This is a genomic window from Methylobacterium sp. Leaf125, from assembly GCF_001423085.1.
Classification (GTDB): Bacteria; Pseudomonadota; Alphaproteobacteria; order Rhizobiales; family Beijerinckiaceae; genus Methylobacterium.
The window spans coordinates 54941-283784 of sequence record NZ_LMNU01000012.1; the positions used below are offsets into that span (position 1 = coordinate 54941).

A 228844-nucleotide genomic window follows, 5' to 3' on the forward strand; every position below is an offset into this window, starting at 1 on the left:
CGCACGGCGTCCCGTGTCGGTGGAGCGTCTCCTCGACCTGACGCGGGCCCACCTCGCCCTGGCCGGGATCGGACTCGCCCTCGTGGCCGTCCTCGGAATCGGCCTCGGCATCCTGGTCACGCGCCGCTTCGCCGAACCCTGGCGGCCGGCGATCGACGGACTTGCGGCCGCCGCCCAGGCGGTACCGCCCGTGGTCGTGGTCGCGCTCGCCCTGCCGGTCCTCGGTTTCGGCGGTCCCCCGACGCTGCTCGCCCTCGTCGCCTACGGGATCATGCCGGTCCTGAGGGGGACGGCGGGCGCCATCACGGGGGTGCCGCCGGAGGTCCGCGAGGCCGGACGGGCGATCGGCCTGACCAGGCTCCAGATCCTGGCCCGGATCGAACTGCCCCTGGCCGCCCCCGCTATCGTCGAGACCCTGCGCACCGCCCTGGTGCTCGCCATCGCCACCGCCGCGGTCGGCGCCCTGGCGGGCGCCTCGACCCTCGGCACGCCCATCGTGGCCGGCCTGCAGAACCAGAATACCGTGGCGATGCTCCAGGGCACCGCCGCCACCGCCGCCCTGGCCTTCCTGGCCGACGCCGCGCTGCTGGCGGCCGTCGCCGGGTGGCGCGTTATTCGTCCTTGAACACCACCTGAGCGCCGCGGCTGACACGATTGGCGAGATCGCGCGCATCCCAGTTCGTCAGGCGGATGCAGCCGTGGGATTCGGTCTTGCCGACCTTCTCCGGCTCCGGCGTCCCATGGATGCCGTAGGAAGGGATCGAGAGATCGATCCAGACCACGCCGACCGGGTTGTTGGGGCCGGGAGGAATGGTGAACTTGGTCTTCGCCTTCACGCCGGCGAATTGATACTTCGGATTGTAGGTGTAGGTCGGCGCGTAGGCGACGCCCTCGACCTTCGCCTCGCCGGACGGCGCCGGCTTCTCCTCGCTGCCGATCGAGGCGGGATAGAACGCGACGAGCTTGCCGTCCGTGTCGAAGGCCCGCACGTGGCGGCTCTCCTTGTCGACCTCGATGCGGGTCACGGTCTTCGTGTCGCGCTCCGTCGGATCGCTGGACTCGCCGCCGGAATCCTTCGCCTCCGTGGGCTTGCCTTCGTCGCGCCGGGCCTCCTTTCCGGCCGCTTTGCTGCCCGCGTCCTTGCCGCTCTCCGGCTTGCCGGCTTCCCGCTTGGTGGAGTCCTGCTTGGTGTCGTTCTGGGCCTGCTTCTTCGCGGCCTTCTCCTCCGCCGTCGGCTTGCCGGTCTCCAGCGGCTTCACCGCCGCGACCAGGATCGTCGTACCGGCCTTGCCGAAATCCGCATCGGGATTGAGCGCGCTCAGGAGATCCGGGGCCATGTGGAAGCGCTCGGCCAGCATCTCGCGCGGGCTGGTATAGCCGAGGGCGTCGAGGTCGGCCTGGTCCTCCATCTTCGCCGGCATCTTCTCCACGAAGGGGCCGGCCGCGTCGGCCTCCGTCACGGTGTACTCGGTCAGCACCGGATCGTGGCTCGTCGCCTGGAGCTTGTCGGCGAGGTCCGGCTCGATCGCCGTCTCGGCCTTCAGGCCGTTGGCGGTGGCGAAGGCCGCCAGGGCGCCGCGCAGGTTGTCGCCGTCCCGACCGTCGATGGCGCCGGGCGAGAAATGAGCCCGGTCCAGGAGGACCTGCGCCTTCACGAGCGCCGCCTCCGGCCGCTTGGTGCCGCTGCGCTTGGCGGCGTCGCCCTTCGACTCGGCCTCGTCCGACGTCTTCGCGGCCCCCTTCTTCGCGGCTCCGCCCTTGGCGTCGGTCTTCTCACCGCCCCTGGCGTCCGTCTTGGCGGCATCCCCCGTCGGCGCCAAGGCTGCCGATTCGACGGCCTCGCGCGTCAGGGCGGGGGATTCCGCCTTGTCCTTCGTCTCGGCCTGGGCGCCGCCCGACAGGGCGACCAGGGCGAGGGCAGCCAGACCGCCGCCAATCCGTGTCGAAGGATACCTGATCACCGAAGATCTCCCGGGCTATCTGCCTGATGTCGCACAAGTAAGCGCGCTGGACCGGATGGCGTTCCGCCCCTCACTGACACAGGCGGTGCCCGGCATTCCGCTGCCGCTCGTCGAGGTGGAGGTGGTTGGCGTGCGCCGCATCCGAGCCCGGGCCGAGGACCGTCCGGAAGAAGGCACAGGCCCGGCCACGCACCGCGGTGAGGAAGGTGGCTTCTGGCGTTCCCTCCGGCGCGGCCAGCACCGAAACCGCCGGGCGGCTGGCGAAGGTGAAGCCCATCACGTCGACGCCGTTGGCGAAACTGTGCTCGCTGAGCTTGGCATCGGGATCGTGGTTCTGGCCCCGGCATTCGTAGGAGGTCCCGATCGTCAGCCCCTTCAGCGGCTGGCCGAGGTCGCGCTCGGCGGCCACCTGCGCCTCCGTCGCCCAGCGGGCGAGGGATTCGGCGGCCTCGCAGACGAGGGTCACCGGCGGCACCAGGGCGAGGTCGTCGGCCAGCGCCGTGACCTTGAGGGGCTTGGCCGCCCCGCATTGGCCGTTCGCCAGGGCCGGCAGCGGCTCGAAGCGGGCGCCGAGGCGCTCCAGGCGGCGCCGGCAGGCGCTGTCGTCCACGGGTGCCACGGTGATGGCCAGGGCAGGGGTCGAGAGTTCGGCGGGCCGTGGGGGCGGCGCCGGGATCTCCGCGCCGTCCGCCGGCTTCAGCGGCTCGGCTTCGCGCGTCCTGGCCGTCTCGCTGGGGGGAGACAGCTCGGCCGGTCGTTCGGGCGGGCGCGGCGCTTCGGCCTGGGCCGGCGTGGCGAGTTCCGCCGGGCGGGGCGGGGGCGCCGGCGGCGGCATCGGGATCGCCGTCGCATCCGAAGGCACGCCCTTCTCCTGCGCCCAGCAGGCACCCGTCGGGCCAAGCGCGCCGGCGAGCACCAGGGTCGCGGCCCCGACGAGACGAGAGGTGGGGCGGTGGCGCATCGCGTTTTCCATCTGGTCCGAATCCCATCTGATCCGAGCGTTCGGACGGCCTGTAACGGTCGGGAGGCTCTGCGGGTTCGCGAGGAGCAACCGCCGGGTCACCCGGAGACGAAACCCGCACCGTGTCGCCCGCCAGCGCAGGCGCGCCTTTGCGCTTCGCGCCAGCGTGCTTACGTTGCGGCGCGACGCGGGATGAACCGCACGAAGGAACGCGAATGACCACTGGCACGCCCGACGCTTCCCCGGCGATGGCTCCCGAGACCGCTGCCGCTCCCGTGGAGATCGGCCCCTTCGCCGACCCGGCCTGGTCGACGCCCCACGGCCTGCCGCCGTTCGAGCAGATCGCGCCCGCCCATTACCTCCCGGCCTTCGAAGCGGCGCTGGCGCATCATCGTGCCGAGATTGACGCGATCGCGGCGGACCCTGCGCCGCCGACCTTCGCCAACACGGTCGGCGCCCTCGAGCGGGCCGGACACGATCTCGACCGCGTCGCCTCGGTGTTCTTCAACCTCAGCGGAAGCCACACCAATCCCGAGCTTCAGGCCGTCGAGCGGGCCATCACCCCCCGACTCGCCCGCCACGGCAGCGCGATCTACCTCAATGCCGCCCTCTGGGCCCGCATCTCCGCGGTGGATCCCGAGGCTGAGCAGCTCGGGCCGGAGGAACGCCGCGTCCTCGACCGCTACCGGACCCGCTTCCGCCGCTCGGGCGCCGACCTTGCACCCGAGGCCAAGGATCGGATGGCGGAGATCGCGGCCCGGATGGCCGAGCTCGGCACCACGTTCAGCCAGAACCTGCTCGCCGACGAGAGCAGTTTCGCCCTGCCCCTGGAGACCGAGGACGACCTTGCCGGGCTGCCGCCCTTCCTCCGCGCGGCCGCGGCCGCGGCGGCCCGGGAGCGGGGCAGCGCACACGGCCACGTCATCACCCTGTCCCGCTCGCTGATCGAGCCGTTCCTCGTCTTCTCCACCCGCCGGGACCTGCGTGAGAAGGCCTACGAGGCCTGGACCCGTCGCGGCGAGAGCGGCGGCGCCACCGACAACCGCGGCATCATCGCGGAGATCGTCGCGCTGCGGGCGGAGCGCGCCCGCCTGCTGGGCTACGACAGCTTCGCCCATTTCAAGCTCTCGGACACGATGGCGGGCTCGCCCGACCGGGCGATGGATCTCCTGCGCAACGTCTGGACCCCGGCGCACCATCAGGCCGCCACCGAGCGGGACCGGCTGCAGGCGCTGGTCCAGGCAGAGGGCCACAACTTCGATCTCGCCAAACACGACTGGCGCCACTACGCCGAGAAGCTCCGCCGGGCCGAGCACGACCTCGACGAGAGCGAGATCAAGCCGTACCTGCCCCTCGACGGCGTCATCGCGGCGGCCTTCGATACGGCGGAGCGGCTCTTCGGCCTGCGCTTCGAGGAACTGGCCGACGTGCCGCGCTACCATCCGGACGTGCGCGCCTGGGCCGTGCGCAACGCGGATGGGTCCGAGGTCGGACTGTTCCTCGGCGATTACTTCGCCCGGGCCTCGAAGCGCAGCGGCGCCTGGATGAGCGCCTTCCGCACGCAGGAGCGGCTCAACGGCGACATCAAGCCGATCATCGTCAACGTGATGAACTTCGCCAAGGCACCGGCGGGCGAGGCGACCCTGCTCTCCTTCGACGATGCCCGGACGCTGTTCCACGAGTTCGGCCATGCCCTGCACGGTCTGCTCTCCGACGTGACCTATCCGCTGCTGGCCGGCACCGCGGTCCCGGGCGACTTCGTCGAGTTGCCGTCTCAGCTTTACGAGCACTGGCTCGAACAGCCGGAAGTGCTGCGCAAGCATGCGCGCCATTACCGCACCGGCGAGCCGATGCCCGAGGACCTGCTGAAGCGCCTGCTGGCCGCCCGGACCTTCAACCAGGGCTTCGCCACCATCGAGTACACCGCGTCGGCCATCGTCGACATGACGCTGCACCTGTCGAGCGGCGGTGAGGAGGGCCTCGACGTCGCGGCCTTCGAGGCGGACGCCCTCAAGCGCATCGCCATGCCGGTCGAGATCGCGATGCGGCACCGGACGCCGCATTTTGCGCATATCTTCTCGGGCGACGGCTATGCGGCCGGCTACTACAGCTATCTCTGGTCGGAAGTGCTCGATGCGGACGCGTTCGACGCCTTCCGCGAGGCCGGAGACATCTTCCACCCCGAGACGGCGGCCCGCCTGCGCCAGTTCGTCTACGGCGCCGGCAACCTGCGCGACCCGAGCGAGGCCTACACCGCCTTCCGCGGACGGCTGCCCAGCATCGATCCGCTTCTGCGCCAGCGGGGGCTGGCGGCCTGAGCACGGGACTGACTGAAAACAGGGTAACGCTTTCGTAAAGAAACAGCCTTAACCAATGCTTCCTGCCCCATCAGGAAGCATTGGTCATGACGGATAAGGTCCTCGCGGCGTCGGCGGATGCCTCGCCCGAAACCCTGCTCAAGCAGGCGATTCTCGGGGCCCGCGCCTCGGCCGGGAAGGCCGCCGCGCCGTCGGTCGCCGAAAGCGCGTCCTGGACCGCGAGGCTCCGTGCCGAGCCACGCATCCTGGCAATTGCCGCTGCAAGTTTGGGCCTCGGTGCACTCGTGGGCGCCGGCGCGATGAGCCTAGCGGCCCCGCGCGCGACGGACGGTCGCGAGACCCTGGCGCAGATCCGTCATCAGATCGAAATCGGCCGCACCGAATCCGACCGTCAGGTCGAGCGCCTGGCCAAGGGCCTCGCGCAACTCCAAGACACAGCCGAGGCCGCCCGTACGGAGGCCAAGGCGCGTCACACGACTCTCGCGGAGCGTCTCGGACGCACCGAGCAGACCCTCGCCACGAAGCTCGCTGCCACCGGCGACCGTCTCGAGCAGGCTGAGAAGGACCAGAGCGCCCGCCTCGCGGCACTGACCGCGCAGATCGAGAAGCGCGCCGCGGCCCCGGCTCCGTCCCCCGTCGTCGCGCCCCAGGCCGCCAAGCCGGCCGCCCTCGAGCCCACCGAGACGGGTGCGATTCCGGACAAGCCGAAGCCGTCACCGGCCGAAGGCTGGGCCGTGCGCGAGGTCTATGATGGCGTGGCGGTTCTGGAGGATCGCAAGCGACGGCTCGTCGAGGTCGGTCCCGGTGACACCGTTCCGGGTGTCGGACGCATCGAGAGTATCGAGCGGCGCGGCAAGACCTGGGTCGTCGTCACCAAGCAGGGAACCATCACGCCGCAGACGTGGTGATGCCCGAACGCCTCATAAGCCTCCAAGGCGTCCGGTTCAGGACGCCTGGGCTTCGATCTCGGTCTCGGGGTGCCGAACCGGGAAGCGCGGCTCGACCGTCAGCGGGTCCGCCATCATCGAACCCCGCGCGGCGCGATTGCGGCCGTGCGTCAGGGCGCGCGTCTGAGCCTCCGCCGACGGGTGCAGGATCGACGTCAGGAAGGCGAAGCCTTCGAAGTCGGAATCAAGGTTCTTGGCTTCGAACACTGGCATGGCGGTCACCGGACCCAAGGTCCTGAATGGCCCCCGGAGGGGGCCGCAGGACCCGTCATTGGCAGATAATGTGGACAACGGCAATAAGTTCCAAAAGGACGCGATTATTTACCGTTAATTCACCTCTGCCCCCCGTCGAAGGTTAACTCGGTGCGGAAGCGCACCTGATTACAGTGTTCGCGCATCCCGATAGATCGCCGCCGGCAGGCCCGCGATGTCGGTCTCGACGGCCAGAAGATGCCCGGCCATCGGGTCGGCGGCGGGGTCACGCCCGCGCAGGGCGGTCGTCACGAACAGGGTGGTCAGGTCCGGTCCGCCGAAGGCGCACTTGGTGACCAGTTCGGTGGGCACCGGCACGACGCGCTCGATCGCCCCCGCCGGGTCGAAGCGGGTGATGCGCGAACCGCCGTAGTGGCAGACCCAGAGATACCCGGCGGCATCCACTGTCAGACCGTCCGGCTTGCCCCAATCGGATTCGAAGACCGCGAAGGGCTGTGCCGGTCCGATGCGGTCTTCCGCGATGGAATGGACCCGGATGACCCCCTCGGCGGTGTCCGCGGTGTAGATCCGGCTGCCGTCGGCCGTGACCACCGGACCATTCGACACCGCGACGCGGCCGCCGAAGGCATCGAGGCGCCCGCCGTGCCAGCGGTGGAAGGTCCCGGTGGGCTCCGCCTCCGCATCGTCCATGGTGCTGAAGTAGAGGGCGCCGTCCGGCCCGACATGGCCGCTGTTGAGCCGGTTGCCCGCGTGATGATCGTCGGGCGTCACCAGCGGCGTCCGCCGGCCGCTCTCCAGATGGAGCAGCACGACCCCGGATTCGAAACCGGCGAGCACGGTGTCGGGATCTTCGGTGAGGAGAGCGAAGCCCAGCTTCTCGTCCTGCGGGTAATGCTGGGTCGTCCCGCTCGCGGGATGGTGGCGCCAGATCGTCGGGGTCTCGACATCCACCCAGGTGAGCGTGTCCGAGCGCGCATCCCAGGTCGCCTCCTCGCCGAGTTCGCAGCGGCAGGGAACGGCGACGCGGGGCGTATGCGGGTGGACGCGCAGGGTCATCGTGTCGGGCTCCGGGCTCGGCAGGGGGGACTTGTAGAGGTCGGGGGCGGTACGTCACGCCGGCGCCGTCGGTCAGGCGACGTCCTCGCGCAGGAGTTCGGTGTTCACCGCGAAGGCTGCCATGGCGCCCTCGGCGGCGGCCACGACGGCGAATTGCACCCGGCGGGAGGCGTCCCCGGCGACGAACAGGCCGGGAACGTTGGTGGTCTCGTACTCGCCGGTCGGCACCACGCCCTTTCGGGTGAGGTCGCAGCCGAGCTGCGTGATGAGCTCGGACGGCTCGCAGGGCATCGGCATCAGGAACACGGCGTGGCAGGGCAAGCTCGTCCCGTCCGCGAAGGTGAGGTGCTGCGGCTGGCGCCCATCCCCCTCCAGGCGCCGGATCGGTGTCTCGACGATGCGGACACCGTGGCGGGCCAGGCGCGCGCGATCGCGGTCGGAGAGCGTGGTCGGCTGAGCATCGGTACAGAGGGTGACGTCGTCGCTCCAGACGGTCACCTCGAGGGCCATGCCCTTGGCCGCGTCGCCGTGAGCGTAGACGACGAGGGGCCGGTCCCGATTCTCGTAGCCGTCGCAATAGGGGCAGGAATGGACGCCGTGGCCCCAGTAGTGGTCGAAGCCCTCCACCGAGGGCAGGGCCTGGTGCAGGCCCGTCGCCAGGACCAGCTTGCGCGTCGTCTCGTGGGTGCCGTCGGCGAGGATGACGGAGAAGCCGTCGTCCTGGCCCCGGGCCTCGGTGACCTTGATTGTCCGGCGCTCCACCGTCGGGTAGCGCGCCAAATCGGCCTCGGCCTGCGCGCGCAGCTCCAGGGGCGGCGTGCCGTCCCGGGTGAAGACGCCCCAGCTCCGCGGCGTGACCGCGTTGCGCGGGTGGCCGGCATCGCAGAGGAGAACGTCGCGGCGGCAGCGGCCGAGGATGAGTGCCGCGTTGAGGCCTGCCGGGCCGCCGCCGACGATGATGACGTCGCGCATGTCGTGCCGCTCCCCGGTCTGACCTGTCCGAAACTCAACGGCCGGACCCGGGGGGATGTTCGGTTCTTCGCCCCTTCGGACAGGAAAAAGGGCGCTCGCGCGCCCTGATTCCGTCCCGCAGGCGTGACGCGCCTCAGGCGGCGGTCGGCGCCTTCACGGGAATGCCCTTCTCGGACAGGAACTGGTGCAGCTCGCCCGACTGGAACATCTCGCGGGTGATGTCGCAGCCGCCGACGAACTCACCCTTCACGTAGATCTGCGGAATCGTCGGCCAGTTGGAGAAGGCCTTGATGCCGTCGCGGATCGCCATGTCGTCGAGGACGTTCACGCCCTTGAACGGCACTTCCAGGTAGTTGAGGATCTGCACGACCTGGCCCGAGAAGCCGCACATCGGGAATTGCGGCGTGCCCTTCATGAAGACGACCACGTCCTGGGACTTGATCTCGTTCTCGATCGCGGTGTTGACGTCGCTCATGGTGTCGGTCCTCTGAGATGTGATGCTGATCTAATGATGGTCGGTCGGCCTGTTCAAGGTCGCGGCCAAGCGTTCGAGCGCCCAATCCATCGTCAAGCTCTCGGCGACGAGTTCGTCCGGGGTGAACGGCATCCTGTCGGGCAAGCCCGCAACGAGATGATCGTCGTACATCTGGAGCGACGCCTCCGCCTGGAGGCGGGCGGTCTTCCAGATCCAATCCCAGTCGATCCGTCGCCGCATGCCCGGCGCGTAGGCCCGGCGTGCGGCGGCATGGAATGCGATCACCTCGACCCGCCACGATCGGGTCGACTGCGCACGCGGCGCGGACATGTATTTCAGGACATGGATGAGGGTTTGAAGGAGCTGCTGCTCCACCGCGCTGATCTGGGACCGGCCCACGCTCTCGATCTCCTCGGCCACGTTCTCCCAATCGAGGATGTTCGAGAGGTCCGGCCGGCGGGCGAGGGCGCGCAGGGTCGAGGCCTGCTGCTCGGCCCAGGTCACGATGTCGTCGTCGTAGAGGCTCGGCTGGTCCATGCGATCCGCCTCCGCGGAAGCCTCAATCCTGCGGGACGCCGGTGGTGAGCGCAAGCGCGTGCAGCACGCCCCCCATCCGACCCTGAAGCGCGCCGTAGACCATCTGGTGCTGGGCGACCCGGGTCTTTCCCTTGAACGCCGAGGACAGCACCGTGGCGGCGTAATGATCGCCGTCCCCGGCCAGATCCTTGATCTCGATCCGGGCGTCGGGCAGCGCCTCTCGGATCATCGCCTCGATCTCGCGCGCATCCATCGGCATCGGGTTGGCTCCTGACGAACGGGAAGGGGGGCTTCAGGCCGGGACGCCGGCCGGCTGGCTCGCCATGTAGGCCGGCAGCCAGCCCTCATGGGTCTCGCGCAATTCGGCCACCGATATGGTCTCGCCCTGCGGCAGGGTCAAATGGTCGTTGCCCGTCACGCCGATCACCGCTGCCGGGATGCCCTGGGCGGAGGCGCTGTAGAGCAGGTCCGGCGCGGTCTCGGGGTCGACCGCCAGCAGGTAGCGGGCCTGATCCTCGCCGAAGAGGTAGGCGTGGGTCGGCACCCCCTGGGGCACCTCGGGAAGGGCCGCGCCGATCCCACCCGCCATCGCCATCTCGGCCAGCGCCACGGCGAGGCCGCCGTCGGACAGGTCGTGGACGGTGTCGACGAGGCCGGAGGTGATGAGCCCGCGCACGAAGTCGCCGTTGCGCCGCTCGACGGCCAGATCCACCGGGGGTGGAGCCCCGTCCTCGCGCCCGGCGATCACCGACAGGTAGACCGACTGCCCGAGCCAGCCGGCGGTCTCTCCGATCAGGACGAGGACGTCGCCGGCGCGCTTGAAGTTCAGCGTGGCGTGGCGCGTCACGTCGTCGAGCACGCCGACGCCGCCGATGGTGGGGGTGGGCAGGATGCCGACGCCGTTGGTCTCGTTGTAGAGCGAGACGTTCCCCGAGACGACGGGAAAGTCGAGGGCCTTGCAGGCCTCGCCGATGCCCTTGAGGCAGCCAACGAGCTGGCCCATCACCTCGGGCTTCTCCGGGTTGCCGAAGTTGAGGTTGTCGGTGATGGCGAGGGGCCGTCCACCGACCGCGGTGATGTTGCGCCAGGCCTCGGCCACGGCCTGCTTGCCGCCCTCCACCGGATCGGCCTCGCAGTAGCGCGGGGTGACGTCGGCCGTCATGGCGAGCCCGCGCGGGCCGTCCTCGACCCGCACGATGGCGGCGTCGCCGCCCGGCTTCTGCACGGTGTTGCCGCCGATGAAGTGGTCGTACTGCTCGTAGACCCAGCGCTTCGACGAGAGGTCGGGCGAGCCCACGAGGCGCTTCAGCGCCTCGGCGCTGCCCACGGTCTCGGGCACGTCGGCGGCGGCGAGCACCGGCTGGTGCGTGTTGGCGATGTGAGGCCGGTCGTAGAGGGGCGCCTCGTCGCCGAGCTCCTTGATCGGCAGGTCGGCCATGACGACGCCGTCATGCTTCACGACGAAGCGGAGCGTGTCGGTGGTGTGCCCGATAATCGCGAAGTCGAGGCCCCACTTCACGAAGATCGCCTCGGCCTCGGCCTCCATGCCGGGCTTGAGCACCATGAGCATGCGCTCCTGGCTCTCGGAGAGCATCATCTCGTAGGCGGTCATGCCGGCTTCGCGGGCGGGCACCTTCTCGATGTGGAGCTCGACGCCGAGGTCGCCCTTGGCGCCCATCTCGACGGCCGAGCAGGTGAGGCCGGCGGCGCCCATGTCCTGGATCGCGATCACGGCGCCCGAGGCCATCAGCTCGAGGCAGGCCTCCAGCAGCAGCTTCTCGGCGAAGGGGTCGCCGACCTGCACGGTGGGGCGCTTCGACTCGGAAGCGTCGTCGAACTCGGCCGACGCCATGGTGGCACCGTGGATGCCGTCGCGGCCGGTCTTGGAGCCGAGATAGACGATCGGATTGCCCACGCCCGTGGCGGCCGCGTAGAAGATCCCGTCGGTGCGGGCGAGGCCCACCGCCATGGCGTTGACGAGGATGTTGCCGTCGTAGCGCGGGTGGAAGCCCATGGCGCCGCCCACCGTCGGCACGCCGAAGGAATTGCCGTAACCGCCGATGCCCGCGACCACCCCGGAGACGAGGTGGCGGGTGCGCGGATGGTCCGGTGAGCCGAAGCGAAGCGCGTTCAGGGCCGCGATCGGGCGCGCGCCCATCGTGAAGACGTCGCGCAGGATGCCGCCGACGCCGGTCGTCGCGCCCTGGTAGGGCTCGATGAAGCTCGGGTGGTTGTGGCTTTCCATCTTGAAGACGCAGGCGAGCCCGTCACCGATATCGATGACGCCGGCATTCTCGCCGGGTCCCTGGATCACCCAGGGTGCCGAGGTCGGCAGGCCGCGCAGGTGCTTGCGGGAGGATTTGTAGGAGCAGTGCTCGTTCCACATCGCCGAGACGATGCCGAGCTCGGTCAGGGTCGGGTCGCGCCCGATCAAGCCACGGAAGCGCTCGAACTCGTCCGGCGTCAGGCCGTGCTGGCGGACCAGTTCGGGGGTGATCGGAACATCGTTGCGGAACATGCGACCCTCTCGGCACGGCCCCCGTCCGGGTCCGGCCGTGCGTGACGGCTCTAGAGCGGAACGCCGCGCCCTGGCAACACGCGATCGTGGATCGAGCCCGATCCGAGGCCCTAATCCTCCGGGCTTTCGGCGATGAAACGCCCTTTGGGCTGCTCCGTCACGTCCCGCCAGCGCCGGATCAGCGCGTGGACGGGCTCGGCACCGGCCACGAAGGCGACGTAGTCGAAGGCCTCCGGGTCGCGGCTCGACATCAGCAGCTGGAAGTGCATCCGGAACAGGTTCCATTTGCGCCGGGCGATGATGCGCTTCTCGATCAGGTCCTCGATCCGGACGTGAATCGCGACGGGGCGATGGACGAGGGGCGCCGGCAGCTTCGAGGCGCTGAGCGGATTGCGCTGGTGCACCGAGAGCCAGTCCCACTTGGCCCGGACGTCGAGCCAGCGGATCGCGTCGCTCGCCGCCACGCGGGCCAGGGCGCCGCGGGTCTCCGTGGCGCGGGGATCGAGGGTGATCCACGGGATGACGCTGCCGATGCTCACGAAGGAGACCGGCGTGCCGCGCCGGCCGAATTCGGGATCGGCCACGAGCACCCGATCGAGGGCCTCGAGCCCGAGGAAGCTCGACGAGGAATGGCCGATCACCACGATCTCGGACGCCCGGCCCTCGGCGCCCCGGATGATCGACGCGAAGGCGTCGAGTCGGGCGCGCATCCGGGTGTCGGCGCCGCTGGCGTGATCGTGGGTGAAGGCGGTGTCGTCGACGAGATGCGCCACGTAGAACGGCTTGCCGCGGGTCGCCCGCATGAGCAGCGCCAGGATTCCGTAGGCCAGCACGGGCACCGTCAGGATCTTCCAGAACCCGGACAGGCCGGGCACCAGGTCGATGGCCGCCGCCGCGACGCCGAGGCTCAGCACGACCAGGAACAGGTAGATCAGGTGGACCCCGAGGATGACCCGGGCGAAGCGCCGGGCCTCACGTCGGAAGGGCCGGAGGTAGCCGGAGCGGATCAGGCGCCACCACAGGGCCGGCACCTCGAGCAGGCGGCGGCCGTTGGCGCGGGGGAACCGGGCCGCGACGATATCGTCCCAGCGCAGCAGCGTGTAGTGCGTCGTGTGTCCGTCGAGGTCGACGCGCCAGTCGACGGCGAGCCCGTCCGCGCTCCGCTTCGGATCGCCGACCGTGATCGCCATTCCGCGCCGGACGGCCGTCAGCCGGGCTTCCCGCCGGAACAGACCCCAATAGGTCTCGGGTTCGCGGGGATCGAAGCCCGGCATGTAGAAGACCTGACGGGCGGCCGGAGCGGGCGGATCTGAGGGCGTGATGATGGGGACCCGTCCAATTCGAAGCTGGCGGCCGCTGGCCGCGCCCGTCCCTACACGATGGCGATCCGGATAGACGAGTGCGAAAGCGCATCAGGGCGGCGACGGCGCGGCCGTCACGGTACGCCCTACCGGACGGCCGGCGCGTGGGACAGGAAATCGGCCACCGCCGCGACGAAGCGTTCGCCGTAGGCCTCGCGCTTGCGCTCGCCGACGCCGTGGACGGTGCGCAGGGCGTAGAGGTCGACGGGCTTGGTGCGGGCCATCTCGATCAGGGTCCGGTCGGGGAACACCATGAAGGCGGCGATGCCCTCGGCCCGGGCGATGGTGGCCCGCAGGCCGCGCAGGTGCTGGAACAGGGCCTCGGTGGCGGGATCGAGGTCGAGGCTCGCGTCCTCGCGGGCGGCTCCGCGCTTCCGATCGCGCGACTCGGCCACCTTCGGCTCGGGGTCGGGGCGCATCTGGATGGCCTCGCGGCCGAACAGGATCGCCTCACCCTTGTCCGTGAGCGAGAGCCCCCCGAACCCGTCGCCATTCTCGGTCACGGCCCCGGCGGCGAAGAGCTGACGCAGCATCGCGCGCCAGGCGGCGATGGGCTTGTCGGCGCCGACCCCGAAGGTCTTCAGCGCCGTGTGTCCGTTGCGCCGGATCGGGTCGGATTCCTTCCCGTGCACCACGTCGCAGACATAGGCCGCGCCGAAGCGCTGGCCGGTGCGCACGATGGCCGAGAGCAGCTTCTGGGCCGGCACCGTCGCGTCGATGAGCGAGACGCCGCTGCGGCAGAGATCGCAGCGGCCGCAGGGCTCGCTCGCCTCGCCGAAATATCCGAGCAGGGACTGGCGCCGGCAGGTCGCGCCCTCGCAGAGGGCGATCATGGCTTCCAGCTTGCGCCGTTCCACGCGCCGGCGCTCGTCCGGCACCTCCTTCTCGTCGATCTGGCGACGGCGCAGGGCCATGTCGTCGAGACCGTAGATGGTCAGGGTGTCGGCGGGCAGGCCGTCGCGGCCGGCGCGGCCGATCTCCTGGTAGTAGCCCTCGACGTTGGAGGGCATGTCGGCGTGGCAGACGAAGCGCACGTCGGGCTTGTTGATGCCCATGCCGAAGGCGACGGTGGCGGTCATCACGACACCGTCCTCCTGCAGGAAGGTGTCCTGGTTCCGCATCCGCGTGCCCTGGTCGAGACCGGCATGGTAGGGCAGGGCGTTGAAGCCGTCCTTGGCCAGGGTCTCGGCCAGTTGCTCGGTGCGCTTGCGCGACGAGCAGTAGATGATCCCGCTCTCGGCGCGGCGGTGGCGCAGGAACCGCTCGATCTGGCGGGTCGGGTTGTCCTTCGGCGTGAAGGTCAGGCGGATGTTCGGCCTGTCGAAGGAATGGACGAAGGCCTTGAGCTCGCGGCCTGCCGGGAACAGCCGCTCGGTGATGTCGGCCCGGGTCGCCTTGTCGGCGGTGGCGGTGAGCGCCACGGTCTGGACGTTGCCGAGGGCTTCGCGGGCCCGGGCGAGATCCCGGTATTCCGGCCGGAAGTCGTGACCCCACTGCGAGACGCAGTGGGCCTCGTCCACGGCAAGCCGCCGCACGCCGGCGCCCCGCAGGGCATCCATCAGGCCCTCCATCATCAGGCGCTCGGGCGAGACGAAGAGCAGGCGCAGGTCGCCGGACCGGATCTGCCGCCAGGTCTCGCGGGAGGTCGCTTCCGCCACCGAGGAGTTCAGGGTCGCGGCGGCGACGCCGAAGCCGAGCATCTGCTGCACCTGATCGTGCATCAGCGCGATGAGCGGTGAGACCACCACCGTCAGCGAGGATTCCACCAGGGCCGGCAGCTGATAGGTCATCGACTTGCCGGAGCCGGTGGGCATCACGGCGAAGACGTCGGTCCCGTCGAGGACGGCGCCGATCACCTCATCCTGGCCGGGCCGGAAATCGTCGTAGCCGAAGGTTGTCTTCAACGCGGCGCGAGCCTCGTCGAGGCGGCTTGTCATGGGCATCCTGGCCTGGCGGTGAAAGGACGGGCGGGCGGCTTATGGCCCCGATGTGTCGGCAATACGCTCGCCGCGTCGAACCGGGCGGCGGGCCTTTCCGGGGATCGGCTTAATGCCTCTGGCCATCCGAAGCGAGGAGGTCAATCACTTGGCGATCAAGCTGGCGGCGCGGGCCAAGGTCGGCAAATCCGAGACGGTGCGGCGGGCGCTGGCGCACGGGATCGCGCGGGCACCGGCCGTCGCTGAAATTCGCCTTGTCCGAGCAGGACCAATCCAAGCCGTAATCGGCCCGGCACCAAGCACCGCTCCGGGTGATGGCGGATTCAGGAAGGAGACATCGGCCGATATCTCGTCGGCCCTGGCTTGATCCTTATCGAAGGGCGATCGCGACCGCGGCACCCGCCATGACGGTCGCGGAGCCGCGGTTCATCCGGCGGCGGGCTTGGCACGAAGTGAAGGTCCGGCGGGCGCGGTCGGCCGCGAGAACGTAGAGGGTCAGTACCGTCGCAAGCACCGAGATCAGGATGACCGCCATCGTCGCAAGGCCGAGCACCGAGAGATGCGGCAGATCGACGACGCTCGGGAGAAGCGCAAGGAAAAACAAGATCACCTTTGGGTTTCCCAGGGTCATCGCCAGCCCGCCGAGGAACGCGCGCAGGGCATCCTGGCGCGGGGAGGCGACCGGCAGGGCCGCGTCCACAGGGGCGTTCCAGGTCCTACAGGCCCGGAAAATTAGGTAGAGGACGCCGCCGACCTTCAGGGCCACGAAGACGGGTGCGAAAGTTTGGGCCAGGAGCGCGAAGCCGCCGCCCGCGATCGTGAACCAGGTCAGGTCGCCGACGACCATCCCGAGGACGAAGCCGAGGATGCCGCGGGTGCCCGAGGTCATCACCCGGGCTACGAGGGCAGCGATTCCTGGCCCGGGCGAGGCTACGGCGCCAGCATAGATCAGCGCGAAGAGGAGGAGGCTCGAAAGAGGCATCGCAGCGCCGCGAATCAATCCCGGGCGATCCGCCCGTCCGCGACCTTGACCATATCCGCCCGCCCGTCCAGCTCGCCGAACAGGGCCGGGTCGGCCCCCGTCATCCAGACCTGTCCCTGAAGGGCTTCGAGGGCATCGAAGAGGCCGGCGCGCCGGCGCGGATCGAGATGGGCCGCTACCTCATCGAGCAGGATCACGGGCGCCAGGCCGCTCATGGCTTGAACCAGGCGGGCATGGGCGAGCACGAGGCCGATGAGAAGCGCCTTCTGCTCGCCGGTGGAGGCGGTGGCGGCGGGGACGTCCTTCGGGCCGTGGCGGACCACGAGGTCGCTGGTCTGCGGCCCGCTGAGGGTGCGCCCGGCGGCGCGGTCGCGGCTGCGGCCCTGGCGCAGGGCCATGCGGAAGCGGTCCTCGGCCTCGATCGCGGGCCAGACCGCCACGAGGTCGTCGAGGTCGCCCTCCAGGCGCAGTCCGGCCCAGGGAAAGGGCTGGGTATCGTCGCGGGTCTCGGCGATCAGCCGATCCAGGCGCTCCGCGGTCTCGCGCCGGGCCAGCGCGACGGCGACGCCGAGTTCGGCCACCTCGCGCTCGATCGCGTCGAGCCACTGGCCATCGTTGGGCCGCTCGTCGAGCAGCCGGTTGCGCGAGCGCAGGGCGCGCTCCATCGCGTTGACGCGGGCGCCGTGGCTCGCATCCACCGCGAGAACGAGGCGGTCGAGGAAGCGGCGTCGCTCGCCGGCGGGACCGCGGAACAGGCCGTCCAGGTCCGGGGTCAGCCAGACCACCCGCAGGAATTCCGAGAAGGCCACGGGGGAGGGCGCGGGGGCGCCGTCGATCCGGCAGAGGCGGGCGGCGCGTCCGTCGAAGCCGGGCGGCTCGTAGCCGGTGCCGATCCGGTGCTCGGTCTCCTCCCCCGCCAGGGTCATCGAGACGGCAAAGCCGCCGGGGCCGCCGCTGCGCGGCATCGCGGCGAGGTCGGCCCGACGCAGGCCGCGGCCCGGCGAGAACAGCGAGATCGCTTCGAGGAGGTTGGTCTTGCCGGCCCCGTTCTCGCCGACCAAGGCGACGAAGCGGCGGTCGACCGCGAGGTCGAGGTCGGCGTGGTTGCGGAAGTCGCGACAGATCAGACGGGTGAGGCGCACCCGTCAGGCCTTAGCCGATCGGCCCGGGCCTGTCTCGCGCCGCGAGGGCGCGATGCACCGATCAGACCCGCATCGGCATCAGGACGTAGAGGGCGGCCGCGCCCTCGCGATCCTGGATCAGGGTCGGCGAACCCGGATCGGCGAGCTTGAACAGGGCGGTGTCGCCCTCGAGCTGGCTCGTGATGTCGAGGAGGTAGCGGGCGTTGAAGCCGATATCGAGGGCCGGCGCGTCGTAATCGACGTCGAGCTCCTCGGTCGCGCTGCCGGAATCCGGGTTGTTGACCGAGAGGGCGAGGCGGCCTTCCTGGACGGCCAGCTTCACGGCCCGTCCGCGCTCCGAGGAGATCGTCGAGACGCGGTCGACGGCCTTGGCGAAGACGTCGCGCTCGACCGTGAGGAACTTGTCGTTCCCGGAGGGGATGACGCGCTGGTAATCCGGGAAGGTGCCGTCGATCAGCTTCGAGATCAGCACCACGCCGCTGGCGAACTTGAAGCGGATCTTGGCCGGCGACAGGTCGATCTCGACGCTCTCGCCGCCATCCTCCACGAGCTTGATGATCTCGGAGACCGCCTTGCGGGGTACGATGATGCCCGGCATGTCGCGGCTGCCCTCGGGCGCCTCGATCTCGACCCGCGCCAGGCGGTGGCCATCGGTGGCGACGCCGCGCATGCGCAGCGCGCCCTCCACCTCGATGGTGTGGAGGTAGATGCCGTTGAGGTAGTAGCGCGTCTCTTCGGTCGAGATCGCGAACTGCGTCTTCTCGATCAGGCGCTTGAGGTCGGAGGCCGCGATCACGAAGTGGGTCGGCAGCTCGCCGGCCGCGAGGTCGGGGAAATCGCCCTCGGGCAAGGCACCGAGGGAGAAGCGCGAGCGGCCGGAGCGGATCGTCATCTGCCCGGTCTCGCCGCTGGTCTCCAGGGAGACCTGGGCGCCGTCCGGCAGCTTGCGGACGATGTCGTAGATGACGTGCGCGGGCACCGTGGTGGCGCCGGCATCGACCACCTCGGCCGGGATCGTCTCCGTCACCTCGATGTCGAGGTCGGTCGCCTTCAGCTCAAGGCCGTCGGCATGGCAGCGCAGGAGCACGTTGGAGAGGATCGGGATCGTATTCCGCCGCTCCACCACGCGGTGCACGTGGCCGAGCGACCGAAGAAGGGCCGCACGCTCGACAGTGACTCTCATGGTCTGAACTCGTGGTCTCTCATCGGGCGCCGCCGGGAGGTGCGCGTTCGACGCGCTCCGGCCCTGCGGGCACCCTGGCACCGTGGCCGCTGAACTTGGCGAAGCCTCCCGGGGAACGCAAGTGCGAGAGGCCGGCTATCCCGTAGAGGATTCGGGGCGTCGCGGCACACCGCGACGCCCCGGGGACCATCAATCCTGGAGCATGCGCTTCAGGAGCTCGACCTCGTCGTTCAGTACGTTGTCCTCGCCGATCAGCTTGTCGATCTTGCGCACGGCGTGCAGCACCGTGGTGTGATCGCGCCCGCCGAAGCGGCGGCCGATCTCGGGCAAGGAGCGAAGGGTGAGCACCTTCGAGAGGTACATCGCGATCTGGCGCGGCTTGACCACCGCGGCCGTGCGCCGCTCGGACAGGATGTCGGAGCGCGAGACGTTGTAGCGCGAGGCCACCAGCTTCTGGATGTCCTCGATCTTGATGCGCTTGGGCTCGCGGTTCTTGACGAGATCGCGGATCGCGGTCTCGGCGGTCTCCATGGTCACCGCCGTGCCCGTGAGGGTGGCGTGGGCCAGGAGCCGGTTCACGGCGCCCTCGAGGTCGCGGCCATTGGCCGTGATCGCCCGGGCGACGTAGGTGGCCACCGTGGGCGAGACCTCGAAGTTCGGATGCGAGACCTGGACGGCCGCCAGGCGCGCCGACAGGATCGAGGCGCGCAGCTGCTCGTCGAGGCTGCCGATCTCCACCACGAGGCCGCCGGCCAGGCGCGAGCGCACGCGCTCCTCCAGGGCTTCGAGCTCGGTGGGCGGACGGTCCGAGGCGACCACCACCTGGCGGCCGGCATCGATCAGCGCGTTGATGGTGTGGCCGAATTCCGCCTGGATCGACTTGCCCTGGATGAACTGGACGTCGTCGAGGATGAGGAGGTCGATCGCGCGCAGACGCTCTTTGAAGGCGAGCGCGTTCTGGGTCTTCAGGGCGTTGACGAAGCCGTACATGAAGCGGTCGGCAGTGAGATAGATCACCCGGCGGCCAGATTCCCGGGCGGCGTGACCGATGCCGTGGAGGAGGTGGGTTTTCCCCAAGCCGACGCCGGCATGGAAGTAGAGCGGGTTGTAGAGAGCGCCCTGGCCGTCGTGGCGTGCGACGCGCTCGGCCGCGGCGTGGGCGAGGGCGTTGGAGCGACCGACGACGAAGCTCGCGAAGGTCAGGCGGTTGTCGAGGGGGGCGCCGTTCAGGTCACCGCCGGCCTCGCCGCGCGGGGCCTGAGCCGACTCGCCGTCGGTGAGGCTCATGGCGTCCCCGTGCGACGGCATTGCCGAGCCGGCGGCCTGGAGGCGGGCGAGGGGGCTCGCGGCGCTGCTCGCCGTCTTCGGAGCGCTGGGGACGGGGCGGGCCGCGGCGGAGGGACCGCGCACCGAGACGTCGAGGCGCGACACCGTCTCGACCTCGCTGCGGAACGTGGTCAGCACCCGGTCGAGGTAGTGGGACTCGATCCAGCTCTTCAGGAATCGGGTGGGCACCGTGAGGCGGGCGGTTCCGTCCAGGACCTCCACCAGTTCGAGGCGGGCGAACCAGCTCGCGAACACGTCCTCGCCCAGCTCCGCCCGCAGGCGGCGCTTCACCCGGGCCCAGGCGGCCACCGTATCGGGACCGCTCACGCCGCTCATGCCCATCTCGGCATTGCCGGACACGCTTCCGTCGACATGCATCATCGCTCTCCTCGTGCCGAGAGCGGAGGGCCGCCACCGGTACGTACGCACACTTGACTGACGTTGCGCCCCGCGAGGCATTCGCGGGACGCATAATGCCGGGCCAGAGTCAACTGCCTCTGGGGTGGCTTTTGTCGATGAAGCAAGCCTATCAACAATAAGCTACGGTTCTCCTAACAACGGGACTTATGGGGATAGCAAAAATTGCAGCAATTCCGACGCTGGCTTCCAGTCCTGAGTCCAGGCGACGCTCCCACCTTGTGGATGATTCGCCCTGGACTCGGCAGTCTGGGGTATTTGTTGGTTCATCGTGACACATCGTTAAGCTACACTCGCCCTCGACGGGTCGCAACCAAACAGATTTCGATTAGCGTTAACGCCTCGTCACCAGAACTGTCCTGATTCGGGAGTTCGACGCGCGCCATTGGCGAAGTCTCTGTCGCGCTCAGCTCAACATCCGCGCATCGGCTGCAGGTGACCGTGGTCGAGCACGACCTGGCTTCGCGGATCGACGGGCCGAAACGAAAAAAGCCCGGCATCGCTGCCGGGCTCTTTCGGGTCTCTTCGGGAAGAGGGATTTAGGCGGCGAGCGCCTTCACCCGCGCGGCAAGGCGCGAGACCTTCCGGGAGGCGTTGTTCTTGTGCACGATGCCGTGCTGAGCGGCCCGCATGATCTCGGGCTCGGCGGCGCGGAGGGCGGTCAGTGCGTTGGACTGATCACCGGCGGCGATGGCCTCCTCGACCTTGCGGACGAAGGTGCGCATACGGCTGCGACGCGAGCGGTTGACCGCGGTGCGCTTCGCAATCTTGCGGGTCATTTTCTTGGCCGACACGGTGTTGGCCATGGGGCATCCTCGTCACGTTTGAGGCGATCGCGACGAGCCCGCGGGCTTGAGTGTCGGTGGATCGCGTGCAGGTTGTTCGGGCAATGGCGAAGCCGACGATCGCGGGGTGCGCGTCCGTCGGCGATGGGGGCTCTATAGCCACGCGTTGCCGATCCGTCAACGGAACGTCATCGTGCCGTCGTCGGTTCGCCGCCGTGGACCCGACAGACGACGGGCCACGCGCGAAGGGGAGAGGGGCGCGGATGCTGAGCGAGGCGGAACGGGTGCGGATCGCGCGGCATCGACCCGCATCCGGCATGGCGACACCGCGATTCTCCGGGGTCGCCAGCTTCATGCGCCTGCCCGTGATCGACCCATCCGAGGCGCCCGGGCAAATCGATCTCGGCCTCGTCGGCATTCCCTTAGATGGCGCGACCACCAACCGGCCCGGCGCACGACTGGGGCCGCGCGGGGTGCGCGAGGCCTCCACGGGCACCCGGGCCCGAAACGCCGCCACCGGCGTCGCGCCCTACGACCTCGCGGCCTGCGCCGATCTCGGCGACGTCCCCGTCAATCCCGTCGACGTGGCCGCGACGGCCCGGGCCATCGAGGCCTTCTATCGGCCCCTGGCGGACGCCGGGATCGTGCCGCTCTCGGTCGGAGGCGACCACTTCGTCACCTACCCGGTGCTGCGGGCCCTCGGCGCGGCGCGCCCCGTCGGCCTGATCCACATCGACGCCCATAGCGACACCGATGACGGGCAGTACGACGGTACGCGCCTCACCCACGGCACCCCGTTCCGCCGCGCCATCGAGGACGGCGTCCTCGATCCCCGCCGCATGGTGCAGATCGGCTTGCGCGGCAGCGTCGATTCGGCGGACGAGCTCGATTGGGCCCTGGCCCAGGGCGTCCACATCGTGCCGATGGAGGCGGTGATCGAGCGCGGCCTGCCGGCGGTGCTGGCCGAGGCCCGCGCCGTGGTCGGCACCGCGCCGACCTACCTGAGCTTCGACATCGACGCCCTCGACCCCGCCTACGCTCCCGGCACCGGCACGCCCGAGATGGGCGGCTTCACCGCCCGCGAGGCGCTGCAGATCGTCCGCCGGCTCCGCGGCCTCGACCTGATCGGCGCCGACGTGGTCGAGGTCGCGCCGCCCCTCGATCCCTCCGGGGTGACGGCCCTCGCGGGCGCCACGCTCGCCTTCGAGCTTCTCTGCCTCCTGGCCGAGGCGTGCGGCGCACGCAGAGCGTGTATCGAGCGCAGCTGACACACGCGCGTCATGCAGACAGGCCAAGAGCCCACGGAAGCTTAACCGTAGGGAACGGCCGTGTTGCACCATCGAAGCCGGGCGGCAGGCGCCGCCGGATCCATGATCGCCGCGTTCGCGGTGGTCGGCGCCGCTTCGGCGCAGGAGATCCGAACCCCGAACATCAGCCGGGTGGCCGGGGCCGTGTCGGTCCCCTTCAATGGGAGCACCACTGTCAACCAGGGGCTGCAGGGTGTGGGCCGCCTCTCGGCCGACACCCGCGACTTCCTGGGTGATTCGCTGGGCTCGTTCTCGTCCCTGGCGATGGACCTGAGCACCTGGCGCCGCACGGGCGGCAGCTATCAGGGTACGCTCTACACGCTGCCGGATCGCGGCTACAACAATCCGGACGGCGGACTGTTCTCCGACTACGTCGGGCGCCTCAACCGCTTCACCCTGTCCTTCACGCCGGACCCGGGTGCGAACCTGCCCCAATCCACGGCATCGCAGCGTCAGATCACCCTGACCCAAACCGGCGGGATCGTCCTGACCGACGCGCGGGGCCAGCGCTTCAGCGGCCTCGACCCGGGCGCCGGCTCCACGACGCAGCTGGGCGCCGTGCTGCCGTCGGCCACCACGGGGCCGAGCGCCGGCCGCATCAGCCTCGATGCCGAGGGTCTCGTCCGCAAGCTCGACGGATCCTTCTACGTCAGCGACGAGTACGGCCCCAACGTCTATTACTTCTCCGCGGCGGGGCAATTGCAGGGGGTCATCGGCATCCCGGCCGCCCTCCAACCCCGCACCGACGGACGCCTGAACTTCAACTCGACCACGCCGCCCACCGAGTCCGGTCGCCGCAACAATCAGGGGCTCGAGGGGATCGCACTGACGCCGGACGGGCGCGGCCTCGTCACCATCCTGCAGAGTGCGACGGTGCAGGATTCGGGCGCCGGCCAGGAGCAGCGCGCCAATACGCGCATCCTCTACTACGACGTCTCGCGTACGCCGACGCCCGGTGCACCGACGCGCGAGTACGTGCTGCAACTGCCCACCTACAAGCAGAACGGCAACGGGGGCGCCCCCAACCGCACGGCGGCCCAGAGCGAGATGCTGGCCCTGAACGACACCCAGTTCCTCGTCCTGGCGCGGGATTCCAACGGCCTCGGGACCGGCTCGACGACCCCGATCGTCTACAAGAGCGTGCTGCTCGTCGATACGGCCGGGGCCACCAACATCGCCGGTACGGCCTATGACGGGGTCACGCCGATCGCGCCGGGCGGCGTCCTGCGCGCGGGCATCACGCCGGTCCAGACCACGGAGGCCGTCAACCTGCTCAATCCGGTGCAGCTCGGCCGATTCGGGATGAACCTGAACACCGATCCGGCCACGCAGACGACGATGCCGGAGAAGCTGGAGGCGATGGGCCTCGTCCCGGCGCTCAGCGAGAAGGCTCCGAACGACTACTTCCTGCTGGTGGGCAACGACAACGACTTCCTCAGCCGCAAGGGGGTGATCAACGGCCGGAGCTACGATGCGGGCCTCAACAACGACAACCTGCTGCTCGCCTACCGGCTGACGCTTCCGACCTACGTCGATCCCTACGCGCTCGCCGTGATGAAGCAGACCGCGCCGGTCGTCCTGCAGAGCCTCGGCGGCGGTCTGCTGGGCGTCGCGGCCTCCGCGACCCGCAGCGTGCAGGACCACCTCTCGGCCCTGCGCCGCGGCACCGGCTCGGCCGGCCCGTGGGGACGGGCCGGGGGCGCCTGGATCGGCGGTGATGTGGTCTTTGCTGATCAGCCCCGCAGCGGCGGTGCGGAGCTCGACCGAACGGTGGCGCAGGGCAGCGCCGGCATCGACCTGCCCATCGATGGCCCCTGGCGCGCCGGGATCGCGATCGGCGGTGGGGGCGGGTCGCTGCGCCGCGCCGGCGGTGTCCGCCAGGATCAGAGCGCGTTCACCGCCGCGGCCTATGCGGGCTACTACGGTCCGGGCTTCTACGCCCAGGGCATCGTCGGCGGCGCGCCGGTGGTGAACTTCGATCGGATCCGCCGCCCTGCCGCCTACGGACTGACGGGCACCGGCAGGACCTCCGGTCGCGCCCTCGCCCTGGATGTCGAGCTCGGCGCGCCGTTCGCCATCGCCGATGTCCGCCTGACGCCCTTCGCGGGCTTCACGCATCTGTCGGGTCAGGTCGAGGGCTTCACCGAGAGCGGCGCGACCGGCAACAACCTGGCCTATCGCGGGCTCGCCGTCGCGCAGGACACCGCGCGCTTCGGTCTCGAACTCGCCTTCTCGGGTTGGGGCGACCTCATTCCCGCGCTCCGCGTCGCCTATAATCTCGCCACAGGTCCGGCAGGCAGCAGCGCCGCGGTCCGGCTCGCCAGCGTCGAGAATGCCATGGCGAGCGCGTCTGTGGCGGTCCCGTTCCTGCGCAGCGACTTCGTCACGGCGGGGGCCGGCCTCCAGGGCAACCTCACCGAGCAGCTCGGCTGGCGGCTCGACTATCAGGCCGCGATCGGGACCCGGGCAGGCCTGGGTCATGGCCTGACCGCAGGCCTGCGCTATCAATGGTGAGCCTGGGCCGGCCTTGGCGGGTACCTGGCGTTCGGCCGGACCTCGGATCGATCGGTTGACCCGAGCGGCGCCGGCGCAGAGCCTGCGCCGGCCGATTCACCCGAAAGGTCTGCCGCTTGGAACCCGCTCTCACGCTCTACCACGCCCCTCAGACGCGCTCCTCCGGCGTGCGCATCCTGCTCGAGGAGCTCGGCGCGCCGCATACGCTGGACGTCCTCGATCTGCAGTCGGGACGGGGCCGGGAGCCCGCGTACCTCCGGATCAATCCCCTGGGGAAGGTCCCGGCCCTGCGCCACGGCGAAGCGCTGATCACCGAGCAGGCGGCGATCTACCTCTACCTCGCCGACCAGTTTCCGGAGCGCGGCCTCGCCCCGCCCATCGGCGATCCCCTGCGTGGGCCGTACCTGCGCTGGATGGTCTTCTACGGGTCGAGCTTCGAGCCGGCGGTGGTGGATCGGGCGCTTCAGCGCGAGCCCGGCCCCAAGGCGATGTCGCCCTACGGCGATTTCGACGCGGTGCTGAGGACGGTGGTCGAGGCTCTCACGCCGGGCCCCTACCTTCTCGGGGAACGGCACTCCGCCGCCGATGTGCTCTGGGGCGCCGCGCTCGGCTGGACCACGGGGTTCAAGCTCGTCCCGGAAGAGCCGGCGATCATGGCCTACCTCGCCCGCGTCAATGCCCGTCCGGCGGTCCGCAAGATCATGGCGGAGGAGGCCACCCTCTCGGCCGAACTCGCGGCGGCGCGGGCCTGAGCGCGGCGCCGGCCGCTTGCGGCCGACCGCCTTCCTGAGAAGCGAAGCCGCCGGGCGCTCAGCCCGGCGGCAACGGCGTTCCGATGCTCTGGACCGCCACGTCGGAGGCGGACGCGGTGGGGGCATAGGCCGCGATCAGGTGGACGCCGATCACCGGTCCGAAGACCAGGGTCATCATCACGGCCATGATCAGCGCGACGTTGGCATCGCCGGTCGCCGCCTTTCGCGCTCTGGGGCGGCGTGCCTTGACGCGCACGAGCTTGGAGCCGTCCGCGCGGCGGAAGCTGAGGGTTCGCACGGGCGCCACGGCGACGCGCAGGCGTGGAAGGGCATTCGAGAAGGTCATCGGCTCACCTCGTTCGACCGGGCCATCGGGGCCGGTCGCGGGCGAGCCCGATCAAGCGATCAGGCGCGGGTCTCGCGGAGGGCCATCGGCGGCGCGGTCCATCGACTACTGTCGCTGGGCATTAGGGTCGGGAGTTCCTGTGGGGCCGCGCGGGCCAGCGGATCTGCTGCACGTGCGAACGACGCCGAAATGATGCGGCGGGAGACATTAGTCAAGCCTTAACGCGCCAGGCCGCGATCGGCTCCGCGCGCTTTTTCAGGGCCTGTGGATCAGGCGTCGAGCAGGTCCGCGAAATGCCGGATCAGCCGCCGTCCGACCTCGTCCTTGTCGAGGGTCGGCCAGGTCTCGACGGTGCCGTCGCGCCGGACCAGATGGACGGTATTGGCGGTGCCGCCCATCACGCCACCGGCCGGCGACACGTCGTTGGCGACGATGAGGTCGCAACCCTTCCGGGCGATCTTGGCGCGGGCGTTGTCGAGGACCCTGTCGGTCTCCGCCGCGAAGCCGACGACGAGGCGGGGCCGCCCAACCGGACGTCCGGCGATGGTGGCAAGGATGTCGGGGTTCTCGACCAGGGCCAGGGGCGCCGGCGCGGTACCGTCCTTCTTGATCTTGGATCCGCGCGTCTCGGCCGGTCGCCAGTCGCCGACGGCGGCGGCGAAGATGGCGAGGTCGGCGGGGAGGGCGGCTTCGACCGCCGCCAGCATCGCGCGCGCCGTCTCCACCGCCACCACCTGAACGCCGGGCGGATCAGGGATCGCCACCGGCCCGGACACCAGGGTGACCGTCGCGCCGGCAGCGGCGGCCGCGGCCGCGATGGCGTGGCCCTGGCGCCCGGACGAGCGGTTGGCGAGGTAGCGCACCGGGTCGATCGGCTCGTGGGTCGGTCCGGAGGTCACGAGCACGCGCCGACCGGCCAAGGGACCGGCCAAGAAGCCGGCCAAGGGACTGGCCAGAGGGCCGGCCAAGGGGCCGGACGCCGCCTCGGCGGTCTGGTCGCGTCCCGCCAGGAAGCCGAAGCCGGAGGCCGGACGGGCCTGTTCCAGCATCGCCTCCACCGCGTCGGCAATCTCGGTGGGCTCGGCCAGGCGGCCGGGCCCGAACTCGGCCTCGGCCATGGCGCCGTCATTGGGACCGACGACGTGGACGCCGTCGCCGCGCAGGGTGGCGAGATTGCGCTGCGTCGCAGGGTGCTGCCACATCCGCACGTTCATGGCGGGCGCGATCAGGATCGGCAGGGTCGTGGCCAGCAGCACCGTGGCGGCGAGGTCGGACGAATCGCCCGTGGCCATGCGGGCCATCAGGCTCGCCGTCGCGGGTGCGACCACGATGGCGTCGGCATCGCGCGCCAGCTTGATGTGACCGATATCGGCCTCCTCGGCCCGGTCGAACAAGTCCGTATGGGCGCGTTCGCCGGCGAGCGCCGCCGCCGCCAGGGGCGTCACGAATTCCTGGGCGCCCTTGGTCAGGAGCGGGCGCACCTGCGCCCCCCGCTCCCGCAGGCGCCGGATCAGGTCGAGCGCCTTGTAGGCGGCGATGCCGCCCCCGATGACGAGGAGGATACGGCGGTTCTGAAGCGGGCGGGTCATGGTCGAACCCCTCGGGAGGCGAGCCTGACGGATCGTTGCGGGGCAGGCTAACGGAACGCCATCACCAGCGCACCGATGGCGATGCCCCAGAGGGCGACCGTCGACCAGATCGCGCGCTTGCGCTCCGCCCGGGCGAAGACGTCGAGACGGCCGGCCTCGCTGGAGCCCGTCTCGTCGAGGCGCACCAGGATGCGGCGCAGGCGCTGGGCGAGGTCGGGAAGGTCCGAGACGACGTCCGTGATGGTGAGGGCCGCGCGGCCGAGGCTCTCGACCCGGCCCACCGGCCCGAGGTTTCGGGCGATCCACGAGCGCACCACGGGCTCGGCGCCGGTCCACATGTCGAGCTGCGGATCGAGGGAGCGGGCGACGCCCTCGACCACCACCATGGTCTTCTGCAGCATCACCAGTTCGGTGCGGGTGCTCATGTCGAACAGGGCGGTGATGTCGAACAGCAGGGTGAGCACCCTGGCCATCGAGATCTCGTCGGCCTTGCGCTGGTGGATCGGCTCGCCGATCGCCCGGATCGCCTGGGCGAAATCCTCGACCGAATGGTGCGCCGGCACGTAGCCGGCCTCGAAATGCACCTGGGCCACGCGCTTGTAGTCGCGCAGGATGAAGCCCAGCAGGATCTCGGCGAGGAAGCGCCGCTCCATGTGCCCGAGGCGGCCCATGATGCCGAAATCGACCGCCACCAGGGTCCCGGTCGGATCGACGAACAGGTTCCCGGGATGCATGTCGGCGTGGAAGAAGCCGTCCCGGATGGCGTGGCGCAGGAAGGACTGGATCACCGCCCGGCCGAGGGCCTTGGGGTCGTGCCCGGCCGCCACGATGGCGGCGCGGTCGTTCAGGCGGATGCCCTCGATCCATTCGCTGGCGAGCACGTCGCGGGCGGTCAGCTCCCAGTCGGGCTTCGGCACGCGGAAATCCGCGTCGTTCTTCGTGTTCTGGGCGAGCTCGGACATCGCGGCCGCTTCGAGCCGGAAATCCATCTCCATCATCACCGAGCGGGCGAGGATCTCCACCACCTCGCGGGGGCGCAGGCGCTCCGCCTGGGGCGAGAGCGCGTGGACCACGCGGGCCATGAAGCGCATGACCTGGAGGTCGCGCTGGAAGCGCTCGCGCACGCCCGGGCGCATGATCTTGATCGCCAGGACGCGTTCGGTGCCGTCGAGGTCGAATAGATGGGCCTTGTGCACCTGCGCGATCGAGGCCGCCGCGATCGGCGGGCTGAACGAGACGAAGAGATGCGCCACCGGCTTGCCCAGCGCCGCCTCGACGAGGCGGATCGCGGTCTCCTGCGGGAAGGGCGGGACACGGTCCTGCAGGGTCTCGAGGTCGCGCGCCGCCGCCATGCCGACGATATCGGGCCGGGTGGCGAGGAACTGGCCGAACTTGACGTAGCTCGGCCCGAGGCGCGTCAGCGCGCGCTGGAGCGGGCCGGCGCCGACTCCCAGGCCGGGACGCTCCAGCATCCGGCCGATCCGCAGCACGAATCGGAGGTGCGGTGGCAGATCGGCGGAATTCACCAGCGCGAGCGCGCCCTCGCGGGCGAGCACGAAGCCGACATGCGCGCCCCGGATCAGGTGAACGACGGCGCCGAGCATCAGGCGGCCCGCGTCGTGACGAGACCCACGGTCACGAGACCTTCCAGCCCGAATGGATCGCGACGATGCCGCCCGTGAGGGCGCGGTGGCTGACGTGGCGGAAGCCCGCCGCCTCGATCATCCCGGCAAAGCGCCCGGGGGAGGGGAACTTGCGGATCGATTCCACGAGGTAGCGGTAGGAATCGGCGTCGCCGGCCACGCGTGCGCCGAGGCGCGGGATCACGTGGAACGAGTAGGCGTCGTAGATCCGGTCGAGCACCGGGAGATCGACCTTCGAGAATTCGAGGCACAGGAACCGTCCGCCGGGCTTCAGCACCCGGTGCGCCTCCGCGAGCGCCTTGTCGATCCGGGGCACGTTCCGGATGCCGAAGGCGATGGTGTAGGCGTCGAACTGCTCCGCCGGGAGCGGCAGGGCCTCGGCATTGGCCGTGACGAAGTCGATGCGCCCGGTGAAGCGGTCGCCCGCCCGCTCGGCACCCACCCGGAGCATCGCCTCGTTGATGTCGAGCACGGTGGTGTGCGTCGCGGGGCCGCCGGCCTCCAGGGCGCGGAACGCGATGTCGGCGGTGCCGCCGGCCACGTCGAGGTGCCGGAAGGGCCGGTTGCGCGGGGGCCGCAGCATCGAGATCAGGTGCGACTTCCAGGCCCGGTGCAGCCCGCCCGACATCAGGTCGTTCATGAGGTCGTAGCGCTTGGCGACCGAACGGAACACGTCGTCGACGCGGCCCTGCTTCTCGTCGAGCGCGACGCTCTCGAAGCCGAAATCAGTGGTCTCGTCGGTGGCCATGGGCGTCTCCATGGCCGTCTCCATAGCGAAGCCGTGCCGAGAGTGCCATCTGGCTCGATCGCGCAGGTCGCGTTCTCCCGAACTACGCGGCCGCTCGGCGGACGGGATCGGCCGGCTGATACAGACCCAGATCGTCCCAGGTGTTCCGGCCCTGCGCCTCCTGCGCCTGGCGGAACAGCACCGTGCGCATCGCATCCGCCTCGGCCGAGTCGAGATTGTTGCCCGCCTTGATCACCGTGGCCAGCGACAGCCCGAGCCGATCGAGGCCGAGCGCCTTCTCGATGAGGCCGACCAGCATGTCCGCGGTCTTCTCCTGCTTCAGCACCGCGACGGTGTCGGCGTCGAGATGCAGGCGCCGGGCGAAATCGTCGACCCTGTTCGGATCGTCCGGATCGGCCTTCAGCGCGGTGAAGGCATCCTCGACCGCTGCCATGAAGCTCGATTGCGTGGCGTAGGCACCGCGTTCGATGCCGAACACCTGCCCGACGCGGTTCAGGAACGCGACCATCTCCTTCAGGGGGTTCGGTTGATTCACGCCGAAGAGGGCGGCGCTGGCCTCCGCCTCGGTGCGCCGCGTTCCGGGTTCCTCGGAGGGCGACGGCAGGCGGGTTCGAATGAGGTCCGGCGTTCCGGCCGACGTCGGTGCGGACGATTGCCGCAGCAGGGTCAGAGCCGTCACCCCAGGACGCGTGGATAAGATCACTTCGCTGCTCCCGACATCAGGACCGTCGCCGAAATCGGGTTCGGCGATCGGTGAGCACAGAGAGCACGAACCCACTGATATTCCGTTAAACTCTGGGTTGCATCTTTACGCCTGCACGGGTGCGGCGCCTTCGTCGATCGCTGCACGTCCCCATGGCTGGCAGCCGCGGACATGCCCATCTGGAGGGACAGCGTCGCCGAGAGCGAGAAAGGGCGTCATGCCGGAGCTTCCCGAAGTCGAGACTGTCCGTCAGGGCTTGCTGCCCGCCGTGGTCGGCGCGCGCTTCAGCCGGGTCATTCTCCGGCGCGCGAACCTGCGCTTCCCGTTTCCGGACCGCTTCGCGGAGCGCCTGGAGGGCCGCACCGTGACGGATCTGGCGCGGCGGGCGAAGTACCTCACCGCCGGTCTCGATTCCGGCGAGACCCTCATCATGCATCTCGGCATGAGCGGGCGCTTCGACGTGGCCCTGCCCGACGGAAGTAACCTGTCGCCGGGGGACTTCTACCTCGAGGGGGCCCTCGGAAACGCCAAGCACGATCACGTCGTGATGGCGATGTCGAACGGGTGCACCGTGACCTACAACGACGTCCGGCGCTTCGGCTTCATGGACCTCGTTCCGACGCCCGCCCTGGCCGAGAGCCGGCATTTCGCCGGCATGGGGATCGAGCCCCTGAGCGAGGCTCTGACCGCCGACGCCGTCGCTCGGCTGTTCCGCAACAAGATCACGCCGCTGAAGGCCGCTCTCCTGGACCAGCGCCTGATCGCCGGTCTGGGCAACATCTACGTCTGCGAGGCGCTGCACCGCGCGGGGCTCCACCCCGAGATGCGGGCGGGACAACTCGCGAAACCGGATGGGACGCCGACGCCGAAGGCCCGGCGGCTGGCCAAGGTCATCGCTGAAGTTCTGACCGAGGCCGTGGCGGCCGGAGGATCGACCCTACGCGATTACGCCCATACCGATGGTGGCAGCGGCGCGTTTCAACACGCATTCCGGGTCTATGACCGGGTCGGCCATCGCTGTGGAACACGGGGATGTACTGGCACGATCGAGCGGATCGTCCAATCCGGACGATCGACATTCTTTTGCGCGACTTGCCAGATCCGTCCGACAAAATAACGGGGGATGAGATCGTGCCACCGCGTCATTCGGGAAATCCCGGCTCTGGCTCGTTAAAGCTCATTTGATAAATCGCTGCGAAGATGATGTTCGGCGAATGGGTCTTCGGTTCTTCGAAAGACTATCCGTCCAACTACACGATGAGCGCTTTCAGCCCGATACAATCGGCTGGGCACGGCCCCCCTCGGAGGTGCCGAGCCTGACCGTTCGGGTTCGCCGGTCCGCTGGAATCCAGGGCACGCATGTACCCCAAAGCGAGCAACGAAGCCGAGCGCCTGAGGGCGCTGCAGGATCTCGATATCCTGCAGGCCGAGCCCGAACCGCACTTCGACGCCATCTGTCGCACGGCGGCGGCCCTGTTCGGCATGCCGATCTCCTACGTCTCGCTGATCGCGGCGAACCACCAGCAGTTCATGGCCAAGTGTGGCCTCGATCTCGACGAGACCGGCCGCGAGGGCGCGTTCTGCAACTACGCCATCCTGTCGGACGACGTGTTCGTGGTGGAGGATGCCTGGGCGGATCCGCGCTTCCGCGAGAGCCCCCTGGTGATCAATCCGCCGCATGTCCGCTTCTATGCCGGCGCCCCCCTCCTCGCCGAAGCGGGGCTGCGGGTCGGCATCCTCTGCGTCCTCGACCAGGTGCCGCGCCAGTTCGCAGCGGAGGATCGCGCTCGGCTGCAGGATCTCGCCTCGGTCGTGGCGGCGCAGCTCAGCCTGCACCGGGCGAAGGCCAAGCTGCGGGAGCGGGAGGCGCATTATCGGCTCCTAGCCGAGAACAGCTCCGACATGGTGATCTGGGCGACCCTCGACACCGTGCGCCGCTACGTCTCGCCCGCCTCGGGCACCCTCCTGGGCTACGAGGCCGAGGAACTGATCGGCACCCGGCCCATGGACCAGGTCCATCCCGGCGATGCCGAGGCGTTCGGACGCCTCCTGGCCGATCTCTGCGCGGAGCGCATCACCCGGGCGGTGTCGACCCAGCGCTACCGCCGCAAGGACGGCAACTGGATCTGGGTCGAGGTCAACTTCAACCTGACCTACGATGCCGACAGTGAGCGTGCGACGGGCTACGTGGCCGCGGCGCGCGATATCAGCGCGCGCAAGGAGGCCGAGTTCCAGATCGCCCACATGGCCCGGCACGACGCCCTGACGGACCTGGCGAACCGGACGCTGTTTCGCGAGCGCCTCGTCCAGGAACTCGCCATGAGCCAACGGCGCGGCGCCAGTTTCGCCGTCCTGTGTCTCGATCTCGATCGCTTCAAGTTCGTGAACGACACCCTCGGCCATCATGCCGGCGACATCCTGCTCCGAACGGTCGCCGCCCGACTTCGCGCCCTGGTCCGGTCCGAGGACACCGTCGCGCGGATCGGCGGGGACGAGTTCATGATCATCCAGACCGGGCCCGTGGTGGGCAGCAGCATCCGGACCCTGGCCCAGCGCCTGATCGAGGTCGTGTCCCAGCCGATCGACCTCGACGGCAGCAGCGTCACCGTCGGCGTGAGCGTCGGCGTCGCCATGGCGCCCCAGGACGGGACCGAGCCCGACCTGCTGTGCCGGAACGCCGACCTCGCCCTGTTCCGCGCCAAGGATGCCGGACGCAACACCTTCCGGCTCTACGAACCCGGGATGTGCTTCGGCGCGGCCTGACCCCGGTTCACCAGCCGCGGAGGTCGTCCCCGGTCGGCCGACGGCCCTGCGGGGTCAGCCCGTTGACGACCTGTGGCAGGGCCTGGGCCAGCTGCGACAGCAGGTCGTCGCGGTTCAGGCCGGTGCGCTGCTGAAGGGCGTTCACCGTGTCGGAGCCGAGGGCATCGGCCAGACGGGCGGGCGCCACCGGGCGGTTCTCGCCATGCCCGATCCAGGATTCCATGACGTCGCCGAGGCCGCCGCGCTGGAAGCGGTCGATCAGCCCATCGAGCCCGCCGCGGCCGTCCTGCGCCTCGTGATCGAGATGCGCGTAGGGACCCGCACCGGCACTCCGATCTCCCGGCGCCGAGGCGCGATCGCCCGGGCCGTCGAGCATCCCGGAGAGATCACTGAAGTCGCCCTCGCGTCCGGGCAGTGGCGGGGCGTCCTCACCCCGATCGCGACCGTAGCCCGGCTCCGGACCACGGTCCTGGCCGAAGCCGCCGAGATCGCCGTCGTCATCGCCGCGGGGTGCACGGGTTCCACCATGGTGGCCGCCGCCCAGCAGGTCGCCGAGACCGCCGGCGCCCTTCGACATCAGCAGCATCAGGAGAGCCTGGACGATCGGCGACATCGCGCCGCCGAGCATACCTCCGCCTTGCCCGCCACCCTGGCCACCACTTGGGCCGCCCCGCTCGGGCTCGCGGCCGCCCCCGAGCACCTGTCCGAGAACGCCGCCGATGACTTGATCGAGCAGACCCATATGCGCTTCTCCCCTGTGTCGATGAACGGTTGCGACGGCGCGCCGAAACCCTAGTCGCGGCGCGTTCCGCCCGTGCCCGCGCGATCCTTCGCCGGAAGGTGATCCAGCGGGTTCGTGCGGGCACCGGACTTCGCGTCCGACGCGGTGACGGCGGTGGTGGCGGAGATCGCCTTCGGCGGCGCGACCTGACCGGTGGGCCGCTCGGCGGCGCCGGTGGCGGCGTCACGGCCGGGCAGGGTGCCGGGCGTCGGCTGGTCGTTGGGATTTGCGGCCGTCTGCGCCGAGGCCGGACGCAGGCTCACGGGCCCGACGAGCAGGCCGGCGGCGCCGGAGAGGGCGAGGCCCGACAGGAACAAGGCGGTGACCGCACCGCCGGCGCGGGGCCGGAAGGCCGGGCGGCAGGCGCCGGCGTGGGGCGAGGAGGTCTGGATCACGGGACAGGCTCCGGATGCGAGGGGACGTCTGTTCCCGAACCAAGCCCCGCCGCCGCCGATGGGTTCCGGCCCGCGGACGCGCAAACGGGAGGGGTCCGTCGCGATCAGCCGCGCTTGCGTCCGCCCCCGCCCTTGTATTTCGGCTTCTGTCCCCCGAGCCCCTGCGTCGAGCGGGCCTTCGGGCGTTCCTGCCAGACCGGCGCGCCGAGCGGCAGCTCGCGGTCGGTGCCCGGCCCCATATTGTCCAGGGTCGGCTTCGAGATGCGGCTCTGCTTGGCCCCGAAGCGCCCCGCCTCCCGCTCCACGTCGCCCTGGCGGGCCATCGGGTCGTCGGAGACCAGCAGCTCGGTGGCTTGCAGGCGCTTGAGCTCGTCGCGCAGGCGCGCGGCCTCCTCGAAGTCGAGATCGGCGGCGGCGGTGCGCATCCGCTTCTCGAGGTCCGCCATGACCGCCTTCAGGTTGTGCCCGATGGTGACGGCGTTCTTCGCCAGCCCCGTATCCACCTGGACGTGGTCGCGCTCGTAGACGCTGTCGAGGATGTCGGCGATGCCGCGCTTCACGCTCTGCGGCGTGATGCCGTGCTCTTCGTTGTAGGCCAGCTGCTTGAGGCGGCGGCGCTCGGTCTCGGCCATCGCCCGCTCCATCGAGCCGGTCACCTGGTCGGCGTAGAGGATGCAGCGGGCATCCGCGTTTCGGGCCGCGCGGCCGATGGTCTGCACCAGCGAGGTTTCCGAGCGGAGAAAGCCCTCCTTGTCGGCATCCAGGATGGCCACGAGCGCGCATTCCGGAATGTCGAGTCCCTCGCGCAGGAGGTTGATGCCGATCAGCACGTCGAACGCGCCGAGACGCAGGTCGCGGATGATCTCGATGCGCTCCAGGGTGTCGATGTCGGAGTGCATGTAGCGCACCCGCACGCTGTTCTCGTGCAGGTATTCGGTCAGGTCCTCGGCCATGCGCTTGGTCAGGGTCGTGACCAGGGTGCGGTAACCGGCCTGGGCCACCTCCCGCACCTCGCCGAGCAGGTCGTCGACCTGCGAGCGCGCCGGCCGGATCTCGATCACCGGGTCGACGAGGCCGGTGGGGCGGATGACCTGCTCGGCGAAGACGCCGCCGGTCTGCTCCATCTCCCACTTGGCCGGCGTGGCCGAGACGTGGATCGATTGCGGGCGCATCGCGTCCCATTCCTCGAAGCGCAAGGGGCGGTTGTCGAGGCAGGAAGGCAGGCGGAAGCCGTATTCTGCCAGCGTCGCCTTGCGGCGAAAATCGCCCTTGTACATGCCGCCGATCTGCGGAACCGTGACGTGGCTCTCGTCGGTGAAGACCAGCGCGTTGTCGGGCAGGTACTCGAACAGGGTCGGCGGCGGCTCGCCGGGCTTACGCCCCGTCAGGTACCGCGAATAGTTCTCGATGCCGTTGCAGGCCCCGGTGGCCTCGATCATCTCGATGTCGAAGGTGCAGCGCTGCTCGATGCGCTGTGCCTCGATCAGGCGGCCCATCTTCGTCAGCTCGTCGACCCGCTGTTTCAGCTCGGTCTTGATCCCCTTGATCGCCTGCTGGAGGGTCGGGCGCGGCGTCACGTAGTGCGAGTTGGCGTAGACCTTTACGAACTTGAGGTCGTTGATCTTCTTGCCCGTGAGGGGATCGAACTCGGTGATCGATTCGATCTCGTCGCCGAACAGGCCGATCCGCCAGCCGCGATCCTCCAAGTGGGCAGGCCAGAGTTCGATCACGTCGCCGCGCACCCGGAAGGTGCCGCGGGCGAAGTCCGACTGGATGCGCTTGTACTGAAGCGCCACGAGGTCGGCGATGAGCTGCCGCTGCTCGATCTTCTCTTCGAGAGACACCGTGAACGACATCGCGGTGTAGGTCTCCACCGAGCCGATGCCGTAGATGCACGAGACCGAGGCGACGATGATGACGTCGTCGCGCTCGAGCAGGGCGCGGGTGGCGGCGTGGCGCATGCGGTCGATCTGCTCGTTGATCGACGATTCCTTCTCGATGAAGGTATCCGAGCGCGGCACGTAGGCCTCGGGCTGGTAGTAATCGTAGTACGAGACGAAATACTCGACCGCGTTGTCGGGGAAGAAACTCTTGAACTCCCCGTAGAGCTGTGCCGCCAGGGTCTTGTTCGGCGCCAGGATCAGGGCCGGACGCTGGGTCTCGGCGATGATCTTGGCCATGGTGAAGGTCTTGCCGGAACCGGTGACGCCCAGGAGCACCTGGTCGCGCTCGGCCTTGCGCACGCCGTCGACCAGCTCGGCAATGGCGCGCGGCTGGTCACCGGCCGGCTCGAACTCGGATTTCAGCGTGAAGGCGAGGCCGCCCTCGGACTTCTTCGGCCGATCGGGCCGGTGCGGCACCCAGGTATGGCCGTCCCGGAAGAGCGGATTGCCCTCGGTGAGCAGGCGCGAGAGCGCATCGACGGTGGCCGAGACGCCGTCCGTCGCCAGCGAGGTCTCGTCGTCGTCCGCCGGTTCGACCGCCCCCAGACCTTCCGGGACCGGTCCGTCTTCCGGTGCACGCAGCCCCAGGGCTTGCGCGAGGCGCGGATCGACGTCGGCCGCCTCGCCATGGGCGAAGGTCGCCTGTGCGGCCTCGCCGAAGCCCATGCCGGACGCCTTGTCGGGGACGGTCGCCGAAGGCTTGCTGGAAGCCGCAGGCGCCTTGGTACGCCCGCGCGCCGGTTTCGGCTGCCCCGGACGGGCGGGGGCGGGCGGCGCGATCGGTGGAAGGCGATTCCGGTTCAGCGCGGGGCTGAGGAGGGCCGCCAAGTGCTCGTCGAGAGGCTGAAGCTCCGGCTTCGACGCCTTGGAGTTCGGCGTCCTCGGCGCCGAGGCCTTCGGTCCGGGCGCCTTTGCTCCGACAACTTTGCCGGCTGCACGCTTGCTGTCCGAGCCCGCGCCGTCAGAACCTTGAGAACTCCCGACATTCGTCGTCAGAACCTCCGTCTCGGCAGCGGGGTCGGACACGGCGCGTGGCTTCTTCGGAGTCGGCATGCTGCAAGTATGGTTTCTAGCGGCCGCTTGGAAAAGGGTACGCCGCAACCGGATGTTACGCGCCGGTTGATCCGCCGAGGCGGGAAACGCCGCACGGGGCGATTTATCGCGCCTCGCGCGCCAGGTCGGGAGTCGCGTTCGGTCCGCGACGTGGCGGCCCGCTTCGGATCGCACGCCTTCCCGAAATCGTCGACGGCCTCAGAGGCCGGCTTCCCCCTGCTGCAAGATTCAACGCACGGCTTCCTCGACACTGGCGCCCGTAAAGCTAGGTTTCGCGCAGGACCGACGCCGTAACGTATTCCAGACGGGACAGATCGATGGACCCCGACACGTCACCGAAACCTGAGACCGCGCCGAAACCCGAGCTCGACGCCGACACCTTGGCCTTCGCCGCCCGGGTCTTCCAGTACGCCCGCATGGGCCACGCGGAGGAGCTCGCGGAGCTGTTCGGGCAGGGCCTGCCGGCGAACCTGCGCAACGACAAGGGCGACAGCCTGCTGATGCTCGCCGCCTATAACGGACAGGCCGAGGCGACGCGGGTGATCCTCGAGGCCGGCGGCGACCCCGAACTCGCCAACGACCGGGGCCAGACACCGCTGGCCGGCGCCGCGTTCAAGGGCGACAGGGACATTGCCAACCTGCTCCTCGCCCACGGCGCAGCGGTCGACGGTACGGGAACGGGCAGCCGCACGGCCCTGATGACCGCGGCGATGTTCAACCGCACCGAGATGGTCGCGCTGTTGCTCGCCCACGGGGCCGACCCGGACAGGCGGGATGGCGCCGGCCAGACCGCCGCCGCCCTGGCGGACTCCATGGGGGCGGCCGACACGCCCGCGCAGCTCGCCGGGGCGAAGCGCCCGGGCACCACCGGCTGAGCCGGAACGTTCCCGTCCCACGATCTGCTGCGGATCGCCCGGCCACGGGGCGACCGCGACGAGGAAAGCTCATGCCGAACACACGTCGCCGCGGCCTCGCCGCGCTCCTCCTCGCCAGCCTGCCCGGTGCGGCCTTGGCGGCCGACGACTGGCCGATGTTCGGGCGTGACCACACCAACCAGCACTTCTCGCCGCTCACGACGATCGACCGGGCCAACGTGAAGGCGCTGCGTCCGGCCTGGATCTTCCAGACCGGCATCACCGGCTATTTCCAGGCGGAGCCCGTGATGGTGGACGGGACGCTCTACGTCTCGACCACCCAGAATCACGTCGCCGCCCTCGATGCCCGCAGCGGACGGGTCCTGTGGACCTACACCCACAAGGCGCGGACGGAGAAGATCTTCGGGCCGCCCTCGAACCGGGGCGTGGCCGTCTCCGGCGGTAAGGTCTTCGAGGCGACCATGGACGGTCGGATCATCGCCCTCGACGCCGCTACCGGAAAGGTCTTGTGGGACCATGAGGCGGTGCGCCCCGAGGAGGGGGAATCCGAGACCGCCTCGGCCCTGGCGGACACGCTCGGGGCCGGCACGGTCCAGGGGTCGAGCCGTCTCGGTTTCAAGATGCCGCCCCTGGTCGCCGACGGCCTCGTCATCGTGGGCGTCGCCGGCGCCGGCTACGGCCTGCACGTGGAGGACGCCAAGGGCGGCCTCGACGGTGGCGCGGTGGTGGGGATCGAGGGCGGCTATGGCCGCCGCGGCTGGCTCGCGGCCTACGACGCCGCCACGGGAGCCGAGCGCTGGCGCTGGTACGTGACCAAGGCCGACGGCTGGGAGGGGGACTTCGCGGCGACCACGTCGGACGGCGTGCCGCTGCACCGGGACATTGCCGCCGAGAAGGCCGCGGCCCCGGCGCATCCCGAGGCTTGGCGGGTCGGGGGAGGCTCGCTCTGGATGACACCGGCCTACGACCGGGATCTCGGGCTGATCTACGTCGGCACCGGCAATCCGGCGCCACAGAATTTCGGCCTCTCGCGCCCGGGCGACAACCTCTACACCATGAGTCTCGTCGCCCTCGATGTCCGCACCGGACAGCTGCGCTGGTACTATCAGCAGGTCCCGCACGACGAGTGGGGCTACGACGTGGCGAGCCCGCCCTTCCTTCTCGACCAGCCGACGCCGCAGGGCCCGGTCAAGGCCGTGGCGCAGGGCTCGAAGACCGGCTGGCTCTACGTCCACGATCGCACCACGGGGAAGCTCCTGGCGAAGTCCGAGCCGCTGATCACGCAGAAGAACCTCTACGCGCCGCCGACCGAGGCCGGCACGGTCGTCAGCCCCGGTCCGCTCGGGGCGATCTCCTGGCATCCGGTGGCTTATGATGCGCACCGGGGAACCGCCTTCGCCCAAGTCCGGCACGGGGCGACGACCTACGTGGTTCGAACGGTGCCCGCCTCCGGCGACCGCCCGGCGATCCGCTACACCGAAACCACGGAGGCCAAGGGCGAGCCGAGCTTCAGCACCTTGACGGCGGTGGACCTTGCCAAGGGCGGCGCGATCAAGTGGACGATGAAGGGCGGCAGCCGGCTCTCCGGTGGGACGCTGGCCACCGCCTCGAACCTCGTGTTCTCCGGGGAGGAGGATGGCCATCTCGATGCCCACGATGCCGAGACGGGCGCGATCCTGTGGCGCTTCCAGTGCGGCGCCGGCATCGGCGGGCCGCCGATCACCTACGCCCTCGACGGCAAGCAATACGTCGCGGTGGCGGCTGGCGGCGCCTCCTTCACGAAGGGTTCCGGCTTCGGCACCGGCGACGCCCTTGTGGTCTTCACGCTACCCGATTGAGGATCTGGCCGCCCCATGGCCGATGTGACATGAGGGCGCGGTCGGCGCACGGCTTGCGTGTGTTCGCCCCGTGCAACCAGAGACCGTGCTCCTCATGACGACCGACACCCCGGCACCGCGCCAGCCCGATGACCGCGGCCCACCCGTGGTCCGCACCATCGCGATGCCCGCCGACACCAACCCGGCCGGCGACATCTTCGGCGGATGGCTGATGGGCCAGATGGACCTCGCGGCCGGCAACATCGCCGCCCGGCGCTCCCGGGGGCGCTGCGCCACGATCTCGGTGGAGGCCATGACCTTCCACCGGCCCGTCATCGTCGGAGACGAGGTGAGCATCTACGCCTGGATCGTGCGCGTCGGGCGCACCTCCATGGGCATCCAGGTCGAGGTCTGGCGCCGGGAGCGCGAGGGCGAGGAGACCATGAAGGTCACCGAGGGGCTCTTCACCTTCGTGGCGATCGGACCGGACCGCCGGCCCCGGGTGATCCCGGCGGAGATCGAGACCGCCGGGGCGTGATCCGTCCGGGTCCCTCACGCCGGGCCATGCTCGGCGGCGCTCTCTGCCTCGCCGGGGATCACGGCCTCGGTGCAGCGCCGGGCTTCGCGGCAGCGCCGTCCTGGTCGGCCGACAGCCTCCAGGCCGCGGCCGCGCGCAAGGGGGTCGCCTATGGCTCGGCGGTGAACGGCGTGACCCTGCGCCAGGACCCCGCCTACGGGCGGGCCCTGGCGCGGGAGGCCGGCCTCCTCGTGTCCGAGAACGCGATGAAGCTGACCTATGCCTGGCGTGCACCGGAAGCCCTCGATTTCACCTACGCGGACGAGGTCGTGGCCTTCGCGGAGGGAAACCGCCAGCGCCTGCGCGGCCACACCCTGGTCTGGCACGAGGGCCTGCCGGCCTGGATCGAGGCCCGGCTCGCCGCCGGGGAAGGCGAAGCCTTCCTGCGCCGCTGGATCGGCGCCATGGCGGGGCGGTACCGGAGCCGAATCGAGGCCTGGGACGTCGTCAACGAGATCTGCGGACCGCAGGACGGTCGTGCGGACGGGCTGCGGCGCACCCCGTGGCTCGCGGGCCTGGGCCCCGGCTACGTCGATCTCGCCTTCCGCATCCAGCACGCGGTCGCGCCGGACGCGGCCGGGGTCTGGAACGAGAACGACCTCGAGCTCGACGCGGACTGGATCGACCAGCGCCGTACGATGGTGCTGCGGACCCTGGAGGGAATGCGCCGCCGGGGCGTGCCGATCCGCCGGCTCGGCCTGCAGGGGCACCTCTACGCCAAGCACCCGCTGAACCAGGACAAGCTCCGCCGCTTCCTGAAGGAGGTCGCCGCCCTCGGGCTCGCCATCGAGGTCACGGAATTCGACGTCAACGACCGGACCTATCCCGCCGACCTCGGCGCCCGCGACCGGGCGGTGTCCGACCTCGCGCGCTGCTTCCTCGACGTGGTGCTGGACGAGCCGGCCGTGCTCAACGTGCTCAGCTGGGACATCACCAACCGGAACACCTGGCTCAACACCAATCCCGAGCGCCGGCGCGCCGACGGTTTGGTTCAGCGCGCCCTGCCGCTGGACGAGCACTTGGCGCGCACACCACTGTGGTCGGCGATGCACCGGGCCTTCGTCGATGCACCGGACCATCGCAAGGCGCGGGACGCCCTGCGCGGCGCGTGAGCCCCTAGCGGGGAACCATCCGCGCCTGCTGCGGCCGCTCGCCGGCCTGCTGGCGCAGGAAGGCCGCCATCTCGGCAAGCACGGGAGCCTTGGAGCGGAAGGTCACGGAGAGCGCCAGCAGGGTGTCGGCATGGTCGAGGCCGGCATAGATCCGCTCCTGCACCGGCACGCGGGCGGTGCGCAGGCGCGCGGCGAGGCTGCGGGTGTTGGAGGGGCGCACGGTGGTGTCGCCGTCGCCCGAGGCGAGGAAGGCCGGCGGTGAGTGCGTGCCCGCGAAGGTGATGGGCTGGGTCGCCGCCTTGTCGGGGGCCTCCCCGAACAGTTCCGTGGCGGTGCCGGCATCGAGGGGCAGGAAGTCGTAGGGGCCGGACAGGCCGGCCACCGCCCGGATCACCCGCGGATCGACGCCGGCCCGACGCAGATAGGTCGGGTTGAGCCCGAGCATCACGGCATTGTAGGCGCCGGCCGAGTGCCCGGCGAGGACGATTCGGCTCGGGTCGCCGCCATAGGCTGCGATGTTCTGCTCGACCCAGGCCAGGGCCTGCGCTCCGTCGTCGAGCAAGTCCGGGAAGCGGACCTCCGGGTAGAGCCGGTAATCCGGCAGCACCGTCACGAATCCCTGCGCCGCGAGGGCCTGTCCGACGAAGGCGTAATCCTCCTTCGCGCCGTTCTTCCAGGAACCGCCATAGAAGAACACCAGCACGGGGGCGCCGGCCGAGCCGGCCACGGGCGTGAAGACGTCGAGGCGCTGGCGCGGATGGCTGCCGAACGCGGCGTCCTTGAGGCTGAGTCGCCCGCCCTGGTCGCGGGGACCGATCGCGTCGAAGAAGGCGAGGGGGGAGCAGGCCGTGATGCCGAGCGCAACGAGCGCGAGTCCGGCGAGGCTGGCAAGGACGGCGAGAACCCGGGTCATGCATCTCTCTGTTGGGGGGCGAACCCCCTGTGACAGGGCTGGCGCGGCGGATTCATGGCGCGCATTCGATTCTCGGCGCGATGCGGAGTCGCAAGTCCGACCGCGTTCCGATCAGGTTCTGAGGACGAGGCAGGCGCCGCCGACCTGGCGGATACGCCCGCACAGGCCATCGGCGGCCTCGCGGCTCTGGGCCGGGATGCGGATGCGGTAGAAGGCGCGGGTGCCGCGGCTGCGCAGGCGGGTGCCGATGATCATCGGACGAACATCGCCGATTACGCTTGTGTAGAGCTTCCGTGTCCGCGCGAAGCTCTGCAGTGCCAAGGATTTCGAGAAGTTTCCGGCGAGCTGGATACCCCAGGGCGCTGCCGGTCCCTCGTTTCCGCCGAGGGCGAACCGGTCGCCGCGCGACGGAATGCGCAGGGCCGCCGTCACCTTGAGGCAGCTGGACTCGGATTCCACCTTTGGCTCCACGGCCTGGCCCTCGGAAGTCTTCGCTTCGGCGTCCTTGGACTCCGGGTTCTTGGTCGAACCCGCCTTGGCCGACGGCGCGTCGCCCTCCGGCATCTCGATCGCCGCGCCGGGGCGCCAGGCCTCCGCGGGCGAGCCGGTGATCGCCAGGACGTAGTTCCGGGTCTCGGTCGGCAGACCCCCGGTGCCGGCGAGCCAGGCGGAGACCCGGCCCGGCCCGCCATTGTAGGCCGCCGCTGCCAGCCCGAGATTGCCGAATTGCCGGTTGAGGTCGGCGAGCAGGTGGGCCGCGTGCGGGATCGCCTGCTCGGGGTCGAACGGATCGGTCAGGCCGCGCTCCCGCGCCGTACCCGGCATGAACTGCGCGACGCCCTGTGCGCCCACGGGGCTCACGGCGGTGACGCGAAAGGCGCTCTCCCGCCAGATCAGGCGCGTCAGGAACGGCACCGGCAGGCCGCGGGCCTTCGCCGAGCCCTCGATCAGACGGCAGAGGGCCTGCTCGACCGTCTCGGTCGCGCCCTCGGCGGCCGCGCGGGCCGATCCTGAGGTGAAGGCGCCGACTAGGAGGAGCGCGAGCAGGGCGGCGGAGAAACGGCGAAAGAGCGAGATCACGGTCGGGTTGTAGAGCGTGTGCGCCGACGATCAATTACAAACGCCCCCGACCGCGTCGCATCCGCGTTCGCCGATCCAGCAGGCCCACGCTATAACGCTCAGGGTTGCGACCTCCGCCCCGCTGCAGAACAGGCCTCGATGCCCGAAACGCTCCTCGACGTTCAGGACCTGTCGGTCGCCTTCCGCTTGCGGGAGCGCGAGACCCGCGCCGTGGACCGCGTGAGCTTCACCATCACGGCCGGCGAGACGCTGGCCCTCGTCGGGGAATCCGGCTCGGGCAAGTCGGTGACCGCTCTCTCGATCCTGCGACTCCTCGACGGCAGTGCCACCCATCCGGGTGGCCGCATCCTGTTCAAGGGCGAGGACCTGCTGACCCTGCCAGAGAAGCGGCTCCGTGGCATCCGTGGCGCCGACATCACCATGGTATTTCAGGAGCCGATGACCTCCCTGAACCCGCTCCACGCGATCCAGCGGCAGATCGGCGAGGTGCTGGAGGTGCATCGCGGCCTCTCCGGCCGCAAGGCGCGCGCCCGCATCCTCGAACTGCTCGAACTCGTCGGGCTGCGCGACGCCGAACGGCGCCTCAACGCCTATCCGCACGAGCTCTCGGGCGGACAGCGCCAGCGCGTGATGATCGCCATGGCGCTCGCCTGCGAGCCGGACCTGCTGGTGGCCGACGAGCCGACCACCGCCCTCGACGTCACGGTGCAGGCCCAGATCCTCACCTTGCTGGCCGACCTGCAGAAGCGCCTCGGCATGGCGATGCTGTTCATCACCCACGACCTCGGCATCGTGCAGCGCATCGCCGACAACGTCTGCGTGATGCTTGCCGGTCGCGTGGTCGAGGCCGGCCCGGTCGCCGAGATCTTCGCCCGGCCGCAGCACGACTACACCCGCCGTCTCCTCGCCTCGGAGCCGAAGGGCCGGGCCAACCCGGTGCCGGCCGACGCCGCCCCCCTGCTGGAGGCCGGCCCGCTCAAGGTCTGGTTTCCGATCCGCGAAGGCCTGCTGCGCCGGACCACCAGCCACGTGAAGGCGGTGGACGGGGTGTCGCTTCGGGTCCGGGCCGGGGAAACCGTCGGGGTCGTCGGCGAATCCGGTTCGGGCAAGACCACGCTCGGCCTGGCGCTCCTGCGCCTCACCGGCTGCGAGGGCCCGATCGTGTTCCTCGGTCGCTCCATCGCCGGCCTGCCGCCCGCCGCCATGCGTCCGATCCGGCGTGACATGCAGGTGGTCTTCCAGGACCCCTACGGCTCGCTCTCGCCGCGAATGACGGTGGCGGACATCGTCGCCGAGGGTTTGGTGGTCCAGGGGGCGGTGAGGACGCGGGCCGAGCGGCAGGCGGTGGTCGCCAAGGCGCTCGGCGATGTCGGGCTCGATCCGGCGACCATGAACCGGTACCCGCACGAATTCTCCGGCGGGCAGCGGCAGCGCATCGCGATCGCGCGCGCCATCGTGCTCAAGCCGAAATTCGTCGTGCTGGACGAGCCGACCTCGGCCCTCGACCGCTCTGTCCAGGCCCAGATCGTCACCCTCCTGCGCGACCTCCAGCGCGAGCGTGGGCTCGCCTACCTGTTCATCAGCCACGACCTGAAGGTGGTGCGAGCTCTGGCGAACTACGTGCTGGTGATGCAGAACGGCCAGGTCGTCGAGGAGGGGCCGGCCGAGGACATCTTCGCCGCGCCGAAGACCGCCTACACCCAGGCGCTGTTCGCCGCCGCCTTCGATCTCCAGAGCGACACCGTCGCCGATCCGATTCCGGCCTGAAGGGGACGGGCATGCCGCGCGCCTTCCTCATCGTCCTGGATTCCGTCGGCATCGGCGGCGCGCCGGATGCCGATCGCTACGGCGATGCCGGGTCCGACACCCTCGGTCACATCGCCCGCGCCTGCGCCGAGGGGCGCGGCGACCGGGCGGGCCTGCGGCACGGCCCCCTGGCGCTCCCGAACCTGACCCGCCTCGGCCTCGGCCTGGCAGCGCAGGGCGCCACCGGCGCGGTGCCGCCGGGCCTCGAGGCGGTGAGCGACCCGACGGGCGCCTACGGCCACGCGGTGGAGGTGGCCGCCGGCAAGGACACGCCCTCGGGTCATTGGGAGATTACCGGCGTGCCGGTCCGCGAGCCCTGGGGCTACTTCCCCGTCGCGGTCCCGACCTTCCCGGCCGCGTTGACGGAGGCGCTGATCGCGCAAGCCGGCCTGCCCGGCATCCTCGGCAACTGCCATGCCGCCGGGGTGGCGATCATCGACGGCCTCGGCGCCGAGCACGTCCGGACCGGCATGCCCATCTGCTACACCTCCGCCGACAGCGTGTTCCAGATCGCGGCACACGAGGAAAGTTTCGGGTTGGAGCGGCTCTACGCCACCTGCCGGATCGCCCGCGACCTCTGCGACGCCTATCGGGTCGGCCGCGTCATCGCCCGCCCCTTCGTCGGCGGCGCGCAGGGGGGATTCCGGCGCACCGCCAACCGCAAGGACTACGCGGTCGAACCGCCCGGCCGGACGCTCCTGGACGTGCTCCAGGCCTCGGGACGGAGCGTCGTCAGCGTCGGCAAGATCGGCGACATCTTCGCCCATCGGGCGACCGGGCAGGAGATCAAGCCCGGCAGCAACGCCGCCTGCCTTGACGCCGCGCTGACAGCCTTCTCGGCGTTGCCGGAGGGCGGCCTCGTCTTCCTCAACCTCGTCGATTTCGACACCGAGTACGGCCACCGCCGGGACGTGCCCGGTTACGCCGCCGAACTCGAGCGCTTCGACGCCCGGCTGCCCGAAATCCACGCCGTCCTGCGTCCCGGCGACCTCTGCATCATCACCGCGGACCACGGCAACGATCCGACCTGGGGCGGAACCGAGCACACCCGGGAACAGGTTCCCGTGCTGGCCTTCGGCCCCGGCATCACGCCGGGATCGATCGGTCGACGCGAAACCTTCGCCGATCTGGGCGCGACCCTCGCACGGCATCTCGGAGTCGCACGCCTCGATGCGGGAACGAGCTGGAACTGACGGACAAGGGGGATCATCATGCGGGACGAGGACGACCGAGCCATCCGACAGGCCATCGCGCACCGGGTCGGGGAGCCGTTGGACACGCTGTCGGTCGAGGATCTCGATGAGCGGATCCAGCTGCTGCGGTCCGAGATGGAGCGCCTGGAAGCCGCGCGCCATGCCAAGAAGGCGGCGCTGGAGCGGGCGGATTCCCTCTTCCGGCTCTAGAGTTTGTCGGGGATGGGTGGAGGCTGTGTAGAAAGGCTGAGGTCATTGCCGACTGTGGAAATATCTTCTTCCGAGCGGCTCCGGCAGCACCACAGACCCACCGTCTCCGGCTCGTGGACCGCCTTCCATGAGTCTGAGTAGGCGTTGCGTAGAAGCCTATTCTAGCCTCTCTGCCCGAGGCTGCATTTTCACACAGCCTGGACCCTTGTCGGACCTTCGGAGCGTCTGCTTCCAGTCAGCCTAACCGAACGGACGCAAGTGACCGGGGCAGGTCACTTGGAGTGGAAAGTTACCGGGTGTCCCTACTGCTATGATGATTGGGAAGTTGCCGCCTTAATTAAGCTGGCGAGGTCTTCCGGAAAGATTAGTTCAGCCGCGTTCTCGATATCTGCTACAGACCACCACCTAATTTCTCGCATTGCTGTTCGCTCAGAATCAGTCAAGGCATCAAGTCTTGGCGCAGATCGTTCGCATTTTCCCAGGAAAAAAATATCCGTGTTATCGACAAAAGCACTCTCATGCTCAAACTGAGACGCCACGACATGAATGGGTCCTTCCAACGCAACTTCAAGATGAAGCTCTTCAATCAGCTCTCGCTGTGCAGCTTCAGCGTCCGTCTCGCCGTCCTCAACGCTACCTCCAGGGGTAGCCCAGAAGGTAAATGGTCCCGAGGTTCGCTGAACTTCAAATCGGATTAGAAGAACGTTATCAGTACTATCCAGAAGGATTGCACGGGCAGAGCGACGTTGGCGAATAACTTCCGACATGCTTGCGTTCTGCCACGCGACCAGCGACCGGACAAGGTCCGTTAGAGGTGAAGGCTGTGTGAAAACGTGCTGATCTGATAGGGTAAATCCCGATCTTGGAGGTCGGGATGAAGCGCTTCATCGCAAGTGAGAACCGTTAGCAGATCACGCTGCTTCCCGATTGCCTGGACGACTATATCACCGCCGACAATCCGGTTCGCCTCGTCGAGTTGTTCGTCGATGAGTTCGACCTGACAACGCTCGGCTTTGCAGGCGCCGTGCCGGAGGCCACGGGCCGTCCCGCCTACCATCCGGCGACGTTGCTCAAGATCTATCTCTACGGCTACCTCAACCGCGTTCCGTCGAGCCGGCGGCTCGAACGCGAGAGCCAGCGCAACATCGAGTTGATCTGGCTGACCGGTCGGCTGATGCCCGACTTCAAGACGCTGGCCGACTTCCGTAGAGACAATGGCCCGGCGATCCAGGCCGCCTGCGCGTAATGCGTGGTGCTGTGCCGCCGGCTGGACCTGTTCAGCAAGGCCGTCGTCGCGATCGACGGCAGCAAGTTCAAGGCCGTCAACAACCGCGACAAGAACTTCACCGCCGCCAAGGTCGAAGCTCGGCTGGCGCAGGTCGAGACGAGCATCGGCTGTTACCTCGCGGCGCTGGACCGGGCCGACCGCGCGCCGAGCGACATCGCCGAGGCGCGCACGACGCGGCTCAGGGAGAAGATCGCGGACCTGCGCGAGCAGATGCAGGTTCTCGAAGCGAGAGGCCGGCAGGTCGAGGCTGCGCCCGATCGCCAGGTCTCACTGACCGATCCCGACGCGCGCTCCATGGCGACCAGCGGCAAGGGCACCGGCATGGTCGGCTACAACGTCCAGGCCGCAGTCGATGCCGAGCACCACCTGATCGTGGCCCACGCCGTGACCAACGTCGGGAGCGACCGGGTGCAACTCGCGCCGATGGGTCTTCTGGCGCAGGCGGCGACGGGAAGCGCCACGCTCACGGTGCTGGCCGACCGGGGCTACCTCAACGGGGAACAGGTGCTGGCCTGCGAAGGCACCGGGGTGCTGCCCTGCGTGCCAAAGATCCTGACCTCGGGCCATGCCAAGCGCGGCCTCTTCACGGGACAGGACTTCGTCTACGACGCCGAACAGGATCACTACACCTGTCCCGCCGGCCAGCACCTGACCAAGGGGCTCGCCCGGTCCGATCGCCAGGCCGATGGCGAGGAGATGGACCACCACCGCAACCTGATGGCCTGTCGCGATTGCGCGCTCAAGCCCCGCTGCACGCCGGCGCAGACGCGGCGTGTCAAACGCTGGGTGCACGAGGACGTCCTCGACGCGATGCAGGCGCGGCTCGACCGGATGCCCGACGCGATGAAGATCCGTCGCCAGACCGTCGAGAACCCGTTCGGCACGCTAAAGGCCTGGATGGGAGCGACCCACTTCCTGACCCGGACCTTGGCGAAGGTCAGAACCGAGATGAGCCTGCAGGTTCGGGCCTACAACATGAAGCGGATGATCCAGATCTTCGGGGTCGCTCCGCTGATGGCGGCCATCCGGGCCTGAAGGCCACCGCTCCGCTCTGCGACGCTCTCAGGACATTCGCCTTTAACCTGAGGGATCTAGCGTTCTCACACGGCCTCGGTGGGAACCGGTCATCCCAAAAAGCCAATTGTGGTGAGCGGAATCAAGGCGCTCTCTGGCGCAAGATGAGCCTCAGAAACACTTAGGCCGCGCGCGAAGGAATTGCTCCGAAGTTACATTTTCAACGAAGGAATTTCCGCTCTCCCCCAAATGGGGGATGAAGGTCTTCCAACCCCGCGCTTGAATGTCGCAACACAAAAAAGCGAGGGCGGTCATGCTTGATAGATGGACGATGGCGCCATGGATGCGCCGGCGACTTGCCCGGCACGTGCGTCGGGGTACGAGTGATCGCATGATCGCGTGCCTCATTAATCCGGCGCCCGGCTCCGTGTCCGAGAGTGTCGCGCCGCCCGCGCAGAGAGCTGAAATCACCGTCGAGTACGATCTTTCGAACGTCATCCTGTTCCGCGCGCTCGCGGCGAACCGGGCGGGCGCGGGCCGGGACGCCCGCTGACGCCGCGGTCAGCGGATCAGGCTGAAGCCCGAGATCAGCCGGGCCAGATCGACCTGACGGGTGACGCCTGTCTTGGCGAAGATCGCCTTGACCTGACTGCGAATAGTTTCCGGCCGCACGCTCTGCTGAACGGCGAGGATCGAGATGGTCGCGCCGTCCGCGATGCCCCGCGCGATCCGTGCCTCGGCGGCCGTGAGGTCGAACAGTCCCGACAGCAGTTCGGTGCCCGGCACGGGACGCGGCAGGACGGGGGCCGCCACCATCAGCATGGTACCGCCACCGAAGACGTCCTGGGCCTGACCGCGCATGGGCAGCAGGTGGAGCACCATGGCGGGATGGTCGTCGTCGGCCGGGATCGGGATCGAGCGCGCCGCCTGGGCCCGCTGTCCGGCGAGCACGTCCGCCATCAGGGCATCCGCGCCCGGATGGGCAAGGGTGGCCCGCTCACGCTGATCGCGCACCACGCGCGGCACCAGGCCGGCGAAGCCCGCATTGCGTTCCTGCAGGCGCCCATCGGGCGAAACCACGGCCGCCGGGAGGCCCATGACCTCCAGGGCCCCCACCGCAGCGCGCGCCCGCTCCAGCTTCAAGCGGGCCGAGACCAGGGCCGCGCGACCGAGATGCGGCCGCAGGGAGTCGAGGATCGCCGTCGCGGACTGCGGGACCGGGCCATCCTTGTAGCGACGCTCGATGCTGAAGATCAGCGTATCGCCGGTGGTGAGCGGGCAGGCCGTGGCCGCACCCCAGCCCAGACCGCGCGGACGCAGGAATTGCTGGATCAGGACGTCCTGCTCCAGTTCGGCCTGGGTGTAGACGTCCTTCTCGCGGACGAAGCCCGCATGCCGGGCGCCGAGGAGCTTCGCCGTGCGCTGGCCGGCGCTGCTCCAGCCCCCGGCGGCGAAATCGGCCATGACCTGATCGAGGGACTCGCTGTTGATCCAGCGATGGGATTCGAGGTCGGCCGCGATCAGGACCGTTCCCTGGGCCCCGGCGATGTCGGCGAGCTGATCCAGGACCGCAGGCCAGAGTTCGGGGAGGATCGCAGCCTCGTAGATGAGGTCCGTCAGGGTTTCGAATTCACCCTGTCCCGAGGACTCCCGCACGGCCAATGACCCACATCCCAGGGTGTCTATTTCGTAAAGACCATACAGCCAAAGTTTCCCGCTCGCCAAGGGTATTTGTGGCAAATTCCCGTGATCTGCCCGCTGGATACGGGGCACCCGACGTGATTTCGTCGGTGTGGCGTCGGGGAGGTCTCGTCAGCCGATCCCTTCGTGTTAGGGGAAAGGGAGACGGGGAACCTTCAGCCGACACGACCGGTCATGTCGAGTCGGAGCGGGGGCGGGGAGTGTGGCGTGCGGCATTGGCGCGAAGGACCGGGTGACCGGCGAAGCTACCACCACGGCAACCTCAAGGAGGCGCTGATCGAGGCTGCGCGCCGCTTCATCGCCGAGCGCGGCATCGGCGGCTTCACGCTGGTGGATGCGGCCCGCCTCGTCGGCGTCACGCCGGCGGCGCTCTACCGCCATTTCCGCGGGCGGGAGGCGCTGCTCGAAGAGGTGGCGGGACGAGGGTTTGCCGACTTGGCCGAGCGGCTCGCCCGCGCCCTGACCGCGAAGGGCACGCCGCTGGAGCGGTTCACCCGGATGGGCGAGGCCTACCTGGCCTTCGCCGAGGAGGAGCCCGGCTACTACGCGGCGATCTTCGAGACCCGCGGCCTCGCCGCCGCCGTGCCGAACGCGGTGCCGAGCGCGCGCCCGAGCCCGTTCGACCTGCTCGTGGAAGCCCTCCAGGCGACCTTCCCGGAGGGGTTCGGCGGTGTCGCGCCCCGGTTTATCGCGCTCGAGGTCTGGGCGCTGGCGCACGGCCTCGCGACCCTGTCCGCGTCCGGGCACCTGCCGAAATCCGCCGGCATGCCGGACAAGTACGAGCTGCTGCGCGCCGGCGTGCTGGCTCTCGTCCACGGCGCCGCGTCGGGCGGGCGGACGCGCGAACAGCCCTGACCGGATGGGCGCCCCTTGAAAGCGTGCACGTCCATCCGCAAGTGAATGTCGTTCACATTTACATTGGAGCCGTGAGCCGTGAGCTTCTCTTCCTCTCCCTTCACCACCGGGAAGGTCTGCCGTAGCGGCCCCTTCCCCAAGCGATCCCTGGAAATCGGCGCCATCGTCGTCGCCTTCGTCTATTGGTGGCCCCTGGCCGCCGCTTACATCGCCTGGAAGGTCGCGGGCTATCCTGCGCTCAGCGAGTTGCGGGGCCTCGCCGGCCGCGGCCTCTCGTGGAACGCGGGAGCCACCCGCTCGCGCTTCGCCGCGGCGTTCGAGGCGGCCAATGGCGGCAACACCGGCAACCTCGCCTTCGACGCCTACCGTCGCAGCGAGATCGAGCGGCTCGACGCCCAGCGCCGTGCCCTCCAGGAGGAGAGCCGCGCCTTCGCCGAGTTCGTCGAGGAGCTGAAGCGGGCCAAGGACCGCGAGCAGTTCGACGCTTTCATGCAGAAGCGCCGCAGCGCGGACACGACCCGCTCGGTCTGAGCGGCGGTCTTCACCTGACCATCGGGGCTTCCGGCGCAGGCCGGGAGCCCCTTTTTCGTGGAAGCGGCCCCCGCCATGGCCCTCGCTCGGACTGCTGCGATGCTCTAGAAAACCGGTCTCGGTCTTGCCTGGGTCTCCCCCGCGCCGTCGATCAGACCTCGGCCCAGGAATTTGGCAGCAGACCCCGGCCCCATGGAGTTCCAGCGATGCAGGCAGCCGCCGCGACCGTCCGGGTGGTCGACCACCCCCTCGTCCAGCACAAGCTGACCCTGCTGCGCCAGCGCGAACGCTCGACCAAGGGCTTCCGCCAGATCCTCAACGAGATCGGCATGCTGCTGGCCTACGAGGTCACCCGCGACCTGCCGCTGGAAACCGTGACGATCGAGACGCCGATCCAGTCGATGGAGGCGCCGCAGATCGCCGGCAAGAAGCTGGTCCTGGCGCCGATCCTGCGCGCCGGTGTCGGCTTCCTCGACGGCATGCTGTCCCTGGTGCCGTCCGCCCGCGTGGCGCATGTCGGGCTCTACCGTGATCCCGAGACCCTGGAAGCGGTGGAATACTACTTCAAGGCGCCCTCGGACCTGGTCGATCGCACGGTCCTGGTGCTCGACCCGATGCTGGCGACCGCGAACTCGGCGGTGGCGGCGATCAACCTGCTGAAGCAGCGCGGCGCGCAGGACCTGCGCTTCGTCTGCCTGCTCGCCGCCCCGGAGGGCATCGCCCGGCTCCAGGCCGCCCACCCGGACGTGCCGGTCTGGACCGCGGCCATCGACAGCCATCTCAACGACCACGGCTATATCGTCCCGGGCCTCGGCGATGCCGGCGACCGGATGTACGGCACCCGCTGAGGCAGCGCCCAGGCGGCGCGACCTTGCCAAGCACCGTCCGGGCGGCACATGACGGGGCTTCCAGGAGGAGACCCCGATGACAGCCAGCCTGCCCGAGACCATGCGACAGATCCGCTTCAAGGGCGCCGGCGGGCCGGACGTGCTGGCCCTGGAGACGGTGCCGCTGCCGCAGCCCGGACCCGGTCAGGTGCTCATCGAAGTGGTCGCCGCCGGGATCAACCGGCCGGACATCCAGCAGCGCGAGGGCAAGTACCCGCCGCCGAAGGGGGCCACCGAGATCCCCGGCCTCGAGGTCGCCGGCCGGATCGTCGCCCTGGGTGAGGGCGTCTCCGGCGTCGCGATCGGCGACGCGGTCTGTGCCCTGGTGATCAGCGGCGGCTATGCCGAGTTCGCCGTGGCCGAGATCGGCCAGTGCCTGCCGAAGCCGTCGTCGCTTTCTCTGATCGAGGCCGGCGGCCTGCCGGAGAACTACTTCACCGTCTACAGCACCGTGATCGAGCGTGGGCGCCTCAAGCCCGGCGAGTCCTTCCTCGTCCATGGCGGATCGAGCGGCATCGGCTCGACCGCGATCCAGATCGCTAAGCATCACGGCGCGCGGGTCTTCGCCACCGCCGGTTCGGCCGAGAAGTGCGCCTTCTGCCGCGACCTGGGCGCCGAGGCGGCGATCAACTACCGCGAAGCCGACTTCGCCGAGGAGGTGAAGCGGCTTACCGACGGAAACGGCGTCGACGTCATCCTCGACATGGTCGGGGCGCCTTACCTCGCCAAGAACCTTTCGGCCCTGGCGATCGAGGGGCGCCTCGTGCAGATCGCCTTCATGCAGGGCTACAAGGTCGATGCCTTCAGCATGACCCCGATCATGATGAAGCGCCTGACCTTCACCGGCGCGACGCTTCGGGCGCGTCCGAAGGCCGAGAAGGCGGCGATCGCCGAAGGCCTGGCCCGGGATGTCTGGCCGCTGCTGGAGGCCGGGACGATCCGCCCGATCATCCATGCCACCTTCCCGTTGGAAGAGGCCCGTCAGGCGCACGAATTGATGGAGTCGAGCGCCCATCTCGGCAAGATCATGCTGGTCACCGGCCGCTAGGCCGAACCTCGGCGGGAACTCCGCTCTCGACCCTCGCGTTTCAGACCCGAGCAGGAATCACGAGCCGAATCCATGGGGATCGGTGCTCGGGTCGAAACATCGGTCTTCAGGACCGTTCAAGCGAGGATCGCATGGCAGAGAAACTACACGGTCAGGAAGCCCGGCAGGGCAATCGCGGCAAGCCGGTGCTCTACGTTCTCGTGGCCAGCCTCGTGCTGCTCGCGATCGCCATCACCGGCCTGATGACTTGGCAGGGCGCGAATTCGCCGAAGGACTATGCCAGCCAGAGCCAGGACGCCTCCCGCCAGGAGGTGACGGGCTCCGTGAAGGGGTCGTCCAACGCCACCTCGTCGTCGAACACCGGTTCGGTGCCGGCCGCGAACCCGGCCTATCCGAGCCCGGCCCAGCCGGCCGCGAACGGCAACAAGCAGTAACAGCGGATCGCCCGTGCCGGTCCGCCTCAGCGGGTCGGCACGGGCGTCTCGCCGCGATAATCGTAGAACCCGCGCTTGGACTTGCGTCCGAGCCAGCCGGCCTCGACGTATTTTACGAGCAGCGGACAGGGCCGGTACTTGGAATCGGCCAGCCCCTCGTAGAGCACCTGCATCACCGACAGGCAGGTATCGAGGCCGATGAAGTCGGCGAGCTGCAGCGGACCCATGGGGTGGTTCGCGCCGAGGCGCATCGCCGTATCGATCGACTCCACCGAACCGACACCCTCGTAGAGCGTGTAGATCGCCTCGTTGATCATCGGCAGCAGGATGCGGTTGACGATGAAGGCCGGAAAATCCTCCGACATCGTCGAGGTCTTGCCGAGCTTGGCGATGAAGGCCTTGGCCGATTCGTAGGTCGGATCTTCCGTGGCGATGCCGCGGATGAGCTCGACGAGCTGCATCACCGGCACGGGATTCATGAAGTGGATGCCGATGAAGCGCTCCGGTCGGTCCGTCGAGGCGGCGAGGCGCGTGATCGAGATTGACGAGGTGTTGGTGGCGATCAGCGCGTCGGGCTTCAGCGAGGCGCACAGCGTGCTGAAGATCTGGCGCTTGGTCGATTCGTCTTCGGTGGCCGCCTCGATGACGAGGTCGCAGGGCGCGAGGTCGTCGAAGCTCTCCGCCGCCACGATCCGGGACACCGCGCTGCGGCGCTGATCGTCCGCGATGGTGCCCTTGGCCACCTGCCGCGCGAGATTGCCGTCGACGGTCGCGAGGCCGTTGTGAATGCGGGCCGGGTCGCGGTCGTTCAGGCGGACGTCGAGCCCCGCCATCGCACAGACATGTGCGATGCCGCTGCCCATCTGTCCGGCGCCGATGATGCCGACCGTCCTGATATCGATGCCCATCGTCTGCACTCGCACCCCTGGAGCGTCCCGCCGTTGCGATCCGGGCCCCGCCCGGCCGCCGGGGGCGCCCGCCTCGCTTATAACGTTTCGCGGTCGCAGCGTCCTAGAGCATTTCCACGCCGGGAGGCCATCCGTACCGGTCGGCCGATCCGCGCGACGCGCACCGGCCGGCCGTGACCGCTCGGTCTCAGCTCTTCGCCTTGGCAATCTCGGACTGCAGCTCGGGGACGATCTGGAACAGGTCGCCCACGAGGCCGTAATCCGCCACCTGGAAGATCGGCGCGTCCTCGTCCTTATTGATGGCGACGATGACCTTCGAGTCCTTCATGCCGGCGAGGTGCTGGATCGCGCCCGAGATGCCGACGGCGACGTAGAGGTCCGGCGCCACGACCTTGCCGGTCTGGCCGACCTGCCAGTCATTGGGGGCATAGCCCGCATCGACGGCGGCGCGTGAGGCGCCCACGGCAGCGCCGAGCATGTCCGCCAGGGGCTCGATCAGCTCCTTGAACTTGTCCGAGGAGCCGAGCGACCGGCCGCCGGAGACGATGATCTTGGCGGCGGCCAGCTCGGGACGGTCGGACTTGGCGATCTCCTCGCCCTTGAAGCTCGATTTGCCGGAAGAGGCGGCCGTCTGCACCGGCTCGATCGCCGCGGCGGCGCCACCCTCGCCGGCCGGCTTGAAGGCCGCCATGCGGACGGTGATCACCTTCTTGCCCGCACCGGCCTGCACGGTTTGGATCGCGTTGCCGGCGTAGATCGGGCGCTCGAAGGTGTCGGGCGAGACCACGCTGATGATGTCCGAGATCTGGGCGACGTCGAGGAGGGCGGCCACCCGCGGCAGCACGTTCTTGCCGGTGGTGGAGGCCGCTGCGACGAGGTTGTCGTAGGGCTCTGCCAGGGAGACGACGAGCGCGGCAGTCGGCTCGGCGAGGAGGTGATCGTAGGCCGCGTCCTCGGCCAGCAGCACCTTCTCGACGCCGTCGAGCTTGGCCGCGGCCTCGGCGGCGGGGCGGCTGCCGGCACCCGCCACGAGGGCGTGCACGGATCCGCCCAGGGCGACGGCGGCCGTCAGCGCCTTCAGGCTCGCGTCGCGGACCGCGCCGTTGTCGTGCTCGATGAGGAGTAGGGTGGCCATGGTGTGCGAACCTCGAAATCGATCAGCAGGAGGGTCCCGGACCCCGTCTCACCCGCCGCGTCGACGCGGCGGGCTCTTGAAGCCATCGGCTGGGCGGCGTCTCAGAGGACCCCGGCCTCGCCCTTCAGCTTCTGCACGAGCTCGGCCGGGGATCCGACCTTGATGCCGGCCTTGCGCCCGGCGGGCTCGACGGTCTTGAGCACGGTGACCCGCGGGGTCACGTCGACGCCGAGCGCATCGGGGGCCAGCTCCTCGAGGGGCTTCTTCTTGGCCTTCATGATGTTGGGCAGCGAGGCGTAGCGCGGCTCGTTGAGACGCAGGTCCGTGGTGACGATGGCCGGCAGGGTCAGGGTCACGGTCTGGAGGCCGCCGTCGATCTCGCGCGTGACGTCGATCGAGCCTTCGCCGAACTCCAGCTTGAAGGCGAAGGTGCCCTGGGGCCAGTCGAGGAGGGCCGCCAGCATCTGGCCGGTCTGATTCGAATCGTCGTCGATGGCCTGCTTGCCGAGGATGACGAGGCCGGGGGCCTCCTTCTCGACCAGGGCCTTCAGGATCTTGGCCACCGCCAGCGGCTCGACCACGCCGTCGGTCTTCACCAGGATCGCCCGGTCGGCGCCCATGGCGAGGGCGGTGCGAAGGGTCTCCTGCGCCTGCTGCGGACCGATGGAGACGGCGACGATCTCGCTGACCTTGCCCTTCTCCTTCAGGCGAATCGCTTCCTCGACGGCAATCTCGTCGAAGGGATTCATCGACATCTTGACGTTGGCGAGGTCCACGCCCGAACCGTCGGCCTTGACCCGGATCTTGACGTTGTAGTCGACGACCCGCTTGACGGGCACCAGAACCTTCATGGCGTTCACAATCCTCCGCGCGGATAATATTTTTCGACCAGGCCGGCGCGGCGCGCAAAGGAACTCCGGGACACCCGGAACTCCAGAACCCTGGTCATTGAGGCGGCGGACCGTAACGGCCTCATTTCCGCCTTGTCAACGCGCCCTGCAGCCGCCTGTCCGGGCGGGGGTCTTCGCGGACCGATGGCCGGCCGCGTGGGCTCGGGTTCGCCGCCCGCTGGTATTCCGAATGCCTGTGCCTCAGCGGTTTTGACCCGGTACCCAGAGCACGTCGTCGGCGCCGTTCGCATTGGCGGTCCGGCTCGCCACGAACAGGAAATCGGACAGCCGGTTGAGGTACTGGAGTGCCTCGGGCGAGACGATCTCGCCCTCGGTGGCAGCCAGGGCCACGGCCAGCCGCTCGGCCCGCCGACAGATCGTGCGGGCGAGGTGGAGGGCGGCCGAGGCCGGCGAGCCCCCGGGCAGCACGAAGGACTTCAAGGGCGAAAGGTCGGCGTTCAGCGCGTCGATGTCGCGCTCGACCCGCTGCACCTGCGCGGCGACGATCCGCAGCGGCTCGTATTTCGGCGGTTCGGCGCTTTCCGGGGTCGCGAGGTCGGCGCCGAGGTCGAACAGGTCGTTCTGAATCGCGCCCAGCATCGCGTCGAGGCGCGAATCCGCATGCAGCCGCACGAGTCCGATGCACGCGTTGGTCTCGTCGACGGTGCCGTAGGTCTCGATCCGCAGATCCGCCTTGGAGCGCCGTTCGCCGCTCGCCAGGGCGGTCGATCCCTTGTCGCCGGTGCGGGTGTAGATGCGGTTGAGGGTGACCACGATGGCGTCCGATCCTGAGCGGGGCCGGCAAGACGCGCCGGCAGGAGCGGGAACCTAGCGCAGTTTGCCGCCGCTGGGAGTCGCGGAATCGGAACGCGAAGGGCCGGCCCCGCATCGGCGGAACCGGCCCTCGAAGCTCACACGAAAGGCGAGCGCAGCGAACTCAGAAGGTGTAGCCGAGCTTGCCGCCGAAATTGGTCAGGCCGCGGTTGTTCGCGCAGAGGCCCGCATTCGACATGTGCTCGACGGTGGCCATGACGCTCCAGTGCTCGGTGAGCCGGAAGCCGAGGGCGGCCGCCTCGCGGAACAGCGGATTGCAGCCCAGCGTGTTGAACCCGGCCGGCGCCGTCGGCTTCGGCCCGGTGTAGCCGTTATGGGCGCCGGCGCCGAAGAAGCCCTCGAGGAAGACGATGTTGTTCAGGGTCTGCGGGAAGAGGTCCACGGTCCAGGTCGCGCCGATATAGGCGTAGCTGGTGCGGCCGCCGAAGTTGTAGCTGCCGCCGACGGTGGCCCGGGGCACGAAGGCCTGCCAGAAGGGATCGACGCTCACCAACGGCTTGGAGAAGAGAATTTCGCCGTTGATGTTGCTGGTGTTGTGCTCGGCGCTGCCGGGATCCTGCACGGCGCCGCCGATGCGGACCTCGGAGACGATGCTCAGGGGCTTCACCGGGCTGACATAGGCGGCCGGCGGCGCGGACGGGAAGTCGGCGGCCTGGACCGGCATGGCCGTGGCGAGCACGACGGCGGCGGCAGCAAGGCGAAGCGAGGTGGACTGCATCGAGATGGTTCCGGTTTGACCGGGCATGTCTAGCAGGCCGCTCGCGGCATCGGCAGGCGTCGGAGGCCTCGCGACAGCGATAGCTGTGCGGTGAGACCTCCTGGCCACACTTGCCGGCCGCACCCGCCCCCTTGAAGCCGCTCAGGCTGCCGGCGCGGGCGTCATCGCACCGGTGTCGCCCTGCCGATGCCAGACATACCAGGCCAGGAACGCGACCGGCACGCCGATGAGCGCGGTCGCCACGAAGAACCAGGCGAAGCCGGTCGACTCGATCACGAATCCGGACGCCCCCGCCAGCAGGCTGCCGGGGAGGGCGCAGAGGGAGGTCAGGAGGGCGTACTGGCTCGCCGCGTGCTCGGTGGCCACGAGGGTCGACATGAAGGTGATCAGCACGATCGAGGCGATCGCGTAGGCGAAGCTGTCGATGCTCACCGCGATGGCGAAGGTCCAGAAGGCGTTTCCGCCGTCTCCGCCGTGCAGTGCCAGGTAGGCGAGGCTGAGATGCGAGGCCGAACCGAACACCGTGCCGGCGAGCAGGCTCGCCATCATGCCGATCCGCGGGACCACGTAACCGGCCAGGACGGTACCCGCGAGGGCGACGCCGAAGCCGAACAGCTTCGTCACCGTGGCGATGTCGGTGTTCGAGTAATGTAGGCTCTTGAACAGCGGCATCGCCATGGCGCTGGCGACGTAGCCGGGCATGCGGAAGCCGGCCACCAGGAGCAGGATCGGGATCGCCAGGGGCCCGAGGCGGCGGACCAGGTCCCGGATCGGTGCCACGATGGTCTCGACGAAGCCGGGATGGTCGTGGGACGCGGTCCGGTCTGAATCCGGCTCCGGCGCGAGGAGGGCGGCGATCACCCCCGGTGCCATCGCGACCACCATGCAGAGGTAGGCCGCCCGCCAGCCGTAGGCATCGGCGAGGTAGAGCGCGCCGGCTCCGGCCACGAGCGTCCCGATGCGCCAGCCGATCTCGGCCCATGACGACATCAGCGCCTGGCGCTCCGCCGGCGCCACGGTGATGCGCCAGCCGTCGATGACCACGTCCTGGGTCGCCCCGGCGAAGCCGAGCGCGAGGGAGAACGCGATGGTCCAGGCGAGCCAGTGCCCGGGATCGCCGAAGGCGACGCCGGCGAGCGCCAGCATCACGCCAAGCTGCGAAACGATGATCCAGCCTCGGCGCCGGCCGACCAGGCGGCTGATCAGGGGCGCGTCGTAGCGGTCGAGGAAGGGCGCCCAGAGAAACTTGAATTTATACGCGAGGGTCAGCTCGCTCATCAGTCCAAGGATGCCGATGGGCACCTTGGCCTCGGACAGCCACGCCGATTGCGTGACGTAGACGAGGAGGAAGGGAATCCCGGAGCTGAAGCCGAGCCCCAGCATCGCGGCGATGCGCCGGTCGAGGACCGACTTCAGGAACGCAGCGGCGCCCATCGGCCCGGGATCAGGCCGAGCGCCACCAGACCACGCCCATGATGAAGATGATCGCCACGAACTGCAGCAGCACGCGCAGGCGCATGAGCTTCTGCGAGAGGTTGGCGCTGCCCCCGCGCATCATGTTGAACAGGCCCAGGAACAGGACCACCGCCACCGCGACGCAGGCGAGGAGCACGAGAGAGTTGGAGGAGATCACGGCGTCAGGTCTCGTGGCTGTCGGGTCGGAAATCGTCACCCCTCATATGGGCTCCTCCGGTGGAGGAGCCCAGGGGGGCAGGTCGGTGCGTCAGTTGCGGCGCAGGAGGCGCTCGAAGTAGTCGAGCTCCTCGCGCGGGCGGCTCGGGTCGCCGAGCTTGCGCCGCAGCTCCTCCATGATGCGTCGGGTGCGCTGCACGGCGGATTCGTCGGCCGTCGGCACCCGGGCATTGCCGTTGGTCATGTCGCGGCCCTTGGTCGGGCGGCCCAGGGGATCGTCGTCTCGGTTGCCGGCTTGGCCCTGCTGGCTCGGCTTCTCGCCGCCCTCGCCCTCGCCTTTTCCTTCGCCCTCACCCTCGCCCTCGGCCATTTCCTGCATCTGCTTCTGCATGCCTTCGGCGCCCCGCTTGAGGCCGTCCAGGGCCCGGCCCTGGGCGTCGACCGCCTCGCCGTCCTTGCCCTGGCCGAGAGCTCCCTCGGCCTCGCGCATCGCCTCCTCGGCGTCCGACAGGCCTTCCTCGCCCTGCATGCCGAGGTCCTTCATGCCGCGCTGCAGGTTCTCCAAGCGCTCGCGGAGGGCCTGCTGGCGCTGGCCGGCGCCGCCCTTCTGGCCCTCGCCCTTCTGACCCTGCTCACCCTTGCCCTGCTGCCCTTGTCCTTGCTGGCCCTGGCCCTGTTGTCCCGGTTGGCCTTTCTGGCCGTCGCCCTGCTGGCCGGGCTGACTGCGCTGCGGGCGCTGGCCGCGCGGACCCTGGCCCTGCTGGCCGCGCTTGTCCTGCCCGTCCTTGAAGGTCTCGTCGCGCAGGTCCTGCTGCTCGCGGGAGAGCTTGTCGAGCTCATCGGCCTGCTTGCTCATCTCGCGACTGTTGGGATCGGACTTGCCGCCGGGCTCTGCGGTCTGGAGATTCTCGAGGATCTCGCGGAGCTGGTCGAGGAGGCGCTGGGCCTCGGCCGTGTCACCGCGCTTCATGGCCTCGGCCATGTCGTTCAGCATCTTGTTGAGGTCGTCCGGCGTCACCGTCTTGGCGTTCGCGTTCGGCGGGCTCTTCTCGGCCTGGGGCTTCCCGTCCTTGCGCTGGCGCTCGGCCATGCCCTTCATGAACTTGTCGAGGGCCTGTTTCAGGTCCTCCGTCAGCTTCTTGATCTCCTCGTCCGGCGCATTGCGCTCGATCGCCTGCTTGAGGTTGTCCTGGGCGGAGCGAAGGCTCTTCTCGGCATCCGAGAGATCGCCGTCCTCGATCTTCAGCGCCATCTCCCAGAGGAGGTCGGCGACCTCCATCAGCGCCCCGTCGCTCCGCGCGGCCTTCAGGCGCCGCGAGGCGGCCTTGAGCCCGAGGAAGATGCTGGCCTGCGGCGTGAAGGTGTCGGGCGCGATGAGGAGCGCGTCGAGGGCGGTCTGCACCCGGCCGCGGCTGTCGTCGGGCGCGGTGATCAGGCGCCGGCGTTCCTCGGCCAGGGCGCGCGCCAGCGGCTGGGTGAAGACCCGCGCCGGCAGCGTCACCTCGGCGGTGGCGGTACGTCCCTCCTGCCCAGCTTCGTCCTTCACCACCAGGGTCAAGCGCACCCGGGCTCCGGACCACGGATTGTCGGTGAGGTCGACCAGGGTCTTGGTGTCGTGCTCGCCGGTGGCATCCGCCGGCAGGGCCAGGGAGACCCGCGGGGGCGGCACCAGCGCGCGGGAATGGGCCAGGGGCTCCACCACACCCTCGGCCGACGCGATGCCGTAATCGTCCTTGGCGCGGTAGGTCAGGTTGAAGGTCCCGCGGGCATTCACCTCGAGGGCGCCGATGCGCTCCACCTCGGGCGCGGTGTCGGGGATGGTCTCGACCAGGAGATGCTGCGTCGTGCCGCCCGCCGTCACGGTCAGGTCGGCGACGCCGCCGGTCAGCTGGAACCGGTCCTCGCGCAGGTCCGCATGGGGCGGCTTGCCGGGCAGGGCTTTCAGGCCGGCATTCGGCGTCAGGACGGCGTCGCCCTGGCCGGCGATCCGAACGATCAGGGTCGCGTTGACGGGCGCGCGCAGGCGCTGCTGCTCGCCGTTCATCGTGACGACCAGGGGCGGCAGCCGGGTGTAGAGGGGCGGATCGATCCAGCCGTCGACCCGGAAGGTCGGACCGGGCGGGGGCGGCGCCTGCCAGTCGAAGGCGCCGAGGATGCGGGAACGCCATTCCGCGCCGGCCACGAACAGGCTGGCCACGGCCGCGACGATCAGCCCGGCCCGCAGCGCGAAGGGATCGCGCCGCGCCATGGCGGGCCGGGGCGGCGGGGGCTTCAGCCCGGCCACGGCTTCGGCCGCGCGGGCCTGATGCAGCGCCCAGAGCGCCCGCGTCGCCGGGTCGGCGGTGCCGACCGCGAGGGTATCCTCGATGGAGGAGGCGGGATTGTGGGACAGCGTCCCGCCCTTGGCGGCGGCCGCGCGATCGATCCGCGCCAGGGCCTCGCGCCGGGTGTCGCGCCGCAGGCGGGCCAGCGGCAGGAGCGCCGCGACCAGCGCCAGGGCGAAGAGCAGGAGGCCGGCGACGCGGCCGAGCGGCGGCAGGTCGAGCCAGAGCCCGAGCCAGGACAGGGCGAGGAACGCCAGGATCAGCCCGAGGCCGCGCCACAGGATCGGCCAGGCGCGCTCCCAGAGGCCGGCCGCCTGCGAGCGGGCGACCAGTCGGTCGAGCCGCCGGCTCAGCACAGCACCGCCGGTGCCCCGCTCTGGCCCGTTGCTCGTGGAGGTCGCCGGGTCGGCCTCGCCCATCGTGTCTGGCTCCTCGCGCGTCGCATCGGCGTCGCGCTTCCCCGCAAGGCTAGCATGGTGCGGGCGCCAGGCGACGGGGTCAAATCATCCCAGGCCCGAATCCCTCTCCGGTCCGGCGACGTCCGGTCCATGATCTGAACCCGCCGCGTCCCTCGCGTGTTGCAGCCTCACGTTCAGCGCGTTGGAAGGAAGTCCGCCATGGTCGATGTGAAGCCCCTCGTCGATGCCCTCGTGCGCACGCGCCGCGGCCCGCTCGCCGCCGGTGCAGCCCTCGGCGGCCTCGCCCTGGTGGCGGGCCTCGCCGCCCGGGCCCTGCGCGGGCCCATCACGCCCGAGAGCGCCCCGGCGCCCGCCGCGCCCGTCGTGAACGAGGACGAAGCCCGGCTCATGCTGCGCGCCATGGTGGCCGCGACCCTGGCCGATGGGATGATCGACAAGGACGAGCGCCAACGCCTCGACGCTGCGGTTCAGGCCTCCGGCCTCGCCAAGGACGGCGCGGCCTGGCTGGAGGCGGAGATCGGCGATCCGGTCGATCTCGACACCATCACGGATGCGGTGAACACGCCCGAGCAGGCGACGCGGATCTACTCCGCGGTGCGGCTCTCCGTCCTGGCGGACACGCTGCAGGAGCGCGAGTTCCTCAAGCGTCTCGCCGAGGCCCTGGACGTTCCGGGCGAGGCGGTCGCGCGCATCGAGGGCGAACTCGCCGCTTGAGGGTCAGCCCTGCGGGCTGAGCCAGTCGGGCATCCGGTCGAGGGCGATCAGGTCCTCGTAGCTCTGGCGCGGACGCACGATGGCGGCCTCGCCGCCGCGCACCAGCACCTCCGGCACGAGGAGGCGGGAATTGTAGGTCCCCGCCTGGACAGCGCCGTAGGCGCCGGCGCTCATCACCGCGATGAGGTCGCCCGGGGCGACCTCCGGCATCTCCCGGGCGAGCGCGATGTAGTCGCCGCTCTCGCAGACCGGCCCGACCACGTCGGCGACGAGGCGCGGCGTCTCGGTCGTGGGTTCCTTCACGGGCCGCAGGCCATGGTAGGCGTCGTACAGGGTCGGGCGGATCAGGTCGTTCATCGCCGCATCGACGATGACGAAGGTCCGGCCCTCGGTGCGCTTCACGTAGATCACGCGGGTCACCAGGATGCCGGCGTTGCCAGCGATCATCCGGCCGATCTCGAAGACCGGACGCAGGCCGAGCGGCGCGAAGTGCGGGCGCAGGATCGCCGACAGGGCCGCCGGCTCCGGCGGCGGCGCGTTGTCGTCGCGGTAGGGGATGCCGAGGCCGCCGCCGAAATCGATGTGGTGGAGCGGATGCCCCTCCGCCATGAGGTCGCGGGCCAAGCCGGCCAGGAGGCCGGCGGCGTGGTCGAAGGGGGCCAGATCGGTGATCTGGCTGCCGATATGCATGTCGACGCCGGAGATCGCGAGGCCCGGCAGCGTTGCCGCCTGGGCGTAGACGGCCCGGGCCCGGCCGATCGGGATCCCGAACTTGTTCTCGGACTTGCCGGTCGAGATCTTCGCATGCGTGCCGGCATCGACGTCCGGATTGACCCGGATGGAGATCGGCGCCGTCAGCCCGAGGCTGGTCGCTACGGCGGACAGTTGTGCCAGCTCCGGCTCGCTCTCGACGTTGAAGCAGAAGATGCCGGCCTTCAGCGCCGCCGCCATCTCCGCCTGCGTCTTGCCGACGCCCGAGAAGACGATGCGCTGCGGATCGACGCCCGCCGCCAGCGCCCGGCGCAACTCACCCTCGGAGACGATATCCATGCCGGCGCCGAGGCGGGCCAGCGTGGCCAGCACCGCCTGGTTCGAGTTCGCCTTCATGGCAAAGCACACGAGGGCGTCGTCCTCGCCGAAAGCCTTGGCGAAGACCTCGTAGTGGCGCTCCAGCGTGGCCGTCGCGTAGCAGTAGAACGGCGTTCCCACCGTCTCGGCGAGCGCAGTCAGGTCGACATCCTCGGCCTGGAGACGACCGTCGCGATAGTGGAAGTGGTGCATCGGCCTGCCTGCGGGCATCCCGCCCGGGGATTTCGGGCCCGCGCGCGGCGCGTCCGGGCGGGCGCGCCTTCCCGCACGAGGCCGGGGAGAGGGCTGTGGTGACCCGCTTCTACAGCAGCGGATCGAGCAGGAAAGGCTCCTTGGGCACGACGTAGCCGCGCTTGGCGCCGCGGGTGGTCTTCACCGGCGCCTCGGCACCCGAGCCCGGCACCGCCAGGGTGTCGAGTTCATCCCCGGCCCGGACCGCGTCCGGCTCAGGGGTCGCCGCGCCGCCGCCGAGGCCGACGCTCTGGGGCAGCGCCCGCGGACTCGCGACGCCGGGCAGACCGGGGCGCGCCACCGAGCGCGCCGCGGCCGTGCCGGGCGGCGGCTCGAGGGCGCCACGCCGGCCACAGGCCGAAGCGGACAGCGCGATCAGGCCGATCGCGGCGATCGTCGACAGGGGGCGGGCAGGGAAGAACATCAACGCTTGCGATCCGTAACGCGATGGCGGGCAGCATAGCCGTTGCGGCTCGGCGATGCGAGCGAAACGGCTACGCTGTCCCGCGCGGCGTCGGGTTAGGCCTCAGCCCTTCTTCTTGCCGTCCGTCTTCTGGTAGACGTCGATGGCGCGACGGCAGTTCTCCGAGAGCTTGGTCCAGTTGGTCTGGAAGCACTTGTCGAGGGCCGGATCATCGGTGGCGAGATTGCCGCAATAGGTCAGGTAGTCGCCGGTGCAGTACTTCTTCAGGGTCTCGTTCCCGCGCTTCGTCTGAGGGGCGGTCGCGGCCCCTTGCGGCTGGGCCGCGGGCTGGGCGATCGCCGGGGCGATCGAGGCCGTGGCAGCGAGGAGGAAGGCAAGCGACGTGAGCTTAAGGGCCATAGGGGGCGCGGTCCGTCTCAAGAAACAGGGGAATGGGCGATCCGATGAAGCGCCGAGATGGTCGAAACATGGCGCGCGGATGGTCGCCGCGTGGTCAGGCCGCTTTCTACGCCGCGTTTTCCCGTCCGTGCAACGTCCGCGGCGTTTTCCGGCGCACATGACGCGCCGGGTTCGACCCCCGCATCGCGTTCAATTGGAGCGGGCCGGAATCGTGAACGCCGCGGCGGGCGGAAGCCGGTCGCGCTGCATCAGGCTGTCGGCCACATCGGAGATCCGGCGGCGCAGATCGGCGGCCTCGCCCTCGCGGCGCGCCATCACCTCGGCCAGGGCGTCCTCCGCCGCCGTGAGGCTGGCCCGCAGGGTCTCGCGCTCGGCGACCAGGGTCGCGGTCAGGTCGGGGACCTCGGAACGGGTCGCGGCGGGAAGGCTGGCGGCATCCGCCGGGGCAGGGGCGGACCGGGCCGCGATCAGGTCGTCGAGCACCTCCTGATGCGCCTGCTCGAGCACCTGCAGTGTGGCGAGGCCCAGCGCGGTGTCCTGTCGGGCCGCTTCCAGGTCGCGCTCCACGTCGCCGAGGGTGGCGCGGGTCGCGGCCAGGACCGCTTCGCGCTCGCTCAGCGTGGCGTCGCGCGCCTCGATCGTGCGCGTGAGGGCGGCGGCCTCCATGGTCCGGGTGCCGATGGCGGCGAGATCGGCGTGGCGATGGGCCTGAACCGCCTCGACCTTCCGCTCCAGGCGCCGCTGGGCCACGGCGAACTGCGCGCGCAGGTAATCCTTCTCGGCGGCGACTTCCGAGATCGAGAGGGGCAGGCGCGCCGCGATGCGGCGCTCCGACAAGCGGGCGGCCCGGGCGTTCACGGCCGGCAGAAGCAACAGGGCGCACAGGCTCGCGGCCAGGAAGCCGAGCGCGAAGATCATCACGGTTTCGATCACGCGGAAACGCTCGCTCAACACGCCGTGGACGACAATGACGACGGACCTGGCCGTCGACCCTCGTCGGCTTGTTTTAGCCCATGTCCCCCCGGGATGGGCAAGACGCGCGGGGACACACCCCGGCCGCCTCGCGAATCAGAAGGGATTCCAGGTCGGCTTCGCCGTGAACTTGAGATAGCCGATATTGATGCCGAGGCGGGCGCCGACCCCGGTACGGATCGGTACCACGACGATGTCGTCGGCGGTCACCGCCGTCATCCCGAAGCCGCCGACCAAGTAGGCGGAACCGTCGACGCCGCCGAAGCGGCGATAGAGGCCCGACACGGCGGGCAGGTTGTAGACCAGCATCATCGTGCGGTCGCCGTCGCCGCCGACGTCGAAGCCGATGGAGGGGCCCTGCCAATAGACGCGGCGCTGCCCGGCATTGCGGGTGTAGAGCGTCCCCTCGCCGTAGCGAACGCCGCCCACGATGGCGCCGGACGCTTCCTGGCCGAGAATGTAGCCGTTGGGCTCACCCCAGCGCCGGGTCGCTTCCTCCACCAACTGGGCGAGGCCGCGGGACATCGAGCCGAAGAAGCGGTGGCCGTTGTCGACCAGCTCCTCGGGTCGGAACTTGCCGGGCGCCCCGTCGCTCACCGCGAGGGCGCGGGACGAGACGCCGAGGAGGAGGGCGCCTGCCAACGCGCCGACGACGCTGCGCCGGGTCGCGGGCTCCTGCGATGGACGGGCGCGGAGGGCCCGATGGTTCGACGTCATGCCTCGTCCCTCCTGTCTGCCGACACCCACCCGAGCGCGCTATCGTCTTGCTAACCGAGACCGCGCTATGGACCGGGCTGTCATCCTAGAGACCGTTCCGGCCGGGGCCGGTGCGTCTCGATACGCGGCGATCATGATGCGAAACAAAGCAACATGTGGTTAACGCGCCGTCACCTGCTTCGCGTCGCCGCGGCCGGCGGGCTGCGCGCCACCGGCGCGCGCGCCGCGACCCTGCCGCGGCTGCCCGGGGGCCGGATCGCCCTCGCGGGGTTCGACGCCGTCAGCTACTTCCTCGACGGTCCCGAGGCGGGCCGACCGGCCTACGAGTTCCTCTGGGACAGGCGAACGTGGCGCTTCGCGCGCGCCGCAAACCGGGAAGCCTTTCGCGAAGACCCGGCCGCCTACGCGCCCCGCCTCGGCGGCTTCGATCCGGTCGGCGTCCTCGCCGGCCGCCTCGTGGACACCGACCCCCTGGTCTATGCCCGCCTGCCGGGGCCGGACGGGACGGACCGGCTCTACCTCTGCCGCAGCGACGCGCACCGGTTGCGCCTCGTCGCCGAGCCGCACCTCGCCGCGGAGGCGGAACTGCTTTGGCCGACGCTGAAGGATCAGATCGAGCGGAATATCCCCGACTGACCGCGCCCGGCGGTCAGATCCGGCGCTCGTCCTGCGGCGCGTGCCGCTCGGCGGGACGCGTGGAGGGACTGCGCTCGGGCAGGACGAGGTTGGCCGCGTAGCTCGCGTCGCCCAGGGCGGCGAAGGGGCCGTTGCGGTAGTTCCGGGTGTAATGGCCGTAGGTCATCGGCCGGCCGGCGGGCGCCACGACGCAGCCACCCGCCACGGTGAGGATGTGGTCGCCGGCCGCCGTATCCCATTCCATGGTCGGGCCGCAGCGCACGTAGATGTCGGCCTCGCCGGCGGCGATGAGGCAGAACTTCAGGGCCGAGGCCGCCGAGCGGGTCGCCTCGACCCGGAGCGCACCGAGACAGGCCTCGGTCTCGGTGTCGCCGTGCCGGTTGCTGCGCAGGGCCACCAGTCCCTGGTCCGGCCTCGGGCGCACCGCGATCGGCAGGCGCTCACCGAGATGTCCGTCCCGGATCTCCGCCTCGTAAGCCTGCCCGCCCGCACCCCAGACCCGGTTGAGGCCGGGGGCGGCCAGGGCCGCCGCGATCGGGCGGTCGCCCGCAATCAGGCCGATATTGACGCTGTATTCCGCGTTGCCGGCGAGGAAGTCCCGGGTGCCGTCGAGGGGATCGACCAGGAAGAAGAGCTGCGCCGGCGGCTGGTCGTAGGACGATTCCTCGGCGATCACGGGAATGCCCGGCCAGTATCGGGCCAGTTCCGCCAGGATGAAGTCCTCGGATTCGGCATCCGCCTGACTTGCCGGCGAGCCGTCGGGCTTGAGCACGTGCGGACAGTCGCCCCCGTGATGCCGCTTCAGGATCTCGCCCGCCCGGCAGGCAATTTCCATCAAGGTAGCCGCAATACGGTCGCGCGTCGGCGCATCGATCGACATGATGGGCACTATGATGCCCGCGCCACCGGCCCTTGTCGACCCGGATCGCGAACGGCCCGGGTGCTTTTCAAAGCTTCCGGCGCCGTCTATCGGTGCCGTTCACGACCGGACGCGGCCCCGAAACGCCTGCGCGGAGCGCACCATGACCCCCCTCAATCTCGACGCCCTCGATCTGTCCGCCCTCCTGTGCTCACGGGTCTGCCACGACGTGATCAGCCCCGTCGGCGCGATCGTGAACGGACTGGAGGTCCTGGAGGACGAGAGCGACACCTCCATGCGCGAATTCGCCCTGGAGCTGATCGCCAAGAGCGCGCGCCAGGCCTCGGCCCGCCTGCAATTCGCCCGCATCGCCTTCGGCGCCGCCGGCTCGGCGGGTGCGTCCATCGACCTCGCCGACGCCGAGAAGGTGTCGCGCGGGATGTTCGTCGACGACAAGACGCAGCTCGCCTGGAGCGCACCGCAGGCGCTCTACCCGAAGAACAAGGTCAAGCTCCTGCTCAACCTCGTGATGATCGCCCAGAGCGCGATCCCGCGCGGCGGTCTCATCGACGTGGTGGTGCAGGGCGACGGCGAGGCGCCGAGCCTCGTGCTCAAGAGCAAGGGCTCGCACGCCCGCATCCCGGCCCACGTGGAAGATATGATCGCCGGGACGCCCGAGAACGGCACCGTGGACGCGCACGGCATCCTGCCGTTCTATGCCGGCCTCGTCGCCCGCGCGGCGGCGATGGACGTGCGCTTCGCGATCGAGGGCGACACCGTGACCATCACGGCGACCCCGACGGCCGCCGCGATCCCGGAGGCGCCGGCCCAGGCGCCCGCGGAGCCGGAGGCCGATCGTCCGTCGGATTCGGAGCCGCCGGAGACGGCGCTGGCCTGACCCGAGGAACGTTTCGGCTCATCGACGGGAGATCGACGAATATTGTCGCGATCTCCCGCTTTATCGTCCGCGGTGAAACCCTTCCCTAACCGGTTAGGGGGCAAAGTCGGTCCTGCACAGACTGTAGTGCGCGTATGGACTGAGTACCCGTCATGGACGACTTGTTGCGTGAGTTCCTGACCGAGAGTGCCGAGCACCTCGACACGGTCGATGCCGAGCTCGTCCGGTTCGAACAGGATCCGAACAATCAGACGATCCTGCGGAACATCTTCCGCCTCGTCCATACCATCAAGGGCACCTGCGGGTTCCTCGGCCTTCCGCGCCTGGAAGCCCTGGCGCACGCCGCCGAGACCCTGATGGGTCAGTTCCGCGACGGCATGCCGGTCACCGGCCCCGCGGTCAGCCTCATCCTCGTCACCCTCGACCGCCTCAAGGCGATCCTGGGCGACCTCGAGGCCACCGGCTCCGAGCCGGCCGGCAGCGACGATGATCTCATCGGCGCCCTGGAGGAGATGGCCTCCGCCCCGATCGCTCCCGCCGCGCCCGCCCCCGCGCCCGTCGCGGACATTAAGCTGCCCGATCCGGTCGTGCGCGAACTGAAGCCCGGCGAAGTCACCCTCGAGGATCTCGAGCGCGCCTTCATGGAGGCCGAGGGTCCCGATCCGTTCGACGTCGCTCCCGCTCCCGCACCGGAGCCGGTCGCCGCCGTGGCACCCGAGCCGGTGCGCGAGGCGCCCGCCCCGATGCCCGTGAAGGCCCACGAGGCACCCGCGAAATCCGCCGATGCGCCTGCCGCCCCCGAGGGCGAGGGCGGCATCGCGAAGGTCCAGACCATTCGCGTCAACGTCGACACCCTCGAACACCTGATGACGATGGTGTCCGAGCTGGTGCTGACCCGCAACCAGCTCCTCGAGATCGCCCGCCGGCACGACGACTCGACCTACAAGGTTCCGCTCCAGCGCCTCAGCCACGTGACGGCCGAGCTGCAGGAGGGCGTCATGAAGACGCGCATGCAGCCCATCGGCAACGCATGGCAGAAGCTGCCGCGCGTGGTGCGCGACCTGTCGTCGGAACTCGGCAAGCAGATCGAGCTCGTGATGAGCGGCGCCGAGACCGAACTCGACCGCCAGGTCCTCGAGGTCATCAAGGACCCGCTCACCCACATGGTGCGCAACTCGGCCGATCACGGCATCGAGTCGGCCGCCGACCGCAAGGCCTCCGGCAAGCCGCTGCGCGGCACGATCCGCCTCTCCGCCTACCATGAGGGCGGCACGATCACGATCGAGATCGCCGATGACGGCAAGGGCCTCGATCTGGCCGCCATCCGCCGCAAGGCCGTCGAGCGCAAGATCGCGAGCCAGGCCGAGGTCGAGCGGATGACCGACGCCCAGGTGGCGAAGTTCATCTTCCATCCGGGCTTCTCGACCGCCGCCGCCATCACCTCGGTCTCCGGCCGCGGCGTCGGCATGGACGTGGTCAAGACCAACATCGAGCTCATCGGCGGTGTCATCGACATCAACACGCAGCTCGGCCGCGGCACCACCTTCACCATCAAGATCCCGCTCACCCTGGCGATCATCGCCGCCCTCATCGTCAAGGCCGGCGAGCAGCGCTTCGCGGTGCCGCAGGTGGCGGTGCTCGAACTGGTGCGGGTCGACAAGGCGACGGCGCAGAAGGTGGAGCGCATCAACGGCTCCCCGGTGCTGCGCCTGCGCGAGCGCCTCCTGCCGATCGTCACCCTCACGGGCGTGCTCGGCCAGGACCAGGCCGCCGATGCCGTCGATTCCGGCTTCGTGGTGGTCGCCCAGGTCGGCCGCCAGCGCTTCGGCATCCTCGTCGACGAGGTCTTCCACACGGAGGAGATCGTCGTGAAGCCGATGTCCTCCAAGCTGCGCCACCTGCCGCTTTTCGCCGGCAACACCATCCTGGGCGACGGCGCCGTGGTGCTGATCGTCGATCCGAACGGCATCGCCCAGCAGGTCAGCCAGGGCTCGCAGTCCGGCGCCATCCCGGTCGAGGCCGAGGTCGAGGAGGTCGAGGCGGCTGACGCCAAGGCGACGCTCCTCGTCTTCAAGGGCGGTGCCGGCAGCTACAAGGCGGTGCCACTCTCCCTGGTCACCCGCCTGGAAGAAATTGAATCGGCCAAGGTCGAGTGGGTCGGCGGCCGTCCGCTGATCCAGTACCGCGGCCGCCTGATGCCGCTGGTCCCCGCCGATCCGTCGATCGAGATCCGCACCTCCGGCACCCAGGCCCTGGTGGTGTTCTCCGACGGCGAGCGCGCCATGGGCCTCGTGGTCGACGAGATCGTCGACATCGTCGAGGAACGCCTCGACGTCGAGATCTCCGCCGACCGCTCGGACCTCATCGGCTCCGCCGTCCTGCGCGGCCGCGCCACCGAGATCATCAACATCGCCCACTTCCTGCCGCTCGCCTACGACGACTGGGCGCGGGGCCCCAAGAAGACGGTCAAGCGCAGCTCGACGCTCCTCCTGGTCGACGACTCGGCCTTCTTCCGCGAGATGCTGAGCCCGGTCCTGAAGGCCGCCGGCTACAGCGTGATCACCGCGGCCAGCGCCGATGAGGCGGTGGCGACCCTGCTCTCCAACGGCCGGATCGACGTGGTGGTGTGCGACCTCGAGATGCCGGGCCGCAACGGCTTCGACCTCGTGGGCGCCATGCGCAAGGTGGAAGGCCGCGTCGCCGGGCTTCCCGTCATCGGCCTCTCCGGCACCATCGGGGCCGAGGCCATCGAGCGGGCGCGGACGCTCGGGATCGCCGACCTCGTGGCGAAGTTCGACCGCAGCGGCCTGATCTCGGCCCTGGCCGAGCTCGACGTCGCCAGCCTCGCCGTCGCCGCCTGACCGGCCCGCCCCCTTCGGAGTCCACGCCCATGATGCAGGCCGCCAACACCAACGCCGCGGAAACCGTCGGCACCCACGACTTCGTCACCGTGTTCGTCGGCGAGACCATGTTCGGTCTCGCCATCGACCGGGTCCACGACGTCTTCATCCCCGCCGGCGTGACGCCGGTGCCGCTCGCCCCGCCGGAGATCGTCGGGCTGCTCAACCTGCGCGGTCGCGTCGTCACCGCCCTGTGCCTGCGCCGCCGCCTCAGCATGGCGCCCCGCACCGGGGACAGCGCCCAGATGGCGATCGGCCTGGAACAGGGTGGCGAGACCTTCGCCCTCATCGTCGACGGCGTCGGCGAGGTGCTCAAGCTCGGGGCCGAAACCCACGAGCCGGTGCCGATCAACCTCGATGCCCGCTGGCGCGACCTCACCCTCGGCGTCCATCGCCTCGACGGCCGCCTCCTCGTCATCCTCGACGTCGATGCGCTCCTCGCCTTCGGGACGAACGCCCGCACCGCCGGCGCGGCCTGAGCCCCATCGCAAGGAGAAGGGTCCGATGAAAACCTGCCTCATCGTCGACGACTCCGCCGTCATCCGGAAGGTGGCGCGCCGCATCTTCGAGACCATGAACTTCGAGGTCGGCGAGGCCGAGGACGGCGAGAAGGCCCTCAGCGCCTGCGGCAAGACCATGCCGGACGCGATCCTGCTGGACTGGAACATGCCGACCATGGACGGCTACGACTTCCTGCGCGCCCTGCGGAAATCCCCGGGCGGCGAGAAGCCCAAGGTCCTGTTCTGCACCACGGAGAACGACGTCGGCGCCATCGCCCGCGCCCTCCATGCCGGCGCCGACGAGTACATCATGAAACCCTTCGACCGCGACATCGTCACGGCGAAGCTCGCGCAAGTCGGCTTCGCCACCGAAGCCGACGCGGCCTGACGCGGACCTGGACCGGGCATCACCGCCCCGTCCGGGGCCAGTTCCTCCCCCGACCGTTCCTCCGCGTCGCTCACAGCGTGAAATCCATGATGGCCGCCACCGCACCGACCTTCGCGTCGACCCATGCCGCGCCGCCGCCGCTCGCGGGGCAGCGGGTCCGGGTCCTGATCGCAGACGATTCGGCGGTGGTGCGCGGGCTGGTCGCCCGCTGGATCGGCGAGGCCGGCTACGAGGTCGTCGCCACGGCGGCCAACGGCCGGATCGCCCTCGAAGCGATGTCGCGCCACGACCCCGATGTCATCCTCCTCGACATCGACATGCCGGAACTCGACGGCACCCAGGCCCTGCCGCTGCTGCTCGCCAAGAGCCCCGGCGTCCAGGTCATCATGATGTCGACCCTGACCACCCGCAACGCCGACATCTCCCTGCGCTGCCTGGCCCTCGGGGCCGTCGACTACATCCCCAAGCCCGAGAGCAACCGGGGCGTGACCACCTCGGACGCCTTCCGGACCGACCTGATCGAGCGGGTGCGCATCTTCGGCTCCGCCCGGGCCCGCAAGCGCGGCGCTTCCGGCGCCCCGATCCCCGTCTCGCCCGGAATGCCGGCGCCCGCGCCGGTCTCGGCCCTGCGCCCGACTGCGCCCCTGGTGCTGCGGCCGAAGGCCCGCACCGGCGTCGCGCCCCGCGTCCTGCTCATCGGCGCCTCCACCGGCGGCCCCCGCGCCGTGGGTGAGGTCCTGGAGAAGATCGGCAGCGCCACGCTGCGCCAGTTTCCGGTCCTCATCGTGCAGCACATGCCGCCGGTCTTCACCGCGGTCTTCGCCGAGCATCTCGGCGTCCGCACCGGCCTGCCGGCCGCAGAGGGCAAGGCCGACGAGCGCCTGCAGCCCGGCCGGATCTACGTGGCGCCGGGTGGGCGCCACATGGGCCTCGGCGGAAGCCGCCAGGACGTCACCATCCGGCTGCATGACGGACCGGTGGTGAATTTCTGCCGGCCCGCCGTCGACGTGCTGTTCCAGGATGCCGCCGCGATCTTCGGTGCCGCAGCCCTGGCCGTCGTCCTCACCGGCATGGGCTCGGATGGAACCGGCGGGGCCCGGGCGCTCACGGAAGCCGGGGCGGCGGTACTCGCCCAGGACGAGGCCACCAGCACCGTCTGGGGCATGCCCGGCAGCATCGCTAAGGCGGGACTCGCCCAGGCGATCCTGCCCCTCGGCGAGATCGGACCGGCGTTGCGCAATCTTCTGACGGGGCAGGGCGCATGACCGACGTCGAATTCGATTTCCTGCGCGCCTACCTCAAGACCCGCTCCGGTCTCGCGCTCAGCGGCGAGAAGCGGTACCTGGTGGAGAGCCGCCTCGGACCGATCTGCCGGCGCTTCAACCTGGCCGATCTCGGGGCGCTGGTGACGGCCCTGAAGGGCGGCCGCGACCTCGCCATGGAGCGGGCGGTGGTCGAGGCGATGACCACCAACGAGACCTTTTTCTTCCGCGACCGCACGCCGTTCGACCTGTTCCGCGACGTGCTGCTCCCGGAAGCCATGGCCCGCCGGGCGGCGCAGCGCCGCCTGCGGATCTGGTGCGCCGCCGCCTCCACCGGCCAGGAACCCTATTCCCTGGCGATGATGCTGCAGGACGCCGCCCCGCGGCTCTCCGGCTGGACCGTCGACATCATCGGCACCGACCTGTCGACCGAGGTGCTGGAGAAGGCCAAGGCGGGGCTCTACAGCCATTTCGAGGTCCAGCGCGGCTTGCCCGTGCAGTCGCTGATCAAGCACTTCGAGCAGGTCGGCGAGCAGTGGCGCATCTCCGCCAGCCTGCGGCAGATGGTGGATTACCGGCCGCTCAACCTGCTGCAGCCGTTCGATTCACTGGGCACGTTCGACATCATCTACTGCCGCAACGTGCTGATCTATTTCGATGCGCCGACCAAGGGCGACGTGCTGGCCCGCCTCAGCAACAGCCTGGCGGCCGACGGCGCGCTGCTCCTGGGGGCCGCCGAGACGGTGATCGGCCTGACCGAGAAACTCGTGCCGAACACCAAGCACCGGGGCCTGTACAACCAGGCCGGCGCAGCCCTCGCGCCGCAAGCCCGGCCGCTGCCGGTGCTCAACCCGGCCGCCGTGGCGATCGCGCCGGCAGCGGCGGTCGCCCCGGCGATGCGCCGGGTGGTCGGCCTCTGACCGGCCTTTGCGGATCTCGATGACGGCGCGTGGCGCGGGCGAAAGTCCGCGCCATTGTCTTTGGGCGGTCGATGCCGCGCGGGGGAGGGGGCGCCAGGATCACAGGCCCGCGGGATCCCGCACAAACAAAAAAGGCCCCGCTCGCGCGGGGCCGTTTCGTCGTCCGACCGGGGGGTCAGACGGCGATCCGCTCTTCGCCCTCGTTGGGCTCGCGCAGCACGTAGCCGCGGCCCCAGACGGTCTCGATGTAGTTCTTGCCCGAGGAGGCGTTGGCGAGCTTCTTGCGCAGCTTGCAGATGAAGACGTCGATGATCTTCAGCTCGGGCTCGTCCATGCCGCCGTAGAGATGGTTCAGGAACATCTCCTTGGTCAGCGTCGTGCCCTTNCAGCTTGCAGATGAAGACGTCGATGATCTTCAGCTCGGGCTCGTCCATGCCGCCGTAGAGATGGTTCAGGAACATCTCCTTGGTCAGCGTCGTGCCCTTCCGCAGCGAGAGGAGTTCCAGCATCTGGTACTCCTTGCCGGTCAGGTGCACGCGGCTGCCGGAGACCTCGACGGTCTTCTGGTCGAGGTTCACGATCAGGTCGCCGGTGGTGATCACCGACTGGGCGTGACCCTTCGAGCGGCGGACGATCGCGTGGATGCGGGCGACGAGCTCGTCCTTGTGGAAGGGCTTGGTGAGGTAGTCGTCGGCGCCGAAGCCGAGGCCCTTCACCTTGTCCTCGATGCCGGCCATGCCGGAGNCGGGCGACGAGCTCGTCCTTGTGGAAGGGCTTGGTGAGGTAGTCGTCGGCGCCGAAGCCGAGGCCCTTCACCTTGTCCTCGATGCCGGCCATGCCGGAGAGGATCAGGATCGGGGTCTTCACCTTGGCGACGCGGAGATTCCGCAGCACCTCGTAGCCCGACATGTCGGGCAGGTTCAGGTCGAGCAGGATGATGTCGTAGTCGTAGAGTTTGCCGAGATCGATCCCCTCCTCACCGAGATCGGTGGTGTAGGTGTTGAAGCTCTCGGACTTGNGTCAGGTCGAGCAGGATGATGTCGTAGTCGTAGAGTTTGCCGAGATCGATCCCCTCCTCACCGAGATCGGTGGTGTAGGTGTTGAAGCTCTCGGACTTGAGCATCAGCTCGATGCTCTGCGCGGTCGCGCTGTCGTCCTCGATCAGAAGTACCCGCATCGTCGGTCCCCAGCCCAGCCGGCCGTGTGCAGCGTATGGGCAAGCCCCCGCCGTCCGCTCGCCACCGGCCCGTGGCGAACGCTCATTCGTCAATGACGTGAAACGCTATTCGTTAATCGTTAACAAACCCTGTTTCACGGACGCAAGCACCCAATTGGATCTCCGGTCCGGCCACGCTTCGAACCGTTGACGGTCTGTTCTCGTTCGACCGCCTCCAGGCGCGATGCGAAACCTTCGCAGGGTTCCCTAAGTGCCTTGCCCGCTTGGACTTGTTGCGCGCTGTCTCTTCCGAACAACGACACCGGAATGTCATCGACCGGACGGAAATTTTTTACGACCCGGACCGAACCGGCGGCGCGCTACAACCCCGATGCACACAGTGTTAAGGAGGGAGGTAAACGAATGGTTGAGAGACGCATCGATGACCGATCGCAGTCCTAGCGTCGGACGCTTGCGCCTGGCTGACGCGCGCAGTGCCCTCGCGGGAATCCAGGTTCTGGAGACCTACGGACGGGTCGTGGCGATTCGCGGCCTGCTGATCGAGGTGGCGGGTCCGGTGGCGGCCATGCGCCTCGGCGGACGGCTCGACATCGCGGTCGAGAACGGCCTCGGCGCCGTGCCCTGCGAGATCATCGGCTTCCAGGGCGACCGGGCCCTGGCCATGCCCTTCGGCTCCCTCGAGGGGGTGCGGCGCGGCTGTCCGGCCCTGGTGCGGGACGAGGCCGCGGGCGCGGTGCGTCCCTCCGCGGCCTGGCTCGGCCGGACGATCGATGCCCTGGGCCGGCCCATCGACGGCCTGGGGCCGCTGCCCCCCGGGCCGGCGATCTATCCCCTGCGGGCCGATCCGCCCCCGGCCCATGCCCGGCAGCGGGTCGGTCCCCCCCTCGACCTCGGCATCCGCTGCATCAACACCTTCCTGACGATGTGCGCCGGCCAACGCATGGGCATCTTCGCCGGCTCCGGCGTCGGCAAGTCGGTGCTGCTGTCGATGCTCGCCCGCTACACCGCCGCCGACGTGGCGGTGATCGGCCTCGTGGGCGAGCGCGGACGCGAGGTGCAGGAGTTCCTCCAGGACGACCTCGGCGCCGCGGGCCTCGCCCGGTCCGTGGTGGTGGTGGCCACCTCCGACGAGCCCGCCCTGATGCGCCGCAACGCCGCCTACGTCACCCTGGCGATGGCGGAGTACTTTCGCGATCAGGGCGCGCAGGTCCTATGCATGATCGATTCGATCACCCGCTTCGCCATGGCCCAGCGCGACATCGGCCTCGCGGCCGGCGAGCCGCCCACCGCCAAGGGCTACACCCCCACCGTCTTCAGCGAATTGCCGCGGCTCCTCGAGCGGGCCGGGCCCGGGACGGGGCAGGGGGCGATCTCCGGCCTGTTCACCGTCCTCGTCGAGGGCGACGACCACAACGAGCCCGTGGCCGACGCGGTCCGGGGCATCCTCGACGGGCACATCGTGATGGAGCGCGGCATCGCCGAGCGCGGGCGCTATCCGGCGATCAACGTCCTGCGCTCGGTCTCCCGCACCATGCCCCGCGCCTGCGACCCCGCGCACCTGCCGACGGTGCGCCGGGCCCGGCGCCTGCTCTCCACCTACGCCGACATGGAGGAGCTCATCCGTCTGGGCGCCTACCGGGCCGGCGCCTCGCCGGAAGTGGACGAGGCGATCGCGCTGATGCCCGGAATGGAGGCTTTTCTGGGTCAGGGTAAGGAAGAAGCAACTTCGATCGGCGAGGGTTACCGTCGCCTGGCAGAGATCGTCGGCGCGCCCTGAGGGGACGCCCCGGCTTCCTCTCCCGATGCCGGGCCCGGGGCGCGGCCAGTCGCGCACCGGCGAGCCGTGCGTTGCGTGGAGTGAACCCGCCCATGAAATCCCGTGACACGTTGATCCGGCTGCGACGCTTCCAGGTCGACGAGAAGCGTCGCCGCGTGACGCAGATCGAGATGATGAAGGCGGACTTCACCCGCATGGCGTTGGAGCTCGACCGCGAGGTCGCCCATGAGGAGAGCCGCGCCGGCATCACCGATCCGGCCCACTTCGCCTACCCGACCTATGCCCGGGCCGCCGCCACCCGCCGGGACAACATGCGCCAGTCGGCCGCCGCCCTCGAGGGGCAGCTCGCCGAGGCCAAGGCCGAGCTCGGCGAAGCCTTCGAGGACCTGAAGAAGATCGAGATCCTCGACGACCGCGAGCGCAGCGCCGAGCGCGTCGCCGAAGCGGCCCGCGACCAGGCCGCCATGGACGGAATCGGCCTATCGCGCATCCGCGCCTGACCCGGGGAACGTGCCGGCGCCCCCGCGGCGACCGGCACGAAACCGTCATGATCCCGTGGGAAGAGCCGTCCCTGCCGGGGCCGCGCGGAACCTTGCTTGCGATGCAGCGCATCGTCGTGCAGGGAGGGCCCGAACAGGGGCGCGCCGAACCACCATGAAGAAGATCAGCGATTTTATCTGGCCGATCATCGGCCTCGCCGCCGTGATCGGTTCGGGTTACCTGCTCTACAAGGAGCTGGCCGGCATCTCCATGGCGGAGATCAAGGGCAGCTTCGCCGCGATCCCGGTGCACCGTTTCCTGCTCGCCGGCCTCTCGACCCTCGTCGCCTACGCGGCCCTGGCCTGGTACGACCGGATCGCCCTGCTGCACCTCGGCGTGAACCACATCTCCCTGTTCTTCGTCTCGGTCTGCTCATTCACCACCTACGCGCTCTCCCACAACATCGGTGCCTCGGTGTTCTCCGGGGCCGTGGTGCGCTACCGGGCCTACACCGCCAAGGGCCTCTCCGCGGCCCAGGTCGCGGTGCTGGTCGCCCTCTGCTCCTTCACCTTCGGCCTCGGCACGATCCTGCTCGGCGGCTTCGTGCTCACCGTCCTGCCCGACACCCTGACGCGCCTCAACGGCTACCTTCCGGCGGTCCTGACGGACCCCGCCACCGCCCGCATCCTCGGCGCCGGTCTCCTGGCCTTCGTCGCCCTCTACGTGGCCGGCTCGCTGCTGCACCTGAAGCCGCTGACGATCCGCAAGTTCAAGCTCGAATATCCCCGCCCGCGCATCATGGGCCGCCAGCTCATCGCGGCTCCGCTCGAACTGCTCGGCGCCGCCGGCATCATCTACTTCGCCCTGCCGGAGGCCGGGAACCCCGGCTTCCTCGTCGTGCTCGCGGTCTTCCTCGCCTCGTTCTCGGCGGCCCTGGTGTCGAATGCCCCCGGCGGCCTCGGGGTGTTCGAGCTGGTCTTCGTGGTGGCGATGCCCGACATCGCCCGGCCGTCGGTGATCGCCGCGCTGCTGGTCTTCCGGCTGTTCTATTTCTGGCTCCCGTTCCTGATCTCGGTGGTGGTCGTGCTCCTCTACGAGCGCAACCGTCTCGCCTCGGCCCTGCGGGACAAGCCCCATGACCCGGCCTCCCCGGAGGCGCCGTTGACCGCGCCCGGCCTCGACGCCCATGCCCTCGAGCGCCGCATGGAGAAGAAGCCGGTCTGAGCCGTTCTCCGGGGAAGATCGGAGACGCACGACCGGTTCGGAGCGGCCGACGTCCGTTCAGGGGACCCGAGGCGAAATCCTCGGCTTCCGTGCAGATCGCGCGTCGGGCCCCGCGCGGTTGAGAACGGCCCGCGCGCAGCGCGATCCCGATCGCTTCCCCGATTTATTCGGCCGACAGGGTCGACGAGCGCCGTGTCCACGGCTTGGTTATGAGCTTGGCCATGGGCAAGAGCGCGGCCGCGCGTGCCCGCGAGCTTGCCGGGCCGGCCCGCGGCCCTGCGGTTCGTTCGCGGGACCGGCCTTTCTCTCGAGCGCCGGATCGCCTCTCAGACCGAACCGACGGTGCGAAGCCGGGCGCGGGGATGGATCTCCGCCTGGCTCATCACCGGCGTCTCGCGCCGGAAGCGCTCGATGATCGAGCGCACGAACGGCCGGGCCTGGACCGAGGTCACCAGCACGGGCATCTCGCCCATCCGGGCGGCCGTCTCGAAGCGGTCCCGCACCGTGTTGACGAATTCAGAGAGCTTCGAGGGCTGCATTGCCAGGTAGCGCTCGTCGCGCTCGCCGGCGATCGACTCGAGGAAGGCCTGCTCCCAGGCCGGCGACAGGGTGATGATCGGCAGCATGCCGTCCGGCCCCTGGTACTGGGCGCAGATCTGGCGGCCGAGGCGGGCGCGGACGTGCTCGACGATATCCCGCGGGTTCTTCACGTGGCCGGCGACCTCGGCGATGCCCTCGATGATCGCCCCGAGGTCGCGGATCGAGACCCGCTCGGCCAGCAGGAACTGCAGCACGCGCTGGATGCCCGTGGTGCCGATCTGGCTCGGCATCACCTCCTTGAGGAGGTCGGCATGGTCCTTCGAGACCTCGCGCAGGAGCTTCTGGACCTCGACATGGTTCAGGAGCTCAGAGACGTGCGCCTTGATGATCTCGGTGAGGTGGGTGGAGACCACCGTGGCGGCGTCCACCACGGTGTAGCCCTTGAGCTGGGCCTGGTCGCGCAGGGAGGCGTCGATCCAGGTGGCGGGCAGGCCGAAGGTCGGCTCGAGCATGTGCTGGCCGGGCAGCTGCACCTGTCCGCCCATCGGGTCCATGGCCATGAACTGGCCGGGGAAGATCTGGCCCGTACCGGCCTCGATCTCCTTGACGCGGACCACGTAGGCGTTCGCGTCGAGCTGGACGTTGTCGAGGATCCGGACCGACGGCATGACGAAGCCGAGTTCTGCGGCGAGCTGGCGGCGCAGGGCCTTGATCTGGTCCGTGAGACGGTCCTGTCCCTCGGGGCCGTTGACCAGGGCGAGCAGGGCGTAGCCCATCTCGAGCTTGAGGTCGTCGAGCTTCAGCAGGTCGGTGACCGTCTCCTCCTTGGCGGCCGCGGCGGCGGCCACCGCGGAGGCATCCATCGGCGCACCGTCGGCATCCAGCGGCGGCGCCTCGCGGGCGACCTTGGCGAAGTGCCAGGCGGCGTAGCCGGAGGCCCCGGCCAGGGCGAGGAACGGCAGCATCGGCATGCCGGGCAGGAGGGCGATCAGCACCATGACGCCCGAGGACATGCCGAGCGCCTTGGGGTAGTTCGCGAGCTGCTTGCCCAACGCCTTGTCGGCCGAGCCCTTCACGCCCGCCTTCGAGACCAGGATGCCGGCCGCCGTCGAGACGATGAGGGCGGGGACCTGCGAGGCGAGGCCGTCGCCGATGGTCAGCAGGGTGTAGGACTTCGCCGCCCCCAGGAACGGCATGCCCTGCTGCGCAACGCCGATGATGATGCCGCCGATCACGTTGATGAAGGTGATCAGCAGCGCGGCGATCGCGTCGCCGCGGACGAACTTGGAGGCACCGTCCATGGCGCCGAAGAACGAGGATTCTTCCTCCAGGGCAGCGCGGCGGGACTTCGCCACCTTCTCGTCGATGAGCCCCGCCGAGAGGTCGGCGTCGATGGCCATCTGCTTGCCCGGCATCGCGTCGAGGGTGAAGCGGGCGGCGACCTCGGCGATGCGGCCCGAACCCTTGGTGATGACGACGAAGTTCACGATGATCAGGATCGCGAACACGATGATCCCGATGACGAAGTTGCCGCCCATCACGAAGTTGCCGAAGGCCTCGATGACGTGGCCGGCGGCCGCCGTGCCCTCATGGCCGTGGCCGAGGATCAGGCGCGTAGAGGCGAGGTTCAGGGCGAGGCGCAGCAGCGTCGCCACCAGGAGCAGGGTCGGGAAGACCGTGAACTCGAGCGGATTGTCGATGAACAGCCCGGTCATCATGATCAGCACCGAGATGATGATCGAGACCGCGAGCAGCAGGTCGAGCAAGAAGGCCGGCAGCGGGAAGATGAGCACCGTGAGGATGCCCATCACGGCGGTGGCGAAGAACAGGTCCGTGCGCTTGGAGAGCGCGTTCAGGTTCGCCCGGTTCGGGATCGCGAAGCTCGCGAACTGTGCGAGGCTCCCCCCGGAACCCCCCGCCGGAGCCGGCGCGGCGGCAGCCGTCTCGCTCATCGTCACCCTCAATGCCCCCGAGGTGCGGGGGCCCGGCAAGTTTTGCCGAGTGCAGGGTTAGCGAAGGGTTAACACCGGGCCGCCCGCCGCCCGCGCGGGCGGCCAAACCGCCTCAGGCGAAGTATTTGCGGGTGACCACCGCGAGCGCGAACGCCAGTCCGGCGCCGCCGGCGATGAGGCTGATCATCAGGAGGCGTCGGGGCTCCTGGGAGGATTCGGGCTTCACCGGCTCCACGATCATGCTGAAGAACTCGATCTGGCGCTCCGCGATGATGCGCGCGCGCTCGTTCGCGGCCAGCACCTTGGTGAAGTACTTCTCCGCGTCCGCCCGGTCGGCGTCGTAGGCCTCGAACCGGGTGAGCGCATTCGCCAGGATGCGGCGCTGCTCCGGGTCCTCGCTGGCGGATTGCCGCTCGATCCGCGCGATGTTGTCGTCGAGGTCCTTGATCTGGGCCTTCATGTCCTGGATCCGGCGGGTCTCCGGCGAGAGATCGCGCTGGCCCTGGATGAGCTGGACCGCCAGGTTGATGCGGGCCGTCCTCAGCTCCGAGAGCACCTTCAGGTTGCTCTCGTTGGTCTTCTGCGCATCGAGGACGCCGTCGCGGTTGCGCAGGGCCGCCACTTCGGTGCGGATCTTCAGCATCCGCTCCTCGGCCCGCTTGAGCTCGCGCTGGCTCTCCAGCACGGCATCCTCACGGGCCCGGCCGCTCAGGGCGTTCACCATGCGCTCGCTCTCGGCCAGGATCGCGTTCGAGAGGTTGAGGGCATCCTGCGGGTCGAAGGCGTTCACCGTCAGGAGGATGATGCCCGATCCGGACTCGATCTTGGTATGGACCCGGTCATGCCAGTACTTGACCAGCTTCTCGATCGGCTTCTCGGGATTGAAGCGCGAGAAAAAATCGATCCCGGGCCGGGAGAACATCTCCCGCAGGGGATAGGTCTTCTCGATGGCCTCGATCATCGGCCGGCTGAGGATGTAGTTGGTCGCGATCAGACTGTCCTGCGCCACCATCTGCTTCAACGGCGAGCCCGAATTGGTGCCGACCTGATCGGGCGAGGCCTTGTCGACGTTGCCGAGGGCCGGCCGCAAGGCGAAGCGCGACTCGATCACGAAGCGGTCCGACGCGATTAGGCCGTAATAGACGACGGCCGCCAGGGTCGGGAGCAGGAAGCAGACTACGAACAGGACCGGGATCAGCGGATCCGTCTTCACGTGGCTCTGGTAGGATTGGATGCCCTTCTTGCGGTCGGCGAAGCGCGAGACGCGGGCGATCTGCTTGAGGGATTCGGCGACCGCATTCGAGCGATCGGCCGTGGTCAGCGGCTGTCCCTGCGGGTTGCGGATTTCGATGCTCATGCGCCCCGGTATTCCATGTCGTCCGGCCACCAGGCCGCCCCATCAGACCCTTTGCACCGCCGCCGCGGCAAAACCGTGGCCGCCGCCAGGCCGGCGCATCTCACGCGTTCAGGCGGCGATAGACCTCGATGGCGTCGTCGATGCTCTCGTAGACGATCGCCCGCCCGTTGATGATGACGATGCCCTGCTGGCACCAGGTCCGCAGGGTGTCCATGCCGTGGGAGACCATGATTACGTCGGCATTCTCCCGGCGCGCCGCGAAGGCCTCCTCGCAGCGCTTCTGAAAGCGGGCATCGCCCACCGCCGTGACCTCGTCGATGAGGTAGCAGTCGAACGGGATGGCCATGCTCATGCCGAAGGCCAGGCGCGAGCCCATGCCGGACGAGTAGGTCCGGATCGGGACGTCGAGGTAGCTGCCGAGCTCGGAGAAATCCTCCACGAATTCCAGCACCTTGCGCGGATCCTCGCCGTAGATGCGCGCCACGAAGATGATGTTGTCGCGCCCCGTCATGGCCGGGTGGAAGCCTCCGGCGAAGCCCAGGGGCCAGGACACGCGCGTGGTGCGGACCACGCGGCCCTTCGTGGGCATCTCGGTGCCGGCCAGGAGGCGCAGGGAGGTCGACTTGCCGGCGCCGTTGATCCCCAGGATGCCGTAGCTGGTGCCCGGCTTCAGCGTGAAGGAGACGCGCTCGAGGATCGTCCGGCGATGCCCGTCCGTCCGGTAGACCTTGGTCACGTTGTCGAAGCGGATCACGGCGGAGAACAGGTCCCGGGGCCCGAAGGCGAACCCCTCGCGCATCGGCTGCAAAAGCGGCGAATCTGAGAACGACGGCCCGCGTCCGCGGCGGCGCGGGTGGGCCCCGCGCCGAAATCTCGCGCGAATCGCCAGCTTTGCCGTTCTGAGGCTTGCACCCGGCCCAGGCCGCTTGTACACGACGCCTCCCGGCGCAATCGCGAAGCCCGGCCGCCCCGGCGGCTGCTAGACGCGGCGACGGGACCGGAGGGGTGGCCGAGTGGTTGAAGGCGCACGCCTGGAAAGTGTGTATACCGGAAACGGTATCGCGGGTTCGAATCCCGCTCCCTCCGCCAGATCCTGACATTCGACATCTCGGATTGTGCGAGGGCGCCGCGCGGCACCTTTGATTGATCTGCACCCGGTCCGTCGAGGGCCGGGCCCACGCTTCCGCGATCCGTCGGGCGCCCTGCCATCTGTCAGGCCAGCGCGTCAGCGCCGCGCATCCTCGCCATGCGCGCCTTGGGGGGCCTGCTCATCCTCGTCGGAGGCGGGCGCGTTGGCGCCCCGGGCCACGTGAGCCCGCAGCGCGCGGCCGATGCGGGCTGCCGCACTCGGAGCGGGGCTCCCATTCCAAAATTGGACTCGTCTTGCGCAAAGTCGGTCGCTAAAGCTGCGCTCGTCTGAATTAGCGCCGCTAATTCAGTCCTTCCGGCGCTTACGCAGCCACACGTCAGGTCCAGGCCCATGCAGCTGACCTATCTGTTCGATCCCCTGTGCGGCTGGTGCTACGGCGCCGCCCCGGCGCTAGCCTGGATCGCCCGAACGGAGACGGTCAGCCTGCAGCTCGCGCCCACGGGCCTGTTCGCGGGCGATGGCGGGCAGCCGATGGACGCCGCCTTCGCGGAATACGTCTGGCAGAACGACCAGCGCATCAGGCTGCAGACCGGGCAACCGTTCAGCGACGCCTATCACGCCCTGATCTTCGGGACGCCCGGCGTCGCCTTCGATTCGGCCGCGGCCACCCTCGGCCTCGTCGCCATCGGATCGACCCAGGCCGGCCGGGAGGTCGAAGGGCTGAGCGCGCTTCAGCACGCCCGCTACGTCGAGGGCCGGGACACCGCGGATCGCGCCGTCGTGGCGGATGTGCTCGCCCGGGCGGGCTTCGCGGAGGCCGCCGCCCGGCTGGCGGAGCCCGACGCGGCGCTGCGGGCAGCGAACCGCGCTCGGATCGAGGACGCGACCCGGATGATGGCCCGGTTCGGTGCCCGGGGCGTCCCCACCCTCGTCCTCGCGGATGACCGGGGCGCCCGACGCCTGCCGGGCGGCATCCTCTTCGGCGACCGGGACAGACTTGCGGCCGAGCTTCGGGCCGGATCGGGGGAAACACCATGACGCAGATCAGCCTCGACGCGACCAGCGCGCTGCCGCCGGTCGGGATGCCCGCGCCCGGGCTGGCCTGGACGCATTTTCCGGCCGGCCCGAACGGCTTCTTCCGCGCTCCGGTGCTGCTCGAAGGGCCGACCGAAGCGATCCTGATCGACGGCGGCTTCACCTTCGCCGACGGCCGGGACGTCGCGGCGGCGATTGCCGCGACGGGCAAGCGACTGACGACGATCTATGTCAGCCAGTCGGATCCCGATTATTATTTCAGCCTGAAGCCCCTCTGCGAGGCCTTCCCGGAGGCCCGGGTGCTCGCCGCGTCCGAGACCGTGTCGGCCATCGCCCGCTCGGTCGACGCCAAGATCGCCGCCTGGGCTCCGCGGCTGGGAGGCGAGGGTCCCCGGACGCGGGCCGACGTGGTCATGCCCACGGCCTTCGACGGCGCCGCGCTGGCGGTCGACGGCGAGACGGTCGAGATCCTGACCGCGGCGGGCCTGCCCAACCGCCGCACGCTCTACGTCCCGGCGCTGGACGCGATGTTCGGCGGGGTGCTCGTCTTCTCCGGCGTTCACGTCTGGACCGCCGATACGCCGAGCCCGGACGCCCGCGCGGCCTGGATCGCCGAGCTCGGCCGGCTCGCCATGCGCAGGCCCTCCGTCGTCGTGCCGGGCCATCTCGCCGTGGAGGCCGCCACCGACGGCTCGGCCCTCGCTTTCACCCGCGATTACCTGTTTGCCTTCCAGGAGGCCCTCGCGGCGGGCGGGGATGCCGCCGCGCTGAAGGCGACGATGCAGGCGAGCTTCCCGGGCCTCGGCATGGACATCGCCCTCGACATCGGCGCCAAGGTCGCCACGGGCGAGATGGTCTGGGGCTGAGACGGGGGCAGCCTGACCGGTCGGACCGGCGCCCGACGAAGGCCGGGCGCGGGCCGGTTCAGAACGCGTACCGCACCGTGCAGTACGGCATGCGCTCGGCGAGCAGCGCCTTGAAGCGGGCGAGCCACTTCCCCTTCCAGCCGGTGCGGTAGCGCAGGTTGGCGCCCCCGCCCTCGGAGACCTTCGCCTCCTGAATGTCCGGCCGCCAGAGCAGGTCCTCGGCCTTGGGGTGCCAGCCGAGATTGACCGCGTGCAGGTCGGCGTTGTGGGTCAGCAGGATGATCTCCGCCTTGAGCTGCGCCCGGGCCGCCGGGCCGATCGCATCGTCGATGGCGGCGAACAGGGCCGTCCAGTCGGCCTCCCAGCCCTCGTAGAGGATCACCGGTGAGAAGTTGACGTGGACCTCGTAGCCGGCGGCGACGAAGTCGTCGATGGCGGCGATGCGCTCGGGAATCGGGGCCGTCCGGACGTCGACGATGCGGGCGATGCGCTCGGGCATGAGCGAGAAGCGGATCCGGGTCTTGCCCTGGGGATCGTAGGCGAGGAGATCGCGGTTCACCGCCTTGGTGGCGAAGGACGCCTTGGCGTTGGGGATGTCCCGGAACAGCGCCACGAGGTCCCGCACCGTGTCGCTCACCATGGCGTCCACCGAGAGGTCGCCGTTCTCGCCGAGGTCGTAGACCCAGAGGGCGGGATCGATCGTATCGGGCTCGGGCAGCGGCCCCTGGCGGGCGGCGTGGCGGGCGATGGCGGCGGCCACGGCCTCGACGTTGACGAAGAGCGAGATCGGGTTGGCGAAGCCCTTGCGCCGGGGCACGTAGCAGTAGGCGCAGGCCATGGCGCAGCCGTTCGAGGTCGAGGGCGCGATGAAGTGGGCGCTGCGCCCGTTGGGCCGCATGGCAAGACCCTTCTTCACCCCGAGCACCAGGGTCGAGCGCTTGATCCGGACCCAATCCTCCACCGAGCCGGCATTGCCGTGCAGGCTGGGGATGTTCCAGTGCGAGGGCACGACGATGCGCTCGGCCTGCGGGAAGCGGTCGAAGATCGCCTGACCGCGCGGGTAATCCGGCACGGCGGGCTCGTGGTAGATCGTCGAGACGTCGAGGAGGTCGCGGGGTCGGGCCATCAGCCTTGCGGGAGCTCTGCCGCGATCCGCGTCCCGTGCGCGGCGTCGGCCCGGGGCCAACGCGCGCGTCCCCCGGGCGATCCACCCCGCGTCGTTCGGAACCGGGGTGCTTCGGAACCGGGGTGAATCCGAATCGGGCGATCAGAGGCGTGCGAGCAGCTCGGCCTTCTTGGCGGTGAACTCGCCCTCGGTGAGGATGCCCTTGCGGCGCATCTCCGACAGGCGCTCGATCGTCGACAGGACGTCGCTGCCGGCCACCGGCGCGGCGCTGCCCTGCGGCGACGCCTCGCCCTGCGGAGGACCGGCCTCGAACGGTTCGGGCGCGAAGGGGCGGGCCTCGCCGCGCTCGACCTCGTCGAGGCGCTTCAGGCTGGCGAGGTCGACGGGCCCGCCGGGGCCCGAGAAGCGCAGGCCGGTCGCGCTGCCCTGCTGCTGGGAGACGCCGCTGATCGCGTGGTCGCCGGTATCGTAGATCGCGGCCCGCCCCTCGGATTCGACCACGAGGCGCCTCTGGCCCGGGAAGTAGGCGTAGCGCATCCCGTTCTGCGATCCGGCGGTGGCCGGCGCACCCCATTCCAGGGGCCAAGGCGCCCCGGCGCCGCGCGGCACCTCCGACCAGGCCCCGGCCGGCAGCGCCGCGGCCAGGGTGGTGCAGAGGGCGTCCACCCGGGCCTTCAGGTCGGCGTTGAACATGTCGCCGATCATCGTCATGCCGGCGCCCGACCATTGGCCGAAGCCGCCGAGCTCGGGATGGTTGAACTGCGCCATCCGGCCATGGCCGGACTCGAGCGCCTGGGCGAGATGGCGCACGGCATCGAGGCTGACGCGGTAGCGATCGGCGATTCCCTGCAGGCCGTTGGGCTGATCCGTCATGCGCTGCTCTCCTCGCCCCGGGCGGCCCCCGCCGCCCGTCATTCGCACGCTTGCCACACCCGTTCTGCCGCAAGCGCACGCGGCGTGGAAGCGGTTGCGCGGCGTTGCGCCGTGCGATGCAAAAAGATTTGCCCCGTGGCGGACCTTCCGGCGAAGCGTGAGCGTTCCTGTCCAGGTTTCCAAGACGGGGCGACGCGCATCGCCCTGTCTCGACGCACCCATCGATACCGCCCGGAGCGAACATGGCCGACACGACGAATCCCGCGGACCGCTCGACCCCGCAGGGCCGCGCCAAACGTTCGCGCATCAAGGAAGGCTCGCCCTATCCCCTCGGCGCGAACTGGGACGGCCTGGGCGTGAACTTCGCCCTGTTCTCGGCCCACGCCACCAAGGTCGAGCTCTGCCTGTTCGACGATGACGGCGTGAACGAGATCGAGCGGATCGAGCTGCCCGAGTACACCGACGAGATCTGGCACGGCTACCTGCCCGACGCGCGCCCCGGCACCATCTACGGCTACCGCGTCCACGGCCCCTACGAGCCGAAGGCGGGCCACCGCTTCAACCCCAACAAGCTGCTGATCGACCCCTACGCCAAGGGCCTCGTCGGCTCCATCACCTGGAACCCGGCCCTGTTCGGCTACCAGATGGAGAGCGGCGACGACCTGACCTACGACGAGCGCGATTCCGCGCCCTTCACCCGCCGCTCCCGCGTCATCGACCCGGCCTTCACCTGGGGTCGGGACCGCAAGCCGCACGTGCCGTGGGAGAAGACCATCTTCTACGAGACCCATGTGAAGGGCTTCACCAAGCTGCATCCGGCCGTGCCGGAGAAGCTGCGCGGCACCTATGCGGGCCTCGGCACCCCGGCGGTGCTCGACTACATCAAGAGCCTCGGCGTCACCTCGGTGGAGCTCCTGCCGGTCCACGCCTTCGTGCAGGACGACTACCTGCAGGAGAAGGGGCTGGTGAACTACTGGGGCTACAACACCATCTCGTTCTTCACCCCCGCGCGGCGCTACTCGGCCGTGCCGGACTTCGCCTTCTCCGAGTTCAAGGAGATGGTGGCGCGCATGCACGGCGCCGGCCTCGAGGTCATCCTCGACGTGGTCTACAACCACACCGCCGAGGGCAACGAGAAGGGCCCGACCCTCTCGTTCAAGGGCGTCGACAACGCCTCGTACTACCGGCTGATGCCCAAGGAGCCGCGCTACTACATCAACGACACCGGCACGGGGAACACCTTCAACCTGTCGCACCCGCGCGTGCTGCAGCTGGTGACCGACTCCCTGCGCTACTGGGCCACCGAGATGCGGGTCGACGGCTTCCGCTTCGACCTCGCCACCATCCTGGGCCGCGAGCCGCACGGCTTCGACGAGGGCGGCGGCTTCCTCGACACCTGCCGGCAGGATCCGGTGCTGAACAGCGTCAAGCTGATCGCCGAGCCGTGGGATTGCGGTCCGGGCGGCTACCAGGTCGGCGGCTTCCCGCCCGGCTGGGCCGAGTGGAACGACCGCTTCCGTGACGACGTGCGCGGCTACTGGCGCGGCGACGAGGGCATGCTGCCGGATCTCGCGGCCCGGCTCACCGGCTCGGCCGACAAGTTCAACAAGCGCGGGCGCAAGCCCTGGGCTTCGGTGAACTTCCTCACCGCCCATGACGGCTTCACGCTGAACGACACCGTGTCGTACAACGAGAAGCACAACATGGCGAACGGCGAGGACAATCGCGACGGCCACTCGCACAACCTCTCGAACAACTACGGCGCCGAGGGGCCGACGGACGATCCGGAGATCCGCGCGGTGCGGCTGCGCCAGATGCGCAACATGCTGGCGACGCTGTTCCTCTCCCGCGGCACCCCGATGCTGCTGGCGGGCGACGAGTTCGCCCGGACCCAGAACGGCAACAACAACGCCTATTGCCAGGACAACGAGATCTCCTGGCTCGACTGGGAGGCCGTCGGTCCGGAGGAGCGGGATCTCGCCGAGTTCACGCAGCGCCTGACCCTGCTGCGCGAGGCGCTGCCGATCCTCACCCGCGGCCGCTTCCTGACGGGCGCCTACGACGAGGAGTTCGGCGTCAAGGACGTGACGTGGCTGAAGCCGGACGGCACCGAGATGTCGCCCGAGAACTGGACGCAGGGCGATGCCCGCTCCCTCGCGGTGCTTCTCGACGGACGGGCCCAGGCCTCGGGCATCCACCAGCGCGGCGGCGACGCCACCCTGCTGCTGCTCTACAACGCCTATCACGACCTCGTGTCGTTCACCCTGCCGGAATCGGTGGGCGGCGTCGGCTGGACCCGGCTCCTCGACACGAACCTGCCCGACAGCCAGGACGTGGTGAGCAAGCCGATCGGCGCGACCTACGAGGTCACCGGACGCTCGATGCTGATGTTCGTGCTGAAGCCCGAGGAGATCGACGGCGTCGAGGCCACCGAGATGGAGCGCTCCTACCAGCACGTGATGCAGGCCTTCGAGCGGGCCAACGTCAACAGCGTCCGCTTCGAGACCGAGCAGCGCTGACCCCCCGAGTCGCCGCGCGCATCCCAGCGCGCGGCGCACCTCGCCGAATCGTCATGGTTCGCCGGGGATGCGGGGATGGGGACAGGGAACGATGATGGCGCCGGGTGTTTGACCCGTGTTAGGGGCGGCCTGTCAGGTTTCGCCTGCGAAGCCCCGCCGATGTGATTGCGCGACGATGATCGACACGCCCAAGATGCCGCCGAACGGGGCGCTCGCGCAGGACCCGATCCGATCCTCGGCCGAGACCCCGATCGCCCCGGAAGCGGCCTTCTTCTTCGACGCGGTGGCGGCCTCGCGCATGCCGATGGTGGTGAGCGACCCGCGCCTGCCCGACAATCCGATCATCTTCACCAACGACGCCTTCCTGGAGATGACCGGCTACGGCCGCGACGAGGTGCTGGACCGCAACTGCCGCTTCCTGCAGGGGCCGGACACCGATCGCGGCGCGGTGCGTGAGCTCGCCCGGGCGATCGCGGCCCGCGAGAACGTCGCCACCGAGATCGTCAACTACCGCAAGGACGGCACCCCGTTCTGGAACGCGCTGTTCGTCTCGCCGATCTACGACGCGGGCGGAACGCTGGTGTACTTTTTTGCCTCGCAGCTCGACGTCTCCCGCCGGCGGGACGCCGAGGAGGCCCTGGGCCAGGCCCAGAAGATGGAGGCGCTGGGCCAGCTCACCGGCGGCATCGCCCACGACTTCAACAACCTGCTCCAGGTCATCGTCGGCTACGTCGACATCCTGGGCGCCGGCCTCGACGATCCGTCGGCCGACCGCAACCGCCTGCGCCGGGCCACCGACAACATCCGCACCGCCGCCGAGCGCGCCACCACCCTGACGCAGCAGCTCCTCGCCTTCGCCCGCAAGCAGCGCCTCGAGGGCCGCTCCGTGAACCTGAATGCCCTGGTCCAGGGCATGGCCGACATGGCCGGCCGGACGCTGGGCGAGACGGTGAGCCTCGGGTTCGACCTCAGCCCCGACCTGTGGAACTGCCGGGTCGACCCGAACCAGGCCGAGGTCGCCCTGCTCAACGTCTTCATCAACGCCCGCGACGCGATGCCGGAGGGCGGCCGCCTCACGGTCAAGACCGAGAACCACGTCATCACCGGCGAGGTGGCCGGTCCCCTGGCACCCGGCCGCTACGTCACCATCAGCGTGACCGATACCGGCAGCGGCATCCCGGCCCACGTCCTCGCCCGGGTCATGGACCCGTTCTTCACCACCAAGGAGGAGGGCAAGGGCACCGGTCTCGGCCTGTCGATGGTCTACGGCTTCGCCAAGCAGTCTGGCGGCGCCGCCCGCATCGAATCGATGCTGGGGGAGGGGACCGTGGTGCGCCTGTCCTTCCCGGCCACTGAGACCGCGGTGCTCGAAGCGGCGCCGTCCACGGTCGGCCCCCAGGAGGGGTCCGGCACCGAGACGATCCTCATCGTCGATGACCGGGAGGACGTGGCCGAGCTCGCCCGCACCATCCTGCGGGATTTCGGCTACAGCACCCTGATGGCGCAGAACGGCCGCGAGGCCCTCGAGGTGCTGGAGAGCGGGAACCCCATCGACCTGCTGTTCACCGACCTGATCATGCCCGGCGGGATGAACGGCATCGCGTTGGGGCGCGAAGCCACGCGCCGGCGGCCGGAGCTCAAGGTCCTGCTCACCACGGGCTACGCCGAGGCCAGCCTGGAGCGAACCGATGCCGGGGGTTCGGAGTTCGATCTGCTGAACAAGCCCTACCGCCGGACGGATCTGGTCCGCCGGGTTCGGGCGATTCTCGACGGGCCCGCCGCGCTCGGCTGATGCCTCGCCCGGGCCGTCCAGCGGAGAGGGTTCGCGATGAGCCAGGGCGACAAGTCGAAATACACCGACAAGCAGATCCGCAAGGCGGAGCACATCGCCGAATCCTACGAGGGGCGTGGTGTGCCCGAGAAGGAGGCCGAGGCGCGGGCTTGGGCGACCGTCAACAAGGACGATGGCGGTGGCAAGAAGCCCGGCGGCTCCGGGCGCGGCAAGGCCAGCAGCCATCCGGCGGCGCATCGCGGCGGACAAGTCGGGGGCAAGGCCTCCGCCGCCCGGACGCCGGAAGAGCGCTCGGCCTCCGCCAAGAAGGCCGCCGCCACCCGCAAGCGCAACGCCGAGGCGGCGCGGCCCGCATCGTGACGGTTCGCCAGGTCGCGGCGGACGAGATGCCGACGACCGCCCGATCCGAGCGATCTCGGGTGTCAGTCCGCCGGGTCGATCACCGATGCCACCGCTCGGTCATCCCGGGCTCCGCGCTGCGGCCCCGGGATGACGCGGTGCTCTGCGTCGGTCTTCACCGGATGACGCGTCCCGGCAGCCGCTCCGACGAGCGAGAGCGGGCCACCGGTGCCGACCCGATCGAAGGATGGGCGGGCGCAGCCGCCGAAGGACCCCGGAACGCTCGATCCCGCGCCCTTCGGAGACCGTGCACGCCCGGGCTCCGTCGAATCCAACGGCTTCGGTGAGCCCCGTCAGGCCATCGCCGTCTTGAGATGCTGGTCGACCTTGTCGAGGAAGCCCGTGGTCGACAGCCAGCGCTGGTTGGGGCCGACGAGCAGGGCGAGGTCCTTGGTCATGAAGCCGGCCTCGACGGTGTCGACGCAGACGGTCTCCAGCGTCGTGGCGAACTTGGCAAGCGCCGCGTTGTCGTCGAGCTTGGCGCGGTGGGCGAGGCCACGGCTCCAGGCGAAGATCGACGCGATGGAGTTGGTGGAGGTCTCCTTGCCCTTCTGGTGCTCGCGGTAGTGACGGGTCACCGTGCCGTGGGCCGCCTCGGCCTCGACGGTCCGGCCGTCGGGGGTGAGCAGCACGGAGGTCATCAGGCCGAGCGAGCCGAAGCCCTGCGCCACGGTGTCGGACTGCACGTCGCCGTCGTAGTTCTTGCAAGCCCAGACGTAGCCGCCCGACCACTTGAGGGCCGAGGCCACCATGTCGTCGATCAGGCGGTGCTCGTAGGTGATGCCGGCCGCGTCGAACTTCGCCTTGAACTCGTTCTGGAAGACCTCCTCGAACAGATCCTTGAAGCGGCCGTCATAGGCCTTGAGGATGGTGTTCTTGGTCGAGAGATAGACCGGGTACTTGCGGTTCAGGCCGTAGTTCATCGAGGCGCGGGCGAAGTCGCGGATCGAGTCATCGAGGTTGTACATCGCCTGGGCGACGCCGGCGCTCGGGAACTTGAAGACTTCCCGCTCGATGACGGTGCCGTCCTCGCCCTCGAACTTGATCGTCAGGCGGCCCTTGCCCGGCACCTTGAAGTCGGTGGCCTTGTACTGGTCGCCGTAGGCGTGGCGGCCGACGACGATCGGCTGGGTCCAGCCCGGCACGAGGCGGGGCACGTTCTGGCAGATGATCGGCTCGCGGAAGATGACGCCGCCGAGGATGTTGCGGATGGTGCCGTTGGGCGACTTCCACATGTCCTTGAGGTTGAACTCCTTCACCCGGGCCTCATCCGGGGTGATGGTGGCGCATTTCACGCCGACGCCGTGGCGCTTGATCGCCTCGGCGGCCTGGACGGTGACCTGATCGTTGGTGGCGTCGCGGTGCTCGACGCCGAGGTCGTAATATTCCAGGTTCAGATCGAGGTAGGGGTGGATCAGCTTGTTCTTGATCTCGCTCCAGATGATCCGGGTCATCTCGTCGCCGTCGAGTTCGACGACCGGGTTCGCAACCTTGATCTTATCCATCTGCAGCACACCTTCCTGGACCGGGGCGTTCACCGACGTCGCACGCCTGCGGAACGCAAGCCGGATGCCGGTCTGGCGCCGTCCTTAGCCCGGGTGGTCCCGGGGCGGAAGCTGGCGGCTCCCCCCGGGGCCATGACAAATGGTTTGGCCTGTCAGGGACCGGCCACGAGGCGCGCCTTCCGGGTCGCCTGATCGAACATGGCGTTCAGCGCCTCCTGGATCTCGCTGGCCGAACTCGCGGTCCGGAAGTAGCCCGACGAGGCGCAGTTCTGCAGCGTCCCGGGCACGCTGGGAATGAGCCCGTTCACCACGACGTTCTCGTAGCCGACATTGCTGTTGAACGGGGTCGCGAGGGGCACGTAGGGGATGTAGAGCACCGAGACGGTGACGCCCTTGTCCTTGAGGGTCTTGCACAGGGCGGGATCGAGCAGCTTGGCCTGCGATCCGGTCCAGCCACTCTTGTTGTCCCAGTACTGGTTGTTGCCGACCCCATCGGTGATGAAGAACACGAACGGCACCGCCTTGGCGGCGCTGGAGCCGTCGCCGACGACCTTGATCTTGGTGTTGATGGTCGCGAAGACGTTCTCGTAGTGGGTCCCGCCGCTGCCGCGCGGAACCGTCGAGTCGCCGATATCCATGTAGTTCTCCAGGTTCACCGAGGAGAGTGAACCCAGGTTCGTGGTGATGTCGGCTGCCGTCTCGAGGTAGCTCACGAACGGGTACAGGCCGATCCGGTACTGGTTGACCAGGGTCTGGTTGGTCTGGGCCTTGGCGATCAGCTGCTGGACCGCGTTGCTCACCGTGGCGATGCGCAGCTCGATGTTGTTGTTCTTCGCGATGTTGAAGCCCTTCGAGCCGGTGAAGTGGCAGGCGAAGGCGCAGTTGTTGCCCTTCGCGTCGGCCATGTCGGGGTTCAGCTTGGCGAACTGCACCTGCGCCGTGCTCGAGGTCGGGAAGCCCATCGAGCCCGAGGTATCGAGGAGGAGGTAGAAATCCGTGTAATTGCCGAGGGTCAGGCTCGAGGTCGAGACGCCCGACACCGCGATCGAAGTCAGGTTGCCCATGGCCCGGCTGAAGGGCGACTCATAGCTCGAGGCATAGCTGGCGGACGCCGACACCACGTTGCCGGTCCGGGTCACCGTCAGGTTCGGTGTTAGGGGCAGGCTGTTCAGCATCGGCCCGGCATTGACCCGGAAGGCGGCCAACCCGCGGGTCTTGGCCAGCGCCAGGGCGGAGGCGGTGGGGTCCGCCTCGTTCTTGGGATTGGTGGAGATGTAGTCGCGGGCGGTCGCGATCGCGGTGATCGTGGCCGCGTCGGATGCGCGGTCGAAATGGGTGCGATAGTTGATGCCGCGGACGTAATCGACGCCGAGCCCGGTCAGGCCGATCAGCGGGATCAGCGCCAGGGCGAAGACCATGAGCACGTTGCCGCCGCGCTCATCGCGCAGGCGCCGCAGCAGGCGCCCGGCCGGAGAGATACGGTGCGTGGGATCGGCGCGCATGGGACATGCCTCGGGGATCAGGGGCAGGCATTGGCGGAGGTGATCCCGCCGCTCGAATCGAAGGTGATGGTCGTGACGTAGCGCGGCGCGAAGTAGAAGGACTTCGCGATGTCGATCGTGCCGACGACGGATTGCAGGATGAGGGGCTTGTAGCTGAAGACCACGTCGGCCACGACGAGGAAGCCCGGGCCGAAGGTGTCGCTGGGCAAGGTCGTGGGGCTCGGTCCCGCCGTGTTGGGCGCGGCGACCGGCGGCGTCGAGCAGGATCGCTTCTGGCCCGAGGTCCAGGTCACCTTCGGCGCATAGGTGCAGTTGGCGGTGCAGCTGGCGACGGTGGGGGTGAACTGGATCCCCGACAGCGACCATTTCAGCAGGCTCCAGACCGAGACGTTGGCGTCCCTGGCGGCCTGCATGGCCTCCGGGAACATGACCAGCTGGGAGCGGGAGATCGCGAGGATGTCGGTCTGGGTGATCTTACCCGTGTCGTTGCGCGCCACGAGATCCGCCAGGGTGCTGGCCGCAAGCTCGATCTTGCGCATGTAGATGACGTAACGAACGAGATCGAAGGTCACCGCCGAGAGCGTGATCAGCAGCGGCAGGATCAGCGCGAACTCGACGATGGCGATGCCGCGTCGATCCCGTCCGAAGCGCGTGAGGGTCCGGCAGGTCATGGCGGCGTCAGCACCCGGTCGAGACGCTGGCGGTGGTGAACGGCTCGTTCCGGAACGCCACCGCGGCCCGGGCGAACACGACCGAGGTCCCGTTCCAGGTCGTGTTCAGCTTCAGGGCGATCCAGACCGGGCTGAACACCGGCACGGCGTAGAAGACCTGGATGTAGCCGTAGGTGCCGGGGGCGCCGGTGCAGTACGCCGTCTGCGCGTTGTCCATCGGCACCGGCACGAGGCTCTTCTCGTCCGGGCTGACGAAGACCGAGTAGCCGCCGCCCGACCCGGCCAGGGTGGTGGTCTGCAGGCTGGTGACGATGTTGCCGCAGGACAGGCCTGCGATCAGGTTCCGGCAGACCACGGCGCTGCGGAATCCGTTGGCGGTGGAGGCCGTATCGGTCAGCGCGCCGATCATGATCGTCCGGCTGGAATCGGCGGTCGCCTTCTCCAGGGCCGCGTAGCAGAAGACGTACAGGCCGCCCTGAAGAATTTCGATGAACACCAGGATGAAGAGCGGCATGACGAGGGCGAACTCGACTGCCGTCGCCCCGCCCGAAGATCGGCGAAAGCGGCTGAGACAGCCGGTTTTCTGGGCGCCGCAGGACGTGGGGCAGGACATGGGCGTGCCGAAACCGATCGAGTTCTGATGACGCGGGTCGCTTGGCCTTGCCATCACGGTCCGACGGGAAGGTTCCTCTGATGTCGTTTCGAACAGTCGGTGCCGAGATCCCGTATCACCCAGCGATGCACGCCAAGCCTTAAAGCCGGATTACTGCATTCCACGAAGCGCGCCCGCATCCCCGCGGCCCTGTGTAGCGGCCGACGGCCTCGACCGACCGGGGCGGGCGGATTCCGGTCCAGGGGGCAGGGCGGGGCCTCATGCGGCCACGGGGCTGGACATTGGCGCCGACACACGGAATCTGCCCGCCACGCGGCCCATGCCATCGCCGTCCCGTCCTTCGCCGTCGTGAGAGAGTCCCGAGAGTCCCATGAGTGAACGCATCATCCTTCGCGCCGGCGAGGCCCTGGTCGCCGGCGGACCGCCGAATACGGCCTCCGAGCCCGAGGTCATCATCGGCGAACTCGACGGTCCGGTCGGTACGGCCCTCGCCACCCTCACGGGTGACCAGGTCGTCGGCCACAGCCGCGTCTTCGCGCTGCTCAACACCGACATCATGGTGCGCCCGGTGACGCTCTGCGTCTCGAAGGTGAGCGTCACCGAGAGCAAGTACACCTCGATCCTGATGGGCACGGTGCAGTTCGCCATCGCCAACGGCGTGCTCGACGCGGTGCGTGCCGGCTACATCCCGAAGGAGAAGGCCAACGACCTCGGCATCATCTGCTCGGTCTGGCTCAGCCCCGGCGTGATCGAGGCCGAGACCGTCGACCACAAGGCGCTGTTCGACATCCAGCGCCGGGGCATGACCGAGGCGATCCGCAAGGCCATGACCAACGAGCCCTCGATCGACTGGCTCCTGGAGAACCAGGACAAGATCATCCACAAATACTACCAGATGGGTCTCGACGGAAAGATCTGATCGGTCCGAACCGCGGCTCCGGCGGATCGGCACGACCGCACAGCCTCGAAGTTCGGCGCGATGCCATTCGAGCCGATCAGTCCGGGGGCTCCCGTCACTGCGGGAGACATCGACGACAGCGCTCCGGCCCCCGATCGGGCCGTCGGGGCGGCTGTCGCGACCGGATCTCTCGCGGGGGCGCCCCGCCTGATCGGGCGGGGGGAGCCGAGGACGTCGCGCGTGCACAGGCGGCGCATGCAGGCCGCTCCGGGGGGCGGGGCATCGGCCTCACGGGACGCCCCCTTTGCGGAGGCGCCCCGGTCATGCAAGAGGGCGCCGATGAGCCCGCTTTCGTCCGATCCCACCCCGGCAGACCCGATGGACCCGACCCAATCCCCGGCCGGGCCCGTGATCATCCTGGTCCAGCCGCAGCTGGCCGAGAACATCGGCATGACCGCCCGCGCCATGGCGAATTTCGGGCTGTCGGAGCTCCGCCTGGTGGCGCCGAAGAACGGCTGGCCGAAGAAGGGCGTGCGCGAGGCGGCCTCGGGCGCCACCCATATCCTCGACGGCGCGGTGGTCTACGCTACCCTCGGCGAGGCGATCGCCGACCTGCACTACGTGCTGGCGACGACGGCGCGCGAGCGCGGGCAGATGAAGCGGGTCTTCGCGCCGGACGAAGCCATGCGCGACGTCGTGGGCCGGGCCGGCCAGCGGGTCGGCATCCTGTTCGGGCGGGAGCGCTCCGGCCTCGACAACGACGAGGTCTCCCGTGCGGACGCCATCGTGACCTTCCCGGTGGATGCCCGCTTCTCCTCCCTGAACCTCGCCCAGGGGGTGCTGCTGATGAGCTACGAGTGGCGCCGGGCGGCCGGGCTCTCGGTGCTGCCCTTCACCGGCGAGATGCTGTCGCCGCCGGCGACCCGGGAGGCGATGGCCTCGCTGTTCGCGACGCTGGAGGACAATCTCGCCGCCGCCAACTTCTATCCGCCGGAGAAGCGGGACATCATCGCCCGCAACATGCGCGACATGCTCCATCGCATGGCCATGACCGAGCAGGACGTGCGCACGATGCGCGGCGCGCTGCGAGCCCTGACGGCCCGTCGGCCACGCCCGCTGAAATAGAGCCAAGCACAGGCGGTCTTAACCCCTGCGCGAGAATTGCGTGTCACGGTCGTTCGCCATGACGACCGATCGGCTCATCACGCCTGCAGGCGAATTCGCCACCCGTGCCCACGAGGCGGCATTCCGGACGGAGCGGCTGCCGCGAACGCTGCGCCACACCCGGGCCGTCCTCTGCGCCTGCCTCGCGATCGACCTCCTGCTTCTCGTCAACGACCTCAGCCTGATCGAGACCCTCGGCGCGATCCGGGCGCTGCTGGTCGCGCACCTCGCCATCCTCGCGGCGACGCTCGGCGGTCTCGTGGCCCTGCGGTCGGTCAAGGCCTTCGCGTCGCTGCAGCGATGGCTCCTGCCGTGGCAGGTCGTCGTCGGCGTGGGTTTCGGCGCCCTCTGCGCCGCGCGCCCCGAAATCCCGGTCCTGGCGGCGCTGCTGGTGCCGACCGTGTTCATGCTCGTCGTGCCCCTCAGCTTCGTCCGGACGGCGCTCACCGGAACCGGTTCGGCCCTGATCCTCGTGGCGGGCATCCTCGCCCTGCGGTCCCCCGGAGAGGTCAGCCTCGGCCTCGCGAGCGAACTCGCCCTCGGCCACCTGACGGTCCTGCTCTACATCGCCCGGACGAACCGCCTGCGCCGCCTCGAATGGTCGGCGGCCGACGTGGAGCGCCGGGCGAGCCTGGAGCTCGCCGAGAGTCGGGAGCTGTTCGAGACGATGTTCCGGGCCGTGCCGGTGCCGATCGTCGTCTCCCTGGCCGCCAACGGGCAGATCGTCAGCACCAACGATGCCGGCGTCCGGTTCTTCGGCCTCGCCCCCGGCGATACCCTGGCGAACTACCAGAACCGGAACTTCATCGGCGCCGCCGACCGCCGCCGGATGCAGGCGGTGCTGGAGCGGCGCCAGGCGATCCGCGACTGGGAGACGAGCATCGTCGTCCTGTCCGGCGAGCGCCGGGACGTGCTCCTCTCGATCGAGAGCGTTCAGATCGACGGCACCGCCTGTCACGTCTCCAGCTTGGTGGACATCACCAGCCGCAAGGCCGCCGAGGCCCAGATCCGCTCGGCCGCCCATCACGACGTGCTCACGGGCCTGCCCAACCGCGCGCTGTTCCAGGCCACCCTGGAAACCGCCTTGGCGAAGGCGGAGAGCCAGGCCACGCCGGTCGGCCTGATCCTGCTCGACCTCGATGCCTTCAAGGAGATCAACGACACCCTCGGGCACGATTCCGGGGACGCCCTGCTGAAGGAGGTCGCCCTGCGCCTCTGCGGCGTGATCGAGCCGACCGACCTGGTGGCCCGCCTCGGCGGCGACGAGTTCGTGGTGATCTGTCCCGGCCGCGATGCGGTGGGGCACTCCCGCATCCACGACCTCGCCCGGCGCATCCTCGACGTGCTGCACCCGCCGATGCCGATCAGCGGGCGGATCGTGGCGCCGCGGGCGAGCCTCGGCCTCGCCCTCTATCCCGACCATGCCGGGAACTCGGCCGACCTGTTCACCAACGCGGACCTCGCCCTCTACGCCGCCAAGGCCTCCGGGCGGAACCGCGCGACCCTGTTCGTGCCGGCCCTGCGGGCGGACATCGAGGAGCGGGTGGCGATGACCCGCGAGATGCGCGCGGCCCTCGACGGCGGCGGCGGGCTCGAGCCGCACTACCAGCCGAAGATCAACCTGGTCTCGGGGGCGGTGATCGGGTTCGAGGCCCTGGCGCGCTGGCAGCACCCCACCCGCGGCCTGCTCGCGCCCGGTGCCTTCTCGGCCATCTTCGACGATCCCGAGATCGGCGTCGCGGTGGGCGACGTCCTGCGGCGGCGGATCATCGCCGACCTCCTGCACTGGACCAGCCTCGGGCTCGATCCCGGCCGCGTCTTCCTCAACCTCTCCTCGGCGCAGTTCGCCCAGGGCGACCTGGCCGGGACCTTCCTGGACGACGTCGACGAGGCCGGCCTGGCGCGCAGCCGGATCGGCGTCGAGGTGACGGAGACCGTCCTCCTCGGCAGCCACGGCGACCGGGTCAGCGACGTGCTGGCCGCGCTGCACGGCTCCGGCATCCGGGTCGCCCTGGACGATTTCGGCACCGGCTACGCCTCGCTCACCCACCTGAAGCAGTTCCCGGTGGACGAGATCAAGATCGACCGCAGCTTCATCCGCGACCTGGAGCGCGACGCCAACGACGCCGCCATCGTCACCGCCGTGCTGCAGCTCGGCCGCAGCCTCGCCCTCGACGTGACCGCGGAGGGCGTCGAGACGGCCGAGCAGGCCGCCTTCCTCCGGGACGGGGGCTGCACCAACGCCCAGGGCTATCTCTACGGTAAGCCGATGCCGGCGAGCCGCGTCCCCTGGTTCCTGCGCAACCGTCCGGATCTGCTCGGGGATGCGGATGCGGAGCCCGCCCTGCAGACGGCCTGAGTCGGGCCGTCGCCCCACGGACGGTTTGCGCGCGCGCGCCCGCCGCGGGCAGCGCCTGCGCGGCGGCAGGTTCCTGCACACTCGGACACGACTGCGACGCCCATTGCCCTGGAGCGGGCGGACTTGGTGATGCATCGTCCAGACGTCGCGGCCGGGGGGCGAGACTTCACGGGCCTCTCCGCCCGCCTCGAGGCCACGGACACTCGAAACGCGTGGCGCGTTCGCGCCTGAATGCACGCGAGCCCGCGGTCTTCCGTGTCGATGCCAGTCGCGGTGACTAAAAATCGTCCCGCGATAAGGGTGCTTGTGGGGCGACAACGGAGATTTCAGAATCAGAAAGGCTGTTTGAGATCAGGAAGAGCCAAATTCGTTCACTTGTGGTTGCATGTATTCGTGCCTCATCTGATTTGCGGACCCGCTCGATTGATGACATTATCATTTGAAAGTTTTAGCGGGCCATGAGGATATGCACGTCGACAATCTCAAGTTCTCTCCAGCCCAGTTTTTAAACCTCGTCGAGAGCCATGGTCTGACGGGGACCTGGGGGTGGCATTTTGCCGAGAACCAGCACGTCTGGTCGTCCGGCCTGTACCATCTCCTCGGCGTCGATCCCCGGACCACGCGGCCGAGCTACGACCTGCTGGTCGGGCTCGTCCTGCCGGAGGATCGGGGGAAGCTGGAGAGCGGCAGCGACCTGATGCAGGGCACCTCCCTTGGCAGCCAGACGGTGCGGTTTCGCCGGCCCGACGGCGCGATGCGGGTGCTGTCGGTGCGAAACGAGATCTACTTCGACCCGGACGGGCACCCGCGCGGGGCCGCCGGCGTCGTCCGGGACGTGACGGACCACGAGAGCCTGCGGCAGGCGCGCCTGGCCGACCAGCGCCGCAGCCGGGTCCTGTTCGGGGAGGGGGGCGCGCAGAACCAGTTCGGCGAGACCGCACGTCCGTTTACCGCGTCGTTGGACTCGAGCCTCGCAGAGCCGGATTGGGCCAGATTCACCCCGCCGCCGGAGGCGACCACGCCGGCGCCCGGCATGCCGTTCGACGAAGGCCTCGACCCGCCGATCGACGGGCGCCACCTGCGCGCCGCCCGCGCCCTGCTGGACTGGTCCATGTCCGATCTCGCCCAGGCGTCCGGCCTGTCCCTGTCGACGGTGAAGCGCATGGAGGAACAGCTCGACGCGACGGCCCAGCAGTCCCGGCACAAGGCGGTCGAGACCCTGCGCAAGGCCGGGATCCGGTTCTCCCGCCTGGATGGCGGCGTCATCGGCATCGGGCTGCGGGAATCCACGCCCTCCTGACGGTGCCCGGGCGCCGCCGACACGGCCAAGGGACCCCGGCGCGCCGGGCGGCGCTTAACCTTGCGCGAACCATGTCGACAATCGGCATGGAACCATAAGGGACCTGACAGATCGCAGCCGTTAAGCTTGGCCCCAGACAGGCGAAGCGATGCAGATCGATCTCCAAACCCTCTGGTACCTGACGGTCGGGACGCTGCTGGTGTCGACGTCCCTCCTGCTCTGGGAACGGCAGGCCCACCCGGCGCGCGCGCGCGGCCTCGCGATCCTGGCCGCGGGGCTCGTGGCCTTCGTCCTGGGCTGCGTCGTCGCCATGAACCGCCGGCACGTGCCCGTCGCCGTCGGCATGGGAGCGACCAACCTCCTGATGATGTCGGGCTACCTCCTGGTCCTCAACGCGGCGGCGAGCCTCGACGGTCGCCGATACCTCCGCGCCTCCCTCGTCGCCCTAGTTGCCCTCGCGGTCCTGTGGGCGGTGGCCGGAGCGCACTTTCCCACCGCCTTCTGGAACCACGTCTCGGCCCTGCCCATCGCGCTGGCCTCCGGCCTGACCGCGTGGCTTCTCCTGCGTAGCCGCACGGCCCGGGGCTTGCGATCCCGGCCGGTGGCGGTCTCGATCCTGGCCTTCCACGCCGCGTTCTATCTCGGCCGCGCCTTCGTCGTCCCGCTCGTGGTCCAGTGGTCCGGGCCGGAGATGCTCGCCATCGTGGCCAAGGCGACGATGTTCGAGGCAGTGCTGTATTCGGTGGCGATGCCGATGTCGTTCCTCGCCCTCGTGCGCGAGGAGGAGAAGCAGCACCTCCTGCGCCTGTCGCACACGGACCAGCTCACGGGCCTGGCGAACCGCCACGCCTTCTTCGACCAGGGGAGTCGGATCCTGCGGGAGCGGCAGGGCCGCCCCGTCGCGCTCCTCGCCTTCGACCTCGACCACTTCAAGGCGATCAACGACCGCTACGGCCATCCGGCAGGCGACGAGATCCTGAAGCTGTTCGCCGAGACCGCCCGTGCCGGCGCGGGCCCCGACGCGCTGCTGGTCCGCCTGGGCGGCGAGGAATTCGCCGCGCTGCTGCCCGACTGCGACCGTCACCAGGCGCTGAGCCGCGGTGCCCTGATCGCCAGCCGCTTCACCGCGGCGGCCGGGCGGGCCGAGGGCCCCGGCATCCCGGCGACGGTCAGCATCGGCCTCGCGGCGCCGGACCGCAGCGACCTGAGCGCGATGCTGGCCAGCGCCGATGCGGCCCTGTACCGGGCCAAGGGTCTCGGCCGCAACCGGATCGAGGCGGCGGCCCCGCAGGCGCTCTCCGCCGCGGCCTGAGACCCGGCTCCAGCGCCAAAACCGCCCTCGTCCGTCGTCCCTGACACCGCCCGGCCTCGGCCGGCGGCCGATTCCTGTCCCGGGACCGGGACCGGGACCGCGCGCAGCCGCAGCAGGCACGCCTGGCCGAGCCGCGGCGCCGGTCAGCGACCGGTTTCGCCAGGGCCGCGAGCAGGCGATCGACGACCGCCCCCTGCGCGCCGCGCGCGCTGGCCTCGTCGATGACCGACTTCGCCCTGGTGGACGCCCTGCGCCGGCGCGGCATCCGCGTCTGCCCGATGGAGGGCGGCATCATCGGCGTCGGCGTGGCCTGAGGCGCAAACCCTTCCGGAGAAGAGGGGCCGGCCTCAGCCCAGCGGCGCCAGCGCCTGCTCGACGTCGGCGATGAGATCCTCGACGCTCTCCAGGCCGATCGAGAGGCGCACCGTCTCGGGGCCGACCTTGGCCGCCGCCTTGTCGGCGGGGGCGAGCTGGCGGTGGGTCGTGGTGGCCGGGTGGATCGCCAGGGACTTGATCTCGCCGATGTTCACCAGGTGCGAGATCAGCTTCAGCCCCATGATGAACTGGACCGCCGCCGCCTCGCCGCCCTTGAGCGCAACCGTGAAGATCGAGCCCGGACCCTGCGGCACGTAGCGGGCGGCCATGGCTTCGCCCTCCTGGCCCGGAAGGGCGGGGTAGCTGACCCAGGCCACCGCCGGGTGGTCCTTCAGGAAGGCCGCGACGGCGCGCGCGTTCGAACAATGCCGCTCCATGCGCAGCGGCAGGGTCTCGATGCCGGTGAGCGTCAGGAAGGCGTTCATCGGCGACAGGCCGGGGCCAAGCTCGCGCATGCCGAAGACGCGGCAGGCCGAGGCGAAGGCGAAGTCCGGGAAGCGCTCGGTGAGCACGAGGCCGTCATAGTCGGCCCAGGGCTCGCTCATCAGGTTGTAGCGGCCGGGGATCGCGGCCCAGTCGAAGCGGCCCGCATCGCAGATCACGCCGCCGATGGTCTGGCCGGAGCCGCCGAGGAACTTCGAGGTCGAGTGGATGACGATGTCGGCCCCGTGCTCGATCGGCCGGATCAGGGCCGGGGAGGCGAGGGTGTTGTCGACGACCAGCGGCAGCCCGTGGCGGCGCGCAACCTCGGCGATCCCGGCCAGGTCCATCACGGTGGCGCAGGGATTGACGATGGATTCGCAGATGATCGCCCGGGTCTCCGGGGTGATCTCGGCCTCGAAATCGGCCGGGGTCAGGCCCTTGGTAAATTGCGGCTTGAGGTCGTAGCGCCCGTCGAGGCGGTTCATCAGGCCGAGCGAGCCGCCGAAGAGCCGCGAGGAGGCGACGTAGGCCTCGCCGCTCTTCATCAGGGTCATCAGCACCATGAGCACGGCCGACTGGCCCGAGGCCACCGCCACGGCGGCCTTGGCGCCTTCCAGGGCGGCGACGCGGCGCTCCAGGGCGGCCACGGTCGGGTTGGAGCCGCGCGAGTAGGAGAACCCGGTGCGGCGCATGGCGAAGATGTCCGCCGCCTGCTGGGTGTCCTCGAAGACGAAGCCGTTGGTGAAGTAGATCGGCTGGGCCCGGGCGCCGGTGGCGGGGTCGGGGGCGGCGCCGGCATGGATCGCCTGGGTCGCGAAGCGATGGGTCTGGGTCTCGGTGGCCATCGGGGCCTCCCGTCTGTGAAGGTCGGGGGAGTGGTCAGGCGGCGCGGCGGGCGAAGGCGCGCAGGGTCCGGACCAGGGTCGAGGGCTCGTAGGGCTTCGGGATGAAGCGCGCCCCGTCGGGCATGTCGTGCGGGCCGGGCGTGCCCATGCCGGAGACGACGAGGACCGGGATGCCGGGCCAGCGATGCGCCACGAGGCGGGCGAGGGCGAAGCCGTCCATGGAGCCGCGCGGCATGTCCACGTCGGTCATCAGCACGTCGACGTCGCCGCGGCTCTCCAGCACCGAGAGGGCGTTGTCGGCGTGGCTCGCCTCCAGCACCTCGAACCCGGCATCCACGAGGGTGTCGGCGGCTTCCATCAGAAGCAGGCCGTCATCTTCGACGAGGAGCACGACGGGCAGGTCTGTCGACGCCTGCGGCTCCGGGGAATCTTGCCTCTCTGGCGGGTTCTGCGTCATCGGCGGCCGGACGATCTCGCGACAGGGGTGAGACGGCGGCCTATGCCCCGCCGACGGTGTCGTCAATAACGGCCGGTGTCGCGCGTCCGTTTCACCGGGGCGGCCAGGCGCCGCTCCGGCATCCCGGGGGCGAAGGCCACCGCGAGCCCGACCAGGGCCGCCAGGATGGCCAGGAACGCCAGTCCGTCGTTGATCTGTTCCACGCACGCCCAGTCCATCGAAGCCAAGGCCGACATCGCCACCTCCGGTGAACGCGACCCGAGCCTCGGCCCAACGTGGTAAAGGGAAGGTTAACACGGCCCCGCTCAGGCGTTGAGCGCGGCGTCGAGGTCGGCGATCAGATCCTGTGGATCCTCCAGGCCGACCGAGAGGCGCACCACCTCGGGCCCGGCGCCGGCGGCGATCCGCTGCGGATCGGTGAGCTGGCGGTGGGTGGTCGAGGCCGGGTGGATGATGAGCGAGCGGGTGTCGCCGATATTCGCCAGGTGCGAGAACAGGGTCAGGTTCGAGACCAGCTTGACGCCCGCCGCGTAGCCGCCCTTCAGCCCGAGGGTGAACACCGCGCCGGCGCCGTGCGGCGTGTAGCGCCGGGCGAGCTGATGATACCTGTCGGTCTCCAGCCCCGGATAGCTGACCCAGGCCACCGCCGGGTGGCTCTGCAGGAAGCTCGCCACCGCCAGGGCGTTGTCGCAGTGGCGCTGCATCCGCAGCGGCAGGGTCTCGATGCCCGACAGGAGCAGGAAGGCGTTGAAGGGCGCCAGCGCCGGCCCGAGGTCGCGCAGGCCCAGCACCCGCACCGCGATGGCGAAGGCGAAGTTGCCGAATGTCTCGGCCAGGACCTTGCCGGCATATTCGGGCCGTGGCGCCGACAGCATCGGGAAGCGCGCGTCGCCGGCCCACGGGAAGGTGCCGCCGTCGACCACGAGGCCGCCGATGGAGTTGCCGTGGCCGCCGAGGAACTTCGTCGCCGAGTGCACGACGATGTCGGCCCCGTGCTCGAAGGGCCGGATCAGGTAGGGGCTGGCCATCGTGTTGTCGACGATGAGCGGCAGGTTGTGGCGCTTGGCGATCTCGGCGAGCGCCGCGATGTCGGTGATGACCCCGCCCGGATTGGCGATCGACTCGCAGAAGATCGCCTTGGTGCGCGGCGTGATCGCCCGCTCGAACGAGGACGGGTCGTCGGTCTGGGCCCAGACCACGTTCCAGCCGAAGTTCTTGTAGGAGTGGTTGAACTGGTTGATCGAGCCGCCGTAGAGCCGGTCGGCCGCGATGAACTCGTCGCCCGGCTGCATCAGGGCGTGCATCACCAGGAACTCGGCGGCGTGGCCCGAGGCCACCGCCACGGCGGCGGTGCCGCCCTCCAGGGCCGCGACCCGCTCCTCCAGCACCGCGTTGGTGGGGTTGGTGATGCGCGAGTAGATGTTGCCGAAGGCCTCGAGCCCGAACAGCGAGGCGGCGTGCTCGGCATCGTCGAACACGAACGAGGCGGTCTGGTAGATCGGCGTGGCACGGGCGCCCGTGGTCGGGTCGGGCACCGCGCCGGCATGGATGGCCCGCGTGTTGAAGCCGGGCAGACGATCGGTCATCGAAAAAAACCTCCCGGGCCCGCCGGCCCGCACACGCCTGTGGTCTCGTGCCCGTCCTCTACGCCCCGCCCGACGGCGGCGGAAGAGGACAGCATCCGCTGAAACGAACGATGGTTCTTTATGCCGGACGTGCCGGAGGGTCAAGGCGCGACGGGCCGGCGCGACGCCGCGTCCCGGGCACGGAAGCGTCCGCTTTCACACCGTCTTCGTGCTGCAACGCAAAAGCTTTGCCGCAGAACCAATACAGTTCTGCATTGATCTGCTTTAATATCTATCGCGACCAGAGGTACAAAACATCGCAGCGGAATAGAAACCACGCGAAACCAGCCATAGGTTAATGCGGGCCACGGGGTGGGCAAATCTAGTGCCTCCTCTCGCATGGAGGAAAGCCCATGGCAACGAATACTCAGAACAACACAAGCTCTGCCATAAACGCCGCCCTGATCGACGAGCAGAACCTGCTCTCCCTGCTCGCCCCCTACACCCTTGCGCCCACCGGCACCGGGCCGCTCGCCCCGGAGAACCCGGCCATCAACGCCCTGGCGGAGGCCACCGGGACGGTGGTCGCCCAGCTGGTGCCGTCGAACAATTCGGGGGTCAGCGGCGAGGCGATCCTCCACCTCGACAGGGCGGCCGGCCGCGTCAGCCTCGACGTCATCGCCAGCGGCCTGACCCCGGGCCAGATCCACCCGCAGCACATCCACGGCTTCGACAACGACGCGCCGTCGCTCCTGCCCAACATCACCCTCGATGCCGACCGCGACGGCTTCGTGGAGGACCCGGAGGGCGCGCCGGTGGTGGCGCCCGCGCTCCTCAGCGGCACCGCCTCCGGGGCGGTGACCGACGTGGAGATCTCGCCCGACTTCCCCACCGCCGACGCCAACGGCAACCTGCGCTTCCACCAGGACTACCAGTTCAACCTCGCCGACCCGAACCAGGCGGCGATCTTCGAGAACCTGGAGCAGCGCCTCGCCGGGCGCGAGTTCCAGATCCACGGCCTCGCCGTGGCGGCCGGGGAGGGCGCCGGCACCGGCAACGAGGTCGACGGCAGCGCCGGCTACAAGATCGCCCTGCCGGTGGCCAACGGCATCTTCCTGCCGCTGGCGGCGGTGGAGCAATCCGTCGCCGACCTCAGCGAGACCTACCGGTTCTACAACGCCACCAGCCAGGACCACTTCTTCACCAACAGCGCCGCCGAGCGCGACCAGCTTCTCCTCGGCGCGTCGGGTTACCGCTACGAGGGGGTCGCCTGGGAGACGCCCGCCGACGGCCTCGGCACGGTGGACGTGTTCCGCTTCTACGACACGCAGAACGGCACGCACTTCTACACGGCGAGCACCACGGAGCGGGACCAGCTCCTCGCCAGCGCGCCGAGCTTCCACCTGGAGGGCGTCGCCTTCCAGGCCTATGCCGACCCGGCGGTGGCCGGGACCGGGGCCGAGACCGTGGAGCGCTTCTACAACACCGGCTCGGGCGCCCACACCTTCACGGCGGACCCGGGCGAGATCGCCGCGATCCGCGGCGGCCAGGCCGGGGCGAACTGGGTCGACGAGGGTCAGGCCTTCACGGTCCACGCGCCCCTGAGCGAGCTGCACGCCTGAGGGCCGATCCGGCGGGCGGACCCGTCCGGGCCCGCCCGCCCCCGGAAGGCAAGTGTTCCGCGCCCAATCCCCAGCATTCGGCGCTATCCTGCCGGTCGAAGCTGAGCTATGGCCCCACGCCATGAGCCAGACCGCGACCCGCCCGACCCTCGCCAGCCCGACCGCGGCGCCCGAAACCGTGCCGGCGGCGCGGATTCTCATCGCCAGCTTCGTCGGCACCGCGATCGAGTTCTACGACTTCTACGTCTACGCCACCGCGGCCGCCCTGGTGATCGGGCCGATCTTCTTCCCGCCCGGCGATCCGGCGGTGCAGACGCTGGCCGCCTTCGCCACCTTCTCCATCGCCTTCATCGCCCGGCCCCTGGGCGCGGCCTTCTTCGGCCATTTCGGCGACCGGGTCGGGCGCAAGGCGACCCTCGTGGCCTCCCTGATGATCATGGGCCTGTCGACGGTGCTGATCGGCTGCCTGCCCTCCTACGCCACCGCGGGCTGGTGGGCGCCGCTGGCCTTGTGCGTCCTGCGCTTCGGCCAGGGCGTGGGCTTCGGCGGCGAGTGGGGCGGGGCGGCCCTGCTGGCGGTGGAGAACGCGCCGCCGGGCCGGCGCGCCCTCTACGGGATCTTCCCGCAGCTCGGCGCCCCCGTGGGCTTCATCACCGCCAATCTGGGCTTCCTCGGCCTCGCCCTGGCCCTGAGCCCCGCCGACTTCCAGGCCTGGGGCTGGCGCATCCCGTTCCTGGCCTCGGCCGTGCTCGTGGGCGTCGGGCTCTATGTCCGCCTCAAGCTCACCGAGACCCCGGTCTTCAAGGCCGCCCTGGCGAAGGCCGCCCCCGAGAAGGTGCCGCTGGCGGTGATCTTCACCAAGTACCTCCACGCGACCCTGCTCGGCACCTTCGCGATGGTGGCCTGCTACGCGGTGTTCTACCTCTCCACCGTCTTCGCCCTGAGCTACGGCGTCTCGACGCTCGGCTTCACCCGGCCGACCTTCCTGCTCTTCGAGTGCGTGGCCGTGCTGTTCATGGGCCTCGGCATCCCGCTCTCGGGCTGGGCCGCCGACCGCTTCGGACGCCGCCCTGTCCTGCTCTCCGGCCTCGTCTTCACCGCCAGCCTCGGCCTGCTGATGGGCCCGATGCTCGGCAGCGGCCAGGGCGGCCTCGTCCTCGGCTTCCTCTGCCTCGGCCTGTTCGCCATGGGCTGGCTGTTCGGCCCCATGGGCGCGCTGCTGCCCGAACTCTTCCCGACCCGCGTGCGCTACACCGGCGCCAGCGTGACCTACAACCTCGCCGGCATCCTGGGCGCCTCCGCCGCGCCGTACCTGGCGCAGCGGCTGTCGGAATGGGGTGGTGTAGGTTGGGTGGGGCTGTACCTGGCCGTGGCGGCGGGGATTAGCTTTGTGGCTGTGGCGTTGATGGCGGAGACGCGTGAGGCTGAAATTTAGATGTTAATTTCTTTGGCAGGGGTGCTGTGAAGCAGAAATGCTCTTGTGCGATCTCGCCTGAAATATGTAGGTTTGCACTCAACCGCAAAATGAGCGCCTCACCGCACTAGGTATCCGCGATTGAACTGGAAACTCGCAAACGGCGACGTGATCGACTTGCTTCGTAAGAGCAAGGGCGAAAAATATCGCCTCGTAATTTCGTCGCCTCCCTATAATATAGGGAAGTCTTATGAAAACGACGTAAAAAGATCTCTTGAATATTACATCGTATGGCAGAAGGATATAGCCGACCTAATTGTTGATATGATTGAAGACAATGGAAGCTTATGTTGGCAGGTTGGCAACTATGTTCGCTCAGGCGAACTAATTCCATTAGACAGTATCTTCCTTGACATATTTCGCGCGCGCGGCCTGAAACTACGTAATCGAATTATTTGGAAATTCAATTTCGGACTCAATGCAGATCGACGGTTTTCAGGTCGCTACGAGACACTTCTTTGGTTTACGAAGAGCGAAAATTACATTTTCAATTTGAATGACGTTCGAGTTCCTCAACTCTATCCCGGCAAAAGGCACGCTCCCCGCAAGGGAGCAGACAAAGCGGGAAAACCAAGTGGTAATCCACTCGGAAAGAATCCGTCTGATGTATGGGAATTCTCGGCCCAAAAAGATTTCATAGATAATCCGGTTTGGGACATTCCAAATGTTAAAGCAAATCATCCGGAAAAAACATCTCACCCATGCCAATTTCCGATCGAGCTCGCGGAGCGTTGTGTACTCGCTTTTACTGGCGAAGGCGACAATATCCTTGATCCATTTGTAGGAACAGGTGCAAGTGTTATTGCGGCAGTGAAGCATGGACGGAAGGCTTTAGGTTTCGATAAAGATAATCTTTATCTCAGCATCGCCGAGGAACGGATACGATTGCTGCTGGAAGGCAATTTACCGATACGCCGCCTTGGCACTCCGGTGCGGCGGCCCAGTCAAACCGAAAAAGTGTCTCGGATACCAGATGAGTGGCAAAGTTTTTCCTTAGGAGATAGTGTCGATGCCGCCCCCCAAGTCTAGCAAAAAGGTTAAAAAGGCAAAAAAAACTGTTTCTCCGCAGCTTAAGGCTGAATTGCGCACTAAGAATCAGCACATCAAGCTTGCTAGGAATCTGTTCCGAAACATAGGTTTTACTCGGATAGCGCAATTATCAGATAAAGAATTTGAATTTAAAGGTATAAAATCTGATTTTGATGACATTTTTATTCATGAAAACGTTGTCGTTGTAGCAGAATACACAACGAGTTCAGAAAGCAACGTTTCGGATCATTTGAAGAAAAAAAATTATATATATCAAGCTATTTACAAAGACCCTGAGGTATTCGTTGAATTCCTAAAGGAGAAATATCCTTCGATAAGCTCTTTGTTTCTTAGCAAGTACGCAAACCATCACTTCCAAGTTCGCGCTGTATATTGTTCTTTGAATACCATTAAAAGCGAAACTAAGTCTCAAGTGATTGATATCTCATTCCTTGATTATAATGTCCTTCGATATTTTGAAAATGTTTCGGGTACGATTAAATACTCTGCCAAATATGAGTTTCTTGCATTTTTGTCAGTAGAGGCAAAAAATTTTGGGTCGTCGGTTATTGCTACTACGGCGGGATCTGGTGATTATTACTCTGGGTCAGTTTTGCCGGGGACTCACTCTCATTTCCCTAAAGGCTTTAAAGTTGTATCCTTTTACGTAGATGCGTCGGCGCTTCTGTCGCGGGCATACGTGTTACGGCGCGATGGGTGGAGAGACGAGTCAGATATCTATCAGCGAATGATTTTAAGATCAAAAGTAGAAGGCATCCGCAAACATTTGCTCGATGGTAATAATGTTTTCGTTAATAATATTATTGTTACTTTGCCGTCAAATTCACAGCTTGTGACCGAATCAAACACAACTATAGACGTAGCCGATATTAAAAAAACTACTCCGGGTAAGGTAAACCTTCCTGTAGAATATAATTCTATTGGGCTGATTGATGGCTAACATCGAGTTTATTCTTATCACGAAGGTGGCACGCAAGAAGATAAGATGGTCAACCTTCGCAATCAACAAAATCTACTTGTTACAGGTATAATGTTTCCAGCTAAAATGGCAGAAGCTGACCGTATAAGATTCGAAGCTAAGCTGTTTCTAGAGATAAACGCGAACCAGACGACGCCCAAGTCTGATCTCAAACAGGAAATTGGCCTCCTCCTGAAACCCTACTCTCCCGATTCAATAGCAAGAAAAGTAATGAATAGTATTAACGATGGCAAAGGGCCACTCAATGGACTTTTTGTCAAATATTTCTTTGATAAGTCTAAGCTCAAAACAACCACTATTGTCTCATATGGGATCGTACCATTAGTTCGCATTCAGGAACATGATACCTTGTTCCAGCACTGGACTTACGATCAGAAAGTGAATGTCGCCAAAGGTGATGACTCCGAGGGTCTCGAAAACTACATTAAATATTGCTCTAAGAATTTAGATCTATTTTTCGCCGCAATCAGGGCTGTTGTATCGAAAGAAAAGTGGACAGTCGATAAAAAGGCCGGTGGCATTCTCAACACTACATTCACAAACGGGGTGATTTCGCTTTTTCGTCGACTAGTTAAGCTTGGAAAAATTGGAAGTTTTGAATATTATATTCAAATTTTGTCTGAGTTAGAAAAGTTTGACTTTAACTCCTACAAGTCTAGTCAATACAACCAAATGGGAGAAGCTCTTTTTTCTATTATATCAACCAAAATAGAAAGCACAAAACTAATTTAGTTGATACATTTATGAAACGTGGCGGATCGACAGTTTCAAGGATATTTCGATTACCGGACACCGATCCATCACCACCACACATCCCTGATCCTCAGCCCGCTCCGCCGCCGCATCATCGCGCACCCCGATCTGCATCCAGATGAAGCGCGGCGGCTGGGGGAGGGCGAGGGCCTCGTCCACCACCCCACCCGCTGCGTCGGAACTGCGAAAGATCTCGACCATGTCGACGGGCTCGGGCAGGTCGGCGAGGCGGGCATAGACGGGCTGCCCCTGGAGCGTCTGTCCGGCGAGCCCGGGATTGACCGGGATCACGCGGTAGCCGCGCGCCAGCAGGAAGGCCATGACGTGGTGGCTCGCCCGGTCCGGGTTGGGCGAGGCGCCCACCAGCGCGATGGTCCGGGTCTCGGTGAGGACCCGGCGGATCAGGGCGGGGTCGTAGGCATCGTGGGACTGGCGCATCCTGGATCTTGTCGGGCAAGCGGCGGCGTGCTGCAAGGCTTCGCGGGTCGTCGATAAGATTCCCGGCCAAGACTCGTGGCCAAGATGCGCCGAGTGTCCGCAAGTCGTCGCGCGGTCGTCCCGCCGCATCGGGGCGGTGGCGGCCCGGTGAACCGGAGTGTCCGTCCATGTCCGAGACCCTGCCGCAGACGCTCTCCCTGGAAGAGACCGTGGCCTTCCTCGAATCGGCCTTCCCGCAGATGGACGCCGGGGGCCGGACCTACCACCTCGTCGAGGTCGGCCCCGGCCTCGCCCGGATGCGGATGGACCACCACGAGCGCCACCTGCGCCCCGGCGGCACGGTCTCCGGCCCTTCCATGATGGCTTTGGCCGACTACGCCCTCTACGCGGCGATCCTCGCCAGCCTCGGCCCGGTGGCGCTCGCCGTCACCACCAGCCTCAATTTCAACTTCCTGCGCAAGCCCGGACCCACGGGGCTCCTCGGCAGCGCCCGCCTGCTCAAGCTCGGCCGGCGCCTCGCCGTCGGCGAAGTCCACATCACCGGCCCGGACGGCGGCCCCCTGGTCTGCCACGCCACCGGCACCTACGCGATTCCACCCGGCGCCTGACTCCGTTGCCGGCTCGGCTCTCGGACCTTCGCGGGTGGTGCGGCTCCCCCGTCCCGGCCGGAGCGGGCGCCCGTCGCGTCGGGCCCGAGTTCGCCGGAGCCCCGATCCGGCGAATCGCGCCGACTCACGGCTGCGCCAGGACCCGGCACAGGCGCTCGGTCATGGTGTCGAGCCGGCGCCGCAAACGGGCCGTCTCGGCGGGGTCCCCGGTGGCTCCGAGGGCCAGGGTCAGGGACCCGACCTGGAACGCGAGGTAGCACGGGGTGAGGCAGGCGATCAGCTCGGGGTCGATGGCCCGATCCCCCGCGACCTCGACACGACCCGCGAGGTATACACGGGCGTTCTCGGACAGTCCGAACTCCTCCGCGGCGCCGACCACATCCCAGGCGATGTCCTGGCAGCCCACGAGGTCGTGCCCCGCCGCATGGTCGAGGGCATCGGCCTTGAGGAGCCGCCCGTCGGGCAAAGCCAGCCATTTCCAGGGCTGCATCCGGTTGTCGGTCTCGACCCGGCGGACGCTCCGCTCCAGGGCCGTGAGCCGACCGGGGGTCCAGCGGTCGAGGGTGGCCGCCGCGGGTTTTCCCAATGCGGTCAGCACGTTGTGCCGGGCCATCGCCATCAGGGCCTGCAAATTTGCCCCGTTCTCCGCCCCATCCTTAGCCCCTGCCGGGAAGGTGCGGGCCCGGTACCCGAGATAGTCCCCGATCCGCTCGAGCCAGGCCGACCCGTCCGCCGCCTGCAGGGGCATCGCCGTCCCGTGCCAGCGCTCCACCAGGAAGCCGTGCCGCAGGCCCACCACCGCGGGGATGAACCCTGCCGCCGACAGCGTCCGGGCCCGCGCCAGCTTGGCCTCGGCGGGGGCCCCGAGCCCGGCGAATTTCAGATACCAGGTGCGATTGTCCTGCCGCCACAGGAACTTGCGCCGCTCCTGCCAGGCGTTCACTGGCGGCCAGTCCGCCGTGTCGGCATAGAGGTGCCGGCGCCACGCGCCGCCGGAGACCTCCTCCAGCGCCGCCCCGGCCCCCTCCGAGACCCAGGCCGCGAGCCCCTGCTCCGGCGCGCCGATCACCGCGTCGGCGCTCACGATGTGCTGCCGCATCCGGTCCCAGCGCCGCCTCTGCGCCGCTCCCGCCTGCGCCCCCGGCGCCCCGTCATGGCTCGGGAACAGGGTGATGCGCTCCTCCGCCACCCCGAGCCGATCCAGCGCGTCCAGCACCGCCCCGAACGAACTGCCCGACAGGCCCGGCCCCTCGTCGACCACCGCCACCGGCCCCGTCCACGCCCTGATCTCGGCCGCCAGGGCCTCCGACAGGGCGAGTTCCCGTCCGAACGGGTGCCCCACCGGCCGGACGGTGATGATGCGCCGGCTCCCCAACCCCGCCGCCACCATCGCGGCCAGGGGCGCGCCGATGCTGCGGATGCCGATCACCAGGGTCTCGGGCCCGAGGTCGGAGCGCCGGGCCGCCATCGCGTAAGTCTCCGGGTAGGTTGCGTAAAACGCGAAGCCCTCGCACCAGCGCGCGGTGATCCGCGCCGGCAGCGCCAGGGCGGCGAGGGTGGACATTGCCGGCTCGCCATCCGGCACCGGCCCGCGAAACCCGCTCGCCCAGGAGGCATCGACCGCCTCCGCCAGGGCGAGCATCAGCGCCGTCGCGGCGTCCTGGTCCGGCGCCGGGGCATCGGCGCCGGCTTCGGAAAATGCAGCATCCGCAAGGCCTTGCAGCAGCATGCCCGCGGCGATCAGGGCCGCCGCCAGGGCCTCGTGCCGGGTCCGGTCCCGGCCCGCCGCGGCCGCCCGCAGCCGGGCGGCCACGTCGCCCAGGAGATCGCGCGGGTCCGTCGCGCGGTCACGCTTGCCGAAGACGATCACGCGCCGGGGAGGCTCCCGCCGGGGGCGTAGCGGCGCACCATGGCGGCGCAGAAGGCTGCGTATTCCGCGGGGTCGATCGGCGGGCTGGTGTGGTGCGGGGACAGCCCGCGATGCTCCGGCGTGAAGCAGAACGTCACGGTGACGTCGAACGCCTCCAGCGCCCGCATCTGCCGGTCGAACCAGTCCAGCGCGTTGGGCCGGAAGCTGTCGGCCCAGGACAGGCCGGTGCGCAGGTAGGTGACGCCCAGGCGCTTCATCCAGGCCACCGCCTCCTCCAGCCGATGGTCCTCGTAGTGGAACCACTGGCACAGGCCCAGGGCCGGCGTATGCCGCGCGAACGCCTCCAGGGCGCGCTTGGGCGTGCCGTCCTGGTTCAGCAGCCCCATGTGGAAGTGGCGGTAGTAGGAGGAGCCCTCCGCCTCCCGGTGCCGGGTGGTCGCCTCCCATTCCCGGGGCAGGTCGTAGAGGCTGTACCAGTGGATGCGCGGCGCCTGCCCGATCAGCAGCTCCGCCGTCCGGTCGACGCCCCAGAGTTGCACCTCCTCGGCGCCGAAGGTCGAGATGCCGACCTCCGAGACCCAGACCGGCAGGTTCGTGACCGCGCGGATCTCCGCGATCTTGGCGGGCCATTCGTGGATCTGCCAGAGATTCCAGTCGAGGGGAAAGCCGTGCACAGCCACCGCATCGACGGCGTCGAGGGCGCCCGCCCGCTCCATGCGCTGGATGAAACCGGGGTCGATCGGCGAGATGCCGCCGAGCACCCGCGGCAGAGTCGGGTTCTCCGCCCGGATGGCGCGGCCCGCGGCCGTCACCATCGCGGCGAAGCGGTGCCAGTCGGGGTCGAGCTCCGGGTCCCAGTGGGATTTGTTGTTGGGCTCGTTCCAGAGCATCACGGCTTCGATCACGCGGGCATCTCCTGGGCGCGCGGCGGCGCCGGATAGACGGCCCCGGGCTCGGGCTTCTCGGCACAGCGGCAGAGATAGACCTCCTCCTCGGGGTGGCCGACGATGGCGAAGCCGCTGGCCCGCAGCATCGCCTCGGTGCAGGCGCGGTTGGGCACCCACCAGTTGGTCGGGTCGCCGGAATACCGGTGCTCGATGAAGTGCAGCTTCGGGTAGCCCGGCTCGGCGAAGGGCGCCGTGGCGAAGAAATCGTAGTCCTCCGCCACCGGGGCGACCGTGGACGCGCCGCGCTGCATCGACTGGAAGACCAGCAGGTCCCCCGCCACCGTCTCGCGAATGAGGTCCAGCGCCAGCAGCGGATGGCGCAGGTGGTAGAGCACGCCCATGAACAGCACGATGTCGAAGCGCTCGCCGAGCGACCCGACGTCGTAGACGGAGCCCTGCACGAACGCGATGTCCTGCCCCGTCATCTGCGCGGCGAAGCGCGCCTGGGCGAGATAGCGATCATCGGAATCGAGGCCGAGCACCCGTGCGGCGCCCCGGCGCTTCATCTCGATGGCGTAGAACCCGCCGTTGCAGCCGATGTCGAGGACGCTCCGGCCCGTCAGGTCGGCCGGGATCGCGTCGGCGAAACCCCGCCACTTCACGGCCGGGTAATCGCCGAGGAAGTGCTCCGGGGCGGTCCAGACGCCGTCGAGGTTCATGTTGTGGAACCAGGGACCGAGCGCCTCGATCTCGCGGCGCAGGGCTTCCGTCCCGCCGCGCGGGTGTTCCTCGGGTCTCATCATGGCGAACCCTTCATCGCAGGTGGGCCGTGCCGTTGACGCTGCAGACCCGGCCGCCTCCCGGCCAGAACTCGACGACGCTGATCGAGGCCGGCTCGACCACGAGGCGATCGTAGGCGGAGACGGAGAGGCCCAGGATACCGAGGAGGACGGCCCGGATGACATCGCCGTGGCTCACCGCGATCAGGCACTCCTCCGGTCGCGCCAGGAGGGCCGCCAGGGCGCGGGCCTGCACCTCGCCCATGCTCTCGCCCCCGGGGGGCCGATGGTCCGCCCGGTGCGTATTCCAGGCCTGCCAGGCCGGGTCGCTGGCAAAATCGGACAGGGCCCGACCGGTCCAGTCGCCGAAGTCGATCTCGTCGAGGCCCGGTTCCTCGCTCACCGCCAGCTCGAGCGCCGCGGCGATCGGCGCGGCGGTCTCCCGCGTTCGTGCCCGGGGGCTCGACAGTAGCGCTCCGGCGCCACGGCCTCGCAGGGCCTCGGCGAGCCGATCCGCCTCGTCACGACCCTGCGCACCGAGGCTCACGCCGGGCATGCGCCCGCACAGGATGCGGTTCAGCCGGTCGTGGCTGCCGTGGCGGACCAGGATGACCCGGGTCACGGGGCGCCCACGGCCGAGGCTTCGGGCTCGCCGGTGATGAAGGCCCGCGTGCGCGCCCGCGCCTCCGCATCGGTGAACTGCTGGGGCGGCGCCTTCATGAAGTAGCTCGAAGGCCCGACCAGCGCGCCGCCGATCCCACGGTCGAGGGCGAGGCGGGCGCAGCGTACCGCGTCGATGACGATGCCGGCGGAATTCGGCGAATCCCACACCTCCAGCTTGAGCTCCATCGACAGGGGAACCCCGCCGAAGGCCGTGCCCTCCAGGCGGATCTGCGCCCATTTCCGGTCGGTCAGCCAGGGAACGTGGTCGCTCGGGCCCACATGGATGTCATCGGGATCGAGGGGTACGTCGAGCTGGCTCGTCACCGCCCGGGTCTTGGAAATCTTCTTCGATTCCAGGCGCTCACGCTCGAGCATGTTCTTGAAATCGGCGTTGCCGCCGAAATTCAGCTGGTAGGTTCGATCGAGGCGCACCCCGCGCTCCCGCATGAGGTTGGCCAGCATCCGGTGCACGATGGTGGCACCGACTTGGCTCTTGATGTCGTCGCCGAGGAGCGGAAGGCCGCGCTGCTCGAACCGTGCCCGCCAGGCGGGATCGGAGGCGATGAAGACCGGGATGCAATTGACGAAGGCACAGCCGGCGTCGAGGGCGCAGCGGGCATAGTGCTCGGTGGCCGCCTGGGATCCCACCGGAAGGTACGAGACCAGCACCTGCGTCTGCGTACGCTCCAGTTCCGCCGCCACGTCGACCGCCAGGCCGTCCGCCTCGCGGATCTCGGCGCTCAGGTAGCGCCCGAGACCGTCGAGGGTCGGCCCCCGCTGCACGGTGATGCCGGTGCGGGGCACCTCAGCGAAGCGGATGGTGTTGTTGGGCGGGGCCGCAATCGCGTCGGCGAGGTCGCGCCCGACTTTCTCGCCGTTCACGTCGAAGGCCGAGACCACCGCGATGTCACGGACGTGGTAGCCGCCCAGCGACACGTTCATCAGCCCCGGCACCGTCTCCGAGGGGTCGGCGTCGCGGTAGTAATGCAGACCTTGCACGAGGGAGGAGGCGCAGTTGCCGACCCCGACGAGGCCGACGCGGATCGGGCCTGTGCTCATGCGCGAGCCTCCGCCAAGGGATGCACCTCGGCCGCCGCGCCCTGCATGGCGATGGCGGCGCGCAGGATCTCCTCCAACTCCAGCGCACGGTGCGCGGCGCTGTGCCGGTCCAGCACGCGCGCGCGCGCAGCCGCGCCGATGCGCCGGCGCGACGCCTCCGGCTGCCGTCGCAGGATCGACAGAACCTCGTCGGGCGCCTCGACGGTGATGATCTCGGAGCCCGGAGTCAGGATCGTGGCGAGGCCATCCCAGCTGTCGCTGATGATCGGCGTGCCGACGCAGGCGGCCTCGAACAGGCGCACGCTCGGACTGTAGCCGGCGCGGATCATGTCGGCGCGCGTGACGTTCAGGGTGTAGCGGCTCGCCGCGTAGAACTCCGGATGCTGGTCCGGTGGACAATGCGCGATCCGGGTGACGTTGGCCGGCCAAGCGATGGTGTCGGGGTATTGCGGGCCGGCGACGCAGAAGCGCAGCTCGGGCGCGCGCTGCGCCGGTTCCAGCAGCAGGCGCTCCAAGGTCGGCTGTCGGTCGGGACTGTAGGTGCCGAGATACGAGAGGTCGTAGGCCGGGGCGCGCTCCAGCGGCGGGTAGGCCTGCGGGTCGACGGAGCAGTAGAGGGCGCGGGCCGCCGGCGAGCCGTAGGCCTCCTCCAGTAGGCGCAGGGTCGGACCACCCGTGAAGGACAGGTAGAGGTCGTAATCCGCGATCTGCCGCCGTGCCAGGTAGGCGCAATCCTCCGCTTCGAGGCGCGCCAGGGTGACGGGCGTATCGATGTCGTAGAAGACGGCGCGGCCCTCGGCCCAGGCCAGCACGCGATCTCCGACCGCGATGCCGTCGGGCACGTAGGACCCGACGATGACGGCGTCGGCTCCTGCGATCTCGTCGCGCCAAGCGTCGAGGGCCGCGAGATCGGGATAGAGCGCGAAGCGGCAGAAGCCGGGCTCCGGCAGATCCCGATGCTCCGCGTACCAGGGCACATCGCGCTCGAGGAACAGGACGTCGTGGCCACGGGCAGCGAAGGCCTTGAGCAAGGCCCGATAGGTGGTGGCGTGCCCATTGCCCCAGGACGAGGACAAGCTGAGGCCGAGTACGACGAGGCGTAGGGGGCGGTTCATGCGACGCTCCGGACCGGGGCAAGGGTCCCCTTGCGAGCGGCCTCCTCCTTCAGGATCAAATCGACCTCGGCCCCTCGGCGGGCATAGGTGTGGTCGGAGGTGATGCGCGCGCGCGCCGCCTCGCCGATCCGCCGGGCCCGCTCCGGCGTCAAACACGCGAGGTGCTCGGCGACCTCGCGGCCGTCCCGGGCGACCAGCACCTCCGCATTGGGCTCAAGGAACAGTTCGATCCCCTCCCAGGCATCCGTGATGAGGCAGGCTCCGGCCCCCGCCGCCTCGAACACGCGCGTCGCCGGCGAGAACCCAACGGCCGCCATGCTGTCGCGCGCGATGTTCAGCACCGCCAGCGGCGAGGTGTTGAAGGCGTTGTGCTCGCGCGTATAGACGTGCCCGAGATGGTGCACGTTGCCTGGCAGCCTCCGGCTCTCCCAGCCGCTGCCGCCGATGAGGAACCGACGCTCCGGCAGGCGCGCCGCGGCATCGAGGAAGAACGCCTCGACGCGTGCCTCACGGTCCGGCAGGCGGTTGCCCAGGAAGGCGAGGTCGGCGGCGAAGCGCGGTTCCGGCGGCACCGGGTGATGCGTCGCCGGATCGAGGGCATTGTAGATCGGGATGCAGCGGCGGGCGCCGAACCCCTCGTAGGCGGTGATCACCGGGGGGCCGCCACCGTAGGTGAGAACGAGGTCGAGAGCCGGCATCGCCCGGTGCAGGACGTGCTGCGGATCCGCGCGCATCTCCGCCAGGGTCGCGGGCGCATCGACGTCCCAGAAGATGCGGATCGCCTCCGGGCGCGCCGCGGCCAGGACGCCGTCGAGGAGTTCGTCGTCGAATACGCCGACGCCGCTCGCCTTGACGACGACGTCGGCTCCGGCGGCCTCCGCCACGACGGCGCGCATGGCCTCCACGGTGGCCGGATAGACCTTCACCTCGGCATAGGCGGGCGGGTCGATGTCACGATGCTGCTGCCGGTCGAAGGCGTCCGGCTCGTAGAAGGTCACCTGGTGCCCGCGGGCGGCCAGATCGCTGAGGAGGCCGCGATAGTAGGTCGCCGCCCCGTTCCAATAGGAGGACAGCAGGCTGGAGCCGTAGAAGGCGATCTTCATGCGGATCTCTCCCGGGATTCGGTGCGGCGTTCGGGGGTCCGCAGGGCTGCGACGATGCCGAGCAGTTCGTTCGCCCGGTGCGCGCAGGTGTGACGGGCCGCGATGGTCGCAAGCCCCTGCGCACGCAGGTTTGTGCGCAGGGCGTCGTCCTCCCGCAGCGCCCGCAGGTGACGCTCCATCTCGGCTCCGTCGCGAGCGATGAGGTAGTCGATCCCTGGCCGGAAGAGTCCCTCCGCATCCTCCCACGGCGCAGAAGCCAAAGGGATTCCGCAGGCCAGCGCCTCGAACACCCGGATCGTCGGGATGCCGGGCAGGTGGCGGACGTAGAACCGGCGCGGCACGTGGACGGTGGCGAGATGCTGCGCGAACAGGGTGGGTGCAGCGGCGTTCGGCGCCCAGCCTCGATAATGCGCGCCGTAGCGCGCCAGGGTTCGGATCGCCGTCTCGGGATAGCGTACGCCGAAGATGTCGAGATCGAGCCCTGCGGCGCGCGCGGGCGCGAAGAGGTATGTCTCCAGCTCCTCGCTGCGCTCGTCGTCGCCCCAATTGCCGATCCAGATCAGTCCCGTGCGAACGCCTTCGGTGGCAGGCGGACGGAACAGGCGGGTGTCGGCGGCTTCGTGCCAGACGAAAGCGCGCCGACCCCAGCCCCAATCGCGGTAAACCGCCGCCAGGGTCTCGCCGAACGCCAGGATGCCGTCGAAGCCGGAGAGATCGAAGCGACGCATTTCGTCCGGCGCGCTGACGGCCCGGTGATGCGTGTCATGAAATAGCAACGTGTAGCGCGCGCCGGCCTTTTGTCTCGCACCGAGGGCCGCGGCGAGGGCGGGGTCGTTCCATTCGTGCACGATGACGACGTCCGCGTCTGCGGTTCGCTCGACCACGGCATCGATCGCGCCGTAGGACTCCGACGTCAGGTCCGGATAGGCCTGGCGAAAGCGATCCAGGCCCGCAGATCCATGGTCACGAAGCAGATTCTCCAGGCTCCAGGCCCCCTGCGGCTCGTAGGCCTCGACGGTGTGGCCGAGGGCGATCAGCTCGCGGAGGACGCCACGCAGGAAATGCGCGTTGCCGTGGTTCCAGCACGAGGCCAGGGAGTGGGTAAAATAGGCGATCCTCATGCAGCCGCCCCGGCCAGGGCGCGGACAGGCGTGTCGGTCCAACATGCGCGAAAGACCGCGAGAACGCCGTCGGTCATCGCGTCGACGCCGTAGAGCTCGGCACGGGTCCGCGCCGCCCGGCCTCGGCGGACCCGCTCGGCGGGATCGTCGGCCAATTGACGGATCGCCGCCGCGGCGCCCGCAGCATCGGAGGGATCGACGAAGAGCGCCACGCCCTCCCAGAGTTCGCGAAAGCTCGCGAGGTCGGAGAGAACGAGGGCGCAGCCGGCGCTGGCTGCTTCGAGCACGGCGAGGCCAAAGGGCTCGTAGCGGGCCAGCGAGAGAAAGACCGGGCGTGCGCCGAGTTGGGCGGCGACCCCCGCATCGTCGAGGCGCCCGAGGCAGTCGAGATGCGGGGCCTGCACCCGCTCTCCCGCCGGGCCCTCCAGCGGACCCGCCGCCCGCAAGGGCCAGTCGATGCGTGCACCGACCTGATCGAGGGTCGCCGCGTTCTTGGCCCGGTCCCAGAGGCGCCCGGCGGTGAAGACGTAGGATGCTGGCGACGTCGTCTGTGTCGGCGCCGCCGGGGTCCGACGCCCGTTGCGCACCACCCGGGGCGGCTCGGCCAAGCCGTAGACCCGCTGTGTCGCAACGGCGAACGCCTCCGTCGGCGCCAGCAGAGTATCGACGTGGGTGCAGCCCTCGGCCACGCAATCGCGACGCCAGGCAAGGTCTCGCGGCAACGGACCGGTCTCGACCGCGTCCCACCAGGTGCCGACGCAGGAATGGCAGACGGCCACGACGGGCACCGGAAAATGCGCGGATGCGAAGGCCGGGGAGTGGAGATGGACGATGTCGGCCTTCAGGCTCGCGGCGAGGCGTACCAGGGCCTCCGCGGCGGCCAGCACCTCTGCCGGGTCCTTCGCCAGCCATTCGAGGGCCAGGTCGGTAGCTTGGATGCGGGCGCCGCTGGCGCTCTCGGCGGCGGCGATCTGCGCGGGGCTCGGCGCCGGCCCGAGCACGGCGATGGTCACGGTCAGCCCGCGTCGCACCAGGCCCTGCGCGAGATCGAGGCTGTACTGCCACACCCCACCGAGCGCATCGGCCGTCATCAGGACATGCGGATGGGTCTTCACCGGCAGCCGCATGCGGCCTCCAGTTCCCGGAGTGGTAGCGGACGCTCTTCCTGGATGTCGCTGAAGCGCTCGAATTGTCCGAGGTAATGGGCGTGGGCGCGTTCCCAGGCCTGATCGTCCGGCTCACCCCAAAGGCGGCGATAATCCGGTGAGCTGGGGTAGGGGTAGAGTGGGACCGGATCGTTGGCCCAGACCCCTTCCCGACGCAGGCGGTCGCGCCACTCGGCGACCAGTGCGGGGTCATCACCCGCCATGGCGATAAGGTTGGCTTGGACGAAGGGCACGCTCCGCCGCGCATAGACGAGACGTTCGGCGAGATCGTCGGTGGACGCACGGCATTTCTTGTCGAGGGCAGCCCGCCCGGCTTCCGTCAAGCTCTCGATCCCGGCTTCGATGGAGACGCAGCCCGCGGCGCCGAGGAGATCGAGCATCTCGGGCCTCCACAGGTCGATGCGGGTCTGCACTCCGAAACGGACGTCCCGGGTCACCAGCGCTTCGAGGAGAGGCTTCTGCGGCAGGAAGATCTCGTCGATGAAGTACAGGTAGGTGGCCCCCTGGGCGATCAGCCCGTCGATCTCGTCGAGGACGATTCCGAGGTCGCGGCGGCGGTAGGCATCGCGGAAGTCGATCTTCGCGCAGAAGCTGCAATGGTACGGACAGCCGCGCGAGGCTTCGACCTCGGCTCCGGGTCCGTCGGGGGCGGCATCGAAGCGATGATGGTGGTGTGAGTGTCGCGCGATCCACCGCTCCGGCCAGCGCAGGGCAGGCAGATCGGTGAACCGGCTGGCATGGGGTGGGCCGGTGACGACGAGAGCCCCGTCCTGCCGGAAGGCGAGGGCCGGCACGGCGTTCAGGTCGTCGCTCTCGGCGAGGCGCGCGACGATCTCCTCGCACTCGCCGCGCACGACCACGTCGCAGGCGAGCTTGTCGAGGGTCGGGCCGGGTGTCGTCGAGCCGTGCGGGCCGACCGCGACGGTGCGGCCGCCACGCCCCGCGAGGGCGTCGAGAAACCCGCGCGGGATGCGCAGCTCCGGCGGGGCGCAGCGCCAGAACAGGTAGGTCGGCGCCGTCGCCACAACCGTCATACTGGGTGCGAAGGCGGCGACCGTCTCGGCCGCCTGAGCGATACTCAAGGCGTCGAGATGCGCGTCGACGATCAGCGTCGCGTGGCCGGCCGCTTCAAGCAGTACCGCGCTGTAGGCGAGTTCCAGTGGAAGGTGCGGGGAGCGGCACCCGAAATAGATGCTGTTGCGGTAGTCCCAGGGCGGGTTGACGAGGGCGACTCTCATTCCGCAGCGCCGGCCCAAGGGGCGGCTCCCAACGTCAGCCCTCGCTCACTGGCGAGCCAGGTGGCGAGGTCTGCCACGCCCTGGCGCCAGTCCGTGGCGGGGCTGAGGCCGAGGGCGGCGCCCGCCGCCTGTGTGTCGGAGACATAGTAGCGCTGATCACCCGGTCGCCATGCGCGAAAGACGCGTTCGACGGGGCGGCCGGTCAGCGTGGCAATGTGGTCGAGGACCTGAAGCAGGCTGACGGCATTGGTCGGTCCGCCCCCGAGATTGAAGGCGCGCCCGCGGATCGTATCCATGCGGGCCAGCGCGGCGCGATAGGCTGCCACCGCGTCGCGCACGTGGAGGATGTCGCGAACCTGAGCTCCGTCGCCGTAGAGCGTGATCGGTTGGCCCTCGAGCGCCCGGATAAGGAAATGGGCGACCCAGCCCTGATCCTCGGTCCCCATCTGCCGCGGCCCGTAGATGCAGCTCATGCGGAACACCGCCGTCGGCATGCCGAAGCTTCGGGCGTAGTCGAGGACGTACTGGTCCGCCGCTCCCTTGGAGCAGCCATAGGGCGTGTGAAAGTCGAGCGGCCGGTCCTCACCGATGCCCCGTTCGCGAAGGGTCGCGTCGGCGGGGCGGTAGGCGTCCCCTGCACGGTCCAGGGCGATGTCGGGCAAGTCGCCGTAGACCTTGTTGGTCGAGGCGAAGAGAAGAGGGATGGGCCGGCCCTGCGCCCGCACCGCCTCGAGAAGGTTGATCGTTCCGACGAGGTTGATCTCGGAATCCGTCCGGGGCGCCTCGAGGCTGGTGGTGACAGCCACTTGCGCGGCGAAATGGAACACCGCGCCCGCCTCCGCGACCGCCAGGTCGAGGCTCCCGGTATCGCGGATGTCGGCCACAACCGTGGTGATCCGATCGGGATGGCGGCCTTCCAGCCAAGCGAGGTTCCGGGCGACGCCGGGCCGGACCAGGGCGTCGTAGACGATGACGTGTTGCCCGTCCCGAGCCAGAGCATCAGCGAGGTTGGCACCAACGAACCCGGCACCGCCGGTGATGAGTACGGGACGGTTCGTCACGCCACGAGACCTCGCGCTTCGAGTTCACGCCGCGCCTCCGCCACGCGATCGACCGCTTGCTGCTGGGCGACCCAGCCGGCGAGTTCCGCCAATCCTTCGGAGAAGTCGCGCTGAGGCCGGTAGCCGAGTTCGCGTTCGATGCGCGTGATGTCAGCGATGCAGTGCCGGATATCGCCTGCGCGCGCTCTGCCGGAAACCTCCGGCGCGATATCCGAACGGCCCATGGCCTCGGCGAGGAGCCGGGCGACCTCACGCACCGAGCGATCGGCTCCACTGCCGACATTGTAGACCCGGCCGGCCGCGGCGGGATGTTCGAGGGCCAGCACGAAGGCGCGGGCAACGTCCTCCACGTGCACGAAGTCGCGACGCTGCTCGCCGTCCTCGAAGATCATCGGCGGCTGCCCGTTGTGGATTCGTGCCGCGAAGATCGCCAAGACGCCCGTATAGGGATTCGAGAGCGCCTGTCCGGGCCCGTAGACGTTCCACAGCCGCAGAGCCACACCCTCCATCCCGTAGGCGGGCGCGAGCGTGAGGGTCAGTCGCTCCTGCATGTACTTCGTCAGCGCGTAGACCGAGGCGAGCGACGGAAGTTTGGTTTCCGGCGTGGGAACCGGCTCCAGGGCTCGCCCTGTGGTATCGACGGGATCCCAGGGCTCGTCGGCGCGGCGAGGACGCCGCTCGGCGTTCTCGACGAGGTCGCCGTCGGCGGTTCGATAGAAGCCTTCGCCGTAGACGCTCATGGAGGACGCGACGACAACCCGTTTCACCGGGTGGGCGATCAGCGCCTCGAAGAGCACGGCCGTCCCGCAATCATTGACCGAGACGTAGCGCTCGACCGCATACATGCTCTGGCCGACCCCCACCTCGGCAGCGAGGTGGACGACGCGATCGACGCCCTTCACGGCCATCGCAACCGCCTTGGCATCGCGGACATCGCCGATGATCACCTCGACGTCGCGGGGTAGCTGGTCCGGCTTCGCACCGGCTCCGTGTACCTGCTCGATCAGACTGTCGAGCACCCGTACACGGTAACCCCTGTGCAGGAGTGCTTGCGCAAGATGGCGACCGATAAATCCGGCTCCGCCGGTAATCAGAATGGTTTCCGTCACTAAGCTACCTGGCTCCAATCTAGGAATTCAAGCATTAACTTGCGTTAATTAGGCTGAATAACATAGGTTGTTGGTGTCGACGGCTAAGATTATGTCCCGGTGTTCAGATCGAAAGCCTATTCGACCCGAGAACCGTAAGTTCTCAGCTTTGTTCCTCGAAAAACGAAGGTCTCCCGACGTGACCGGCAGGCACGGCTGTCGGCTCACATCCGTCGGCTCGCCGCACGGTTTCCGAGACGGGTTCGGTGTGGCCCGGTACGCGCGTTGCTGGTAGAGATCCGGCGCTGACCAGAGGAGACGACGATTTCCGACGATGTATGGGTGACCGGCTTGGGCCTCCTCGCCGTTTTTGCCCTCGTGCTCGCCAATGGGTTCTTCGTGGCGGCCGAATTTGCCCTCGTCTCCGTGCGCAAGAGCCGGGTCGCCGAACTGGTTTCCGAGCGACGGACCAATGCCCGATCTCTCCAGCGCGCCACGGATCAGCTCGACGCCTATCTGGCCGCGACGCAGCTCGGCATCACGATCTCATCCCTGGCCCTCGGTTGGGTCGGTGAACCGGCCCTCGCGCACATCATCGTGCCGGCGCTCAGCTTCCTGCCGGATCCCGTGGGCACCACGGCAGCCCACACCATCGCGGTCGTCATCTCGTTCGTCATCATCACGGCGATGCACATCGTCCTGGGCGAGCTCGCCCCGAAGAGCCTCGCGCTTCAGCGCAGTGAACGAACCTCCCTCGCGGTGGTCCGGCCCCTGGGCGTCTTCCTCTTCGTGTTCCGCCCGGCGATCCTTTTCCTCAACGGCCTCGGAAACGGCGTCGTCCGAATGTTCGGCCTGCAGACGGGCCACGGCGAGGGCTCGTTGCACTCCACCGCCGAGCTAAATCTCCTCGTCCAGGCGAGCCAGGAAGCGGGCCTGATCCGGGAGGCGCAGCAGGAGGCGGTGCAACGCATCTTCTCCATCGGCGAGCGTCGCGTGCGGGACATCATGACCCCGCGGCACGAAGTCGAATGGGTCGATGCTGACGAGGAGCCGGAGGCGATCCTAAAATCCGTGCGAGAATGCGATCACGCTCAGCTGGTGGTGAGCCGCAGCGAAGTCGACGAGATCGTCGGCGTCGTCCGCAAGCAGGACCTGCTCAACCAGTTGCTCGACGGCAAGCCGGTCAACGTCCTGGCCGTGACCCAGCCGCCGATCGTCGTGCACGAGAGCATGTCGATCCTCGCCGTGTTGGAGACCTTCCAGGCCAAGCCCGTGCGGATGGCGGTGGTGGTCGACGAGTACGGCAGCCTCGAGGGAATCGTGACCCAGACCGATCTCCTGGAAGCGATCGCCGGAAACATCCCCGAGGTCGGCGACGAACCGAGCGTCATTGAGCGAGAGGATGGATCGCTCCTCATCGATGGCATGATGCCGGCCTCCCAGGCCTTCGATCGACTCGCCTTCGCCGAACACCCCGATTCAGATGATTTCACGACGCTGGCCGGCTTCGTGATCTTCCGCCTCGGGCGAATCCCCGGGACGGGCGACCACTTCGAGTCTCACGGCTGGCGTTTCGAGGTGGTCGATATGGACGGGCGCCGTATCGATAAGGTTCTGGCGACTCCTCTGTCCTAAGGCTCGGGCGGCTCACGCGGCCGCCGCGCACGGTCGACAGATATCCGTGGATCCGGGAGCGGACCGCCGGACGCCCAGCAGGCCGCAGTGACGTCCGAGTGCCGCCTTTACCACAAAGACCCGGTGGATTTGCCGCTTGCGTGGACGACCGGCAGGCGCCCGCCCGAGGCGTCCGAACGAAACGCGGATCTTGCGCGGTCTCCCGCTCAGGTCGTGAAGATCCAGGCTCGGTGCGCGGGCAGCGCTCGGAGCGAAGGCCGATCGACTACGACAAGACCCGAGCAGCGTTGGGGGAGCTAAACCGCCACGCTGAGCCCCACACCGGCGCGAGAAGGACACCGGTGGACTTTCCGCCGGGCCCGCGAAACGAAACGGGGAGAGCGTCCGCTCAGAACGCGACTCCAGGCGGACGCGATGGCTGAAGGATAGAACGCGTACCTCGCCATCGCGAGCCTACGGCGCCCTCAGCGCTCCGCGACCCATGCGGATGAGCCCTGCGGACGATACACGAAGGCGCACGCGCGTGAGCGCACACAAGCGGCGTGACAGCAGGATTGTCGGCGGTTTTGTCGGGGCGGAGCGGAGTGCTTCCTGCATGACGCCACAGCAGAGCTGCAGCGGTCCGATGACGGCATAGCGCACGCCAACCGACCAAGTGCCAATGATCAGCTTCCGGAAACCAGACAGACCCGTGCCGCGGCAATGCGGCTGCAGCACCACGCCTGAGACAGGTTGTCGAGCGATCACTCGCTCAAGACACACCCGCGTTGGAACGGCTGACAACTTAAGCGTCGACGCAAGTGTCGCCGAGCAGGTATGACCCCGAACGACGCACACTCTGCATCGAAAGCAATCTTGAAAATGGTCTGCACGCACCTGGATGCGTGCAGACCTGGTAGAAACTCAGGCGTCAGCCTTCTTGCGCGGGCCGCGACGCTTCTTCTCCGCCTGCGGAGCCTCGGTCGCCGCCTCCTCGGGCGGCGCAGCGGACACGGTCTCCTCCGGCGCGGTCTTGGCCACGCCCTTCCGGCGCTGCTGACCAAGGCCCAGGGCGCGCGCCAACTCGGAACGCTGCTCCGAGTAGCTTGCCGAGGTCATCGGATAGTCGGGCGCCAGGCCCCACTTGGCGCGATACTGCTCCGGCGTCAGGCCACGCAGGGTCAGGTGGCGGCGCAGCGTCTTGTACTGCTTTCCGTCCTCGAAGCTGATCAGATAGTCCGGCGTGATCGAGCGGCGGATCTCCTGGGGCGTCGCCTTGGGCGGCCCGGCCTCGGCCGCCGGCGTGCCGCTGGCAGTGACGCCACGGATCGCCTCATGCACATCACTGAGCAGCTTAGGAAGCTCCGCGCTCTGTACATGATTGTTGCTAACGTAGGCCGAGACGATGTCGGCGGCCAGGGTGATGAGTCGAGCTGCGTCGTTGTCTGTTTCGGTCATGTTTCGTAGCCAATCTGCATAAGTGCCGATGTTGTCTTGAAGCGTAGGCTGAGATCTTTTTGCAAGCAAGATGATACATCACAGGATCAGCGATTTTTCATCCTGTCTGTGTGGATCATTTATCAATTTTTCGCGTATCGCCTGCAGAGCTTGCAACAGTCGCGTTCCGGTTGCCCAACAAGACCGTCACCGATCGTGCAGGCGTGGAAATTTATGGGTGATTCAGAGAACGATGCTGGAAAAACCACCTCGTTAGCGCGGCAAGATCAGCCCTGAACCAAATCCGCTCCTCCAATCGACCGTCATTCCTGGCGCGACCGCCATCGGAGGCTTCACCCAAACGGACCGAAGGAAACTCGCGCCTCTTCATGAGCATCAAATGCTGCCTCGATCGCCTCCGACTAGATTCGGGCCGATCATCGGACATAACATTGCGTTCGATAGAACAATTTTATGGTGTTCGCAATGAATGGACGAGAGTTCGTACAGCATCAGTGAGAAATGCTTGGGGAAGGCGGTGCGAGCGCTCTGACCGGAGGTCATTGGCGAGGAAGCTGGGTCGCCATTTTCTGGTTTGCCAATAGCTCATCTTCGCGAACGCCTCTGCGATCGCGATGGAAGGAGAACCGAGCTATGATTTGTGGGACGTTTCGTCGATCAAGGCTTCGGTACAGCGTCGCGCCGCTCAGTGCAGGGACGTCTGTCGGTGATCGATCGCGGTGTCGACACGCGCACGCATCACGTGTCGGGCAGGGCCTTCTCGACGGACCGTCCCATATCGGAGAGCACCCCCACCGAACAGGGCGGGGGCGCAGGCGCGGGTGATCAGTCGAGCCCAAGCATCAGGGTGATATTTTGTACGGCAGCCCCCGATGCGCCCTTCCCGAGATTGTCGAGGCGCGCGACGAGGACCGCTTGACGATACGCGTCTTTGCCAAAGACCCGTAATTCGAGCCGGTCGGTGTCGTTGAGGGCTTCCGGCTCGATCCGCTCCTCTTCAGCGGCGGGGATCACCCGGACGAGATCCTGTCCCTCGTAATAGGCACGCAGGACGTTCTCGAGATCCGCGACGGTCGGTGAGCCCGGCAAGGTATCGAGGTGGAGCGGCACGCTCACCAGCATGCCCTGCCGGAAGTTTCCGACCGACGGGATGAAGATCGGGCGACGCGTCAGGGCGGAATAAGTCTGGGTCTCGGGCAGGTGCTTGTGGCCGAGACCGAGACCGTACAGCAGGAAGGGCTCCCCCTGGCCTGCCTCGTAAGTCTCGATCATGGACTTGCCGCCACCACTGTAGCCGCTGACAGCGTTGATGCTGATCGGGTAGTCCGACGGAATCAGACCGGCCTCCACCAGGGGGCGAAGCAGGGCGATAGCGCCGGTCGGGTAGCAGCCGGGATTGGCCACGCGCCGGGCCTCCCGGATCGCCTGCGCCTGCGCGGGTTCGAGTTCAGCAAAGCCGTAGACCCAGGACGGATCGACCCGGTGGGCCGTGCTGGCGTCGAGGATGCGGGGGCCGCCGTCCGGCAAGGTGTCGGCGAGGGCCACGGTCTCCTTGGCGGCGGCATCGGGAAGGCACAGCACGACGAGGTCGACCGCCTGCAGGAGCTCGCGCTTGACTGCGATGTCCTTGCGGCTCTCATGCGGAATGCTCTTCAGGGCGACGCGACCGTCGCGCTCGAGGCGCTCGCGGATCCCGAGACCGGTGGTCCCTGCCTCGCCGTCGATGAAGACCGTGGGCTTCCGCCCGGCACCGTTCTCGCTCATGGACACCTGACATCCTTTTCGTCGGATCGACGAAGACGCATCCCGCATCGACCCGTGCGCGCCACGTGGCCGGGACGCTTCCTCAAGTCAATGTCTTCGCGACGCACGAATAAGGCCTGATGACGCTCGATCAAGCCTGTGTATCGTTTCCGCTCGCCTGGAACGGCGCCGTTGACTGGCCGGTTATGGCCCGAAGAGGGCTGCAACACAGACCTGCAGCACAGATCCGCAAATGAGGAACAGCGGATGTCAGCCAGCGCGGAGAAGACTGATCCCAAGCTCTGGGAGAAGGTGAAGAAGGAGGTCACGGCCTCCGACAAGGGCGGCAAGCCGGGGCAGTGGTCGGCACGCAAGGCCCAGGCGGCGACCAAGGCCTACAAGGATGCCGGCGGCGGCTACGAGGGCAAGAAGACGGACGACAACCACCTGAAGCAGTGGACCGAGGAAGAGTGGGACACCAAGTCCGGCAAGAAGAGCGGCGAGACCGGTGAGCGTTACCTGCCGAAGAAGGCCCGCGAGTCGGTGTCAAAATCCGAATACGATCGTTCGACGAAGAAGAAGCGTGCCGATTCGGCCAAGGGCAAGCAGTTCTCGAAGCAGCCCGCCGACGTCGCCAAGAAGACCGCCGCCGCGCGCAAATCCGGCTCCGGGACGACGAAGGCCGACCTGCTGAAGGCGGCGCGCGCGAAAGACATCCCGGGACGCTCCAAGATGTCGAAGGGCGAACTCGAGCGCGCCCTTCACGCCTGACCGGTCAGGCGGTCAGCGTACCCCAGGAGGGCTTCCACAGGTCCTGCGGGTCGATCACCACGATCTCGCGGTCGCTCTCGTTGGCGAGATGGACCGCGATGCCGAAGGCCTGGGCGATGGGAAGCGCGCCGGTGGTGCTGAAGAGGCGACCATCGGCGAGCTTCACTTCCCCCGTCGTCGCGCCGTCCGCCTGCGCGAGACAGAGGGTCACTGCGGAAGCGTCGGGTTCGGTGACGCGTCGGAAGGGCTTCGCCATGGGAACTCGTCTCTCTGCAGCCGAAAAAGGAAAGGGCGGCCGAAGCCGCCCTGTCCAGACATAGATCGAAGGAGGCGCTTAGCGCTTCGAGAACTGGAAGCTGCGGCGGGCCTTCTTGCGGCCGTACTTCTTGCGCTCGACGACGCGGCTGTCGCGGGTGAGGAAGCCCTCACGCTTCAGCGGCGAACGCAGCTCTGGCTCGTAGTAGGTCAGCGCCTTCGACAGGCCGTGGCGCACGGCGCCCGCCTGACCCGAGAGACCACCGCCATGCACCGTGACGGTGATGTCGTACTGATCGACGCGGTTCGCGATCTGCAGGGGCTGGCGCAGGATCATGCGCAGGACCGGGCGGGCGAAGTACGTCTCGACGGCGCGACCGTTGACGACGACCTTGCCGGTGCCCGGCTTGATCCAGACGCGGGCCACCGCGTCCTTGCGCTTGCCGGTGGCATAGGCGCGACCCTGGGCGTCGAGCTTCTGCACGTGGACCGGGGCGGCGTTCTCCGGCGACTCGACGTTCGCGCGGTTCAGGTCGGAGAGGGACTGAAGGGTCGCCATGATCAAGCGCTCACGTTCTTGCGGTTGAGGCTGCCGACGTCGAGCGCCTGCGGCTGCTGGGCGGTGTGGGGATGCTCGGAGCCCTTGTAGACCCGGAGATTGCCCATGATCTGGCGGAAGAGCGGACCGCGCGGGAGCATGCGCTCCACGGCCTTCTCCACGACGCGCTCGGGGAAGCGACCGTCGAGGATGAACTTGGCCGTGCGCTCCTTGATGCCGCCCGGGTAGCCGGTGTGGTGGTAGTACACCTTCTGCTCGCGCTTGCGGCCGGTGAACTTCACCTTCTCGGCGTTGATGACGATGACGTTGTCGCCGCAATCGACGTGGGGCGTGTACGCGGCCTTGTGCTTGCCGCGCAGGCGCATGGCGACGATGGAGGCGAGCCGGCCGACGACCAGGCCCTCCGCATCGACGATGATCCACTTCTTGTCGACGTCGGCGGGCTTCAGAGAAAAGGTCTTCATCCCGTGGCGTTCCGTATGGTGTCTGGACAAAACGATGCGCCGCCGCGTGCAGGACGCGACGGCGTTGCCGGCTCCATTAGGCCGACGGGTGTGTTTCGTCAAGCCGGAAAGGCACAGTTCGGCGCTGCGCGGACGCCAGAAAACGCAATCCGTTGAACCCTTTCGTGCCTACGGTATCCAGATACCGTAGGCACTTTCGAGGGTGTGGGATCGCGGCGTTTCCCGTATCGCGAAAGCCGACAATCGACCGAATCGTCGATGGGATGACGCGGATGTCCTCGTCCGGACGCGCCCCGCGCGGCCAGATCAGCGACCGTGCCGGGCGATCGGTACGCTCAGACGAGCGACCCGGCAGATCCGGATCAGCGATCGGCCTTGTCGCCGGCGGTGGTCAGTTCGACGTAGCGCAGGGTGGTCGGACGCACGAGTTCGCGCACCTTGCGCGCCATCGCCTCTTCCTCGCGCAGGGATTGCTGGAAGCCCGTGAGCGCCGTCTGCTGACCGGCCGCCTCCGCGATGGCGAGAAGCGACTCGTAGGCCGCGATCTCGAAGTTCTCGAAGGCGTGGTTGGCGTAAGCGTTCTTCAGAATCTCGTCCTGGGCGGGCGTATGCCCGAGCGCCATCATGTTTCCGACGAAGCCGAGCACACCTTCCTTGAGGGTCGAGGGGCTCTCCGAGAGGCTGTGAAGGGCTTCCTCCAGGCGGGTCCTCTGCCCGTGCGTCTCCTCGATGTGACGGCGCAGGGCCGCTTCCATCTCGGGGTAGCGCTGCAGGCGCTCGACCTGCCGCTCCATGATCTGGAGCGCCTGCATCTCGAGTGCATGCGTGTTCTTCAGAGCCGTCACATAGATTTCACGAGTCTCAATAGCCACGTTTCTTCTCTCCTGATCGGTAGCGAAGGGGTTCGCTGTCGTCACGAGAAGGTCTCTGTGCCGGGTCATGTTCCGGTGCAGCCTGCGACATCTATGGGTGCTACGGCCGCGACATAGCAGCACCGAGGCACGCCGCTTCTGCGAGTTGCTGACCTCAGGGGAAGCCGAGAACGGCCGGGCTCAGCTTCGCTTCAACTGTTCCAGTTCCGCCTCGGCGGCCAGCGCCCGAGCCTTCCACGCGTCGCGGTCGGCCTCGGCGGCCCGCGCCGCGGTCTCGGCACGCTGCGCGCGCGCCGCTTGGGTCGCAGCCAGGGCCTGAGCCCGTTCGCGGGCACGGGTCTCACCCGCCATCTGCACCTTCAGGTCGCGGGGCGTGGCTATCGCGGCAATCCTTCATCCGGGTCCGTCGGGCTGCCTTCCCGCGCCGGCGACGCCGGGTCAAGGTCCACGGGACGGCCACGCCAACCTGAGACGTTCATCGCGGTAAAAGGCTGAGGCAACCGCGCGGATCAGCAGGTTGGCCAGGAGCCGCCAAGGCACCGGCGTCGGCCAAACACAGGGTCTGACGATGCCCGACCCCGCTCCAGCGGCGCGAGGCCGAGTTTCGGCACGGCACCCTGCAGGACAGCAAAGCGGGACCCAGAGCGATCCACGAACCCGGCACTACCTGTTCGTCGACGGGGTGAACTCCCAGGGCGTCCGGGTGATCAGTCGTTCGCGTACTGGGCCAGGCCACCGCGCGCCGGGCGTGCTCCGGCCACCAATCGCTGCGACCCGAGTCGATGCCGCCGATCGGCCCCGCGCCAACAGAGGCACAGCCCAAACACGCCGTCGAAGGAGGGGGGGAAGTGGGAGGGGGGGCGGGGAGACGGAGCCCACCAGTTGCAGGAGGGCATCGGACACCGCTCGGGCGCGGACAGACGATGAGACGGAGCGGGCGTGACAGTGTCAGGCCGGCGGTGCACGGGACACGAGGCGGAGGAAGCCGAGCGCGATCGCGGTGAAGACGACCGCCCCGAGGCCCGTCGCCACAGGCGCGAAACCCGGCCCGACCAGAACGAGCGACGAGCCGCGCCCGGCGAGCGTATCGGCCGCCGCCAGGAGCACGCCGACGATGCTCTCGCCCACGAGAAAGCCGGAGGCGATCAGAACCCCCCGTCGCCGCGCCAGGGTCTCGCCATCCTTGGCGGGCCGTGCGCGCAGGCGGCGCCGGGCGAGCCAACCGATGACGCCGCCGGTGGCGATCGTCACGACGACCTCGAGGGGCAGGTAGATGCCGATGCCCACGGTCAGGGCCGGGAAGGACAGGTCCCGCCGCCGCAGGATCGCCTCCAGGGCCACGAACGCGACGCCGAGTCCGGCGCCGATCGCCACCATCGTCCAGGGCAACGCGCCGTGGATGATGCCGCTGGCGATCTGGGTCATCAGCGCGGCCTGCGGCGCCGGGAGGGCGTTGCCCGCCTCCATGTCGGGCCGGGGCAGGGCACCGGCGAATCCGTAGGCCTGGTAGAGCAGGGACAGCAGCGGCGCGATCACGAGGGCGCCCACGGTGACGCCGGCGATCAGCGCCACCTGCTGCCGCCAGGGCGTGGCATCGACGAGCTGACCGGTCTTGAGGTCCTGCAGGTTGTCGTTGGCGATCGAGGCGGTCGTGACCACGACGGCGGCGAGGAGCAGCGCCAGTCCGATGACGAAGCGGTCGCCCTCCGGGCCCGCCTCGCGGCCGATCAGCAGCGGGATCATCACCGCGGTCACGAGGGTGGTGAGGATCCCGATGCCGGAGATCGGGCTGCTCGACGAACCGAGGAGACCCGCGAGGTAGCCGCAGGCGGCTGCCATCAGGAAGCCGAACAGCACCGCGAACAGCGTGGCAACCACCACCACGACCCCGTGCAGGCGCCCGAGCTCGGCGCCCGCGGCGAAGATCCAGAACAGGCCGGCGAGGAGCAGGGCGAGGAGCAGCGTTCCGGCGGCGACCCAGGTGATGGGAAGATCCCGTTCCTGGCGCGGAATGTCCGCCCCGGTGCCGCCCTCGCGCGCGCTGGCGAGGGCGGAGCGCAGGCTGCCGGCGATCTGGCGGCTCAGCTGGGCCACGGTCCAGAGTGCACCCACCGCGATGATGCCGGCGCCGACCAGCCGGACCTTCTCCGACCAGACGGCCTGCGCGGCACCGTCCCCGGCCTGGGCGGCCGCCGAACCCATCGCGGTGAGCACCGGCACGGCGATGCCCCAGGCGATGGCGACGCCGGTGAGGAGGGCGAGGCAGGCACCGATCCCGACCAGGTAGCCGACGCCGACGAGGGCGAGGGAAAAGCCGGTGCCGAGGCGAAACAGGGCCGAGCCCGCCGCCAGGGTCGTGTGCATGCCATCCGCCAACACCCGGAAGCCGGTGGTGGAGAGCCCGACGAGGCCGGCCAGGGCGGCCGCACCGATGAGCGGGCACAGGCCACCGCGATGGCTCTCATCGCCGGAGGTGTCGCCCGCCCGGAGCACCTCGGCCGCTGCCGTGCCTTCCGGGTAGGGCAGGCCCGCCCCCATCACCAGGGCGCGACGCAGCGGAATCGAATAGGCGATGCCGAGGAGCCCGCCGATCAGGCACAGGCCGGTGGTCTGCCAGTACGGAAAATCCGCCCAGTGACCGATGAGCACGAGGCCCGGCAGGACCAGGATGACGTTGCAGAGCGTTCCGGCCGCCGAGGCCTGGGTCTGGACGATGTTGTTCTCGTAGATGTTGCTACCGCCGACCAACCGCAGAACGCCCATCGACAGCATCGCCGCCGGGATCGAGGTGGAGAACGTCACCCCGGTCTTCAGGCCCATGTAGAGGTTCGCCGTCATGAACACGACGGTGATCAGCGCGCCGAGCAGCAGCCCGCGCCAGGTCAGTTCGGATGCGTGCTGCGAGGCGCCCTTCACGAAGCCGCGTTCGGCGCGCCGCCCACCAGAGCGGGAGGACGGTTCGCGCGGCAAAGTCGATGCATGGGTCGGGAATCCTGTCGCCGCGGGGCCGGCGGCACATCCGAAGTCCTGTCCCGCCCCCGCATGGTGCGAAAGCCAGCGCGGCCTGCAAACCACATAGGTTATCGGGGCCTGGGGTCCCTGCCGGCTGCTCAGGGGATCGCATGCGATCCTTGCGAGGTGGCAAAGAGGATAGCGCGCAATGTTTCGAAGGTGGCCAAGGAATCGCACGCGATCCTTGCGAGGTGGCCAGGGGATCGCACGCGATCCTTGCGAGGCGGCGAAGCGCGCGCACGCGATCCTGATGCGACCCTCATGAAACGGCGCCGCCTTGCCGCTCGAACCCTCACGTGCCGCGGCGCAGATTCATCGGGCGGTCCGACACCTGGATCGCGCGAACCCCCGAGCCCTCCATGTCCCGTCCCCTACCGGTCACGCCCGACAGCCCGATTTCCAGCCCGGACGCATCACGCTTCGTCATCGGCCGGGACGGGCGGGGCTGCTGGGTGGCCCTCGAGGTCCATGGCCGCGCCGGCGGCCTCTTCCGCACCTGCCAGGCGGCCCTGAACTACGCCGTCGAGGCGACGGCGCATCGGCCGGACAGCGTGAGGATCGCGGCGGATCGCATCGAACTTCGGATCTGAGGGGGCGAACGGCGTTCGGAGCCGGGCCTCAGCCGCCGGCCCCGAACCCGTTCCCGCACAGGGCAGCGTGCAGGCTCGGTGCATCGCGGGCGGCGCGCAGGGCCGACGCCACGCCCGGATCGCGCAGCCGCCGGGCGATGCAGGCCAGCGCCGTCACCGAGGCGTCACGCGGGTCCACCGGTAGGAGCAGGAGCGCGACGAGATCCACGGGACGCTCATCAATGGCGTCGAAGTCGAGGGGATCGCGCAGGCGGGCCAGCAGCCCGTAGGGTCGTTCCAGGCCGTTGAGACGGGCATGGGGCAGGGCGATGCCGTACCCGATCCCGGTGGATCCGAGGCTCTCGCGCGCTGCCAGGGCTGCGCGGATCGGCGCCGTCTCCCGCCCGAGCCCGCGAGCCGCCCGGCGCGCCAGGTCTTCGAGAAGCGCCGCCTTACCGGCCACGCGCAGGCCGCAGACGGCCCGCTCCGCCGGCAGGAGAGCGCTGAGGGTGGTCAGATCGTCGAACGTCATCGGATCGGGCCGCCCCCGTCGTCCGGCGCGCGCAGGCGGTAGCCCACCCCGGTCTCGGTGAGGAGGATGCGGGGGCGCTCGGGATCGGCCTCGAGCTTCTGACGGAGCTGGCGCATGTAGACCCGGAGATATTGCGGGTCGGAGGAGGTCGAGACGGCGTTCATGAGCTGGGCGTGGGTCAAGGCCTTGCCGGCATGCTGCACCAGGACCCGGAGGAAGTCGTATTCCCGCGGCGTGAGCTTCACCTCCGCGCCGCGGACGCGGACGATGCGGCGCACGAGATCCACGCTGAGACCGTCGACCTCGAACAGGGGGCGCTCGCCTTGAACCGCCAACTGGTGACGCAGGGCCGTACGCAGCCGCGCCAGGAGCTCGCCCATGCCGAACGGCTTGGTGACGTAGTCGTCCGCGCCGAGGTCGAGGGCCTCGACCTTGCCTGGCTCGTCGTCGCGACTCGACAGGACCACCACCGGCAGGTCGCGATGATCGTCCCGGATGCGACGCAGGAGGTCGTGCCCGCGCATGTCCGGCAGGCCGAGGTCGAGGATGATCAGGTCGATCGTCTCGCGGCTCAGGATCTCGAGGGCGGCGCGCGCGTTCGGCGCCTCGAAGATCGTGTAGCCCTGGGTCGCCAACCCCATGCGCAGGAGCTTGCGGATGGGGGGCTCGTCATCGACCACGAGGATGGCGAGGCTCATGCGGGGAAGCTCATGCGGTGAAGCTCATGCGGTGAAGCTCATGCGGTGAAGCTCATGCGGTGAAGCTCATGCGGTGAAGCTCATGCGGTGAAGCTCATGCAGCGAGGTCCGAAGCGGTGCCGCTCGCGGCGGGCACCGGCAACAGGAGGGTGAAGACGGCGCCGCTGCGGTCCTGCCGGTTGCCCGCGGTGAGCGTCCCGCCCATCGCCTCGACGAAGCCGCGGGCGATGGCGAGGCCCAGCCCGGTCCCGGCTCGTACGGAGTCGCCCTTCCGGACGCGATAGAACTTGTCGAACACCCGCTCGCGCTCCGCCTCCGGCAGGCCGTCACCCGCGTCGATCACCTGGAGGCGGACCTGGGACGGTCCGCCGGCCTGACCCGAGACGACCTGCGCGGTCACCGTGACGGTCGAGCCGGCCGGGGCGTACTTGGCGGCGTTGTCGAGGAGGTTGACGAGGACCTGCTCGAACAGGACCGGGTCGAGGCGCAGGGCCGGAAGGTCCGGCGCGAGCGCCAGCACGACCCGGTGCTCGGCCAGGATCGCGCCCAGGCGCCGCAGGGCGGTGTCGACGATCTCCGCCACGTCCTGCGCCGTCAGGTTCGCCGCGACCGCGCCCGCCTCGAGCCGGGTCATGTCGAGGAGGTTGACGATGAAGCGGTTCAGCCGCTCGGATTCGGCGATGATCGTCGCCAGGAGGTCACCCTTCGCCTCCCGGCCCAGGTCGACCTCGAGGTCGCGCAGGGTCGTGGCGGCTCCGAGGACCGCGGACAGGGGTGTCCGCAGATCATGGGAGATCGATGTCAGCAGGGCCTGGCGCAACCGGTCGGTCTCGGCATCGCGTTCCGCGCGCGCCAGATCCTCCACGAGCCGGACCCGTTCGATGGCGAGGGCCCCCATGTCGGCGAGGGCATCGAACAGCCGTCGATCCTCGGGGGTGAGGATCGGTCCGGTGCCGTCCGCGTCGAGGCCGATCACCCCGATGGGGCCGCGACCTGTTCGCGTCGGTATGAAAATACGACGCGCGCCGGGAAGCGTGTCGGCGCCGCGTCCCGCCGGCCGATCGTTCGCGAAGGCCCACTGGGCCGCGGCCAGATCCGCCGCGTCCAGGCGGTCTTCCGGAGGATATCCGGCCCGGACCGCCACCACGTCGCCCTCGGGCAGCAGCAGGACGACCCGTACGCGCAGCATCGCGGCGATCTGCGCCGAGGTCGCCCACAGGACGTCGTCGAGGGTACCGCAGGCGGAGAGCTTGCGGCTGAAGCCGTAGAGACGCTCCGTCGCCCTCGCCCGGCGCTGGCTGACGACGGCCACGGCCCGAGCCCGGGCGGCGAGGTTCGAGACCAGCACGGCAACCAGGGTGAACAGCAGGAACGCGGCGACGTTGGTCGGGTCGGCGATGGTCAGCGTGTAGACCGGCGGCAGGAAGAAGAAGTTGTAGGCCAGCGAGGCGGCGACCACGGCGGACAGTGCCGGCCCCAGGCCGAAGCGTGCCGCAACCGCCACCACCGCGGTCAACAGGAACAGATCCGCGTTCTCGACCCCGAGATAGGGCTGGAGTCCGAGGGCCAAGCCGAGGCCCGCGAGGATGGCGAGGGCGGCGAAGCCGTAGCCGGCACCATCGACCGCGGGGCGGCCCGGGGCCGTCGCGACGGTCTTGGAAGAGGCCGGCAACGGCAGCGTTTCACCGGGCACGACGTGGATGGTGATGGCGCCACTCCGGCGCACGAGGTCGTGGACCACCGAACCGTTGAACAGCTCGAACAGCCAGGACCGCGTCGCCTTGCCGACGACGATGTGGTTGACGTTGGCGCCGCGGGCATACGCCAGGAGGTCGTCCGCCACGCGCCGGCTGCCCGGCAGGGTCACGGCGTCGCCACCGAGCCGGTCGGCGAGGCGCAGCGCGTCGGCAATGCGATCGCGGTCCGCTTCGCTGAGGCCGAGGCTGCGCGTGCCCTCCACCGTCACGGCGGTCCACGGCGCATGCAGGCGGTCGGCCAGGCGCTTGGCCGAGCGCACGAGGCCGGCCGAGCGCGGATCCTCACTGACGCAGACCATCACCCGCTCGCCGGCGCTCCAGGGCCCCGCGATGGCATGGGCCTGCATGTGACTGAGGAGTTCGTCGTCGACCCGATCGGCCGTGCGCCGCAGGGCGAGTTCGCGCAGGGCCGTCAGGTTGCCGCGGGAGAAGTAGTGGCGCAGCGCGCGCTCCGCATTGGCGGGCACATAGACCTTGCCGGCCTTCAGGCGCTCGATCAGGTCGTCGGGGCTGAGGTCCACGACCTCGATATCGTCGGCCCGATCGAGGATGCCGTCCGGTACCGTCTCGCGCACCCGGATGCGGGTGATCTGCGCGACCACATCGTTCAGGCTCTCGACGTGCTGGATGTTGAGGGTAGCGAGCACGTCGATGCCGGCAGCGAGCAGCTCCTCGACATCCTGGTAGCGCTTGGGATGGCGCGAGCCCGGCGCATTGGTGTGAGCGAGTTCGTCGACCAGCGCCAGGGCCGGGCGCCGTGCCAGCAGGGCGTCCAAGTCCATCTCTTCGATGACGCTGTCATGGTAGGGAACCCGGCGGCGCGGAACGACCTCGAAGCCCTCGACCAGGGCCTCGGTCTCGCTGCGGCCGTGGCTTTCCACGACGCCGATCACCACGTCGGTGCCGGCCTTGAGCCGAGCCCGACCGATCGTAAGCATCTCGTAGGTCTTGCCGACACCGGGCGCGGCACCGAGGAAGACCTTGAGCCGGCCTCGTCCCGCCTCGTCCCGGCGCACGCGGTCGAGCAACGCGTCTGGCGAGGGGCGCTGACGCTCGCGGCCGTCCTCGCTCATCGATAGTCCTTCATGACCGGTGTCCTTCGCAGCAGATTATTGCCGGAGGCGCGCGTCCAAAGCGAGGTTCAGCGCCAGAACATTCACGCGCGGCTCACCGAGAAGCCCAAAGGTCCGACCTTCGACCTGTTCGGCGACGAGATCGCGTACCCGGTCCGCGCTGACGCCCCGCGCACGGGCTACGCGCGGTACCTGGAACAGGGCGGCCTCGGGCGACAAATCGGGGTCAAGCCCGGATCCGCTGGCGGTGACGAGGTCGACCGGCACCATCGCGCCTGGGTTCTCGGCTCTCAGGACGTCGAGATCGCCCTTCACCCGCTCGGCGAGGGCGGCGCTGGTTGGTCCGAGGTTGGAACCGGCCGAGTTGGAGGCGTTGTAGGGCGCCGGCACGGTTTTTGAGGCATCGGCGGGATCGGCAGCCACCGTTGCAGAGGGGCGCCCGTGGAAGTAGCCCGGGCTGGCGAAGGACTGGCCGACCAGGCTGGAGCCGACGATCGTGCCGTCGCGGCGGATCAGACTGCCGGCAGCCTTGGCGGGAAAGATCGCGGCGGCGAGGCCGGTCATGGCCAGCGGATAGGCGAGGCCGGTGATGGCCGTCAGCGCGACGAAGAGGACGAGGGCGGGACGCAGGGACGCGAGCATTGGGGGCAACTCTTGTTTGGACCGGGGAGGGGGTTCAGGCGAGGTGCAGGGCGTTCACGGCGAGGTCGATCGCCTTGATGCCGACAAAGGGCACCAAGATGCCGCCGAGGCCGTAGATCAGCAGGTTGCGCCGCAGGAGTGCCGCGGCCCCCACCGCCCGGTAGGAGACGCCCCGCAGGGCGAGCGGGATCAGCGCCACGATGATCAGGGCATTGAAGATGATTGCCGACAGGATCGCGCTCTGGGGCGAGGCGAGATTCATGACGTTCAGGGCCTGAAGCTGCGGGTAGAGCGTCAGGAACATCGCCGGGATGATGGCGAAGTACTTGGCCACATCATTGGCAATGGAGAACGTGGTCAGGGCCCCGCGGGTCATGAGCAACTGCTTGCCGATGCCGACGATCTCGATGAGCTTGGTCGGATCGGAGTCGAGGTCGACCATGTTGCCGGCCTCGCGGGCCGCCACGGTTCCGGTGTTCATGGCGACGCCGACGTCGGCCTGCGCAAGGGCGGGCGCGTCGTTGGTGCCGTCACCGCACATGGCCACGAGCTTGCCCTCCGCCTGCTCCCGGCGGATCAGGGCGAGCTTGTCCTCGGGCGTGGCCTGCGCCAGGAAATCGTCGACGCCAGCCTCAGCCGCGATGGCGGCCGCCGTCATGGGGTTGTCGCCGGTAATCATCACTGTGCGGATGCCCATACGGCGGAGTTCGACGAAGCGCTCGCGGATGCCGCCCTTGACGACGTCTTTGAGGGACACGACGCCGAGGAGTTGCCCATCGCGGGCCACCGCCAAGGGCGTGCCGCCGGCCTTCGCGATCGTCTCGGCGATGGCCCTGATCTCCGTCACCGCCTGTAAGTCCTCGGCCGGTCGATAAGCGAGCGCCGCGTTCGTGGCGCGGGACGCGATCGGCTGGCCACCAAGGGAAGCGATCACCGCCTCGACCGCGCCCTTGCGGATGGACCGCCCATCGAGGTCGACCCCCGACATTCGCGACTGCGCCGTGAAGGGCACGAAGGTGGCGTTGAGGCTGGCCATGTCGCGGGCCCGGATACCGTAGCGATCCTTGGCCAACACCACGATCGAGCGGCCCTCGGGCGTCTCGTCGGCGAGGGAGGCGAGTTGCGCCGCATCCGCGAGATCCTGCTCATCGACCCTGCCGACCGGCCGGAATTCGGTCGCCTGACGGTTGCCGAGGGTGATGGTTCCGGTCTTGTCGAGGAGGAGGGTGTCGACGTCGCCCGCCGCCTCGACCGCGCGCCCCGACATCGCGAGCACGTTGAAACGCACGAGACGATCCATGCCGGCGATGCCGATTGCAGAAAGGAGCGCGCCGATGGTGGTCGGGATGAGGGTGACGAACAGAGCGACAAGTACGACGAGGGGGATCGCGCCGCCGGCGTAGCTCGCAAAGCTCGGGATACTCGCGACCGCGAAGACGAAGACGAGGGTCAGGCCGGCGAGCAGTATGTTGAGGGCGATCTCGTTCGGAGTCTTCTGCCGGGAGGCCCCCTCGACCAGGGCGATCATTCGGTCGACGAAGGTCGAGCCGGCCGCCGCCGTGATGCGCACGCGGATCACATCGGACAGGACCTGGGTTCCACCCGTCACCGCCGACCGGTCCCCGCCCGACTCTCGGATCACCGGCGCGGACTCTCCGGTGATGGCCGCCTCGTTGACGGAGGCGACGCCCGCAATGACCTCGCCGTCGGAGGGAATCAGGTCGCCGGCCTCCACCAGGACGACGTCGCCGACCTTCAGGGAGGTACCGGGAACCGAGTCCCAGGTGTCACTCGAACCGGTCAGCCGCTTGGCGGTCATCTCGGTACGGGTTCGGCGCAGGCTGTCGGCCTGCGCCTTGCCGCGGCCCTCGGCGAGGGCCTCTGCGAAGTTGGCGAAGATCAGCGTGAACCACAGCCACAGGATGATCTGACCGGAGAAGCCGAGTCCCGACGCGCCGGTCGCGAGATCACGGGCGAACAGCACGGTGGTGAGGACGGCGACGACCTCCACCACGAACATGACGGGATTGCGGATCATGAACCGAGGATCGAGCTTGCGGATCGAACCGATGAGGGCCGGGCCGACGAGGGCGGCGCTGAAGAGGGACGTGGTGGGGCGAGACATGATGCGAAGTTCCACGGAAGGTCGCGGGAAGGCCGGGCGCGGTGGCCCGAGTCCATGAGGTTGGTCAGGGCGCGAGAGCGCGGCTCGCGAAGTTGGCAGCGAGCACCAGGGCGAGGGCACCCAGGAGGGTGACTCCCAGCACCGCCAGGATCAGGTCCGAGAGTCGGGCCGGCGGGGTCCCGGACAGCGGGCGAGGCGGGCGGGCGCCCGCTCGGAGTCCGTGCAGGTGGTGTCGCCGGCCACGGCGCGGTGGAAAGGCGGGTCGCATCGCTCAGCCGCCCGTGGCGAAGGTCTGGCCTGCCGTGCCCGCGAGGTGCTCGACGATCGGGCCGAGGGCGAGGGACGGGAAGAAGGTCAGGCCGCCAACGATCAGGATCACGCCAACCAACATGCCGATGAACAGCCCGCCATGGGTCGGCAGCGTCCCGGCGGACGCCGGCACGGTCTTCTTGGCCGCGAGGGCGCCCGCGATCGCCAGGGCGGGGATGATGACGAAGAACCGTCCCACCAGCATGCCGATCGCCAGCGTCGTGTTGTAGAAGGGCGTGTTGCCGCTGAGGCCACCGAAGGCCGAGCCGTTGTTGGCTGCGGCTGAGGTGAAGGCGTAAAGGATCTCCGAGAATCCGTGCGGCCCGGCATTGGCGGGACCGGCGAGACCGGCGGCCACCACGGTGGCGAGGGCGGTGAAGCCCAGCATCATCAGCGGCAGGCACAGGATGGCAAGCATGGCCATCTTCACCTCCCGCGACTCGATCTTCTTGCCAAGATACTCAGGCGTCCGGCCGACCATGAGTCCGGCGACGAAGATCGCCACGATGACGAAGACCAGCATGCCGTAGAGACCCGCCCCGACGCCGCCGACGATGATCTCGCCGAGTTGCATGTTGATCATCGGGATCAGGCCGCCGAGAGCGGTAAAGCTGTCGTGCATCGCGTTCACCGCGCCGCAGGAGGCGGCAGTGGTCACCACCGCGAACAACGCCGAGGCGACGATGCCGAAGCGAAGCTCCTTGCCCTCCATGTTTCCGCCCGTGAACCCCATCCCATTCAGAACGGAGCTGCCCGCGGCCTCGCTGGCATAGGTGACGAGGACGCCGGCGAGAAACAGCACGCCCATGGCGCCGAGGATGGCCCAGCCCTGCCGCTCGTCGCCGACCATTCGGCCGAAGACGTTGGTCATCGCCGCGCCGAGGACGAAGATCGAAACCATCTGGAAGAAGTTGGACAGAGCGGTCGGATTCTCGAAGGGATGGGCCGCGTTGGCGTTGAAGAACCCGCCGCCGTTGGTACCGAGCATCTTGATCGCGACTTGGCTCGCCACGGGTCCGACCGCGATCGTCTGGGTGGTGCCTTCGAGGGTCGTGGCCTGGATGGAGGCGCCCAGGGTCTGCGGGATGCCCTGCGAGACCAGAACCAGGGTGTAGAGCACGCAGATCGGCAGCAGCACGTAGAGCGTGCAGCGGGTCAGATCGACCCAGAACGAGCCCACCGTCCGGGCCGAGGCCCGCGAGAAGCCCCGAACGAGGGCGAGGGCGAGGGCGATGCCGGTGGCCGCCGAGAGGAAATTCTGGTGCGTGAGGCCCAGCATCTGCGACAGGTAGGAGAGGGTGCTCTCGCCGCCGTAGTTCTGCCAATTGGTATTCGTCACGAAGCTCGCCGCGGTGTTGAAGGCGAGATCCGGCGCCACTGCGGCTTGCCCGGCCGGGTTCAGAGGCAGGACATCCTGCAGACGTAGGAGGCCGTAGAGCGCCACGAAGCCGAGGGCGTGGAACGTCAGCATGGCGAGCCCGTAGCCGAGCCAGCTCTGCTCGCTCCGGGCATCGATGCCGGCGAGGCGATAGAGCCCGGTCTCGACGGGCCCGAGCGTGGGCGAGAGCAGCGTGCGCTCGCCCTTGAAGACGCGGGTCATGTACCCGCCGAGCGGCCTGACGAGCGCCAGCACGGTCGCGCAGAACAGCGCGACCTGAATCCATCCGTTGATGGTCATCGAGGGGGGTCCTTGGAAATCCGTCCGGAGGGCGCGTCAGAACCGTTCAGGGCGCACGAGGGCGAAGGTGAGGTAGCCGAGCAGCCCGAGGGTCACGAGGGCGCCGAAGGTGAGGTCGAGGGTCATGGCGGGGGATGCTCCTGGCGGCGCGCTCAGAGGCGTTCGCACAGCAGCGCGTATCCGGCTGCCAGGCCGAAAAAGGCGAGCCCTGCGGCGAGGAAGGCGATGTCCAGCATTCTGCGTCCGATCCTGTGCGGCGGATCGGCTGGGGTCGTTGAGACCGATCACGCTCGCCCGGATCATGGACGGGAACCGCGTTAGGGTTCGAGGGAGCGCTCGGCGCGATCTTATAAGGATCGTATGAGGATCGGAGCCTTCAGGGCGACGAAGGCGCCAAGTCGAGCTTGGCCGCGAGGCGCGGATAGACCCGCAGGGCGTTACCGGCATAGACCTTCGCGCGGTCCGTGTCGGAGAGCGCGGCCGCCTCGACGTAGCGCTTGGTGTCGTCGAAGGCGTGGCCGGTCTCGGGATCGATCCCGTTCACCGCGCCGACCATCTCCGACGCGAAGAGAATGTTGTCCCGGGGCACGACCTTGAGCAGAAGGTCGATTCCGGGTTGATGATAGACGCAGGTGTCGAAATAGACGTTGCGCAGCAGTTCCGTGAGTGGCGGACGCTTGAGGTCCTGCGCCAGCCCACGATAGCGCCCCCAGTGATAAGGAACCGCACCACCCCCGTGCGGAATGATGAGGCGCAGGGTTGGGAAATCCTTGAACAGGTCCGAGGTGACGAACTGCATGAAGGCCGTGGTATCGCCGTTCATGTAATGCGCGCCGGTCGCATGGAAGTTGCGGTTGGCCGACGCGCTCACGTGCACCATGCCGGGAACGTCGAGCTCGACCATCCTTTCCCAGAGTGGATACCAGAAGCGATCCGAGAGGGGCGGATCGCTCCAGTGGCCACCGGACGGATCGGGGTTCACGTTGCAACCGACGAATCCCAGCTGGGTCACGCAGCGCTCGAGTTCCGCCGTGCAGTTCTGCGGCGAGACGCCCGGTGTCTGCGGCAGCTGACAGACACCGACGAAGTTGCGCGGCATCAGGGTGACAACGCGGTGGATCATGTCGTTGGAGACGATCGACCAGTCGAGACTGGTCCGGACATTGCCGATGTGGTGCCCCATGCCTCCGGCACGCGGCGAGAATAACGCGAGGGAAATGCCGCGCTCCGTCTGGAGCTTGATCTGGCGCTCGGCAACGCTCGCGCGGACCTCGTCGTCGCTGACCGTCAGCGCGGAAACCGAGGGTGACTGCGCAGGATCGTTGATGGCATCGATCTGGCGCTTGCGCCATGCCAGCATGGCCGGCGGCTCGGTGGTGTAGTGGCCGTGGCAATCGATCACCGGGCCGCGATAGGGCATACGCCCCGCGGTCTGCGCCGAGGCCGGCGGCGTTCCCGTCGCCGCTGCAGCCCCGAGGGCCGCCACCGCCCGCATGAAGCCGCGCCGCGGTAGGCAGCAGGCACAGGCCGCAGGGAGCGCGGCGTCGGAGGCTGCGATCATCACGACCTCACCGGACGGAGAAGGGGAGCTGATACGGGCGGCCGAACGGGACGCCATTGTTCACCGTCTGGACGGGCGAGAGGAAGCCCGTCCCGTCGCGGCGGTTGTTGCGGGTGTCGACCAGGGAGAGTGGCCGCTCGACCCATTCCATCACCGAGACGTCGCCGGGCGCACCCACCTGCAGGGTTCCGAGCTTGGCGTCCCGGTCGATGATGCGGGCGGGGGCCGCGGTCGCCATCGCGATGACCTGCTCCAGGCTGAAGCCCAGGGGCAGGAACTTGCTCATCACCAGGGGCAGGAACGGCATGCCCGGCGTGTTGCCGGAGACGACGTGCAAATCCGACGAAATCGTATCGGGCGGGGCTCCTTGAGCGATGGCCGCTTCCGCCACGGTGAAATCGAAGGAGCCGCCGCCATGGCCGATGTCGAAGACGACGCCACGCTGCTTGGCGGCAAGGGCCGCCGGCAGAAGCCTGCCGTCCTGAACGATATTGGTGAACTGCCCGGCCATGTTCGGCGCGCCCGAGTAGCAGTGCGTGAGGATGTCGCCCGGCCGAAGCAGGTCGAGAATGCGGCTCATCAGGTCGGCGGTCTCGACGCCACCGATATGCACCATCACCTTGGCGGGGCGTCCGGACAATTCGCAGGCCTGGATCGCCCGACGCAGGGGCTCGGCGCCATGCTTGAAGATGACGTTCTCGGACATCCGGACCTTCGCCCCGAGGACGAAGTCCGGATTCTCCGCGATGGCGAGCGCGCAGGCTTCCACCTGGGCATGGTCGATGTTGTAGAGTTCCGCGACCGGGAAAGCGGACAATCCGTGATTGGCGATGTGCACGAAGGCGAACATCCGCGTTCGGGTCTGCGCGGCAATGTGCCGGCGCAGCGCCGCGATGGTGTTCGCGCCGGCATCGCCAGCGGAGACCACCGTCGTCACCCCTGAGAATGGCACCGTTTCATCGGCCGGGATGCCGATCGCCGAGCCGTAGGGAAAGGTATGGGCGTGCAGGTCGACGAGGCCTGGCAGCACGAGTTTGCCGGATGCGTCGATCGTCTGCTTGGCCCGATCCATCGGCAGACCCGCCGCGAGGGCAGCGATCCGTCCATGACGGATGCCGACGTCGCGCTTCCCGCGCAGGGACTGGCTCGGATCGATCACCTCACCGCCCCGTATGAGGAGGTCGAAGGGGCCGCTCGGGTCCGGCTCCGCCCAGGCCCCGGTCGTGGCGGCGAGACTCGTCGCGGCCGCACCAGCGAGCCAGGCGCGACGGGTTACCGCGTCCACGTCGTCATTCCGCGGATAAGGTTGCAGGGCCGGGCGAGGGCAGGACGGGACAGCCAATGGCGATCACGCGGGGCGAACGGGGCTTGGCACCACGACATCGCTTCGACTCCCTGACTTCGGCGCTCGTTGATCGGCTCCGATCTTCAGGATGCTAGAGGCTGACAGCCGTGATCGGCAATATCTTTCGCAGACGAACACGCGTTGGCGCAAAGGAACCGGTGAGCGAGGCTCGTCCAGCGGACGACCTCCACGCGTCCGGGAGAAATGGGATCCAGATGAAACGTCGCTCAGGCTCGCGCCGGCGCACGAGAACTTCGGCAGATCCCCATGCCAGCTTGATCAGCATTGAACAGGCGTTGACCTACCTGTCGCGATCGACCTGCAGAAAGTCGATCGGCGGCCCGCGCGTCTCATCGAAGACGCCGGCGGTGAGGCTTCTGCCGTAGACGCATCCCGTGTCGAGATTGGTGCGGTAGGGCTGCCTGTCGGGTACCCCCTCCAGCTGCGGCGTATGTCCGTGCACCACGTGCTTCCCGAAGTCGAAGGCCGTGCCGAGAAACGGCTCTCGGATCCAGAGGTGGTTCCACATGTCAGGATCGACCCCGGTGCGCCCGGGGCAAAAGCCGGCATGAACGAAGTAGCGCAAGGCGTCCTCGTGGACGGTGGGCAAGGACGAGAGCCAGGTCAGCACGTCCCGCGGAAACGCCTCCGGGGCGGTGATTCCGAAGGCGCGGAGGGTCTGGCGGCCGCCGTTGCTCAGCCACGTGGAGGCCCCGTGCGCGTCGCGATAGGCCTCCAGCATCATCTGCTCGTGGTTCCCCATGAGGCAGGTGAGGGCACTGGGCGCATCGCGCTGAAGATGCCTAAGGATCTCGATCACCCGGGCGCTCTCGGGACCACGATCCACGTAGTCGCCCAGACAGACGATGCGAGCCGGTCTCCCGGCTCGGTGCAGGTTGATCTGCTCCAGCAGCCGGAGCAACGCATCGGCGCACCCATGAATGTCGCCGATCGCGTAGGTGAGGACGTTCATGCGAAGTCCGGTGACAGGGTCAGGGGCATGCCCGTCGCATGGCAGGAAACGGATGCGCTGAACATCCCCGCGTCGGATCGGTGCCGGGGTCGTCGCTTCGCGCGCGGGTCACCGGCCACGCGAATTTGATGGCCCGGTCCTAGCGGAATATTTGGATCATCGCCGGGGTCAGGATGACGACGAACAGCACCGGCAGGAAGAAGAGGATCATCGGCACCGTCAGCTTCGGCGGGAGGGCGGCAGCCTTCTTCTCGGCCTCGTTCATCCGCATGTCCCTGCTCTCCTGCGACAGCACGCGCAGGGCTTGGCCCACGGGCGTTCCATAGCGCTCGGCCTGGATCAGCGCCGTCGTCACCGCCTTGATCTGATCGAGTCCGATACGGTTGGCGAGATTCTCGAAGGCGAGTCGCCGATCCGGCAGATAGGAGAGCTCGGCGGTCAGGACCGCGAGTTCCTCGGCAAGCACGATGGACTGTCCGACCACCTCGGTGCTGACGCGCCGGAACGCGTGCTCGACCGACATGCCGGATTCGACGCAGATCAGCGTCAGGTCGAGGGCGTCCGGCCAAGCGGCCCGGATCTCGGTCTGCCGCTTGTTGGCGCGATTGTGCAGGTACAATTCCGGAGCTTTGATGCCGAACAGCAGCACCCCGATCACGATCATCGTGCGGATGGCAAACGGCTGGTCGAGGACACCGAGGACGAAGAGGTAGAAGATCGCCACCAAAGCGAGCACGATGGGCGTCACCATGCGGAAGAACAGGAAGCCCGTCTCGGCCCCAGGCGACCGATAGCCCGCCATCATCAACTGCTTGCGGGCGGTCTCCGTCCCGAGCCAACGGCTGAGATTGAACTGCTCCACCACCCGTCTCATGTAGGCCTTGGGAGCGACCCGAAGAGTCGCCTTGGAGCTCATGCGCTCACGCTCCCGGCGGCGGATCTCCTCCCGCTCCTCACCGATCAGCTTGATCCGCTTGCCGAGGCGGTCGGGCTCCAGCATCGGCTGGAGCAGCGCAAAGGCGGTCGCCGCCGCCGCGATGGCGGCCAGGGCGGTGCCCAGGAAGCGCGGCTCAGTGACTTTGGCGGCGATGAGATCCAGCATGCGGTGTCTCCGTGCGATCCGACCGGACGAGGATTCGAACTCAGGAGTTGGTGGGCATCGAAGCGTCAGACGTCGAAGCTGATCATCTTCTTCATCGTGAAGACTCCGAGCGACATCCAGATCGCCGAGCCGACCAGGGCGAGCTTACCAATATCGGTCCGCCAGAGCAGAGAGATGTAGTCCGGGCTCGACAGGTAGGTCAGGAGGGCGACGATGAAGGGAAGCGCCGCAATGATGCCGCCGGAGGCCTTCGCCTCCATGCTCATCGCCTGGATCTTCCCGGCCATCTTCTTGCGCTCCCGCAGGACCCGAGACAGGTTCGCCAGAGCCTCCGACAGATTGCCGCCGGACTTTGCCTGGATGCTGATGACGATGGCGAAGAAGTTGACGTCCGATACGGGAACGCGCTCGTGCATCTTCATCAGGGCGTCGCCGAGGGACAGGCCAAGGGTCTGCGATTCGACCACCTGACGGAATTCGCTGCGGATCGGCTCCTCGGCTTCCCGCGAGATGATCCGGAAGCAGTCGCCCACCGGGATACCCGCGCGCACGCCGCGGGTGATGATGTCGATCGCCGTCGGCAGTTCGTTGATGAAGGCCTTGATCCGCCGCTTACGCAGATAGGTAATGAGCCAGAGGGGCATGCCGAAGCCGCCGGCGAAGACGGCGCCGAGGCCCGCGAGGGGATTTCCGGTCGCGATCAGGATCACCAGACCGAACACCACCGCCATCACCGCGGAGACAGTGAAATATTGATTGCGCGACCAGGACAGGCCGGCGCGGGCCAGCTTCAGCTCCAGCGTGACCTTGGTGCCTTCGCGCTTGGCTTCGACTTCCTTGAGGCTCTTCGCGACCTGCTCGCGGCGATTGACCGTCGCGACCCGGTTTCCGGGCGTTGCCACGACGCTGACAGTCCTGCGCCGCTCGGCGGAGCGCTTCTCGCCGGAGAGGTAGGGAAAGACGAAGACGTAGGCGAGCCCCCCGGCCGTGAGCGCGAGGAGACCGGAGGCGAGGGCTAGACCGCCGGCGTTCACAGCCCGCTCCCGCCTGCGCTGGCCGCATCGAGAGCAGCGGCCAGCGCTTCGTCCTCGCCGTAGTAGCGGGCGCGCTCCCAGAATCGGGGACGGCCGATCCCCGTGGAGCGATGGCGCCCGATGAGCTTGCCGTTCGCGTCCTCGCCGAGCACGTCGTACAGGAAGAGATCCTGGGTGATGATGACGTCACCCTCAAGGCCCATCACTTCGGTGATGTGAGTGATCCGGCGCGAACCGTCGCGCAGGCGGGTGGCCTGCACGATGATGTCGATGGAGCCGCAGATCATCTCGCGCAGCGTCCGCGACGGCAGGCTGAAGCCGCCCATGGTGATCATCGATTCGATACGCGCCAGGGCTTCGCGCGGGGAGTTCGCGTGCAGCGTACCCATCGAGCCGTCATGACCGGTGTTCATGGCCTGCAGAAGATCGAACGCTTCCGGGCCGCGGACCTCGCCGACGATGATCCGCTCGGGCCGCATGCGCAGGCAGTTCTTGACGAGGTCGCGCATGGTGACCTGCCCGGAGCCCTCCATGTTGGGAGGCCGGGTTTCGAGGCGTACCACGTGCGCCTGCTGCAGCTGCAACTCCGCCGCATCCTCACAGGTGATGATGCGCTCGTCGGCGTCGATGTAGCGGGTCAAGCAGTTCAGCAGCGTGGTCTTGCCAGATCCGGTGCCGCCCGAGATGACGACGTTGCAGCGGACGCGGCCGATGATCTGGAGGATGCGGGCACCTTCCGGCGAGATTGCGCCGAAGCTCACGAGCTGGTCGAGGGTCAGCTTGTCCTTCTTGAACTTACGAATCGTCAGTACCGGCCCATCGATGGCCAGCGGGGGCGCGATGATGTTGACGCGCGATCCGTCCGGCAGACGGGCGTCACAGATCGGCGAGGCTTCGTCGACGCGCCGGCCGACCTGACTCACGATCCGCTGGCAGATGTTCATCAATTGTTGGTTGTCGCGGAAGCGGACGTTGGTCAGCTGGATCTTGCCACCGACCTCGATGAAGGCCCGGCTGGCGCCATTGACCATGATGTCGGCGATGTCGTCGCGGGCCAGCAGCGGTTCGAGCGGGCCGTAGCCGAGCACGTCGTTGCAGATGTCGTCGAGCAGCTCTTCCTGCTCGGCGATCGACAGGACGATGTTCTTGAGCCCGATGATCTCCGAGACGATGTCGCGGATTTCCTCGCGCGCCGACTCCGCATCAAGACGGGAGAGCTGGGACAGATCGATCGCCTCGATCAACGCCCCGAAGATCATGCTCTTGGTGCGGAAATAATCCTCCGACTTCACCGATTCCATGATGGGCACGGGTTCGGGCCGGCGGGGTGCCTCCGCGCGGGGACGCAGGGCGGAATCGTCGTGGACCGGGAGCGAGACTTGCGGTTTGTCGACCACGGCCGCCGGACGCGGCGCCAGCACCGCCGCGCTGCCGGATCGTCTACCGAACATGGTGCAGCCTCCTGGCGGTCAGGTCACGATGAGCAGGCCGGGGCATCACGACGCCTTGCGACGGGCGAGCTTGGAGAGCAGGGGCTCGAACAGGTTCGGGCGCGCACGGCGCAGTTCGGCGCGGCCGGTGATCGAGGCGGCGAGCGACGAGTAGATCTCAGCCGCCTTCGCGTTGGCCTGCACCTCGCCGATCATCTGCCCGTTATTGGCGGCGGTCCCGAACAGCGCGGCGTCGAAGGGAATCGAGGCGGTGATCGTGGTGTCGAGCGATTTCGCGAACTCGGCCGCGGCGATCTCGGGACGCTTGGGCACACCGACACCGTTGAGGATGATCCGGGGTTTGCGGTCATTCGGGCGGTGCTGCTGCAGGAGCGTCAGCAGGTTCTTGGTGTTGCGCAGGGCGGCAAGCTCGGGGCTTGCGACGATCAGGATCTCGTCGGCGCTGATCATCAGCCGGCGCGACCAGGCGGTCCACTGATGCGGCACGTCGAGGACGACGCACGGCACCGCGGCCCGCAACAGGTCGAGCAGGTGGTCGAAGGCCGGCTCGGCAAGATCGGTGGTGCGGTCCAGGGTGGCGGGGGCAGCAAGCAGCGAAAGGTTGTCGCTGCACTTCGACAGGAGCCGGTCGAGAAGGTTTGAATCCAGGCGATCCGGCGCAAACACGGCTTCCGCGATGCCCTGGGGCGGATCTTGGTTGAAGTTCAGGCTCGCGGTCCCGAAGGCGATATCGAGGTCGGCGATGACCGTCGCGGTGTCCTGCTCGCGACCGATCGTCCAGGCCAGGTTGTGCGCGAGGGTTGAGACGCCGACACCGCCCTTCGCGCCCACGACGGCGACGGTGCGCCCGACCGGCTTGGCACCCGGTGCCGTGAACAGGTCCGAGATCGCCTGGATGAGATCGATGGGACGCACCGGCGCCATCAGGTACTCGCTGACGCCGCGCTGGATGAACTGCCGGTAGAGCGCGACGTCGTTGACGTGCCCGATGACCACGACCTTCGTTCCCTCGTCGCAGACCTCGGCCAGCGAATCGAGGCATTCCAGCGGGCGCGACTTCGCGCCCTGGGTCTCGATGACGATGACGTTCGGCGTCGGGGCATGCCGATACGCTTCGACCGCCGCGGCGCCGCCGCCCATCTGAACCTTGATGTGCGCCTTCTGCAGGCGTCGGTCCGAGCCGGCCGATTCGATCAGCGCCGCACTTTCCTGCGTCTCGCAGAACGCCTGAATCGTGATCCGCGGCACGGGAGCGATGATGCGCTCGGACGTCTCGTTCAGATCCGTCATGAAGGGAATTCCGGTTCAGGTTGCCGCCGATGCGGGAGCGAAGACGGGTCAGGTCGCGGGCGAGTCGGAGCGCCCGCTGAGCGCGGTTATTGAGAGACCTGCGCCTTGATCGAGGTCTTCCCATCCTGACGCCATTCGATTGACGGATCCTTGCCGTCGCGGATCTTGCCGATGTCGTTCGTGCGCCGGATCGTGTCGATCCGACCCTCCGGGCGGGCTCGGACGAGATCGACGGGATCCGCGATCTGGGCGGCGACGTTCGACTGCGTCGCGCAGCCGAAGTTCCAGTACGCCTCGTTGCGACCGCTGAAGCCGGGATCACCCACGCCGAGATCCTGCGGCCAGGTTCCGCACTGGCTCCCGACCTTGGCTTCCATGCGCTGGAAGCTGAGGCGGAGGGGTGCCGCGAGGTTGGGATTGGCCACCGCATAGCGGGCGACCACGACCTGATGATCGGAGACGCCGCCGTCCAGGCTCATCCGACGCAGGGCCGCGGCCGTGCGCTCCACCGCGGCGGCCGTGACGGGCGTGCCGCCGGCAGGAACGTCGAGGGCCAGAGTCCCGCGTCCATAGCGCCGGTATTCCAAGAGGAACGCGTCGACGTCGGCGGCCTGGCGCGGATCGATATGACCCGTGCCGGTGACGAACACGTCGAGGGTGCGCACGCCCTCGGCGAGAGCCAGGGGATGCCGCGCGCGGTAATCGGCCGGATAGAGCGAGCCGGTGGTCAGGACGGGATCGGCGCGACAAGCCCCGAGCAGGGCGGCGACGCCGGCCACGGCCACGAGGGCCAGCGGGCTGCGGAGGGAAGAGGTGGACATCGGGGGCGGGTCCTGCTGATGCCGGGGCCGGAGCGTCTGGATCGGTGGGGAGTGCGCCGAACTAATCGGTGATGAAGCCGACGCGGCCGCGATAGGCGGTGCCGAGGGGACTGGCGCCGGCGACGCCGTAGAGGCGGTTGAAGCGGCCGAGCAGGATGGCCTGCGCATCCTGCGCATCCACGAAACCGTCGTCCGGGCGGGAGACCTGGCGCGGCTCCATCGGCTTGGCGATGTAGGGCGTGACCATGATCATCAGCTCGGTTTCCTGCCGCTGGTAATCGCGCGACCGGAAGAGCGCGCCGATGATCGGCAGGTTGATCAGCCCCGGCAGCCCGGTGATCGCCGCCTTGTTGCGCTGCTGGATCAGGCCGGCGGTCATCATCGTCGCGCCCGAGGCGAGCTCGATCGTGGTCTCCGACTTGCGGACGGTGAATCCCGGCACGGCCGTGGTGGTGCCGGTGAAGTTCAGGTTCAGGGCGTTCTGCTGGTCGATCTCGGTGACCTGCGTGCCCACGCGCACCGAGATCTTGTTCTCCGCCAGAACCACGGGCGTGAAGTTGAGGCTGACGCCGTAATCCTTGTAGCTCACGCTCGGAACGCAGGTCTGGATCGTGCTGGTGCCGACCGAGGTACAGCTCAGGTTCGACGGAACCGGGATCTGCCCGCCGGCCGTGAAGGTGGCGGACTCGCCTGAGATCGCCGTCAGGGTCGGCTCGGCCAGGACGCGGGAGACGCCCGCCTGCTCGAAGGCCCGCAGCGTCGCCGTGAGGTTCGCTCCGCCGGGTCCGTTGATCGTTCCGGACAGGAGGTTGCCGGTCGGGAACGAGCCGCCGTTCAGGGCGAGCGGCGCCGTGTTCACGAGGTTCAGCCCGGACCAGCCGCCGCTGAGATTGACGCCGAACTGCTTCAGGACCGTGCGCGACACCTCCACCACGGTGACGCGCAGCATGACCTGATCCTTGCCGCGGATCGTCAGGTTGTTGATGACGGCGCCGCGCGCCGCCGGGCCGGAACCCGAGATCCCCACGAAGGCATTGGCGATGTCGAGGGCCTGGGCCGCCTCGGACGCCGAGTTGACGGTCCCGGTCAGCACGACCGAGTCCCCGGCGGCGCGCACGTCGAAGCGCCCCCCCGTGATGCTCTGGTTGAGGGTCTGGCGCAGCACATTAAGGTCACGCGCCACCGTGACGTCGAGGGCGGTGATCTGCCGGCCCTCGGCATCCATGATGAAGATCGAGGTGGCCCCGTTCTCCATGCCGATGATGAACACCTTTCGGGTCGAGCGGACGACCGCGTTGGCGACCTTCGGATTGGCGACGAAGACCTCCTTGGCATCGCGCGGCAGATCGATCACCAGGGAGCGTCCCATGGTGAGATCGACCCGGCGCGAGGTCGCTGTTTCGTTGGTCCCGACCGCGAGGATCGGGGCCGCCGTCAGTCCGCCCGAGGGCTGACCGTAGCTCGGACCGACCATCGCACCGGGCAGGAGGCCCGCGAGAAGGCAGGCCAGCAGCGGGGTGCGGCGCGCCGCCAGCCGGGGGGAGGGGGTCATCGACATGTCCTCAGTCATGGTGCGTGTGCGTCCCTCAGCGTCGCGATTGCTGCTTCGCGACGCCGAACCGCACCACGGTCAGGGCCGTCTCCGGACGATTCTCGAGAAGGGGCTCGGCCGCGCGCCCGCTATCCATCAGGCTCCTCAGCGAGAGCGAGAGCTGGCCGACTTTCTGGGCCAGCGTGACGGTTTCGGCCTGCGCCGGCGTCAGGGCCAACGTCGCCGTCTGGCCTGTGGCGACGCTGTTGCCGTTCTTCTCCTGGAGGATCTGTCCGATCGCCAGGACGCGCACGTCCTGGAGCAACGTTTCGGAGACCTGCACCTCCGCGCTCCCGCGCGAGGATTCCTCGTCGCGATAGGTCCGGATCACGTCCACGTGGTCGTTGGGGAGGATGAAGCCGCCCGCGGTGTTGCTACCGATCGCATCGATCGTGACGGCGATGGCCCGCATGCCTGCGGGCAGGATCGCGGCCATGAAGCCGCCGTCGGAGCGGGCGAGCTTCTGCGGCCGGATCGGTTCACCCGCGAGGAAGCTCGACCGGGCGATCGACCCGACGATCTCCTCCATGCCGCGGGGCGAATTGGTGCGGGTGATGTAGCCGGTGGTGACGGCATCGTTCGGCCAGGGCTGCCAGCGCAGATCCGGGGCCTGGATGTTCTGGCCCATCGGCAATTCGGCGGCGGCGACGAGCACGTCCGTCATCGGCACGACGGGGGGCGGGACAATGGCAGCCGGCTGCACGACCGGCTTGTCCTCCCCACTGATCAACAACGCCGCGCCACCACCTGCCACGAGGGCTATGGCAAGGACGGCCAGTCTGGCTGGTTTCATCGCCGAACTCGAACTTGCGACGGCACATCGCCGTGTCGGTCCAGAGTGGCCTGGCATTCCTCAAATTACGGTTAACAAGGTGTAATCGGTCTGAAGCAGTGCCGAACCGATAAGCAACGCCGATTAGACTGCGACCAATCGGAGCCAGATCGCCGTGTCGGGCAGCACCAGGAGCGCCGAGAGCGCCAGGGCGATGCCGTAGGGGACGCCGGTCTTCGCGTCGTGCAGATGAAGCACGAAGGGGAGGCGGGCGACGGAAGACGGGAGCGGCTGCTGGCGCAGGGCGAGGAGCAGCAGGGTCAGCACGCCGCCGGCAAGAGAGGCGACGACGAGGTAGCCAGCCAGTTGGTCGAAGCCGATCCACAGCGCCGTCGCGGCCGCGAGCTTCGCATCGCCGCCGCCGATGACGCCGAAGGCAAAGAGCGTGAAGGTGACGACCAGGGTCGCCGCGCCAGCGCCGAGATGGCCGGCGAGGTCGTCCCAGCCGAGCCCGGTGGCGACGGAGAAGACCGCGAAGCCGACGACCAGGGCGACCGAGACGGTGTTGGGAATGAGCATCGTCAGAAGGTCCCTGACGGCGGCGTAGGCCATCAGGAATGGGAACACGACGAGGAGACTGACGCTGGCCATGTCGCTTTCGGTCCTGCCCCGTGCGGGCCTGTGTCTCTTGGAAGTGCGAGGCCCTTGGGCGGCCCGGTCTCTCCACACCATCCCGGACCCGGATTAAAAGTCCGTGCCGCGAGACCCGAGACAGGGTTCGATACCTCGAGCGCGAACGCTACCCTGGATCCAGAACGGAGCGAGGAGCATCGCGGACAATCCGCAATACTCCTCGAAACCGGCAAAATCGGAAGATCGACAGCGCGCCGCGCGGCCACCGGGGCCGGAGCCGCGAGACCTTTCCGGCTGCGCGGACCGTGATTACGAGCTCTTCAGGTTGTTCGCCACGGTGGTCAGGGTCGCTCTCAGGTTCGTTCCGACCGTGCCCAGGACGGTGACGACGGCGACGGCGATGAGCGAAGCGATCAGGCCGTACTCGATCGCGGTTGCACCGGACTCGTCGGCCACGAAACGCTTGAACATGGTGGTCATGGCAAAATTCCCCTGGAAGTGAATGTGCCGTTCACGCTGTAGGCGTCTCAATCGGCGACAGGTTCAGTGTGCCCAGGTGCCCTTGCCATTGGGTTAAATCGTTCGCCGAAACCCAGCCGGAGGAAATCGCGTCGGGGTTTGGTGAGCTTTTGGTAAACGCAACATTCCGCCATCGACAACCGTGTTCACCGCCCCGCTTGATAACTTCCCGCGAACAGCTAGGCCTACTTCAGTCAAACTGCCTTCACTGCCCGACTACATGGCAGCGTTGTATCCTCGGTGGGACAACGAGGTTGTCGGTTTGTTTACCGTACTGGTGTCTCTTGGATGCCGAGCTTCGGCCGATGGGTGCGTCCCGATGCACCGAGATCAATCACGATCTGCGTCGCGCCGTGCGGTCCAGTGAGCGTCCGATGCACTCCCCAACCCTTCCGCCCCACATCCCTCTTAGGATCCTGGCGGCGCTTGTCCTGTCAGGGTATGCCATCTTCGGTTGCGGGCCGGTGCGTGCTCAGGCCCCGGACGCGCCGCCCACCATCGTGGCGGTCACCGTCGACAACGCCAAGGTCATGCGCCTGCCGGAGAAGACCTCGACCGTCATCGTCGGCAATCCGATGATCGCCGACGTCGCCCTTCAGCGAAACGGCGTCCTGATCCTGACCGGGAAGAGCTTCGGCAGCACCAACCTGATCGCCCTCGATGCCGCCGGGCAGATGCTGGCGGAATCCACGATCAGCGTGCAGGCGCCGCAGGCGGCCGTGATCACGGTCCAGCGCGGCCTCGAACGCGAATCCTACTCCTGCACGCCGAATTGCCAGCCCTCGATCCAGCTCGGCGATGCGACGAAATTCTACGGCGAAGTCAGCAGTCAGGCCGAGAACCGCCGCGCCCTGGCCACCGCCGGCGCCGGACCTGCGAACCGCTAGCGCGGCGAAGACTGCGCCGTCGATCTCAACGCACGGGAAGATCTCACCGCACGGGAAGATGCCGCTCGGCGCTCTCGGTCGCGGATGCCAGGCGGAACCCGTCCAGCCCCTCGACCGTGGCCGCAAGGCCCGCACGCCGGTCCGCGACGTAGCGCAGCGCGCCGGCGACCACGCGCTCGGAGTAGGGTTTCGCGATGACTCCGACCGCACCGGCGAAATCGTCGGGAATGCGCTTGGCGTTCGCCGTCATGAACACGACGGTGGTGTGAGGATCCGCGCTGAGGGCGCGGGCGACCTCGACCCCGGTGGGGCCGTCGATCAGGTGGATGTCCACGAAGGCCACGTCGGGGGAGGTCGCCCGCCCCAGGGCGATCGCTTCCGCCGAGCTGCCGGCAACGCCCACCGTGATGTGGCCGAGGTCATCCAGCAGGCATTCCAGTTCGAGGGCGATGAGGACCTCATCCTCGACCACGAGAATCCGCAGGGGCGTCTCGGTCATGGGGATGCCCATTCCGGGCCCGGCGCCCGATCCGTAATGGCACTCTGAAGCGAGATCGCGTCCAGGGGAACGACGATCTCGACGCGGGTGCCCGGTGCGACGTCGCTCCAGGCGATCACGCCGCGTAGCTGGCGCACCACCATCTCCACCAGGGAGCGACCGAATCCCGCAGGGTTCGGCGTGCCACCGGCCAAGCCGACGCCGTCATCCTCGATCAGCATGCGCAGGCCGTCCTCGCTGCGCTGCGCGGTGATCGTGATGCGCCCCGGCCGGCTGTCCGGGAACGCGTGCCGGACGGCGTTGGTCGCCAGTTCGTGCATCATCAGCGCCAGGGGCGCGGCCATCGCGGCCGAGACGGCGATCGAGTCGATCTCCGCACTGACGGCCGTTCGGTCCGTGTCGAGCCCCGCCACCAGCTCCGAGACAAAGTCCTCGGCGAACTCGCGCAGGTCGAATCGTGTGACGTCGCCGGTGGAGTAGAGCATCCGGTGCACGGTCGAGAGGGCGCCGATGCGCTCCGCCATCCCCTGCAGGGCATCCCGGGCCTCGCCGCGCGGGGTGCGCCGGGCCTTCAGCAGCATCAGCGAAGAGATGACCTGGAGGTTGTTCTTGACCCGATGGTCGACCTCGTGGAGGAGCGCGGTCTTCTGCTCGAGGGCGGCGCGAAGGTCGGCGGTCTGCTCTCCGACCCGTCTCTCGAGCTCGTCGTGCGCATCCTTCATCGCGACTTCGTTCCGGTACTTGCCGGTCATGTCGGCCTGGGCCGAATAGAAGTGCACGATCTGCCCCGTCTCGTCGTGCACCGGGGCCACGGTCATGCCGTTCCAGAACGAGGTTCCGTCCTTCCGGTAATTGACCAACTCGATCTCGATCGGGCGCCCGGCGCTCACCGCGTCGCGCAGCCGGCGCACGGCGCGCGCATCGGTCTCGGGCCCCTGAAGCATGCGGCAGTTCCGACCGGAGACCTCCTCCCAGGCGTAGCCGGTGAGGCTCAGGAAGGCATCGTTCGCCCAGACGATCGGGTTGTCGCGCTGGCGCGGGTCGGTCAGGACCATGGGCGTCGGACTCGCGGTGAACGCCGCCACGAATGCGCCTGCGTTGATCCCGAGGCCGCGTGCCCTGGTGGCCGGCGTTTCCCTATGCGTCATGATCGGCTTCAGCCAAGACGAGACACCCGAACTGTTGGTCTGGACGTTGGCCCGTCGCCTGTCCACTCGGGCGCGAACACAGACTTGAACTGCCGGGATACCCCGCCGTCAACTCCTGGATCGTGGAACCACTTGAGGGCGGTCGGGCCGCTAACAGGAAGATGCGAGACCTCGCGTTAAGATTTCGGAAGGCATGCTGCCGATGGTAAGCGATGCACCACGGCACGCGGGCCCGGCGACAGCCCCGTGTCGGGCCGGCGACGAGGCCTGCTATGGTTCGCGGGCATCAAGCCTTTCGGCCCCCAGGAGTTCCATGCCATGGCCCAAAGCGACGCCCTGGAGATCCCGAGCCGCCGCCTCCGACTGCGGGACATCGTCGAGGATCCCCGCATCCTGCTGATGCTTGCCCTGGGATTCTCGTCGGGTTTGCCGCTGCTGCTCGTGCTCGGCACCTTCTCGACGCGCCTCGCCTACTCGGACGTCGACGTCAAATCGATCGGGCTCTTCAGCTACCTGGCGCTCCCCTACAGCCTGAAGTTCTTCTGGGCCCCGATCATCGACCGGTTCGATGTGCCGGTGCTCAGCCGGGCGCTGGGCCGCCGCCGGGCCTGGATGATCGCGACCCAGTGCGCGGTCGCCCTGTCACTGACCCTCATGGCCTTCGCCGATCCCGGCACCAGCCTGGCGCTCCTCGGCCTCGGCGCCTTCCTCGTGGCCTTCTGCGCCGCGACGCAGGACGTGGTGATCGACGGCTGGCGGATCGACGCAGCCGGCACGGACCTGCAGGGGGTGATGGCCGCCACCTCGAACCTCGGCTACCGCCTCGCCCTGATGTCGGCCGGTGCCGGAGCCCTCTTCGTCGCCAGCGCCTATGGCTGGAGCGTCGCCTACCTCTCGATGGCGGCCCTGCTGGGCGTCGGCATGGTGGCGGCGCTGCTCGCCCCGGCCTATGACCGCGCGATCACCGAAGCGACGCCGGCTGCCCCGGCGCGGACCTGGACCTTCCGGGGCGCAGTGCTCGAGCCCCTGACCGAACTGCACACCCGGCTGGGTGCCGGCCTCTGGGCGATCCTGCTCCTCGTCGCCCTCTATCGCCTGCCGGACTTCATCTCCGGCGTGATGGCGAGCCCGCTCTACCGGGAGGTGGGGTTCACCCTCGTGGAGATCGGCGCCGTCTCGAAGCTCTACGGCATCTGGGTGGGCATCGCGGGCGCCTTCGTGGGCGGCTGGGCCATGACGCGGTTCGGCCTGTTCCCCACCCTGGTGGTGGGCGCCTTCCTGGGCGCGGCCTCGAACCTTGCCTTCTCTTGGCTCTCCTTCGGCGGACCGGAGGTCTGGCGTCTCACGGCGGCGATCTCGATCGACAATTTCTGCGGCTCCTTCGCCGGGATGGCGCTGATCGCCTACATGTCGAGCCTGACCGCGCCGGGCTTCGCGGCGACGCAGTACGCGCTCTTCTCCTCGCTCTACGCGCTCCCGGGCAAGCTCGTGGCCGGAACCTCCGGCTTCGTCGTGTCGGCCTACGGATATCCGATCTTCTTCGCCTTCACGGCGGCGGTCGGCATCCCGGTGGTGGTCCTCTGCCTGCTGGTCGGCCGGGCGGGTGACCGAACGGCGTCCGCCGCCGAAGCGACCGCGACGGACCCGGTCCGCCCTGAAGCCGCCGCGGGCGACGAGATCGGCGGGAACCATCCGCGGGGCCCCGGCCTTGCTTCCACCGGCCAGGACCACCCTGGCGCAGGCCGGCCCGCGAAACCCCACCCGGCACACGGATGAGATTGCAGACGTGAGCAACATCAAACTCGTCGACGACACCAGCAACACCCCGGCCGTGAGCCCGGGCCTTCCCGGCCTCAGCGAGACCGATCGCGCAGCGCTGCGGCGCGCCGTCGAAGCCCTGGAGAAGCCAGGGCTCGCGGCGCGGCTCTCGGCCGTGGCCGGCGCACCCCTGGATATGATCGGTCGCGCCTTGCCCGCGCCGGTCACCGACGCGGTGTCTCAGGCGACGGAGAGCGCCATGCGCGCCTCGCTCAAGGTGGCCCTGGCGACGCTGCCGGAGGGACGCGCGATCCCGGTTCCGACCGACCCGCTGCTCGCCGGTCCGGCCGAGACGGAGTCCGCGACGGTGCGCACGGCGACGCGCCTGGCGAAGTACCTGCCCTCCAGCGCCTTCGGTCACAAAGCGATGGCAGCCGTCTCCGGTGCCCTCGGGGGCGCCTTCGGCTTGGCGACCCTGGCGATCGAACTGCCGGTCTCCACCACCCTGATGCTGCGCTCGATCGCGCAGATCGCCCGGGAGGAGGGCGAGGATCTGAGCGATCCGGAGAATGCCCTGGCCTGCGTCCAGGTCTTTGCCCTGGGTGGGCGCGAAGCGGCCGGCAGCGCCCTGACCGAGAGCGGCTACTTCGCCGTACGCGCGGCCCTCGCCAAGACGATGGTCGAGGCGGCGCGCTACGCCGGCAATCGAGCGCTCCTCGACGAGGCTGCACCGGCTTTGATCCGCTTCTCGACGCAGATCGCGGCCCGCTTCGGCCTCGTGGTCTCCCAGAAGGTGGCGGCGCAGGCCGTGCCGATTCTCGGCGCCGTCGGTGGCGCCGCGGTCAACGCCGCCTTCATGGACCACTTCCAGTCCACCGCCCGGGCGCACTTCACCGTGCGGCGGCTGGAGCGGATCTACGGCGAAGCGCCCGTACGGGCCGCCTACGAATCCGAGAAGGCGATGCTCGGCGCTTGAAACTCGGCGCTTGAAGCTCGGCGCCTGAGCGAACTCGCACGCCGATGCGCGACGTGACGGGCAGCGGACGCGGCCGCCATCAGGCTTTCGGATAGCGCTGTGCGAGGAGGGCATGGACGAGGCGGGTGGTCTGCACCTCGCCCCCCTCCGGCCGGCCGGGCTTGGTCGACGGGTTCCATCCGTAGAGGTCGAAATGGACGTGCGCCCGCGTGCCGGGCGCGAACCGCCGCAGGAAGAGGGCCGCCGTGATCGCCCCGGCGAAGGGACCGCCCGAGACGTTGTTCAGGTCGGCGACCTTCGACTCGAGCAGGCTCGCGTAGGGCTTGTGCAGGGGCAGGCGCCAGACGGGGTCGGCGACGGCGATCCCCGCCTCGGACACCGCCGCGGCCAGCGCCTCGTCCTCGGTGAAGAAGGCCGGAAGATCGGGACCCAGCGCGACGCGGGCTGCCCCCGTCAGGGTGGCGAAGTCGAGGAGCAGATCCGGCCGGTCGGCCTCCGCCAGCGCGAGGGCATCGGCGAGGATCAGCCGCCCCTCCGCATCGGTGTTGCCGATCTCGACGGTCAGCCCGGCCCGGCTGCGGATCACGTCGCCCGGCCGGAAGGCGCTGCCCGAGATGGCATTCTCCACCGCCGGCACGATCAGGCGCAGCCGCAGGTTCAGGCCCGAGCCCATCACCATGTCGGCGACCGCCAGGGCAGCGGCGGCACCGCCCATGTCCTTCTTCATCAGAAGCATGCCGCTGGACGGCTTGATGTCGAGCCCACCCGTGTCGAAGGCGACGCCCTTGCCGACAAGGGTCACCCGCGGTGCGTCCGTCGGTCCCCAGGACAGGTCGATGAGGCGCGCGGCCCGCGGCGAGGCCGCACCGACCGTGTGGACGAGGGGAAACCCCGCGGCGAGATCGTCCCCCGTCACGACCGAGACGGTGGCGCCGTGGCGCTCGGCGACCGCGCGCACCGCGGCCTCGATCTCCGCAGGACCGAGATCGTTGGCCGGGGTGTTCACGAGGTCGCGGCCCCGCGCCACGGCCTCGGCGATGCGGGTGATGGCTGGCCCGTCGGCCCCCTCCGGCACGACCAGGGCCGGGCGCTCGGCGCCGGCCTCGCGATACCGCGCGAAACGATAGCTTCCGAGGAGCCACGCGAGGGCGGCGGCGCCGTCATCGAACCCGTCGGCGGCAACGAAGCGATAGGTGCCGGGCGGAAGGGCGCCGGGAAGCTTGCCGGCGATCAGCGGATCACTGCCATCGCCCAGGCCGAACAGGATCCGGCCCAGACGACCGTCGGCCGCCGGGAGGAGGGCGATCCGCCCGGCCTTCGGCGCGAACTCCGTCGCCCGGGCATAGGCCGCCTGCGGGCCCGGCAGCGACGCCTCGACCCGGGGCCAGGTTTCCGGGGTGACGCTGAGGATCGGGATCGCGTCGCCGGGATCGGCGACGAGGCGGGACAGGGTCTGGGTCATGGAACTCGCAAGGGCAGGGCCGGGAGATTAACGGCGGGTTAGGGTTAACGCTCTATCACCTGGGCATCGGGAGCGCGAAGCGTTCGCCTGAGCAAATTCTGGGCCCCTGCGGGCCGTCGTGGAGCGCGTCATGGTCGGGCCGCTGGTCAAGTTCTCTCGGGTGCGCCCGATGCCCGTCCTGTCGGCGGCGCTGGTGGCGGCGCTTGCCGCCGGCTGCCAGTCCCGATCCCCGGAAACGACCGGCTCCATCGGGGGGATCTCCCTTCCGGGCTTCGGCCGCTCCCAGAACCCGGCGATCATCACCCGGCGGGAGGTCGAGGCCCTCGGCGAGAGGTACGCCGCCGACTCGAACGACCTGTCCCTGGCCCTTCGCTACGCCCAGGCCCTGCGGGCCACGGACCAGAAGAGCCAGGCCGTCGCGGTCCTGCAGCAGGCGGCCCTGCGCAACCCGAAGAACAACACCGTCCTGGCCGCCTACGGCAAGAGCCTGTCCGAGGTCGGCCGGTTCCAGGAGGCGGCCGACGTTCTCCAGAACGCCCACACCCCGGCGCGTCCCGACTGGCGTGTCCTGTCGGCCCAGGGCGCGGTGGCGGACCAGCTCAACGACCACACCCGGGCGCAGGGCTTCTACGAGGCGGCGCTGAAGATCCAGCCGGATGATCCCGTCATCCTGTCGAACCTCGGGCTCTCCTACGCCCTCGGCCGCCAGCTGGCGCAGGCCGAGGCGACCCTGCGGCGGGCCTCGGAGCAGCCCCGCGCCGATGCGCGGGTGCGCCAGAACCTCGCCCTCGTGCTCGGCCTGCAGGGCAAGTTCGCCGAAGCGGAAGCCGTCTCCCGCCAGGATCTCTCGCCCGAGGAAGCGGCGGCCAACACGGCGGCTCTGCGGGCCTTCGTGGCGCAGCCGAACAGCTGGAAGGCTTTGAAGGCCGCCGATGCGCGCAGCGCCCGGCCGGTTCGGCAAGTCGCCTCCGGCCCGGTGGAGTGAGGCTCTCTGCCACCGATGGGGCGGGTGACTTGAGGTTAACCGCAGGTTAAGGGCCACGGCCTAGTTACGTTATGGACAGGTCGCGGTGCGACGCCGGCCTGCGGCCGTGCCCCCGGAAGAGGAGAGTGCGTGCGTTGGGGGACTGATCGCTGGCGCTTCTATCGGTTGATCGGACGCGAAGTCGCGCGCTCGGTGCGCGACACCTATGCCCGGGTGAGCGGCCGACCGGATATTCTTGCCCGCGCCCGCGTCACGGCCCTGGTCATCGCGCCGCATGACCTGCGGACCAGCGACGCGACCTTCGCCGACGACATCTACGCCGGCCTCTTCGTCTTCGCGGGGCGATCCCTGTCGGTCAGTGGCCGCTCGCCCTTCGACTACGCCCCGCCCTCTCCGGAATGGGCCGACATCCTCTATGGCTTCGGCTGGCTTCGCCACCTGCGCGCGGCCGATACGGCCCTCGCTCGCGCCAACGCCCGCGCTTTCGTGGCCGATTTCATCGCCGGCCGGGGCGACGCGGCCCTCGCCCGACCGACGCCGGTCGCCGCTCGCCGGCTGATCTCCTTCCTGTGCCAGTCGCCGCTCGTCCTGGAGGGCGCCGACCACGCCTTCTACCAGGTCTTCCTGAAGGCTCTTGGCAAGACGGCCCGCGACCTCGAGAGCGACCTGCGCCGGAGCATCTCCCCGCAGAGCCGCCTGTTGGCGGCGGTGGCGCTCTGCTACGCCGGCCTGTGCTGTGACGGCATCCAGCCGATCCTGCGTCGCTCGACCCGCATCCTGGTGCGGGAGCTCGAACGACAGATCTTGCGCGACGGCGGCCATCGCAGCCGCGATCCGCGCTTCGCCATGGAACTCCTCCTCGACCTGCTGCCCCTGCGCCAGAGCTTCCTGTCGCGCAGCATCGACCCGCCGGAAGCGCTCCTGCACGCGATCGACCGCATGCTGCCGCTCCTGCGCCTGCTCCGGCATCCCGACGCGTCGCTGAGCCATTTCAACGGCATGGGCGCTACGGCGGCGGACCACCTCGCCACCCTGCTGGTCTACGACGGCGCCCTGGCGCAGCCGATGATGCATGCACCGAATTCCGGCTACGAGCGCCTGGAGGGCGGACGGGTCCTCGTCGTCGCCGATGTCGGCGCGCCGCCGCCCCTGCCCGATTCCATCAACGCGGGGGCCGGGTGCCTGTCCTTCGAGATGTCGAGCGGCCCGCAGCGCATCGTCGTCAATTGTGGCCTGCCGGCGAGTGGCCCCGAGCTGCGCCGCCTGGCCCGCAGCACCGCCGCCCATTCCACCGCGACGGTCGGCGACACCTCGTCCTGCCGCTTCCTCGTCGGCGGGGGGGCCTGGTACGAGCGCTGGGCCGTGACCTGGCTCTCGCACCGGATCGGACCCGTGATCCTGCGCGGCCCTCGCGACGTGAAGGCGGAGCGGACCACCGAGGAGGGCGCCACCATCCTGGCGGCGCGTCACGACGGCTATCTGGGTGATCTCGGCCTCGTCCATGAACGGCGCTGGCGCCTGGCGCGCAACGGCAACCTCCTCGAGGGCGAGGATGCCTTCGTCCGCCCGCCGGACGCCAAGCGCGGCAAGGCACGGCACCGGCCGCAGGAAGTGGCGGTGCGCTTCCACCTCCATCCGGCGATCGCGGCGCGCGGCCTCGACGACGGCCGTCTCGAACTGACGTCGCCGATCGGCGAGATCTGGCATTTCGGGGCCGAGGGCGTACCCGTCGCCCTGGAGGAGAGCGTCTACTTCGCCGGAATCACCGGCGCCCGCCGCACCGACCAGATCGTGCTCTACCTGTCGGTCGCCGAGGACACCCGCATCCGCTGGGGCTTCGCCCGGGCTCCGGCGCGGCAAGGCTGAGGGGACGACTGGCCGCAGCGCACAATTTCGTGGTACGCGCCGCGCAGTTTCTTGTCGCTTGCCTCCGGACGCAACGCCATGTCGCATGACCAAGTGCGGGTCACCCGCGCACTCCTCTCCGTCTCGGATAAGGAAGGCCTCGTCGCGTTCGCCACCGCCCTCGATCGCCTCGGCATCGAGCTCGTCTCCACGGGCGGCACCCACAAAACCCTGAGCGCGGCCGGCCTCCCGGTGACCGAGGTCGCCGAGCTGACGGGCTTTCCCGAGATGATGGACGGTCGGGTGAAGACCCTGCATCCCGGCGTTCACGGGGGCCTGCTCGCGGTGCGCGACAACCCCGAGCATCAGGCGGCCCTGGCGGCGCACGGGATCCGCGCCATCGATCTGCTGGTGGTCAACCTCTACCCGTTCGAGGCGACGGTGGCGAAGGGCGCCTCCTACGACGATTGCGTCGAGAACATCGACATCGGCGGCCCGGCGATGATCCGCGCCGCCTCGAAGAACCACGCCGACGTCGCGGTCGTAGTGGATGTCGCGGACTACGCCGATCTCCTCGCCGAACTGGAGGCGAATGCCGGCAGCCTGCATGAGCGCACCCGGCGCCGCCTTGCCCAGAAAGCCTATGCGCGCACGGCGACCTACGACGCCGCCATCGCCAACTGGCTCGCCGGCCAGATCGAGAGCCCGGCGACGCCGGCCTACCGGGCCTTCGGCGGCAGCCTCGCCCAGCCCCTGCGCTACGGCGAGAATCCCCACCAGAGCGCGGCGTTCTACCGGTCTCCCGGCCTGCCGCGCCCGGGCGTCGCCACCGTGCGCCAGCTCCAGGGCAAGGAGCTGTCCTACAACAACCTCAACGACACCGACGCGGCCTACGAGTGCGTGGCCGAGTTCGACCCGGCGCGCTCGGCGGCGGTGGCGATCATCAAGCACGCCAATCCCTGCGGCGTGGCCGAGGGCGCGAGTCTCCGCGAAGCCTACGAGCGCGCCCTGAGCTGCGATCCGACCTCGGCCTTCGGCGGCATCGTCGCCCTGAACCGTCCCCTGGATGCCGAGGCCGCGCGCCGGATCGTCGAGATCTTCACCGAGGTCATCATCGCGCCGGACGCCACCGCGGAGGCGATCGCGATCGTCGCGAGCAAGAAGAACCTGCGTCTCCTCCTCGCCGACGGCCTGCCCGACCCGCGCGGGGCCGGCGAGACCGTGAAGACCCTCGCGGGCGGCCTCCTGGTCCAGGCCCGGGACGCGGCGGTGGTCGACGACATGCCGCTGACGGTGGTCACCCAGCGCGCACCGTCGGAGCGAGAATACGCCGATCTGCGCTTCGCCTACCGGGTCGCCAAGCACGTCAAGTCGAACGCCATCGTGTATGTGCGCGACGGCGCGACGGTCGGCATCGGGGCCGGTCAGATGTCGCGGGTGGATTCCTCGCGCATCGCCGCCTGGAAGGCGGCCGAGGGCGCCAAGCGCCTCGGTGCAGCCGAGAGCCTCGCCAAGGGCTCGGTGGTCGCCTCCGACGCCTTCTTCCCCTTCGCCGACGGACTGATCGCGGCGGCGGAGGCCGGCGCCACGGCGGTGATCCAGCCCGGCGGCTCCATGCGCGATGCCGACGTGATCAAGGCGGCCGACGAGGCCGGTCTCGCCATGGTGTTCACCGGCCACCGCCATTTCCGGCACTGACGCCTCTTCCGGGCGGCTGGGAACGGCCGCGCTTTCCGAGTCCACGAGGCCCGACCCCATGACCCACACCCAACATTCCAGTCGCCGCGAGGAGCGCCGCGCGGCGGGTAAGCGCCTGCGCGAACAGGTCTCGCGGGAATCCCACGCCGAGTGGCGGCCGACGCCGCAGCGCGATCCCCTCGCGGTCCTGCAGGCGGGGGATGCCGGCCGACTCGCCGAACTGGTGCCCCTGCGCCGGGAGCGGATGCGGGTTGACCCGTTCGCCTTCCTGCGTGGGGCCGCCGCCGTGATGGCGGCCGACCTGGAAGGCGTACCGGTGCCGGGTATCCCGGTTCAGGCCTGCGGCGACTGCCACATCGGCAATTTCGGCGTCTACCGCAGTCCCGAGGGGCAGACGCTGTTCGACATCAACGACTTCGACGAGACCCTGTGGAACGTCGACTTCACCGTCGACGTGAAGCGACTCGCCGCCAGCATCGCCCTGGCCGCCCTGCCGCGGGGCGCGGACAAGGCGCGCCGCGCGGCGCGGGCCGGCGTCCGGGCCTATCGCGAGCACATGCGGGAGCTCGCCGCTCTCTCGCCCCTGGCGATCTGGCACAGCCGGATCGACCTCGATCACGAGGTCGGGCGCCTCGGTGACGGGGACCTCTGCCGGCGTCTCCTGTCCGAGGCCGGGACCGAGCATGCCGACGGCCTCAGCCGCGGCGACGTGCCGACCCTCGCGGTGGTCCCGCACGAGACCGACCCCGCGGACTGGCGCATCGCCGACAAGGCGCCGACCATCTTCCACCAGGGGCCGGGCGGCCTCACCGAGGCGGTGCGCGACGCGGCGGCGGCGCTGCTCGCCTATCCGCACAGCCTCAGCGCCGACCGCTGGACCCTGCTCTCGCGCTACGCCCAACGCGACGTCTCTTTCAAGGTCGTCGGCATCGGCTCGGTGGGACTGGTCTGCGCCGTCGGGATCTACGCCGATGCGGACGGCGCCCCGCTGTTCCTGCAGATCAAGGAAGCCCGTCCGTCGGTGATCGGCCAGCTCGCGCTTAAGCCGTTCAGCATCGCCTCCGAAGGCCAGCGGGTCATCGACGGCCAGCGGATCATGCAGGCGGCCAGCGACCTGTTCCTTGGCACCGCGTTCTCCGACGCGAGCGGCCGCTGCTACTACGTGCGCCAGCTCAAGAACCGGAAGCTGTCGGCGGTGTCGGAGATCCTCGCCGAGAGCGGCGCCAAGCCCTACGCCAAGCTCTGCGGCACGACCCTCGCCCGTGCCCATGCCCGCTCGGGTGACGCGGCGATGATCGCCGGCTATCTCGGCAAGGGTTCCGCCTTCGACGAGGCGGTCGCCGACTTCGCCATGGCGTATGCCCGTCAGAGCATCGCGGACCACGCCCTGCTGGTCACCGATTTCCTGACCACGCCGGAGCCCCAGGCCCGCTGAAACGAGAAAGGGCCCCGCCTCGCGGCGGGGCCCCTCGGGGGAGAGCCAGGCCTTAGCGGACCGGGTTCTCGTCGTAGGTGAAGATATCGCGATCCTTGGTCTCCGGGATGAAGAGGAGACCGATGACGAAGGTCATCGCGGCGATCGCGATCGGGTACCACAGGCCGTTGTAGATGTTGCCGGTCTGGGCGACGATGGCGAAGGAGGTCGCCGGCAGCAGGCCGCCGAACCAGCCGTTGCCGATGTGATAGGGCAGCGACATCGAAGTGTAGCGGATACGGGTCGGGAACAGCTCCACCAGGGCCGCCGCGATCGGGCCGTAGACCATCGTCACGTAGAGGACGAGGATCGTCAGGATACCGATGACCACGAGCTTCTGGCCCGTGAAGATGTCGATCGGATTGGCGGCCTTGACGATGCTGGCATTGCCGGCCGGCGCCGGGTAGCCCGCCGCGGTGAGCGCCGCCGGCACCGCCTTGGCGAAGGCCGGGTCGGCGACGGGGAAGTCCTTGCCGGCGATGGTCACGATGGTCGGTGCGCCGGCGGCGACCGGCTCGGTGGTGTAGTTCACGGCGGAGCGGGCGAGCAGCGCCTTGGCGACGTCGCACGCCTTGGTGAACTTGGCCGTACCGACCGGATTGAACTGGAACGAGCAATCGTCCGGGTTGGTCTTGACCACCACCGGCACCGTCGACTGCGCCTGGTAGAGCGCCGGGTTCGCGTTGGCGGTGAGTTGCTCGAACAGCGGGAAGTAGGTCAGCGCCGCGATCAGGCAGCCGCCGAGGATCACCGGCTTGCGCCCGATCTTGTCGGAGAGCGCGCCGAAGAACAGGAAGCCGCCGGTGGCGAGCAGCAGCGACCAGGCGATCAGCACGTTGGCGGTGAACTGGTCGACCTTGAGGATGCTCTGGAGGAAGAACAGGGCGTAGAACTGCCCGGCGTACCAGACCACCGCCTGGCCGGCGGTAAGGCCGAGCAGGGCGAGGAGCGCCCACTTGGCATTGCGCCACTGGCCGAATGCCTCCGAGAGCGGCGCCTTGGAGTGGGTGCCTTCCTCCTTCATCTTCTTGAAGGCCGGGCTCTCGTTCATCTGCAGGCGAATCCAGACGGAGATGAGCAGCAGCACGCAGGAGACGAGGAACGGGATGCGCCAGCCCCAGGCCTGGAAGGCCGTAAGGGTGGTCTGGGTGCCGTCAGCTGCCGTCGTGACCGTCGGCGCGTAGGCACCGTTCACGTAGCCCTGCGTCGACAGGATGATGATCAGCGAGAGCAGCAGTCCGAGGGTCGCGGTCGTCTGAATGAAGGCGGTGTAGAAGCCGCGGCGGCCTCGTGGGGCATGCTCGGCCACGTAGACGGCCGCGCCGCCGTACTCGCCCCCCAGAGCCAGGCCCTGGAGCATGCGCAGCGCCAGCAGCGTCACCGGGGCGACCCAGCCGATGCCGTAGCCGTTCAGGGTATCGTAGGAGGGCAGCAGGCCGACGCAGAAGGTCGAGATGCCCATGATCAGGATGGTGATGAGGAAGGTGTGCTTGCGCCCCACCATGTCGCCAAGCCGGCCGAACACCAGGGCGCCGAAGGGGCGGACGAGGAACCCGGCCGCGAAGGCGAGCAGGGCGAAGATGTTGCGCGTGGCTTCCGGATACGCCGAGAAGAACTGCGCCCCGATGATCGTCGCGAGCGATCCATAGAGGTAGAAATCGTACCACTCGAAGACGGTGCCGAGGGACGAGGCGAGAATGACTTTCTTCTCGCCGGCGCTCATCGGCCGTGTGGCCGGATCGCTGATGGGAATTGCGCTGGACGCAACCATGGGACGTTTCTCCAAGTCTCGTTCTGCCCGGGCGTAGTCCACCCGTGACGTGTTTGACCCTGCAGGTCCCGAAGCCTTGTCGCTCAGCCTGCCCGGACTGTTCAGGCGCACCGATTGCGCGAGCCTATGCCTGGGACCCGTGGCCGGATGCTAGGCCACGCCACGTTTTCGCCCAAGTCCCAAACACCGCCGCACTGTCCTGAATTCGGATATTTTTCAAGTCTTCCCGAAATTTTTTTTGCATTTGGGAGGGATTAGAATTCAGGGTCGCAACGAAAGAGGGCGCGACTTGCGTCGCGCCCTCTCATCTCGCCGACACTGATGGGGTCAGTGGCTCAGTGTGCGTGGGCTCCATCGGCGCCGATCCCGGTCTCCGAGCGAACGAATTGCGCATCGAAGAGTGCGCGCTCACGCTGGGCCCGCTTGGTGTTGTCGAGCTTCGAGACGACGATGATCGTCAGGAAGGCCAGCGGCATCGAGAACAGGGCCGGATTGTCGTAGGGGAAGATCGCCACCGGGTTCCCGAAGGTGGTGACCCAGACGGCCTTCGACAGAACCACCATGCCGACCGCCGCGACGAGGCCGACGAGGCCGCCGATGAGGGCGCCCCAGGTGGTGGTGCCCTTCCACAGGATCGACATGGTCAGGACCGGGAAGTTGCAGCTCGCCGCGACCGAGAAGGCGAGACCGACCATGAACGCGACGTTCTGATTCTCGAAGACGTAGCCGAGATAGATCGCCACGATGCCGATGACGACGGCGGCGATCTTGGAGAGTCGGACCTCCGCGGCCTCGTTGGTGCGCCCGCGGGCGATCACCTGGGCGTAGAGGTCGTGGCTCACCGCGGAGGCGCCCGCGAGGGTCAGGCCCGCCACCACCGCCAGGATGGTCGCGAAGGCCACGGCCGAGATGAAGCCCAGGAAGTACGGGCCGCCCACCGCGTTGGCGAGGTTCACCGCCACCATGTTGGTGCCGCCGATCATGCCCTTGAGCTTGTCGAAGGCGCCGGCCGCGTCGAGGGAGAAGTAGGCCGGGTCGGACATCAGCAGGGCGATGCCGCCGAAGCCGATGATGAAGGTCAGGATGTAGAAGTAGCCGATCAGGCCGGTGGCGTAGAACACCGACTTGCGGGCTGCCTGGGCGTCCGACACCGTGAAGAAGCGCATCAGGATGTGCGGCAGGCCGGCCGTTCCGAACATCAGGCCGACGCCGAGCGAGATCGCCTCGACCGGATTGTTGACGAGGCCGCCCGGCGCCATGATCGCGTCACCCTTGGGGTGAGTGGCGACGGCGGCGGCGAAGAGGGCCTCGGGGTTGAAGCCGTACTTGTATAGGACGGCGCCGGCCATGAAGGTCGCACCGCCGAGCAGCAGGCAGGCCTTGATCACCTGCACCCAGGTGGTCGCCTTCATGCCGCCGAAGGCCACGTAGACGATCATCAGCACGCCGACGATGATGACGGCGTAGAGATAGGGCAGGCCGAACAGGAGCTGGATCAGCTTTCCGGCGCCGACCATCTGGGCGATCAGGTAGAACGCCACCACCACCAGCGTGCCGGTGGCCGAGATGATGCGGATCGAGGTCTGGTCGAGGCGGAACGAGGCGACATCGGCGAAGGTGAACTTGCCGAGGTTGCGCAGGCGCTCCGCGATGAGGAACAGCACGATCGGCCAGCCGACGAGGAAGCCGGTGGAGTAGATCAGGCCGTCGAAGCCGGAGGTGTAGACGAGGCCCGAGATGCCGAGGAACGAGGCGGCGGACATGTAGTCGCCCGCGATGGCCAGCGAGTTGGTGCCCGCCGAGATCCCGCCGCCGGCCGCGTAGAAGTCCGCGGCCGACTTGGTGCCCTTGGCGGCCTTGTAGGTGATGCCGAGGGTGAACAGCACGAAGAACGCGAACATGCCGATGGCCGGCCAGTTCGTCGCCGATTGCTTGACCGCGCCGAGGTCAGGACCGGCGGCGTAGGCGGCCGTTACGGCGAGAGCCGCCAGGGCTGTGCCGAGGACGAGGGGATGCTTGAGGCGGATCATCGGCCAACGTCTCGCTTGAGGGCGGCGGTCAGCTCGTCGAAGCGGCCGTTGGCGCGCTGGACGTAGATGCCGGTGAGGATGAAGGCGAGCACGATCACGGTGACGCCGAGGACGAGACCGAGGGAGGCGGTGCCCCCGCCGATCTTCACGGCCAGCAGCGCCTTGTCGAACGCGATCAGCCCGATGAAGCCGAAATAAATCAGCAGCATGATGATGGTGAGCGTCCAGCCGAAGCGCGTGCGCTCGTGGACGAGTTCCTTGAAATGCGGGCTCTGCGCAATGCGCGCAGTCTCCAGATCGGCCATGACGGTTTTCTCCCAGGGATCCGCCTCTTGCCAGGGCGGCTTCCGGATTGAAGGCGTTTAAATTGTGGGGGGCAGAGGTCCGCGCGGAGTGAGGGTCACCCGCTCCGCGCGATCGGAGCGCCGGACTCGCTCAGTGCGTCCGGTTCTGGCGATTCTCGATCAGGTCGTCGACCACCGCCGGCTCGGCGAGCGTCGAGGTGTCACCCAGCGACGAGAATTCATCCTCGGCGATCTTGCGCAGGATGCGGCGCATGATCTTGCCCGAGCGGGTCTTGGGCAGGCCCGGTGCGAACTGGATCAGATCCGGCGAGGCGATCGGCCCGATATCCTTGCGGACCCAGGTCACGAGCTCCTTGCGCAGTTCGTCCGAGCCCTCCTCGCCCTCCATCAGGGTGACGTAAGCGTAGATGCCCTGGCCCTTGACGTTGTGGGGATACCCGACGACCGCGGCCTCCGAGACCTTCGGGTGTGCGACGAGGGAGGATTCGACCTCAGCCGTGCCCATCCGGTGACCCGAGACGTTGATGACGTCGTCGACCCGGCCGGTGATCCAGTAATAGCCATCCGCGTCGCGGCGGCAGCCGTCACCGGTGAAGTAGTTGCCCGGGTAGGTCGAGAAGTACGTCTGCTCGAAGCGCTCGTGATCACCGTAGACGGTGCGCATCTGGCCCGGCCAGGAATCCTTGATGCAGAGGTTGCCTTCGCAGGGACCGTCCAGGGTCTTCCCCTCGGCATCGACCACGATGGGCTGGACGCCGAAGAACGGCCGCGTCGCAGAGCCGGGCTTCAGCTTGGTCGCCCCCGGGAGCGGGGTGATCAGGATACCGCCGGTCTCGGTCTGCCACCAAGTGTCGACGATGGGGCAGCGGGAATCGCCCACCACCTTGTAGTACCAGTCCCAAGCCTCCGGGTTGATCGGCTCGCCGACCGAACCGAGGACGCGCAGGGAGGCGCGGGAGGTCTTCTTCACCGGGCCCTCGCCGCCACCCATCAGCGAGCGGATCGCGGTGGGCGCGGTGTAGAAGATGTTGACCTTGTGCTTGTCGACCACGTCCCAGAAGCGGGAATTCGACGGGTAGGTCGGAATGCCCTCGAACATCAGGGTCGTCGCGCCGTTCGCGAGGGGCCCGTAGACGATGTAGGAGTGACCCGTGACCCAGCCGACATCGGCGGTGCACCAGTAGACCTCGCCCTCGCGGTAATCGAAGACGTACTGATGCGTCATCGACGCGTAGACGAGATAGCCGCCGGTGGTGTGGACCACGCCCTTCGGCTGGCCCGTCGAGCCGGAGGTGTAGAGGATGAAGAGCGGGTGCTCGGCCTCCACCGGCTCGGCCGGGCACTCATCGGTCACCTGGGCGGCGGCCTCGTCGTAATAGACGTCGCGGCCGGCTTCCATCGCGATCGACGACCCGGTGCGGCGCACCACGACGACGTGGTCGACGCTGTCCTTGGGCAGGCGCGCGATCGCCGCGTCGACATTGGCCTTCAGCGGCACCTTGCGGCCGCCGCGCAGTCCCTCGTCGGCCGTGATGACCATCTTGGAGGCGCAGCCCTCGATGCGGCCGGCCAGGGAATCCGGCGAGAACCCGCCGAAGACGATGGAGTGGATCGCGCCGAGGCGGGCGCAGGCGAGCATCGCGTAGGCGGCCTCGGGGATCATCGGCAGGTAGATGGTGACCCGGTCCCCCTTCGACACGCCGCGGTTGCGCAGCACGTTGGCCATCTTCCCGACTTCGGAATGAAGCTCACGGTAGGTGATGTGCTTGGATTCGCTTGGGTCGTCGCCTTCCCAGATAATCGCGACCTGATCGCCCCGCGACGCGAGATGGCGGTCGATACAGTTGTAGGCGACGTTCGTCTGCCCGTCCTCGAACCACTTGATCGAGATCTGCCCAGGCTGGAAGCTGGTGTTCTTCACCCGTGTGAAAGGCGTCATCCAGTCGATGCGCTTGCCGTGCTCGCTCCAGAACGTCTCTGGATCGGCGACGGAGACCTGATACATGGCCAGGTACTGAGCGTTGTCGACGTGGGCGCCTTCGCTCCACGTCGAACGCACTTCGACCACCTTCTCGTCCATCGCGTTGTCCCTATCGGTGCCCGATCGTATCGCGACTGTTCACGCAGCCGGGTCTTCCAAATACCGTCATAGGCTCAACGACATATTCCCCGCAAGCACCCTTATGGCTAAGGGCGGGACAGGACCGTGGTTTTGTTTGAACGAATGTCAGTTGCAGCCAATGCAGATGCCGGTCTCGACCTTTTTATCGATGGCGCGCTGCTTGCGGGTGGCGTCGGACGTGCGGTCCTCGTCCGGTGCGGCCCCGCGGCCCGGCGGCTTGGTCACGCCGGTCGAAGTGATGTTCCGGAACTGACCGGCCGATCCCATATTCGGCTCGGTGCCACTCTGCTGAGCCAGGGCAACCCCCGGCAAACCGATCCCCAGGACGGCGATCAACGTCAACGCACGCATCATTGTCTCCATGGCAGGGGAGGGCTCCCCTCCGCTCTGGATCCAACGCACGCTGCGTAGGCCGGTTGCAGCGACGCCGGCCCGCTCTCAGGCCCGCTTCGTCGCCCCGGGCACGGGGAACAGCATCTCCACCAGGGTGCCCTCGTCCTTCCGGCTCGAGATGTGGAAGCGACCGTGATTGGCCTCGGTGAGGGCCTTGGTCAGCGGCAGCCCCAGGCCGGTTCCGCGGGCGGGTTCGACCGGGAGGCCCGACCGGAAGGGATGCAGGGCCCCCTCCATCTCGGCCGCCGACATCCCGACCCCGGTGTCGCGGATGCGCAGGGCGATCTCCCCGCGGTCGGCGAGCGAGGTCGAGACGATGACCTGCCCGCCGGCCTCCGTCAGCGCGATGGCGTTCGCGATGACGTTCAGGGTCGCCTGCTGCACGAAGCGCTCGTCGGCCGAGAGAACCGGCAGGTCGGTGAAGAAACTCGTGCGCAGGACGATGCGCCGCCGGACGGCCTCGGGGTGGAGGAGGGCGACGCAGCGCGAGACCACGTCGTTCAGGGACATGTCCGCGATGACCCGGTCGACCTTCCCGGATTCGATTCGCGCCAGGTCCAGCAGATCCGTGACGAGATCGAGCAGGCGCGTGCCCGAATCGTGAACGCCCTGGAGGGACGCCCGGTCGTGCTGCGACCCCGTCGAATGACCGGTCCGGTCGATGAGACCGTCGAGCGAATCGAGCATCGCCTTCAGCGGCGCCTGGATCGTCTGACCGACCTGGGTCAGGAGCTCGGCCTGCTGCGAAATCGCGTCCCGCTCCGCCGGCGCAGTTCCGAGGTCGGCCGCATGACGCAGGTCGGCCCCGACCCGGTCAGGCATTGCGGGCGCGTCGCGGATCACCGCGCAGACGCGCTCCTCCGCGTCGCCGGAGAGCGGCAGCAGCTTCACCCAAAGACGACGACCCGTGCCGCGTGCCGCCACCGGCATCTCGTCCCGCACCGGAGCGCCCGGCTCGGCGTGCAGGCGTGCCAGCAGGTCGACGGCATGCTCGGAGGCGAACAGGCCGAGGAAACTCGCGCCCACCACCTCGCGCGGCTCGAGCCCGAAGGTCTCGGCGGTGCGTCGGTTCAGGGAGAGGATGCGAGCCTGATGATCGAGCAGCACGATGCCGTCCTCCAGCGCATCGAGCACCGCGCGGGCATCGAGGCTGTGGCGGGCGGCGAAATCCTGGGCGATCGCGGTCGCCTTTGCGGCGCGGGCATCCTCGCTCGGCTCGGCGTCGCGGGCGAGCAGAAGCTGTGCGGGTCGACCGGCCCATTCCAGGGCGGATTGCTCGATCAGGACGCTGACCCGCCCGCCGCCGCGGGTCGCGAGAACCAGGGGTGCCTCACCCGCCGGACGGTCCTGCGGATCGAGGCCACCGAACAGGTGGACGATCCCACCAGCCGCCGTCAGCTCCTCCCGCGTCGCGTACCCTACGAGGCGCAGGAGGGGCTGGTTGGCGAACAGCACGGTGTCGTCGCGGTAGACCAGCACGCCGGCGGGAATGCGCTCCAGGGTCGCCACCATGGCGCCATCGGGCAACGGCTCCTCGGACGACCGCACGAACGGGACCGGAAACGGCATCACCGCGCAGGGTAAGCTGGGCTCGGCTTCCTTGTCCGAACGCTCGTCGCCCGCGAACCGGGCACCCAGGGCGCGCGCGATCTCGCGGAACGCGGCGTGCTCGTGGCTCGAGAGATGCGGATCGGAGGACTCGACAGCGGCCTCGACAGCGGAACCGGCCGGCGCATCCGCCACGGCCTCGACCGGCGCATCGGCCGCTGCCTCGGCCTCAGCGTGCGAGGCCGCGTGCGGATGGGAAGCGGCCACCTCCGCGGGTGTCGGTGATGCGGGCGCCGGTTCGATCTCGAGTTCCGAGGAGGTCGCCACCGGAGCCATGATCGACCGGATCTGCCCGAAGCCGCGAAAGCCCGAACCGGCCCGATTCTTCGGCGCGCCGGACACGTCGAGGTCACAGAGGCCGCCATCCGCCGCGATCAGCGTCAGCGGGATCGCCCGGAAGGTCCGCCCCAGGTCGAGGGCGGCGAGCAGGCCACCGGCATCGCACAGGACGTCCGCGTCAGCCAAGGCCTGCCAGCTCCGCCCCTCGAGGCGTCGGCGCAGGGCCGGTCCGGCTGCCGGCGAGACCTGGAGGATCGTCCCCGTCGCGTCGCTCTCCCAGGTGAAGCGCTGCCGGGCGACGATCGGCGCTTCCATCTCGACGACCGGCTCGTGCGAGACCGGTTCTTGCGCGACCGCGTCTTGCGAGATTGGCGCGTTCACGTCGTCCGGCGCAACGCTCGGATCGCTATCGACCGCCGATGCGCCGTGTTCGCTGCGCGGACGACGAGGCGGCAGCCGAATCGGCAGCGGCGTGTTCGCGACGAGCACGACGGCGTCGCGCGACGCGGTGAGGGCGACGCGCATCACGCTGAACAACACCGGCGGTGCGAGGCGCCGGGGGTCGAGATGCAACCGCATCAGCAGCGGCTCATTGGTCCGCAGGGGGGCGCGCCCGATCTGCTCGCCGAGCCGCAGCTCCGCGTCGACGCGGCCGTCCGATCCGCCAATGCCGTCTCGAAGGCTCTCGGCCCGAGGCGAGGCGTGCAGGATCCGCGTCCCGTCCGCATTGAGGAGCAGAATCGCCGTTCCGGGATCGCTCATGCGGGCGCCGAGGCGCGAATCATCCGCGCATCGACGCAGAGCCGCCTGAATCGCCCCGTCGTCCTTCCAACCCGGCCCTGAGGCTCCACTCTCGAACATCCGCACCTGTTTCGCGTGACGAATCTTGGAACGTGACGTCCTTTTTACCGCGTCACCGCCTCTCCATAAGCCACGAGAGGAGCCGCCGCACGTTTACCTGTTGTCAACCTTAATGCTCCCGAGCAGGGTGGCATAGGGCTGGGGCTGTGCTATTGTGCAGCGCACAACAAGCCATCAACAATTCAGAACGAGGAGAGGATAATGAGCAGCACCCCGAATTACGAGGTTCCCGCCGAGATGCGCGATTTCGCCGAGAAGAGCGTCGATCAGGCCCGCAAGGCCTTCGACACCTTCATCAGCGCCGCCCGCCGCACCGCAGACACCGTGCAGGGTTCCGCCGAGATGGCACGCACCAATGCGCACGATGTGTCCGCCCGCGGCTTCGAGTTCGCCGAGCAGAACGTGACAGCGGCCTTCGACCTCGCCCAGAAGCTTGTCCGCTCGCGCGACCTGCAGGAAGCCATGCAGCATCAGGCCGAGTTCGTGCGCAGCCAGTTCGCCGCGATTCAGGCCCAGGCCAAGGAGTTCGGTGGTCTCGCCCAGTCGGCGATCCAGCAGAGCGCCGAAAAGGCCAAGGGCGCCATGCAGGAAGGCGCCGAGCATGCCCGCAAGGCCATGGAGCAGGGCTCCGAGGCCGCTCGCAAGGCCGGCAGCGATGCCGAGCAGGCCATGCGGAACGCGACCAACTCCTGATCGCCTGTCCGCGGAGCCCTCGCGGCTCCACGCCTCGCAGCCCGCTTCGCCCCCGGCCGAGCGGGCTGTTTGCGTTCAGGGCCGCGCGTGCCGGCCGAAACCGGCCGAAATGCCCCGTGTCGAGAACGAGACTTGCCCACCACGGGCGTGTCTCCTAACCCTGACGCCGCGCCGTGCCCGGGTGTCCCGGAGCGGCGCGGTCAACGAGGGCGTAAGACCATGCGACGTATCTCCCGAGGCAGTCTGATCCTCACGGTTCTCGTCGGGCTGTTCGCGGCACAGAGTGCCAGCGCGCAGTATTACGATGACGGCTACGATCGGCCGCCGCCGCGCCGGGCCTATGAGGAGCGCCGCCTGCCGCCCCGTCGCGAGGTCGGCTTGAACTGCGACGCGGTCCAGTCGGGCCTGACCGGCTTCCAGCCCTATTCCTGCCCGCTCCCGGGTCCGCGGCCGCTCGGTGCGCGCTGCTTCTGCAACATGCCGATCGCGCCCTTCAGCCCGCCGCAGACCGCGGTCGGGCGCGTGGTCCCCTGAGCGTTCGAAGAGTCGACGCGCCGAACGCAGAAAGCCGCGTCATCCTCGTGGATGGCGCGGCATTCCAATTGATGATCCCGTCGGGCGATTTCAGTTCAGGACGACGACCTTGGCGCCGACCTTCACCCGCTCATAGAGATCGGTGACGTCCTCGTTGGTCATCCGGATGCAGCCTGACGAGACGGCCTGACCGATCGTATCAGGCTCGTTGGAGCCGTGGATGCGGTACTCGGTGCTGCCGATGTACATGGCGCGGGCACCAAGCGGGTTCTCCACGCCGCCGGCCATGTAGCGCGGCAGGTCGGGACGACGGGCGATCATCGCGGCGGGGGGCGTCCAAGACGGCCACTCCTTCTTCGCGGTCACCGTCTTCACGCCCGACCAGGTGAAGCCCGGGCGACCGACGCCGACGCCGTAGCGAAGGGCCTCGCCATTCGGCATCACGAAGTAGAGGCGCCGCTCGGCCGTGGAGACCACGATCGTACCCGGCTTATAGTTTCCGTCGAAGGCCACGATTTCGCGCGGGATCGGGGCAACCTGCGCCTGGGGCGCGGCCTGGTAGCCCTGTCCGGCGGTGGCCGGGTAGCCGTACGGATCATCGGTCGTGCGGCCGTAGCCGTAGGCCGGATCGGACGAGTAGTAATCCTCGCCGGAATTCGTGCCGAACGGATCATAGGGAGCCGCCAGAACAGGGCTCGCGGAGAGAACGCAGACACCGAGTATGCCTGTGAGGGCGGTCGCCAAGGTCTTCATGTTGGATCCCTTACCTATGCCGTAACCTTTGCTATACAAGCGTAAGCATGGGACAGTGGTTCCACGGCCTGCGAGAAATCCGTCGTTTTTGCGGCGACCCCGGTTTTAATCCCTCTCTGACACCGCCCGCATGAGGGCAGGCGAAGCGGGAATGGGGCGGCTGAGGACAAGGTCGCGTCCGGTCGTGTCGGTCATGGCAGCCATCCGCGCCAGAGTTTGCGGGGGAGGGTCGGTCAGCGCCTCTGCTGGTTCATCGTTCAGAGCACGCCGAAGGGGTCTTGCAGCTGGTCGTAGCGATCGCCCCAGAACATGTCGGCCGGTGACATTACGGCGGTTGCGCCGGCCGCGACGGCCTGGGCGTAGCAGGGCAAAGGCCTGCGGCCGCTGCAGCACATGGCCGTGCTCGGGAAACGCGTCGCTTAATCATCAGAGACGCCCCGTTGAGGCGGAGATGCACGTGCATCGTCCGGCCCTGGTCGTCGACGGACATCGCGGTGGCGATCCCCGCCCCGAACACCTCGACGTAGAACGCCGCCGCCTGCGTCAGGTCGGCGACGAGGCCTCCCTTTACCGGGGCCGGGATCACGCCTCCGCGCTGATTCGTACCGCTCATGGCGAGGCTCTCCGCTCAGGCCGCCGGCGCCCATCCGCTCCCGGCGCGGCTACCGACGACGATGGTTCGGCATCCCACAGGGCCGGAGGGACTTTTTCGAAGCGGCCCTGCGCGCAAAGCGTCGGAACGGCCGGCCCCGGCCCGTCGTCGCACGCCGCGCGGCGACCCGCCTCGGGCGCCGAATACCGGGGCCTCGCCACCGGGACCGAAAGGCTTGACCCCGAGCAGGACCCATGCCTTTTACGGGCCCTGGCACCCCCGACTCCGTAGCTCAGCTGGATAGAGCAGCCGCCTTCTAAGCGGCAGGTCGTTGGTTCGAGCCCAACCGGGGTCGCCACATCGCATTGTCCCAACACGCTCCGACGCACCGTTCGGCCGTACGCGTCTCCGATCGGGCCCGCACGGCCTACGCCCGGGAACGGCCTACCAGCGGTAGCTCACGGTGCCGGTGATGCGCGCCGACCCTCGCCGTCGTTGCAGCCGACGAAACCCGCCTGGGGCACGCAGGTGCCGACGATGACGCGGTCGAGCAGGTTGCGGGACATGGTCTGGAGCTCCTCCGGCGTGCACCCGCTCTACGGCGACGCGGCAGCTCACGCCTCGGCCGTCACCCGAGACTATGTGCCCGACTTTCATAATGCCGGCGGTCAGGCCCCGGCGTTCTCGGTTTTCGGCGGCAAAATCAGGACCTACAGTCGCCTTGCCGAGCACGCGATCGAGAACATCATGCATCACTTCCCGGGTCTCAGGAAGGCCTGGACCGGCCATGCGGTCCGACCCGGCGACGCGGTCCCAGAGGCAGAGCTCGGGGCCTTCCCAGGGCAGTTCCTCCGTGAGGCTCCGTTCCTCCCGGCCGAGACCGCGCGGCGCCCGGCGCAGGCCTATGAGACCGAAGCACGCGCCCTCGTTGGTGGCTCCAGCGCTCTCGCGGGTCTCGGCGAAGCCTTCAACGGCGGCTTGACGGCGGCCGAGGTCGACTGTCTCGATCGCGCCGAATGGGCGCGGACCGCTGAGGACGTCCTCTGGCGGCGCTCGAAGCTCGTCCTGCGCACGACCCCGGAAGGCGCTGTCCGCCGCGCCCCCTCCGTCGCGCCGAAGGCCGAAGCCGCGTGACGCCAGGGAATTCCTCTGCACCGAACCTGGCGTGAAGACCGGCCCAGGCATCTTCGACGAACCTTCCAAGGGAGGACGACAGCCATGTCTCAGTATGTTGGCGCCATCGACCAAGGTACCACCAGCAGCCGCTTCATCGTCTTCGATCGCGCAGGACAGATCGTTTCCTGCAAGCAGCGGGAACATGCGCAGGTCTATCCGCGGCCCGGTCACGTCGAGCACGATCCGATGGAGATCTGGCGCAACACGCAGGCCGTCATGCAGGATGCCCTTCAAAGCGCCGGCTTGACCCCGAAGGATCTGGTCTCGATCGGCATCACGAACCAGCGTGAGACCACGCTGATCTGGGATCGCCGCACGGGTGTCCCGCTTCACAATGCGCTGGTCTGGCAGGACACGCGGAACGACCGCCTGGTGACCGAGTTCGCGCGCGACGGTGGCCGCGATCGGTTCCGGGCACTCACCGGCCTTCCATTGGCGAGCTACTTCTCGGGCTTGAAGCTGCGCTGGCTCCTCGACCACGTCGACGGTGCGCGGGAGAAGGCGGAAGCCGGCGACGTTCTGTTCGGCAACATCGATACCTGGCTCGTCTGGAATCTCACCGGCGGCCCGGATGGCGGCCTCCACGTCACCGATGTGACCAATGCCAGTCGCACCCAGCTCATGTCCCTGGAGACCCTGGCCTGGGACAACGGCATGCTCGCCACGTTCGGGATCCCCCGCGCAATGCTGCCGGAGATCGTTTCGTCGTCCCAGGTCTACGGCGAGACCCGCGTACCCTTCGCCGGGGTGGCGATCGCCGGAATTCTCGGAGATCAGCAAGCCGCCCTGTTCGGCCAGACCTGCTTTCAGCCCGGCGAGGCGAAGAACACCTACGGCACGGGTTGCTTCGCGTTGATGAACACCGGCGAGGCGCCGGTGCCCTCAACCTGCGGCCTCGTGACGACCCTGGGCTACAAGGTCGATGGCAAGCCGGCGGTCTACGCGTTGGAAGGGTCCATCGCGATCACGGGCGCGCTGGTACAGTGGCTGCGCGACAACCTGCACATGATCCAGGACAGCGCCGAGGTCGAGCGCCTCGCCACCACGGTGGAGGACAATGGCGGCGTCTACATCGTACCCGCCTTTTCGGGGCTCTACGCGCCGCACTGGAACGAGGGCGCCCGCGGCCTGATCATCGGCCTCACCCGCTATGCCAATCGCGGTCACGTCGCCCGCGCCTGCCTGGAAGCCACAGCGTTTCAGACCCACGAGGTGCTGGAGGCAATGGAGAAGGATTCCGGCATTCCGGTGCGCGAGCTACGCGCGGATGGCGGCATGGTCGCCAACCTCACCCTCATGCAATTCCAGGCCGATATCCTCGACGTGCCCGTCGTGCGGCCGAAGGTGACGGAGACCACTGCTCTGGGAGCCGCCTACGCCGCCGGTCTCGCGACCGGCTACTGGAAGAGCACGGACGACCTCGTGCGCAACTGGGGCGTCGACCGGCGTTGGGAGCCCAATATGGACGCGGCGCAGCGCCAGCGCATCACCGCGGCCTGGGGCCGGGCGGTGAAGCGCTCCTTCGACTGGGACATGCAGGACGACTGAAACCCTCAACGACATCGATGACCCCGGAACCGCAAGGAAACATCGGAGGGCATGTCATGACGTCGCCATTCCTGGGCGTACGTCTCGGCACGAGGGTGGTGATCATCCTGGGCCGTGGTGTGGTCGCCGGCGCCCTCCTGCGCGGCTCGAAGGCGGAAGGCGCGGGCTGGATCGCGATCACCGCCGGCTGGGCCTTCGCCGTGCTGGCAGCGACTGTCGTTTGGCCAGACGACCTGCCGCCTTGGGCCATCACCGAGGGCCCGGAGGCGAAACGGGCCTGCTTCCGCATCGATCCGGCAATCCAAAACACCTTTGCGAACTGGATGCGCGAAATCATCGGCACGGTCCTGCTGATCCTCATCATCAGCGCATTGCTGTCGCAGACCGTAGGCGTAGCGGGCACCATCCCCACTGGTCTCGTACCCGACCGCGTCGGCATGGTCGTCTGAGGTATCGGACTGTCGTTGGGCGGCGCCACGGGCGACGCAATCAACCGAGCCCGAGACCTCGGGCCTCGACGCGCCCATGCGGTCCTGCCCATCTCCGGTAAGGGCGACTCGGATTGGGGCTATGCCCTGACCCTGGTGGCTGACCCGGCCGTCGGCGCTGCCCTTGCCGCACGCCTCATCCTGGCGATCGGCTTCTGAGAACCGTGCCTCGCTCATGGGCGCAGGCCTGGACTTTCGGTCGTCCGACCTACCTTAAGGGCGAAGCGGCCTCCGGGGTGTTCCCGATCAGAAGCCGGAACAATCAGGACCGTGATTGCCCATGGATTCGACCCGCCCGTCCGCGCAAACCGTCCTGCTTGCGGGCGTCGGAGGCGATCTCGGGGGCCGCATTGCGAGAGCACTCGTGGCGCGGGGCGCAGACGTCAGGGCTCTCGTGCGTGCCGGCGTCAAGCCGGGGAATTTTCCGCCTGGCGTGACACCGGTCACCGTCGACTATGGCGATCCACGTTCGCTTGCGAACGCCTGTCATGGTGCTGCCTGCGTCGTCTCGGCCCTGAACGGATTGGAGCCCGTCATCCTCGAAGCGCAGGGTCGGTTGCTCGATGCAACGGTCGCCGCCGGTGTGCCGCGCTTCATCCCTTCGGACTTCTCCCTCGACTTCACGCGTACCCGGCCAGGGGACAACCGCAATCTCGACTTGCGCCGGCACTTCATGGACCGGGTCGACCGGACACCGATCCGTGCAACCTCGATCCTCAACGGGGCCTTCGCCGATCTGCTCACAGGTGAGGCGCCGATCGTCCTGCAGAGGCCGCGGCGCATCCTTTACTGGGGCGATGCCGACCAGCCCCTCGATTTCACCGCCAAGGACGACGTCGCGCGCTACACCGCGGCGGCCGCCCTCGACTCCGAAGCGCCGCGCATCCTGCGCATCGCCGGCGATACCGTGACGCCGCGCGTCCTGGCGACCCTCATGACCGACCTGACGGGTCGTCCCTTCGGCCTGTGGCGGGCGGGCGGCCTGAAGCGCCTCAGCCTGTTGATCCGGATCGCTCGCGCCGTGACGCCGGCGAGCGACGCCGTCTTCCCGGCTTGGCAGGGCATGCAATACCTGCGCGACATGGCCAGCGGACGGGGTCGATTGTTGCCGCTCGACAATGATCGCTACGGCCAGATGCCGTGGATCGGTGCCCGAACGACCCTCGCGGCAGTCGCGTGAGACCCAGCCGGATCCTCGACAGCCTCAGGCGGAGTGGCGCTGGCTGACCACGAGGCGCAAGCCGGCTTGGCCGAGGGACGCCTCGGCGAGGATGGCGGCGGCCTTGCGCTCGAGTTCGCCGCGCTGAAACGGTTTCTGGACGATGCGCTCGGCTCCGACCTCGCCTGCCACCATCAGCGCGGCGGTGTCGGCGTATCCCGTCACGAACATCACGGGAAGATGCGGCCAGCGACTGCGGATCTCGCACGCGGCCTCAGCCCCGTTCATGCCCGGCATGGCGAAATCCAGAACGATCAAATCGACACAGGCGTCGGAATCGAGAGCCGTGAGCGCGGCAAGTCCAGATCCGGCCTCGCGGATGCGATAGCCATTCTCGGACAGGATCGAGGTGGTGATCTCGCGAACGGCGCTATCGTCGTCCACGACGAGGACCACGGGTCGATCTCCCGTCCGACGCTGTTCGGCGCAGTCGATGACCGGTTGGGGTGCCTCGCGAACCGAGGCGGCGCCTTCCGCCCGCGGCAGGTAGATCCGCACGGAGGTGCCTTCGCCGATCCGGGTGTCGATGCGAACGCCACCGCCGGACTGCTTCACGAAACCATAGACCTGAGCGAGGCCGAGGCCCGACCCCTTGTCGACCGCCTTCGTTGTGAAGAACGGCTCGAATACGCGCGCCAGGACTTCCGGCGCGATACCGGTGCCGGTGTCACTCACCGCGAGCATCACGTACTCGCCCGGGGCCGGCTCCTCCGGACGGGCAGGGGGCTGCGTGAGGGTGACGTTCGCGGTCTCGATGGTGAGGCAGCCGCCGACCGCCATGGCATCGCGCGCGTTGATCGCGAGGTTCAGGATCACCAGTTCGATCTGTGTGGCATCGACGAGGGCCGACCAAAGATCGGCTTGGAGCATCATCTCGATGCGCACTGCGCCGCCGATCGAACTCTGCAGAAGATCGCGCATGGAGGCGACGGTCTGGTTCAGTTCCACCGGCGTCGGCTCCAGGCGCTGCCGTCGCGAGAAGGCGAGGAGTTGCGCCGTCAGGCGCGCACCGCGGTCGGCCGCGCCGCGCATCATCTGAAGCCGACGCTGAGAACGCTCGTCGGGGACGGCCCGTTCGAGGAATTCGATGTTGCCGGAGATCACCGTCAGCAGATTGTTGAAGTCGTGAGCGACGCCGCTGGTCAGCTGTCCCACGGCTTCAAGGCGCTGAGCCTGACGCAGAGCCTCCTCAACGCGCTCGCGCTCGGCAATCTGGCGGTGCAGTTCTGCGTTGGCGGCGGCGAGATCGCCCGTGCGGATCCGGACACGCGCTTCCAGGGTCGCATTGAGGTCCCGCAACTCCTGGAGTGCGCGCTCGCGCTCGGCATGGGCGCGCGCCTCGGCGAGGGCACGCATGATGGTCCGAGGTAGGCGGTCGAGGCGCTGCTTCGTCACGTAATCCGTCGCACCCCGCTTCAGGGCCTCCACTGCGACATCCTCGCCGAGGGTACCCGAAACGAAGACGAACGGCGTTCCTGGACATTGGGCACGCGCGATCGCCAGCGCGCTGAGGCCGTCGAAGGTCGGCAAAACGTAGTCGGCGAGGATGAGATTATGTCTGCAGGACGCCGCCGCGGCGGTGAAGTCCGGCGCTGTCATCACGCGGTCGATCCGATAGGGATGCCCGAGATCATCGAGGACCGCACCGAGGAGCTCCGTATCGAGGTCGCTGTCTTCGAGGAGCAGGATTTTCAGGAGGGCGGGCCCGGAGGTGTCCAGCATCGCCTGATCGGGCTCGGGCTGTGTCACGTGTTTGATGGCCAACCTCCTCCCCGATGCGGCGGCGGCTCGTTCAGCACCGCCCAGAAGACGCCGAGATCCTGGATCGCCTCGAAGAATTCCGTGAACCCAACGGGCTTGACCACAAAAGCGTTCACGCCGAGGTCGTAGGACCGAACGAGGTCGGTTTCCTCTCGCGACGACGTCAGCATCACAACCGGGATCGCACGGGTCCGGACATCGCCCTTGACCTGCGCAAGGACCTCCAGTCCGTCGACTTTGGGCAGCTTGAGGTCGAGCAGGACGACGGCCGGGTCGCGCGCATCCCGATCGGCGAAATCGCCGCGGCGATAAAGGAAGTCGAGGGCCTCGGCACCGTCGCGGCAGATCACGATTTCATTCGCGAGCTGGCTCTTGTCCAGGGCGGCGAGGGTGAGCTCGATGTCGTTTGGATTATCCTCGACGAGGAGGATCGGCTTCAGATCGGGCATGGATCAGCGCGCTTCCCTGGGGTTCCGCGACGATCGAGCTCGATTCGCGGGATTCGGATTGGGCACCGCCCTCGGCGTCGGCAGCGTGAAATAGAAGGTTGCGCCCCGTCCCACGGCGCCCTCGGCCCAGGTGCGTCCACCGTGGCGCTCGACGATGCGCCGGACGTTCGCAAGGCCGATGCCGGTCCCCTCGAATTCCTCTACCCGGTGCAGGCGCTGGAACACGCCGAACAGCTTGTCGACATAGGCCATGTCAAACCCGACGCCGTTGTCGCGCACGAAGAAGACGGCCTGCTCCGCCGCATCGTCCTCCTGTCCGCTATCAGCGCTCCAACCATCCAGACGACCGATCTCGATCGTGGTCTCCGCCCGATCCCGGGTGTACTTGATTGCGTTCGAGAGCAGATTCTCGATGACGAGCCGCAACATCACCGGATCGGCGTTGACCCGTCCGAGCTGTCCGATGGTCCAATGGATCGTCCGCTCGGCCGGGACATCGCGCAGGACGCCGCGGCGGACCTCCTCGACCAGGGCATTGAGATCACCGGCGACCGGGTTCAGGGCGTTGCGGCCCATCTGTGAGAAGCGCAGCAGGTTGTCGACCAGGGTGCCCGCCGAGAAGGCCGCCTCGATGATCGTGTTGATGTAGTGCCGCCCCTTCTCCGACAGGCGGCTGCCCTCGCGCGAGCGCAACAGCTCCGAATACCCGACGATATGCCGAAAGGGCGCGCGGAGGTCGTGGCTGACCGAGTAGGAGAAGGCTTCCAGCTCCTTGTTGGAGCGCTGCAATTCCTCACTGAGGGAGGCGAGCTCCTCCGCCCGCCGCAGAACGATCCCGAGCACGGACGCCCTCAGGTCCTTCACCGATTCGGTTTCGGCCCGCGTCCAGGGGAGGGAGCGGTTCTGCAGCGTCTCTTTCCAGGTGGCGAAGGATTGCCGAGGGTGCAATCGCTCGGGGCCGCCGCCCGGATCGGGCACGGCGGCCTTGGTCGGGTCGCCACCCCACTTCACCGTACGCACCACCTCAGGTCGGAACCAGAGCACGTAGCTGGCATATTTCTGCGAGATCGAGATCGCCAGGAGGCCGCTGGCCCGTTCGGCGAAGGCGCGTGCCGGCGGATAGGCCTCGCTCAGGGCATCCGTGACCACGAGGTCGGCACCACCCGGGCCACTGGAGAGCCAGTGGTAGATTGCCCGCACCTCGGATTCCCGGGGCGTCGCCCCGAGGAGCCGGCAGCTGTCCGAGGTGATCACCGCCGCGCCCGACGCTCCGGCGAGGGCCAGGACATCGTCGGGATGCTTGAGCAAGCCGTCGAGGAAGTTCTCCTCCTCGGCCATGAAGCCGAGCAGCCGCGACTGGATCGCCCCGAGGCGCAGGCGTTGTTCGGCTTCGGCGCCGCGCTCCTTGGCGGCGAGTTGCAGGGCGAAGATGCGCGTGAGGAAGTCGCAGGCGTTCCGCGCCTGCAGCGGCACCCGGCGGGCCTCCGCGTTGTGGCAGGAGATCAGGCCCCACAGGGCGCCGTCGACGAGGATCGACACCGACATCGAGGCCATCGTGCCCATGTTGCGCATGTACTCGACATGCACCGGCGAAACGCTGCGCAGGATCGACTGGCTGAGGTCGAGGGGCTCCGCGCTCTCACCGGCCGCGCGCAGGATCGGGACCGGATCGTACGCGGCATCGGGAATGATCCGCAGGCGGTTGCGGCGGTAGAGTTCGCGGGCCTGGGCCGGGATGTCGCTCGCCGGAAAACGGAGGTCGAGGTAGGAGGGCAGGACCCCGTTCCCATCCTCGGCGATGACGGTGCCGTGCCAGTCCCGGTCGAACCGATAGACGAGGGTGCGGTCGAAGCCGGTGATGTGGCGGATGTCGACGGCCACGAGATGGCACAGGTCGGCGACGGAGGCGGCGTCGTGCAGGCCCTCGACGAAGCGGCTCAGACGCGGATAGAGCGCGTCGAGACTGTGGTCGGAGGCGAGGGCACTCTCCACCGCCTCGAATTCCAGGATGGTGATCGGGTCCGAGCGATGGACCGCCAGATCGTAAGCCCGAGGCCCATCCGCCGTCGCCAGCGTGACCGTGCGCAGGTACTGCGCGCCGTCGCGCTCCGCCTCGCCCAGGTCCGGCGGGAGAAGCCCGTCGAGGTCCGGAAAGAGATCGGCGAAGGGTCGGCCGAGAACCCCGTCCGTCCCGCCCGGAACGTTGGCGCTCGCCTGCACGATCCGCCGTTCCGCGCCCCGGAGGGCCACAAGGAACCCATGGGGCTGCAGCGCGCCGAGGCGGTGAATCGGCTCTCGGTCGCAGGCAGTCAGAGCCTCGGCCGGTGGCGACCCTGAGGTTAAGCTCAAGTCGTTCGCTCCTCGCTGACAGCCCCCGCCGCGATCTCCAGTGCGGTGCCTACGCGGATCGCGCGGGCCGCGCAACGCGCTGCCTTATGTTCGATACGAAACATTTCGCCGCTCCCTCCAGCGGTCCGGCGCGGCACCCCGCGGGACGGTTCGGGACCGTCCCGAGCGGAATGGTCGACATCACCGACGATCGCTCTAGCTTCACCGTGCGACACGCAAGCTGCCACGGCCGACCCGGACACCAGGTCGGAAGAATCGGGCGCAATCGCGAGGGAGGGCGGCATGGCGAAGCGCGCATTGAAGGAGGCCGTTCCGCCAGAGCTACTGACCCCATGGCGCAGCGAAGCCCGGGCGACGCTTCAGGCCGAAGCGCGCGCCTTCGCCCGGGACGTTGTGATGCCGCTGGCGGACGAACTCGATCCGCAGAAGGCGGAGATGCCCCGCAGCCTCATCGATCGGATGGCTGCCAAGGGCTGGTTCGGCATCACCATCCCGGCCGAGCAGGGCGGCCTCGGCCTCGGCGTGTTCGAGTACTGCCTCGTCTCGGAGGAACTCGCCCGGGCCTGGCTCTCGGTGGGCAGCATCCTGGCGCGGGGTCAGGGTCTCGGCACCCAGACCCTCGATCCGGAGCGGCGGAAGGCTCTTCTCGAAAAGTCGGCGAAGGGACAATGGATCGGCGGAATCGCGCTCTCGGAGCCCACTGCCGGCTCCGACCTCGCCGGCGTGCAGACCCGGGCGGTGCGCGAGGGCGACACCTGGGTGCTGACGGGAACCAAGCGCTGGGCGGGCTTCGCCAAGGCCGCGGATTTCGTCGAGGTCTTGGCCCGGACCCGCGATCCGGAGCCGGGTGAACCGCGCTCGGCCGGGCTCGAACCCTTCCTCGTGGTCAAGGATCCAGGAACCTTCCCGCCGGGCATGACAGGCCGGGTCATCGACAAGATCGGCTATCACGGATTCCTGACCTTCGAGCTCGCGCTCGACGGCGTACGGGTGCCGGAGAGCGATCGCCTGACCGGGCTCTACGGCGACCAGGGCGCGGATGCGGATTCCGGCGGCTTCGCCTCGGTCCAACGGGGCCTCAACATCGCACGGGTGCATACGGCTGCACGCGCGGTCGGGGTCGCCCGGGCCGCCCTCGAGGATTGCCAGGCCTACCTGCAGGAACGTGAGCAATTCGGCCACCCGATCGGCGACTTTCAGGCCCTGCGCTTCGCCTTGGCCGACATGGCGGCCGATGTCGCCCAGGCCCGCGCCTTCTGGAACCAGGTGGCCCATCTCCTCGACGCGGGCGAACCCGCGGAGAGCGAGTCGGCCATGGTTAAACTCGTCGCCACCGAGATGGCGGTGCGGGTGACGAACCAGGCGATGCAGTTGCACGGCGGCAACGGCTACACCACCGAGCGGCGGGTGGAGCGCTACTGGCGCGACGCACGCCTGACCACGATCTTCGAGGGAACGAGCGAGATCCAGCGTCGGATCATCAGCGACCGGATGTTGCCGAAACCCTGAGGGGTGCCGGTGGTCCTCAACGCCCGCCCATGACCACCCGAAGCTTGTCGGCGAGATCCTCACGGCGGTAAGGCTTGCTCAGGAGCGGCAGGTCGACGGGGACGCCCTGTTCGCCCAGCGCGGAGCCGGTATAGCCCGAGGCAAGCAGCACCCGCAGACCGGTGCGCAGAGCCCGGGCATGGGTCGCGAGTTCGACGCCGTTCATCCCCCCTGGCATCACCACGTCGGAGAACAGGATGTCGATGCGCTCCGGCCCCTTCAGGCGTTGCAGCGCCTCGGCCGCATGGGTGGCGGTGAGGGTCCGATAGCCGAGCTCCGACAGGCTCTCGACGGCCATTTCCAGCACCGCGGCCTCGTCCTCCACCACGAGGACGACCTCACCCTCCGCGGCCCGACGCAGGGGCAGGAGCACGTCCGCCCGGGCGGCCTGGACCATGGGCTCGGCCGAGCGCGGAAGATCGATGGTGATGGTGGTGCCCTGGCCCGGCGCGCTCGCGACCCGGACCTGACCGCCGCCCTGGCGCGCGAAGCCGTAGACTTGACTCAGGCCGAGACCGGTGCCCTTGCCGACATCCTTGGTGGTGAAGAACGGCTCGAATGCTCGGGCGACCGTCGCCGCATCCATGCCGAGGCCGGTGTCGCTGACCGAGACGCGGACGTAATCGCCGGGTGTCAGATCGGGCCAGGCCGCCCGGCGCTCCGGCGTGAGGGACAGGTTTTCGGTCCGGATCGTCAGGGTTCCGCCATTCGGCATCGCATCGCGGGCATTGACCGCAAGGTTCAGGATGGCGCTCTCGAATTGACCGGGATCGAGGCGAACGGGATCCAGGGCCGCGTCGAGGTCGAGGACGATGCCGACGGTCTCGCCCACCGCGCGCTGCAGCAGGCCCTGGAAGTCCTTGAGGAGGTGATTGGGATTGACGGTCTCGGGCCGCAGGACCTGCCGGCGCGAGAAGGACAGGAGCTTTTCCGTGACCTCAGCACCGCGCCGGGCCGCCGTCATCGCCGAGGTGGCCAGGCGCTCGACCCGCTGCGCATTGTCAGGCCGGCGTACGATCATGTCGAGGTTTCCGACGATGACCGTGAGAAGATTGTTGAAGTCGTGGGCGACGCCACCCGTGAGCTGGCCGATCGCTTCCATCTTCTGCGCTTGGCTGAGCCGCTGCTCGGCCTCGCGCCGATCGGTGGTATCGATCACCACGCCGGCCATGCTGGTGGGGCTCCCATCCGGGTCCCGATAGAGTCTGCCGCGCACGTCGATCCAACGCTCGGCCCCGTCCCCGGCCCGGGTGATCCGGCACTGGAAACAGAGGGTGTTCTCGTCCTGCGCCCGGGCCATGGCGGCTTCCGCGACAGCCCGGTCGTCGACGACCACATGCTCCAGGAAGTCGGCGAGGCCCCAGCGCGGAAGCAGGCTGTCGTAGCCGAAGATGCGGTCGTGCCGCAGCGTGCGAACGGAGGTTCCGGTCTGAAGGTCGAGGGTCCAATTGCCCATATCGGCCGCCTCGAGGGCGATCGTGACGTTGTCGCGCGCGATCTCCAACTCCGTCCGCTGGCGCTCGCTCTGGATGGCGGCCGCCTCCGCGGCGCCGTACAGGACGTCGACCTCACGCAGGTAGACGGCCAGGACGACGATGCCGGCCGCCAGAGCCTCCAGCCGCCCGGCGAACCAGCCCACCGTGCCCCGGGCTGCGCCCGGCAGGGTGATGAGGTTGTCGAAAACGAGGAGCAGCAGCGAGACCGCGAGCCAGAGCTGCAGCACGGTGCGCAGGCGCGTGCGCCAGCACAGCGTCGCGAGGGCCGCCACCGTGAGCAGCACGACGGCCGGACCCACTCCCGACGTGGTCAGCAGCCAGTAATTGTCGCCCTCGACGCTGCGGGGCAGGTACTCGACATAGGCGATGACGATCCAGCTCAAGGCGCCGACGCCGGCAGCGACGGCGAGGGCCGTCAGCCAACCGACGACTCCCACGCGGGCGCGCCGCACGAGGCGCGGGCGCTGATCGCCCTCCATGATCGCATAGGGCAGGGCGAAGAGCGGCGGCCCGACATGCCACAGGGTCCAGAGCCAGGTGGTGGTGCCGGGCGCGGAGCCGACGATCCGTCCCGGTCCGAACAGGCCCGGGAAGCTGAGGAGCTGCACTGCCACGACGAGCGTCGTGAACAGGCTGCCGGCGGCCAGGACCAGCAGCGGAACCGAACGGGTGCGCCGATACTGCGCGAAGAACAGGTAGGTGGTGACCGCGTAGACCGTGGTGAGCGCGGCTTGGTAGCTCGGGACGAATCCCGGCATCGCACGCACCGGGTCCGCCACGATGGGCAGGAGGGCGAGCGTCAGGAGGCCGAACGCCGTGGCGACCGCAACCGCGAAGCGCCTCTGCGAGGGAGTCGTCCCGGCATCCGCCAGGGTCGAGAGGCCTGAAGGGCCAGCGAGTTCCGGCACGATGTGGCTCCCGGCCGCGCGCCGAGGGCGGATCGCCCGGCCGACAGGACCGCCGTCCCGTCTAACACCATCCTGTGCGGGGCGACACGGTTCGTCCGACTTCGAACATCCCGGTTCTTCGAGATGGCGCGGACCTGTGTCTGCGAAGTCGAACGAGCGCGCCGAGATTGCGTGGTCGCGCGCAGGTCAGGCCGGAATCCGCGTTCCATCCCAGGCGAAGACACGGCCCGTATCCTCGGGACCGAGGCCGTCGAGCACCCGCAGCAGGTGCGCAGCGCTCGTCTCAGGCGTGAACAGACCGAGGGCGTTCGGGTCGGGGCGAAAGGGTTCAGACAGGGCCGTCGTCACCGTGCCGGGGTGGAGCCCCACGATGATCACGCCCGGGTGGGTGCGTCGCGCCTCGATCGCGAGGGTACGCAGGATCTGGTTCAGGGCCGCCTTCGACGCGCGGTAGGCGTACCAGCCGCCCAGCCGGTTGTCCTCGATCGAGCCGACCCGCGCCGACAGGGCGGCGAAGACGCTGCGCCCGGCGCGCGGCATCAGCGGCAGGAAGTGCTTGGCCGCCAGCGCGGGACCGATCGTGTTCACCGCGAACACCGCGCCCATCGCCGCCGGATCGAGGGTCCGGATCGCCTTCTCGGGGGAGACGCCCGGCCCATGAAGAATCCCCGTGGCGACCAGGACGAGGCCCACCGGACCGTGACGCCCGACGTGCTCCGCGGCCGCGCGGATGGAATCCTCATCGGTCAGCTCAATCCGTCCCGACTGCGCGGGCGCGGCCGCGACACCCCCCGATCGCGAGAGGGCGAAGACCGATCCGTAGGTCCCCCGCGCCACGAGATCGGCAACGAGGGCTCGACCGATGCCACCGGAGGCGCCGATCACCACGGCGCTGGGCGGCGAAGAAAACATGGATGATCCTCGTACGGCCTGCCCCCATTTGGCGGCCCGGGTTCGACGTTAGTGCATCGTCTGTCGCGTGACGATGGCCGGGCGTACGAGCGGCGTTGCGCGGCTCGGTTCGGTTGGCCAGATCACGTCCCCAGTGCAGGCGGCTGGGCGCCGACCGCTGTGTGCGGGCGGACGGTGTTCAAGTGCCTTCGCCCTTGCTCGATCACGACGCTGGCCTCCTTAAGGGTGTCGAACACCTCGCCCTTGAGGCTTGCGCCCGTTGTGCGTGCGATCCTCGACGACATCGTCGGACCCGACGTGGTCGGGCCACTCCGGTCGCGGGCGCACGCACGCGCCGTCGTGCCCCTACTGCAGAGCCAGGGCGATGACGGCCGCGGTCAGGGCGGCCTCGACCTCGACCAGCACGGCGCAGGCGCGCTGGGTCGAGGGGTTCTGGCCCAGGACGCGCCAGCGAACCGCTCCGATATGCCATGCTCGGCCACGACGTCATCGACACACGCGCGGCAGCGAGTCGGGCTCAGAAGTTTCCCGAGGCCGCCTCCTTCAAGATTAGTTTCTCCAGTGTCAGGTCGGAGATCGTCCGGCGGAGGCGCTCGTTCTCGGTCTCCAGAGGCCTCAGCTGCTTGATCTGATCACTCTTCAGGCCGCCATACTCGCAACGCCAACAACAAGACGTGATCTCCGTCACCGCGATGGAGCGGATTGCTTCAGCGAACCTCGCATCCAGAGAGACCAAACCATCAACCGAGCGCAGCTTGTCAACAATCCCTTCAGCGGGATGCGTCTTCCGATGCATCACAACTTCCTCCACATGGCGCGAAGCCATGCCTGAGGGAGGACCACTTTATAGGGTCAGCCCAAAGCCGGTCGTAGAAGACTGGAGCGCGCGCAAGGAACATCGCATCGAGATCCTCCATTCGACAACCACGGTCGAAAAAGTCAAACCATCGATCATGAATACCGCAGATCTGTTGGCAATGCGATGTATCAGAAAACACTCGCACTCGATCAATTTACGATTTAATTAAATTGACGGATCTGAATGTCAGACCGGATACGGACGGTTGCGGCGACCTCGACCATGTGCCCGATGATCGCTTGCCCGAACCCTCAAAGCAGCTCCCTGCGTGTCGCCTTGACGACGGCTTCCGCGACGCTGGCACAGCCGAGCTTGTGTCGCGCACTGCGTAGGTAGAGTTGCACGGCGCTGATCGACAGAGCGAGTTCCGAGGCGATCTGCTTGACGTGCCGACCTGAGGCGGTGCGTTCGAGGCATTGCGCCTCGCGCCCCGAGAGGGCCGGACCCTCGATCCGGTATCCCGACAGGTCCACGGCGCGATCGTGAATGAAGTGCCCGAGCAACTGAAAATCCCGCATGTACAGGAGGCGTCGCGATTTCCAGTCCGCATCGGCGAGGTTCGACGTCACCGTGAACAGGGCACGCTCTCCGGCCGGGCCCCGCACCGGCAGGGTTACGCCCTGACGGCCGACCCCATACGCATCCGCCTCCCGAAAGAACCGTTGGACCTCGACGGAGGATCGATCCACATCCAACCAGTCCAAAGGCAGGAATTCCTTGCTGCCCGCTCTGACGGTCGGATCTAAAGCGAAGTAGTCTCTCTCGACGTACCGGCGCACCCAGTCGTCTTCGTAAGTCAGGATTAAAATAGGCTCAGGGTCATGCCGGATGGGTATCTTCAAGGCATGATAGGCGATATTCGCCAATCCCGATTCAGCCGTCATCTTTCTCATGATTGCTTTTAGATCAATCACGGATTTGGCAGTTTGTATTTGCCTTAAAAACTCTTCAAATTTTCCGTTCAGCGGCACGCCCACCCCCTGGCGTAGACCTGATACTTGCAAATACAACTCTTTCGATAGGAGTATGTACCATTCAGACTGCAGGGTGTGTAGGAAAATGTCTCGGATGAGGGACAGCGTCCGGGCCGCCTCGAGGCTAAGGTAGAACGACGAGATCGCCCGTGGCCAAGCCCGAGAGGATCTCGACCCCCTGCGCGTGCGTGGCACCGAGCGTGACGCTGCGCGACCGCACGGCGCCGCTGCGGCCATCGCGGACTTGCGCGGTCGGGTTCGTCATGGGATCGCGCACGGCGTCGATCGGAACCACGATCGCCTCCGGATTGCTCGCGAGCCCGATCTGCATCCGGGCGGACATGCCGATGCGAATGCGATCCCGTGCAGCCCCGGTATTTCCCGGGAAAGCCGCCCGGATCTCGAAGGCCGGCGCGCTCGGAACTCTGGCCTGTGTCAGCTTCAACGCTGATGGCGACGATCTGCCCAGGAATGGGGTCACCGGGAAAGGCATCACCGCCGATCGGAACGGGCTGCCCGATCCGGAGACGATTGATGCCGATCTCATCGGCCTTGCCGGTCACGACCAAGGTGGCGGTGTCGGCGACGGAGTAGATCGCCTGGCCCCGGGTCAATCGCGGACCGGCATCGATCGCAGGAGGCGATTGGGTCCCTTGCGCCGGAAGGGAAGGGCGGGTGACGATCCCCTCGACGGGTGCGCGCACGATGGCGCCATCGGCCTGAGCCTGGAGGTCGGCGAGGCGGGACGTGGCGTTCTGCAGTTCGAGGTCGGCGAGGCGGCGGTTGCCGGCGCTGCCGCGTTCCAGCGTGGTCTGAAGGTCGAGCCGGCGCCGGTCGCGGTATTGCGCTGCGAGTCCCGCTGCTGCACGAGGCCATCGTACTCGTTGCGGGAGACGATCCCGCGGTCGAGCAGATTCTTCGTCTCCGTGACCTGACGCACGATGACGGCGAGGCTTGCTTCGGCCGTCTCCTGAGTTCGGCGCGCCCGCGTGACGTCGGGACTCGTGCTACAGCGGTCGAGAAGGTTGATCGCCATCGAACGCTTCAGGAATGCGGCCTGAGCCTCGCGCAGGCGGCTCTCGATGTCGCCCGTGTCCATCGATCACGAGAACCTCGCCGGCACCGACGCGTGCGCCGCGCTGGACCCGCCGTTCCCGAGTCACACCACCGAAGGGGGCGAGGGCCGCGACGATCTCGCCCGGCCCGACGGTGCCGATCAGCGTCAACGTGGTGGCCATCGCGACCGGCGCGACCGCGATGGCCTGCTGCCCGGCCGGTGCAAGGGCACTGGAATTCAGCCGTTGCGGCGCAGCGGCTGCCAGACCGGTCCGGTCTAGGGGCGGTGGAGCTGGCGGGGTCCAGAACCAGCCGAAGCCGGCGAGTGCGATCATGGCCCCCACGCCAGCAACAGTAGCCCGCGGGGTTTGCGCGGCGATTTGCCGGCGCGCGGTGCGGCGTCGGCCGGGGGTGTCACATGGAAAGCAATGTCGGACACCGGATTCGCCGCGTCCACGAGTCTTGCAGGGCGAGGTGCGATGTGTCGAGCGTCGCTGCCAGTCGCACGTCCAGCAGCGTCAGGGCGTTGAGGTAGCCGATCAGCGCCCCGAGTTGCTGGCTCTCGGACGCGCGCAGATCGTTCACCAGGGCGCGGACCTGGAAGTTGGCGGAGCGCCCGACCTTGAGCTTCTACTTCTCGATCTCGACCGCCTTGATGGCCAACTTGCGCGCCCGTCGAGCGTCTTCGAGCTGACGCCAGCGAATGTCGATGTCGGTCGCGGAGTTGCGGATCTGGAGCTCGACGCCCTGACGGATGGTTTCGCGCTGCAGCTCTGCGTTCTGGAGATTGGTGGTGGCCTGGACGTAGGGCTGCTCGCGGCGCAGGTCGTTGAGCGGCGCATTGAAGGCGAGCCCGACCGTGAAATCGGAGATTCCGGCGGAACTGCCGAGTACGCCGCTGATGCTGCTGCGCCCGAGCGAGCCGGTGCCGAACACCGAGAGGTCCCAGAGGCGCTCGTTCTGTGCGACGACGATCCCGAGCTTGTTCTGCTCGATGACGTCGAGCTAGCTGAGGTAATCCGGGCGCTGGGCGAGGGCGATCCGCATCAGGTCGGGCAGGGCCGTCATCACCCGCGACGGCGTGGTGCTCTCGCGCGGTTGGCGAGGTCGGCCTCAATCTGGACGATGTCGACCGCGGCCATGCGGCCGGCCCTGATCAGGGCGCGGTTGATCTCGATCAGGTTCTCGGCACGGTCGACCGAGGCCTTGGCGATCCTGACCTCTTCCTGGGCGCGCAGCAGATCGCGATCGGCCAAGATCACGCCCCCGATCGTCTCGGATACCGTGGCGATGAGCCGGAGCCGGTTGATCCGCTCGCCGAGCCGGGCCGAGCGCACGGGGGCCAGGGTGACCTCTGTGCCGGCGCCGCGCAGGAGGGGCTGGGAAACCAAGAGCAGGCCGGCGGAGCGGCGGGCCAGAATGCCGAGGGTGTCGGTGGTCTGGTCGGCCCAGGAGAAGCCCACGGTGGCTCCGGTGGGCAGCAGGGTCGTCACCCCCGGCGTCACGTTCACGCTCGTGGTGGTGATGCCGGCGATCCGCTGGCGCACGGCACCGCCGGAGACGCCGAACTGCGGGGTGAAGCGGTCCTCGACGACATGCAGGTCGAACTTCTGCGCGATCCGGTCGATCTGTGCGCTGCGGATGGTGCGGTTGTTGCGCAGGGCCAGGAACACGGTGTCGGCCACGCCGAAGGGGATCTCGCCATCACGGGTCGGCCCCCCAGTCTTGGCGGCCTTCTCGGGCTCCGAGCGCCGGGAGGACGGAACCGGCGGCACGGGCTTGGTCACGTGCTTCGGCGTCGCGGCCGGACGGACGGGATCGGCATGAGCGCCGCGCGGCACGACGGCGAGGGCCGCGACTAGGATCAGACCCGTGATCCGGGCAGGGCGGCACATGCGACCTACTCCGCGCGCAGGGCGGCGATGGGATCGAGCCGGGCGGCTCGGGCGGCCGGATAGCTGCCGAAGAACAGCCCGACGGCAAGCGCCATGCCGCCCCCGAGCGGCAGAGCGAGGGGCGCAGCCAGGAAGGACCAGCCCGAGGCCTCGGCGAAGAGCCAGCCGGCCAGCGTGCCGAGGCCGGTGCCGAGGAGTGAGCCGAGGGCGGCCAGGATCAGGGCCTCAGTTAGGAACATGGTGCGGATGTCCCGCCGCCGGGCGCCGATGGCGAGCCGCAGACCGATCTCGCGGCGCCGCTCCATGACGCTCATCAGCATGACGTTCATGACGCCGACGCCCCCGACGACGAGCGAGACGGCCCCGATGGCGAGCAGCAGCAGGCCGTAGACGCGCATCTGCTGCTCGAGCCCGTCGATGAGCTGGCGGGCGGTCTGGACCTGAACATCGCCGGGACGCAGCCGGGCGTGGAAGTAGTCGGCGACCCGCGCGGCGATCGCCCGGTCATCGGCTCCGGGCGCGAGACGTGCGGCCACGGTGGTGATCTGCGGGTCGGGCACCAGGCGCCGCGCGGTCCCGAACGGGATCACGGCGGAGCGGTTGAGATCGAGGCTGAGCAGGGGGACGGGAAAGGCGGGGCCGAGCACGCCGACGACCGTCAGCACCTGGTCGTCCATCCGGACGGGATCGCCGATCCGGACCGGACGGCCGGCCGCGGCGGCCATATCCCGGGTGAGATCGGCGCCGAGGACGACGAAAGGGGCGAAGCCGTCGAGTTCGGAGGTGCGGCGCCCTTGGGCGACGGCCACCTTGGCGAGGGCGTAAAGGCCATCTGTAACCGCGACGAGGTTCGCCTGGATCGTGGCGCCGCCCGCCCGGATCATCGTGCCGGTGGCGATGAAGGGCACCGCTTGCGCGATGCCGAGGCCCTGCGACGGCAGGGCCCGGACCGTCTCCAGCGGCAGGATCGTGGGGGTGGTCCCCTCGCCGCGGGGCGTGATCGCGACGAGGTCGACGCCCATCACCTCGAACTGGCGCAGGGCCTCGGCGGGAGCGTTGTGACCGACGAGGAGCATGGCGATCACCGCGGCGGTGCCAATCGCGATGCCGGTGAGGGCGAGCAGGGTGCGGCCCTTCAGGGCCTGGAGGTTGCTCACACCGTCGAGGACGACCTCGCGGAACGGAGCGAGGCCCCGCGACCCGCTCACAGCAGGCACACGGCGTCGCGCAGCGCGCCCCTGTTGTCGTCGCGGACGCGGCCGGCGCGCATGACGATGCGGCGCGGGCAGCGCGCGGCGATCGTAGGATCGTGGGTGACGATTACGACGGTCACGCCGTGTTCGCCGTTCAGGGTGAGGAACAGGGCCATGATGTCGTCGGCCGCCTGGCTGTCGAGGTTGCCGGTCGGCTCGTCCGCGAGCAGGAGCGGTGGGTTCCCGACGATGGCCCGGGCGACGGCGACCCGCTGGCGCTGCCCGCCCGACATCTCCTCGGGATGATGGCCGGCACGCGCGGCGAGGCCGACCCGCTCCAGGGCCGTGGCGGCCAAGGCGCGCCGCTCCACCTTGCCCATCCCGCGGTAGAGGAGGGGCAAGGCGACGTTGTCGCGGGCGGAGAGGCGCGGCAGCAGGTGGAAGGCCTGGAAGACGAAGCCGAACAGGCGGTTGCGAAGCGCTGCGGTCGCGTCGTCCCGCAACGCCGCCGTATCGGTCCCGTCGAGGCGGATGGTGCCTTCATCGGGCTGGTCGAGCAGGCCGATCAGGTTCATCAGCGTCGTCTTGCGGGAGCCCGAAGCGCCCGTGAGGGCGCAGAGCTCCCCGCGCCGAACTTCCTGGTTCACCCGGGTGAGCACGGGCAGCGAGCACGCACGACCGCGATAGGTCTTCGTGACGTTCTCGATGCTCAGCATGGGCCGCAGCGCATCCGGACCTGTCCATGTAGGCAGGAGTCGGAGCGCGCGTGCCTTATCCTTCAGCCGCAAACTCTCAATCTATTATTTCATCAGATTGACAAACAATATTTGGCCTAGTCCTCACCTGAAACGAGTGTCGCATAAGTAGCTTGCAGACCTCTCATACGCGTTCCGTGATTACGTCTCCTATAAATTTAAATTAATTTTCTTCGCCACTCATCTGATTTGAAATTGCGCGCAGACACAAAAGGTTATGTCCGTCAATCTCTCATCTTATCAGTTGCAGGCGGCTGATCGTTCTCGGCATTTGATATTGCGCTCAGAGGAAGCGACCACAAAAGCGAGAGGACTGAACAATGCGGATCTCACAGCTCGCTCGCGCGACCGTTACCGCCGGGGCCCTGCCGTCCAGGCTCGCTGGGGCGAGCGCGGCATAGGCAGCCACGCTCCAATGGAGGATCACCGACAACTTCGGGTCGACGATCACCCTCGACACGTCGTCCTGCACGTCGGGCACCTACGTGTCGGCGCCCTTCTCGATCTCGAACGGCAGTACGGTCACGGTGAGCGCGACCACATCGGGAACGACGGATTACTGCAATCTCCGCTATCTGAACGGCATCTACGGCTGCCAGTTCCAAGTACAGGTCAGTTCGGTCGGCGCGTACGCATCGGCAAACGCCTACAAGGGATCCAACGGCAGCCCGCAGTGTCCTTACACCGACAATTCAACGACAGGTGCTGGCTCGGGAACATTCCGGTTCACTCTTTGAGTATTCATATCAGATCAGTATTGAGGATCGGCGCCGCTTTCACGCCGCCGATCTTTGCGCGTCCAAAAAAGGCATTCCGGCAAGCTCATCATGCCGGCAGAGCCGGCGCGACGATGTGACATACGCGCAAGATGCCGGCGGGCCAATGGTCAGACGAGGGGGAAGTCCGTGATCAGCACTTTGAACAATCTTCTGGGAACGAACACGTCTTCCGCAGCGAGCCAAGCACAGGGTGCAGCCGCAACCGCGCCGAAAAACACTGGCGGCGCACTTCAAAAGCCAACCTCCTCCGCGATCGGACCCGCCACACAGGTAGATATTTCAGATCGAGCCAAAACTATTTTGGAGCAAAACCAGAGCAGCATGACAGCTCTCGAGAAATTGCGATCTGTCATTGGCGTGCTGAAGGATCAGGTCAACAGCGCAGACCACAAAATATCTCCAGACGCCGACAAAGATCAATCATCCAGCGCGACATATCCGCTTGGCATGAAGATGCTTGAACAAGTTGATAAATATATTATGAAGCAAAATACCAGTAAGGACGGGTCAATCTCCAGCTATAACGTCACAGTCAAAGACATTTCTTTGCTTCCAAGAACACAGAAAGAGATTGACTATTGGTACAAAAATGAGGGCGCAGATTTTATCGCGGGCGACTTTGAAGGCAGCAGCGCTGAATACCGAGAGATGACCCAGGCAATAAAAGACAGGGAGATCGAATTCATCGACGCCAAGGAAATACCAGACCTGAATTACCACAACAAGGCTACTTTCCAAGGCGGCGAAGGCGGCAGCGCTCCTGGTCTTACGAGAAGCTATAACACGCACTCGGCGATCTTTAAGGACCCTGAGAAAGGATATTTCCCGATGGCTGACGGCACTGTTATATCGTGGAAGAAGCAATAGTGCTGGCGACACATCGCAGAACTCTATCGGCGACATGAAGAAGGCGGTCGACTCCGATCGCGCCATGGCGATATGGACCGCGGATCAGGGCGATGTCTACCTGAAATGGTAGAATGCAGAGGCCTCGGGGCGCTCCCCCGGAAGCTGTTTCAAACTCCTCGAGCCGCGCTCGCTCTATCAGTAGCCGACCTCGACCGGCTGCTTTTAGGAGTGCGCAGCGATGATTGGCCTGCCCTCGCGACAATAACGACCGGAGCCCTCGGATTGCTGGAGCAGCGATGCGACTCGATCTGTTCGCCAACGCCTTAATACTGGTGGCAGGCCAGCTCCTGCCGCAGACCATCATCGGTCGCGGGTGATCTATACTTAAAAAATGGATATTTTTCTCCTATGAAATAAACGAGGAGACCATGATTACAACCTTACGATATTTACTGCAAAGTCAGACGGCCGAGACGCTGATATCGAAGGCAGCGTCGAATAATGCGACGTCGCCGAACACCGCCTTCAAGATGACCGACTCTAAGAAGGGACTTGCTCCAGCCGCGTTCGTGGAGATATCCGAACTTGCCAAAACCCTGTTAAGTCAAAGCACACCCGCATCTAACGCTGCCGAAAATCTTAAAACAGCCATCTCGGCGACCAACAAGAACAATACCGATCAGTATTCGAATTTGACACAGAGAAATGACTCGGCCCTCACACCAATAGGCTTCTTCGCCAGCCTGATGCCGCCTGGCGGCAAGGATATGAAACCCAATGGGAAGTGGCAGGCCGGAGCTCCCTAGGGCGACGCGACGAAGTCCGACGCTTCGTTCATTCGGGATCTCGGCCTATCGAGTCTCTCGATGGATGCTGCGGGATGGCCACCCGAGGTTGGCCAAGCTCTCGATAACGCTATCTGCACGGGGACCATCAAGATCCAGAAGGCTTCCGATGTCGAAGGGTTGAACTTCAAATCCTCGCAGACCTTCACACCGAACAAGAACAACGGCGCCGGGTACGACACGACGGGCGGCACGTCGCAGAATCCGGTCGGAGATACCAAGAAGACCATTGATTCCGGGCGCGCCTTGGCAAGGTGGACCGCCGATCGCGGGAATGTCTACCTGAGTTGGTGAATAGCCGTCTCTGATAGAGAGTCCGCCAAAACAGAAATCTCGTCCGAGCGTGTCGCCGCGGTCCACCTTGGGCACCGCATCCCGCCGGGCTTTCACGGGAACGGGTTTCCAAAGTAAAGGGCCGGGCGACTGTCGTTTGATGCTTCGGTACTTGGTAAGTTTTTATGCGATATCGAGCGTACTATAGTTGGGCCTGCGGGGTCTCGATCTGTGTCGGGCCCTGGATACCGACGGCACCACAGTTTCACGATCGCAGGATCGTGAAGTGGAACGCACGAACATGAATGCACTGGCATATAGCATTCAGCCCGATCGCTTAACCTGGAACTGATCGAGAAACTGTGGCCGCTTGCGTGCGAAAACTGGTCCAGCGGTTGGATGTTCTAATCCTATGTCAATATCCCAAATCAGAGTTAACGCTCTTGTGTTGCGATGAGGCATCCTCAGGCCGAAGCGTCGCGCGACGCCGACCTGAAGACAGCGATTGAAGCGCGACCGGAGCCGAGTCGACCTTGGCGGGTTATGTCCCGGGACCGTGGAGCGAGCGCGTCCCCAATGGCACGCAATCCGGGATGAGCATGGCCGAGGGCTTCGAACCAACTGGCGACGGGTGGACCCTCGCCAACTTCACTGCCGCGATCCACCGTGGCGGCGTCGCCATGTGGGCCTGGTCGCCGACCCAGCGCGTGGCCCGGCTCGACGGTCTTTGCCGCGAGTTCTGGGGCGTGTCCGAGTCCGTGGTTTCGATCGACGAGTTGTTCGCCCGGGTGAACGCAGAGGATCGGGCAGAGATGGTGGAGAACTGGTGGGCCAGCGAGCGGGAGCCGCAGGCCTACAGCTTCGACTTCCGCATCGGCGACGGTGCAGGGGCCCGCTGGATCTCGGCGCGCGGCGTCGGCGGGGAGGCCAGCCGCGTCGGCGCGTGGATCCAGGCCATCTTCCTCGACGTCACGTACACCAAGCGGGCCGAGGAGGCCGAGCGGCTCCTCACAGCCGAGCTCGCCCACCGGGTGTCGAACATGTTCGCGGTAGCCCGGGCCCTGACCTCCATCGTCGCCCGGGACGCCAAGTCCATGCCGCTCTTCGCCGAGGATCTGTCGCGACGCTTCGGGGTGCTGCACGAGGCGACTGCGCTCGCGACGCGCTCGCAGCACGGCGATCACGGGAACGTCCCGATGGGCACGCTCGCCGAGCGCATCCTGGCGCCCTACCGCAACGGCGCCAACATTGACGTCGACATCGCGGACGCGGTGGTTGCCCCTCCAGGCAAGGTCAACGACTACGCGATGATCTTCCACGAGCTCGCGACCAACTCGGCGAAGTACGGCGCCCTGTCAGGTGGGGGCAAGCTCACGCTGCGGGGACGAATGGAGGACGGCGCGGCCAGGCTGACATGGGAGGAAGGGGCCGCTCCGTCCAGCGCTACGAAGGCCGAGGGGACGGGGTTCGGCTCGCGTCTCCTCAAGCAGACCATCGAGCGCAGTCTCGGAGGCCGCTTCGAACGCACCATCGATGCCGACGGTCTGCGCTTCGAGATGGTCGTCGAGAGCGTATGACGTCCCAAGGCTCTCTGCTTCTGCGGTCGTCGGCATCGGGCGCTCGGCAAACGGCACGGCACCAAGTCAGGCAAGACCGTGCCGGTGGTGGACGATGAGCCGACCGTCCGCATGCTCATCACCGACATTTTGGAAAATTTCGGCACACGGGCATTGCGGTCGGCAAGCGCGCGACCGGTCGCAAGGTGTTGTCGATCACCGGCGACGCGGAGAATGCGATCCTAGGTGTTTGATCCCAGGGTTTGATGGGGCACTCTTCACGCCGGAGTGGAGGGATGCGCTATGGGCCAGGTTCTTCATGGCAGCGCCACAACGACGGAGGCGATCCGTCGAGCGATCCAGCATAGTCAAGCGAGCCTGAGGGCGCTCTCGAAGCGCTACGGGATCAACCCCAAGACGGTTGCCAAGTGGAAGAAGCGGACCTTGGTCGCCGACCAGCGCACGGGGCCGAAAGATCCTCGCTCGACGGTGCTGTCACCCGAGGACGAGGCGGTGGTGGTCGCCTTTCGTCGTCACACGCTCCTGCCCCTCGACGACTGCCTCTACGCGCTCCAGGCCACGATCCCACACCTGACCCGCTCGTCGCTGCATCGTTGCTTGCAGCGCCACGGGATCAGCCGATTGCCCGAGGTCGACGGCGACAAGCCCAAGCGGTCGCGCTTCAAGGCCTACCCGCTCGGCTACTTCCACATCGATCTGGCTGAGGTCCACACGGCCGAAGGGCGGCTCTACCTACTCGTCGCCATCGACCGTACGACCAAGTTCGCCTTCGTTGAGTTGCACGAGAAGGCGACCCGCCGGGTCGCAGGCGACTTCCTCCGGCATCTCATCGAGGCGGTGCCCTACAAGGTGCACACGGTGCTCACCGACAACGGCACCCACTTCACGACACCCGGCAACGTTGCCTCGGCCGCCTCCATCATCAAGGAGGCGATTGCCGCCGGCGAGACCTTCCGAGCCCACAGCTTCGAGTCCGCCTGCGCTCGAAACGATATCGACCATCGCCTGACCAAGCCGCGCCACCCCCGGACGAATGGGCAGGTTGAGCGAATGAACCGCACAATCAAGGACGCGACGGTCAAGCGCTACCACTATGATAGCCACGAGCAACTCCGTGCCCATCTGGCCGACTTCGTCAGCGCCTACAACTTTGGCCGGCGCCTGAAGACCCTGCGGGGTCTCACGCCCTACGAGGCCATCTGCAAAGCATGGTCCGTCGAGCCCAGTCGCTTCAGGGCAAACCCGCTCCACCAAATCCCGGGACCAAACACCTAGGTAACGGCCCGCTTCCGCCCGGGATAGCGATGCTGACCAAGCCGTTGGCGACGGACAACCTTGCGGCGCGCATCCGCCCGATGATCGAGGGCAGCACGAACAAGCTTCGTCGCAGGTGGTCCCGCCCCGAACCGGGACGGGATGGCGAACAATGCGGTGGCTACCCGGACCTGCGTCAGGACCGCCCGCTCGGGAACTCCGCCCGACTGCTCCGGTTCGCTCCTCGTGGATCATCCCAAAGGACATCGAAACCTTGCAGCCATCGTCATCCGGTCTTCGCTTCTTGGTCGCGGAGAGCGAGCCCCCGGATGCCCGTGAGAAGCGCCGTGAGAGTGTCGGGCGGTCGTCTGGCGAGACCTACCTGGAAATCCTCGAACGTCTGGCGCCGGGGTCGACCTGCGATAGGGTCAAGCCTGCCGATGCGGACGGCGCGCTGCCGTCGCGCACGTCTCTGGCCGACTACGACGCTGTGTTCCTGAGTGGATCGCCGCTGTCCTTGTACGAGGAGACCCCAGAGGTCCGCCGCTCGCTTGCCTTCATGGGCGCCCTGTTCGCCTCTGGCACGCCGTCATTCGGTTCGTGCGCCGGCCTGCAACTCGCGACGGTCGCGGCGGGAGGCACGGTCCGACAGAACCGCAACGGTCCCGAGGCCGGCTTCGCCAGGCGCATCGTCGCGACCGAAAGGGGTCGATCCCATCCGCTCTTGAGGGGGCGGCCCGCTGCGTTCGACGCCCCGAGCATCCACACCGACGAGGTGGAGACCCTGCCGGACGGGGCGACCCTGATCGCGGTGAACCGATCCACTGTCGTCCAAGCTGCGGAGATACGGCACGAAAGCGGAACGTTCTGGGGCGTGCAATACCATCCGGAGATCGGCCTCGACGAGGTGACCGGGGCGCTGCGTCGGCAGGCGGACGACCTGGTGGAGGCTGGCTTGGCGTTGTCCCGTCGCGAGGTCGAGGATCAGGCCGACCTCGTCGAGGCCTTGCACCGCGAGCCGACCCGACGGGACCTTGCGTGGCGCCTCGGTCTCGACGACCAGGTCACGGACGACGACAAGCGGCAGACGGAGATCCGCAACTTCATCGAGGTCATGGCAGTCCCACGGCGCAGCGGAAGAGGCTGACCAGTCGCCGATGCGCCGGGCGGTCGTCATCGCACGGTGACGACAGCCACATCGCGGATCGGCGAAAAAGCCCCGTATCGATTCAACGTGAAGGACGTTGCCTTGACGTCGAACCGTCCAAAGCAGCTGAGAACAGCGCTTCCGCCAGATGTAGCGGGATGGGGGAACGGAAGGAAACGAGATGTCCGAACATACGTTCGACCAGACGAACATCACTTGGCGGACCCTGGACTGGCTGCCGCACATCGCCTTCTTCGTCTACAAAGTCGACGAGCAGAACCGCATTGTCGACGTCGTGTTCAAATTCGCTGCGAACCAGAAGGTGATGCTGCACCGGCACAAGAGCCCCTACGTGACGCTCGTGATGCAGGGCGAGCTCAGGTTCTACCGCGAGGACGGCACCCACAAGGAGACGCGCCCGACGGGCAGCTACGTCTCGGGTGTGGCGAACGGTGACCCGCACATGGAGGGGGGTGGCGACGAGGACGCCATCGTGTTCTTCAGTAACCGCAACATCGAGGATGCGCTCTACGAGTTCCTCGACGACGCGGGCAATCCCGTCCAGGTGCTCGGTATCGCGGACTTCAAGGCGCAGCTCGAAGAGCAGATCGCGACCGGCACGTTCCAGAAGGTCACAGCCAGGGCCGCCTAGGCTTGGAGGTTATCAAGGGGGTATCGGACCGCTTCGATGCCCCCTTGCAAGATCGGACCCTCGGCTTCCAAAAAGCGCCGCTTCTCTAGGCCGAATGAAGCCATCGGGGTCATGTCCGCCCACTCCCGGCGGTTATCACCCCAATAGCTCTGGCTGCCTCTTGTCGGGCAGCGTCTTGCGAATCTGGTGCCGGACGATCTCCGCGCTGAACGGTTTGCCGATGGCCGGACAGGTGGTCTCGATCCCCTTCCTGGCTCGGGCCGCACAAGGTCCGCAATGCAGCCCATGAGAGTTCGGTCTTGGGGATCGATTCCCGCGCATCCGCCCTGTTCTGGAGGAAGCCCACAGGTTTTCCGCCTCGGTTCGTCGGCGGATGAGAGGGTTCGAGCGTTGCCCGAGTTCGAGGAGGCGTTCGCTCGGCCTGCATCGGCGATGAGCTTTGCAGTCGGGCCGTCGACCAACACAAACCAAGGTGTCGAATGGGCAAGATCGCCGAGGCGCAGATCGTCGGAAGCCTGTCACCTGACGGCGATGTACGGGCGGCCGCGCGAGACGCAATGACGGCTGCGCTCGCTATGTTCAAGCGAGGTCGACCCATCCTGGTCGTCAGTCACTTCGATGCGGACGGTCTGACCGCGGCCGCCATCCTGATCCGCGCCCTTCGGCAGGCGGGAAGGGAAGCGGTGTCCGTGGTTGTGGGCAAGGGGGAGTCGCCGTGGGACCCGGAGGTGATCCACCGGCTCGGCGCGCACGAGCCCGGCGGCCTGATCGTCGCCGATCTCGGCACCCGAGCCGATCCCGTGCTGCCGGGTTGCCCGACGCTCGTCATCGACCACCACGTGCCAACCGGCGAACCGAGGGACGCCGTCACGATCAGCGGCAACGGCCTCGACCCCGAGCCGACCACCGCCTTGCTGGCCTGGTGGGCCGCCGGTGCCCTGGGGGATCAGGCCGACCTCCTGTGGCTGGCGGCGGTGGGTCTGATCGGCGACATGGCCGAGGGCCTCGATTTCCCCGAGATCGCCGAGGCCCAGGTTCGCTGGGGCAAGACGGCCCTTCGCGATGCCACGTCGCTCGTCAACGCCCCCCGCCGGACCGCAACGGCCGATGCAGGGCCGGCGTTACGCCTTCTGCTGGCATCGGACGGCCCCAAACGCATCACCAAGGGCGACGATGCCGATGCTCTCGCCTTGCACGCGGCCAAGGCGGAGGTCCGCGCCGCCATGGACGTCGCGAAGCGCGTCCCGCCCGCCATCGGTGGCGATGTTGCGCTGATCGCGCTCGACTCCCCATGCCAGATCCACCCCCTGATCGCCCAGCAATGGCGTGGGCGCCTCAAGGACAAGATCGTCATCGCCGCCAACGCGGGCTATCGCCCCGGCTGGGTGCATTTCGCCGCTAGGTCGGCCAGCGGGCGCGACCTCATCGCCTTTCTCGCGGAGCATCGCCCGGAGAACGCCGACGGGCGCTACGGCAACGGTCACGCCCAGGCGACCAGCGGCGCACTACGCAACGCCGACTGGAACGACTTCATACGGAAACTCGGGTTTCCCCAGGCACAGGTGCAGGCATGACCGCCGATGATCGTCCCCTTCGGCTGGGTTTTCCCGTCAAGGTGATGGGGCGGCCCGACCTGAAGTCACAGGACACCCGGCGCTGGCAGAAGGACCCGCACCTCAAGTGCTCGCTCGAACTGCTCGATCATGTCCTGGACTACCTCAAATCCAACAACCTCGACATGTACCGCATGTCGTCGGACATCGCGCCCTACGCGACCCACCCGGACATACCTCAGTTCCACAACATGGTAGCGGAGAGCGATGCCGAGTTGCGGGCGTTCGGCGCCAAGGCTCGGGCCTACGACATCCGGCTCTCGTTCCATCCCTCGCAGTACGTGCTGCTGAACGCCCCGAACCCCGATCTGCTTCGCTTCGCACCCGACGTCGCCGCCGGGTTCGGGATTACCCCACAGGAAGCGACGGACGATGAGGAGCAGTTGGAGGACGGTGTCGACGCCGATGAGGAGGCCGACGTGGACGAGGGACGCAGGGAAGCCGCGGAATGACCCCGGGTAAACCGGACTAGCGAAATACGTTTGGTCGGTCGGTGCGACCAGGGAAGCGGAGCACGAAATTCATCATGAGCGACATGGCATCAAGGCTCTCGGACGGTCCGCATCTGCGCACGATCGCCATGCCGCGCGACACGAACGCGGCGGGTGCGATCTTCGGTGGCTGGACGGTATCCCAGATGGATCTGGCCGGCGGCACCCTCGCCGCCCAGCGAGCGAAGGGACGCGTTGCAACCGTCAGTATCGACGCGATGCGCTTCCTCCGTCCCATCGCGGTGGGCGACGAGGTGAGTTGCTACTGTACCCTTCAGGACGAAAGTGGGACGTCGTTCGGCGTGAAGGTCGAAGTCTGGGTCCGCGATCGTACCGGAGGGGACGCAAAGAAGGTGACCGAGGGCCTGTTCACCTACGTGGCCGTGGATGACGAAGGGAAGCCACGGCAGAGCGACGACGGCTGATCGATCAATCGCTGGAACGGGCCACGATCCACCGTCTTCAAGACCTTAGGGGTCGGTACGGGTACCAACGTGCAGTCCTGAGCCATGCGAGGCTGCAACCCAGCGGCAGGGCTTGGGCCACCCGTTTTGCGCTGATCGACTCGGGGCGTAACGCGTGGCTGACAGCGCCATCGGGGATGCGTGACGGGGTTCTGCGCCTCGTCGAGGCGTCAGTGCCATGCTGGACTGGACCGGCGAGTTTTCGCCTGCCTGTCTGGATCGGCGGGTGGGACGGGACACGGAGCGCGCGCATCTCGACCTGACCCTTTCCCGTCCCGCAGCGTGAGCGCGCCGGTAGACTTTCTTCCATCAGACTAGGACGCCCAGGGCTAGCGGCTTCACAGGACACGTGCCTCGGGATCGGCAGCTTACCGATTCGGCGAGACGAACGGGCGCAGCAAGTCGGGTAGGTCGTCGATGCCGACTTGGCCCTTTCGAAGGAGGCAGTCGGCTCGTCCCGCGAGCCGTCGTCGGTCCTCGCCGTCGACGTCTTTCGCCGTCAACACGACGACGGGGATCGAACCCCATTCTGGCTTGGCACGGAGCGTCCTGAGGAACGCGAACCCGTCCATCTCCGGCATCATCACGTCCAGCAAGATCAAACCGGGGCGCTCGGCCGCCACCGCCGCGAGCCCGGCCTTGCCGTTCTCGGCTGTCGCGACCCGCCAACCTTCCCGGGTGAGCCGCGCGGACATCCGCACACGCGTGTCGGCATCGTCGTCAATCACGAGCAACGGTCCCTCGTTTTCCCGGGGGCGGAAGCGCTCCATCACTGCGTGAAGCTCGTCCCAGTCGATGGGCTTCTGCAGATAGTCGGTGGCACCCAGGGAAAAGGCCAAGTTCTGCTCGTCCAGCACGGTGACCATGATCACGGGGGTGTCGCCGAGATCCGGGTCACCCCTGAGGGCACGCAGAACCGACCAGCCGTCCATCTGGGGCATCGTGACATCGAGAAGCATCACGCGGGGGCGGATCGCCCGCGCCATGTCGAGGCCCTCGCGCCCGTCAAGGGCGGCCACGACCTCGAACCCGTCGCGCTCCAGGAAGCGGGTGAGGAGTTCGCGCGTCGCCGGATCGTCGTCCACGACAAGGACGACGCCTTGCCGAGACGCCTCATCCGAAGTCGCAAAGCCCGCGCTCCCGTTCGGCTTCGCTTCGTCGTTGGTCCCGGCGATGCACGCTGGGACCGACATGGTGAAGGTGGTGCCGCGGCCCTCCTCGCTCGCCACCGCGATATCGCCGCCGAGCATGGCAGCGAACGCCTTGGTAATGGACAGGCCGAGCCCCGTGCCGCCGAACTTCCGGGTCGTCGAGGCATCGGCCTGGGTGAAGCGCTCGAACAGCCGCGCCTGCTGCTCCGAGTTCATGCCGATGCCGGTGTCGCTCACCTGGAAGGTCAGGCAGTCGACGCCGTCACGGGCGCCCCGTTCGGCCTCGAGGGTGATCCGCCCGCCTTCCGTGAACTTGGCAGCGTTGCTGAGCAGATTGATGAGACACTGGCGCAGCTTGGTCACGTCTGTGCGCGCCTCGCCGAGGTCCGGGCCGAGATTCAGGGCCAGGACATTGTCCTTGGCGGCGACGAGGGATTCAACCGTCGAGGCTACGTCGCGGACGACGGCATCGACGGTGAACGCCTCGACGTAGGTTTCCATCCGCTCGGCCTCGATCTTCGAGAGGTCCAGGACGTCGTTGATCAGTCCGAGCAGGTGGCGCGCGTTCGCCTCGATCTTCCTCACGTCGGGCAGGAGGTCGGCTTGGCCGACATCCTCCATGTCTTCCTGCAGCATCTCGGAATAGCCGATGACCGCCGAGAGCGGGGTGCGGAGTTCGTGGCTCATGTTCGCGAGGAACTCGCTCTTGGCCCGATTGGCTTCCTCCGCTGCATCCTTGGCAGCGGCCAACTGGAGCTCCCCCCGCTTGCGCCCGTCGATGTCCGTGACAACGATTACGGCTCCGATCCGTCGATCGTCGACGTCGAGCAACGGGGCGGCCAGGAACTCGACCCAGGCGCGCGTGCCGTCACCCCGTTGGTATTCGACCTCCAACGCGTCCTGCTGCCCGCCGTCGCGCGCGACCTTGGGGACGGGCCATTCGTCCGCCTTGACCGGGTGTCCGTCCGCGTGGAAGCCGACCCAGCGCTCGGGGTCGCCTTGGACCGCGTCGGGCATCACCTCATGGCCCAGGATGGCCGTGGTCCGGACGTTATGGCCGACAATGCGACCGGACGGTGCCTCGGCGATGATGACGCCGACGGGCAGCGTCTCCATGACGGTCCGGAGCGTTGCCTCGCCAAGGCGCATGCCGCGCCGTGCTTCTGCCTCGCCGGCCTCGGCGAGCCCGGCCGGGATGATCCCGGCGAACAGCGTCGCGTTGCGCAGGTCCCGACCCGAGAACGCGTCTGGTTGGCTCGACTGCAGCTTGAGCACGCCGATGTGCGCGCTGCCCCTGGCGATCGGCACGTAGATGGCCGATCGCATCCCCAGGGCGGCAATGGCGTCCCGGTCGACCCGCGGGTCGGTGAGTACGTCCGGGCAGAGTACCGGCTTGCCGGTGGTCAGGCAGTGGCCGGAGAGGCTGCCGTCGAGGGGTAAGCGGCGACCGACATGGGCGGCGAGCGCCCCGCGGCCCGAGCGATAGACCAGTTCGTCCCCCTCGCGCAGTTCGATGACGCCGCCCTCCGCCTGGGGGACGGTTTCCATGACTCCCGCGACGAGGGCGTCGAGGATGGCGTCCCTGTCACCGGCCGCGCGCGTCACTGCGGCCTGGGCGGCGATCAACGCGTCCTGCTGCGCGATCAGCGCAGCCTGGCCCACGAGGATGCGTTCGCGCTCGAACCCCGAGCGACGGAGCTCTAACTGAGACATAACCTGCCCGGCGAGCGCACGCAGCGCCTCCGCCTGCCGGTCGTCGAGCCCCATCGGTCGGGGGACGAGGTCGATCACGCACAAGCTACCGAGGTGTTCGCCACCTGTCGCCGCGAGCGGAGCCCCCGCGTAGAAACGCAGGTATGGCTCGCCGGTGACGAGGGGGTTGCTGCTGGTACGGGGATCCTGCGTTAGGTCCGGGATCACCAGCAGGTCCGGGGCGCCCAGGACGTGCGCGCAGATGGACTTGTCCAGCGTCGTCTCGCAGGGGGCGAAACCGGAGCGTGCCTTGAACCATTGCCGGTCTCCGGCAACGAGACTGACTAGGGCGACCGGGGCGTCACAGGTCATCCGGGCCAGCGTGACGATGTCGTCAAAGCCCTTCTCGGGTGGCGTGTCGAGGATGTCGTGGTCCAGGAGTGCGTCGAGGCGGCGTCTATCGTGGACCTTAAGCGGAAACGTCGTCGGATCAGTCATCTTCGGCTCGCGGTCGGGTGCGGATGCGCTCGCCGACGCAAGGCCACGGGGTGACGCGCTGCGGACTGCTGGGTGCCGTCGACAACACGGCCCACGCCAAGTGGTTGCCGCCCCCCTAGGGCGCAGGGACGTGCCTCGCGAATCGGTGAACCGGGACCGATTCCACCGGGGTCACGCCTTTTCAATCAGCGAGACTTTGCCGTCGCGCTCAACGATGGCGACGGCGACCTTGTCCATGTCGTCGAGGCCCTGCTGGCGCGCGGCGGTGCGCACGTCGGCCTGCTGCATGCGCAAGCGCCGCATGTGGATCTCGTCCCAGTCGCCGTCGCGGTAGACGACGATGGGTGTGCCGTCGCAGATGCGCTCGAACCAGACGTAGCGCAGCTTCAGCCACGACACGGCGACGTGCATCAGTCCGACGGTGAACAGGGCGCTCATCGCACCTGTAAAGGAGTGGTCGTCGCCCAGGATGGCGCTCACGCTCATGCCGCCGAAGAGAAACAGCACCACCATGTCGATGGGGGCTTGCTGGCTGGCGGTGCGCCGCCCAATCAGCCGGATCACGAACAGAACGATGACGTAGGCTGCCGCAGCCTTGAGGACGGTGTTCATGGCTAAGGCACCGCGTACTGTGACCAAGACAAGGTTTCGCCCGCATCGAGGCGGGCGGTGAGATCGACGCTGCCGCGGAAGGCCGGCGAACCCGTGAAGCGGATCAGGGCGTGGCTCTCTCCCGCCTGCACCGGGAACACGAGGCGGATGCCGCCGCCGACGACTTCCCAAGTCGCGGGCCTGGGCGTGATGCTCTCGAGGCCGAACTGGTCGACCAGATCCTTGGCAATGTTCACTGCCACCTTGTCCCCGCCCGGGGGCACGCGGGTGTCGAAGCGAACGATGGTGGGGGCGCCGAAGCGCACCACCGGCTCGTATCGGATGCTGATCGATCCATCGGCGTTGGTGATGCTTCGCTCGCTGAACGGCCCGTGCCCAAGCAGGCCGAAGGCGCAGACCAGCACGAAGGCGAGCATGGCCAGGCGCCCCGCGACCTCGGCCTTGCGCCACCCGTCCTCGAACGCCGGGTAGAACCCGCGGGCGATTTCCTGCGGCATGGGCGGGTCGTCGTGGATGACTTCCAATGCGGTCTCGCTCCCATACCTCGGTCAGTCGTCGGAGCCGACCGGGCTCGGCATCGCAGATTGAAGGCCGGTCGTCCTGTCTTGTTCCGTCCGCGGTTGTCTCCGCTATCAAAAGCGTCGCCGACCGAGGACGTCCGCGCGTCTCTCGCATCCCCCACGGCGAGGTAACGGGTATTGTTAGCTCTCGCCGGGTGCTCGCATGAGCCTGCCGCGCGCCGCAATCGCCTCGTAGTCCGTCTCAGCCTTGACGGTTCGTAAACCGTTGCCCGTCACGGCCATTACGGGGATATCGGACGATTGGTGCGGGTGTCGGTGCAGAAGATGCGAAGCTCTCGCGGCATGCTGGCCGCCTTGCTGATCCTGGCGCTTCCCGCCTGTTCGGGGCGCCCGAGCGGGGTGCTGTTGCCCATCGCCCAGATCGAGCAGATTCCGGGTACGTCCCGGGTGGACATGCTCGTCGCCACGACCCGCAAGTCGGCGACCGACCGAGGCGTCCTGTTCTCGGGCGAGCGCGGCGACGCCGTGACCTACACCGACCTCGCCATCTCGATACCCCCGGACGCTACCCGCCAGCCGGGTTCGGTGCAGTGGCCCAAATCCCTGCCGGGTAACCCGGCCACGGATTTCGTCGCGCTTCGGGCCGAGCCCGTCGACCGTTCGAAGGTCGCCGCCTGGACGGGCCGCGCCGTCCGACGCGGGGCCAAACGCCATGTCCTCGTGTTCGTGCACGGGTTCAACAACAAGTTCGAGGACGCCGTCTTCCGCTTCGCGCAAATCGTGCACGATTCCGGCGCCGAGGTCGCCCCGGTGCTGTTCACGTGGCCGTCCCGCGGCTCTGTACTCGCCTACGGCTACGACCGGGAGAGCACCAACTTCTCGCGCAATGGCCTGGAAACACTGCTGCGGGACCTCGCTCAGGATCCGAACGTCGGCGAGGTCACCGTCCTGGCACACTCGATGGGCAACTGGCTCACGCTGGAGAGCCTGCGCCAGATGGCCATCCGCGACCGGCGCGTCGCCCCGAAGATCCGCAACGTCATCCTGGCCGCGCCCGACGTCGACATGGATCTCGCCCGGGCGGCCTTCCACGACATGGGCAAGGACCGTCCGCGGCTGACCCTGATGGTCTCGAACGACGACCAAGCACTGGCCGTCTCCCGTCTCGTCTGGGGCGACAGCGTGCGGCTGGGGGCCATCGACCCGAACGTCGAGCCCTACCGCTCAGAGTTGGAGCGGGAGAATATTGGCGTCCTGAACCTGACCACCGTGAAGTCCGTGGACGCCCTGAACCACGGCAAGTTTGCCAGCGGTGACGTGGTCGCCCTTCTCGGCAAGCGCCTCGCCGACGGCCAGCCGATCTCCGACGGACAAGTGGGCATCGGCGACCATCTCGTGCGCACCGCTGCTGGCGCGGCCTCGACGGTGGCGACGGGAGCAGCTTTGGCCGTGGCCGCACCGGTGGCGCTCATCGACCCGCAGACGCGCGAGACTTACGGTGAGCACCTGTCGAACGTCGGTTCGGGTTTGCGTGACACCGCCGGCTCCGGCGCCGATCTCGCTAGCGCGCCGATGCGCGCCATCACCGGTGGGCGCTGACATCGACGCGACCGACACCAGGCCAGCCTGCAAGACGAGGTAGGGGCTCGCGAAGCTGTTGGTCGCAAACGGTGTCGCCTACCGCGGAGAGGAGCGGTCGGTTTCGATCCGGTATGGCTCGGATCTGGAGGTCGCTGAGAAGATCTCGCTGGTGGCGGCGGTGAGGCATACGGATCGCGACGAAGACGGACGAGATCAATGGCAGCTTGGTCATCCGCATGGACGGCCAGGACGGGCACTCGTATGGACATCGTACGCCGATGCCCCCGGCCGACTGACGACAGGTCGGTCCCCTCGAGATGGCCTTGGGGGCATCGCGGACGTGCCCCAGCTGGCGGGGCACGGCGTTTGGTCCCACGAGGCCGCCCCGTCTTCCCGTGTACGATCCGAGGTCCGATGACGAAGCTGTCCGCCGAACACCTGCGCGTCGTCGACGTGATGTCACGGGACGTGGAGTTCATCGAAGCGCATGCAAGCGCGCAGGACGCGGCCATTCTGATGGGTGAGATCGAGGTGGGGGCCCTGCCGGTGGGCACCGCCGAGCGGCTCGATGGCATCGTGACCGACCGCGACCTGCTCTACCGCGTGGTGGCACGGGGCCGGGACCCGTCGACGGTTTCCGTGAAGGAGGTTGCGTCTCGGCCCGTCCTGACCTGCGGCCCCGAAGACACGCTTCGCGTGGCCATGGATCTGATGATCGCCAACTACGTCCGGCGCCTTCCGGTCGTGGACGGCGCGGGCGCGGTGGTCGGATGGCTGACGCTGGCCGACATCTCCCGCCACCTCCTCGTGGAGGACGCCGCGCTTCAATCGGTGCTTCAGGCGCTGACCGAGGGGTCCGAGGGACCCTGATCAGGAACGGTGGCGGCGCAAGGCTGCGCGCACGGTCGCCGTCGGGATGGACCGGTGTGCTGCAACGTAATCGGCGAAGGCCCGCGCCGCTGGACCGGCGTCACGAGCGGCGACCAGCGCCAGCACGAAGGCGACGAGCGCGAGGTCCGCATTCGCGATAGCGGCCAGTGCCTTGTCCAGGGCGGGCGGTGATTGCAGCGCCGCGTCGTAGGTGGCGAGCAGGTCGGGTGCGGTCCCGGCCCCGGCAAGCCAGGACCTGACCACGCCGTGCGCCGATGCCTCGCCGCCGGCGAGGGCAGCAACGGCGGCGAAGCGGACGATGGCCTCCGCCTCCGATTGCTGAAGGCGGCCCACGTTGATGTTCAGGGGAATGGCGGTCTGGTGCCGGTTCTGAAGCCAGCCGTGCAGCACCTTCTGACCGATCACCTCGGCGATCTGCCGTTGCGCCGGCGCGACCTCGCGCTGGCGGCGGTCCACGCCCCTGTCAGGCGACTGGGGCTCGAGTTCCTCCTGTGCATCGGGAGAAGCGTGAGGCGTGTTGAAGCGAGGGTTCATCGCGGATGCCTCGCCGAGTGAACGCCCGAGCCTCCGGCGGGTTGGGGGCCGTACCACCCATCGGATCGCCGCATGCCCGTCTCCATTCCACGCCTCCCGCCACTGCGGTCTTCCCAGGTGCTCACGCGATGACCCTCGATCAAGTGCTCGCCTTCGGCCTGATCGGCATCACCGTGGCCGCCTTCATCTGGGACCGATTGCCCTACGATCTCATTGCGCTCACTGCCCTGGCCGCTGGGATCGCGCTCGGCCTGGTGCCGGCCGAGAAGGCGTTCTCGGGCTTCTCCGACGACATCGTCATCATCGTCGGGGGCGCGCTCGTCCTGTCGACGGCGATTGCGCGCTCCGGTGCGGTCGAGACGTTGATGCGTCCCATCCTGCCGCATCTGACGAGCGCACAACGGCAGGTCACCGCCCTCGCGGGCGGGGTCCTGCTCCTCTCCATGGTCACGAAGAACGTCGGCGCACTGGCGATCTTCATGCCCATCGCCCTGCAACTCGCCCGCCGCACCGGCACATCGCCTTCCACCCTCCTGATGCCGATGGCATTCGCGTCCCTGATCGGCGGCATCGTCACCCTGGTGGGAACATCGCCCAACGTCATCGTCTCCAAGGTCCGGGCCGATCTGACCGGGCAGCCTTTCGGCATGTTCGACTACGCGCCGGTCGGGCTGTGCGTGGCGGGTGTCGGCTTCCTCTTCCTGTGCCTGGGTTGGCGGCTGCTGCCACGCCGCGACAGCGGGGCACGCGCCATGGACGCGGCGTTCAACCTCGAACGCTACACCACCGAGGCAAGCCTGCCGGCCGGTCATCCGGGGATAGGCGGCACCCTAGGGCAGCTCGAGGCCCTGGCCGATGGCGATGTCCGGATCGCGACCGTCCTGCGCGAGCGCTTCCGTCGGTATCCCGCCAGCCCGGACTTCCGGCTTCAAGCCGATGACGTGCTGCTCCTGAGCGGAGAGCCGGACGCCCTTGAGCGCTTCGTGGCGCGCGCGGACCTTGTGCTGGCCGGGGCGCTGCCGGAGGCCGAGGCCGTAGTCATGGAGGGGGTGGTTACAGCCGAGTCCGGGCTCGTCGGGCACACCGCAGCTCAGCTCGATCTGGAGCAACGCCAGGGCGTCCTCATCCTCGCCGTCAGTCGACGTGGTCGCCGCATCGAACAACGCCTCTCGGCCGTGCGGTTCCGCGCAGGGGATGTCGTAGTGATGCGCGGGCGCACGGCTGCTCTCGGTCCAAGTCTGGGCGCGCTCGGCGTTCTCCCCCTTGCCGCCCGTGAGATCGCGCTCGGCCGGAACGACCGGAGCTGGATCCCGGCCGCGATCCTGGCCGTTGCCATGGGCCTGGTGGCCCTGCACGTGGTGCCCGTGGCTGTGGCCTTCTTCGGGGCCGTCGTCGCTGTGCTTCTCCTTCGCAGCATGACACCGCACGAGGCCTACCAAGCCGTCGAGTGGCCCGTGCTCGTGCTGCTCGGTGCCCTCATCCCCATCTCGGAGACCGTAACCAGCACAGGTGGCGCGGACCTTATTGCGGCGCATCTGACGACGTTGGTGCAGGACCTGCCGCCCATCGCGGCGATGGGCACCATCCTCGTGCTGGCCATGGCTGTGACGCCGTTCCTCAACAACGCTGCGACGGTGCTGGTCATGGGTCCCATCGCCGCCAAGCTCGCGACGAAGCTCGGCTTGGCGCCGGACCCGTTCCTTATGGCCGTGGCACTGGGGGCCGCATGCGACTTCCTCACGCCCATCGGCCACCAGTGCAACACCTTGGTCATGGGTCCGGGAGGGTATCGCTTCGGCGATTATGCCCGGCTTGGACTGCCGCTTTCGCTCATTGTCGTGGCGGTCGGGATCCCTATGATTGCGCTGGTCTGGCCGTTGCGCCCGGCCTGAGCGCAACCGGTGCCGGTGCCTTCACGCGGAATTCGGCATCGACCAGTTCCTCAACCGGACCTCGGCGCGTGAAAGCCGTCTCCCTTGCATGCCTTGCCGAGTAATTTGGTGGAGCCGGGCTCGGCAATTGCAGAGCATGGCCCGTAACTGCGGTGACCGTTGGACCCTTCCCAGTTCTGGTCTGATCTGATCGACAGGAGACCTTTGGGAAATCGAACCTGAAGGTTCGTTGAAGGCGAGAGGCGGCCGAGCGCCGCTTGTGCAGCGAATACCACGACTTCGAGTCTTGAACTCAAAACCGTACTGGCAGAAATCCGCCTTGTCGGGCCTTGGCTTCTGCAGTCACGAGCGTCAGGGAAACAATCGAACACCAGACACAACTACCGAAAAGATCAATGTCGTATTTTAACCGGGCAGTGGGGTAACCCTTCGCTTCCCAAAGCATCTCGGTCGTGACACTCACATCCTATGAGTAGATTGCACAAACTGATCGGGACGGTCGCCCTCCGACGTCCTTCGCCCGTCATCGACTACGGCGTCACGCTGCTGCTGATCGGCATCATGACGTTCGTTCGGTTCCTAGCTCCGGCCTATGTCGCACCGTTCCTCTTGTACATCCCAGTCCTGCTCGTTGTAAGCCTAGCCTTTGGCTCGGGTGCAGGAACGCTGGCACTGTCGTTGTCCACCCTGATTGCCGCGTGGTTCTACACGCGGGACGGGTCCCTCGATGGCGTCGATGCTGCCCTGCTGTGTCAGTACGTTCTGGTCGGCGCGACCATGGTGTGGATCTGCCACGCCTTACGTCGATCCGTGGCGCAGAACGAAGCCACGCTGGAACGGCTTAACGCCGCGAACCACATCCTCGTCGACAGAGAGACGGCGTTGACCAGCGCGAACGCCGTCGCGGAGGCCGCCAAGGAAGCGGCGGAGCTAGCCAACGCGGCGAAGAGCGATTTCCTGGCCAACATGAGCCATGAACTCCGCACGCCGCTCTCCGCCATCATTGGCTATAGCGAGATGATGGGGGAGGAGATTTCG

At 68.3% G+C, this 228844-nt stretch carries 204 protein-coding genes, 2 tRNA genes and 6 pseudogenes (2 of these 212 cut by a window edge); 86 read left to right on the top strand and 126 right to left on the bottom strand.

What is annotated here, in order from left to right; all coding sequences use genetic code 11:
• Positions 1-625: the 3' portion of an ABC transporter permease subunit gene (locus ASF58_RS11515; protein WP_156375638.1), read on the top strand. Its footprint begins 98 nt before the window's first position; the window shows 625 of its 723 coding nt (coding positions 99-723); its start codon lies beyond the left edge, outside the window; it ends in the stop codon at positions 623-625.
• Here the strand turns inward: ASF58_RS11515 and ASF58_RS27075 are convergent.
• On the bottom strand, positions 612-1961 hold the full coding sequence (locus ASF58_RS27075; RefSeq protein WP_244477286.1) for a L,D-transpeptidase: 1350 nt from the start codon (positions 1959-1961) through the stop codon (positions 612-614). The genes ASF58_RS11515 and ASF58_RS27075 overlap by 14 nt on opposite strands.
• Before the next feature lie 70 nt (positions 1962-2031).
• Complete coding sequence (locus ASF58_RS11525) at positions 2032-2796, bottom strand: extensin family protein (protein WP_244477329.1); 765 nt, start codon at positions 2794-2796, stop codon at positions 2032-2034.
• A gap of 374 nt (positions 2797-3170) precedes the next feature.
• Here ASF58_RS11525 and ASF58_RS11530 point away from each other — a divergent pair, with 374 nt between their 5' ends.
• Positions 3171-5240, top strand: a complete 2070-nt coding sequence (locus ASF58_RS11530) for a M3 family metallopeptidase (protein WP_055953629.1) — start codon at positions 3171-3173, stop codon at positions 5238-5240.
• 86 nt (positions 5241-5326) lie between these two features.
• Positions 5327-6148 (top strand): hypothetical protein, encoded by an 822-nt coding sequence (locus tag ASF58_RS11535; RefSeq protein ID WP_055951900.1) that lies wholly within the window; start codon positions 5327-5329, stop codon positions 6146-6148.
• A 36-nt stretch (positions 6149-6184) separates the two neighbouring features.
• Here the strand turns inward: ASF58_RS11535 and ASF58_RS11540 are convergent, their stop codons facing one another.
• The 9 genes from ASF58_RS11540 to recQ all read right to left on the bottom strand — a co-directional run bounded on the left by ASF58_RS11540 (position 6185) and on the right by recQ (position 15256).
• The gene (locus ASF58_RS11540) at positions 6185-6400 is read right to left on the bottom strand and encodes a hypothetical protein (RefSeq protein ID WP_055953631.1); all 216 of its coding nucleotides are present in this window, start codon (positions 6398-6400) and stop codon (positions 6185-6187) included.
• 168 nt (positions 6401-6568) lie between these two features.
• Positions 6569-7456, bottom strand: coding sequence for an SMP-30/gluconolactonase/LRE family protein (locus ASF58_RS11545; RefSeq protein ID WP_055951903.1), 888 nt, complete (start codon positions 7454-7456; stop codon positions 6569-6571).
• Between the two features lie 72 nt (positions 7457-7528).
• Positions 7529-8428: an NAD(P)/FAD-dependent oxidoreductase gene (locus tag ASF58_RS11550; protein WP_055951906.1), complete on the bottom strand. Its 900-nt coding sequence runs from the start codon at positions 8426-8428 to the stop codon at positions 7529-7531.
• 133 nt (positions 8429-8561) lie between these two features.
• Positions 8562-8903 carry a Grx4 family monothiol glutaredoxin gene (gene grxD, locus ASF58_RS11555; protein ID WP_055951908.1) on the bottom strand — a complete coding sequence of 114 codons (342 nt, stop codon included), beginning with the start codon at positions 8901-8903 and terminating at the stop codon, positions 8562-8564.
• A 30-nt stretch (positions 8904-8933) separates the two neighbouring features.
• Positions 8934-9440: a DUF29 domain-containing protein gene (locus tag ASF58_RS11560; protein ID WP_055951912.1), complete on the bottom strand. Its 507-nt coding sequence runs from the start codon at positions 9438-9440 to the stop codon at positions 8934-8936.
• A 22-nt stretch (positions 9441-9462) separates the two neighbouring features.
• On the bottom strand, positions 9463-9699 hold the full coding sequence (locus ASF58_RS11565; RefSeq protein WP_055951915.1) for a BolA family transcriptional regulator: 237 nt from the start codon (positions 9697-9699) through the stop codon (positions 9463-9465).
• A gap of 33 nt (positions 9700-9732) precedes the next feature.
• Entirely contained in the window at positions 9733-11958 is a 2226-nt protein-coding gene (gene purL, locus ASF58_RS11570; protein WP_055951918.1) for a phosphoribosylformylglycinamidine synthase subunit PurL, read from the bottom strand.
• A 110-nt stretch (positions 11959-12068) separates the two neighbouring features.
• Positions 12069-13232, bottom strand: a complete 1164-nt coding sequence (locus ASF58_RS11575; protein ID WP_055951922.1) for a hypothetical protein — start codon at positions 13230-13232, stop codon at positions 12069-12071.
• Positions 13233-13405: 173 nt separating this feature from the next.
• Entirely contained in the window at positions 13406-15256 is a 1851-nt protein-coding gene (gene recQ, locus ASF58_RS11580; protein WP_055951925.1) for a DNA helicase RecQ, read from the bottom strand.
• Between the two features lie 112 nt (positions 15257-15368).
• On the opposite strand from recQ, the gene ASF58_RS24920 reads away from it, so the two are divergent.
• On the top strand, positions 15369-15623 hold the full coding sequence (locus tag ASF58_RS24920) for a type II toxin-antitoxin system VapB family antitoxin (protein ID WP_082513006.1): 255 nt from the start codon (positions 15369-15371) through the stop codon (positions 15621-15623).
• Between the two features lie 3 nt (positions 15624-15626).
• Here ASF58_RS24920 and ASF58_RS11585 read toward each other — a convergent pair whose 3' ends face one another.
• The 5 genes from ASF58_RS11585 to rpsT all read right to left on the bottom strand — a co-directional run bounded on the left by ASF58_RS11585 (position 15627) and on the right by rpsT (position 21112).
• Positions 15627-16238, bottom strand: coding sequence for a LysE family translocator (locus ASF58_RS11585; protein WP_055951928.1), 612 nt, complete (start codon positions 16236-16238; stop codon positions 15627-15629).
• Positions 16239-16252: 14 nt separating this feature from the next.
• A complete protein-coding gene (gene recF / locus ASF58_RS11590; protein ID WP_055951931.1) occupies positions 16253-17380 on the bottom strand; it encodes a DNA replication/repair protein RecF in 1128 nt (375 codons plus the stop codon).
• 61 nt (positions 17381-17441) lie between these two features.
• Positions 17442-18563, bottom strand: a complete 1122-nt coding sequence (gene dnaN / locus ASF58_RS11595) for a DNA polymerase III subunit beta (protein ID WP_055951933.1) — start codon at positions 18561-18563, stop codon at positions 17442-17444.
• Between the two features lie 189 nt (positions 18564-18752).
• The gene (dnaA, locus tag ASF58_RS11600) at positions 18753-20267 is read right to left on the bottom strand and encodes a chromosomal replication initiator protein DnaA (protein WP_055953634.1); all 1515 of its coding nucleotides are present in this window, start codon (positions 20265-20267) and stop codon (positions 18753-18755) included.
• A gap of 578 nt (positions 20268-20845) precedes the next feature.
• Positions 20846-21112, bottom strand: coding sequence for a 30S ribosomal protein S20 (gene rpsT, locus ASF58_RS11605; protein ID WP_055951936.1), 267 nt, complete (start codon positions 21110-21112; stop codon positions 20846-20848).
• 296 nt (positions 21113-21408) lie between these two features.
• Between rpsT and speB the strand changes: the two genes are divergently transcribed.
• The 3 genes from speB (at position 21409) to ASF58_RS11620 (ending at position 25664) form a co-directional block, all read left to right on the top strand.
• Complete coding sequence (gene speB, locus ASF58_RS11610) at positions 21409-22359, top strand: agmatinase (protein WP_244477288.1); 951 nt, start codon at positions 21409-21411, stop codon at positions 22357-22359.
• A gap of 102 nt (positions 22360-22461) precedes the next feature.
• Positions 22462-24912, top strand: coding sequence for an esterase-like activity of phytase family protein (locus ASF58_RS11615; protein WP_082513007.1), 2451 nt, complete (start codon positions 22462-22464; stop codon positions 24910-24912).
• Between the two features lie 116 nt (positions 24913-25028).
• Entirely contained in the window at positions 25029-25664 is a 636-nt protein-coding gene (locus ASF58_RS11620; protein WP_055951945.1) for a glutathione S-transferase family protein, read from the top strand.
• 58 nt (positions 25665-25722) lie between these two features.
• Here ASF58_RS11620 and ASF58_RS11625 read toward each other — a convergent pair whose 3' ends face one another.
• The 5 genes from ASF58_RS11625 to ASF58_RS11645 form a co-directional block, all read right to left on the bottom strand.
• The gene (locus tag ASF58_RS11625) at positions 25723-26010 is read right to left on the bottom strand and encodes a hypothetical protein (RefSeq protein ID WP_244477289.1); all 288 of its coding nucleotides are present in this window, start codon (positions 26008-26010) and stop codon (positions 25723-25725) included.
• A gap of 269 nt (positions 26011-26279) precedes the next feature.
• Complete coding sequence (locus tag ASF58_RS11630) at positions 26280-27599, bottom strand: phosphopantothenoylcysteine decarboxylase (protein ID WP_055951948.1); 1320 nt, start codon at positions 27597-27599, stop codon at positions 26280-26282.
• A 47-nt stretch (positions 27600-27646) separates the two neighbouring features.
• Complete coding sequence (ubiB, locus tag ASF58_RS11635) at positions 27647-29203, bottom strand: 2-polyprenylphenol 6-hydroxylase (protein ID WP_055951951.1); 1557 nt, start codon at positions 29201-29203, stop codon at positions 27647-27649.
• A gap of 31 nt (positions 29204-29234) precedes the next feature.
• Positions 29235-29990 (bottom strand): bifunctional demethylmenaquinone methyltransferase/2-methoxy-6-polyprenyl-1,4-benzoquinol methylase UbiE, encoded by a 756-nt coding sequence (gene ubiE, locus ASF58_RS11640; protein WP_055953639.1) that lies wholly within the window; start codon positions 29988-29990, stop codon positions 29235-29237.
• 82 nt (positions 29991-30072) lie between these two features.
• Positions 30073-30669 carry a hypothetical protein gene (locus ASF58_RS11645; protein WP_055951955.1) on the bottom strand — a complete coding sequence of 199 codons (597 nt, stop codon included), beginning with the start codon at positions 30667-30669 and terminating at the stop codon, positions 30073-30075.
• Positions 30670-30910: 241 nt separating this feature from the next.
• On the opposite strand from ASF58_RS11645, the gene mutM reads away from it, so the two are divergent.
• Together mutM and ASF58_RS11655 are read left to right on the top strand one after the other, a co-directional pair.
• On the top strand, positions 30911-31810 hold the full coding sequence (mutM, locus tag ASF58_RS11650) for a bifunctional DNA-formamidopyrimidine glycosylase/DNA-(apurinic or apyrimidinic site) lyase (RefSeq protein WP_055951958.1): 900 nt from the start codon (positions 30911-30913) through the stop codon (positions 31808-31810).
• Positions 31811-32052: 242 nt separating this feature from the next.
• Entirely contained in the window at positions 32053-33456 is a 1404-nt protein-coding gene (locus ASF58_RS11655; RefSeq protein ID WP_244477290.1) for a sensor domain-containing diguanylate cyclase, read from the top strand.
• A gap of 7 nt (positions 33457-33463) precedes the next feature.
• Here ASF58_RS11655 and ASF58_RS11660 read toward each other — a convergent pair whose 3' ends face one another.
• The 3 genes from ASF58_RS11660 to uvrB all read right to left on the bottom strand — a co-directional run bounded on the left by ASF58_RS11660 (position 33464) and on the right by uvrB (position 37601).
• Entirely contained in the window at positions 33464-34198 is a 735-nt protein-coding gene (locus tag ASF58_RS11660; RefSeq protein WP_055951961.1) for a YidB family protein, read from the bottom strand.
• Between the two features lie 50 nt (positions 34199-34248).
• Positions 34249-34632: a hypothetical protein gene (locus ASF58_RS11665; protein WP_348271588.1), complete on the bottom strand. Its 384-nt coding sequence runs from the start codon at positions 34630-34632 to the stop codon at positions 34249-34251.
• 104 nt (positions 34633-34736) lie between these two features.
• Positions 34737-37601, bottom strand: a complete 2865-nt coding sequence (gene uvrB, locus ASF58_RS11670; RefSeq protein WP_244477291.1) for an excinuclease ABC subunit UvrB — start codon at positions 37599-37601, stop codon at positions 34737-34739.
• 344 nt (positions 37602-37945) lie between these two features.
• On the opposite strand from uvrB, the gene ASF58_RS11675 reads away from it, so the two are divergent.
• The 4 genes from ASF58_RS11675 to ASF58_RS11690 all read left to right on the top strand — a co-directional run bounded on the left by ASF58_RS11675 (position 37946) and on the right by ASF58_RS11690 (position 42009).
• The gene (locus ASF58_RS11675) at positions 37946-38503 is read left to right on the top strand and encodes an ankyrin repeat domain-containing protein (protein ID WP_055951964.1); all 558 of its coding nucleotides are present in this window, start codon (positions 37946-37948) and stop codon (positions 38501-38503) included.
• A gap of 71 nt (positions 38504-38574) precedes the next feature.
• Positions 38575-40341, top strand: coding sequence for a PQQ-binding-like beta-propeller repeat protein (locus ASF58_RS11680; RefSeq protein WP_055951967.1), 1767 nt, complete (start codon positions 38575-38577; stop codon positions 40339-40341).
• A 94-nt stretch (positions 40342-40435) separates the two neighbouring features.
• Complete coding sequence (locus ASF58_RS11685) at positions 40436-40858, top strand: acyl-CoA thioesterase (RefSeq protein WP_055951970.1); 423 nt, start codon at positions 40436-40438, stop codon at positions 40856-40858.
• Positions 40855-42009 carry an endo-1,4-beta-xylanase gene (locus ASF58_RS11690; protein WP_244477293.1) on the top strand — a complete coding sequence of 385 codons (1155 nt, stop codon included), beginning with the start codon at positions 40855-40857 and terminating at the stop codon, positions 42007-42009. The genes ASF58_RS11685 and ASF58_RS11690 overlap by 4 nt, the downstream gene beginning before the upstream one ends.
• 4 nt (positions 42010-42013) lie before the next feature.
• Here ASF58_RS11690 and ASF58_RS11695 read toward each other — a convergent pair whose 3' ends face one another.
• Both ASF58_RS11695 and ASF58_RS11700 read right to left on the bottom strand, forming a co-directional pair.
• Positions 42014-42922: an alpha/beta hydrolase gene (locus ASF58_RS11695; protein ID WP_055951974.1), complete on the bottom strand. Its 909-nt coding sequence runs from the start codon at positions 42920-42922 to the stop codon at positions 42014-42016.
• A gap of 111 nt (positions 42923-43033) precedes the next feature.
• Entirely contained in the window at positions 43034-43969 is a 936-nt protein-coding gene (locus ASF58_RS11700; RefSeq protein WP_244477330.1) for a lytic transglycosylase domain-containing protein, read from the bottom strand.
• A 171-nt stretch (positions 43970-44140) separates the two neighbouring features.
• Here ASF58_RS11700 and ASF58_RS11705 point away from each other — a divergent pair, with 171 nt between their 5' ends.
• The 3 genes from ASF58_RS11705 to ASF58_RS11715 are packed head-to-tail and all read left to right on the top strand — an operon-like array spanning position 44141 to position 47211.
• Complete coding sequence (locus tag ASF58_RS11705) at positions 44141-45769, top strand: ABC transporter ATP-binding protein (protein ID WP_055951977.1); 1629 nt, start codon at positions 44141-44143, stop codon at positions 45767-45769.
• Between the two features lie 11 nt (positions 45770-45780).
• The gene (locus ASF58_RS11710) at positions 45781-47001 is read left to right on the top strand and encodes a phosphopentomutase (RefSeq protein WP_055951979.1); all 1221 of its coding nucleotides are present in this window, start codon (positions 45781-45783) and stop codon (positions 46999-47001) included.
• A gap of 18 nt (positions 47002-47019) precedes the next feature.
• Entirely contained in the window at positions 47020-47211 is a 192-nt protein-coding gene (locus ASF58_RS11715; RefSeq protein WP_055951982.1) for a DUF1192 domain-containing protein, read from the top strand.
• Positions 47212-47519: 308 nt separating this feature from the next.
• Here ASF58_RS11715 and ASF58_RS24925 read toward each other — a convergent pair whose 3' ends face one another.
• Positions 47520-47978 carry an NUDIX domain-containing protein gene (locus ASF58_RS24925; protein ID WP_082513008.1) on the bottom strand — a complete coding sequence of 153 codons (459 nt, stop codon included), beginning with the start codon at positions 47976-47978 and terminating at the stop codon, positions 47520-47522.
• 143 nt (positions 47979-48121) lie between these two features.
• Here ASF58_RS24925 and ASF58_RS11720 point away from each other — a divergent pair.
• Together ASF58_RS11720 and ASF58_RS25780 are read left to right on the top strand one after the other, a co-directional pair.
• Positions 48122-49534, top strand: a pseudogene (locus tag ASF58_RS11720) (IS1182 family transposase).
• A 370-nt stretch (positions 49535-49904) separates the two neighbouring features.
• Positions 49905-50066, top strand: a complete 162-nt coding sequence (locus ASF58_RS25780) for a hypothetical protein (RefSeq protein ID WP_156375639.1) — start codon at positions 49905-49907, stop codon at positions 50064-50066.
• 8 nt (positions 50067-50074) lie between these two features.
• On the opposite strand, the gene ASF58_RS11725 is transcribed toward ASF58_RS25780, so the two are convergent.
• Positions 50075-51169: a helix-turn-helix transcriptional regulator gene (locus ASF58_RS11725; protein WP_055953656.1), complete on the bottom strand. Its 1095-nt coding sequence runs from the start codon at positions 51167-51169 to the stop codon at positions 50075-50077.
• Positions 51170-51421: 252 nt separating this feature from the next.
• Between ASF58_RS11725 and ASF58_RS11730 the strand changes: the two genes are divergently transcribed.
• The 5 genes from ASF58_RS11730 to ASF58_RS11750 all read left to right on the top strand — a co-directional run bounded on the left by ASF58_RS11730 (position 51422) and on the right by ASF58_RS11750 (position 54969).
• Positions 51422-52069, top strand: coding sequence for a TetR/AcrR family transcriptional regulator (locus ASF58_RS11730; protein WP_055951985.1), 648 nt, complete (start codon positions 51422-51424; stop codon positions 52067-52069).
• A gap of 78 nt (positions 52070-52147) precedes the next feature.
• Positions 52148-52600: a DUF2852 domain-containing protein gene (locus ASF58_RS11735; protein ID WP_055951988.1), complete on the top strand. Its 453-nt coding sequence runs from the start codon at positions 52148-52150 to the stop codon at positions 52598-52600.
• A 206-nt stretch (positions 52601-52806) separates the two neighbouring features.
• Entirely contained in the window at positions 52807-53448 is a 642-nt protein-coding gene (upp, locus tag ASF58_RS11740; RefSeq protein WP_055951992.1) for a uracil phosphoribosyltransferase, read from the top strand.
• Positions 53449-53524: 76 nt separating this feature from the next.
• Positions 53525-54535: an NAD(P)H-quinone oxidoreductase gene (locus ASF58_RS11745; RefSeq protein WP_055951995.1), complete on the top strand. Its 1011-nt coding sequence runs from the start codon at positions 53525-53527 to the stop codon at positions 54533-54535.
• A gap of 131 nt (positions 54536-54666) precedes the next feature.
• Positions 54667-54969 (top strand): hypothetical protein, encoded by a 303-nt coding sequence (locus ASF58_RS11750; protein WP_055951998.1) that lies wholly within the window; start codon positions 54667-54669, stop codon positions 54967-54969.
• Between the two features lie 26 nt (positions 54970-54995).
• Here the strand turns inward: ASF58_RS11750 and ASF58_RS11755 are convergent, their stop codons facing one another.
• The 8 genes from ASF58_RS11755 to ASF58_RS11790 all read right to left on the bottom strand — a co-directional run bounded on the left by ASF58_RS11755 (position 54996) and on the right by ASF58_RS11790 (position 63829).
• On the bottom strand, positions 54996-55877 hold the full coding sequence (locus tag ASF58_RS11755; protein ID WP_055953659.1) for a 3-hydroxybutyryl-CoA dehydrogenase: 882 nt from the start codon (positions 55875-55877) through the stop codon (positions 54996-54998).
• Positions 55878-56064: 187 nt separating this feature from the next.
• A complete protein-coding gene (locus ASF58_RS11760; RefSeq protein ID WP_055952001.1) occupies positions 56065-57012 on the bottom strand; it encodes an FAD-binding protein in 948 nt (315 codons plus the stop codon).
• A 101-nt stretch (positions 57013-57113) separates the two neighbouring features.
• Complete coding sequence (locus ASF58_RS11765; RefSeq protein ID WP_055952002.1) at positions 57114-57863, bottom strand: electron transfer flavoprotein subunit beta/FixA family protein; 750 nt, start codon at positions 57861-57863, stop codon at positions 57114-57116.
• A gap of 240 nt (positions 57864-58103) precedes the next feature.
• The gene (locus ASF58_RS11770; RefSeq protein WP_055952003.1) at positions 58104-58676 is read right to left on the bottom strand and encodes a cob(I)yrinic acid a,c-diamide adenosyltransferase; all 573 of its coding nucleotides are present in this window, start codon (positions 58674-58676) and stop codon (positions 58104-58106) included.
• A gap of 163 nt (positions 58677-58839) precedes the next feature.
• The gene (locus ASF58_RS11775) at positions 58840-59454 is read right to left on the bottom strand and encodes an acyloxyacyl hydrolase (protein ID WP_055952005.1); all 615 of its coding nucleotides are present in this window, start codon (positions 59452-59454) and stop codon (positions 58840-58842) included.
• A gap of 141 nt (positions 59455-59595) precedes the next feature.
• A complete protein-coding gene (locus ASF58_RS11780; RefSeq protein WP_055952007.1) occupies positions 59596-60888 on the bottom strand; it encodes an MFS transporter in 1293 nt (430 codons plus the stop codon).
• Between the two features lie 10 nt (positions 60889-60898).
• The gene (locus ASF58_RS11785) at positions 60899-61084 is read right to left on the bottom strand and encodes a twin transmembrane helix small protein (protein ID WP_055953661.1); all 186 of its coding nucleotides are present in this window, start codon (positions 61082-61084) and stop codon (positions 60899-60901) included.
• Positions 61085-61177: 93 nt separating this feature from the next.
• Positions 61178-63829, bottom strand: coding sequence for a TIGR02302 family protein (locus ASF58_RS11790; protein WP_055952009.1), 2652 nt, complete (start codon positions 63827-63829; stop codon positions 61178-61180).
• A gap of 198 nt (positions 63830-64027) precedes the next feature.
• On the opposite strand from ASF58_RS11790, the gene ASF58_RS11795 reads away from it, so the two are divergent.
• Positions 64028-64543 (top strand): DUF533 domain-containing protein, encoded by a 516-nt coding sequence (locus ASF58_RS11795; protein WP_055952012.1) that lies wholly within the window; start codon positions 64028-64030, stop codon positions 64541-64543.
• Positions 64544-64546: 3 nt separating this feature from the next.
• Here the strand turns inward: ASF58_RS11795 and lysA are convergent, their stop codons facing one another.
• The 5 genes from lysA to ASF58_RS11820 form a co-directional block, all read right to left on the bottom strand.
• The gene (lysA, locus tag ASF58_RS11800) at positions 64547-65824 is read right to left on the bottom strand and encodes a diaminopimelate decarboxylase (protein WP_055952015.1); all 1278 of its coding nucleotides are present in this window, start codon (positions 65822-65824) and stop codon (positions 64547-64549) included.
• A 109-nt stretch (positions 65825-65933) separates the two neighbouring features.
• The gene (locus ASF58_RS11805) at positions 65934-66287 is read right to left on the bottom strand and encodes a hypothetical protein (protein WP_055952018.1); all 354 of its coding nucleotides are present in this window, start codon (positions 66285-66287) and stop codon (positions 65934-65936) included.
• A 102-nt stretch (positions 66288-66389) separates the two neighbouring features.
• Positions 66390-66686 carry a hypothetical protein gene (locus ASF58_RS11810; RefSeq protein WP_055952021.1) on the bottom strand — a complete coding sequence of 99 codons (297 nt, stop codon included), beginning with the start codon at positions 66684-66686 and terminating at the stop codon, positions 66390-66392.
• Between the two features lie 189 nt (positions 66687-66875).
• Positions 66876-67619, bottom strand: coding sequence for a hypothetical protein (locus ASF58_RS11815; RefSeq protein WP_055953664.1), 744 nt, complete (start codon positions 67617-67619; stop codon positions 66876-66878).
• A gap of 135 nt (positions 67620-67754) precedes the next feature.
• The gene (locus ASF58_RS11820; protein WP_055952024.1) at positions 67755-68375 is read right to left on the bottom strand and encodes a DUF1134 domain-containing protein; all 621 of its coding nucleotides are present in this window, start codon (positions 68373-68375) and stop codon (positions 67755-67757) included.
• Between the two features lie 153 nt (positions 68376-68528).
• On the opposite strand from ASF58_RS11820, the gene ASF58_RS11825 reads away from it, so the two are divergent.
• On the top strand, positions 68529-69011 hold the full coding sequence (locus tag ASF58_RS11825) for a hypothetical protein (protein WP_082513010.1): 483 nt from the start codon (positions 68529-68531) through the stop codon (positions 69009-69011).
• 13 nt (positions 69012-69024) lie between these two features.
• Here ASF58_RS11825 and ASF58_RS11830 read toward each other — a convergent pair whose 3' ends face one another.
• Positions 69025-69891, bottom strand: a complete 867-nt coding sequence (locus tag ASF58_RS11830) for a 3'(2'),5'-bisphosphate nucleotidase CysQ (RefSeq protein ID WP_055952027.1) — start codon at positions 69889-69891, stop codon at positions 69025-69027.
• 142 nt (positions 69892-70033) lie between these two features.
• Here ASF58_RS11830 and ASF58_RS11835 point away from each other — a divergent pair, with 142 nt between their 5' ends.
• The 6 genes from ASF58_RS11835 to ASF58_RS11860 all read left to right on the top strand — a co-directional run bounded on the left by ASF58_RS11835 (position 70034) and on the right by ASF58_RS11860 (position 76738).
• The gene (locus ASF58_RS11835; protein ID WP_055952030.1) at positions 70034-70768 is read left to right on the top strand and encodes a histidine phosphotransferase family protein; all 735 of its coding nucleotides are present in this window, start codon (positions 70034-70036) and stop codon (positions 70766-70768) included.
• A 152-nt stretch (positions 70769-70920) separates the two neighbouring features.
• Entirely contained in the window at positions 70921-73629 is a 2709-nt protein-coding gene (locus tag ASF58_RS11840; protein ID WP_055952033.1) for a hybrid sensor histidine kinase/response regulator, read from the top strand.
• A 32-nt stretch (positions 73630-73661) separates the two neighbouring features.
• Positions 73662-74147, top strand: a complete 486-nt coding sequence (locus ASF58_RS11845; protein WP_055953670.1) for a chemotaxis protein CheW — start codon at positions 73662-73664, stop codon at positions 74145-74147.
• 25 nt (positions 74148-74172) lie between these two features.
• A complete protein-coding gene (locus tag ASF58_RS11850; RefSeq protein ID WP_055952036.1) occupies positions 74173-74556 on the top strand; it encodes a response regulator in 384 nt (127 codons plus the stop codon).
• Positions 74557-74642: 86 nt separating this feature from the next.
• On the top strand, positions 74643-75821 hold the full coding sequence (locus ASF58_RS11855; RefSeq protein ID WP_055952039.1) for a chemotaxis response regulator protein-glutamate methylesterase: 1179 nt from the start codon (positions 74643-74645) through the stop codon (positions 75819-75821).
• A complete protein-coding gene (locus ASF58_RS11860) occupies positions 75818-76738 on the top strand; it encodes a protein-glutamate O-methyltransferase CheR (RefSeq protein ID WP_055952042.1) in 921 nt (306 codons plus the stop codon). Before ASF58_RS11855 ends, ASF58_RS11860 begins: the two co-directional genes overlap by 4 nt.
• Positions 76739-76913: 175 nt before the next feature.
• Here ASF58_RS11860 and ASF58_RS24930 read toward each other — a convergent pair.
• From ASF58_RS24930 to ASF58_RS27090, 4 genes and pseudogenes are all read right to left on the bottom strand, one after another.
• Positions 76914-77123, bottom strand: a 210-nt coding sequence (locus ASF58_RS24930) for a winged helix-turn-helix domain-containing protein (protein WP_162242049.1), incomplete at its 5' end; no start/stop codon positions are given.
• A gap of 1 nt (position 77124) precedes the next feature.
• Positions 77125-77482, bottom strand: a pseudogene (locus ASF58_RS27080) (response regulator transcription factor); the annotation flags it as partial.
• Position 77483: 1 nt separating this feature from the next.
• Positions 77484-77756, bottom strand: a pseudogene (locus ASF58_RS27085) (response regulator); the annotation flags it as partial.
• A 1-nt stretch (position 77757) separates the two neighbouring features.
• Positions 77758-77915 (bottom strand): annotated as a pseudogene (locus ASF58_RS27090) (DNA-binding response regulator); the annotation flags it as partial.
• Positions 77916-78336: 421 nt separating this feature from the next.
• Between ASF58_RS27090 and fliI the strand changes: the two are divergent.
• The 3 genes from fliI to ASF58_RS11880 all read left to right on the top strand — a co-directional run bounded on the left by fliI (position 78337) and on the right by ASF58_RS11880 (position 81396).
• Positions 78337-79692 carry a flagellar protein export ATPase FliI gene (gene fliI, locus ASF58_RS11870; RefSeq protein ID WP_055952045.1) on the top strand — a complete coding sequence of 452 codons (1356 nt, stop codon included), beginning with the start codon at positions 78337-78339 and terminating at the stop codon, positions 79690-79692.
• A 92-nt stretch (positions 79693-79784) separates the two neighbouring features.
• On the top strand, positions 79785-80192 hold the full coding sequence (gene fliJ / locus ASF58_RS11875) for a flagellar export protein FliJ (protein WP_055952048.1): 408 nt from the start codon (positions 79785-79787) through the stop codon (positions 80190-80192).
• Between the two features lie 154 nt (positions 80193-80346).
• Positions 80347-81396 (top strand): lysylphosphatidylglycerol synthase domain-containing protein, encoded by a 1050-nt coding sequence (locus ASF58_RS11880; protein ID WP_055952051.1) that lies wholly within the window; start codon positions 80347-80349, stop codon positions 81394-81396.
• Positions 81397-81722: 326 nt separating this feature from the next.
• On the opposite strand, the gene flhA is transcribed toward ASF58_RS11880, so the two are convergent.
• From flhA to ASF58_RS11895, 3 genes are all read right to left on the bottom strand, one after another.
• A complete protein-coding gene (gene flhA, locus ASF58_RS11885) occupies positions 81723-83888 on the bottom strand; it encodes a flagellar biosynthesis protein FlhA (RefSeq protein WP_055952053.1) in 2166 nt (721 codons plus the stop codon).
• 112 nt (positions 83889-84000) lie between these two features.
• Complete coding sequence (locus ASF58_RS11890) at positions 84001-85245, bottom strand: hypothetical protein (RefSeq protein ID WP_055952056.1); 1245 nt, start codon at positions 85243-85245, stop codon at positions 84001-84003.
• A gap of 100 nt (positions 85246-85345) precedes the next feature.
• The gene (locus tag ASF58_RS11895; protein WP_055953674.1) at positions 85346-85999 is read right to left on the bottom strand and encodes an ABC transporter ATP-binding protein; all 654 of its coding nucleotides are present in this window, start codon (positions 85997-85999) and stop codon (positions 85346-85348) included.
• A gap of 245 nt (positions 86000-86244) precedes the next feature.
• Between ASF58_RS11895 and ASF58_RS11900 the strand changes: the two genes are divergently transcribed.
• The 3 genes from ASF58_RS11900 to ASF58_RS11910 all read left to right on the top strand — a co-directional run bounded on the left by ASF58_RS11900 (position 86245) and on the right by ASF58_RS11910 (position 88236).
• A tRNA-Ser gene (locus ASF58_RS11900) sits at positions 86245-86334 on the top strand.
• Positions 86335-86725: 391 nt separating this feature from the next.
• Entirely contained in the window at positions 86726-87373 is a 648-nt protein-coding gene (locus ASF58_RS11905; protein WP_055952059.1) for a DsbA family protein, read from the top strand.
• 44 nt (positions 87374-87417) lie between these two features.
• Complete coding sequence (locus ASF58_RS11910; RefSeq protein ID WP_244477331.1) at positions 87418-88236, top strand: MBL fold metallo-hydrolase; 819 nt, start codon at positions 87418-87420, stop codon at positions 88234-88236.
• A 58-nt stretch (positions 88237-88294) separates the two neighbouring features.
• Here the strand turns inward: ASF58_RS11910 and ASF58_RS11915 are convergent, their stop codons facing one another.
• Both ASF58_RS11915 and ASF58_RS11920 read right to left on the bottom strand, forming a co-directional pair.
• Positions 88295-89362 carry a spore photoproduct lyase family protein gene (locus ASF58_RS11915; RefSeq protein WP_055952067.1) on the bottom strand — a complete coding sequence of 356 codons (1068 nt, stop codon included), beginning with the start codon at positions 89360-89362 and terminating at the stop codon, positions 88295-88297.
• A 141-nt stretch (positions 89363-89503) separates the two neighbouring features.
• Entirely contained in the window at positions 89504-90235 is a 732-nt protein-coding gene (locus ASF58_RS11920; RefSeq protein ID WP_055952070.1) for an SHOCT domain-containing protein, read from the bottom strand.
• 242 nt (positions 90236-90477) lie between these two features.
• Between ASF58_RS11920 and glgX the strand changes: the two genes are divergently transcribed.
• The 3 genes from glgX to ASF58_RS11935 all read left to right on the top strand — a co-directional run bounded on the left by glgX (position 90478) and on the right by ASF58_RS11935 (position 94906).
• Complete coding sequence (gene glgX / locus ASF58_RS11925) at positions 90478-92754, top strand: glycogen debranching protein GlgX (protein ID WP_055952073.1); 2277 nt, start codon at positions 90478-90480, stop codon at positions 92752-92754.
• Positions 92755-92929: 175 nt separating this feature from the next.
• Positions 92930-94546, top strand: a complete 1617-nt coding sequence (locus ASF58_RS11930) for a hybrid sensor histidine kinase/response regulator (RefSeq protein WP_055952077.1) — start codon at positions 92930-92932, stop codon at positions 94544-94546.
• Positions 94547-94582: 36 nt separating this feature from the next.
• Positions 94583-94906, top strand: coding sequence for a hypothetical protein (locus tag ASF58_RS11935; RefSeq protein WP_055952079.1), 324 nt, complete (start codon positions 94583-94585; stop codon positions 94904-94906).
• A gap of 332 nt (positions 94907-95238) precedes the next feature.
• Here ASF58_RS11935 and ASF58_RS11940 read toward each other — a convergent pair whose 3' ends face one another.
• From ASF58_RS11940 to ASF58_RS11955, 4 genes are all read right to left on the bottom strand, one after another.
• Positions 95239-96450, bottom strand: a complete 1212-nt coding sequence (locus ASF58_RS11940; protein WP_055952081.1) for an NADP-dependent isocitrate dehydrogenase — start codon at positions 96448-96450, stop codon at positions 95239-95241.
• Positions 96451-96602: 152 nt separating this feature from the next.
• Positions 96603-97952, bottom strand: coding sequence for a pilus assembly protein TadG-related protein (locus ASF58_RS11945; protein WP_055952084.1), 1350 nt, complete (start codon positions 97950-97952; stop codon positions 96603-96605).
• A 17-nt stretch (positions 97953-97969) separates the two neighbouring features.
• Positions 97970-98623, bottom strand: coding sequence for a TadE/TadG family type IV pilus assembly protein (locus ASF58_RS11950; RefSeq protein ID WP_055952087.1), 654 nt, complete (start codon positions 98621-98623; stop codon positions 97970-97972).
• A gap of 7 nt (positions 98624-98630) precedes the next feature.
• Positions 98631-99290, bottom strand: a complete 660-nt coding sequence (locus ASF58_RS11955; RefSeq protein WP_082513013.1) for a TadE/TadG family type IV pilus assembly protein — start codon at positions 99288-99290, stop codon at positions 98631-98633.
• A gap of 316 nt (positions 99291-99606) precedes the next feature.
• Here ASF58_RS11955 and ASF58_RS11960 point away from each other — a divergent pair, with 316 nt between their 5' ends.
• The 5 genes from ASF58_RS11960 to ASF58_RS11980 all read left to right on the top strand — a co-directional run bounded on the left by ASF58_RS11960 (position 99607) and on the right by ASF58_RS11980 (position 106269).
• Positions 99607-100155: a formaldehyde-activating enzyme gene (locus ASF58_RS11960; protein ID WP_055952093.1), complete on the top strand. Its 549-nt coding sequence runs from the start codon at positions 99607-99609 to the stop codon at positions 100153-100155.
• Positions 100156-100512: 357 nt separating this feature from the next.
• Positions 100513-101259: an RNA methyltransferase gene (locus ASF58_RS11965; RefSeq protein WP_055952096.1), complete on the top strand. Its 747-nt coding sequence runs from the start codon at positions 100513-100515 to the stop codon at positions 101257-101259.
• Positions 101260-101317: 58 nt separating this feature from the next.
• Positions 101318-103657 (top strand): EAL domain-containing protein, encoded by a 2340-nt coding sequence (locus tag ASF58_RS11970; RefSeq protein ID WP_055952099.1) that lies wholly within the window; start codon positions 101318-101320, stop codon positions 103655-103657.
• Between the two features lie 466 nt (positions 103658-104123).
• Complete coding sequence (locus tag ASF58_RS11975) at positions 104124-104957, top strand: PAS domain-containing protein (RefSeq protein WP_055952103.1); 834 nt, start codon at positions 104124-104126, stop codon at positions 104955-104957.
• Positions 104958-105105: 148 nt separating this feature from the next.
• On the top strand, positions 105106-106269 hold the full coding sequence (locus ASF58_RS11980) for a GGDEF domain-containing protein (RefSeq protein ID WP_055952106.1): 1164 nt from the start codon (positions 105106-105108) through the stop codon (positions 106267-106269).
• Positions 106270-106616: 347 nt separating this feature from the next.
• On the opposite strand, the gene ASF58_RS11985 is transcribed toward ASF58_RS11980, so the two are convergent.
• The 4 genes from ASF58_RS11985 to ASF58_RS11995 form a co-directional block, all read right to left on the bottom strand.
• Positions 106617-107912: an aminotransferase class I/II-fold pyridoxal phosphate-dependent enzyme gene (locus ASF58_RS11985; RefSeq protein ID WP_055952109.1), complete on the bottom strand. Its 1296-nt coding sequence runs from the start codon at positions 107910-107912 to the stop codon at positions 106617-106619.
• Between the two features lie 34 nt (positions 107913-107946).
• Positions 107947-108369, bottom strand: a complete 423-nt coding sequence (locus ASF58_RS11990; RefSeq protein WP_055952112.1) for a response regulator — start codon at positions 108367-108369, stop codon at positions 107947-107949.
• A 62-nt stretch (positions 108370-108431) separates the two neighbouring features.
• Positions 108432-108572, bottom strand: coding sequence for a hypothetical protein (locus ASF58_RS25785; protein ID WP_210166875.1), 141 nt, complete (start codon positions 108570-108572; stop codon positions 108432-108434).
• Between the two features lie 102 nt (positions 108573-108674).
• Positions 108675-109955 (bottom strand): O-acetylhomoserine aminocarboxypropyltransferase, encoded by a 1281-nt coding sequence (locus ASF58_RS11995; RefSeq protein WP_055952115.1) that lies wholly within the window; start codon positions 109953-109955, stop codon positions 108675-108677.
• Between the two features lie 392 nt (positions 109956-110347).
• Between ASF58_RS11995 and ASF58_RS12000 the strand changes: the two genes are divergently transcribed.
• From ASF58_RS12000 to ASF58_RS25795, 5 genes are all read left to right on the top strand, one after another.
• Positions 110348-111556, top strand: coding sequence for a CHRD domain-containing protein (locus ASF58_RS12000; protein WP_055952118.1), 1209 nt, complete (start codon positions 110348-110350; stop codon positions 111554-111556).
• Positions 111557-111677: 121 nt separating this feature from the next.
• Complete coding sequence (locus ASF58_RS12005) at positions 111678-112991, top strand: MFS transporter (RefSeq protein WP_055952120.1); 1314 nt, start codon at positions 111678-111680, stop codon at positions 112989-112991.
• 120 nt (positions 112992-113111) lie between these two features.
• Positions 113112-114059, top strand: a complete 948-nt coding sequence (locus tag ASF58_RS24935; RefSeq protein WP_082513014.1) for a site-specific DNA-methyltransferase — start codon at positions 113112-113114, stop codon at positions 114057-114059.
• Positions 114040-115020: a hypothetical protein gene (locus ASF58_RS25790; RefSeq protein WP_156375641.1), complete on the top strand. Its 981-nt coding sequence runs from the start codon at positions 114040-114042 to the stop codon at positions 115018-115020. Before ASF58_RS24935 ends, ASF58_RS25790 begins: the two co-directional genes overlap by 20 nt.
• Positions 115021-115065: 45 nt before the next feature.
• Positions 115066-115791 carry a hypothetical protein gene (locus ASF58_RS25795; RefSeq protein ID WP_156375642.1) on the top strand — a complete coding sequence of 242 codons (726 nt, stop codon included), beginning with the start codon at positions 115066-115068 and terminating at the stop codon, positions 115789-115791.
• A gap of 9 nt (positions 115792-115800) precedes the next feature.
• Here ASF58_RS25795 and ASF58_RS12010 read toward each other — a convergent pair whose 3' ends face one another.
• Complete coding sequence (locus ASF58_RS12010; protein WP_055952122.1) at positions 115801-116250, bottom strand: CoA-binding protein; 450 nt, start codon at positions 116248-116250, stop codon at positions 115801-115803.
• A 167-nt stretch (positions 116251-116417) separates the two neighbouring features.
• Between ASF58_RS12010 and ASF58_RS12015 the strand changes: the two genes are divergently transcribed.
• A complete protein-coding gene (locus tag ASF58_RS12015; RefSeq protein ID WP_055952126.1) occupies positions 116418-116858 on the top strand; it encodes a PaaI family thioesterase in 441 nt (146 codons plus the stop codon).
• A gap of 124 nt (positions 116859-116982) precedes the next feature.
• On the opposite strand, the gene ASF58_RS12020 is transcribed toward ASF58_RS12015, so the two are convergent.
• From ASF58_RS12020 to ASF58_RS12075, 12 genes are read right to left on the bottom strand one after another with little or no spacing between them, the layout of a single operon-like run.
• Positions 116983-118728 (bottom strand): hypothetical protein, encoded by a 1746-nt coding sequence (locus ASF58_RS12020; protein WP_055952129.1) that lies wholly within the window; start codon positions 118726-118728, stop codon positions 116983-116985.
• A complete protein-coding gene (locus ASF58_RS12025; RefSeq protein ID WP_055952132.1) occupies positions 118725-119633 on the bottom strand; it encodes a hypothetical protein in 909 nt (302 codons plus the stop codon). The genes ASF58_RS12020 and ASF58_RS12025 overlap by 4 nt, the downstream gene beginning before the upstream one ends.
• Positions 119630-120415, bottom strand: a complete 786-nt coding sequence (locus tag ASF58_RS12030; protein ID WP_055953677.1) for a TIGR04290 family methyltransferase — start codon at positions 120413-120415, stop codon at positions 119630-119632. Before ASF58_RS12030 ends, ASF58_RS12025 begins: the two co-directional genes overlap by 4 nt.
• 13 nt (positions 120416-120428) lie before the next feature.
• On the bottom strand, positions 120429-121016 hold the full coding sequence (locus ASF58_RS12035) for a histidine phosphatase family protein (RefSeq protein WP_055952135.1): 588 nt from the start codon (positions 121014-121016) through the stop codon (positions 120429-120431).
• Entirely contained in the window at positions 121013-122116 is a 1104-nt protein-coding gene (locus tag ASF58_RS12040) for an inositol-3-phosphate synthase (RefSeq protein ID WP_055952138.1), read from the bottom strand. Before ASF58_RS12040 ends, ASF58_RS12035 begins: the two co-directional genes overlap by 4 nt.
• Positions 122113-123231: a glycosyltransferase gene (locus ASF58_RS12045; protein WP_055952142.1), complete on the bottom strand. Its 1119-nt coding sequence runs from the start codon at positions 123229-123231 to the stop codon at positions 122113-122115. Before ASF58_RS12045 ends, ASF58_RS12040 begins: the two co-directional genes overlap by 4 nt.
• A complete protein-coding gene (locus tag ASF58_RS12050; RefSeq protein ID WP_055952144.1) occupies positions 123228-124334 on the bottom strand; it encodes a glycosyltransferase in 1107 nt (368 codons plus the stop codon). The genes ASF58_RS12045 and ASF58_RS12050 overlap by 4 nt, the downstream gene beginning before the upstream one ends.
• On the bottom strand, positions 124331-125455 hold the full coding sequence (locus ASF58_RS12055; RefSeq protein WP_055952147.1) for a glycosyltransferase: 1125 nt from the start codon (positions 125453-125455) through the stop codon (positions 124331-124333). The genes ASF58_RS12050 and ASF58_RS12055 overlap by 4 nt, the downstream gene beginning before the upstream one ends.
• Entirely contained in the window at positions 125452-126582 is a 1131-nt protein-coding gene (locus ASF58_RS12060) for a glycosyltransferase family 4 protein (protein ID WP_055952150.1), read from the bottom strand. Before ASF58_RS12060 ends, ASF58_RS12055 begins: the two co-directional genes overlap by 4 nt.
• Positions 126567-127859: a TIGR04295 family B12-binding domain-containing radical SAM protein gene (locus ASF58_RS12065; RefSeq protein ID WP_055952153.1), complete on the bottom strand. Its 1293-nt coding sequence runs from the start codon at positions 127857-127859 to the stop codon at positions 126567-126569. Before ASF58_RS12065 ends, ASF58_RS12060 begins: the two co-directional genes overlap by 16 nt.
• Positions 127856-128920, bottom strand: a complete 1065-nt coding sequence (locus ASF58_RS12070) for an NAD-dependent epimerase/dehydratase family protein (protein WP_055952156.1) — start codon at positions 128918-128920, stop codon at positions 127856-127858. The genes ASF58_RS12065 and ASF58_RS12070 overlap by 4 nt, the downstream gene beginning before the upstream one ends.
• Positions 128917-130029, bottom strand: a complete 1113-nt coding sequence (locus tag ASF58_RS12075; RefSeq protein WP_055952159.1) for an SDR family NAD(P)-dependent oxidoreductase — start codon at positions 130027-130029, stop codon at positions 128917-128919. Before ASF58_RS12075 ends, ASF58_RS12070 begins: the two co-directional genes overlap by 4 nt.
• Before the next feature lie 321 nt (positions 130030-130350).
• On the opposite strand from ASF58_RS12075, the gene ASF58_RS12080 reads away from it, so the two are divergent.
• Positions 130351-131643: a hemolysin family protein gene (locus ASF58_RS12080; RefSeq protein ID WP_244477295.1), complete on the top strand. Its 1293-nt coding sequence runs from the start codon at positions 130351-130353 to the stop codon at positions 131641-131643.
• A gap of 903 nt (positions 131644-132546) precedes the next feature.
• On the opposite strand, the gene ASF58_RS12085 is transcribed toward ASF58_RS12080, so the two are convergent.
• On the bottom strand, positions 132547-133080 hold the full coding sequence (locus tag ASF58_RS12085; RefSeq protein WP_055952162.1) for a MucR family transcriptional regulator: 534 nt from the start codon (positions 133078-133080) through the stop codon (positions 132547-132549).
• Between the two features lie 825 nt (positions 133081-133905).
• Positions 133906-134844, bottom strand: a complete 939-nt coding sequence (argC, locus tag ASF58_RS12090; protein ID WP_055952166.1) for an N-acetyl-gamma-glutamyl-phosphate reductase — start codon at positions 134842-134844, stop codon at positions 133906-133908.
• A 246-nt stretch (positions 134845-135090) separates the two neighbouring features.
• On the opposite strand from argC, the gene ASF58_RS12095 reads away from it, so the two are divergent.
• Positions 135091-135594, top strand: coding sequence for a hypothetical protein (locus ASF58_RS12095; RefSeq protein ID WP_055952169.1), 504 nt, complete (start codon positions 135091-135093; stop codon positions 135592-135594).
• Between the two features lie 4 nt (positions 135595-135598).
• Here ASF58_RS12095 and ASF58_RS12100 read toward each other — a convergent pair whose 3' ends face one another.
• From ASF58_RS12100 to ASF58_RS12125, 6 genes are all read right to left on the bottom strand, one after another.
• Positions 135599-135850, bottom strand: a complete 252-nt coding sequence (locus ASF58_RS12100; protein ID WP_055952173.1) for a hypothetical protein — start codon at positions 135848-135850, stop codon at positions 135599-135601.
• Between the two features lie 78 nt (positions 135851-135928).
• Complete coding sequence (gene rpsI, locus ASF58_RS12105; protein WP_055952176.1) at positions 135929-136408, bottom strand: 30S ribosomal protein S9; 480 nt, start codon at positions 136406-136408, stop codon at positions 135929-135931.
• Between the two features lie 2 nt (positions 136409-136410).
• Positions 136411-136872, bottom strand: coding sequence for a 50S ribosomal protein L13 (rplM, locus tag ASF58_RS12110; RefSeq protein WP_055952181.1), 462 nt, complete (start codon positions 136870-136872; stop codon positions 136411-136413).
• Positions 136873-137234: 362 nt separating this feature from the next.
• Positions 137235-137744 (bottom strand): ferritin-like domain-containing protein, encoded by a 510-nt coding sequence (locus tag ASF58_RS12115; protein WP_055952184.1) that lies wholly within the window; start codon positions 137742-137744, stop codon positions 137235-137237.
• Positions 137745-137924: 180 nt separating this feature from the next.
• Positions 137925-138095, bottom strand: coding sequence for a hypothetical protein (locus tag ASF58_RS12120; protein WP_244477296.1), 171 nt, complete (start codon positions 138093-138095; stop codon positions 137925-137927).
• A gap of 597 nt (positions 138096-138692) precedes the next feature.
• Complete coding sequence (locus ASF58_RS12125; protein WP_055952191.1) at positions 138693-140660, bottom strand: oligopeptide transporter, OPT family; 1968 nt, start codon at positions 140658-140660, stop codon at positions 138693-138695.
• A gap of 455 nt (positions 140661-141115) precedes the next feature.
• Here ASF58_RS12125 and ASF58_RS12130 point away from each other — a divergent pair, with 455 nt between their 5' ends.
• The gene (locus ASF58_RS12130) at positions 141116-141346 is read left to right on the top strand and encodes a hypothetical protein (protein ID WP_055953683.1); all 231 of its coding nucleotides are present in this window, start codon (positions 141116-141118) and stop codon (positions 141344-141346) included.
• A gap of 28 nt (positions 141347-141374) precedes the next feature.
• Here the strand turns inward: ASF58_RS12130 and ASF58_RS12135 are convergent, their stop codons facing one another.
• The 19 genes from ASF58_RS12135 to ASF58_RS12225 form a co-directional block, all read right to left on the bottom strand.
• A complete protein-coding gene (locus ASF58_RS12135) occupies positions 141375-141857 on the bottom strand; it encodes a PTS sugar transporter subunit IIA (protein ID WP_055952194.1) in 483 nt (160 codons plus the stop codon).
• Entirely contained in the window at positions 141854-142555 is a 702-nt protein-coding gene (locus ASF58_RS12140; RefSeq protein WP_055952198.1) for a response regulator transcription factor, read from the bottom strand. The genes ASF58_RS12135 and ASF58_RS12140 overlap by 4 nt, the downstream gene beginning before the upstream one ends.
• A 94-nt stretch (positions 142556-142649) precedes the next feature.
• Positions 142650-145385 carry a sensor histidine kinase KdpD gene (locus tag ASF58_RS12145; RefSeq protein ID WP_055952201.1) on the bottom strand — a complete coding sequence of 912 codons (2736 nt, stop codon included), beginning with the start codon at positions 145383-145385 and terminating at the stop codon, positions 142650-142652.
• 36 nt (positions 145386-145421) lie between these two features.
• Entirely contained in the window at positions 145422-146027 is a 606-nt protein-coding gene (locus ASF58_RS12150; RefSeq protein ID WP_055952204.1) for a K(+)-transporting ATPase subunit C, read from the bottom strand.
• Positions 146028-146061: 34 nt separating this feature from the next.
• Positions 146062-148152, bottom strand: coding sequence for a potassium-transporting ATPase subunit KdpB (gene kdpB / locus ASF58_RS12155; RefSeq protein WP_055952207.1), 2091 nt, complete (start codon positions 148150-148152; stop codon positions 146062-146064).
• A 271-nt stretch (positions 148153-148423) separates the two neighbouring features.
• On the bottom strand, positions 148424-150139 hold the full coding sequence (kdpA, locus tag ASF58_RS12160) for a potassium-transporting ATPase subunit KdpA (protein WP_055952211.1): 1716 nt from the start codon (positions 150137-150139) through the stop codon (positions 148424-148426).
• Between the two features lie 36 nt (positions 150140-150175).
• The gene (locus ASF58_RS12165) at positions 150176-150265 is read right to left on the bottom strand and encodes a K(+)-transporting ATPase subunit F (protein WP_055952213.1); all 90 of its coding nucleotides are present in this window, start codon (positions 150263-150265) and stop codon (positions 150176-150178) included.
• A gap of 250 nt (positions 150266-150515) precedes the next feature.
• Positions 150516-151559, bottom strand: a complete 1044-nt coding sequence (locus ASF58_RS12170) for an amidohydrolase family protein (protein WP_055953685.1) — start codon at positions 151557-151559, stop codon at positions 150516-150518.
• 148 nt (positions 151560-151707) lie between these two features.
• Entirely contained in the window at positions 151708-152985 is a 1278-nt protein-coding gene (locus tag ASF58_RS12175) for an amidohydrolase/deacetylase family metallohydrolase (RefSeq protein WP_055952215.1), read from the bottom strand.
• Positions 152986-153346: 361 nt separating this feature from the next.
• Positions 153347-154018: a metallophosphoesterase family protein gene (locus ASF58_RS12180; RefSeq protein ID WP_055952218.1), complete on the bottom strand. Its 672-nt coding sequence runs from the start codon at positions 154016-154018 to the stop codon at positions 153347-153349.
• A 139-nt stretch (positions 154019-154157) separates the two neighbouring features.
• Complete coding sequence (locus tag ASF58_RS12185; RefSeq protein ID WP_055952220.1) at positions 154158-155120, bottom strand: type II secretion system F family protein; 963 nt, start codon at positions 155118-155120, stop codon at positions 154158-154160.
• Between the two features lie 65 nt (positions 155121-155185).
• The gene (locus tag ASF58_RS12190) at positions 155186-156154 is read right to left on the bottom strand and encodes a type II secretion system F family protein (protein WP_055952223.1); all 969 of its coding nucleotides are present in this window, start codon (positions 156152-156154) and stop codon (positions 155186-155188) included.
• Positions 156151-157605: a CpaF family protein gene (locus tag ASF58_RS12195; RefSeq protein ID WP_055952226.1), complete on the bottom strand. Its 1455-nt coding sequence runs from the start codon at positions 157603-157605 to the stop codon at positions 156151-156153. Before ASF58_RS12195 ends, ASF58_RS12190 begins: the two co-directional genes overlap by 4 nt.
• A gap of 45 nt (positions 157606-157650) precedes the next feature.
• Positions 157651-158895 carry an AAA family ATPase gene (locus ASF58_RS12200; protein ID WP_055952229.1) on the bottom strand — a complete coding sequence of 415 codons (1245 nt, stop codon included), beginning with the start codon at positions 158893-158895 and terminating at the stop codon, positions 157651-157653.
• 86 nt (positions 158896-158981) lie between these two features.
• Entirely contained in the window at positions 158982-159716 is a 735-nt protein-coding gene (locus tag ASF58_RS12205; RefSeq protein ID WP_055952232.1) for a CpaD family pilus assembly protein, read from the bottom strand.
• A 61-nt stretch (positions 159717-159777) separates the two neighbouring features.
• On the bottom strand, positions 159778-161190 hold the full coding sequence (locus tag ASF58_RS12210; protein WP_244477332.1) for a type II and III secretion system protein family protein: 1413 nt from the start codon (positions 161188-161190) through the stop codon (positions 159778-159780).
• A 112-nt stretch (positions 161191-161302) separates the two neighbouring features.
• The gene (gene cpaB, locus ASF58_RS12215; protein WP_055952238.1) at positions 161303-162100 is read right to left on the bottom strand and encodes a Flp pilus assembly protein CpaB; all 798 of its coding nucleotides are present in this window, start codon (positions 162098-162100) and stop codon (positions 161303-161305) included.
• Positions 162101-162223: 123 nt separating this feature from the next.
• Entirely contained in the window at positions 162224-162730 is a 507-nt protein-coding gene (locus ASF58_RS12220; RefSeq protein ID WP_055952241.1) for a prepilin peptidase, read from the bottom strand.
• A 291-nt stretch (positions 162731-163021) separates the two neighbouring features.
• Complete coding sequence (locus tag ASF58_RS12225; RefSeq protein ID WP_055952243.1) at positions 163022-163192, bottom strand: Flp family type IVb pilin; 171 nt, start codon at positions 163190-163192, stop codon at positions 163022-163024.
• A gap of 503 nt (positions 163193-163695) precedes the next feature.
• Between ASF58_RS12225 and ASF58_RS12230 the strand changes: the two genes are divergently transcribed.
• Complete coding sequence (locus ASF58_RS12230; protein WP_244477297.1) at positions 163696-164118, top strand: pilus assembly protein N-terminal domain-containing protein; 423 nt, start codon at positions 163696-163698, stop codon at positions 164116-164118.
• Between the two features lie 43 nt (positions 164119-164161).
• Here ASF58_RS12230 and ASF58_RS12235 read toward each other — a convergent pair whose 3' ends face one another.
• Positions 164162-164617 carry a response regulator gene (locus tag ASF58_RS12235; RefSeq protein WP_244477298.1) on the bottom strand — a complete coding sequence of 152 codons (456 nt, stop codon included), beginning with the start codon at positions 164615-164617 and terminating at the stop codon, positions 164162-164164.
• Positions 164614-165765: a histidine kinase dimerization/phosphoacceptor domain -containing protein gene (locus tag ASF58_RS12240; protein ID WP_055952249.1), complete on the bottom strand. Its 1152-nt coding sequence runs from the start codon at positions 165763-165765 to the stop codon at positions 164614-164616. Before ASF58_RS12240 ends, ASF58_RS12235 begins: the two co-directional genes overlap by 4 nt.
• Before the next feature lie 318 nt (positions 165766-166083).
• Between ASF58_RS12240 and ASF58_RS12245 the strand changes: the two genes are divergently transcribed.
• Both ASF58_RS12245 and ASF58_RS12250 read left to right on the top strand, forming a co-directional pair.
• Complete coding sequence (locus tag ASF58_RS12245; RefSeq protein ID WP_082513017.1) at positions 166084-167541, top strand: AmpG family muropeptide MFS transporter; 1458 nt, start codon at positions 166084-166086, stop codon at positions 167539-167541.
• 19 nt (positions 167542-167560) lie between these two features.
• Entirely contained in the window at positions 167561-168499 is a 939-nt protein-coding gene (locus ASF58_RS12250) for an EcsC family protein (RefSeq protein WP_244477333.1), read from the top strand.
• Between the two features lie 79 nt (positions 168500-168578).
• On the opposite strand, the gene ASF58_RS12255 is transcribed toward ASF58_RS12250, so the two are convergent.
• Positions 168579-169961, bottom strand: a complete 1383-nt coding sequence (locus ASF58_RS12255) for a leucyl aminopeptidase family protein (protein WP_055952258.1) — start codon at positions 169959-169961, stop codon at positions 168579-168581.
• 130 nt (positions 169962-170091) lie between these two features.
• On the opposite strand from ASF58_RS12255, the gene ASF58_RS12260 reads away from it, so the two are divergent.
• From ASF58_RS12260 to ASF58_RS12275, 4 genes are all read left to right on the top strand, one after another.
• The gene (locus ASF58_RS12260) at positions 170092-170946 is read left to right on the top strand and encodes a tetratricopeptide repeat protein (RefSeq protein WP_055952265.1); all 855 of its coding nucleotides are present in this window, start codon (positions 170092-170094) and stop codon (positions 170944-170946) included.
• Between the two features lie 129 nt (positions 170947-171075).
• Positions 171076-172812 (top strand): heparinase II/III family protein, encoded by a 1737-nt coding sequence (locus tag ASF58_RS12265; protein WP_055952268.1) that lies wholly within the window; start codon positions 171076-171078, stop codon positions 172810-172812.
• 78 nt (positions 172813-172890) lie between these two features.
• The gene (gene purH / locus ASF58_RS12270) at positions 172891-174489 is read left to right on the top strand and encodes a bifunctional phosphoribosylaminoimidazolecarboxamide formyltransferase/IMP cyclohydrolase (RefSeq protein ID WP_055952270.1); all 1599 of its coding nucleotides are present in this window, start codon (positions 172891-172893) and stop codon (positions 174487-174489) included.
• Positions 174490-174547: 58 nt separating this feature from the next.
• The gene (locus ASF58_RS12275; RefSeq protein WP_055952273.1) at positions 174548-175924 is read left to right on the top strand and encodes a DUF2252 family protein; all 1377 of its coding nucleotides are present in this window, start codon (positions 174548-174550) and stop codon (positions 175922-175924) included.
• A gap of 52 nt (positions 175925-175976) precedes the next feature.
• Here the strand turns inward: ASF58_RS12275 and ASF58_RS12280 are convergent, their stop codons facing one another.
• The 6 genes from ASF58_RS12280 to ASF58_RS12305 form a co-directional block, all read right to left on the bottom strand.
• Positions 175977-177734: an MFS transporter gene (locus ASF58_RS12280; protein ID WP_055952276.1), complete on the bottom strand. Its 1758-nt coding sequence runs from the start codon at positions 177732-177734 to the stop codon at positions 175977-175979.
• Between the two features lie 335 nt (positions 177735-178069).
• Complete coding sequence (locus tag ASF58_RS12285; protein ID WP_055952278.1) at positions 178070-179764, bottom strand: cation acetate symporter; 1695 nt, start codon at positions 179762-179764, stop codon at positions 178070-178072.
• The gene (locus tag ASF58_RS12290) at positions 179761-180069 is read right to left on the bottom strand and encodes a DUF485 domain-containing protein (RefSeq protein ID WP_055952280.1); all 309 of its coding nucleotides are present in this window, start codon (positions 180067-180069) and stop codon (positions 179761-179763) included. Before ASF58_RS12290 ends, ASF58_RS12285 begins: the two co-directional genes overlap by 4 nt.
• Positions 180070-180199: 130 nt before the next feature.
• Positions 180200-182149, bottom strand: coding sequence for an acetate--CoA ligase (acs, locus tag ASF58_RS12295; protein WP_055952282.1), 1950 nt, complete (start codon positions 182147-182149; stop codon positions 180200-180202).
• Positions 182150-182296: 147 nt separating this feature from the next.
• Positions 182297-182542, bottom strand: a complete 246-nt coding sequence (locus ASF58_RS12300; protein ID WP_156375644.1) for a hypothetical protein — start codon at positions 182540-182542, stop codon at positions 182297-182299.
• A gap of 87 nt (positions 182543-182629) precedes the next feature.
• Positions 182630-185233 carry an ATP-binding protein gene (locus tag ASF58_RS12305; protein ID WP_055952296.1) on the bottom strand — a complete coding sequence of 868 codons (2604 nt, stop codon included), beginning with the start codon at positions 185231-185233 and terminating at the stop codon, positions 182630-182632.
• A 300-nt stretch (positions 185234-185533) separates the two neighbouring features.
• Here ASF58_RS12305 and ASF58_RS12310 point away from each other — a divergent pair, with 300 nt between their 5' ends.
• Together ASF58_RS12310 and ASF58_RS12315 are read left to right on the top strand one after the other, a co-directional pair.
• A complete protein-coding gene (locus ASF58_RS12310; protein ID WP_055952300.1) occupies positions 185534-186025 on the top strand; it encodes a phasin in 492 nt (163 codons plus the stop codon).
• Between the two features lie 219 nt (positions 186026-186244).
• Positions 186245-186559: a hypothetical protein gene (locus ASF58_RS12315; protein WP_055952303.1), complete on the top strand. Its 315-nt coding sequence runs from the start codon at positions 186245-186247 to the stop codon at positions 186557-186559.
• A 90-nt stretch (positions 186560-186649) separates the two neighbouring features.
• On the opposite strand, the gene ASF58_RS12320 is transcribed toward ASF58_RS12315, so the two are convergent.
• Together ASF58_RS12320 and ASF58_RS27095 are read right to left on the bottom strand one after the other, a co-directional pair.
• On the bottom strand, positions 186650-187312 hold the full coding sequence (locus ASF58_RS12320) for a L,D-transpeptidase (protein ID WP_055952306.1): 663 nt from the start codon (positions 187310-187312) through the stop codon (positions 186650-186652).
• Between the two features lie 257 nt (positions 187313-187569).
• Positions 187570-187925 (bottom strand): annotated as a pseudogene (locus ASF58_RS27095) (VOC family protein).
• A gap of 260 nt (positions 187926-188185) precedes the next feature.
• Between ASF58_RS27095 and ASF58_RS12325 the strand changes: the two are divergent.
• The 6 genes from ASF58_RS12325 (at position 188186) to ASF58_RS12345 (ending at position 192296) form a co-directional block, all read left to right on the top strand.
• Positions 188186-188262: transfer RNA gene (locus ASF58_RS12325), tRNA-Arg, on the top strand.
• A gap of 206 nt (positions 188263-188468) precedes the next feature.
• Entirely contained in the window at positions 188469-189038 is a 570-nt protein-coding gene (locus tag ASF58_RS12330) for a hypothetical protein (RefSeq protein ID WP_055952309.1), read from the top strand.
• 84 nt (positions 189039-189122) lie between these two features.
• Positions 189123-190628: a glycerol kinase GlpK gene (gene glpK / locus ASF58_RS12335; RefSeq protein ID WP_055952311.1), complete on the top strand. Its 1506-nt coding sequence runs from the start codon at positions 189123-189125 to the stop codon at positions 190626-190628.
• A gap of 56 nt (positions 190629-190684) precedes the next feature.
• Positions 190685-191077, top strand: a complete 393-nt coding sequence (locus tag ASF58_RS12340) for a hypothetical protein (protein ID WP_244477299.1) — start codon at positions 190685-190687, stop codon at positions 191075-191077.
• Positions 191078-191092: 15 nt separating this feature from the next.
• Entirely contained in the window at positions 191093-191275 is a 183-nt protein-coding gene (locus tag ASF58_RS27100; RefSeq protein ID WP_244477300.1) for a hypothetical protein, read from the top strand.
• 121 nt (positions 191276-191396) lie between these two features.
• The gene (locus tag ASF58_RS12345) at positions 191397-192296 is read left to right on the top strand and encodes an NmrA family NAD(P)-binding protein (RefSeq protein ID WP_055952313.1); all 900 of its coding nucleotides are present in this window, start codon (positions 191397-191399) and stop codon (positions 192294-192296) included.
• A 24-nt stretch (positions 192297-192320) separates the two neighbouring features.
• On the opposite strand, the gene ASF58_RS12350 is transcribed toward ASF58_RS12345, so the two are convergent.
• From ASF58_RS12350 to ASF58_RS12360, 3 genes are read right to left on the bottom strand one after another with little or no spacing between them, the layout of a single operon-like run.
• On the bottom strand, positions 192321-194057 hold the full coding sequence (locus tag ASF58_RS12350; protein WP_055952316.1) for a response regulator: 1737 nt from the start codon (positions 194055-194057) through the stop codon (positions 192321-192323).
• A gap of 23 nt (positions 194058-194080) precedes the next feature.
• Complete coding sequence (locus ASF58_RS12355; RefSeq protein WP_055952319.1) at positions 194081-194545, bottom strand: response regulator; 465 nt, start codon at positions 194543-194545, stop codon at positions 194081-194083.
• A 3-nt stretch (positions 194546-194548) separates the two neighbouring features.
• On the bottom strand, positions 194549-196894 hold the full coding sequence (locus ASF58_RS12360; RefSeq protein ID WP_082513018.1) for an ATP-binding protein: 2346 nt from the start codon (positions 196892-196894) through the stop codon (positions 194549-194551).
• 282 nt (positions 196895-197176) lie between these two features.
• Between ASF58_RS12360 and ASF58_RS12365 the strand changes: the two genes are divergently transcribed.
• Positions 197177-198403 carry an acyl-CoA dehydrogenase family protein gene (locus ASF58_RS12365; protein WP_055952324.1) on the top strand — a complete coding sequence of 409 codons (1227 nt, stop codon included), beginning with the start codon at positions 197177-197179 and terminating at the stop codon, positions 198401-198403.
• A 16-nt stretch (positions 198404-198419) separates the two neighbouring features.
• Here the strand turns inward: ASF58_RS12365 and ASF58_RS12370 are convergent, their stop codons facing one another.
• The 4 genes and pseudogenes from ASF58_RS12370 to ASF58_RS12385 form a co-directional block, all read right to left on the bottom strand.
• Complete coding sequence (locus ASF58_RS12370; protein WP_244477301.1) at positions 198420-200846, bottom strand: MASE4 domain-containing protein; 2427 nt, start codon at positions 200844-200846, stop codon at positions 198420-198422.
• Positions 200847-201032: 186 nt separating this feature from the next.
• Positions 201033-201758, bottom strand: a complete 726-nt coding sequence (locus tag ASF58_RS12375) for an SDR family NAD(P)-dependent oxidoreductase (RefSeq protein WP_055952330.1) — start codon at positions 201756-201758, stop codon at positions 201033-201035.
• 48 nt (positions 201759-201806) lie between these two features.
• Positions 201807-202554 (bottom strand): annotated as a pseudogene (locus ASF58_RS24950) (hypothetical protein).
• Positions 202555-202868: 314 nt separating this feature from the next.
• Positions 202869-203594, bottom strand: a complete 726-nt coding sequence (locus ASF58_RS12385; protein WP_244477302.1) for a LuxR family transcriptional regulator — start codon at positions 203592-203594, stop codon at positions 202869-202871.
• A gap of 146 nt (positions 203595-203740) precedes the next feature.
• Between ASF58_RS12385 and ASF58_RS27105 the strand changes: the two genes are divergently transcribed.
• Together ASF58_RS27105 and ASF58_RS26860 are read left to right on the top strand one after the other, a co-directional pair.
• Positions 203741-204526, top strand: a complete 786-nt coding sequence (locus ASF58_RS27105; RefSeq protein ID WP_244477303.1) for a hypothetical protein — start codon at positions 203741-203743, stop codon at positions 204524-204526.
• A 156-nt stretch (positions 204527-204682) separates the two neighbouring features.
• Complete coding sequence (locus ASF58_RS26860; protein WP_210166876.1) at positions 204683-204928, top strand: hypothetical protein; 246 nt, start codon at positions 204683-204685, stop codon at positions 204926-204928.
• Between the two features lie 133 nt (positions 204929-205061).
• Here ASF58_RS26860 and ASF58_RS25805 read toward each other — a convergent pair whose 3' ends face one another.
• The 5 genes from ASF58_RS25805 to ASF58_RS12420 all read right to left on the bottom strand — a co-directional run bounded on the left by ASF58_RS25805 (position 205062) and on the right by ASF58_RS12420 (position 208451).
• On the bottom strand, positions 205062-205232 hold the full coding sequence (locus tag ASF58_RS25805; protein ID WP_156375647.1) for a hypothetical protein: 171 nt from the start codon (positions 205230-205232) through the stop codon (positions 205062-205064).
• 45 nt (positions 205233-205277) lie between these two features.
• On the bottom strand, positions 205278-205643 hold the full coding sequence (locus tag ASF58_RS12405) for a TolC family protein (protein ID WP_082513021.1): 366 nt from the start codon (positions 205641-205643) through the stop codon (positions 205278-205280).
• A 71-nt stretch (positions 205644-205714) separates the two neighbouring features.
• A complete protein-coding gene (locus ASF58_RS12410) occupies positions 205715-206542 on the bottom strand; it encodes a TolC family protein (RefSeq protein WP_055952349.1) in 828 nt (275 codons plus the stop codon).
• Between the two features lie 5 nt (positions 206543-206547).
• Positions 206548-207759, bottom strand: a complete 1212-nt coding sequence (locus ASF58_RS12415; RefSeq protein WP_082513022.1) for an ABC transporter permease — start codon at positions 207757-207759, stop codon at positions 206548-206550.
• Positions 207747-208451, bottom strand: a complete 705-nt coding sequence (locus ASF58_RS12420; RefSeq protein ID WP_055952355.1) for an ABC transporter ATP-binding protein — start codon at positions 208449-208451, stop codon at positions 207747-207749. The genes ASF58_RS12415 and ASF58_RS12420 overlap by 13 nt, the downstream gene beginning before the upstream one ends.
• A 944-nt stretch (positions 208452-209395) precedes the next feature.
• On the opposite strand from ASF58_RS12420, the gene ASF58_RS25810 reads away from it, so the two are divergent.
• The 10 genes from ASF58_RS25810 to ASF58_RS12460 all read left to right on the top strand — a co-directional run bounded on the left by ASF58_RS25810 (position 209396) and on the right by ASF58_RS12460 (position 218395).
• Positions 209396-210136: a hypothetical protein gene (locus tag ASF58_RS25810; protein ID WP_156375648.1), complete on the top strand. Its 741-nt coding sequence runs from the start codon at positions 209396-209398 to the stop codon at positions 210134-210136.
• Between the two features lie 410 nt (positions 210137-210546).
• Complete coding sequence (locus ASF58_RS25815) at positions 210547-210924, top strand: hypothetical protein (RefSeq protein WP_156375649.1); 378 nt, start codon at positions 210547-210549, stop codon at positions 210922-210924.
• 60 nt (positions 210925-210984) lie between these two features.
• Positions 210985-211257 (top strand): hypothetical protein, encoded by a 273-nt coding sequence (locus ASF58_RS25820; RefSeq protein ID WP_156375650.1) that lies wholly within the window; start codon positions 210985-210987, stop codon positions 211255-211257.
• 578 nt (positions 211258-211835) lie between these two features.
• Complete coding sequence (locus ASF58_RS12430; protein ID WP_055953694.1) at positions 211836-212813, top strand: sensor histidine kinase; 978 nt, start codon at positions 211836-211838, stop codon at positions 212811-212813.
• A 282-nt stretch (positions 212814-213095) separates the two neighbouring features.
• Complete coding sequence (locus ASF58_RS12435) at positions 213096-214088, top strand: IS481 family transposase (RefSeq protein WP_055952361.1); 993 nt, start codon at positions 213096-213098, stop codon at positions 214086-214088.
• A 283-nt stretch (positions 214089-214371) separates the two neighbouring features.
• Positions 214372-215214, top strand: a complete 843-nt coding sequence (locus tag ASF58_RS12440; protein ID WP_244477304.1) for a type 1 glutamine amidotransferase — start codon at positions 214372-214374, stop codon at positions 215212-215214.
• A gap of 181 nt (positions 215215-215395) precedes the next feature.
• Positions 215396-215866 carry a hypothetical protein gene (locus ASF58_RS12445; protein WP_055952368.1) on the top strand — a complete coding sequence of 157 codons (471 nt, stop codon included), beginning with the start codon at positions 215396-215398 and terminating at the stop codon, positions 215864-215866.
• 479 nt (positions 215867-216345) lie between these two features.
• Positions 216346-217440 (top strand): phosphoesterase, encoded by a 1095-nt coding sequence (locus ASF58_RS12450; RefSeq protein ID WP_244477305.1) that lies wholly within the window; start codon positions 216346-216348, stop codon positions 217438-217440.
• A complete protein-coding gene (locus ASF58_RS12455; protein ID WP_082513024.1) occupies positions 217437-217931 on the top strand; it encodes a hypothetical protein in 495 nt (164 codons plus the stop codon). Before ASF58_RS12450 ends, ASF58_RS12455 begins: the two co-directional genes overlap by 4 nt.
• A gap of 74 nt (positions 217932-218005) precedes the next feature.
• The gene (locus ASF58_RS12460) at positions 218006-218395 is read left to right on the top strand and encodes an acyl-CoA thioesterase (protein ID WP_156375651.1); all 390 of its coding nucleotides are present in this window, start codon (positions 218006-218008) and stop codon (positions 218393-218395) included.
• A gap of 407 nt (positions 218396-218802) precedes the next feature.
• Here the strand turns inward: ASF58_RS12460 and ASF58_RS24960 are convergent, their stop codons facing one another.
• From ASF58_RS24960 to ASF58_RS26520, 3 genes are all read right to left on the bottom strand, one after another.
• A complete protein-coding gene (locus ASF58_RS24960; RefSeq protein WP_082513025.1) occupies positions 218803-221775 on the bottom strand; it encodes a response regulator in 2973 nt (990 codons plus the stop codon).
• Positions 221776-221946: 171 nt separating this feature from the next.
• On the bottom strand, positions 221947-222387 hold the full coding sequence (locus tag ASF58_RS26515) for a YetF domain-containing protein (RefSeq protein WP_055952372.1): 441 nt from the start codon (positions 222385-222387) through the stop codon (positions 221947-221949).
• Between the two features lie 2 nt (positions 222388-222389).
• Positions 222390-222884: a hypothetical protein gene (locus ASF58_RS26520; protein WP_162242045.1), complete on the bottom strand. Its 495-nt coding sequence runs from the start codon at positions 222882-222884 to the stop codon at positions 222390-222392.
• 348 nt (positions 222885-223232) lie between these two features.
• Between ASF58_RS26520 and ASF58_RS12480 the strand changes: the two genes are divergently transcribed.
• Positions 223233-224507 carry an alpha/beta hydrolase gene (locus ASF58_RS12480; RefSeq protein WP_055953702.1) on the top strand — a complete coding sequence of 425 codons (1275 nt, stop codon included), beginning with the start codon at positions 223233-223235 and terminating at the stop codon, positions 224505-224507.
• 396 nt (positions 224508-224903) lie between these two features.
• Complete coding sequence (locus ASF58_RS12485) at positions 224904-225359, top strand: CBS domain-containing protein (protein WP_244477306.1); 456 nt, start codon at positions 224904-224906, stop codon at positions 225357-225359.
• On the opposite strand, the gene ASF58_RS12490 is transcribed toward ASF58_RS12485, so the two are convergent.
• Positions 225360-225914, bottom strand: a complete 555-nt coding sequence (locus ASF58_RS12490) for a hypothetical protein (protein ID WP_156375652.1) — start codon at positions 225912-225914, stop codon at positions 225360-225362.
• 128 nt (positions 225915-226042) lie between these two features.
• On the opposite strand from ASF58_RS12490, the gene ASF58_RS12495 reads away from it, so the two are divergent.
• Positions 226043-227806 carry an SLC13 family permease gene (locus ASF58_RS12495; RefSeq protein WP_055952381.1) on the top strand — a complete coding sequence of 588 codons (1764 nt, stop codon included), beginning with the start codon at positions 226043-226045 and terminating at the stop codon, positions 227804-227806.
• Positions 227807-228283: 477 nt separating this feature from the next.
• Positions 228284-228844 carry the 5' end (the start) of a response regulator gene (locus tag ASF58_RS12500; RefSeq protein ID WP_210166877.1) on the top strand. Its footprint extends 1392 nt past the window's final position, so only the first 561 of its 1953 coding nucleotides appear in the window; the start codon lies at positions 228284-228286; the stop codon falls past the right edge of the window.

Excerpts from the sequence above, each read along its gene's own strand:
- ASF58_RS11525 (WP_244477329.1), bottom strand. The coding sequence starts at position 2,796 with ATGCCGCCGCCGGCGCCCCCGCCCCGCCCGGCGGAACTCGCCACGCCG.
- ASF58_RS11530 (WP_055953629.1), top strand. The coding sequence starts at position 3,171 with ATGGCTCCCGAGACCGCTGCCGCTCCCGTGGAGATCGGCCCCTTCGCC.
- ASF58_RS11535 (WP_055951900.1), top strand. The coding sequence starts at position 5,327 with ATGACGGATAAGGTCCTCGCGGCGTCGGCGGATGCCTCGCCCGAAACC.
- ASF58_RS11540 (WP_055953631.1), bottom strand. The coding sequence starts at position 6,400 with ATGCCAGTGTTCGAAGCCAAGAACCTTGATTCCGACTTCGAAGGCTTC.
- ASF58_RS11545 (WP_055951903.1), bottom strand. The coding sequence starts at position 7,456 with ATGACCCTGCGCGTCCACCCGCATACGCCCCGCGTCGCCGTTCCCTGC.
- ASF58_RS11550 (WP_055951906.1), bottom strand. The coding sequence starts at position 8,428 with ATGCGCGACGTCATCATCGTCGGCGGCGGCCCGGCAGGCCTCAACGCG.
- grxD (WP_055951908.1), bottom strand. The coding sequence starts at position 8,903 with ATGAGCGACGTCAACACCGCGATCGAGAACGAGATCAAGTCCCAGGAC.
- ASF58_RS11560 (WP_055951912.1), bottom strand. The coding sequence starts at position 9,440 with ATGGACCAGCCGAGCCTCTACGACGACGACATCGTGACCTGGGCCGAG.
- ASF58_RS11565 (WP_055951915.1), bottom strand. The coding sequence starts at position 9,699 with ATGCCGATGGATGCGCGCGAGATCGAGGCGATGATCCGAGAGGCGCTG.
- purL (WP_055951918.1), bottom strand. The coding sequence starts at position 11,958 with ATGTTCCGCAACGATGTTCCGATCACCCCCGAACTGGTCCGCCAGCAC.
- ASF58_RS11575 (WP_055951922.1), bottom strand. The coding sequence starts at position 13,232 with ATGCCGGGCTTCGATCCCCGCGAACCCGAGACCTATTGGGGTCTGTTC.
- recQ (WP_055951925.1), bottom strand. The coding sequence starts at position 15,256 with ATGACAAGCCGCCTCGACGAGGCTCGCGCCGCGTTGAAGACAACCTTC.
- ASF58_RS24920 (WP_082513006.1), top strand. The coding sequence starts at position 15,369 with ATGCCTCTGGCCATCCGAAGCGAGGAGGTCAATCACTTGGCGATCAAG.
- ASF58_RS11585 (WP_055951928.1), bottom strand. The coding sequence starts at position 16,238 with ATGCCTCTTTCGAGCCTCCTCCTCTTCGCGCTGATCTATGCTGGCGCC.
- dnaN (WP_055951933.1), bottom strand. The coding sequence starts at position 18,563 with ATGAGAGTCACTGTCGAGCGTGCGGCCCTTCTTCGGTCGCTCGGCCAC.
- dnaA (WP_055953634.1), bottom strand. The coding sequence starts at position 20,267 with ATGCATGTCGACGGAAGCGTGTCCGGCAATGCCGAGATGGGCATGAGC.
- rpsT (WP_055951936.1), bottom strand. The coding sequence starts at position 21,112 with ATGGCCAACACCGTGTCGGCCAAGAAAATGACCCGCAAGATTGCGAAG.
- speB (WP_244477288.1), top strand. The coding sequence starts at position 21,409 with ATGGCGACACCGCGATTCTCCGGGGTCGCCAGCTTCATGCGCCTGCCC.
- ASF58_RS11615 (WP_082513007.1), top strand. The coding sequence starts at position 22,462 with ATGATCGCCGCGTTCGCGGTGGTCGGCGCCGCTTCGGCGCAGGAGATC.
- ASF58_RS11625 (WP_244477289.1), bottom strand. The coding sequence starts at position 26,010 with ATGACCTTCTCGAATGCCCTTCCACGCCTGCGCGTCGCCGTGGCGCCC.
- ASF58_RS11630 (WP_055951948.1), bottom strand. The coding sequence starts at position 27,599 with ATGACCCGCCCGCTTCAGAACCGCCGTATCCTCCTCGTCATCGGGGGC.
- ubiB (WP_055951951.1), bottom strand. The coding sequence starts at position 29,203 with ATGCTCGGCGCCGTCGTTCACCTGATCCGGGGCGCGCATGTCGGCTTC.
- ubiE (WP_055953639.1), bottom strand. The coding sequence starts at position 29,990 with ATGGCCACCGACGAGACCACTGATTTCGGCTTCGAGAGCGTCGCGCTC.
- mutM (WP_055951958.1), top strand. The coding sequence starts at position 30,911 with ATGCCGGAGCTTCCCGAAGTCGAGACTGTCCGTCAGGGCTTGCTGCCC.
- ASF58_RS11655 (WP_244477290.1), top strand. The coding sequence starts at position 32,053 with ATGTACCCCAAAGCGAGCAACGAAGCCGAGCGCCTGAGGGCGCTGCAG.
- ASF58_RS11660 (WP_055951961.1), bottom strand. The coding sequence starts at position 34,198 with ATGGGTCTGCTCGATCAAGTCATCGGCGGCGTTCTCGGACAGGTGCTC.
- ASF58_RS11675 (WP_055951964.1), top strand. The coding sequence starts at position 37,946 with ATGGACCCCGACACGTCACCGAAACCTGAGACCGCGCCGAAACCCGAG.
- ASF58_RS11680 (WP_055951967.1), top strand. The coding sequence starts at position 38,575 with ATGCCGAACACACGTCGCCGCGGCCTCGCCGCGCTCCTCCTCGCCAGC.
- ASF58_RS11685 (WP_055951970.1), top strand. The coding sequence starts at position 40,436 with ATGACGACCGACACCCCGGCACCGCGCCAGCCCGATGACCGCGGCCCA.
- ASF58_RS11695 (WP_055951974.1), bottom strand. The coding sequence starts at position 42,922 with ATGACCCGGGTTCTCGCCGTCCTTGCCAGCCTCGCCGGACTCGCGCTC.
- ASF58_RS11705 (WP_055951977.1), top strand. The coding sequence starts at position 44,141 with ATGCCCGAAACGCTCCTCGACGTTCAGGACCTGTCGGTCGCCTTCCGC.
- ASF58_RS11710 (WP_055951979.1), top strand. The coding sequence starts at position 45,781 with ATGCCGCGCGCCTTCCTCATCGTCCTGGATTCCGTCGGCATCGGCGGC.
- ASF58_RS11715 (WP_055951982.1), top strand. The coding sequence starts at position 47,020 with ATGCGGGACGAGGACGACCGAGCCATCCGACAGGCCATCGCGCACCGG.
- ASF58_RS24925 (WP_082513008.1), bottom strand. The coding sequence starts at position 47,978 with ATGTCGGAAGTTATTCGCCAACGTCGCTCTGCCCGTGCAATCCTTCTG.
- ASF58_RS25780 (WP_156375639.1), top strand. The coding sequence starts at position 49,905 with ATGATCGCGTGCCTCATTAATCCGGCGCCCGGCTCCGTGTCCGAGAGT.
- upp (WP_055951992.1), top strand. The coding sequence starts at position 52,807 with ATGCAGGCAGCCGCCGCGACCGTCCGGGTGGTCGACCACCCCCTCGTC.
- ASF58_RS11745 (WP_055951995.1), top strand. The coding sequence starts at position 53,525 with ATGACAGCCAGCCTGCCCGAGACCATGCGACAGATCCGCTTCAAGGGC.
- ASF58_RS11750 (WP_055951998.1), top strand. The coding sequence starts at position 54,667 with ATGGCAGAGAAACTACACGGTCAGGAAGCCCGGCAGGGCAATCGCGGC.
- ASF58_RS11755 (WP_055953659.1), bottom strand. The coding sequence starts at position 55,877 with ATGGGCATCGATATCAGGACGGTCGGCATCATCGGCGCCGGACAGATG.
- ASF58_RS11760 (WP_055952001.1), bottom strand. The coding sequence starts at position 57,012 with ATGGCCACCCTACTCCTCATCGAGCACGACAACGGCGCGGTCCGCGAC.
- ASF58_RS11765 (WP_055952002.1), bottom strand. The coding sequence starts at position 57,863 with ATGAAGGTTCTGGTGCCCGTCAAGCGGGTCGTCGACTACAACGTCAAG.
- ASF58_RS11775 (WP_055952005.1), bottom strand. The coding sequence starts at position 59,454 with ATGCAGTCCACCTCGCTTCGCCTTGCTGCCGCCGCCGTCGTGCTCGCC.
- ASF58_RS11780 (WP_055952007.1), bottom strand. The coding sequence starts at position 60,888 with ATGGGCGCCGCTGCGTTCCTGAAGTCGGTCCTCGACCGGCGCATCGCC.
- ASF58_RS11790 (WP_055952009.1), bottom strand. The coding sequence starts at position 63,829 with ATGGGCGAGGCCGACCCGGCGACCTCCACGAGCAACGGGCCAGAGCGG.
- ASF58_RS11795 (WP_055952012.1), top strand. The coding sequence starts at position 64,028 with ATGGTCGATGTGAAGCCCCTCGTCGATGCCCTCGTGCGCACGCGCCGC.
- lysA (WP_055952015.1), bottom strand. The coding sequence starts at position 65,824 with ATGCACCACTTCCACTATCGCGACGGTCGTCTCCAGGCCGAGGATGTC.
- ASF58_RS11805 (WP_055952018.1), bottom strand. The coding sequence starts at position 66,287 with ATGTTCTTCCCTGCCCGCCCCCTGTCGACGATCGCCGCGATCGGCCTG.
- ASF58_RS11810 (WP_055952021.1), bottom strand. The coding sequence starts at position 66,686 with ATGGCCCTTAAGCTCACGTCGCTTGCCTTCCTCCTCGCTGCCACGGCC.
- ASF58_RS11820 (WP_055952024.1), bottom strand. The coding sequence starts at position 68,375 with ATGACGTCGAACCATCGGGCCCTCCGCGCCCGTCCATCGCAGGAGCCC.
- ASF58_RS11825 (WP_082513010.1), top strand. The coding sequence starts at position 68,529 with ATGTGGTTAACGCGCCGTCACCTGCTTCGCGTCGCCGCGGCCGGCGGG.
- ASF58_RS11830 (WP_055952027.1), bottom strand. The coding sequence starts at position 69,891 with ATGTCGATCGATGCGCCGACGCGCGACCGTATTGCGGCTACCTTGATG.
- ASF58_RS11835 (WP_055952030.1), top strand. The coding sequence starts at position 70,034 with ATGACCCCCCTCAATCTCGACGCCCTCGATCTGTCCGCCCTCCTGTGC.
- ASF58_RS11840 (WP_055952033.1), top strand. The coding sequence starts at position 70,921 with ATGGACGACTTGTTGCGTGAGTTCCTGACCGAGAGTGCCGAGCACCTC.
- ASF58_RS11845 (WP_055953670.1), top strand. The coding sequence starts at position 73,662 with ATGCAGGCCGCCAACACCAACGCCGCGGAAACCGTCGGCACCCACGAC.
- ASF58_RS11850 (WP_055952036.1), top strand. The coding sequence starts at position 74,173 with ATGAAAACCTGCCTCATCGTCGACGACTCCGCCGTCATCCGGAAGGTG.
- ASF58_RS11855 (WP_055952039.1), top strand. The coding sequence starts at position 74,643 with ATGATGGCCGCCACCGCACCGACCTTCGCGTCGACCCATGCCGCGCCG.
- ASF58_RS11860 (WP_055952042.1), top strand. The coding sequence starts at position 75,818 with ATGACCGACGTCGAATTCGATTTCCTGCGCGCCTACCTCAAGACCCGC.
- fliI (WP_055952045.1), top strand. The coding sequence starts at position 78,337 with ATGACCGATCGCAGTCCTAGCGTCGGACGCTTGCGCCTGGCTGACGCG.
- fliJ (WP_055952048.1), top strand. The coding sequence starts at position 79,785 with ATGAAATCCCGTGACACGTTGATCCGGCTGCGACGCTTCCAGGTCGAC.
- ASF58_RS11880 (WP_055952051.1), top strand. The coding sequence starts at position 80,347 with ATGAAGAAGATCAGCGATTTTATCTGGCCGATCATCGGCCTCGCCGCC.
- flhA (WP_055952053.1), bottom strand. The coding sequence starts at position 83,888 with ATGAGCGAGACGGCTGCCGCCGCGCCGGCTCCGGCGGGGGGTTCCGGG.
- ASF58_RS11890 (WP_055952056.1), bottom strand. The coding sequence starts at position 85,245 with ATGAGCATCGAAATCCGCAACCCGCAGGGACAGCCGCTGACCACGGCC.
- ASF58_RS11905 (WP_055952059.1), top strand. The coding sequence starts at position 86,726 with ATGCAGCTGACCTATCTGTTCGATCCCCTGTGCGGCTGGTGCTACGGC.
- ASF58_RS11910 (WP_244477331.1), top strand. The coding sequence starts at position 87,418 with ATGCCCGCGCCCGGGCTGGCCTGGACGCATTTTCCGGCCGGCCCGAAC.
- ASF58_RS11915 (WP_055952067.1), bottom strand. The coding sequence starts at position 89,362 with ATGGCCCGACCCCGCGACCTCCTCGACGTCTCGACGATCTACCACGAG.
- ASF58_RS11920 (WP_055952070.1), bottom strand. The coding sequence starts at position 90,235 with ATGACGGATCAGCCCAACGGCCTGCAGGGAATCGCCGATCGCTACCGC.
- glgX (WP_055952073.1), top strand. The coding sequence starts at position 90,478 with ATGGCCGACACGACGAATCCCGCGGACCGCTCGACCCCGCAGGGCCGC.
- ASF58_RS11930 (WP_055952077.1), top strand. The coding sequence starts at position 92,930 with ATGATCGACACGCCCAAGATGCCGCCGAACGGGGCGCTCGCGCAGGAC.
- ASF58_RS11935 (WP_055952079.1), top strand. The coding sequence starts at position 94,583 with ATGAGCCAGGGCGACAAGTCGAAATACACCGACAAGCAGATCCGCAAG.
- ASF58_RS11940 (WP_055952081.1), bottom strand. The coding sequence starts at position 96,450 with ATGGATAAGATCAAGGTTGCGAACCCGGTCGTCGAACTCGACGGCGAC.
- ASF58_RS11945 (WP_055952084.1), bottom strand. The coding sequence starts at position 97,952 with ATGCGCGCCGATCCCACGCACCGTATCTCTCCGGCCGGGCGCCTGCTG.
- ASF58_RS11950 (WP_055952087.1), bottom strand. The coding sequence starts at position 98,623 with ATGACCTGCCGGACCCTCACGCGCTTCGGACGGGATCGACGCGGCATC.
- ASF58_RS11955 (WP_082513013.1), bottom strand. The coding sequence starts at position 99,290 with ATGGCAAGGCCAAGCGACCCGCGTCATCAGAACTCGATCGGTTTCGGC.
- ASF58_RS11960 (WP_055952093.1), top strand. The coding sequence starts at position 99,607 with ATGAGTGAACGCATCATCCTTCGCGCCGGCGAGGCCCTGGTCGCCGGC.
- ASF58_RS11965 (WP_055952096.1), top strand. The coding sequence starts at position 100,513 with ATGGACCCGACCCAATCCCCGGCCGGGCCCGTGATCATCCTGGTCCAG.
- ASF58_RS11970 (WP_055952099.1), top strand. The coding sequence starts at position 101,318 with ATGACGACCGATCGGCTCATCACGCCTGCAGGCGAATTCGCCACCCGT.
- ASF58_RS11975 (WP_055952103.1), top strand. The coding sequence starts at position 104,124 with ATGCACGTCGACAATCTCAAGTTCTCTCCAGCCCAGTTTTTAAACCTC.
- ASF58_RS11980 (WP_055952106.1), top strand. The coding sequence starts at position 105,106 with ATGCAGATCGATCTCCAAACCCTCTGGTACCTGACGGTCGGGACGCTG.
- ASF58_RS11985 (WP_055952109.1), bottom strand. The coding sequence starts at position 107,912 with ATGGCCACCGAGACCCAGACCCATCGCTTCGCGACCCAGGCGATCCAT.
- ASF58_RS11990 (WP_055952112.1), bottom strand. The coding sequence starts at position 108,369 with ATGACGCAGAACCCGCCAGAGAGGCAAGATTCCCCGGAGCCGCAGGCG.
- ASF58_RS11995 (WP_055952115.1), bottom strand. The coding sequence starts at position 109,955 with ATGACCGATCGTCTGCCCGGCTTCAACACGCGGGCCATCCATGCCGGC.
- ASF58_RS12000 (WP_055952118.1), top strand. The coding sequence starts at position 110,348 with ATGGCAACGAATACTCAGAACAACACAAGCTCTGCCATAAACGCCGCC.
- ASF58_RS12005 (WP_055952120.1), top strand. The coding sequence starts at position 111,678 with ATGAGCCAGACCGCGACCCGCCCGACCCTCGCCAGCCCGACCGCGGCG.
- ASF58_RS25790 (WP_156375641.1), top strand. The coding sequence starts at position 114,040 with ATGCCGCCCCCCAAGTCTAGCAAAAAGGTTAAAAAGGCAAAAAAAACT.
- ASF58_RS25795 (WP_156375642.1), top strand. The coding sequence starts at position 115,066 with ATGGTCAACCTTCGCAATCAACAAAATCTACTTGTTACAGGTATAATG.
- ASF58_RS12010 (WP_055952122.1), bottom strand. The coding sequence starts at position 116,250 with ATGCGCCAGTCCCACGATGCCTACGACCCCGCCCTGATCCGCCGGGTC.
- ASF58_RS12015 (WP_055952126.1), top strand. The coding sequence starts at position 116,418 with ATGTCCGAGACCCTGCCGCAGACGCTCTCCCTGGAAGAGACCGTGGCC.
- ASF58_RS12030 (WP_055953677.1), bottom strand. The coding sequence starts at position 120,415 with ATGAGACCCGAGGAACACCCGCGCGGCGGGACGGAAGCCCTGCGCCGC.
- ASF58_RS12040 (WP_055952138.1), bottom strand. The coding sequence starts at position 122,116 with ATGAGCACAGGCCCGATCCGCGTCGGCCTCGTCGGGGTCGGCAACTGC.
- ASF58_RS12045 (WP_055952142.1), bottom strand. The coding sequence starts at position 123,231 with ATGAACCGCCCCCTACGCCTCGTCGTACTCGGCCTCAGCTTGTCCTCG.
- ASF58_RS12050 (WP_055952144.1), bottom strand. The coding sequence starts at position 124,334 with ATGAAGATCGCCTTCTACGGCTCCAGCCTGCTGTCCTCCTATTGGAAC.
- ASF58_RS12055 (WP_055952147.1), bottom strand. The coding sequence starts at position 125,455 with ATGAGGATCGCCTATTTTACCCACTCCCTGGCCTCGTGCTGGAACCAC.
- ASF58_RS12060 (WP_055952150.1), bottom strand. The coding sequence starts at position 126,582 with ATGCGGCTGCCGGTGAAGACCCATCCGCATGTCCTGATGACGGCCGAT.
- ASF58_RS12065 (WP_055952153.1), bottom strand. The coding sequence starts at position 127,859 with ATGAGAGTCGCCCTCGTCAACCCGCCCTGGGACTACCGCAACAGCATC.
- ASF58_RS12085 (WP_055952162.1), bottom strand. The coding sequence starts at position 133,080 with ATGACCGAAACAGACAACGACGCAGCTCGACTCATCACCCTGGCCGCC.
- argC (WP_055952166.1), bottom strand. The coding sequence starts at position 134,844 with ATGAGCGAGAACGGTGCCGGGCGGAAGCCCACGGTCTTCATCGACGGC.
- ASF58_RS12095 (WP_055952169.1), top strand. The coding sequence starts at position 135,091 with ATGTCAGCCAGCGCGGAGAAGACTGATCCCAAGCTCTGGGAGAAGGTG.
- ASF58_RS12100 (WP_055952173.1), bottom strand. The coding sequence starts at position 135,850 with ATGGCGAAGCCCTTCCGACGCGTCACCGAACCCGACGCTTCCGCAGTG.
- rpsI (WP_055952176.1), bottom strand. The coding sequence starts at position 136,408 with ATGGCGACCCTTCAGTCCCTCTCCGACCTGAACCGCGCGAACGTCGAG.
- rplM (WP_055952181.1), bottom strand. The coding sequence starts at position 136,872 with ATGAAGACCTTTTCTCTGAAGCCCGCCGACGTCGACAAGAAGTGGATC.
- ASF58_RS12120 (WP_244477296.1), bottom strand. The coding sequence starts at position 138,095 with ATGGCGGGTGAGACCCGTGCCCGCGAACGGGCTCAGGCCCTGGCTGCG.
- ASF58_RS12130 (WP_055953683.1), top strand. The coding sequence starts at position 141,116 with ATGTCCCGTCCCCTACCGGTCACGCCCGACAGCCCGATTTCCAGCCCG.
- ASF58_RS12135 (WP_055952194.1), bottom strand. The coding sequence starts at position 141,857 with ATGACGTTCGACGATCTGACCACCCTCAGCGCTCTCCTGCCGGCGGAG.
- ASF58_RS12140 (WP_055952198.1), bottom strand. The coding sequence starts at position 142,555 with ATGAGCCTCGCCATCCTCGTGGTCGATGACGAGCCCCCCATCCGCAAG.
- ASF58_RS12145 (WP_055952201.1), bottom strand. The coding sequence starts at position 145,385 with ATGAGCGAGGACGGCCGCGAGCGTCAGCGCCCCTCGCCAGACGCGTTG.
- ASF58_RS12150 (WP_055952204.1), bottom strand. The coding sequence starts at position 146,027 with ATGCTCGCGTCCCTGCGTCCCGCCCTCGTCCTCTTCGTCGCGCTGACG.
- kdpB (WP_055952207.1), bottom strand. The coding sequence starts at position 148,152 with ATGTCTCGCCCCACCACGTCCCTCTTCAGCGCCGCCCTCGTCGGCCCG.
- kdpA (WP_055952211.1), bottom strand. The coding sequence starts at position 150,139 with ATGACCATCAACGGATGGATTCAGGTCGCGCTGTTCTGCGCGACCGTG.
- ASF58_RS12165 (WP_055952213.1), bottom strand. The coding sequence starts at position 150,265 with ATGACCCTCGACCTCACCTTCGGCGCCCTCGTGACCCTCGGGCTGCTC.
- ASF58_RS12170 (WP_055953685.1), bottom strand. The coding sequence starts at position 151,559 with ATGCCCTATCGCGGCCCGGTGATCGATTGCCACGGCCACTACACCACC.
- ASF58_RS12180 (WP_055952218.1), bottom strand. The coding sequence starts at position 154,018 with ATGAACGTCCTCACCTACGCGATCGGCGACATTCATGGGTGCGCCGAT.
- ASF58_RS12185 (WP_055952220.1), bottom strand. The coding sequence starts at position 155,120 with ATGCTGGATCTCATCGCCGCCAAAGTCACTGAGCCGCGCTTCCTGGGC.
- ASF58_RS12195 (WP_055952226.1), bottom strand. The coding sequence starts at position 157,605 with ATGTTCGGTAGACGATCCGGCAGCGCGGCGGTGCTGGCGCCGCGTCCG.
- ASF58_RS12200 (WP_055952229.1), bottom strand. The coding sequence starts at position 158,895 with ATGACGGATCTGAACGAGACGTCCGAGCGCATCATCGCTCCCGTGCCG.
- ASF58_RS12205 (WP_055952232.1), bottom strand. The coding sequence starts at position 159,716 with ATGTCCACCTCTTCCCTCCGCAGCCCGCTGGCCCTCGTGGCCGTGGCC.
- ASF58_RS12210 (WP_244477332.1), bottom strand. The coding sequence starts at position 161,190 with ATGGTCGGTCCGAGCTACGGTCAGCCCTCGGGCGGACTGACGGCGGCC.
- cpaB (WP_055952238.1), bottom strand. The coding sequence starts at position 162,100 with ATGAAACCAGCCAGACTGGCCGTCCTTGCCATAGCCCTCGTGGCAGGT.
- ASF58_RS12220 (WP_055952241.1), bottom strand. The coding sequence starts at position 162,730 with ATGGCCAGCGTCAGTCTCCTCGTCGTGTTCCCATTCCTGATGGCCTAC.
- ASF58_RS12225 (WP_055952243.1), bottom strand. The coding sequence starts at position 163,192 with ATGACCACCATGTTCAAGCGTTTCGTGGCCGACGAGTCCGGTGCAACC.
- ASF58_RS12235 (WP_244477298.1), bottom strand. The coding sequence starts at position 164,617 with ATGACCGAGACGCCCCTGCGGATTCTCGTGGTCGAGGATGAGGTCCTC.
- ASF58_RS12240 (WP_055952249.1), bottom strand. The coding sequence starts at position 165,765 with ATGACGCATAGGGAAACGCCGGCCACCAGGGCACGCGGCCTCGGGATC.
- ASF58_RS12245 (WP_082513017.1), top strand. The coding sequence starts at position 166,084 with ATGGCCCAAAGCGACGCCCTGGAGATCCCGAGCCGCCGCCTCCGACTG.
- ASF58_RS12255 (WP_055952258.1), bottom strand. The coding sequence starts at position 169,961 with ATGACCCAGACCCTGTCCCGCCTCGTCGCCGATCCCGGCGACGCGATC.
- ASF58_RS12260 (WP_055952265.1), top strand. The coding sequence starts at position 170,092 with ATGGTCGGGCCGCTGGTCAAGTTCTCTCGGGTGCGCCCGATGCCCGTC.
- purH (WP_055952270.1), top strand. The coding sequence starts at position 172,891 with ATGTCGCATGACCAAGTGCGGGTCACCCGCGCACTCCTCTCCGTCTCG.
- ASF58_RS12275 (WP_055952273.1), top strand. The coding sequence starts at position 174,548 with ATGACCCACACCCAACATTCCAGTCGCCGCGAGGAGCGCCGCGCGGCG.
- ASF58_RS12280 (WP_055952276.1), bottom strand. The coding sequence starts at position 177,734 with ATGGTTGCGTCCAGCGCAATTCCCATCAGCGATCCGGCCACACGGCCG.
- ASF58_RS12285 (WP_055952278.1), bottom strand. The coding sequence starts at position 179,764 with ATGATCCGCCTCAAGCATCCCCTCGTCCTCGGCACAGCCCTGGCGGCT.
- ASF58_RS12290 (WP_055952280.1), bottom strand. The coding sequence starts at position 180,069 with ATGGCCGATCTGGAGACTGCGCGCATTGCGCAGAGCCCGCATTTCAAG.
- acs (WP_055952282.1), bottom strand. The coding sequence starts at position 182,149 with ATGGACGAGAAGGTGGTCGAAGTGCGTTCGACGTGGAGCGAAGGCGCC.
- ASF58_RS12300 (WP_156375644.1), bottom strand. The coding sequence starts at position 182,542 with ATGCGTGCGTTGACGTTGATCGCCGTCCTGGGGATCGGTTTGCCGGGG.
- ASF58_RS12305 (WP_055952296.1), bottom strand. The coding sequence starts at position 185,233 with ATGAGCGATCCCGGAACGGCGATTCTGCTCCTCAATGCGGACGGGACG.
- ASF58_RS12310 (WP_055952300.1), top strand. The coding sequence starts at position 185,534 with ATGAGCAGCACCCCGAATTACGAGGTTCCCGCCGAGATGCGCGATTTC.
- ASF58_RS12315 (WP_055952303.1), top strand. The coding sequence starts at position 186,245 with ATGCGACGTATCTCCCGAGGCAGTCTGATCCTCACGGTTCTCGTCGGG.
- ASF58_RS12320 (WP_055952306.1), bottom strand. The coding sequence starts at position 187,312 with ATGAAGACCTTGGCGACCGCCCTCACAGGCATACTCGGTGTCTGCGTT.
- ASF58_RS12330 (WP_055952309.1), top strand. The coding sequence starts at position 188,469 with ATGGTCTGGAGCTCCTCCGGCGTGCACCCGCTCTACGGCGACGCGGCA.
- glpK (WP_055952311.1), top strand. The coding sequence starts at position 189,123 with ATGTCTCAGTATGTTGGCGCCATCGACCAAGGTACCACCAGCAGCCGC.
- ASF58_RS12340 (WP_244477299.1), top strand. The coding sequence starts at position 190,685 with ATGACGTCGCCATTCCTGGGCGTACGTCTCGGCACGAGGGTGGTGATC.
- ASF58_RS12345 (WP_055952313.1), top strand. The coding sequence starts at position 191,397 with ATGGATTCGACCCGCCCGTCCGCGCAAACCGTCCTGCTTGCGGGCGTC.
- ASF58_RS12350 (WP_055952316.1), bottom strand. The coding sequence starts at position 194,057 with ATGCTGGACACCTCCGGGCCCGCCCTCCTGAAAATCCTGCTCCTCGAA.
- ASF58_RS12355 (WP_055952319.1), bottom strand. The coding sequence starts at position 194,545 with ATGCCCGATCTGAAGCCGATCCTCCTCGTCGAGGATAATCCAAACGAC.
- ASF58_RS12365 (WP_055952324.1), top strand. The coding sequence starts at position 197,177 with ATGGCGAAGCGCGCATTGAAGGAGGCCGTTCCGCCAGAGCTACTGACC.
- ASF58_RS12375 (WP_055952330.1), bottom strand. The coding sequence starts at position 201,758 with ATGTTTTCTTCGCCGCCCAGCGCCGTGGTGATCGGCGCCTCCGGTGGC.
- ASF58_RS12410 (WP_055952349.1), bottom strand. The coding sequence starts at position 206,542 with ATGTGCCGCCCTGCCCGGATCACGGGTCTGATCCTAGTCGCGGCCCTC.
- ASF58_RS12420 (WP_055952355.1), bottom strand. The coding sequence starts at position 208,451 with ATGCTGAGCATCGAGAACGTCACGAAGACCTATCGCGGTCGTGCGTGC.
- ASF58_RS25815 (WP_156375649.1), top strand. The coding sequence starts at position 210,547 with ATGATTACAACCTTACGATATTTACTGCAAAGTCAGACGGCCGAGACG.
- ASF58_RS25820 (WP_156375650.1), top strand. The coding sequence starts at position 210,985 with ATGGATGCTGCGGGATGGCCACCCGAGGTTGGCCAAGCTCTCGATAAC.
- ASF58_RS12430 (WP_055953694.1), top strand. The coding sequence starts at position 211,836 with ATGGCCGAGGGCTTCGAACCAACTGGCGACGGGTGGACCCTCGCCAAC.
- ASF58_RS12435 (WP_055952361.1), top strand. The coding sequence starts at position 213,096 with ATGGGCCAGGTTCTTCATGGCAGCGCCACAACGACGGAGGCGATCCGT.
- ASF58_RS12445 (WP_055952368.1), top strand. The coding sequence starts at position 215,396 with ATGTCCGAACATACGTTCGACCAGACGAACATCACTTGGCGGACCCTG.
- ASF58_RS12450 (WP_244477305.1), top strand. The coding sequence starts at position 216,346 with ATGGGCAAGATCGCCGAGGCGCAGATCGTCGGAAGCCTGTCACCTGAC.
- ASF58_RS12455 (WP_082513024.1), top strand. The coding sequence starts at position 217,437 with ATGACCGCCGATGATCGTCCCCTTCGGCTGGGTTTTCCCGTCAAGGTG.
- ASF58_RS12460 (WP_156375651.1), top strand. The coding sequence starts at position 218,006 with ATGAGCGACATGGCATCAAGGCTCTCGGACGGTCCGCATCTGCGCACG.
- ASF58_RS24960 (WP_082513025.1), bottom strand. The coding sequence starts at position 221,775 with ATGACTGATCCGACGACGTTTCCGCTTAAGGTCCACGATAGACGCCGC.
- ASF58_RS26515 (WP_055952372.1), bottom strand. The coding sequence starts at position 222,387 with ATGAACACCGTCCTCAAGGCTGCGGCAGCCTACGTCATCGTTCTGTTC.
- ASF58_RS26520 (WP_162242045.1), bottom strand. The coding sequence starts at position 222,884 with ATGCCGCAGGAAATCGCCCGCGGGTTCTACCCGGCGTTCGAGGACGGG.
- ASF58_RS12480 (WP_055953702.1), top strand. The coding sequence starts at position 223,233 with ATGCGAAGCTCTCGCGGCATGCTGGCCGCCTTGCTGATCCTGGCGCTT.
- ASF58_RS12485 (WP_244477306.1), top strand. The coding sequence starts at position 224,904 with ATGACGAAGCTGTCCGCCGAACACCTGCGCGTCGTCGACGTGATGTCA.
- ASF58_RS12490 (WP_156375652.1), bottom strand. The coding sequence starts at position 225,914 with ATGAACCCTCGCTTCAACACGCCTCACGCTTCTCCCGATGCACAGGAG.
- ASF58_RS12495 (WP_055952381.1), top strand. The coding sequence starts at position 226,043 with ATGACCCTCGATCAAGTGCTCGCCTTCGGCCTGATCGGCATCACCGTG.